This is a genomic window from Amycolatopsis sp. NPDC114504 (assembly GCF_055633595.1).
Genome location: NZ_JBVKDU010000003.1, coordinates 689,450 through 914,706 on the forward strand (window position 1 = coordinate 689,450; position 225,257 = coordinate 914,706).

General features: G+C 70.1%; 216 protein-coding genes, 1 tRNA gene and 2 pseudogenes (3 of these 219 only partly in view). 99 read left to right on the plus strand and 120 right to left on the minus strand.

Translation table 11 applies throughout. The features are described from left to right. A protein-coding gene (locus ACZ7PG_RS24640; RefSeq protein WP_470241437.1) for a bifunctional 4-hydroxy-2-oxoglutarate aldolase/2-dehydro-3-deoxy-phosphogluconate aldolase crosses the window boundary here: on the plus strand, window positions 1–12 show its 3' end. The gene continues 636 nt to the left of window position 1, outside the view; 12 of the gene's 648 nt are visible here — the last part of the coding sequence; its start codon lies beyond the left edge, outside the window; it ends in the stop codon at window positions 10–12. On the opposite strand, the gene ACZ7PG_RS24645 is transcribed toward ACZ7PG_RS24640, so the two are convergent. After that, a protein-coding gene (locus tag ACZ7PG_RS24645) for a choice-of-anchor P family protein (protein ID WP_470242400.1) crosses the window boundary here: on the minus strand, window positions 1–616 show its 5' portion. Its footprint begins 2 nt before the window's first position; 616 of the gene's 618 nt are visible here — the first part of the coding sequence; its start codon is at window positions 614–616; only part of the stop codon is in view: it crosses the left edge, with 1 base visible at window position 1. The genes ACZ7PG_RS24640 and ACZ7PG_RS24645 overlap by 14 nt on opposite strands. 207 nt (window positions 617–823) lie before the next feature. Between ACZ7PG_RS24645 and ACZ7PG_RS24650 the strand changes: the two genes are divergently transcribed. The 3 genes from ACZ7PG_RS24650 (at window position 824) to ACZ7PG_RS24660 (ending at window position 3,965) form a co-directional block, all read left to right on the plus strand. Next, the gene (locus ACZ7PG_RS24650) at window positions 824–1,411 is read left to right on the plus strand and encodes a biotin transporter BioY (protein ID WP_470241438.1); all 588 of its coding nucleotides are present in this window, start codon (window positions 824–826) and stop codon (window positions 1,409–1,411) included. A 102-nt stretch (window positions 1,412–1,513) separates the two neighbouring features. Beyond that, on the plus strand, window positions 1,514–3,565 hold the full coding sequence (locus ACZ7PG_RS24655) for an ATP-dependent DNA helicase (protein WP_470241439.1): 2,052 nt from the start codon (window positions 1,514–1,516) through the stop codon (window positions 3,563–3,565). A 58-nt stretch (window positions 3,566–3,623) separates the two neighbouring features. After that, on the plus strand, window positions 3,624–3,965 hold the full coding sequence (locus tag ACZ7PG_RS24660) for a hypothetical protein (protein WP_364626108.1): 342 nt from the start codon (window positions 3,624–3,626) through the stop codon (window positions 3,963–3,965). On the opposite strand, the gene ACZ7PG_RS24665 is transcribed toward ACZ7PG_RS24660, so the two are convergent. The 4 genes from ACZ7PG_RS24665 to ctaD form a co-directional block, all read right to left on the minus strand. Then, on the minus strand, window positions 3,962–4,366 hold the full coding sequence (locus ACZ7PG_RS24665) for an OsmC family protein (protein WP_372664169.1): 405 nt from the start codon (window positions 4,364–4,366) through the stop codon (window positions 3,962–3,964). The genes ACZ7PG_RS24660 and ACZ7PG_RS24665 overlap by 4 nt on opposite strands. 16 nt (window positions 4,367–4,382) lie before the next feature. Continuing rightward, entirely contained in the window at window positions 4,383–5,162 is a 780-nt protein-coding gene (locus ACZ7PG_RS24670) for a peptidyl-tRNA hydrolase (RefSeq protein ID WP_470241440.1), read from the minus strand. Beyond that, window positions 5,159–6,388 (minus strand): phosphoserine phosphatase SerB, encoded by a 1,230-nt coding sequence (gene serB, locus ACZ7PG_RS24675; RefSeq protein ID WP_470241441.1) that lies wholly within the window; start codon window positions 6,386–6,388, stop codon window positions 5,159–5,161. The genes ACZ7PG_RS24670 and serB overlap by 4 nt, the downstream gene beginning before the upstream one ends. Window positions 6,389–6,503: 115 nt before the next feature. Continuing rightward, on the minus strand, window positions 6,504–8,294 hold the full coding sequence (ctaD, locus tag ACZ7PG_RS24680; RefSeq protein WP_470241442.1) for an aa3-type cytochrome oxidase subunit I: 1,791 nt from the start codon (window positions 8,292–8,294) through the stop codon (window positions 6,504–6,506). Between the two features lie 134 nt (window positions 8,295–8,428). Between ctaD and ACZ7PG_RS24685 the strand changes: the two genes are divergently transcribed. Further along, window positions 8,429–9,241, plus strand: coding sequence for a phosphotransferase (locus tag ACZ7PG_RS24685; RefSeq protein ID WP_470241443.1), 813 nt, complete (start codon window positions 8,429–8,431; stop codon window positions 9,239–9,241). Here ACZ7PG_RS24685 and ACZ7PG_RS24690 read toward each other — a convergent pair. Further along, complete coding sequence (locus ACZ7PG_RS24690) at window positions 9,229–9,990, minus strand: alpha/beta fold hydrolase (protein ID WP_470241444.1); 762 nt, start codon at window positions 9,988–9,990, stop codon at window positions 9,229–9,231. The genes ACZ7PG_RS24685 and ACZ7PG_RS24690 overlap by 13 nt on opposite strands. On the opposite strand from ACZ7PG_RS24690, the gene ACZ7PG_RS24695 reads away from it, so the two are divergent. Next, entirely contained in the window at window positions 9,989–10,528 is a 540-nt protein-coding gene (locus ACZ7PG_RS24695) for a GNAT family N-acetyltransferase (protein ID WP_470241445.1), read from the plus strand. The two genes, ACZ7PG_RS24690 and ACZ7PG_RS24695, sit on opposite strands and share 2 nt — an antisense overlap. 36 nt (window positions 10,529–10,564) lie before the next feature. Here the strand turns inward: ACZ7PG_RS24695 and ACZ7PG_RS24700 are convergent, their stop codons facing one another. From ACZ7PG_RS24700 to ACZ7PG_RS24710, 3 genes are all read right to left on the minus strand, one after another. Then, window positions 10,565–10,870, minus strand: coding sequence for a hypothetical protein (locus ACZ7PG_RS24700; protein ID WP_155541314.1), 306 nt, complete (start codon window positions 10,868–10,870; stop codon window positions 10,565–10,567). 219 nt (window positions 10,871–11,089) lie between these two features. Then, the gene (locus ACZ7PG_RS24705) at window positions 11,090–12,172 is read right to left on the minus strand and encodes an NAD/NADP octopine/nopaline dehydrogenase family protein (protein ID WP_470241446.1); all 1,083 of its coding nucleotides are present in this window, start codon (window positions 12,170–12,172) and stop codon (window positions 11,090–11,092) included. A gap of 79 nt (window positions 12,173–12,251) precedes the next feature. Continuing rightward, entirely contained in the window at window positions 12,252–13,376 is a 1,125-nt protein-coding gene (locus ACZ7PG_RS24710) for an alkaline phosphatase family protein (protein WP_470241447.1), read from the minus strand. 45 nt (window positions 13,377–13,421) lie between these two features. Here ACZ7PG_RS24710 and ACZ7PG_RS24715 point away from each other — a divergent pair, with 45 nt between their 5' ends. After that, a complete protein-coding gene (locus ACZ7PG_RS24715; protein ID WP_470241448.1) occupies window positions 13,422–13,634 on the plus strand; it encodes an FmdB family zinc ribbon protein in 213 nt (70 codons plus the stop codon). Here ACZ7PG_RS24715 and ACZ7PG_RS24720 read toward each other — a convergent pair. Next, window positions 13,631–14,749 (minus strand): trans-sulfuration enzyme family protein, encoded by a 1,119-nt coding sequence (locus ACZ7PG_RS24720; RefSeq protein ID WP_470241449.1) that lies wholly within the window; start codon window positions 14,747–14,749, stop codon window positions 13,631–13,633. The two genes, ACZ7PG_RS24715 and ACZ7PG_RS24720, sit on opposite strands and share 4 nt — an antisense overlap. Window positions 14,750–14,807: 58 nt before the next feature. Between ACZ7PG_RS24720 and ACZ7PG_RS24725 the strand changes: the two genes are divergently transcribed. Beyond that, complete coding sequence (locus ACZ7PG_RS24725; protein WP_470241450.1) at window positions 14,808–15,284, plus strand: Lrp/AsnC family transcriptional regulator; 477 nt, start codon at window positions 14,808–14,810, stop codon at window positions 15,282–15,284. A 1-nt stretch (window position 15,285) separates the two neighbouring features. Here the strand turns inward: ACZ7PG_RS24725 and ACZ7PG_RS24730 are convergent, their stop codons facing one another. Next, window positions 15,286–15,810: a P-loop NTPase family protein gene (locus ACZ7PG_RS24730; RefSeq protein WP_470241451.1), complete on the minus strand. Its 525-nt coding sequence runs from the start codon at window positions 15,808–15,810 to the stop codon at window positions 15,286–15,288. After that, window positions 15,794–16,258, minus strand: coding sequence for an Lrp/AsnC family transcriptional regulator (locus ACZ7PG_RS24735; RefSeq protein WP_470241452.1), 465 nt, complete (start codon window positions 16,256–16,258; stop codon window positions 15,794–15,796). The genes ACZ7PG_RS24730 and ACZ7PG_RS24735 overlap by 17 nt, the downstream gene beginning before the upstream one ends. Before the next feature lie 93 nt (window positions 16,259–16,351). Between ACZ7PG_RS24735 and ACZ7PG_RS24740 the strand changes: the two genes are divergently transcribed. From ACZ7PG_RS24740 to ACZ7PG_RS24755, 4 genes are all read left to right on the plus strand, one after another. Next, entirely contained in the window at window positions 16,352–17,191 is an 840-nt protein-coding gene (locus tag ACZ7PG_RS24740) for an LLM class flavin-dependent oxidoreductase (protein ID WP_470241453.1), read from the plus strand. Beyond that, the gene (locus ACZ7PG_RS24745; RefSeq protein WP_470241454.1) at window positions 17,188–17,613 is read left to right on the plus strand and encodes a nucleoside deaminase; all 426 of its coding nucleotides are present in this window, start codon (window positions 17,188–17,190) and stop codon (window positions 17,611–17,613) included. Before ACZ7PG_RS24740 ends, ACZ7PG_RS24745 begins: the two co-directional genes overlap by 4 nt. Then, window positions 17,610–18,020 carry a tRNA (N6-threonylcarbamoyladenosine(37)-N6)-methyltransferase TrmO gene (gene tsaA, locus ACZ7PG_RS24750; RefSeq protein WP_470241455.1) on the plus strand — a complete coding sequence of 137 codons (411 nt, stop codon included), beginning with the start codon at window positions 17,610–17,612 and terminating at the stop codon, window positions 18,018–18,020. Before ACZ7PG_RS24745 ends, tsaA begins: the two co-directional genes overlap by 4 nt. A gap of 103 nt (window positions 18,021–18,123) precedes the next feature. Beyond that, window positions 18,124–18,645 carry a hypothetical protein gene (locus ACZ7PG_RS24755; protein WP_470241456.1) on the plus strand — a complete coding sequence of 174 codons (522 nt, stop codon included), beginning with the start codon at window positions 18,124–18,126 and terminating at the stop codon, window positions 18,643–18,645. Here the strand turns inward: ACZ7PG_RS24755 and ACZ7PG_RS24760 are convergent, their stop codons facing one another. The 10 genes from ACZ7PG_RS24760 to nucS form a co-directional block, all read right to left on the minus strand. Next, entirely contained in the window at window positions 18,646–20,415 is a 1,770-nt protein-coding gene (locus ACZ7PG_RS24760) for a 3-hydroxyacyl-CoA dehydrogenase family protein (protein ID WP_470241457.1), read from the minus strand. A 120-nt stretch (window positions 20,416–20,535) separates the two neighbouring features. Beyond that, the gene (gene dhaM, locus ACZ7PG_RS24765; RefSeq protein WP_470241458.1) at window positions 20,536–21,213 is read right to left on the minus strand and encodes a dihydroxyacetone kinase phosphoryl donor subunit DhaM; all 678 of its coding nucleotides are present in this window, start codon (window positions 21,211–21,213) and stop codon (window positions 20,536–20,538) included. After that, complete coding sequence (gene dhaL, locus ACZ7PG_RS24770; protein ID WP_470241459.1) at window positions 21,210–21,839, minus strand: dihydroxyacetone kinase subunit DhaL; 630 nt, start codon at window positions 21,837–21,839, stop codon at window positions 21,210–21,212. The genes dhaM and dhaL overlap by 4 nt, the downstream gene beginning before the upstream one ends. Then, window positions 21,839–22,840: a dihydroxyacetone kinase subunit DhaK gene (dhaK, locus tag ACZ7PG_RS24775; protein ID WP_470241460.1), complete on the minus strand. Its 1,002-nt coding sequence runs from the start codon at window positions 22,838–22,840 to the stop codon at window positions 21,839–21,841. The genes dhaL and dhaK overlap by 1 nt, the downstream gene beginning before the upstream one ends. Before the next feature lie 65 nt (window positions 22,841–22,905). Then, the gene (locus ACZ7PG_RS24780; RefSeq protein ID WP_470241461.1) at window positions 22,906–23,910 is read right to left on the minus strand and encodes a DUF3558 domain-containing protein; all 1,005 of its coding nucleotides are present in this window, start codon (window positions 23,908–23,910) and stop codon (window positions 22,906–22,908) included. Window positions 23,911–23,957: 47 nt separating this feature from the next. Beyond that, window positions 23,958–24,242 (minus strand): hypothetical protein, encoded by a 285-nt coding sequence (locus tag ACZ7PG_RS24785; RefSeq protein WP_470241462.1) that lies wholly within the window; start codon window positions 24,240–24,242, stop codon window positions 23,958–23,960. A 14-nt stretch (window positions 24,243–24,256) separates the two neighbouring features. Further along, window positions 24,257–25,954 carry a sodium:solute symporter family protein gene (locus tag ACZ7PG_RS24790; RefSeq protein WP_470241463.1) on the minus strand — a complete coding sequence of 566 codons (1,698 nt, stop codon included), beginning with the start codon at window positions 25,952–25,954 and terminating at the stop codon, window positions 24,257–24,259. Window positions 25,955–26,154: 200 nt separating this feature from the next. Then, window positions 26,155–26,931, minus strand: coding sequence for a hypothetical protein (locus tag ACZ7PG_RS24795; protein ID WP_470241464.1), 777 nt, complete (start codon window positions 26,929–26,931; stop codon window positions 26,155–26,157). A 471-nt stretch (window positions 26,932–27,402) separates the two neighbouring features. Next, window positions 27,403–27,606, minus strand: coding sequence for a DUF1653 domain-containing protein (locus ACZ7PG_RS24800; protein ID WP_470241465.1), 204 nt, complete (start codon window positions 27,604–27,606; stop codon window positions 27,403–27,405). A 2-nt stretch (window positions 27,607–27,608) separates the two neighbouring features. Then, window positions 27,609–28,268 carry an endonuclease NucS gene (nucS, locus tag ACZ7PG_RS24805; RefSeq protein WP_470241466.1) on the minus strand — a complete coding sequence of 220 codons (660 nt, stop codon included), beginning with the start codon at window positions 28,266–28,268 and terminating at the stop codon, window positions 27,609–27,611. A 37-nt stretch (window positions 28,269–28,305) separates the two neighbouring features. Between nucS and ACZ7PG_RS24810 the strand changes: the two genes are divergently transcribed. Next, window positions 28,306–28,851: an NUDIX domain-containing protein gene (locus ACZ7PG_RS24810; protein ID WP_470241467.1), complete on the plus strand. Its 546-nt coding sequence runs from the start codon at window positions 28,306–28,308 to the stop codon at window positions 28,849–28,851. On the opposite strand, the gene ACZ7PG_RS24815 is transcribed toward ACZ7PG_RS24810, so the two are convergent. The 4 genes from ACZ7PG_RS24815 to ACZ7PG_RS24830 form a co-directional block, all read right to left on the minus strand. Further along, the gene (locus tag ACZ7PG_RS24815; RefSeq protein WP_470241468.1) at window positions 28,823–29,287 is read right to left on the minus strand and encodes a DUF2867 domain-containing protein; all 465 of its coding nucleotides are present in this window, start codon (window positions 29,285–29,287) and stop codon (window positions 28,823–28,825) included. The genes ACZ7PG_RS24810 and ACZ7PG_RS24815 overlap by 29 nt on opposite strands. Continuing rightward, window positions 29,284–29,784 (minus strand): TetR/AcrR family transcriptional regulator, encoded by a 501-nt coding sequence (locus ACZ7PG_RS24820; protein ID WP_470241469.1) that lies wholly within the window; start codon window positions 29,782–29,784, stop codon window positions 29,284–29,286. The genes ACZ7PG_RS24815 and ACZ7PG_RS24820 overlap by 4 nt, the downstream gene beginning before the upstream one ends. A gap of 64 nt (window positions 29,785–29,848) precedes the next feature. After that, window positions 29,849–30,622 (minus strand): enoyl-CoA hydratase-related protein, encoded by a 774-nt coding sequence (locus ACZ7PG_RS24825; protein WP_086672595.1) that lies wholly within the window; start codon window positions 30,620–30,622, stop codon window positions 29,849–29,851. Then, window positions 30,619–31,578, minus strand: coding sequence for a GlxA family transcriptional regulator (locus tag ACZ7PG_RS24830; protein WP_470241470.1), 960 nt, complete (start codon window positions 31,576–31,578; stop codon window positions 30,619–30,621). Before ACZ7PG_RS24830 ends, ACZ7PG_RS24825 begins: the two co-directional genes overlap by 4 nt. Before the next feature lie 71 nt (window positions 31,579–31,649). Here ACZ7PG_RS24830 and ACZ7PG_RS24835 point away from each other — a divergent pair, with 71 nt between their 5' ends. Continuing rightward, window positions 31,650–32,189, plus strand: a complete 540-nt coding sequence (locus ACZ7PG_RS24835) for a cysteine hydrolase family protein (RefSeq protein ID WP_470241471.1) — start codon at window positions 31,650–31,652, stop codon at window positions 32,187–32,189. Here the strand turns inward: ACZ7PG_RS24835 and ACZ7PG_RS24840 are convergent. The 3 genes from ACZ7PG_RS24840 to ACZ7PG_RS24850 all read right to left on the minus strand — a co-directional run bounded on the left by ACZ7PG_RS24840 (window position 32,182) and on the right by ACZ7PG_RS24850 (window position 35,352). Continuing rightward, window positions 32,182–34,197, minus strand: coding sequence for a protein meaA (locus ACZ7PG_RS24840; protein ID WP_470241472.1), 2,016 nt, complete (start codon window positions 34,195–34,197; stop codon window positions 32,182–32,184). The genes ACZ7PG_RS24835 and ACZ7PG_RS24840 overlap by 8 nt on opposite strands. 84 nt (window positions 34,198–34,281) lie before the next feature. Beyond that, window positions 34,282–34,770, minus strand: coding sequence for a hypothetical protein (locus ACZ7PG_RS24845; protein ID WP_470241473.1), 489 nt, complete (start codon window positions 34,768–34,770; stop codon window positions 34,282–34,284). A 51-nt stretch (window positions 34,771–34,821) separates the two neighbouring features. Then, the gene (locus tag ACZ7PG_RS24850) at window positions 34,822–35,352 is read right to left on the minus strand and encodes a YdbT family protein (RefSeq protein WP_470241474.1); all 531 of its coding nucleotides are present in this window, start codon (window positions 35,350–35,352) and stop codon (window positions 34,822–34,824) included. A 131-nt stretch (window positions 35,353–35,483) separates the two neighbouring features. Here ACZ7PG_RS24850 and ACZ7PG_RS24855 point away from each other — a divergent pair, with 131 nt between their 5' ends. Next, complete coding sequence (locus tag ACZ7PG_RS24855) at window positions 35,484–36,107, plus strand: LysE family translocator (protein WP_470241475.1); 624 nt, start codon at window positions 35,484–35,486, stop codon at window positions 36,105–36,107. Further along, on the plus strand, window positions 36,107–36,730 hold the full coding sequence (locus ACZ7PG_RS24860; RefSeq protein WP_470241476.1) for a LysE family translocator: 624 nt from the start codon (window positions 36,107–36,109) through the stop codon (window positions 36,728–36,730). The genes ACZ7PG_RS24855 and ACZ7PG_RS24860 overlap by 1 nt, the downstream gene beginning before the upstream one ends. Window position 36,731: 1 nt before the next feature. Here the strand turns inward: ACZ7PG_RS24860 and ACZ7PG_RS24865 are convergent, their stop codons facing one another. The 4 genes from ACZ7PG_RS24865 to ACZ7PG_RS24880 form a co-directional block, all read right to left on the minus strand. Continuing rightward, window positions 36,732–37,718: a hypothetical protein gene (locus ACZ7PG_RS24865; RefSeq protein ID WP_470241477.1), complete on the minus strand. Its 987-nt coding sequence runs from the start codon at window positions 37,716–37,718 to the stop codon at window positions 36,732–36,734. Between the two features lie 94 nt (window positions 37,719–37,812). Further along, on the minus strand, window positions 37,813–39,003 hold the full coding sequence (locus ACZ7PG_RS24870) for an alpha/beta hydrolase family protein (RefSeq protein WP_470241478.1): 1,191 nt from the start codon (window positions 39,001–39,003) through the stop codon (window positions 37,813–37,815). Further along, entirely contained in the window at window positions 39,000–39,818 is an 819-nt protein-coding gene (locus ACZ7PG_RS24875) for an NmrA family NAD(P)-binding protein (protein ID WP_470241479.1), read from the minus strand. Before ACZ7PG_RS24875 ends, ACZ7PG_RS24870 begins: the two co-directional genes overlap by 4 nt. Beyond that, window positions 39,811–40,236, minus strand: coding sequence for a nuclear transport factor 2 family protein (locus ACZ7PG_RS24880; protein ID WP_470241480.1), 426 nt, complete (start codon window positions 40,234–40,236; stop codon window positions 39,811–39,813). The genes ACZ7PG_RS24875 and ACZ7PG_RS24880 overlap by 8 nt, the downstream gene beginning before the upstream one ends. Window positions 40,237–40,330: 94 nt before the next feature. Here ACZ7PG_RS24880 and ACZ7PG_RS24885 point away from each other — a divergent pair, with 94 nt between their 5' ends. Next, window positions 40,331–40,924 carry a TetR/AcrR family transcriptional regulator gene (locus ACZ7PG_RS24885; protein WP_470241481.1) on the plus strand — a complete coding sequence of 198 codons (594 nt, stop codon included), beginning with the start codon at window positions 40,331–40,333 and terminating at the stop codon, window positions 40,922–40,924. Window position 40,925: 1 nt separating this feature from the next. Here the strand turns inward: ACZ7PG_RS24885 and murA are convergent, their stop codons facing one another. Continuing rightward, the gene (gene murA / locus ACZ7PG_RS24890; RefSeq protein ID WP_470241482.1) at window positions 40,926–42,200 is read right to left on the minus strand and encodes a UDP-N-acetylglucosamine 1-carboxyvinyltransferase; all 1,275 of its coding nucleotides are present in this window, start codon (window positions 42,198–42,200) and stop codon (window positions 40,926–40,928) included. Window positions 42,201–42,261: 61 nt separating this feature from the next. Between murA and ACZ7PG_RS24895 the strand changes: the two genes are divergently transcribed. Next, complete coding sequence (locus ACZ7PG_RS24895; RefSeq protein WP_470241483.1) at window positions 42,262–42,834, plus strand: cob(I)yrinic acid a,c-diamide adenosyltransferase; 573 nt, start codon at window positions 42,262–42,264, stop codon at window positions 42,832–42,834. Here ACZ7PG_RS24895 and aroA read toward each other — a convergent pair. The 14 genes from aroA to ACZ7PG_RS24965 form a co-directional block, all read right to left on the minus strand. After that, the gene (gene aroA / locus ACZ7PG_RS24900; protein WP_470241484.1) at window positions 42,831–44,069 is read right to left on the minus strand and encodes a 3-phosphoshikimate 1-carboxyvinyltransferase; all 1,239 of its coding nucleotides are present in this window, start codon (window positions 44,067–44,069) and stop codon (window positions 42,831–42,833) included. The genes ACZ7PG_RS24895 and aroA overlap by 4 nt on opposite strands. A gap of 10 nt (window positions 44,070–44,079) precedes the next feature. Beyond that, window positions 44,080–44,400, minus strand: coding sequence for a putative quinol monooxygenase (locus tag ACZ7PG_RS24905; protein ID WP_470241485.1), 321 nt, complete (start codon window positions 44,398–44,400; stop codon window positions 44,080–44,082). Window positions 44,401–44,460: 60 nt separating this feature from the next. Beyond that, complete coding sequence (locus tag ACZ7PG_RS24910) at window positions 44,461–44,895, minus strand: DUF2550 domain-containing protein (RefSeq protein ID WP_285476232.1); 435 nt, start codon at window positions 44,893–44,895, stop codon at window positions 44,461–44,463. A gap of 26 nt (window positions 44,896–44,921) precedes the next feature. Then, on the minus strand, window positions 44,922–45,287 hold the full coding sequence (locus ACZ7PG_RS24915) for a F0F1 ATP synthase subunit epsilon (RefSeq protein ID WP_364625972.1): 366 nt from the start codon (window positions 45,285–45,287) through the stop codon (window positions 44,922–44,924). Window positions 45,288–45,401: 114 nt separating this feature from the next. After that, window positions 45,402–46,829, minus strand: coding sequence for a F0F1 ATP synthase subunit beta (gene atpD, locus ACZ7PG_RS24920; protein WP_284744206.1), 1,428 nt, complete (start codon window positions 46,827–46,829; stop codon window positions 45,402–45,404). Then, window positions 46,829–47,767: a F0F1 ATP synthase subunit gamma gene (locus ACZ7PG_RS24925; protein ID WP_470241486.1), complete on the minus strand. Its 939-nt coding sequence runs from the start codon at window positions 47,765–47,767 to the stop codon at window positions 46,829–46,831. The genes atpD and ACZ7PG_RS24925 overlap by 1 nt, the downstream gene beginning before the upstream one ends. Before the next feature lie 11 nt (window positions 47,768–47,778). Then, window positions 47,779–49,419: a F0F1 ATP synthase subunit alpha gene (gene atpA, locus ACZ7PG_RS24930; protein WP_470241487.1), complete on the minus strand. Its 1,641-nt coding sequence runs from the start codon at window positions 49,417–49,419 to the stop codon at window positions 47,779–47,781. Between the two features lie 57 nt (window positions 49,420–49,476). After that, window positions 49,477–50,304 carry a F0F1 ATP synthase subunit delta gene (locus ACZ7PG_RS24935; protein ID WP_470241488.1) on the minus strand — a complete coding sequence of 276 codons (828 nt, stop codon included), beginning with the start codon at window positions 50,302–50,304 and terminating at the stop codon, window positions 49,477–49,479. A 17-nt stretch (window positions 50,305–50,321) separates the two neighbouring features. Beyond that, window positions 50,322–50,864, minus strand: coding sequence for a F0F1 ATP synthase subunit B (locus ACZ7PG_RS24940; protein WP_470242401.1), 543 nt, complete (start codon window positions 50,862–50,864; stop codon window positions 50,322–50,324). A gap of 44 nt (window positions 50,865–50,908) precedes the next feature. Next, window positions 50,909–51,166 (minus strand): ATP synthase subunit c family protein, encoded by a 258-nt coding sequence (locus tag ACZ7PG_RS24945; RefSeq protein ID WP_033261340.1) that lies wholly within the window; start codon window positions 51,164–51,166, stop codon window positions 50,909–50,911. Window positions 51,167–51,221: 55 nt separating this feature from the next. Continuing rightward, window positions 51,222–52,007, minus strand: coding sequence for a F0F1 ATP synthase subunit A (atpB, locus tag ACZ7PG_RS24950; protein WP_155541269.1), 786 nt, complete (start codon window positions 52,005–52,007; stop codon window positions 51,222–51,224). A 533-nt stretch (window positions 52,008–52,540) separates the two neighbouring features. Further along, window positions 52,541–52,984 carry a hypothetical protein gene (locus tag ACZ7PG_RS24955; RefSeq protein ID WP_470241489.1) on the minus strand — a complete coding sequence of 148 codons (444 nt, stop codon included), beginning with the start codon at window positions 52,982–52,984 and terminating at the stop codon, window positions 52,541–52,543. 49 nt (window positions 52,985–53,033) lie between these two features. Next, window positions 53,034–54,191 (minus strand): glycosyltransferase family 4 protein, encoded by a 1,158-nt coding sequence (locus ACZ7PG_RS24960; RefSeq protein WP_470241490.1) that lies wholly within the window; start codon window positions 54,189–54,191, stop codon window positions 53,034–53,036. Between the two features lie 74 nt (window positions 54,192–54,265). Beyond that, complete coding sequence (locus tag ACZ7PG_RS24965) at window positions 54,266–54,916, minus strand: L-threonylcarbamoyladenylate synthase (RefSeq protein WP_470241491.1); 651 nt, start codon at window positions 54,914–54,916, stop codon at window positions 54,266–54,268. A gap of 192 nt (window positions 54,917–55,108) precedes the next feature. Here ACZ7PG_RS24965 and ACZ7PG_RS24970 point away from each other — a divergent pair, with 192 nt between their 5' ends. Next, window positions 55,109–57,082: a M6 family metalloprotease domain-containing protein gene (locus tag ACZ7PG_RS24970; protein WP_470241492.1), complete on the plus strand. Its 1,974-nt coding sequence runs from the start codon at window positions 55,109–55,111 to the stop codon at window positions 57,080–57,082. 64 nt (window positions 57,083–57,146) lie between these two features. Here ACZ7PG_RS24970 and prmC read toward each other — a convergent pair whose 3' ends face one another. Both prmC and ACZ7PG_RS24980 read right to left on the minus strand, forming a co-directional pair. Next, on the minus strand, window positions 57,147–58,013 hold the full coding sequence (gene prmC, locus ACZ7PG_RS24975; protein WP_470241493.1) for a peptide chain release factor N(5)-glutamine methyltransferase: 867 nt from the start codon (window positions 58,011–58,013) through the stop codon (window positions 57,147–57,149). Window positions 58,014–58,090: 77 nt separating this feature from the next. Then, the gene (locus ACZ7PG_RS24980) at window positions 58,091–58,450 is read right to left on the minus strand and encodes a MerR family transcriptional regulator (RefSeq protein WP_470241494.1); all 360 of its coding nucleotides are present in this window, start codon (window positions 58,448–58,450) and stop codon (window positions 58,091–58,093) included. 55 nt (window positions 58,451–58,505) lie between these two features. On the opposite strand from ACZ7PG_RS24980, the gene ACZ7PG_RS24985 reads away from it, so the two are divergent. From ACZ7PG_RS24985 to ACZ7PG_RS24995, 3 genes are read left to right on the plus strand one after another with little or no spacing between them, the layout of a single operon-like run. Continuing rightward, window positions 58,506–59,303 carry a TIGR03619 family F420-dependent LLM class oxidoreductase gene (locus ACZ7PG_RS24985; protein ID WP_470241495.1) on the plus strand — a complete coding sequence of 266 codons (798 nt, stop codon included), beginning with the start codon at window positions 58,506–58,508 and terminating at the stop codon, window positions 59,301–59,303. Window positions 59,304–59,335: 32 nt separating this feature from the next. After that, window positions 59,336–60,313, plus strand: a complete 978-nt coding sequence (locus ACZ7PG_RS24990; protein WP_470241496.1) for a glycosyltransferase family 2 protein — start codon at window positions 59,336–59,338, stop codon at window positions 60,311–60,313. Then, window positions 60,310–60,741 (plus strand): GtrA family protein, encoded by a 432-nt coding sequence (locus ACZ7PG_RS24995; protein WP_470241497.1) that lies wholly within the window; start codon window positions 60,310–60,312, stop codon window positions 60,739–60,741. The genes ACZ7PG_RS24990 and ACZ7PG_RS24995 overlap by 4 nt, the downstream gene beginning before the upstream one ends. A 199-nt stretch (window positions 60,742–60,940) precedes the next feature. On the opposite strand, the gene ACZ7PG_RS25000 is transcribed toward ACZ7PG_RS24995, so the two are convergent. Next, on the minus strand, window positions 60,941–62,059 hold the full coding sequence (locus ACZ7PG_RS25000) for a serine hydrolase domain-containing protein (protein WP_470241498.1): 1,119 nt from the start codon (window positions 62,057–62,059) through the stop codon (window positions 60,941–60,943). A gap of 105 nt (window positions 62,060–62,164) precedes the next feature. Between ACZ7PG_RS25000 and ACZ7PG_RS25005 the strand changes: the two genes are divergently transcribed. Next, entirely contained in the window at window positions 62,165–62,818 is a 654-nt protein-coding gene (locus ACZ7PG_RS25005; RefSeq protein ID WP_470241499.1) for a TetR/AcrR family transcriptional regulator, read from the plus strand. A 3-nt stretch (window positions 62,819–62,821) separates the two neighbouring features. Here the strand turns inward: ACZ7PG_RS25005 and prfA are convergent, their stop codons facing one another. The 8 genes from prfA to argS all read right to left on the minus strand — a co-directional run bounded on the left by prfA (window position 62,822) and on the right by argS (window position 73,158). Next, window positions 62,822–63,892 carry a peptide chain release factor 1 gene (prfA, locus tag ACZ7PG_RS25010; protein ID WP_470241500.1) on the minus strand — a complete coding sequence of 357 codons (1,071 nt, stop codon included), beginning with the start codon at window positions 63,890–63,892 and terminating at the stop codon, window positions 62,822–62,824. A gap of 73 nt (window positions 63,893–63,965) precedes the next feature. Beyond that, window positions 63,966–64,196: a 50S ribosomal protein L31 gene (gene rpmE, locus ACZ7PG_RS25015; RefSeq protein ID WP_284744227.1), complete on the minus strand. Its 231-nt coding sequence runs from the start codon at window positions 64,194–64,196 to the stop codon at window positions 63,966–63,968. Window positions 64,197–64,378: 182 nt separating this feature from the next. Next, complete coding sequence (gene rho / locus ACZ7PG_RS25020; protein WP_470241501.1) at window positions 64,379–66,400, minus strand: transcription termination factor Rho; 2,022 nt, start codon at window positions 66,398–66,400, stop codon at window positions 64,379–64,381. Between the two features lie 401 nt (window positions 66,401–66,801). Then, entirely contained in the window at window positions 66,802–67,689 is an 888-nt protein-coding gene (thrB, locus tag ACZ7PG_RS25025) for a homoserine kinase (protein ID WP_470241502.1), read from the minus strand. Next, on the minus strand, window positions 67,686–68,747 hold the full coding sequence (thrC, locus tag ACZ7PG_RS25030) for a threonine synthase (protein WP_470241503.1): 1,062 nt from the start codon (window positions 68,745–68,747) through the stop codon (window positions 67,686–67,688). The genes thrB and thrC overlap by 4 nt, the downstream gene beginning before the upstream one ends. Further along, window positions 68,744–70,057, minus strand: a complete 1,314-nt coding sequence (locus tag ACZ7PG_RS25035) for a homoserine dehydrogenase (protein WP_470241504.1) — start codon at window positions 70,055–70,057, stop codon at window positions 68,744–68,746. Before ACZ7PG_RS25035 ends, thrC begins: the two co-directional genes overlap by 4 nt. 5 nt (window positions 70,058–70,062) lie before the next feature. Continuing rightward, the gene (lysA, locus tag ACZ7PG_RS25040; RefSeq protein WP_470241505.1) at window positions 70,063–71,493 is read right to left on the minus strand and encodes a diaminopimelate decarboxylase; all 1,431 of its coding nucleotides are present in this window, start codon (window positions 71,491–71,493) and stop codon (window positions 70,063–70,065) included. Between the two features lie 3 nt (window positions 71,494–71,496). Then, entirely contained in the window at window positions 71,497–73,158 is a 1,662-nt protein-coding gene (gene argS, locus ACZ7PG_RS25045; protein ID WP_470241506.1) for an arginine--tRNA ligase, read from the minus strand. 253 nt (window positions 73,159–73,411) lie between these two features. On the opposite strand from argS, the gene ACZ7PG_RS25050 reads away from it, so the two are divergent. Further along, window positions 73,412–74,230 carry a DUF3105 domain-containing protein gene (locus ACZ7PG_RS25050; protein WP_470241507.1) on the plus strand — a complete coding sequence of 273 codons (819 nt, stop codon included), beginning with the start codon at window positions 73,412–73,414 and terminating at the stop codon, window positions 74,228–74,230. Further along, a complete protein-coding gene (locus ACZ7PG_RS25055) occupies window positions 74,227–74,940 on the plus strand; it encodes a DUF305 domain-containing protein (protein WP_470241508.1) in 714 nt (237 codons plus the stop codon). Before ACZ7PG_RS25050 ends, ACZ7PG_RS25055 begins: the two co-directional genes overlap by 4 nt. A gap of 1 nt (window position 74,941) precedes the next feature. Here ACZ7PG_RS25055 and ACZ7PG_RS25060 read toward each other — a convergent pair whose 3' ends face one another. Together ACZ7PG_RS25060 and ACZ7PG_RS25065 are read right to left on the minus strand one after the other, a co-directional pair. After that, the gene (locus tag ACZ7PG_RS25060) at window positions 74,942–75,862 is read right to left on the minus strand and encodes a cation diffusion facilitator family transporter (protein ID WP_470241509.1); all 921 of its coding nucleotides are present in this window, start codon (window positions 75,860–75,862) and stop codon (window positions 74,942–74,944) included. Between the two features lie 153 nt (window positions 75,863–76,015). Next, complete coding sequence (locus ACZ7PG_RS25065; protein ID WP_470241510.1) at window positions 76,016–76,435, minus strand: MarR family winged helix-turn-helix transcriptional regulator; 420 nt, start codon at window positions 76,433–76,435, stop codon at window positions 76,016–76,018. A 105-nt stretch (window positions 76,436–76,540) separates the two neighbouring features. Here ACZ7PG_RS25065 and ACZ7PG_RS25070 point away from each other — a divergent pair, with 105 nt between their 5' ends. Continuing rightward, window positions 76,541–77,365 (plus strand): SDR family oxidoreductase, encoded by an 825-nt coding sequence (locus tag ACZ7PG_RS25070; protein WP_470241511.1) that lies wholly within the window; start codon window positions 76,541–76,543, stop codon window positions 77,363–77,365. On the opposite strand, the gene ACZ7PG_RS25075 is transcribed toward ACZ7PG_RS25070, so the two are convergent. Continuing rightward, window positions 77,362–78,462 (minus strand): epoxide hydrolase family protein, encoded by a 1,101-nt coding sequence (locus ACZ7PG_RS25075; RefSeq protein WP_470241512.1) that lies wholly within the window; start codon window positions 78,460–78,462, stop codon window positions 77,362–77,364. The two genes, ACZ7PG_RS25070 and ACZ7PG_RS25075, sit on opposite strands and share 4 nt — an antisense overlap. A 150-nt stretch (window positions 78,463–78,612) precedes the next feature. On the opposite strand from ACZ7PG_RS25075, the gene ACZ7PG_RS25080 reads away from it, so the two are divergent. Further along, window positions 78,613–78,685, plus strand: a tRNA-Arg gene (locus ACZ7PG_RS25080). Between the two features lie 61 nt (window positions 78,686–78,746). Here ACZ7PG_RS25080 and ACZ7PG_RS25085 read toward each other — a convergent pair. Continuing rightward, complete coding sequence (locus tag ACZ7PG_RS25085; RefSeq protein WP_470241513.1) at window positions 78,747–79,340, minus strand: maleylpyruvate isomerase mycothiol-dependent enzyme family protein; 594 nt, start codon at window positions 79,338–79,340, stop codon at window positions 78,747–78,749. Beyond that, window positions 79,337–80,215, minus strand: coding sequence for an AraC family transcriptional regulator (locus ACZ7PG_RS25090; RefSeq protein ID WP_470241514.1), 879 nt, complete (start codon window positions 80,213–80,215; stop codon window positions 79,337–79,339). The genes ACZ7PG_RS25085 and ACZ7PG_RS25090 overlap by 4 nt, the downstream gene beginning before the upstream one ends. Window positions 80,216–80,297: 82 nt before the next feature. On the opposite strand from ACZ7PG_RS25090, the gene ACZ7PG_RS25095 reads away from it, so the two are divergent. Together ACZ7PG_RS25095 and ACZ7PG_RS25100 are read left to right on the plus strand one after the other, a co-directional pair. Beyond that, window positions 80,298–81,212, plus strand: coding sequence for an MBL fold metallo-hydrolase (locus tag ACZ7PG_RS25095; protein WP_470241515.1), 915 nt, complete (start codon window positions 80,298–80,300; stop codon window positions 81,210–81,212). Between the two features lie 61 nt (window positions 81,213–81,273). Next, entirely contained in the window at window positions 81,274–81,549 is a 276-nt protein-coding gene (locus ACZ7PG_RS25100) for a YggT family protein (RefSeq protein ID WP_470241516.1), read from the plus strand. Here the strand turns inward: ACZ7PG_RS25100 and ACZ7PG_RS25105 are convergent. Continuing rightward, on the minus strand, window positions 81,546–82,208 hold the full coding sequence (locus ACZ7PG_RS25105; RefSeq protein ID WP_470241517.1) for a TetR/AcrR family transcriptional regulator: 663 nt from the start codon (window positions 82,206–82,208) through the stop codon (window positions 81,546–81,548). The genes ACZ7PG_RS25100 and ACZ7PG_RS25105 overlap by 4 nt on opposite strands. A 112-nt stretch (window positions 82,209–82,320) precedes the next feature. Between ACZ7PG_RS25105 and ACZ7PG_RS25110 the strand changes: the two genes are divergently transcribed. The 3 genes from ACZ7PG_RS25110 (at window position 82,321) to ACZ7PG_RS25120 (ending at window position 84,940) form a co-directional block, all read left to right on the plus strand. Next, on the plus strand, window positions 82,321–83,511 hold the full coding sequence (locus tag ACZ7PG_RS25110; protein WP_470241518.1) for an FAD-dependent monooxygenase: 1,191 nt from the start codon (window positions 82,321–82,323) through the stop codon (window positions 83,509–83,511). A 69-nt stretch (window positions 83,512–83,580) separates the two neighbouring features. Next, entirely contained in the window at window positions 83,581–84,567 is a 987-nt protein-coding gene (locus tag ACZ7PG_RS25115) for an MCE family protein (RefSeq protein ID WP_470241519.1), read from the plus strand. Window positions 84,568–84,589: 22 nt separating this feature from the next. Further along, the gene (locus tag ACZ7PG_RS25120) at window positions 84,590–84,940 is read left to right on the plus strand and encodes a YciI family protein (protein WP_470241520.1); all 351 of its coding nucleotides are present in this window, start codon (window positions 84,590–84,592) and stop codon (window positions 84,938–84,940) included. Window positions 84,941–84,961: 21 nt separating this feature from the next. Here ACZ7PG_RS25120 and ACZ7PG_RS25125 read toward each other — a convergent pair whose 3' ends face one another. Together ACZ7PG_RS25125 and ACZ7PG_RS25130 are read right to left on the minus strand one after the other, a co-directional pair. Continuing rightward, window positions 84,962–85,693, minus strand: a complete 732-nt coding sequence (locus tag ACZ7PG_RS25125) for a class I SAM-dependent methyltransferase (protein WP_470241521.1) — start codon at window positions 85,691–85,693, stop codon at window positions 84,962–84,964. Continuing rightward, the gene (locus ACZ7PG_RS25130; protein ID WP_470241522.1) at window positions 85,693–86,610 is read right to left on the minus strand and encodes a proteasome assembly chaperone family protein; all 918 of its coding nucleotides are present in this window, start codon (window positions 86,608–86,610) and stop codon (window positions 85,693–85,695) included. Before ACZ7PG_RS25130 ends, ACZ7PG_RS25125 begins: the two co-directional genes overlap by 1 nt. Window positions 86,611–86,881: 271 nt before the next feature. Between ACZ7PG_RS25130 and ACZ7PG_RS25135 the strand changes: the two genes are divergently transcribed. The 7 genes from ACZ7PG_RS25135 to ACZ7PG_RS25165 all read left to right on the plus strand — a co-directional run bounded on the left by ACZ7PG_RS25135 (window position 86,882) and on the right by ACZ7PG_RS25165 (window position 91,923). Beyond that, complete coding sequence (locus ACZ7PG_RS25135) at window positions 86,882–87,394, plus strand: PH domain-containing protein (RefSeq protein ID WP_470241523.1); 513 nt, start codon at window positions 86,882–86,884, stop codon at window positions 87,392–87,394. Between the two features lie 95 nt (window positions 87,395–87,489). Then, window positions 87,490–88,953 (plus strand): PH domain-containing protein, encoded by a 1,464-nt coding sequence (locus tag ACZ7PG_RS25140; protein WP_470242402.1) that lies wholly within the window; start codon window positions 87,490–87,492, stop codon window positions 88,951–88,953. A gap of 79 nt (window positions 88,954–89,032) precedes the next feature. Continuing rightward, window positions 89,033–89,728: a 3-keto-alpha-glucoside-1,2-lyase-like domain-containing protein gene (locus tag ACZ7PG_RS25145; protein WP_470241524.1), complete on the plus strand. Its 696-nt coding sequence runs from the start codon at window positions 89,033–89,035 to the stop codon at window positions 89,726–89,728. Window positions 89,729–89,848: 120 nt separating this feature from the next. Next, complete coding sequence (locus tag ACZ7PG_RS25150; protein ID WP_470242403.1) at window positions 89,849–90,643, plus strand: IclR family transcriptional regulator; 795 nt, start codon at window positions 89,849–89,851, stop codon at window positions 90,641–90,643. Window positions 90,644–90,674: 31 nt separating this feature from the next. Further along, a complete protein-coding gene (locus ACZ7PG_RS25155) occupies window positions 90,675–91,178 on the plus strand; it encodes a GNAT family N-acetyltransferase (RefSeq protein ID WP_470241525.1) in 504 nt (167 codons plus the stop codon). A 131-nt stretch (window positions 91,179–91,309) separates the two neighbouring features. Further along, window positions 91,310–91,507: a hypothetical protein gene (locus ACZ7PG_RS25160; protein WP_364363167.1), complete on the plus strand. Its 198-nt coding sequence runs from the start codon at window positions 91,310–91,312 to the stop codon at window positions 91,505–91,507. Next, window positions 91,486–91,923, plus strand: a complete 438-nt coding sequence (locus tag ACZ7PG_RS25165) for a VOC family protein (RefSeq protein WP_470241526.1) — start codon at window positions 91,486–91,488, stop codon at window positions 91,921–91,923. The genes ACZ7PG_RS25160 and ACZ7PG_RS25165 overlap by 22 nt, the downstream gene beginning before the upstream one ends. A 55-nt stretch (window positions 91,924–91,978) precedes the next feature. Here the strand turns inward: ACZ7PG_RS25165 and ACZ7PG_RS25170 are convergent, their stop codons facing one another. Continuing rightward, window positions 91,979–93,247 (minus strand): aminotransferase family protein, encoded by a 1,269-nt coding sequence (locus ACZ7PG_RS25170; RefSeq protein ID WP_470241527.1) that lies wholly within the window; start codon window positions 93,245–93,247, stop codon window positions 91,979–91,981. Window positions 93,248–93,426: 179 nt separating this feature from the next. Further along, on the minus strand, window positions 93,427–94,632 hold the full coding sequence (locus ACZ7PG_RS25175; protein WP_470241528.1) for a CaiB/BaiF CoA transferase family protein: 1,206 nt from the start codon (window positions 94,630–94,632) through the stop codon (window positions 93,427–93,429). Window positions 94,633–94,758: 126 nt separating this feature from the next. Here ACZ7PG_RS25175 and ACZ7PG_RS25180 point away from each other — a divergent pair, with 126 nt between their 5' ends. Continuing rightward, window positions 94,759–96,717: an NPCBM/NEW2 domain-containing protein gene (locus ACZ7PG_RS25180; protein WP_470241529.1), complete on the plus strand. Its 1,959-nt coding sequence runs from the start codon at window positions 94,759–94,761 to the stop codon at window positions 96,715–96,717. Here the strand turns inward: ACZ7PG_RS25180 and ACZ7PG_RS25185 are convergent. The 6 genes from ACZ7PG_RS25185 to ACZ7PG_RS25210 are packed head-to-tail and all read right to left on the minus strand — an operon-like array spanning window position 96,707 to window position 104,745. After that, window positions 96,707–97,384, minus strand: a complete 678-nt coding sequence (locus tag ACZ7PG_RS25185; protein ID WP_470241530.1) for a GntR family transcriptional regulator — start codon at window positions 97,382–97,384, stop codon at window positions 96,707–96,709. The two genes, ACZ7PG_RS25180 and ACZ7PG_RS25185, sit on opposite strands and share 11 nt — an antisense overlap. A gap of 4 nt (window positions 97,385–97,388) precedes the next feature. Then, window positions 97,389–98,174: an SDR family NAD(P)-dependent oxidoreductase gene (locus ACZ7PG_RS25190; RefSeq protein WP_470241531.1), complete on the minus strand. Its 786-nt coding sequence runs from the start codon at window positions 98,172–98,174 to the stop codon at window positions 97,389–97,391. A gap of 1 nt (window position 98,175) precedes the next feature. After that, window positions 98,176–99,876, minus strand: coding sequence for a hydantoinase B/oxoprolinase family protein (locus ACZ7PG_RS25195; protein ID WP_470241532.1), 1,701 nt, complete (start codon window positions 99,874–99,876; stop codon window positions 98,176–98,178). Then, window positions 99,873–101,903: a hydantoinase/oxoprolinase family protein gene (locus ACZ7PG_RS25200; RefSeq protein WP_470241533.1), complete on the minus strand. Its 2,031-nt coding sequence runs from the start codon at window positions 101,901–101,903 to the stop codon at window positions 99,873–99,875. The genes ACZ7PG_RS25195 and ACZ7PG_RS25200 overlap by 4 nt, the downstream gene beginning before the upstream one ends. Further along, on the minus strand, window positions 101,900–103,522 hold the full coding sequence (locus ACZ7PG_RS25205; RefSeq protein WP_470241534.1) for a thiamine pyrophosphate-binding protein: 1,623 nt from the start codon (window positions 103,520–103,522) through the stop codon (window positions 101,900–101,902). Before ACZ7PG_RS25205 ends, ACZ7PG_RS25200 begins: the two co-directional genes overlap by 4 nt. Before the next feature lie 44 nt (window positions 103,523–103,566). Next, the gene (locus tag ACZ7PG_RS25210; RefSeq protein ID WP_470241535.1) at window positions 103,567–104,745 is read right to left on the minus strand and encodes an NAD(P)/FAD-dependent oxidoreductase; all 1,179 of its coding nucleotides are present in this window, start codon (window positions 104,743–104,745) and stop codon (window positions 103,567–103,569) included. Window positions 104,746–104,825: 80 nt separating this feature from the next. Here ACZ7PG_RS25210 and ACZ7PG_RS25215 point away from each other — a divergent pair, with 80 nt between their 5' ends. The 9 genes from ACZ7PG_RS25215 (at window position 104,826) to ACZ7PG_RS25255 (ending at window position 112,969) form a co-directional block, all read left to right on the plus strand. Continuing rightward, window positions 104,826–106,190, plus strand: coding sequence for a WS/DGAT/MGAT family O-acyltransferase (locus tag ACZ7PG_RS25215; protein WP_470241536.1), 1,365 nt, complete (start codon window positions 104,826–104,828; stop codon window positions 106,188–106,190). A 116-nt stretch (window positions 106,191–106,306) separates the two neighbouring features. Further along, window positions 106,307–106,402 carry a pyrroloquinoline quinone precursor peptide PqqA gene (gene pqqA / locus ACZ7PG_RS25220; protein WP_086670354.1) on the plus strand — a complete coding sequence of 32 codons (96 nt, stop codon included), beginning with the start codon at window positions 106,307–106,309 and terminating at the stop codon, window positions 106,400–106,402. Between the two features lie 3 nt (window positions 106,403–106,405). Next, complete coding sequence (gene pqqC, locus ACZ7PG_RS25225) at window positions 106,406–107,095, plus strand: pyrroloquinoline-quinone synthase PqqC (protein ID WP_470241537.1); 690 nt, start codon at window positions 106,406–106,408, stop codon at window positions 107,093–107,095. After that, window positions 107,092–107,358 (plus strand): pyrroloquinoline quinone biosynthesis peptide chaperone PqqD, encoded by a 267-nt coding sequence (gene pqqD, locus ACZ7PG_RS25230; RefSeq protein WP_470241538.1) that lies wholly within the window; start codon window positions 107,092–107,094, stop codon window positions 107,356–107,358. Before pqqC ends, pqqD begins: the two co-directional genes overlap by 4 nt. Beyond that, the gene (gene pqqE / locus ACZ7PG_RS25235) at window positions 107,349–108,413 is read left to right on the plus strand and encodes a pyrroloquinoline quinone biosynthesis protein PqqE (RefSeq protein ID WP_470241539.1); all 1,065 of its coding nucleotides are present in this window, start codon (window positions 107,349–107,351) and stop codon (window positions 108,411–108,413) included. Before pqqD ends, pqqE begins: the two co-directional genes overlap by 10 nt. Continuing rightward, a complete protein-coding gene (gene pqqB / locus ACZ7PG_RS25240) occupies window positions 108,410–109,237 on the plus strand; it encodes a pyrroloquinoline quinone biosynthesis protein PqqB (protein WP_470241540.1) in 828 nt (275 codons plus the stop codon). The genes pqqE and pqqB overlap by 4 nt, the downstream gene beginning before the upstream one ends. A gap of 118 nt (window positions 109,238–109,355) precedes the next feature. Next, window positions 109,356–110,759 (plus strand): hypothetical protein, encoded by a 1,404-nt coding sequence (locus ACZ7PG_RS25245; RefSeq protein WP_470241541.1) that lies wholly within the window; start codon window positions 109,356–109,358, stop codon window positions 110,757–110,759. 91 nt (window positions 110,760–110,850) lie between these two features. Next, a complete protein-coding gene (locus tag ACZ7PG_RS25250; RefSeq protein WP_470241542.1) occupies window positions 110,851–111,366 on the plus strand; it encodes an ArsR/SmtB family transcription factor in 516 nt (171 codons plus the stop codon). Between the two features lie 370 nt (window positions 111,367–111,736). Beyond that, window positions 111,737–112,969, plus strand: coding sequence for an MFS transporter (locus ACZ7PG_RS25255; protein WP_470241543.1), 1,233 nt, complete (start codon window positions 111,737–111,739; stop codon window positions 112,967–112,969). Window positions 112,970–113,065: 96 nt separating this feature from the next. Here the strand turns inward: ACZ7PG_RS25255 and ACZ7PG_RS25260 are convergent, their stop codons facing one another. The 3 genes from ACZ7PG_RS25260 to ACZ7PG_RS25270 are packed head-to-tail and all read right to left on the minus strand — an operon-like array spanning window position 113,066 to window position 115,690. Further along, the gene (locus ACZ7PG_RS25260) at window positions 113,066–113,323 is read right to left on the minus strand and encodes a hypothetical protein (protein ID WP_470241544.1); all 258 of its coding nucleotides are present in this window, start codon (window positions 113,321–113,323) and stop codon (window positions 113,066–113,068) included. 58 nt (window positions 113,324–113,381) lie between these two features. Then, window positions 113,382–114,764 (minus strand): amidase, encoded by a 1,383-nt coding sequence (locus ACZ7PG_RS25265; RefSeq protein ID WP_470241545.1) that lies wholly within the window; start codon window positions 114,762–114,764, stop codon window positions 113,382–113,384. Continuing rightward, on the minus strand, window positions 114,761–115,690 hold the full coding sequence (locus tag ACZ7PG_RS25270; protein ID WP_470242404.1) for a D-2-hydroxyacid dehydrogenase: 930 nt from the start codon (window positions 115,688–115,690) through the stop codon (window positions 114,761–114,763). The genes ACZ7PG_RS25265 and ACZ7PG_RS25270 overlap by 4 nt, the downstream gene beginning before the upstream one ends. A 173-nt stretch (window positions 115,691–115,863) precedes the next feature. Here ACZ7PG_RS25270 and ACZ7PG_RS25275 point away from each other — a divergent pair, with 173 nt between their 5' ends. Genes ACZ7PG_RS25275 through ACZ7PG_RS25285 form a run of 3 tightly spaced genes read left to right on the plus strand, consistent with a single transcriptional unit; the run spans window position 115,864 to window position 118,130 of the window. Beyond that, the gene (locus ACZ7PG_RS25275; RefSeq protein ID WP_470241546.1) at window positions 115,864–116,604 is read left to right on the plus strand and encodes a maleate cis-trans isomerase family protein; all 741 of its coding nucleotides are present in this window, start codon (window positions 115,864–115,866) and stop codon (window positions 116,602–116,604) included. A gap of 58 nt (window positions 116,605–116,662) precedes the next feature. After that, window positions 116,663–117,409: a maleate cis-trans isomerase family protein gene (locus ACZ7PG_RS25280; protein ID WP_470241547.1), complete on the plus strand. Its 747-nt coding sequence runs from the start codon at window positions 116,663–116,665 to the stop codon at window positions 117,407–117,409. 1 nt (window position 117,410) lies between these two features. Continuing rightward, on the plus strand, window positions 117,411–118,130 hold the full coding sequence (locus tag ACZ7PG_RS25285) for a GntR family transcriptional regulator (RefSeq protein WP_470241548.1): 720 nt from the start codon (window positions 117,411–117,413) through the stop codon (window positions 118,128–118,130). A gap of 181 nt (window positions 118,131–118,311) precedes the next feature. Here the strand turns inward: ACZ7PG_RS25285 and ACZ7PG_RS25290 are convergent, their stop codons facing one another. The 3 genes from ACZ7PG_RS25290 to ACZ7PG_RS25300 all read right to left on the minus strand — a co-directional run bounded on the left by ACZ7PG_RS25290 (window position 118,312) and on the right by ACZ7PG_RS25300 (window position 121,356). Beyond that, window positions 118,312–118,776 (minus strand): DUF4262 domain-containing protein, encoded by a 465-nt coding sequence (locus ACZ7PG_RS25290; RefSeq protein ID WP_470241549.1) that lies wholly within the window; start codon window positions 118,774–118,776, stop codon window positions 118,312–118,314. Between the two features lie 61 nt (window positions 118,777–118,837). Next, window positions 118,838–119,896, minus strand: coding sequence for a tartrate dehydrogenase (locus tag ACZ7PG_RS25295; RefSeq protein ID WP_470241550.1), 1,059 nt, complete (start codon window positions 119,894–119,896; stop codon window positions 118,838–118,840). Then, window positions 119,893–121,356 carry an NAD-dependent succinate-semialdehyde dehydrogenase gene (locus ACZ7PG_RS25300; protein ID WP_470241551.1) on the minus strand — a complete coding sequence of 488 codons (1,464 nt, stop codon included), beginning with the start codon at window positions 121,354–121,356 and terminating at the stop codon, window positions 119,893–119,895. The genes ACZ7PG_RS25295 and ACZ7PG_RS25300 overlap by 4 nt, the downstream gene beginning before the upstream one ends. 92 nt (window positions 121,357–121,448) lie before the next feature. Here ACZ7PG_RS25300 and ACZ7PG_RS25305 point away from each other — a divergent pair, with 92 nt between their 5' ends. Both ACZ7PG_RS25305 and ACZ7PG_RS25310 read left to right on the plus strand, forming a co-directional pair. After that, window positions 121,449–122,705, plus strand: a complete 1,257-nt coding sequence (locus ACZ7PG_RS25305) for an aspartate aminotransferase family protein (RefSeq protein ID WP_470241552.1) — start codon at window positions 121,449–121,451, stop codon at window positions 122,703–122,705. 2 nt (window positions 122,706–122,707) lie between these two features. Further along, a complete protein-coding gene (locus ACZ7PG_RS25310; RefSeq protein WP_470241553.1) occupies window positions 122,708–123,205 on the plus strand; it encodes a DUF3830 family protein in 498 nt (165 codons plus the stop codon). Between the two features lie 541 nt (window positions 123,206–123,746). Here ACZ7PG_RS25310 and ACZ7PG_RS25315 read toward each other — a convergent pair. Further along, the gene (locus tag ACZ7PG_RS25315) at window positions 123,747–124,568 is read right to left on the minus strand and encodes an aldo/keto reductase (protein ID WP_470241554.1); all 822 of its coding nucleotides are present in this window, start codon (window positions 124,566–124,568) and stop codon (window positions 123,747–123,749) included. 155 nt (window positions 124,569–124,723) lie between these two features. Here ACZ7PG_RS25315 and ACZ7PG_RS25320 point away from each other — a divergent pair, with 155 nt between their 5' ends. The 6 genes from ACZ7PG_RS25320 (at window position 124,724) to ACZ7PG_RS25345 (ending at window position 131,067) form a co-directional block, all read left to right on the plus strand. Beyond that, a complete protein-coding gene (locus ACZ7PG_RS25320) occupies window positions 124,724–125,482 on the plus strand; it encodes a PE-PPE domain-containing protein (RefSeq protein ID WP_470241555.1) in 759 nt (252 codons plus the stop codon). Between the two features lie 142 nt (window positions 125,483–125,624). Then, window positions 125,625–127,010, plus strand: coding sequence for an FAD-binding oxidoreductase (locus tag ACZ7PG_RS25325; RefSeq protein WP_470242405.1), 1,386 nt, complete (start codon window positions 125,625–125,627; stop codon window positions 127,008–127,010). Continuing rightward, complete coding sequence (locus ACZ7PG_RS25330; RefSeq protein WP_470241556.1) at window positions 127,007–128,569, plus strand: acetolactate synthase large subunit; 1,563 nt, start codon at window positions 127,007–127,009, stop codon at window positions 128,567–128,569. The genes ACZ7PG_RS25325 and ACZ7PG_RS25330 overlap by 4 nt, the downstream gene beginning before the upstream one ends. Window positions 128,570–128,611: 42 nt before the next feature. Further along, window positions 128,612–129,409 carry an SAM-dependent methyltransferase gene (locus ACZ7PG_RS25335; protein WP_470241557.1) on the plus strand — a complete coding sequence of 266 codons (798 nt, stop codon included), beginning with the start codon at window positions 128,612–128,614 and terminating at the stop codon, window positions 129,407–129,409. After that, window positions 129,406–130,209, plus strand: a complete 804-nt coding sequence (locus ACZ7PG_RS25340; protein WP_470241558.1) for an SAM-dependent methyltransferase — start codon at window positions 129,406–129,408, stop codon at window positions 130,207–130,209. The genes ACZ7PG_RS25335 and ACZ7PG_RS25340 overlap by 4 nt, the downstream gene beginning before the upstream one ends. 51 nt (window positions 130,210–130,260) lie before the next feature. Continuing rightward, window positions 130,261–131,067, plus strand: coding sequence for an SAM-dependent methyltransferase (locus tag ACZ7PG_RS25345; protein ID WP_470241559.1), 807 nt, complete (start codon window positions 130,261–130,263; stop codon window positions 131,065–131,067). On the opposite strand, the gene ACZ7PG_RS25350 is transcribed toward ACZ7PG_RS25345, so the two are convergent. Beyond that, on the minus strand, window positions 131,064–132,476 hold the full coding sequence (locus ACZ7PG_RS25350; protein ID WP_470241560.1) for an MFS transporter: 1,413 nt from the start codon (window positions 132,474–132,476) through the stop codon (window positions 131,064–131,066). The two genes, ACZ7PG_RS25345 and ACZ7PG_RS25350, sit on opposite strands and share 4 nt — an antisense overlap. 86 nt (window positions 132,477–132,562) lie before the next feature. Next, a complete protein-coding gene (locus tag ACZ7PG_RS25355; RefSeq protein ID WP_470241561.1) occupies window positions 132,563–133,006 on the minus strand; it encodes a DUF3761 domain-containing protein in 444 nt (147 codons plus the stop codon). An 81-nt stretch (window positions 133,007–133,087) separates the two neighbouring features. Between ACZ7PG_RS25355 and ACZ7PG_RS25360 the strand changes: the two genes are divergently transcribed. From ACZ7PG_RS25360 to ACZ7PG_RS25370, 3 genes are all read left to right on the plus strand, one after another. Continuing rightward, window positions 133,088–134,143, plus strand: coding sequence for a sensor histidine kinase (locus ACZ7PG_RS25360; RefSeq protein WP_470241562.1), 1,056 nt, complete (start codon window positions 133,088–133,090; stop codon window positions 134,141–134,143). 7 nt (window positions 134,144–134,150) lie between these two features. Next, on the plus strand, window positions 134,151–134,816 hold the full coding sequence (locus ACZ7PG_RS25365; RefSeq protein ID WP_470241563.1) for a response regulator: 666 nt from the start codon (window positions 134,151–134,153) through the stop codon (window positions 134,814–134,816). A 113-nt stretch (window positions 134,817–134,929) separates the two neighbouring features. Continuing rightward, window positions 134,930–137,032, plus strand: a complete 2,103-nt coding sequence (locus ACZ7PG_RS25370) for an MMPL family transporter (protein ID WP_470241564.1) — start codon at window positions 134,930–134,932, stop codon at window positions 137,030–137,032. Here the strand turns inward: ACZ7PG_RS25370 and ACZ7PG_RS25375 are convergent. The 3 genes from ACZ7PG_RS25375 to ACZ7PG_RS25385 form a co-directional block, all read right to left on the minus strand. Beyond that, entirely contained in the window at window positions 136,985–137,659 is a 675-nt protein-coding gene (locus ACZ7PG_RS25375) for a hypothetical protein (protein WP_470241565.1), read from the minus strand. The two genes, ACZ7PG_RS25370 and ACZ7PG_RS25375, sit on opposite strands and share 48 nt — an antisense overlap. Window positions 137,660–138,111: 452 nt before the next feature. Continuing rightward, complete coding sequence (locus ACZ7PG_RS25380; protein ID WP_470241566.1) at window positions 138,112–140,283, minus strand: 3-hydroxyacyl-CoA dehydrogenase NAD-binding domain-containing protein; 2,172 nt, start codon at window positions 140,281–140,283, stop codon at window positions 138,112–138,114. Between the two features lie 8 nt (window positions 140,284–140,291). After that, window positions 140,292–141,503 (minus strand): acetyl-CoA C-acetyltransferase, encoded by a 1,212-nt coding sequence (locus ACZ7PG_RS25385; RefSeq protein WP_470241567.1) that lies wholly within the window; start codon window positions 141,501–141,503, stop codon window positions 140,292–140,294. Window positions 141,504–141,650: 147 nt separating this feature from the next. On the opposite strand from ACZ7PG_RS25385, the gene ACZ7PG_RS25390 reads away from it, so the two are divergent. Both ACZ7PG_RS25390 and ACZ7PG_RS25395 read left to right on the plus strand, forming a co-directional pair. Continuing rightward, the gene (locus tag ACZ7PG_RS25390) at window positions 141,651–142,829 is read left to right on the plus strand and encodes a TetR/AcrR family transcriptional regulator (protein ID WP_470241568.1); all 1,179 of its coding nucleotides are present in this window, start codon (window positions 141,651–141,653) and stop codon (window positions 142,827–142,829) included. Between the two features lie 293 nt (window positions 142,830–143,122). After that, window positions 143,123–144,931 (plus strand): HEXXH motif domain-containing protein, encoded by a 1,809-nt coding sequence (locus tag ACZ7PG_RS25395; protein ID WP_470241569.1) that lies wholly within the window; start codon window positions 143,123–143,125, stop codon window positions 144,929–144,931. A gap of 3 nt (window positions 144,932–144,934) precedes the next feature. Here the strand turns inward: ACZ7PG_RS25395 and fxsT (ACZ7PG_RS25400) are convergent, their stop codons facing one another. From fxsT (ACZ7PG_RS25400) to ACZ7PG_RS25410, 3 genes are read right to left on the minus strand one after another with little or no spacing between them, the layout of a single operon-like run. Beyond that, window positions 144,935–149,356, minus strand: a complete 4,422-nt coding sequence (fxsT, locus tag ACZ7PG_RS25400) for an FxSxx-COOH system tetratricopeptide repeat protein (protein WP_470241570.1) — start codon at window positions 149,354–149,356, stop codon at window positions 144,935–144,937. A gap of 1 nt (window position 149,357) precedes the next feature. Then, window positions 149,358–150,410 (minus strand): AAA family ATPase, encoded by a 1,053-nt coding sequence (locus tag ACZ7PG_RS25405; protein WP_470241571.1) that lies wholly within the window; start codon window positions 150,408–150,410, stop codon window positions 149,358–149,360. Further along, a complete protein-coding gene (locus ACZ7PG_RS25410; RefSeq protein ID WP_470241572.1) occupies window positions 150,388–151,875 on the minus strand; it encodes a VMAP-C domain-containing protein in 1,488 nt (495 codons plus the stop codon). The genes ACZ7PG_RS25405 and ACZ7PG_RS25410 overlap by 23 nt, the downstream gene beginning before the upstream one ends. 554 nt (window positions 151,876–152,429) lie before the next feature. Here ACZ7PG_RS25410 and ACZ7PG_RS25415 point away from each other — a divergent pair. Next, window positions 152,430–154,253 (plus strand): HEXXH motif domain-containing protein, encoded by a 1,824-nt coding sequence (locus ACZ7PG_RS25415; protein WP_470242406.1) that lies wholly within the window; start codon window positions 152,430–152,432, stop codon window positions 154,251–154,253. 4 nt (window positions 154,254–154,257) lie between these two features. Here the strand turns inward: ACZ7PG_RS25415 and fxsT (ACZ7PG_RS25420) are convergent, their stop codons facing one another. The 4 genes from fxsT (ACZ7PG_RS25420) to ACZ7PG_RS25435 form a co-directional block, all read right to left on the minus strand. Further along, entirely contained in the window at window positions 154,258–158,499 is a 4,242-nt protein-coding gene (gene fxsT / locus ACZ7PG_RS25420; RefSeq protein ID WP_470241573.1) for an FxSxx-COOH system tetratricopeptide repeat protein, read from the minus strand. A gap of 1 nt (window position 158,500) precedes the next feature. Further along, complete coding sequence (locus ACZ7PG_RS25425) at window positions 158,501–159,565, minus strand: AAA family ATPase (RefSeq protein ID WP_470241574.1); 1,065 nt, start codon at window positions 159,563–159,565, stop codon at window positions 158,501–158,503. After that, entirely contained in the window at window positions 159,543–161,087 is a 1,545-nt protein-coding gene (locus ACZ7PG_RS25430; protein ID WP_470241575.1) for a VMAP-C domain-containing protein, read from the minus strand. Before ACZ7PG_RS25430 ends, ACZ7PG_RS25425 begins: the two co-directional genes overlap by 23 nt. A 78-nt stretch (window positions 161,088–161,165) precedes the next feature. Continuing rightward, window positions 161,166–162,080, minus strand: coding sequence for an effector-associated domain 2-containing protein (locus tag ACZ7PG_RS25435; RefSeq protein ID WP_470241576.1), 915 nt, complete (start codon window positions 162,078–162,080; stop codon window positions 161,166–161,168). A gap of 118 nt (window positions 162,081–162,198) precedes the next feature. Between ACZ7PG_RS25435 and ACZ7PG_RS25440 the strand changes: the two genes are divergently transcribed. Then, window positions 162,199–163,404: a low temperature requirement protein A gene (locus tag ACZ7PG_RS25440; protein WP_470241577.1), complete on the plus strand. Its 1,206-nt coding sequence runs from the start codon at window positions 162,199–162,201 to the stop codon at window positions 163,402–163,404. Here ACZ7PG_RS25440 and ACZ7PG_RS25445 read toward each other — a convergent pair. Continuing rightward, complete coding sequence (locus ACZ7PG_RS25445) at window positions 163,399–164,223, minus strand: helix-turn-helix transcriptional regulator (protein ID WP_470241578.1); 825 nt, start codon at window positions 164,221–164,223, stop codon at window positions 163,399–163,401. The genes ACZ7PG_RS25440 and ACZ7PG_RS25445 overlap by 6 nt on opposite strands. 101 nt (window positions 164,224–164,324) lie before the next feature. Between ACZ7PG_RS25445 and ACZ7PG_RS25450 the strand changes: the two genes are divergently transcribed. The 5 genes from ACZ7PG_RS25450 to ACZ7PG_RS25470 all read left to right on the plus strand — a co-directional run bounded on the left by ACZ7PG_RS25450 (window position 164,325) and on the right by ACZ7PG_RS25470 (window position 168,866). Beyond that, window positions 164,325–165,122 (plus strand): SDR family NAD(P)-dependent oxidoreductase, encoded by a 798-nt coding sequence (locus ACZ7PG_RS25450; protein ID WP_470241579.1) that lies wholly within the window; start codon window positions 164,325–164,327, stop codon window positions 165,120–165,122. Window positions 165,123–165,217: 95 nt separating this feature from the next. After that, window positions 165,218–166,513: an acyl-CoA dehydrogenase family protein gene (locus ACZ7PG_RS25455; protein WP_470242407.1), complete on the plus strand. Its 1,296-nt coding sequence runs from the start codon at window positions 165,218–165,220 to the stop codon at window positions 166,511–166,513. A gap of 20 nt (window positions 166,514–166,533) precedes the next feature. Continuing rightward, window positions 166,534–167,736 (plus strand): acyl-CoA dehydrogenase family protein, encoded by a 1,203-nt coding sequence (locus ACZ7PG_RS25460; RefSeq protein WP_470241580.1) that lies wholly within the window; start codon window positions 166,534–166,536, stop codon window positions 167,734–167,736. Between the two features lie 47 nt (window positions 167,737–167,783). Then, window positions 167,784–167,996 (plus strand): hypothetical protein, encoded by a 213-nt coding sequence (locus ACZ7PG_RS25465; protein WP_470241581.1) that lies wholly within the window; start codon window positions 167,784–167,786, stop codon window positions 167,994–167,996. Window positions 167,997–167,999: 3 nt separating this feature from the next. Then, window positions 168,000–168,866 (plus strand): peptidoglycan recognition protein family protein, encoded by an 867-nt coding sequence (locus ACZ7PG_RS25470; protein WP_470241582.1) that lies wholly within the window; start codon window positions 168,000–168,002, stop codon window positions 168,864–168,866. On the opposite strand, the gene ACZ7PG_RS25475 is transcribed toward ACZ7PG_RS25470, so the two are convergent. The 4 genes from ACZ7PG_RS25475 to map all read right to left on the minus strand — a co-directional run bounded on the left by ACZ7PG_RS25475 (window position 168,855) and on the right by map (window position 172,220). Then, window positions 168,855–169,916, minus strand: a complete 1,062-nt coding sequence (locus ACZ7PG_RS25475; RefSeq protein WP_470241583.1) for an alpha/beta fold hydrolase — start codon at window positions 169,914–169,916, stop codon at window positions 168,855–168,857. The genes ACZ7PG_RS25470 and ACZ7PG_RS25475 overlap by 12 nt on opposite strands. A 112-nt stretch (window positions 169,917–170,028) precedes the next feature. Next, window positions 170,029–170,874, minus strand: coding sequence for an SDR family oxidoreductase (locus ACZ7PG_RS25480; RefSeq protein WP_470241584.1), 846 nt, complete (start codon window positions 170,872–170,874; stop codon window positions 170,029–170,031). Between the two features lie 59 nt (window positions 170,875–170,933). After that, window positions 170,934–171,446, minus strand: coding sequence for a GNAT family N-acetyltransferase (locus ACZ7PG_RS25485; RefSeq protein WP_470241585.1), 513 nt, complete (start codon window positions 171,444–171,446; stop codon window positions 170,934–170,936). A 9-nt stretch (window positions 171,447–171,455) separates the two neighbouring features. Beyond that, window positions 171,456–172,220: a type I methionyl aminopeptidase gene (gene map / locus ACZ7PG_RS25490; protein ID WP_470241586.1), complete on the minus strand. Its 765-nt coding sequence runs from the start codon at window positions 172,218–172,220 to the stop codon at window positions 171,456–171,458. A 166-nt stretch (window positions 172,221–172,386) separates the two neighbouring features. On the opposite strand from map, the gene ACZ7PG_RS25495 reads away from it, so the two are divergent. From ACZ7PG_RS25495 to ACZ7PG_RS25505, 3 genes are read left to right on the plus strand one after another with little or no spacing between them, the layout of a single operon-like run. Then, window positions 172,387–172,920 carry a YbaB/EbfC family nucleoid-associated protein gene (locus ACZ7PG_RS25495; RefSeq protein ID WP_470241587.1) on the plus strand — a complete coding sequence of 178 codons (534 nt, stop codon included), beginning with the start codon at window positions 172,387–172,389 and terminating at the stop codon, window positions 172,918–172,920. A 15-nt stretch (window positions 172,921–172,935) separates the two neighbouring features. Next, window positions 172,936–173,271: a hypothetical protein gene (locus tag ACZ7PG_RS25500; RefSeq protein WP_470241588.1), complete on the plus strand. Its 336-nt coding sequence runs from the start codon at window positions 172,936–172,938 to the stop codon at window positions 173,269–173,271. Beyond that, the gene (locus tag ACZ7PG_RS25505; protein WP_470241589.1) at window positions 173,268–174,611 is read left to right on the plus strand and encodes a hypothetical protein; all 1,344 of its coding nucleotides are present in this window, start codon (window positions 173,268–173,270) and stop codon (window positions 174,609–174,611) included. Before ACZ7PG_RS25500 ends, ACZ7PG_RS25505 begins: the two co-directional genes overlap by 4 nt. Before the next feature lie 59 nt (window positions 174,612–174,670). On the opposite strand, the gene ACZ7PG_RS25510 is transcribed toward ACZ7PG_RS25505, so the two are convergent. The 4 genes from ACZ7PG_RS25510 to ACZ7PG_RS25525 form a co-directional block, all read right to left on the minus strand. Continuing rightward, window positions 174,671–175,825 (minus strand): acyl-CoA dehydrogenase family protein, encoded by a 1,155-nt coding sequence (locus ACZ7PG_RS25510; RefSeq protein ID WP_470241590.1) that lies wholly within the window; start codon window positions 175,823–175,825, stop codon window positions 174,671–174,673. Next, window positions 175,822–177,807, minus strand: coding sequence for an acetyl/propionyl/methylcrotonyl-CoA carboxylase subunit alpha (locus ACZ7PG_RS25515; RefSeq protein WP_470241591.1), 1,986 nt, complete (start codon window positions 177,805–177,807; stop codon window positions 175,822–175,824). The genes ACZ7PG_RS25510 and ACZ7PG_RS25515 overlap by 4 nt, the downstream gene beginning before the upstream one ends. 2 nt (window positions 177,808–177,809) lie before the next feature. After that, window positions 177,810–179,423, minus strand: a complete 1,614-nt coding sequence (locus ACZ7PG_RS25520; RefSeq protein ID WP_470241592.1) for a carboxyl transferase domain-containing protein — start codon at window positions 179,421–179,423, stop codon at window positions 177,810–177,812. A 147-nt stretch (window positions 179,424–179,570) separates the two neighbouring features. Beyond that, entirely contained in the window at window positions 179,571–180,341 is a 771-nt protein-coding gene (locus tag ACZ7PG_RS25525) for an SGNH/GDSL hydrolase family protein (protein ID WP_470242408.1), read from the minus strand. Window positions 180,342–180,662: 321 nt separating this feature from the next. On the opposite strand from ACZ7PG_RS25525, the gene ACZ7PG_RS25530 reads away from it, so the two are divergent. Continuing rightward, entirely contained in the window at window positions 180,663–181,253 is a 591-nt protein-coding gene (locus ACZ7PG_RS25530; protein ID WP_470241593.1) for an SACE_7040 family transcriptional regulator, read from the plus strand. A gap of 46 nt (window positions 181,254–181,299) precedes the next feature. Further along, the gene (locus ACZ7PG_RS25535) at window positions 181,300–181,800 is read left to right on the plus strand and encodes a hypothetical protein (RefSeq protein ID WP_155541161.1); all 501 of its coding nucleotides are present in this window, start codon (window positions 181,300–181,302) and stop codon (window positions 181,798–181,800) included. 11 nt (window positions 181,801–181,811) lie between these two features. On the opposite strand, the gene ACZ7PG_RS25540 is transcribed toward ACZ7PG_RS25535, so the two are convergent. Next, window positions 181,812–182,441, minus strand: a complete 630-nt coding sequence (locus ACZ7PG_RS25540) for a TetR/AcrR family transcriptional regulator (RefSeq protein WP_155541160.1) — start codon at window positions 182,439–182,441, stop codon at window positions 181,812–181,814. A gap of 80 nt (window positions 182,442–182,521) precedes the next feature. Here ACZ7PG_RS25540 and ACZ7PG_RS25545 point away from each other — a divergent pair, with 80 nt between their 5' ends. Both ACZ7PG_RS25545 and ACZ7PG_RS25550 read left to right on the plus strand, forming a co-directional pair. Then, window positions 182,522–183,400, plus strand: coding sequence for an AurF N-oxygenase family protein (locus ACZ7PG_RS25545; protein ID WP_470241594.1), 879 nt, complete (start codon window positions 182,522–182,524; stop codon window positions 183,398–183,400). Between the two features lie 13 nt (window positions 183,401–183,413). After that, a complete protein-coding gene (locus ACZ7PG_RS25550; protein WP_470241595.1) occupies window positions 183,414–183,671 on the plus strand; it encodes a hypothetical protein in 258 nt (85 codons plus the stop codon). Here ACZ7PG_RS25550 and metX read toward each other — a convergent pair. Continuing rightward, window positions 183,622–184,740, minus strand: coding sequence for a homoserine O-acetyltransferase MetX (gene metX / locus ACZ7PG_RS25555; RefSeq protein WP_470241596.1), 1,119 nt, complete (start codon window positions 184,738–184,740; stop codon window positions 183,622–183,624). The genes ACZ7PG_RS25550 and metX overlap by 50 nt on opposite strands. Continuing rightward, entirely contained in the window at window positions 184,737–186,047 is a 1,311-nt protein-coding gene (locus ACZ7PG_RS25560) for a bifunctional o-acetylhomoserine/o-acetylserine sulfhydrylase (protein WP_470241597.1), read from the minus strand. Before ACZ7PG_RS25560 ends, metX begins: the two co-directional genes overlap by 4 nt. A 145-nt stretch (window positions 186,048–186,192) precedes the next feature. On the opposite strand from ACZ7PG_RS25560, the gene rdmE reads away from it, so the two are divergent. Next, window positions 186,193–187,737 (plus strand): aklavinone 12-hydroxylase RdmE, encoded by a 1,545-nt coding sequence (gene rdmE / locus ACZ7PG_RS25565; RefSeq protein WP_470241598.1) that lies wholly within the window; start codon window positions 186,193–186,195, stop codon window positions 187,735–187,737. On the opposite strand, the gene ACZ7PG_RS25570 is transcribed toward rdmE, so the two are convergent. Beyond that, window positions 187,734–188,354, minus strand: a complete 621-nt coding sequence (locus tag ACZ7PG_RS25570; RefSeq protein ID WP_470241599.1) for a class I SAM-dependent methyltransferase — start codon at window positions 188,352–188,354, stop codon at window positions 187,734–187,736. The genes rdmE and ACZ7PG_RS25570 overlap by 4 nt on opposite strands. Window positions 188,355–188,404: 50 nt before the next feature. Between ACZ7PG_RS25570 and ACZ7PG_RS25575 the strand changes: the two genes are divergently transcribed. Together ACZ7PG_RS25575 and ACZ7PG_RS25580 are read left to right on the plus strand one after the other, a co-directional pair. Continuing rightward, entirely contained in the window at window positions 188,405–189,949 is a 1,545-nt protein-coding gene (locus ACZ7PG_RS25575; protein WP_470241600.1) for a PucR family transcriptional regulator, read from the plus strand. A 162-nt stretch (window positions 189,950–190,111) separates the two neighbouring features. Further along, a complete protein-coding gene (locus tag ACZ7PG_RS25580) occupies window positions 190,112–191,026 on the plus strand; it encodes a zinc metalloprotease (RefSeq protein WP_470241601.1) in 915 nt (304 codons plus the stop codon). Window positions 191,027–191,069: 43 nt separating this feature from the next. Here the strand turns inward: ACZ7PG_RS25580 and ACZ7PG_RS25585 are convergent, their stop codons facing one another. Together ACZ7PG_RS25585 and ACZ7PG_RS25590 are read right to left on the minus strand one after the other, a co-directional pair. Continuing rightward, complete coding sequence (locus ACZ7PG_RS25585) at window positions 191,070–191,483, minus strand: pyridoxamine 5'-phosphate oxidase family protein (protein WP_470241602.1); 414 nt, start codon at window positions 191,481–191,483, stop codon at window positions 191,070–191,072. Continuing rightward, window positions 191,480–192,412 carry a zinc-binding dehydrogenase gene (locus tag ACZ7PG_RS25590; RefSeq protein ID WP_470241603.1) on the minus strand — a complete coding sequence of 311 codons (933 nt, stop codon included), beginning with the start codon at window positions 192,410–192,412 and terminating at the stop codon, window positions 191,480–191,482. The genes ACZ7PG_RS25585 and ACZ7PG_RS25590 overlap by 4 nt, the downstream gene beginning before the upstream one ends. Before the next feature lie 172 nt (window positions 192,413–192,584). Here ACZ7PG_RS25590 and ald point away from each other — a divergent pair, with 172 nt between their 5' ends. Further along, the gene (ald, locus tag ACZ7PG_RS25595) at window positions 192,585–193,700 is read left to right on the plus strand and encodes an alanine dehydrogenase (RefSeq protein WP_470241604.1); all 1,116 of its coding nucleotides are present in this window, start codon (window positions 192,585–192,587) and stop codon (window positions 193,698–193,700) included. A 2-nt stretch (window positions 193,701–193,702) separates the two neighbouring features. Here the strand turns inward: ald and ACZ7PG_RS25600 are convergent, their stop codons facing one another. Genes ACZ7PG_RS25600 through ACZ7PG_RS25610 form a run of 3 tightly spaced genes read right to left on the minus strand, consistent with a single transcriptional unit; the run spans window position 193,703 to window position 196,883 of the window. Next, window positions 193,703–194,815, minus strand: a complete 1,113-nt coding sequence (locus tag ACZ7PG_RS25600) for an acyltransferase family protein (protein WP_470241605.1) — start codon at window positions 194,813–194,815, stop codon at window positions 193,703–193,705. Between the two features lie 45 nt (window positions 194,816–194,860). Continuing rightward, window positions 194,861–196,213, minus strand: a complete 1,353-nt coding sequence (locus ACZ7PG_RS25605) for a sensor histidine kinase (protein ID WP_470241606.1) — start codon at window positions 196,211–196,213, stop codon at window positions 194,861–194,863. After that, window positions 196,206–196,883: a response regulator transcription factor gene (locus ACZ7PG_RS25610; RefSeq protein ID WP_470241607.1), complete on the minus strand. Its 678-nt coding sequence runs from the start codon at window positions 196,881–196,883 to the stop codon at window positions 196,206–196,208. The genes ACZ7PG_RS25605 and ACZ7PG_RS25610 overlap by 8 nt, the downstream gene beginning before the upstream one ends. Window positions 196,884–197,371: 488 nt before the next feature. On the opposite strand from ACZ7PG_RS25610, the gene ACZ7PG_RS25615 reads away from it, so the two are divergent. The 4 genes from ACZ7PG_RS25615 (at window position 197,372) to ACZ7PG_RS25630 (ending at window position 203,822) form a co-directional block, all read left to right on the plus strand. Beyond that, on the plus strand, window positions 197,372–198,394 hold the full coding sequence (locus ACZ7PG_RS25615; RefSeq protein ID WP_470241608.1) for an ABC transporter ATP-binding protein: 1,023 nt from the start codon (window positions 197,372–197,374) through the stop codon (window positions 198,392–198,394). After that, window positions 198,394–199,275 (plus strand): ABC transporter permease subunit, encoded by an 882-nt coding sequence (locus tag ACZ7PG_RS25620; RefSeq protein ID WP_470241609.1) that lies wholly within the window; start codon window positions 198,394–198,396, stop codon window positions 199,273–199,275. The genes ACZ7PG_RS25615 and ACZ7PG_RS25620 overlap by 1 nt, the downstream gene beginning before the upstream one ends. 97 nt (window positions 199,276–199,372) lie before the next feature. Continuing rightward, window positions 199,373–203,128, plus strand: a complete 3,756-nt coding sequence (locus ACZ7PG_RS25625) for an ABC transporter ATP-binding protein (protein WP_470241610.1) — start codon at window positions 199,373–199,375, stop codon at window positions 203,126–203,128. Window positions 203,129–203,318: 190 nt separating this feature from the next. Next, the gene (locus ACZ7PG_RS25630) at window positions 203,319–203,822 is read left to right on the plus strand and encodes a DUF4291 family protein (protein ID WP_470241611.1); all 504 of its coding nucleotides are present in this window, start codon (window positions 203,319–203,321) and stop codon (window positions 203,820–203,822) included. Here the strand turns inward: ACZ7PG_RS25630 and ACZ7PG_RS25635 are convergent. After that, window positions 203,819–204,091, minus strand: coding sequence for a hypothetical protein (locus ACZ7PG_RS25635; protein WP_470241612.1), 273 nt, complete (start codon window positions 204,089–204,091; stop codon window positions 203,819–203,821). The two genes, ACZ7PG_RS25630 and ACZ7PG_RS25635, sit on opposite strands and share 4 nt — an antisense overlap. 258 nt (window positions 204,092–204,349) lie before the next feature. Here ACZ7PG_RS25635 and ACZ7PG_RS25640 point away from each other — a divergent pair, with 258 nt between their 5' ends. The 7 genes and pseudogenes from ACZ7PG_RS25640 to ACZ7PG_RS25670 all read left to right on the plus strand — a co-directional run bounded on the left by ACZ7PG_RS25640 (window position 204,350) and on the right by ACZ7PG_RS25670 (window position 214,911). Continuing rightward, on the plus strand, window positions 204,350–208,060 hold the full coding sequence (locus ACZ7PG_RS25640) for a multifunctional oxoglutarate decarboxylase/oxoglutarate dehydrogenase thiamine pyrophosphate-binding subunit/dihydrolipoyllysine-residue succinyltransferase subunit (RefSeq protein ID WP_470241613.1): 3,711 nt from the start codon (window positions 204,350–204,352) through the stop codon (window positions 208,058–208,060). Window positions 208,061–208,197: 137 nt separating this feature from the next. Then, window positions 208,198–209,481, plus strand: coding sequence for an AAA family ATPase (locus ACZ7PG_RS25645; RefSeq protein ID WP_470241614.1), 1,284 nt, complete (start codon window positions 208,198–208,200; stop codon window positions 209,479–209,481). Beyond that, window positions 209,478–210,428: a hypothetical protein gene (locus ACZ7PG_RS25650; RefSeq protein WP_470241615.1), complete on the plus strand. Its 951-nt coding sequence runs from the start codon at window positions 209,478–209,480 to the stop codon at window positions 210,426–210,428. Before ACZ7PG_RS25645 ends, ACZ7PG_RS25650 begins: the two co-directional genes overlap by 4 nt. A gap of 11 nt (window positions 210,429–210,439) precedes the next feature. Next, window positions 210,440–212,095 (plus strand): DUF262 domain-containing protein, encoded by a 1,656-nt coding sequence (locus ACZ7PG_RS25655; protein ID WP_470241616.1) that lies wholly within the window; start codon window positions 210,440–210,442, stop codon window positions 212,093–212,095. A gap of 740 nt (window positions 212,096–212,835) precedes the next feature. Then, window positions 212,836–213,237: pseudogene (locus ACZ7PG_RS25660) on the plus strand (Lrp/AsnC family transcriptional regulator); the annotation flags it as partial. Window positions 213,238–213,421: 184 nt separating this feature from the next. Further along, entirely contained in the window at window positions 213,422–213,940 is a 519-nt protein-coding gene (locus tag ACZ7PG_RS25665) for a GNAT family N-acetyltransferase (RefSeq protein WP_470241617.1), read from the plus strand. Between the two features lie 11 nt (window positions 213,941–213,951). Then, window positions 213,952–214,911, plus strand: coding sequence for an LLM class flavin-dependent oxidoreductase (locus ACZ7PG_RS25670; protein ID WP_470241618.1), 960 nt, complete (start codon window positions 213,952–213,954; stop codon window positions 214,909–214,911). Here the strand turns inward: ACZ7PG_RS25670 and ACZ7PG_RS25675 are convergent. After that, window positions 214,908–215,284: pseudogene (locus ACZ7PG_RS25675) on the minus strand (class I SAM-dependent methyltransferase); the annotation flags it as partial. The gene ACZ7PG_RS25670 and the pseudogene ACZ7PG_RS25675 sit on opposite strands and share 4 nt — an antisense overlap. Before the next feature lie 189 nt (window positions 215,285–215,473). Here ACZ7PG_RS25675 and ACZ7PG_RS25680 point away from each other — a divergent pair. Then, window positions 215,474–216,076, plus strand: coding sequence for a LysE family translocator (locus ACZ7PG_RS25680; protein ID WP_470241619.1), 603 nt, complete (start codon window positions 215,474–215,476; stop codon window positions 216,074–216,076). Here the strand turns inward: ACZ7PG_RS25680 and ACZ7PG_RS25685 are convergent. Genes ACZ7PG_RS25685 through ACZ7PG_RS25700 form a run of 4 tightly spaced genes read right to left on the minus strand, consistent with a single transcriptional unit; the run spans window position 216,073 to window position 219,387 of the window. Further along, entirely contained in the window at window positions 216,073–216,960 is an 888-nt protein-coding gene (locus ACZ7PG_RS25685) for an ABC transporter substrate-binding protein (protein WP_470241620.1), read from the minus strand. The two genes, ACZ7PG_RS25680 and ACZ7PG_RS25685, sit on opposite strands and share 4 nt — an antisense overlap. After that, window positions 216,957–217,640: an ABC transporter permease gene (locus ACZ7PG_RS25690; RefSeq protein WP_470241621.1), complete on the minus strand. Its 684-nt coding sequence runs from the start codon at window positions 217,638–217,640 to the stop codon at window positions 216,957–216,959. Before ACZ7PG_RS25690 ends, ACZ7PG_RS25685 begins: the two co-directional genes overlap by 4 nt. Beyond that, window positions 217,637–218,305, minus strand: coding sequence for an ABC transporter permease (locus ACZ7PG_RS25695; RefSeq protein ID WP_470241622.1), 669 nt, complete (start codon window positions 218,303–218,305; stop codon window positions 217,637–217,639). The genes ACZ7PG_RS25690 and ACZ7PG_RS25695 overlap by 4 nt, the downstream gene beginning before the upstream one ends. After that, a complete protein-coding gene (locus tag ACZ7PG_RS25700) occupies window positions 218,302–219,387 on the minus strand; it encodes an ABC transporter ATP-binding protein (protein ID WP_470241623.1) in 1,086 nt (361 codons plus the stop codon). Before ACZ7PG_RS25700 ends, ACZ7PG_RS25695 begins: the two co-directional genes overlap by 4 nt. A 93-nt stretch (window positions 219,388–219,480) precedes the next feature. Here ACZ7PG_RS25700 and ACZ7PG_RS25705 point away from each other — a divergent pair, with 93 nt between their 5' ends. After that, the gene (locus tag ACZ7PG_RS25705) at window positions 219,481–220,896 is read left to right on the plus strand and encodes a bis-aminopropyl spermidine synthase family protein (RefSeq protein WP_470241624.1); all 1,416 of its coding nucleotides are present in this window, start codon (window positions 219,481–219,483) and stop codon (window positions 220,894–220,896) included. A gap of 53 nt (window positions 220,897–220,949) precedes the next feature. Here ACZ7PG_RS25705 and ACZ7PG_RS25710 read toward each other — a convergent pair whose 3' ends face one another. Then, window positions 220,950–222,131 carry an NAD(P)-dependent malic enzyme gene (locus ACZ7PG_RS25710; RefSeq protein ID WP_470241625.1) on the minus strand — a complete coding sequence of 394 codons (1,182 nt, stop codon included), beginning with the start codon at window positions 222,129–222,131 and terminating at the stop codon, window positions 220,950–220,952. Window positions 222,132–222,487: 356 nt separating this feature from the next. Here ACZ7PG_RS25710 and ACZ7PG_RS25715 point away from each other — a divergent pair, with 356 nt between their 5' ends. The 3 genes from ACZ7PG_RS25715 to ACZ7PG_RS25725 all read left to right on the plus strand — a co-directional run bounded on the left by ACZ7PG_RS25715 (window position 222,488) and on the right by ACZ7PG_RS25725 (window position 224,004). After that, entirely contained in the window at window positions 222,488–223,093 is a 606-nt protein-coding gene (locus ACZ7PG_RS25715; protein WP_470241626.1) for a dTDP-4-dehydrorhamnose 3,5-epimerase family protein, read from the plus strand. Window positions 223,094–223,159: 66 nt separating this feature from the next. Next, window positions 223,160–223,573 carry an SRPBCC family protein gene (locus ACZ7PG_RS25720; protein ID WP_470241627.1) on the plus strand — a complete coding sequence of 138 codons (414 nt, stop codon included), beginning with the start codon at window positions 223,160–223,162 and terminating at the stop codon, window positions 223,571–223,573. Continuing rightward, complete coding sequence (locus tag ACZ7PG_RS25725) at window positions 223,570–224,004, plus strand: MarR family winged helix-turn-helix transcriptional regulator (RefSeq protein ID WP_470241628.1); 435 nt, start codon at window positions 223,570–223,572, stop codon at window positions 224,002–224,004. Before ACZ7PG_RS25720 ends, ACZ7PG_RS25725 begins: the two co-directional genes overlap by 4 nt. On the opposite strand, the gene ACZ7PG_RS25730 is transcribed toward ACZ7PG_RS25725, so the two are convergent. After that, window positions 223,994–225,257, minus strand: the 3' portion of a protein-coding gene (locus ACZ7PG_RS25730; protein ID WP_470241629.1) for a GMC oxidoreductase. 347 nt of this gene lie beyond the right edge of the window; the window shows 1,264 of its 1,611 coding nt (coding positions 348–1,611); its start codon lies off the right edge, out of view; the stop codon is at window positions 223,994–223,996. The two genes, ACZ7PG_RS25725 and ACZ7PG_RS25730, sit on opposite strands and share 11 nt — an antisense overlap.

A 225,257-nucleotide genomic window follows, 5' to 3' on the forward strand; every position in this document is an offset into this window, starting at 1 on the left:
ACTTCTCGCTGAACGGGTCGCAGGCGGCCGTGCCCAGGTAGATGTCCCCGCTCGCCGGGCCGCCCTGCGGGAACAGCTTGATGTGCACCGCGTGCGTCACCAGGCTGCCGTCCGGCGGCTGCGGCGTCACGGTCTCGTTGAGGATCACCGTCGCCAGCGCGGTGCCGGCCGGCCCGCCGGGGATGACGATCCGGTCGTTCGGCGGGATCTCCGCGGGCACGGTGATCCCGGTGACCGTGCCGATCGAGACCTCGCCCTGGCTGCCGGTCTCCGTCGTCGCGCACTTCGCCGTGAAGGTGCGCACGGAGAGCGCCGGGCCGCCGTAGCGCTTCAGCACGGCGGTCTCGAACCGGTGCCCGGACGCCTGCGCGATCGACACCGCCCCCGAGCGCCCGCAGCCGGTCTCGCCGACGCCGAACACCGCGACGTCGCCGGTCTCGCCCCCCTGCGTCCGGGCGCTGTAGGGGCCGTCGACGGTGCATTTCGCCAGCTCACCGGTGACGACGTGCTCGTTGTCGACGGTCACGTCGACCGAGCCGGAAGACGCCCATCCGGTGGACGTGACCGGCGCGGCGGCGACCAGGAACGGGGTGGCCAGCGTCGTCACCGCCAGCAACCGGAATGTCCTCTTCCTGGCGTTTCGCATCTACCGGCCTCCTCGGTTCCGTGACAGTTCGTAGTCACCCCTTTCGTCATCGGCAGGCCCGGTGCCTTCCCTGATCGGGTCCACCCGGACGGGTGGCCGGTGAGGAACGCAACTTCCAGGTCTTTTCCCGGGGTAACGAGCGTTAACCTCGGTCGTCCGCTCACCCAGGGAGGTTCTGTGTCTTCGCTGTCCTTAGCCGGCAAGCGGCCCGTGCTGGCCGACCTCGTGCCCGGTTCCCTCGTCCGGGACATCGCGCTGGTCGCCGGCGGTGCGGTGCTCACCGGCGCCGCCGCGCAGCTGACCATCCCGGTGCCGGGCAGCCCGGTGCCGATGACCGGCCAGACGTTCGCCGCGCTGCTCGTCGGCGCCTCGCTCGGCATGTCGCGCGGTGCCGCGTCGATGCTGGTGTACCTGCTGGTCGGCGCCGTGGGCGTGCCGTGGTTCCAGCACGGCACCGCGGGCCTGTCCGGCGCGAGCGCCGGCTACATCGTCGGGTTCGTCTTCGCCGGCGCGCTGGTCGGCGCGCTCGCCGGCCACGGCGGCGACCGGACGCCGGTGCGCACCGCGGGCACGATGGTGCTCGGCAACGTCGTGATCTACGCGTTCGGCGTGCCGTGGCTGATGGCGTCGACCGGGTTCGACCTGTCGACGGCGTTCGCCAAGGGCGTGACGCCGTTCCTGGTCGGGGACGCGATCAAGATCGTCGTGGCCGCCGGCCTGCTGCCGCTGACCTGGAAGCTGGTCTCCGGCCGCGATCAGGACTGACTGCTCGCCGCGGGACCTTCCACACGGGAGGTCCCGCGACGCGAGTGGCCCGTTCGCGACGGAGCGCCGCTCTTTGTCGGAGGCGGCGGCTAATGTGTCGCTGTGCCCGCTCGAACTGACTTCCCCGGCGTCCTCGAACTCCTCACCCACGCGGTGGAGTCCGTCGGGGGTGCCGAGCGTCCAGGGCAGGTCGAGATGGCGGACGCCGTCGGCCGCGCCATCCGCACCGGCGAGCACCTGGCCGTGCAGGCCGGCACCGGCACCGGCAAGTCCTTGGCCTACCTCGTTCCCGCGATCCGCCACGCCGTCGAAAAGGAAGCCACCGTCGTGGTTTCCACGGCGACGATCGCGTTGCAGCGCCAGCTCGTCGACCGCGACCTCCCGCGCCTGGCGAAGGCGCTGAAGAAGCCCCTGGGCCGCGAACCGACCTTCGCGATCCTCAAGGGCCGCCGCAACTACATGTGCCTGCACCGCCTGGATTCCGGCGCGCCAGACGAGCCGGAGGACGCCCAGCTCTTCGACCCGTTCGCGGTGTCACGCCTGGGCAAGGAGGTGACGCGGCTGCGGGAGTGGGCGTCGGACACCGAAACCGGCGACCGCGACGAGCTCGTCCCCGGCGTCACCGACCAGGCGTGGCGCCAGGTATCGGTGACGGCGAAGGAATGTCTCGGCGCGTCCCGCTGCCCGATCGGCACGGACTGCTTCGCCGAGAAGGCCCGTGCCGAAGCCGGCCGCGCCGACGTCATCGTCACCAACCACGCGCTGCTGGCGATCGACGCGCTGCAGGGCTACCAGGTCCTCCCCGACCACGACGTCGTGATCATCGACGAGGCGCACGACCTCGTCGACCGCGTCACCTCGGTCGCCACCGGCGAGCTGACCAGCGCGATGTGCGCGTCGGCCGCGCGCCGTTGCGGCAAGCTGATCGACGCCGACGTCGCCGACGGCCTCCTGGAGGCGGGCGACGGGCTGGCGCTGATCGTCGACGACCTGCCCGCGGGCCGGATGGACCAGCTGCCGCAGCCGCTGAAGGGCGCCATCCCGGCGATCCGCGACGCCGCGCACCGGTGCATCACCTCACTGGGCTCGGACCGCAAGGAGGACGTCGAAGGGGCCACCGCGCGCAAGCTGGCACGCTCGCTGCTCGACGAGGTGCACGACACCGCGGTCCGGCTGCTGGAGGCGTTCGACGACGACCAGGCGCACCAGCGCGACGTCGTCTGGCTCTCCGGCGACAAGTTCTCGTCGAACCCGCGGCCGCCGGCGCTGAAGGTGGCGCCGCTGGGCGTCGCCGGGCTGCTGCGCGAGCGCGTCTTCAACCAGCACACCACGATCCTCACCTCGGCGACGCTGACCCTGGGCGGCACGTTCGACACCATGGCGCGCCAGTGGGGGCTCCCGCCGGGCGCGCCTCGCGTCGAGAAGGCGCCGGGAGCCGCGACGGACAAGGAAGCACCGTCCGACACCGACTCCGGCCCCAAGTGGATCGGCCTGGACGTCGGGTCGCCGTTCGACCACAAGAAGAACGGCATCCTCTACCTGGCCAAGCACCTGCCGCCGCCGGGCCGCGACGGCCTCGCGACGTCCACAATGGACGAACTGGCCGAGCTGGTCGAGGCCGCGGGCGGGCGCACGCTGGGGCTGTTCTCCTCGATGAGGGCGGCCAAGCAGGCGGCCGAGGAGATGCGCGAGCGGCTCGACTTCCCGATCCTCTGCCAGGGTGAGGACTCGACGTCACTGCTGGTGCAGAAGTTCTCCGAGGACGTCCGCACGTGCCTGTTCGGCACGCTGAGCTTGTGGCAGGGCGTGGACGTCCCCGGGCCGTCGCTGCAGCTCGTGGTCGTCGACCGGATCCCGTTCCCGCGCCCGGACGACCCGGTCTCCTCGGCGCGGCAGCGCGCGGTGGAAGCGCGCGGCGGCAACGGCTTCCTCACCGTGGCGGCGACGCACGCGGCGCTGCTGCTGGCCCAGGGCACCGGGCGGCTGCACCGGTCGGTCACCGACCGCGGCGTGGTCGCGGTGCTGGATTCGCGGCTCGCGAACGCCCGCTACGGCGGATTCCTCCGTGCTTCGCTGCCGCCGTTCTGGCCGACGATGGACCCGAAGGTGGCCCGCGACGCGTTGCGCCGGCTGGACGCTGCCGCGCCCGCGTGACGCGGTCCACAACACCGCCCGGTACGGTGAAGCAACCGAAGCAGCTAAGGAGCACCGGTTGACCCAGGATTCGTCCAGCGCACAGTCCCGGACCGTCAGTGTCGACGACACCGGTGTGCGGCGGCGGCTCGCGGACGGCAGCGAAGAAGCTGTCACGTGGGCTGCTCTGTCATCGGTGATGGTCCGGGTGATTCCCGACGGCCCCTGGAACGAAGACGTGTTCTTCATGCTGGTGGGAACCGACGGCAAGGGCACGGCGGTGCCGAGCGGCGACCCGGCGGCCGACGCGCTGATCGAGCGCCTGCAGTCCTTGCCGGGCTTCGACAACGAGAAGTTCATCGAGGCCATGACGACCGACGCCGACCAGGCGTACGTCGTCTGGGAGTCCAGCGAGAACTAGGCGGTGGGGAACTCCTCCGTCACCGGGATCCCCTTCTTGAGCGTCCGGCTCACCGTGCAGAGCCGCTCGATCGCGCGATCCACGGCACCGGCCAGCGCTTCCCGCTGATCCGCGGCCAAAGTCGACACGTCGACATCGAACGCGACGTGCACGGCGTCCAGCTCCGAAGCGCCCTCACGCCGGTCGGCGCTGACGGTCACGCGGAACTTCGCGTCTTCGCCCACCCGCCGCGTGATCAGCTCCTCGGCGGTCACCGCGCTGCAGCCCGCGGCCGCGATCTGCAGCAGCTCAGCGGGCGAGAACGCCCCTTCGGCGCCGGTGCGGCCCAGCCGCACCTCGGCGCCCCGGTCGTTGCGGCCGACGAACGAGTGCTGGCCGTCGCGCTGTACTTCGAGTCCCATGCCCGCTCCAACCCGCTCAGGAAACCGCTTGTTCCGGCTCCCACTGGGCAAGAACCGTGATCGTGCCCGGATCGACCTCGGTGAACCCGGCGTCCCGGACGGCGACGACGCGATCACGCCGCCACGCGCCCTCGGGGTCGTCCCCGGGGTGCAGTTCCTTCCACCGCGCGACGCTCGCCGTGCGCACGGCGGTCCGGTAGCCTCGCGCGGCCCAACCGGCCAGCGCGTCGTCGTCCAGCAGCGCCGCGAGGATCATCGTGGCGTGCCCGACCTGCGCGGCGGCCTTGCCGACGGTCATCGGCGCGTGCGGGTTGAGCAGCAGCAGCGGAACGCCGGCGGGCAACGGCCCCGGCTCGTCGGGCGGTAGCTCGCTGCCCGAGATCTGCAGCCGCGAGACCTCCTTCGGGGCCTCGGCGACCAGGCCCGGCACCAGGGCCCGCGCCTCGGCGCCGTCGATCTCGACCGTGATGCCCGGCAGGTCCTGGACGGCCGCCCAGTGCGCACCTCGCGCCCGCCGCGCCACCTTGCGGATCCGGTTGTCGAGCCACGCGTGCATCGGCTCGGCCCACTCGCCGCCGGGCTCGGCACGCTCGTCGAGGCAGACGGCCAGCGCGGCGGCCGCCGCGGCCTCCAGCAGCGGCGTGCGCCCCGGCGGCTCGGCCCGCTCGATGCGCAGGATCACCGGCATCGCCCGGACTTCCTCCGGGAGCTCGTCGGAAGTGTCCGAAGTGTCTTCGGCCGGCAGCCCGAGCCAGTAGGCGTAGCGGGCGCCCAGGGGGTCGAGAACGCTGCTCACGGCCGCATCAGCTCAAGCCCGTCGGCGGCATCGGCCGCCTCGACCTCGCCGCGGGTGAGGCCGAGCACGAACAGCACGGCGTCCAGGTACGGGTGCGACAGCGCGGTGTCGGCCACCTCGCGCAGCGCGGGCTTGGCGTTGAACGCGACGCCCATGCCCGCCGCCGACAGCATGTCGATGTCGTTGGCGCCGTCCCCGACCGCGACGCACTGCTCCAGCGGGATGTCGTACTCGCCGGCGAAGCGGCGAAGCACCTTCGCCTTGCCGGCGCGATCGACGACGTCCCCGACGACGCGCCCGGTGAGCTTGCCGTCGACGATCTCGAGCTCGTTCGCCGCCGCGAAGTCGAGGCCCAGCTCCTCCACCAGACCCCCGATGACCTGCGTGAACCCGCCGGACACCACGCCGGTCTTGAACCCCATCCGCTTAAGCGTGCGGATCGTCGTGCGGGCGCCCGGGGTCAGCTCGATCGACGCGGCGACCTCGTCGATCGCCGACGCGGGCAGGCCCTCCAGCAGCGCGACCCGGCGTTCCAGCGACTCCGTGAAGTTGAGCTCGCCGCGCATGGCGGCCTCGGTGATCTCGCGGATCTCCGGCTCGACCCCGGCGTGCGCGCCCAGCATCTCGATGACCTCGCCCTGGATGAGCGTCGAGTCGACGTCGAAGACGACCAGCCGCTTCGCCCGGCGCGTGATCCCGGCCCGTTCCACCGCGATGTCGACACCCACCTCGACCGCGGCGTCGGCGAGCGCCGAACGCAGCGCGGCGTCGGCTTCGGGGGTGTCCCCGTCGACCGAGACGTACAGCTCCAGGCCCGTCACCGGGTAGTCGGCGACGCTGCGGATCCCGTCGATGTTGACGCCCAGCGACGCCAGCCGGCGCGCGACCTCCGAGAAGCCCCGCGCGGTGACCGGGCGGCCCAGGACGACCAGCACGTGCGTGGAGTCGCGGCGGCCCAGCGCGAACGGGTCGTCCCCGATCGCCGAGCCGATCTTGACCTCGACCGTCATGCCGACGGACGCCATCGCCTGCTCGACCGACTCCTGGAGGCCCTCCGGATCGCGGTACACGCCGGCGAGCACCCCGAGCACGAGCTGCCCGCGGATGACGACCTGCTCGACGTCGAGCACGTCGACGTCGTGCCGGGTCAGCACGGCGAACAGCACGGACGAGACGCCCGGCTTGTCGGGGCCCGTGGTCGTGATCAGGACGGGGGTCTGGGTCACTGGTCATCCCTCGTTCGGCGACGCTGCACGGTCAGTCTGCCGGTCCGGCCCCGGACATAAGTAGAGCGCGTGCCCGGCTTCACAAAAGCCGGGCACGCGCTCACTCGATCAGGTCCTACTTGTCGTCGCCCTGCTCGCTGGCGTTGTCCTGGGAGTGGTCTCCCGGGATCAGCGCTTCGGTGAGCACCTGCGACGGCGCCGCGTGGCTGTTGACCTTCTGCTTCCCGAAGAAGCCGATCTCGCCCTCGCTGTGCATGCGCTCGATCATGTGCGGGTAGTGCAGCTCGAACGCCGGCCGCTCGGAGCGGATCCGGGGCAGCTCGGTGAAGTTGTGCCGCGGCGGCGGGCACGACGTCGCCCATTCGAGCGAGTTGCCGTAGCCCCACGGGTCGTCCACCGTGACGATCTCGCCGTACCGGTAGCTCTTGAAGACGTTCCAGATGAACGGCAGCGTCGAGGCACCGAGGATGTACGCACCGATCGTCGAGATCGTGTTCAGCGTCGTGAAGCCGTCACTGGTCAGGTAGTCCGCGTACCGGCGCGGCATGCCTTCGGCACCCAGCCAGTGCTGGACGAGGAACGTGCCGTGGAAGCCGATGAACGTGGTCCAGAAGTGCCACTTGCCCAGCTTCTCGTCCATCATCCGGCCGGTGATCTTCGGGAACCAGAAGTAGATACCGGCGAAGGTCGCGAACACGATCGTGCCGTAGAGCACGTAGTGGAAGTGCGCGACGACGAAGTAGCTGTCCGACACGTGGAAGTCGATCGCCGGCGCGGCCAGCATGATGCCGGTCAGGCCGCCGAAGAGGAACGTGACGATGAAGCCCATCGAGAAGATCATCGGCGTCTCGAAGGACAGCTGGCCCTTCCACATCGTGCCGATCCAGTTGAAGAACTTCACGCCGGTCGGGACCGCGATCAGGAAGGTCATGAAGGAGAAGAACGGCAGCAGCACGGCGCCGGTGGCGTACATGTGGTGCGCCCACACCGCGACCGACAGCGCCGCGATGGCCAGCGTCGCCCAGACCAGGCTCTTGTAGCCGAACATGGGCTTGCGGCTGAACACCGGGAAGATCTCCGACACGATCCCGAAGAACGGTAGCGCGACGATGTAGACCTCTGGATGGCCGAAGAACCAGAACAGGTGCTGCCAGAGGATCACCCCGCCGTTTTCGGGGTCGAACACATGCGCACCCAGGTGCCGGTCCGCCAGCAGGCCCATCAGGGCCGCGGTCAGGATCGGGAAGGCGAGCAGGATCAGGATCGACGTCACCAGGATGTTCCAGGTGAAGATCGGCATCCGGTACATCGTCATGCCGGGCGCGCGCAGGCAGACCACGGTGGTGACCATGTTGACCGCGCCGAGGATGGTGCCGAGACCGGAGACCACCAGGCCGGAGATCCACAGGTCCGCGCCGACGCCCGGCGAGTGGATCGCGTCCGACAGCGGGGTGTAGGCGAACCAGCCGAAGTCGGCGGCGCCACCCGGCGTCAGGAAGCCCGACAGCACGATCAGGCCGCCGAAGAGGTACAGCCAGTACGAGAACGCGTTCAGCCGCGGGAACGCGACGTCCGGCGAGCCGATCTGCAGCGGGAGCACGAAGTTCGCGAAACCGAAGAGGATCGGGGTCGCGTACAGCAGCAGCATCACCGTGCCGTGCATGGTGAAGAGCTGGTTGTACTGCTCCTGCGAGAGGAACTGCTGCCCGGGTCGCGCCAGCTCGGTACGGATGAGCATGGCCATCGCGCCGCCCGCCATGAAGAAGGCGAACGACGTGACCAGGTACATGATCCCGATCTGCTTGTGGTCCGTCGTGCGGAACAACCGCAGCAGGTACGAACCCTTGACCGACTCGCGCGCGGGGTACGGGCGCGTCGCGATCGGCTTGGGGGCTACGGCCGTCACTCCTGCCTCCAACACTCAAACCTCGTGGTGGTCATCGTCCGGCCGCCGAGGTGGGCAACGCCCGGTTCAGCGGTCATGGGGGATCGTAGCCCTCGTCACCGACAGTCGCGCGCACCGGCTGGCAAGATCGGGCCGTGGCCGACGAATACACGCGCGCCGCGGTGCGCGCGGCACGGACCGTGACCTCCCGGCTGGGTCTGCCGGAGCACGAGCCCGAGGTGCTCCACGAACGCTCGAACGTGCTGGTGAAGCTGGGTCCGCTGGTCGCGCGGGTGCCGGGGACCACCCGCCTCGCGCGGCCCGGTCCGGCGTGGCAGGAGCGGGACCTCGCCCTCTCCCGGTTCCTCACCGAACGTGGTGTGCTCGTCGTCTCACCGACCACGGATCCCCCGGCCGGACCGCATTTCGCCGACGGGCTGCCGGTCACGCTCTGGCACCACACCCCGCACGATCCGGACCACCGGTACGCACCGGACGTCGTCGCGCGTTCGCTCGCCGAGGTGCACTCCGCGTTGCGGGACTACCCGGGCGAGCTGCCCCGGCGAGGACCGCTCGACGACCTGGTCCGCATCCTCGACCGGCACGACCTGGACCCCCGGTTGCGCGGCGAGACGGACCGCCTCGCCGCACTGCTGCCGGACGTCGCCGTGCAGCCGCTGCACGGCGACGCGCACCCCGGCAACCTGATCGCCACTCCCGCGGGCCCGTGCTGGCTGGACTTCGAGGACACGTGGCTCGGACCGCTGGCCTGGGACCTCGGGATCCTCGCCCGGCAGGGTGGCCGCGAGTACCTGGCCGCATACCCGGGCGAAGTGGACGAAGAGGCGCTTCAGGTGTGTACGCGGCTACGAGAGCTGTACTCGGTCGTCTGGCAGTACGTCATCGCGATCCGGTTCCCGCACCGGCTCGACGGCGCCCGGTCGGCGCTCGCCGCCTATTTCTCGTGAGTCGCCGGGTACCAGGAGAGGATCGCTTCGACCACGCCCGCCGGGTCTTCTAGCGGCGTCAGGTGCCCGGCTTCCGGGAGCACCACGAGCGTCGCGCCGTCCATGGCCTCGACCATCTCGCTCGCGGCCGCCACCGGGGTGATCGGGTCCTCTTCGCCGACGACGACCAGCGCCGGGACCTTCGCTTCCCGGAGCAGTTCGAGGGAGCCGGGCCGGGTCCGCAGCGCGAGCGCCGTCCACGAGATCCCGGCCGGCGGCTGCGATTCGATGATCTCCCGGACGTTCTCGACGATGTCCGGCCGCCGCTCACGCGTCGACGCGGCCAGCAGGTTCGGCAGGTTGGCCTCGGCGAGCCAGCCGTGGATGCCCTCGTGGTCGACGCGCTCGGCGACGTCCAGCCGGCTCTGCGCGGCCTCGAGCGTGTCGGGCGCGGCCTTGGTGTCGATGAGCACGAGCCCACCGACCCGTTCCGGCGCCAGCCGCAGCACCGCCATGGCGAGGTAGCCGCCCATCGAGCAGCCGCCGAGCACGACGCGGTCCAGCTCCAGGCGGTCCAGCAGGGCGACGACGTCGCGCGCGGCGTCCTCGAGGCTCGGTTCGCGGTCCGTCTCCGGCAGCGGCGAGCGACCCAGCCCGCGCTGGTCCGGGGTGATCACCCGAAGGTGTGAAGCGAGGGGCTCGCGCACCGCGTTCCACATGCGGGCGTCCAGGGGAAAGGCGTGGAGGAGGACCAGCGGCAGTTCGGTCATGCCGGATATTTTGTCGGACCCCCGCGCTAGCTTCGCCGATGTGTTCACCGACATCGAAACCGACCGGCTGCTGCTGCGTCCGCTCCACGAGGCGGACCGGCAGGCGATGGTCGACATCCACACCGATCCGCGCACCAACCGCTTCCACCCGGACCCGCCCGACGTCCCGCGCGCGTCGGCGATGTTCTCGGAGTGGCTGGCGCACTGGGCCGAGCACGGCTTCGGCTACCCCGCGGTGACCGAACGCGGCGGCGGCGAGGTCCTCGGCATGTGCGGGGTGCGGCTGCGGGAGTTCCACGGCGAGAAGGTGCTCAACCTCGGCTACCGGTTCCGGCCGTCGGCGTGGGGCAAGGGGTACGCCGTCGAGGCCGGGCTGGCGGTCCTGGAGTGGTGTGCCCGCGAGCTGCCGTCGGTGCCGGTGCTGGCGAGCGTCAGCGTCGACAACAAGCCGTCGCTGCGGGTGGCGGAGCGGCTCGGCTTCACCGAGTACACGGAGGAGATGTACGACGGCGCCTTCTCGCGGCACTACCGGCGCTGAGCCGGGCGATGTTTGACAACTCCAGAAGGAATCGCGTCACCGGCGGCGGTTCGGCCGCCGGCGCGCCCGGGCGTCCCAGCAGGCGCGGTGCCAGTGCCGCCGGTCGGCGACGGAGCCGGTCTCGTCGGCGGGCCAGACGACGAGGTGCGGAGTGCCCGGCCGGATCTCGTGGTCGCAGCCGGGGCAGCGGTAGTCCTTGGTGGCCTGTGAGCCGGGCACGGTCCGCACGAGCCAGTCGCCGTCCGAACCGGACTCGGCCCGCGCCCACCCGGTCGCGGCACCGAGCTCGCGTTCGGGCGGCCCGCCGTCCGCCCGGCGGCCGGGACGGTTGCGTCGAGGCACCCCCAAACGGTATCCGCCCCCCGCACCCGCCCCTGACCCGTCCACCCAGGTACGCGTGTCGTCCATCTGGATACGCGAGTCGTCCACCCAGGTACGCGTGTCGTCCAACCAGGTACGCGAGTCGACCCTCCAATCACGCGTGATGCCTCCCCAATCACGTGTGATGCCCCTCCAATCACGCGAGATGCCTCTCCAGACACGCGTGATGCCCGTCGGAGCTCAAGCCGCGACCCGGCCACCGGCCCGCAGCCGGCGCCGGATCCCGTCGTGACCGAGCCCGTCCCAGCCGAGCCGGGCCAGCGTCCGCCCGGTCAGCCGGAAGTCCTCTCCTCCGAGCACGGACATGATCGTGATGGCGGCGTCGACCATCGGCGTGGCGACCGCGGCGCACCGCGCGAGTGCCTGCAGCGGCACGAGCGTGGAGCGGATGTCCTCGGTGAGGAACCGGTGGTCGAGGCTGGTCGGCGCGGCGATCGTCCGGTACGGCTCCACCGTCCGCAACGCGTCGAGCAGCGTCGTGGCCGGGCAGCCGTAGTAGCGGTCGAGGACCTCGGTCATGGGCAGCAGCCGGGCGCCGTACGCCCGCGCGACGGCGGCGAACTCGGCCTCGGTCCGCTCCAGCAGCGCGATCGTGCGGTGGGAAACGCCTTCGACGTAGAACAGCAGCTCCTCCGCCCGGTCGATGGTGCCGAGGTTGGCGAGCGCGATCGGCACGTGCGCGACCGCGCCGAAGTCGTGCAGGCCGCGTTCGACGGGGTTGCGCGCGACCTCCAGCATCGGGAACCACTCGCGCAGGAGCCCGGCGTGCCGTCCGACGGCGGCCGGCGTGCAACCGGAGATCAGATTCCAGCCCTTGGCGCCCAGCACGGTCACCCCGCCGGTCCCGGACGGCCGCGCGGCGAACAGGGCATCGGTCTCCACGACGTCGACCTCCGGTGCCCCGGCGGCGGCGAGCGCGTGCGCGAACTCGACGCTCCCGCACAGCTTGCCGGAGAACAGCACCACCACCTGCCCGGGCCGAAGGTGCGGCGCGAGCCGGACGGCGACCTCCGGGTAGGCGGTGGTCACGGTCGCGACCAACACCACGGCCCGCCCGGCCAGCGACGCGGGATCCGCCGTCACCTCCCGCAGCGGGAACCGCCCGTCGAGCACCCCGCTCGCGACGATCTCCCGGCGACGCGCGATCTCCGCCACGGCCGCGAGATCCCGCGTGCAGAGGTGCACGGGCAACCCCAGCGACGCGAGATGCGCCGCGACGGCCCGCCCCTCGCCACCGGCCCCGACGACCCCGATCCCGTCCATTCCGCCCACTCCCGCCACTCGGGTACGCAGTGGACAGGTCGGCGGACCGCCGGGGAAAGTTCCCGGAAACCGGGCCCGCTCACCCCTGGGCGAGCGCCAGCGGCACCAGCTGCTCGGCCGTGGTGAGCGACCCGTGCTGCCCGATCAGCGACGTCTCCACGGCCTCGGCGAGCCCCCGCACCATCCCGAACCGCCCGCGGGCCGCCGCGACGACGTCGCCGATCCGCGGCAGCACCCGGTCGCTGACCGTGTGCCCGAACCACCCCTCGGCGACGGCCTCCTCGCGCGACCGCACCCAGGCCCGCTCGCCCAGCACCGCCCGCCAGGCCGCGAGGACGTCCGCGGCCGCGCCCGGCTCGGTGTAGACGTGCCGCGCCCGCACCTCGCCCCCGAAGGTCCGGACCCCGGCAAGCAGCTCCGGGACGTCTTCGAGGTCGAGCTTGTCGTCGACGGTGACCATCCCGTGGTCGGCCACCACCGCGAGCAGGGCACCGGCCGGCAGACCGTCCACAAGGGACTCGACGAGCCGGTCGACCTGCCGCAGCTGCGCCCGCCACGCGGCCGAACCCGGGCCGTAGACGTGCCCCATGAGGTCGAGGTCACCGTGGTAGGAGTAGCAGAACGCGCGCCCGTCGAGCACCGACAGCGTCCGCGCGGCGAGGTCGCCCAGCGCGTGCACCCCGGCGTACCGCGCACCGCTCTGCGTGGCCAGGGTCAGGGCCGTGTCGCGCAGCTTGGCGGCCGACACCACGGCCGCGTCGACGCCGGCCGACGCGGCCCGCTCGAACGTCGTCGGCAGCGGCTGCACCTCGCGCGGGGGGAGTGCGCCACGCAGGTCGCTGCCGTCTTCGTGGCTGCACCAGCGCAACGCGTTGAGCACGCCCGTGCCGGGCATCTCGAACGTGTAGCCGACCATGCCGTGCTCGCCGGACGCGAGCCCGGTGCCGATCGCCGCCACCCCGGCGGCGGTCGTGGACGGGAAGCCCACGCGCAGCGACTCGCGGGCCAGCTCGGTCAGCACCGGCGCGTCCGCGGCGTGCTCGGCCAGCAGCTCCCAGCCGAGCCCGTCGACCAGCAGGACCCCGGCGCTGCGGGCCTCCGGTAACGCCAGCGTGTTCGCGAAGCCGGGCACCCCGAGCGCGGCGAGCAGGGACGGGACGACCTGGCCGAGGTGGGGAACGTCGGCGAGCGAAGGCGGCTGCACGCGCCCAGCTTCCCATCCACCCGGCCGTCCGGCGATAATCGCGGCATGCCGACCTACGCCTACCGCTGCCGCGAGTGCACCGAGACCTTCGAGCTCCTGCGCCCGATGAGCGAATCGAGCGCGCCGGCGGCCTGCCCCGAGGGCCACGCCGACACCGTCAAGCTGCTCACCACGGTCGCCCTCACCGGGGCCGCGAGCGGACCCGCGGTCCCGGCGGGCGGCGGCGGTGGCTGCTGTGGCGGCGGCTGCTGCGGCTAGAGCGCCTTCAGCGCCTGCTCGAGGTCGGCCCACAGGTCCTCGACGTCCTCGAGCCCGGCCGACAGCCGGATCAGCTGGTCGGACACCCCCGCGTCGTGCCGGTCGCCCACGTCGACGATCCGGTGGCTGATCGAACCCGGGTGCTGGATCAGCGTGTCGACGCTGCCGAGACTGACGGCCGGCGTGATCAGCCGGACCGCGCCGATCAGGGCGTGCGGGTCGCCCTCGACCTCGAACGCCACCAGCGGCCCGCCGAGGCGCGGGTAGTGGACGGCGGTCACGGCCGGGTGCTCGCCGAGCCGTGAGGCCAGCGTCGCCGCGGTCTCCGACGCCGCGTTTACACGCAGCGGCAGCGTGGAAAGCCCGCGCAGCAACAGGTATCCGGCGAGCGGGTGCAGCACGCCGCCGGTGGCGAAGCGGATCTGCCGCAGCCGGGCGGCTTCCGCGGCGTCGCACGCGACGACCCCGCCCATGACGTCGCCGTGGCCGCCGAGGAACTTCGTCGCGCTGTGCAGCACGATCCGCGCGCCGTGGCGGCCGGGGCGCTGGAGCACCGGGGTCGCGAAAGTGTTGTCCACCAATAGGGGCACGTCCCCACAGGCGACTGCCAACGCGGCGATGTCGGCCTCGGCGAGCGTCGGGTTCGCCGGCGTCTCGACGAACACCAGCCCGGTGTCCGGCCGGATCGCGGCGGCGACGGCGTCGGGCGCGGCCCAGGTGACCTCCGTGCCGAGCAGCCCGGACTCGAGCAGGTGGTCGCTGCAGCCGTACAGCGGGCGAACGGCGACGACGTGCCGTTTCCCTTGCGCCACCGCGGAAAGCAGGCAGGCCGAGACAGCGGCCATGCCACTGGCGAACGCGACGCCGTGCTCGAAGCCTTCGAGCTCGGCGAGCGCCCGCTCGAACCGTTCGACGGTCGGGTTGCCCACCCGGCCGTAGATCGGCGGGCCGTCGAGTTCGCCGCCGGCGGCGAACTCGTCGATCCGGGCGGCTTCGGCGGCACTGTCGCGGGAGGGGTAGGTCGTCGACAGGTCGAGCGGGACGGCGTGCACGCCGAGGTCCGTGAGGTCGTCACGGCCGGCGTGGACGGCACGCGTGCGCAGCGAGGAGGTCATGTCAGCATCGTCGAGCTTTCACCGGATCCGGAGCAACAGTCTCGGATATCATTCGCCGATGGCCGATTCCGTCGAACTGAGTCCGGTTGATCTCGAAATTCTGCGCCTGCTCCAGAACGATGCCCGGGTCACCAACAAGGACCTGGCGGCCGCGGTCGGCATCGCGCCGTCGACGTGCCTGGACCGCGTCGCCCGGCTGCGGGACACCGGCGTGATCACCGGGCAGCACGCGTCGGTCGACGCGGCGAAGCTGGGCCGTCCGCTGGAGGCGTTCCTGTTCGTCCAGGTCCGCCCGCACCGGCGGCCGCTGGTGGACCCGTTCATCGAGCACCTGCTGTCCCTACCCGAGGTGCGTGCGGTCTACCACCTGACCGGGCCGGACGACTTCCTCGCGCACGTCGCGACCAGCTCCGCCGCCGAGCTGCAGCGCCTGGTGCTCGACGAGCTGACGGCCCGGGACGAGGTCGCTCGCGTGCACACGAACCTCGTCTTCCAGCACTGGAGCGGCGGCCCGCTGCTCCCGCCGGGCGCGTGAGTCAGAGCGACTCGAGCCAGCGACGGGTCTCGCGCGGAGACGTCACCCGGACGACCGCGGGGCACGGCGGTTCGGCGGCCCACTCCCGGATCCGCGCCCGCTTCCGCGCGAACGACGCGAAGTGCCAGCGGATGATCGAGTCCGCGGAGAACATCTGGCGGAACGACTCGACGTTGCCGTTGCAGATCCGCTCGCGGGTCACCGAGCGCAGGGCGGTCCGGCGCACCAGGCGGCCCAGCGAAAGCCAGCGCGGGTAGTCGAGACCCACGATGAGCTGGGTGCGCGGCAGCACGACGTCCTTCCACCGGGTGTACGCCGCGTCGAGGACCCAGCGCTCCCCCGCGCACACCTCGGCGATGCGGCGGCGCTGCTCCTCGTCGGACACCTGGACCCAGCCCGGCAGCCAGGTGAGGTCGTCGGCCGAGACGTAGGGCAGGCCGGTGCGCTCGGCGATGCGGGCCGCGAGCGTCGACTTGCCCGAGCCGGTCACGCCGTAGACGACGATCCGCTCAGGCGTCGAGATCACGGGCGGGCTCCCGCGGTCCGCGGTAGGGCAGCGTCTGGCTGTAGACGATGCTCGTGGTCGTGCTGCCGAACTGCGCCAGCTCGTCCATCGTGCGCTCGAGGTGGGCCATCGAGGCCGCGGCGACCTTGAGCGTGTAGCAGTCGTCGCCGGTGGTGCGCAGGCATTCGAGGATCTCGAGGCGCTCGCCGAGCAGCTTGTGCAGTGCCTCGTGCCGGCTGCCGGGGTACTTGAGCCGGACGACGGCGAGCACCGCGTAGCCGACCTTGCCGAGATCGATCTCGGCGCGGTAGCCGGTGATCACGCCGGCCGACTCGAGCCGCCGGAGCCGTTCGGTCGTGGCCGACGCGCTGAGGTTCACGCGGCGGCCCAGTTCGGTGAGCGGCAGCCGGGCGTCCTGCTGCAGCTCGACGAGGATGGCCCAGTCCGTCTGATCGAGACTCTCGGTCATGGGGCGAATGTACCGCGAGATCCACGGCCGAAGCCGCCGAACGCCGTGATCATTCCCTTCCGATCACGGCTTTGACCTCGATAGCCTTTCCGAGTGAAGATCGGCGTGAACGTCCCCAACTTCGGCCCAGGCACCGACCCCGGCGTACTGCGCGCGTGGGCGCGGACCGTCGAAGGCCTCGGCTACGACCTGCTGATGGTCTCCGACCACGTCGCGATCACCCCGGACGTCGCCGGCCAGTACCCGGCGCCGTTCTACGAGCCGTTCACGACGCTGTCGTGGCTCGCGGGCGTCACCGAGCGGGTGCGGCTCGGCACCACCGTGCTGGTCGTGCCGTACCGGCATCCCCTGCTGGTGGCCCGGATGGCGGCGAACCTCGACGCGCTCAGCGGCGGCAGGCTCGTGCTCGGCGCCGGTATCGGCTGGGCGAAGCAGGAGTTCGACGCGCTCGGCGTGCCGTTCGAGCAGCGCGGGAAGCTGACCAGCGAGTACCTCCGGACGATCCGCGCGGCCTGGGCCGACCAGGACGACTACCGCGCCGGCCCGATCCCGCTCTGGCTGGGCGGGCACAGCGACGCCGGGCTGCGCCGCGCGGTGGAGCTCGGCGACGCGTGGCACCCGCTGCGGCTGACCATGTCCGGCTTCCGGGAAGGCTTGGAGCGCCTGAAAACCCTGGCCGGCGACCGGCCGGTGCCGGCGTTCGCGCCGCGCATCCTCCTGCGGGTGACCGGCGAAGAGCTGACCGGCCCGGGCCGCCGTGCCGGGGAAGGCACCCTCGACCAGATCCTCGACGACCTGGCGCAGTTGCGGGCGCTGGGCGCGGACACCGTCGTGCTCGACCCGTTCGATTCGGACCCCGCCGAGACCCTCCACCCGGAGGTCGCGTGGCGGGACCTCGCGGCGATCGCCGCGTCCTGGAAGGAGAATCGGTGAAGGACACCGAAGAAACCCTGTTGCGGCGCGCTATCGACCTCGCCCGCGAAGCGCGCGAGGAGCACGGCAACCCGCCGTTCGGCTCGCTGCTGGCCGACGCCGACGGCAACGTCCTGGCCGAAGACCGCAACACGTCGTTGTCCGACAACGACATCACGGCGCACCCGGAGCTGAAGCTCGCCCGCTGGGCGGCGCAGAACCTGACCCCCGAAGCCGCGGCGACGACCACGATGTTCACCAGCACCCAGCCGTGCGGGATGTGCACCGGCGCGATCGAGCGGTCCGGGCTCGGCCGCGTCGTCTACGCGCTGTCGACGGAGCAGTTCCTCACGCTGCGACCGCCGGTCAAGTGGGGCTACGAGCTGGACGGCCCGGCGTTGTTCGACGAGGCCCGCGTACCGGTGGACGGCTACTACAAGTGACGGCCTTCGAAGTGCACCCGGTGGCGCACATCGAGTCGTCCTTGACGGACCGCGCGACGGCCCCGAGGCAAGCCGACGAGGGCGCTCCACCGGCCCGGGTGGTGTTCGCCCCGGAGTTCCACCGGGCCGCGGCCGACCTCCGCCCGGGCGACCGCGTGGTGCTGCTGACGTGGCTGCACGAAGCCGACCGCGAGGTCCAGTCGGTGCACCCGCGCAGCGACCCGGACCGTCCCCTCGAAGGAGTGTTCTCGACACGCTCCCCGGACCGCCCGAACCCGATCGGCCTCCACACGGTGACGGTGACGGCGGCCGAGAACGGCACGCTCACGGTGACGGGCCTCGAAGCAATCGACGGCACCCCGGTCCTGGACGTGAAACCGGTCCTCGGCGAGGTGACCGAGCGCTGAGCCGCACGATCACGATCGGGGCACCCCGGTAACGACCGTCGCCATCCGGCCGACCTCCCTCCTGCAAACGGAGCAATCCCCGGACGTGCCGACGGAGGCCGCGATGACCAGTGCGTTCGAACCTGTGCTGCCGGACCCGTGGGCGCCGCCGCAGGCTCCGCCCACGGTGCGCACCGGAACGAACCCTTGGCATCTGCTGCTCGCGGCCGCCGGCGGCGCGGCACTGGTGGGCGCCCTGTGGGTGGGCCTGGACCTGGCGGATTCCGGTGCGCCCACCGGGATCCCCGGCACGCCCACGTCCGGGGAGGCGTTCGACCTCCGCGGCACGTTCACGCTGAACAGCGGCGGGTACGCCTACAGCACCTGTGGCGGTTCCGGCGGCTACTCGGACATCACCACCGGGACCACGGTCACCGTCTACAACGCCGCGGGAACCGTGCTCTCCCAAGGCGCTCTCGGGACCGGGCGGCCGAACGGCGGCGGCAGCTGCGTGTTCACGCTGTCCGCGCCGAACGTTCCGGCGGGCGAGAAGTTCTACCTCGTCGAGGTGTCCCACCGAGGCCGGATCATGGTGCAACCCGACGACGCGCGGAACGGGAACGTCGCCCTCAGCCTGGGCAGCTGATCAGTAGTCCTTGAAGCCCTTCCCGGTCTTCCGGCCCAGCCGCCCGGCCGTCACGAGGTGCTCCAGCAGCGGCGCCGGCGCGAAACCCTCTTCGCGGAACTCGTTGTACAGCGTCCGCTGGATGGCCAGCGACACGTCGAGCCCGACCACGTCCAGCAGCTCGAACGGACCCATCGGCAGGCCACAGCCCACCTTCATCGCCGTGTCGATGTCGTTGGCACCCGCGTAATGGGCCTCGAGCATCTTCACCGCGTCGTTCAGGTACGGGAACAGCAGGGCGTTGACGATGAAGCCCGCGCGGTCTCCACAGTGGACCGCGTGCTTGCCCACCGCCGAACAGACCGCGCTCGCCGTGGCCACCACGTCCGGGGCGGTCGCGATCGTCGAGACCACCTCCACCAGCTTCATCACCGGGGCCGGGTTGAAGAAGTGGAGGCCGATCACGTCGGACGGCCGGGACGTCGCCGCCGCGCACTCGATCACCGGCAGCGAAGACGTCGTCGTCGCCAGCACCGCGCCCGGGCGGACGACCTCGTCCAGTGCCGCGAACACCGCCTGCTTCACCGACAGCTCCTCGGCCACCGCCTCGACGACCAGGTCGACGTCGGCCAGCGCCTCGAAGTCGGTCACCGGGGTGATCCGAGCCAAGGCCAAAGCAGCGTCCTCTTCGGACAGCTTGCCCTTGACCACGGCCTTGTCGAGCGACTTCTTGACGCGAGCCACCGACGCCTGCGCCTTCTCCAGGCTCCGGGCGCGCAGCACGACGTCGAGGCCGCGCTTGGCGAACACCTCCGCGATGCCGGTCGCCATCGTCCCGGTGCCGATCACGCCGACCCGGGACACCGGCCGCGGCGGCACACCCTCCACTGTGGACTTGACCGAAGCGTCCGAGACCACGGTGGGCGAATCCGGCGCGTCGTAGGCGTAGAAGCCCCTGCCGGTCTTGCGGCCCAGCTGGCCCGCCGTGATCATCTGCTTGAGCAGCGGCGCCGGCGCGTGCAGCCGGTTGCGGGACTGGTGGTACATCGTGTCGAGGATCTCGTACGCGGTGTCCAGCCCGATCAGGTCGAGCAGCGCGAGCGGGCCCATCGGGTACCCGCAGCCGAAGCGCATCGCGGCGTCGAGGTCCTCGCGCGTGGCGTAGCGCTGCTCGTACATCCGCACCGCGTGGTTGAGGTAGCCGAACAGCAGCGCGTTCGCGATGAACCCGGCCCGGTCGCCGATCACCACCGGCACCTTGCCGAGCCGCTCGGCGAACGCCACCACGTCGGTGACCACCTCCGGCTCGGTCACCACGGTCTTCACGATCTCGACGAGCTTCTGCACCGGCGCCGGGTTGAAGAAGTGCATGCCGACGACCTTGCCGGGACGCGCGGTGTGCACCCCGATCTCGGTGATCGACAGCGACGACGTGTTGGACGCGAAGATCACCTCGGGCCGGGTGATCTTGTCCAGCTCGGTGAAGACGTCGGCCTTCAGCTCCAGGCTCTCCGGGATCGCCTCGACCACGAGGTCCACTTCGGACAGATCCGAGAGCGAGGTGCTGTACCGGATCCGGCCCAGCAGGGCGTCCCGGCCGGCCGGATCGAGCTTGCCGCCGGAGAGCGCGCGCTCGGTCGAGTGCTCGATGTGCCCGCGACCCCGGGCGACGCCGGTTTCGTCGAGCTCGACCGTCACGACGTCGAGCCCGCTGCGCGCGAGCACTTCGGCGATCCCGGCCCCCATCGTGCCCAGGCCGACCACTCCGACCGTCGAGATGTCCCGCGCCATCGAGGCCTCCAGAGATGTTACTCGCTGGTAATTGGCCCCTGACTCTGCCACACGGAACCGCCGGAAGCCCAGACGGAATCGAGTCAGTACCGCGCAAGTCACCCGGTCGGCGAACCGGACTCACTCGCCGAAGTTGCCGTCCACCAGCTCTTTCGCCTTGTCCAGCGCGGCGCGCGCCTGCGGTCCGCGCGCCCGCACGCGGATCCGGTCACCCTGGCGGGCCCCGAGCGACATCAGCCCCAGCACACTGTGGCCGTCGGCCTCCTGGTCGCCGAGCCGGACGGTGACCTCGGCGTCGAACGCGCTCAGCGCGCGCACCAGCACCGCGGCCGGCCGCGCGTGCAGCCCGACCTCGTTCCGCAGCACCAGCTCGACCTCGTCGCCATCACCGGCGGCGGCGGGTTCGGCCGGCGAAAGGTCCTCGGGCATCCCGGCGGACGCCGCGGCCTCCGCCACCGCCTTGCGGTCCTTGCCCGACTGCGCCGCGACCGCCGCCGCGATCGCGCCTTCGACCAGCGGGCCGTCCGCGACGATCGCGGCCGAGGGATCGGCCAGCGATTCGACGGCGAGCTCAGCGGTCATCTGCGCGCTGCCGAGGTCGTAGAGCAGCACGACGCCGTCGCCGGAGTCGGCGCGCTGGGTGGCCGCGACGACCTCGTCGTAGTCCGTGCCGATCGAGCCGTCGGAAAGACCCCCCGCGGCCAGGATGGTGACGTCCGGGGCCATCTGGGCGGCCAGTTCCGCCAAGCCTTCCGCGAGCTTCGCGCTGTGCGAAACGAGCACGATGCCGACGCTCACCGGGCGGCCTCGGCGAACGCGCGCAGCAGCAGCGCCGAAGACCGAGCGCCGGGATCCAGGTGCCCGACCGCGCGCTCGCCCAGGTAGGACGCGCGACCCTTGCGCGGCACCAGCTCCACTGTGGACTCCGCGCCGCGGTCGGCCGCGTCGGCCGCCGCGGTCAGCACCGCGGCGACGTCCCCGCCGTCCTCGGCCGCCTTCTCCGCGGCCGCCACCGCCGGGATCAGGGCGTCGACCATGGTCGCGTCGCCGCCGACAGCCTTCCCGCGGGCCTGGACGCCTTCGAGCCCGGCGCGCAGCGCGTCCAGCAGCGCCGGCACGTCGAGGTCCGCGGCGGTGCCGAGCTTGGCCGAGGCACGCAGGAAAGCCGTGCCGTACAACGGTCCCGCGGCCCCGCCGACCTTGGAGATCAACGTCGTCGCGACGAGCTTCAGCACCGCGCCCGGTGTCTCCGGCGCGCCCGCGTCGAGCGCCGCGACGACGGCGGTGAACCCGCGGTTCAGGTTCTCGCCGTGGTCACCGTCGCCGATGGCGCGGTCGAGTTCGATGAGCTCGGCGCGGTGCTCGGCGACGACGGCCGCCGCGGCACGCACGGCCGCCGCGACCCCGTCGGCCTTGCAGGTCATCAGACCCCCCACCGCAGCGCCGCGGTGTTGACCGGCGCGTCCCAGAGCTCGGTCAGCTCGTCGTCCAGCTTGAGCAACGTCAGACTCATCCCCTGCATCTCGAGGCTGGTGATGTACGGGCCGACCAGCCGGCGTTCGACCACGATCCCACGCTCGGCCAGCAGCCGCTCGGCGATGCCGTGCGCCAGGTAGAGCTCGACGAGCGGGGTGCCGCCCATCGAGTTGGTGAACAGCAGCACGCGGTCGCCGGACTCGAACGGCAGGTCCTCCACCACTGCCTGGACCAGGCGCGCCACCAGCGCGTCGGCCGGTTCGAGCGGGATCCGTTCGCGGCCGGGCTCGCCGTGGATGCCGATGCCGAACTCGATCTCGCCGTCGCCGAGGTCGAAGCTCGGGGTGCCGGCGTGCGGCACGGTCGGCGCGGTCAGCGCGACGCCGATCGACCGCACCTGGCCGATCACCTTCCGCGCCAGCGCGGTCACGGCGTCGAGCGAGTCGCCCCGCTCGGCGGCCGCGCCGGTGATCTTCTCCAGCAGCACCGTGCCGCCGACCCCGCGGCGGCCCGCGGTGTAGGTCGAGTCCTTGACCGCGACGTCGTCGTCGATCACGACGCTGCGCACCTCGAGGCCTTCGGCGGCGGCCAGCTCGGCGGCCGTCTCGAAGTTCAGCACGTCACCGGTGTAGTTCTTCACGATGAGCAGGGCGCCCGCTTCGCCGGTGGTCGCGGTGACGGCGGCCTGCACGGCGTCCGGCGTCGGCGAGGTGAACACCGCGCCGGGCACGGCGGCGGCGAGCATGCCGAGGCCGACGAACCCGCCGTGCAGCGGCTCGTGCCCGGACCCGCCGCCGGAGATGACGGCGACCTTGCCGGCGACCGGCGCGTCGGCCCGGACCACGACGTCCGGATCCTCCTGGACCCGCAGGATGTCCGCGTGCGCGGCCGCGAGGCCCCGCAGCGACTCCGCGACGACGTTCGCCGGATCGTTGATGATCTTCTTCACGGCAACCTCCGGCACATCGGCGGGTGGGGTTCCCTTCCTACCTCTCCGCGCGGCCCGCCGCCAGGTCAGGGTTTGGGGAGCTTCGTGACGACGTTCTTCGCGACGGTGACCGCCTTGCCGCACGGGTCGTCGGTGGCCGGTTGGGCGTTGTAGTTCTCGTAGTCCACTTGGGCCAGTTCGACATCGTCGCCCTGCCACGGCCGGTGCTGCCACTCCACCGTGCACCGCGATGTGCTCCCGCTCGCCTGCTTCTGGAACGCCGTGACGCCGCTGCCCAGGTCCACCTTGGAGTAACCGTCGCCGAGGATCGGCGGCAGTCCCGGCAGGAACTCGACGGTCACGGTCGGGTTGGCGCCGTTGCTCTGCCACTGGCAGGAGTGCAGGCCCGAAGGCGCGGACTTCGCCGACGGCACGCTGGGCGCGACCGCCGCGGTATCGGCCATCGCGCACGGGTCGGCGGTCAGCAGGGTGCCCGCGGGCGTCGAGTACTTCTCCGGCGAGCTGTGGAGCTTCTGCACGATGGCGTCCATCAGCGTCTGGCCGGGCCGGCACGGGTCGCCGGGGTAGGTGACCGAGACCGTCAGCGCCATGTCCGGGTTCAGCGCCGTCATCGTCGCGACCGTGCAGCTCGTGTCGTCGGTCTTGTTCACGCGCAGCGGGAGCCCGCCGACCTGTCCGGTCGTCTTGTCCGCGTGCGGCAGCAGGGTGCCGCCGATCTCGAAGTCGAGCCGGATCTCCTTGCCGCCGGGATCCTTCACCTTGTTGCCGCACCGGTCGAAGGCGATCGACGACGGCGACGGGTCCTCCTCGACCGTGCCGAGGCCCAGCGCGCCGAGCGCCTCCTTGGTCAGGAACTGGCACGGCTTGATCGTGCGCAGGACGTTCGCCGCCACGGCGGCATCGGTGATCGGGCCGTCGGTGACCTGGCCGGTGCCGGCCGCCGCGGGCACCGTCGTCCGCGCGAAGTTGGACTTGCCGAGGTCCTGCCCGCACGCGGTCAGCGGCAGCGCGAGGGCGGTGACCAGCAGGAACAGCTTCGGGAGACGGCGGCGCCGAACGTCAGGGAGCACGCGGTGCACGGTAGCGAAACCAGCGCGCCGCTGTCCGGACAACCCGGCTATTCCCCCGCCGCGGGGGTGGTGTCGCCGGTCTCGGTCTCCGCCGGCACGACCAGCGGCCGGACCTGAGCCCAGATGACGAACGCGGCGGCGACCACCAGCATGCCGATCCCGGCCCACAGGTTGATGTTCACCCCGGCCGCCTTCTCCCGATCGGCGTCGGAGGTGAAGAAGGCGCCCATCACCGTGAGGATGACGCCGTAGACGCCGATCAGCAGGGCGATGATCAGCCGGATGTCGAAAGCGCCCGCCTTCTTGGGCTGTGAAGTGGACTCGGTAGCCATGACCGTCAAACCTCCTAGAAGATGACGTTGAGGACGATGGTCAGGATGAGCACGATGCCCGCGAGCAGGCCCGGCTTGCGGTACCAGCCCGCGTTCTCGCCGGTGTCGTCGTGCTTGCGCGTTTCCTTCGGCGTCAGCGAGTAGACCAGCCCCACCAGCTCTTCGTCGGGCTTCGGCTTGGTCGCCAGCGACACCACGACGCTCACCACGATGTCGACGACGAACGCGGTCCCGGCGGCGACGAAGCTGGTGCCCTGGCCGCTCAGGCCGATCACCCCGGCCTGCGACAGGCCCCAGACGGTGATCGCGGACGCGGTACCGAGCACGAGGCCGCTCCAGCCGGCGTGCGGCGTCATCCGCTTCCAGAACATGCCCAGGATGAACGTCGCGAACAGCGGCGCGTTGAAGAAGGAGAACAGGTCCTGCAGGTAGTTCAGGATGTTGCCGGAGTTCGACGCGATGAACGCGGTGCCGATGGCGAGGATCGTGCCGACCGACGTCACGATGCGGCCGAGACGCAGGTAGTAGCCGTCCGGCTTGTCCTTCTTGATGTACGTCTGCCAGATGTCGTACGTGAAGACCGTGTTGAACGAGCTGAGGTTCGCGGCCATGCCGGCCATGAACGAGGCCAGCAGGCCGGCGATCGCGATGCCGAGCATGCCGTTCGGGAGCAGGTCGCGCATCAGCAGGAGCAGCGCGTTGTTGAAGGTGACGCCGCTTTCCGCGGTGCCGCCGTCGAGCAGGACCTGCTTGTCCTTGACGTACTCGGACACGGTGACCGCGGCGATCATGCCGGGGATGATCACGATGAACGGCACGAACATCTTCGGGAACGCGCCGATGATCGGCGTCCGCCGCGCGGCGGACATGCTCTTCGACGCCATCGCGCGCTGGACCTCGACGAAGTTCGTCGTCCAGTAACCGAACGACAGCACGAAGCCCAGACCGAACACGATGCCGAGAATCGACAGGATGTTGTTGCCGAAGCCCGTGAGGTTGTCACCGGGCCAGGAGTGCAGCTGGGCGGTGCCGCCCGGGCTGTTGGTGACCTTGTCGACCAGGCCCTGCCAGCCACCGACCTTGACCAGGCCGATGATCGTCAGCGGGACCAGCGCGATCACGATCACGAAGAACTGCAGGACCTCGTTGTAGATCGCGGCGGAGAGGCCGCCGAGCGCGGTGTAGGAGAGGACGATCACAGCGGCGATGATGATCGACACCCACAGCGGCCAGCCGAGCAGCAGGTTCACGACGCTGGCCAGCAGGAACAGGTTCGCGCCGGCGATCAGGATCTGAGCGGCGGCGAAGCTGACACCGTTGACGAGGTGGGCCGGCTTGCCGAAGCGCCGGCGCATGAACTCGGGGACGCTGCGGACCTTCGAGCCGTAGTAGAACGGCATCATCACGATGCCGAGGAACAGCATCGCCGGGATCGCGCCGATCCAGAAGTAGTGGACGGTCGGCAGGCCGTACTGGGCGCCGTTGGCCGACATGCCCATGACCTCGACCGCGCCGAGGTTCGCCGAGATGAACGCCAGGCCGGTGACCCAGGCGGGCAGCGAGCGGCCCGACAGGAAGAAGTCGAGGCTGCTGGACACTTGACGCCGCGCCAGGTACCCGATGCCGAGCACGAGCACGAAGTAGAACGCCAACTCGATGTAGTCGATCGCGCTCGCGTCGAGTCGCAGGTTCGCATCGGCTAGGACGAGCACCCGACCCACCTCCCGGCAGTACCTTTGTTCAAACCGGACAACAACCGACAGGAATCACCACTACCCTGTCGGATCCGGACAGTACTGCATGGATTCAGGGTCGGCACGCTGACGTGTCCAAAGTGGTCAGAGGGCGCGTCCCCCCGGCTGTGAGCTGGGGAAACGCGCCCTCCGTCAGACGCCGCGGGAGCGGTGGTGGATCACCGGTCGGTCGGGACCGCGATCTCGCCGTCTTCTTCGATCAGCTTGGCGAGCACTTCGTCGGGTAGGTAGGTGCGGTGCGGGTAGCCCGGGCCCCACGAGTTGAGCAGCGGCACGGCGCCGAGCTCGTCGGCCCGCGGGTTGGCGAGCACCGAGTGCACGTCGTCGACCGACTTGGCCCAGCGGAAGGCCTTGATGCCCTGCTTGGCCTCGGGCGTGTACTTCTCGCGCGCCTGCCAGTCGTCGTTGGCGTAGGAGTCGTCCCAGAGGACGTGCCCGGCCTCCTTGAGCACCTCGGCCGCGGCACGGACCGACGTGCCGTTGTCGTCACCGGGGTTGGTTTCGGCCCACTCGTCGCGCTTCTTGGCCGAGTCCCAGAGCCAGCGGGCGGTGTACTCGCTGCCGTTGAAGAGCGACATGCAGCGCGACCAGCCGAAGCCGACGCAGGCGCCTTCCTTGCCCTGGTCGTAGAACGCGTAGTTGGCGTCGGTGTCCGGGGTGCCGCCCGGCTCGAGGCAGACGCAGTGGCCGCCGCGGATCCGGCCCAGCTTCTTGACGCCGGCCTTGGCGATGAAGAACTCGCCGGAGGCCTTGTCCTCCGCCGGGGTGTCGAAGGCGGAGTACCAGTTGACCCCGATCACGACGGGCGCCCGGCTGGGCCGATCTTCCGCGGAGAGCGCGGCGAGCGGATACCGTTCGACGTGCCGCCAGTCGTCCGGAATGAACCGCCCCAGACGCGGGTCGGCCGGATCGGAACCGAGTGGGCGATAACGCATGACTTCCTCCTCCGTGCAGGCGAAAAGCGCGCACACCGGCCGGACGACATGCACACACCGAGCTCGAAGGCGATTGAAACGTTGGCACGACGAAGAAAGACGGCCGAGCGCACCACCCTCCGGCACACCGGACACACCGGCGGAACCCCTCGAAATCGAGTGTCCCACGAGTCGGCGCAATAAGATCCCGAACTCACCCGAACAGCGCATAAAGGCAGGTCAGAAAGGAGGCGATCACTTATCGGCGACCTATCGGGTTAACGATTTCCTTGCGGAGTAATCAGCGGGGAATCAGATACCGCAATTCGGCATCGATTCGGTATCGGCGCCGGGCCCGCCCCTGTGGGCCGAACGGAGGCCCCGAGGTCACCCGCACCTGAAACAACGGGCGCGCTTCCCGCGATCTTCATCCCACGATCACGGAGGTGCCGATGAAGCACCTACGCGATCGCCTTCGACGTGCGATGAACCTCAGTCCACCCGCCGGAACCGCGGCACCACACCGTCCGCGGTCTCCACCGTCTCCCCGAACATCGCCGCCGGCCGAACCCACAGCCCCCGCGCTCCATACAGCGCCCGGTACACGACCAGCTCTTCTTCCGTCTCGCTGTGCCGCGCCAGCCCGAGCACCTCGTACTCGCCGCCCTTGTAGTGCACGTACCGCCCGGGCTCCACGGCTAAAACAGCCGGAACGCGTCGGACTCGATGCCGCGCAGCTCGTCATAGTCCAGGGTCAGACACCGGATCCCGCGGTCCTCCGCCAGCGTCCGGGCCTGCGGCTTGATGATCTGGGCCGCGAACACCCCCTGGACCGGGGCCAGCAGCGGGTCCCGGTTCAGCAGCTCCAAGTACCGCGTCAGCTGCTCCACCCCGTCGATCTCGCCGCGGCGCTTGATCTCCACCGCCACCGACTTGCCGTCCGCGTCGCGGGCCATGATGTCGACCGGGCCGATCGGTGTCGGGAACTCGCGGCGGACCAGGGTGTAGCCGTCGCCGAGGGTCTTGATGTGCTCGGCCAGCAGCTCCTGCAGGTGCGCCTCGACGCCGTCCTTCTGGAGGCCCGGTTCCGCGCCCAGTGCCTGGCTGTAGTCGTGGAAGATCTCCTCGATCGAGATCACCAGCTTCTCGCCCTGCTTGTTCTCGACGATCCAGATCTTGCCGTCCTCGATCAGCCAGCAGGGCGGGCTCATCCAGTTCAACGGCTTGTACGCGCGGTCGTCGGAGTGGACGGACACCGACCCGTCGGACTTCACGAGCAACAGGCGGGTGGCCATCGGCAGGTGGGCGGTGAGCCGGCCGGCGTAGTCGACCTGGCACCGCGCGATCACGAGACGCACCCGAGGAGGGTAGGACAGCCTCGGTGATACTGGGCGCGTGGACCCCATTCAGCGTGTCGCGTCCCGCGAGGTGTATCGGAACAACTGGATGACCGTGCGGGAGGACGACATCCGCCGCCCCGACGGCTCGGCCGGCCTCTACGGCGTGATCGACAAGCCGGACTACGCGCTCGTCATCGCCCAGGACGGCGACCGGTTCCGGCTGGTCGAGCAGTTCCGCTACCCGCTGGGCGAACGGCGCTGGGAGTTCCCGCAGGGCACCGCGCCCGACCTCGCCGACGTGCCGCCCGCCGAGCTCGCCGTGCGCGAACTGCGCGAAGAGACCGGTCTGCGCGCCGGCTCGATGGTGCCGCTCGGCAAGCTCGACGTCGCCGCCGGCATGAGCAGCCAGCGCGGCTGGGTGTTCCTCGCCACGGACATCACCGAAGGCGAGCCCGAACGCGAGCTCGAGGAGCAGGACATGCGCAGCGCGTGGTTCGCGCGCGCGGACCTCGAGAAGATGATCCTGGCCGGTGAGATCACCGACGCGCAGTCGATCGCCGCGTGGGCGCAGCTCATGCTGTTCGAGCGGCACCGGCCTTGAGCATCCCGCGGATCACCAGGTGGTGGAACGGCTTGATCAGCGCGAAGTAGGCCGGCCCGACGCGGTTGTGGAAGTGCACGAGCGTGCCGAGCCGGTAGCCGCGGGGCACCGCCTCGACCGTCAGGTACCCGCTCAGGTGACTGTCGTCCACGCCCGCGACGAGGTAGCGCTCCGGGTCGCCGGCCCGGACGGTGAAGAACGCGACCCGGTCGCCGGGCGCGAACCCGACGTCCTCGGGCCGGAGCCGGCCGGTGCGCGGAACGGCCGCGGTGTCCAGCCGCAACGCCTTCGCGAGCACGTACCGGGCACCGAACAGGACTTTCACCCAGACGGGCGACCAGCCGAACACGCCCGCGACGAACTCGCGCAGGCTGTTCTCGCTTTCGATCTCCTTGAACTCCACGTAATCGGCGCCCTCGACGAACGGCTCGGTCATTTCCTTCTCCCCAGAACGAGTTCCAACGCACTCTTGAGCTGCCGGCCGGACAGCGGCGGCACGACCTGCCCGGCGCCGACGACGATCAGGTACAGCGCCTGCGCCAGGCCGGCGTCGCCGCTGATCTCGGTCAGGTAGGTCACGCGGGTCCGGTCGACGCGCTCCTGGACCGCCCTCGCTTCGGCGTCCTGCAGGGCCCACGCCCGGACGGCGATCTCCAGCTCCGGCCCGGGTCCCGGCGAAAGAACGAGCTTCAGCAACGCGCCCAGGCGGTCACCCGAAGCGGCTTCGGCCTGCTCCACGAACCGGGTCGTGCGTTCGGCCTCGAAGTGCTCCAGCAGGGCGGTCCGGTAGCCGGCGATGCCCTTGAAGTGGTGGTAGAAGGAGCCCTTCGACAGGCCGAGCCGCTCGGTCAGCCGCTCGATCGTCAGCGCCGGCGCACCCTGCTCCGCCAGCAGCGTCAACCCCGCGTCCAGCCAGTCCCGCTTGCCCGCCATGGCCATACCATACCGTATTGTACGGCTCGCGGCCACGACGAAGACCGGCCGGAACCGGAATGGCTCAGTCGGGCCAGGAGGGCTTGCGCTTCTCCAGGAACGCCGCCATGCCTTCGCGCGCGCCGGGCAGCTGCGACGCCGAGGCCATGACCTCCAGCGCGATCGCGTAGGCGTCGGCTTCGGGCCGGTCGAGCTGGGCGTACAGCGTGACCTTGCCCATCGTCTTGCTGGCCCGGCTGCCGCGCGTCGCGCGCCCCAGCAGCTCGGCGACGGCGTCGTCGAGCTGATCGTCGGGGACGACGCGGTTGACCAGGCCCCAGTCGAGCGCGGTGGGCGCGTCGATGACGTCGCCGGTCAGCGCCAGCTCCATCAGGCGCTTGCGGCCGATCGAGCGCGCCACCGGGACCGCCGGGGTGTGGCAGAACCAGCCACCCTTGCCACCCGGCAGCGCGAAGCCCGCCGATTCGGCGGCGATCGCGAGGTCGCACGACGCCACGAGCTGGCACCCCGCCGCCGTGGCCAGGCCGTGCACCCGCGCGATGACGACCTGCGGCACGGACTGCATGGTCTTCATCAGGTCCGTGCACAGCGTGAGCAGCTCGCGCACGCCCATCAGGTCGCGCGCGGCGACGTCGCCGAAGTCGTGCCCGGCGGAGAACACCGGCCCGGCGCCGGCCAGCACGATGCCGGTCGCGTCGGACGTCCCCGCCTCGTGGAACGCGGCGAGCAGCTCGGCCAGGTGGTCCGCGGACAGCGAGTTGCGCCGCGCGGCGCGGTTCATGGTGATCGTGACGGTGTCGCCGTCGCGCTTGACCAGGATGTGTTCGTACTCGGTCATGCCCCGACGGTAACCCGCCGGAAGGTGCGCCGATAGCTGTCCGGCCCGACGCCGACTTCGGCACGCATCCGGCGTCGCAGATTCGCGGCCGTGCCCAGGCCCGAACGCTCCGCGACCCGCTCGACCGGCAACGACGTCGTCTCCAGGAGCTGTTGCGCGAGGCGGACGCGTTGCACGCGCAGCCAGCGCCCCGGTGTCACGCCGGTCGCCGCGGCGAACTCGCGGTGGAACGTCCGTTCGCTCATCCGCGCGTGCCCGACCAGGTCGTCGACACCGATCCCGGAACCGAGCCGCGCCAGCGCCCAGTCCATTGTGGACGACAAACCCGGCCGCGTGGCGGAAGGCACCGGGGTGTCGACGTACTGCCGCTGCCCACCCTCGCGCGTCGGCGGCATCACCAGGCGGCGGGCGAGTGCGGCAGCGATGTCGGCGCCGTGGTCGCGGCGGACCAGGTGCAGGCAGAGGTCGAGGCCGCCGACGACGCCCGCCGACGTCAGGATGCCGCCGTCGTCGGTGTAGAGCACGTCGCGCTGGAGGTCGGCGCGCGGCGCGGCGACGGTCAGGGCGTCGAAGTCGCGCCAGTGGGTGGTCGCCGGGCGGCCGTCGAGCAGGCCGGCGGCGGCCAGCGTGAACGCGCCCGAGCACAGCGCGGCGACGGTCGTCCCGGCCCGGTGCGCCCGCCGCAGCGCCGCGACGGCGGCCGGCGAGACCGGCGCGAGCGGGTCGTCGCGGCCCGGCGCCAGGACGAGGTCGCAGCCGTCGAGGCCGGCGAGCCCGTGCGTCGCCGCGACGTCACCGAACGGCGAGACGGCCGTGCGGACCCGGCCCTGACTGCACAACCGCAAGGTGAACGGGCCGATCCCGCTGTCGGTGCGGTCCTGGCCCCAGACCTCGCCGATCACCGCCAGGTCGAACATCCGGGTGCCCGGCAGCAGGAGAACGCCGATCGTGCGCATGGCAGGAAAGTACCGCATCGCGCGTCTTCTGCCACTCCCCTGAGCGCGAGAATCCCGCGAAACTCGACGTCATGACCGAAACGGCACTCATCCTGATCGACGTCCAGCGCGGGTTCGACGAGCCCGTCTGGGGCCCGCGCAACAACCCCGGCGCGGAGGCGAACATCAAGGCACTGCTCGACGCGTGGCAGGAGCGGCGGCGGCCGGTCGTGCTGGTGCACCACGACTCGACGGGGCCGCAGTCGTCACTGCGGCCCGGCCAGCCCGGGAACGACTTCAAGCCCGAGCTCGACGGCGCGCGGCCGGACCTGGTGTTCGGCAAGAAGGTCAACTCGGCGTTCCTCGGCGACGTCGACCTCGACGCGTGGCTGCGCAAGCGCGGCATCACGAGCTTCGTGCTCGCCGGGATCCAGACGAACTTCTGCTGCGAGACCACCGCGCGAATGGGCGGGAACCTGGGCTACGACGTGACTTTCGCGCTTGACGCGACGTTCACGTTCGACCTCCCGGAGGTGACCGCCGACGAGCTGTACCGCGTCACGGCGGCGAACCTGGCGAACCAGTTCGCCACCGTGAAGTCCACGAAGGAGATCCTGGCTGACCTCAGCTGAGGCCGTGACGCTCCCGGACCAGCGAGACGATGCCGTCCATGATCTGGGTCAGCTCGTAGTCCTTGGGCGTGAACACGCGGGCGATGCCGCGCTCGGTCAGCAGCGCGGCGTCGTCCGGCGGGATGATGCCGCCGACGATCACCGGCACGTCACCGGCGCCCGCGGCGCGCAGGCCGTCGACGACGTGCGGGACGACCTCCAGGTGCGAGCCGGAGAGCACCGACAGCCCGACGACGTGCACGCCTTCCTGCACGGCGGCCGCGACGATCTGCTCGGGTGTCAGCCGGATGCCCTGGTAGACGACCTCGAAACCGACGTCGCGAGCCCGGACGGCGACCTGCTCGGCGCCGTTGGAGTGCCCGTCGAGGCCGGGCTTGCCGACCAGGATCCGCAGCCGCTCGCCGAGCTCCGCCTCGGTTTCCCGGACCCGCGAGCGCACCCGCTCGATCCCCGGGTCGCCGCCACCCGCGGCGGCCGCGGAAACCCCGGTGGGCGCCCGGTATTCGCCGAACACCTCGCGCAGCGCGCCGGACCACTCGCCGGTGGTGACACCGGCCCGCGCACAGTCCACAGTGGCCTCGAAGAGGTTTTCCGTGGTCTGCGCCCGTTCCTTCAACGCGGCCAGGGACCGCTCGACGGCGTCGTCGTCGCGCTGCGTCCGCCACTCCTCGATCGCGGTGACGGCGGCCTTCTCGACGGCGGGATCGATCGTCTCGATCGCCTTCGCCCCCTCGGCCTGCAGCGGCGACGGCTCGGTCGTCTCGAACTTGTTGACGCCGACCAGGACGCGCTCGCCGTTCTCCATCCCGCGGCGGTACTCGGCCAGCGAGCCGACCAGCTGCGACTTCATGTAGCCGCTTTCGACGGCGGCGACCGCGCCGCCGAGGTCCTGCACGCGGGCGATCTCCTCGCGCGCGCCGGTCATGATCTCGTCGACCTTGGCCTGGATGACGTGCGAGCCGTCGAAGATGTCCTCGTACTCCAGCAGGTCCGTCTCGAACGCGAGCACCTGCTGCATCCGCAGCGCCCACTGCTGGTCCCACGGCCGCGGCAGGCCGAGCGCCTCGTTCCAGGCGGGCAGCTGGATCGCGCGGGCCCGCGCGTCGCGGGAAAGCGACACCGCGAGCATCTCGAGCACGATCCGCTGGACGTTGTTCTCCGGCTGGGCTTCGGTGAGGCCCAGCGAGTTGACCTGGACGCCGTAGCGCAGCCGGCGGGCCTTCGGATCCGTTACGCCGTAACGGTCCCGGGTGAGCTCGTCCCAGAGCGCGGTGAACGCGCGCATCTTGGACATCTCCTCGACGAACCGGACGCCGGCGTTGACGAAGAACGAGATCCGCGCGACGACCTTGGCCATGTCGGCCGCCTCGACCTGCCCGGAGTCGCGGACGGCGTCGAGCACGGCGATCGCGGTGCACAGCGCGTAGGCGACCTCCTGCGTCGGCGTCGCGCCGGCTTCCTGCAGGTGGTAGCTGCAGATGTTGATCGGGTTCCACTTCGGCACGTGGTGCACGGTCCACGCGATCATGTCGGTGATCAGCCGCAGGCTCGGCCCCGGTGGGAAGATGTAGGTCCCGCGGGACAGGTACTCCTTGATGATGTCGTTCTGCGTGGTGCCGGTGAGCTTCGCGAGGACCTCGTCGACGTCCCGGCCCTCGGCCTCGGCCTGCTCGCGCGCCACGGAGACGTACAGCGCGAGCAGCCACATGGCGGGCGCGTTGATCGTCATCGACGTGTTGGCCTCGGCGAGCGGGATGCCGTCGAAGAGCCGCCGCATGTCGCCGATGTGCGACACGGGCACGCCGACCTTGCCGACCTCACCGCGGCTGAGCTGGTGGTCGGGGTCGTAGCCGGTCTGGGTCGGCAGGTCGAAGGCGACCGAGAGACCGGTCTGGCCTTTGGCGAGGTTGCGCCGGTAGAGCTCGTTCGACGCGGCCGCGGAGGAGTGGCCCGCGTACGTGCGCATCACCCACGGTCGGTCTCGCTCGTGGTCCGTTGGGTACGGCACTGGGCACCTCCGGCGGTGGACGTTTCGCCGAGTGTACCGAGCGGTAACTTACGGTGGCAGTGCGATGGGACACGTCCGGGTGACTCAGTCCGCGACCAGAGCCCGCACGATCAGCGCCCGGACCTGCTCGGCGTCCGGCACGGCGAACAGCGCGATCGGGCGCGGCTGGTTCTTCTTCGGCAAGCCGAAGCCGAGGATGTCCACCGTCTCGAACAGCGGGTGGAAGGTGAGCGTGCCGACGCCGTCGCCGCGGAGCGAGGTGACCGCCGGGGTGGTCGAATCCATCCACTTGCGGGTGCGGCCCGAGATGCGGTCGGCCACGACGACCCGCTGGTCGGTCACCGCGTACACCGCGCGATGCGTCGTCCACAGCCGGGCGAGCACCGGTCCCCAGACGACCGCGAACCCGAAGACGGCGACCACGCCCGCCCCGGTGGCGGCGGTGAACACCGACACCAGGATCGAGCCGAAGCCGAGGCGGAACCACTCCCAGCCGACCGGGACGACCCGTCGCGGCCGCCCCGACCACAGCAGCCGCTCACCCGGCTGCAGGGCGATGATCGGTTCTTCCACGGCGACCTCCCTTTGCGGGGCTGACGCCCGGGAAGGCCGTGTCGGTTGCCCTCAGGCGGCCGAAGTGCCCGAAGCGTCCGCCTCCGGCGGGGCCTGGCGGGCCTTGGCCTCGTCGATGGCCTTGGTGAGCAGGTCGCGGACGCGCTTGGGCTCGCCGACTCCCATCAGCGTCACGGTCCCCGGCTCGGCGAAGGACAGGGTGCCGGTGCGGGAGGGCCCCGGCTTGAGGACCGGCGCCGACAGCCCGGCCAGCACGCTGGCGCGTTCCTTCTGCCGGAACAGCCCCGTGCGCGCGATGATCCGGCTGTCGGTCACGGCGTAGGTCGTGCGCCCGAGCGCGAGGTACCGGACGGCCGACCGCCCGACGGCGCCGTACAGGCCGATCACCAGCACCACGACGGTCCCGCCCATGGCGCCGCCGCTGGGCTGCTTCGCCAGCAGGAACCAGAGCGCGGCGACGGCGAGGATGAGTCCGGCAGGGGCGATCACCCCGTCCGCGGCGACGTAGAACGGGCGCTGGACCGGCTCGCCCGCCCAGAGCACGCGCTCACCGGGTAGAAGATCGATTTCCCCTGCTGACATGGCCGAACACTACTCTGCGGAAGCCCTGGTCGCCGAACCCCGAGCACGCTGTGCGCGACCGGGCACGCTCGGTGCACTGTGACCGAAATCCGCGAGACCCGGGCCGGTCCCGTCAATTAGCGTGGGCAGCCGTGACGTGGAGTGCCTACGGAAGTTACCTGCTCATCGTGGTCCTGATCGTGCTCGCGCCGGGCCCGGACACGATGGTGATGCTGAAGAACGCGCTGTCCGGCGGGTTCCGCGGCGGGCTGCTCGCCTCGCTCGGCATCTTCGCCGGCAACGCCGTCCAGGGCAGTGCCGCCGCGCTCGGGCTCGGCGTCCTCGTCGCGCGGTCGCAGCCGGTGTTCCTCACGCTCAAGTGGGTCGGCGCGGCCTACCTCGTCTTCCTCGGCTTCCAGGCGCTGCGCGGGGCGTTCCGCGGGAACTACACCGTCGTCGAGGAGGTCCAGCGGCGCCGCGGTGGTGGCTTCCGGCGGTTCCGCGAGGGGTTCCTCTCCAACATCACGAACCCGAAGGTGCTGGTGCTGTACCTGTCCGTGCTGCCGCAGTTCCTGACGGCCGGGTCGAGCATCGGGGACTCGCTGCTGCTCGCCTACACCGTCGCGGTGCTCGGCGGGCTGTGGCTGCTGGTGCTGCTGGTGTTCGTGCACCGCGTCCGCGCGTGGCTGGGCCGCCGCCGGGTGCGCCGCACGCTGGACGGCGTCACCGGCACCGCGCTGCTCGGGTTCGGCGCCGCCCTCGCCCTGGAGTCCTGATGACGTGGAACACCTACCTGGGGTTCGCCGGGATGATGGCGTTCCTGGCGATGATGCCGGGCCCGGACACGATGGTCGTGCTGAAGAACGCCCTGACCGGCGGCGCGCGCGGCGGCGGCTGGGCGTGCGCGGGCATCAGCGTCGCGAACTTCCTGCAGGGCACGGCCGTGGCGTTCGGCCTCGGCGCGGTGATCACGCGCTACCAGCCGTTGTTCGAGACGGTGAAGTGGCTGGGCGCGGCCTACCTGGTCTTCCTGGGAATCCAGGCGTTGCGCGGTGCGTGGCGCGGGAACTACGAGCACCTGGACGACGTCCGCCGCGCTCGCACGTCCCGGTGGCGCCGGTTCCGTGAGGGCTTCCTGTCGAACATCACCAACCCCAAGGTGATCGTGCTGTACCTGTCGGTGCTGCCCCAGTTCCTGACCCCGGCGTCGACCTTCGCCGACTCGCTGCTGCTGGCCTACACGGTCGCCGCGCTCGGCGTGGTGTGGCAGGTGCTGCTGCTGTTCTTCGTGCACCGGGTGCGCGGGTGGCTGGAGCGGCGCCGCGTCCGCCGCGCCATGGACGGCGCGACGGGCGCGGCTCTCGTCGGCTTCGGTGCCGCCTTGGCCCTCGAAGGCTGAGTCAGGAACCGCACCGCCAGAGCACGGGACCGTAGTCGTCGCGGCCGAAGACCGTCCCGTCGTCGCCGACGAGGTCGGCCGACGCCGACGCCGCCCCGGCCGGGAGCGGCAGCTTCGTCACCAGGCTCGTGCCCTGCCAGACCGCGGGCGGGCCGTCCCACCCGCCGACCCGGCCGGCGATCGTGCCGTGGCGGTTGACGCTTTCCGCGGTGCCACCGCCGTCGAGCGGGTGCGGGGTGTTCTGCGACCACAGCACGGCCTTCGGGCCGGCCGGGTCGAGCACGGTGCCCACGGCGTTGCCGCCGCTGATCGCCCGGGCCAGCACGGGAGTCTGCGGCGAAGGCGGCTGCGGGGTGAGGGTGCCCGAGCGCCAGAGGTAGGCCGAATTGCCGCCGCTGAGGAGAACGGTGCCGTCCTCGTCGATGTCCACGGCGGACGCGTAAGGCAGTTCCGGCGGGGCGATGACCCGCGGACCGGCGGCCAGGACGGACCACAGGATCACGACGCTGCCACCCGGTACGCGCGCGGTGGCCACGACGTCGCCGCGGTCGTTGATCGCGTCCGCGTGCACGTCCCGATAGCCGTCGGGCGGCCGGATCTGCTCGTAGGTTCCGTTGCGGTACAAGAAGATCTGCGAGGTCGCCGGGCTGGTGAACGCATCCGCGTTCACGAGGACGGCCCCCGACCGGTTCAGCCCGGCGGGCATCGCCGAGTCGAAGCCGGCGGGCAGGTCGAGGTTCCGCGGCACGCCGTGCTCCCACAGCACCACGCGGGACGTGCTCCGGTCGATGGAGTGGCCCACGTAGTTCCCCTCGCCGTCCGTCGCGTCGACGTCGACGAAACCGGGCTGGCCGAACGGCGGGAGCGCGACTCTTTCGGCCTGCCAGGTGCAAGGTGCCGGGCTCGCGGCCGCCGCCGGTGCCACCGCGACGGTGGCCAGGGCCAGCACGGCCAGCCCCGCCGTCGTCGTTCTTTTGAACAGGTTCATGAAGGTCCCCCTCGGTCGTCGGTCGCGCTGACCACGCGCCGGCACCGCTCGCCGTTGAGCACCGGGGGTTCGGTTCACCCGTTCGGCCGCGCGGTCAGAGCGTGCGATCCAGCCAGTCGTAGATCCGGCCGGCCGCGAGTCGCTGGGCGCCGACGTGGCAGTGCGCGTCCGCGCCCTCCTCCGCCGTGAACGTCAGCAGCGTCTTCGGCGCGTTCAGGTGGTCGTACAGCCGGCGCGGCTCGGTTTCGGTCTCCCCGGCGAAGAACAGGTCGTCCGCCGCCTCGCACACCAGCGTCGGGCACGTGATCTTCTCCGCGACGCCGTCCTCCAGCGTGTACTCGAGGTACTTCGCGATGAACTCGCGGTCGGTCGCCGCGCCCAGGACGTACCGGCCGTGGTCGCACGCCCAGCGCAGCGTCGAGCTCGCCTCGCGGCCGGCGGCGAGGATCGCGTCGAACTCCGCGTCCTCGGGAGCCTGGGCCCGGCGGACGATCTCCGCGCGGTCCCAGGGCAGCAGGCCGGTCACCGCCGCACCCGCGTCGTACACGCCGTCCACCGCGACGACCGCCGCCAGCCGCGGCTCGAACGCCGCCGCGCGCGGGGCGAGCATGCCGCCGAGGCTGATGCCGAGCAGCGCCACGCGCGAGGCGTCCACGCCGTCGAGTCCCAGCGCGAAGTCCACCACCGGCGTGACGACGTGCTCCCAGTCCGGCCGGAACACGAGCTTCTCGCGCCGGATCGCGCTCGGCTGGCCCGGGCCGTCGAACGTCAGCACGTGGTAACCGCGCTCGGCGCCGGCCGCCGCGCCCATGTAGTGACACTCCTCGGCACTGCCGTCGAACCCGTTGTGCATGATCAGCAACGGCTTCGGCCCGTCACCCGGCGCGCGGTAGAGGTACCCCTGCAGAACCGTTCCGTCGTAAGGGATTTCGACCGGCTCCGCGACGCCGGCCCGCCGGAAGCTCTCGACACAGCGGTCGTACGCCGCCGCGATCCGCGGGTCCGCCGGGTCGCCGTGCAGGAAGAACTCCGACGAGAAGTAGTACGTCGACGCCCGCAGCAGCAGGTCCCGCGCGGTGATCGGCCCGGCGTCGGCGGCCTCGGCGTAGAGCCGGTCGGCCAGTGCGCGGTAGGCGTCGTGCCAGCTGTCGTAGTCGCCGGCCGTCACGGTCGACGCGGCCGCGAGCACCTCCCCGAAGTCCGAGCCGCCGTAGGACGAGTGCCCGAACAGGCGCAGCGTCTCGAACCAGAACTGCGGGTCTTCGGTGAACATGATCTGCTTCATCGGATCTCCTCCTCCACAAAGGTTTCGAACGGGCGGGCGGGCCGGCCGGTGACCTCTTCGACGGCTGGGGTGACGCGGTCTTCGGTGCCCCGGCGGATGTCCTCGTCGAGGGCGGCGAGCACCCGCGCGAAGTCCCCCGGAATCCCGGCCGCGGTGAGCAGAGCCGCGAATTCGGCGGTGCTCACGGCGCGGTGCCGCACCGGACGGCCGGTGCGCGCGGCGACGATCGACGCGGCTTCGGCGTAGCTCACCGCGGCCGGACCGGTGAGCACGTGTTCGGTGTTGTGCGGTTCGGGATCGGTCAGCGCGCGGACGGCGACCGCCGCGATGTCGCCGGCGTCGACGAACGCGACCCGCGCGTCCCCGGTGGCGGTGACGATCTCGCCGTCGCGCACACCCTGGGCGACCAGGTGCTCGCCGGTGAAGTTCTGCATGAACCAGGACGGCCGCAGCACGGCCCACTCCGGCGCCGCGCGCACCAGCCGCTGGAGGTCGCCGAGCCCGGGCGTGTCCGCCGTGACGGCCGACGAGCTGAGCAGGACGACCCGCCGGACGCCCGCGGCCAGTGCGTCGTCCAGGAACGGCGACACGAGCTTCGCCGGCGAAGCCTCCCCGATCGGCGGCAGCAGGTACATCGCGGAGACGCCGCGCAGAGCGTCGGCGTGGGTCGAGCGGTCGGCCCAGTCGAACCGGACCTGCCCGGGCTCGCCCGGCTTGCGCGTGGCCGCCCGAGCCGGGACACCGCGAGCGCGCAGGCCGGCGACGACCCGGCGCCCGGTGGTGCCGGTGCCGCCGAGGACCAGGACGTCAGCCACCGAAGGCCGCCGTCAGCTCGTCGACGCCGCCGAGGACCTCGGCCGCGGCGAGCGGGCTCCAGTAGTCGCGGTAGTGGCGGATCTCGCCGTCCTCGACGGTGATCACCGCGATGTAGGACAGCTCGTACGGCTTCCCCGAAGCCACCACGACCCCGGCGACGGTGAACTCGGCGACGACCACGGCCGGGTCGGTCGTTTCGTGCACGGTCTTGGCGACGACCTCCCGGATGTCCAGCAGGTTCGGGTAGTCGCGCAGGTACTCGGTGATCGCGGCGCGGCCCTCGACGCGCTTCGGGTAGCCCGGGCCGGCGAACGGGAACTCCAGGATGCCGTCCTCGGCCCACAACCCGGCGAACGCGGTCATGTCGTGCTTCAGCAGCAGGTCGATCCCCTGCTCGACGAGGTCTCGTGAGTACATCTCAACCTCCAGTCATCGATCGGACGAGACGGTACCGTCCCGACGTAACTGTAGACGGGACGGTACCGTCTCGTCCACCCGCTACACTGCGCCCATGGCACGCACCCCGACCGGCGCCGCGGTCCTCCAGCCCGAGGTCACGCAGGCGATCGCCGACGCCGTCATGTGGGAACTCGCCGAGCAGGGCTACGGCCGGCTGTCGATGGAAGCCGTGGCGAAACGCGCCGGCGTCGGCAAGAGCGCGCTGTACCGGCGGTGGGTGTCGAAGGACCACATGATCGCGTCCGTGGTGACGGACTTCAGCGTGACCCGCGCGGCGGAGGCGGACACCGGCTCACTGCGCGGCGACCTGCGGGAGACGATGCAGGCGCTGATCGACTGGCTGATGCACCCGCTGTTCTCCCGGATCCTGCCGGACCTGGTCGCGGAGGACGCCCGCAACCCCGACCACGGCCGCGGCCTGCGCGAGGCCATCGGCGGCCCCCGCCGCGAGGTCGGCGAGGCGATGCTGCGCCGCGCGATCGCCCGCGGCGAGCTCCCGGCGGACCTGGACATGGAACTGGCGCTCGACGTCCTGGCGGCGCCGATCTACTGGCGCCTGGTGGTCCGGATGGCCCCGGCCGAAGAGGACTACGTGGAGCGGCTGGTGGAGTTCGCCCTGCGCGCACTCGGCGCGCAGGGCGCGTGACTCACGCCCGGTCGGGCTCGCCGCTGACGCGCTTGATGTTCGCGCCCAGGCGGTTCAGGTTCTCGACGAAGTGCGGGTAGCCGCGGTCGATGTGGAAGACGTCCCAGACCTCGGTGACGCCGTCCGCGCACAGGCCCGCCAGCACCAGGCCGGCGCCCGCGCGGATGTCGGACGCCCAGACCGGCGCGCTCGACAGCGTCTTGACGCCGCGGACCACCGCGTGGTGGCCGTCCGTGCGCGCGTCGCCGGACAGGCGGACCATCTCCTCGATGAAGCGGAAGCGCGCCTCGTAGACGTTCTCCGTGATCATCGACGTGCCTTCGGACACCGCCGAGAGCGCCACCGCGAACGGCTGCAGGTCGGTCGCGAAGCCGGGGTACGGCAGCGTCACCCAGTCGACCGCCTTCGGGCGCTCCGGCTGGACCACGCGGAAACCCTTGTCGCCGAACGTCTCGACGTCCGCGCCGGCCAGCTGCAGCTTGTTCAGGATCAGGTCGAGGTGGTGCGGGTTGACGCCGCGGACCGTGATGTCGCCGCGGGTCATCGACGCCGCGAACGCCCAGGTCGCGCCGACGATCCGGTCGCCGATCACGCTGTGCTCGGTCGGGTGCAGCTGCTCCACGCCGTGCACGGTCAGCGTCGACGTGCCGGCGCCCTCGATCTTCGCGCCCATCTCGGTGAGCATCGTGCAGATGTCGACGATCTCGGGCTCGCGCGCGCAGTTGTCGATGACCGTGGTGCCCTCGGCCAGCACGGCCGCCATCAGGATGTTCTCGGTCGCGCCGACACTCGGGAAGTCGAGCCAGATCTGCGCGCCGACCAGTGTCTCGGCCTTCGCGACGACGCAGCCGTGCTCGATGGTGCTCGTCGCGCCCAGCTTGCGCAGGCCGTTCTGGTGCATGTCCAGCGGGCGCGAGCCGATCGCGTCCCCGCCCGGCAGCGCCACGACGGCCTGCTTCAGCCGGCCGACCAGCGGCCCCAGCACGCAGACGGACGCGCGCAGCTTGCCCATCGCCGCCGAGTCCGCGCGGTGCGACAGCTCGGCGGGCGTGGTGATGGTGGCGGTGTCGCCCTCGATGACGACCTCGCAGCCGACGCTCCGCAGCACGTCGCCCATCAGCGGGACGTCCAGGATCTGCGGGCAGTTCGTGATGGTCGTGGTGCCCTCGGCCAGCAGGGCCGCGGCCATCAGCTTCAGCACGCTGTTCTTCGCGCCGACCACGTCGACCTCGCCGACCAGCCGGGCTCCGCCATGCACGTCGAAGTGCTCGCTCATGGCCGCCAATCATGCCCTCTCGCCCGGATTCGGCCCGGGCGGGGGCCGCTATGGTGGGTTCATGGTCGTTCGCATCAACCGCGTCTACACGAAGGTCGGCGACAGCGGCACGACCGCGCTCGGCGACGGGTCCCGCGTGCCCAAGACGTCTCCGCGCCTGGGCGCGTACGCCGACACGGACGAGACGAACTCGGTGCTGGGCCTGGCGATCTCGGTCGGGCAGCTGACCGACGAGGTCGCGGATGTCCTGCGTGCGGTGCAGAACGATCTCTTCGACGTCGGCGCCGACCTCTGCCTGCCGATCTCCGACGACCCGCCGTACCCGCCGTTGCGGATCACGGAGAAGTACGTCGAACGGCTCGAAGGCTGGTGCGACGAGTTCAACGAGCGCCTGCCGAAGCTGACGTCGTTCATCCTGCCGGGCGGGACCCCCGGCGCGGCGTTCCTGCACCAGGCGCGGACGGTGTCCCGCCGCGCGGAGCGAAGCGCGTGGGCGCTGCACGAGGCCGAGCCGGAGACGACGAACCCGGTCGCGGTGAAGTACCTGAACCGGCTGTCGGACCTGCTGTTCATCCTGGCGCGGCTGGCGAACCCGGACGGTGACGTGCTGTGGGCCCCGGGCGGGCAGCCCTAGATCCCCCAGCTGTCCCGCAGCGCGCGCAGCGCCTGGTGGAAGCCGGGGAACGTCTTCTTGACGCAGTCCGGGTCGTCCAGCGTGATGCCCTCGGTCAGCAGTCCGGTGATGCTGAACGCCATCGCGATCCGGTGGTCGCGCCGGCACTTGACCATCGCGCCGGTGGGCGTGCCCGGCTGGATCTCGATCCAGTCGCGGCCCGTCTCAACCGCGATGCCCATGGCGCGCAGGTTCTCCTCGCACGCGTCGAGGCGGTCGCACTCCTTGATGCGCGTGTTGTAGACGTCCTCGATGCGCACCGGGCCCGACGCGAACGGCGCGATCGCCGCCAGCGTCGGCACGGTGTCCGAGATGTCGCGCATGTTCACCGTGACGCCGCGCAGGCCGTCCGACGGGCCCGCGACCGTCACCGAGTCCTCGGTCAGCTCGACGTGCGCGCCCATCTGCTCCAGCACGGACACGAACTGGACGTCACCCTGCAGCGCCGAGGACCCCAGCCCCGGGATGGTCACCGTCCGGCCCGTGACGGCCGCCGCGGCGAGGAAGTAGCTGGCCGTCGACGCGTCGGGCTCGACCGGGTACTCGCACGCCTGGTACGGCTGCGGTGGCACCACGAACGTCTTGCCCTCGCGGCGGACGTCGACGCCGAACCGCCGCATCATTTCGAGGGTGATCTCGACGTACGGCACCGACACCAGGTCGGTCACCGTGATCCGCAGCCCCTCGGCGGTCAGCGGCCCGAGCAGCAGCAACGCCGTCAGGAACTGGGACGACAGCCCCGCGTCGAGGGTCAGTGAGCCGCCCTTGACGCCGTTCGCGCGGATCGTCAGCGGGTGGTGCCCCGGCTCGCCTTCGAAGGTCAGGTCGACGCCGAGCTCCTGCAGCGCGTCGGTCAGCGGGCCGAGCGGGCGGCGGCGCATCTGGTCGGAAGCGTCGAAGTGGAACGTCCCGGTGCCGGCCGCCGCCAGCGCGGGCAGGAACCGGGCCGTCGTGGCGCCGTCGCGGCAGAAGACGTCAGCCGCGGCGACGCCGGGACCCGACGGGCGGCCCTCGATGGTCCACGCGCCCGGCTGCCGGTCGACGCGGTACCCGAGCTTGACGAGCCCCTCGGCGAAGCCCTCGGTGTCGTCCGAGTGCAGCGGACGGCCGAGGGTCGTGGTGCCGTTCGCGGCGGCGGCCAGGAACAGGCCGCGGGCGGTGACGGACTTGGAGCCGGGGATCTCGACGAGAGTCACGAACCCCAGTTTAGTGGGGCGAGATCTCGGCCATCGGGCCCCAGTCGGAGGCGTCCTGGACGTTGATGATCTGCGGGTTGTCGCTGATGTAGGCACCCAGGTTCGCGACGGCCCACTTGAAGTGGTCGGAGCCGACGTGCGCGACGGCGGCGTCCTGGCCCTCGAAGCCTTCGACCAGCACGTACGTGTTCTTGTCTTCGAGGCTGCGGGACCACTCGAAGAACCGGTTGCCGGCCTCGGCGCGGGTGTTCCGGGTGTAGTCGGCGACGATTTCCGGCCAGGCTTCGGCGTGCTCCGGCTTGACCGGGAACTTGACCACGATGAAGATCATGGCCTCAACCGTAAGCCAAAACGGCGGCCGTGGCTGTCCCAGTTTGAGACAAAGACAGCGTCAGGAGGCGCGCGGGAGACGTCGCCCCGGCGGAGCGGATTCGAGCCACGAGAGAAACCCCGTGAGCGCGCCCGGGCCCATGGCGATCTCGATCGCCTCCTGGGTCTCCGACTCGCAACGCAGCACGGTCGAGCCTTCAGGAACGGCGTAGGCCTCGGTCCCGGACGGGTCGCGCCGGTCGGCGATCTGCATGCTTTCACGCTGGAAGACGCGGTCCGGGCCGGTCCGCAGGCTCCACACGCGGTACCAGACGAACTCGTCGCCCTCGTAGCGGCCCAGCCCCAGGTGCCAGCTGGACCGCGCGGCGTCCGGACGCCACCGCAGCGCGACGCTCACGCCCCCGCCGCGGCGCATCCGGATCCACCGCTGGCCGTACCAGGCGACCAGCACGGCGAGCACGATCAGGAGCCCCACTACGACCACGGTGATCTTCACGGCCTCGGCTCCTGCCCGTCTCCCGCTCAGGCCGACTGACCTGCCGCGCGGAGCTGGGCCGTGGCCCTCGTCCGCTCGGTCTCGTCGTCGGCGCTCAGTGCCGCCTTCGCCGCGTTGACGTCGATTTCGTCGGAAAGCTCGGCGCTCTCGGCCAGGATGCTCACCCCGGTACCGGTCACGGAGAGGAATCCGCCGTGCACGGCGGCACAGACCGTCTCGCCGTCGGTGGTCGTCACCTTGACCACGCCACCCTCGACGAGCTGCCCGAGCACGGGTTCGTGGCCGGCCATGATGCCGATCTCGCCCTCGGTGGTCTGGGCCACCACGAAAGTGGCGGTACCCGACCAGAGACGGCGCTCGACGGCCACCAGCTCCACGGACATCTCAGCCACGTAGCACTCCTTAGCTCGGGGTGTTGATCCCGAGTGTAATAGGTCTGTATCCCGGTATGAGAACGGCGGGGGCGCGCATCCACATAGGACACTGCCCCCGCCGTACTCACGGAATCACTTCTTGGTGATTTCCTTGTACTTCTTCTCGAGGTCCTCGAGGCCACCGATACCCAGGAACGCCTGCTCCGGGTAGTGGTCGAAGTCACCCTTCGAGATGCGGTCGAACGACTCGATGGTCTCCGAGAGCGGCACCGTCGAGCCCGGGATCTGCGTGAACGCCTCGGCGACCAGCATGTTCTGCGACAGGAACCGCTCGATGCGGCGCGCGCGCTGAACGGTCAGCTTGTCCTCTTCCGAGAGCTCGTCCATACCGAGGATCGCGATGATGTCCTGCAGTTCCTTGTACTTCTGCAGGATCCGGATGACCTCGGAAGCCACGCGGTAGTGGTCCTCACCGACGATGGCCGGGTCGAGGATCGTCGACGTCGACGCCAGCGGGTCCACCGCCGGGAAGATGCCCTTCTGGAAGACACCACGCGAGAGCTCGGTGGTGGCGTCCAGGTGGGCGAACGTCGCGGCCGGGGCCGGGTCGGTGTAGTCGTCCGCGGGGACGTAGATCGCCTGCATCGAGGTGATCGACCGGCCTCGGGTCGAGGTGATCCGCTCCTGCAGCTGGCCCATCTCGTCGGCCAGCGTCGGCTGGTAACCCACGGCCGAAGGCATGCGGCCCAGCAGGGTCGACACCTCGGAACCGGCCTGGGTGAACCGGAAGATGTTGTCGATGAACAGCAGCACGTCCTGGTTCTGCACATCGCGGAAGTACTCCGCCATGGTCAGCGCGGACAGGGCGACGCGCATGCGCGTGCCCGGCGGCTCGTCCATCTGGCCGAACACGAGGGCGGTGTCGTTGATGACGCCGTCTTCGCTCATCTCCAGGAAGAGGTCGTTGCCCTCACGGGTGCGCTCGCCGACCCCGGCGAACACCGACGTACCACCGAAGTTCCGGGCGACACGGGTGATCATCTCCTTGATGAGCACCGTCTTGCCGACGCCGGCACCGCCGAACAGGCCGATCTTGCCACCCTGGACGTACGGGGTGAGCAGGTCGACGACCTTCAGGCCGGTCTCCAGCATCTCCGTCTTGCCTTCGAGCTGGTCGAAGGACGGCGGGTTGCGGTGGATGCCCCAGCGCTCGAGGTCGTCGCCGTAGCCGGGCTCGTCGAGGCACTCGCCGAGCGCGTTGTAGACGTGGCCCTTGACCTTGTCGCCCACCGGCACGGTGATCGGCTTGCCGGTGTCGGTGACCTCGGCGCCCCGGACCAGGCCGTCCTGCGGCTGGAGCGAAATGGTGCGGACGAGGTTGTCACCCAGGTGGCTGGCGACCTCGAGGGTCACGGTCTTGCGGAGCTGCTCGAACTCGATCTCGACCTTGAGCGCGCTGAACTGGTCGGGCACGGAACCGCGCGGGAACTCGACGTCGACGACCGGACCGGTCACCGACACGATGCGCCCCTTGGCGCGCGGGGCTTCAGTACTGGTCATCAATCATCACTTCCTGCTGCGGTGAGCGCGTTCGCGCCACCGACGATTTCGGAGATCTCCTGGGTGATCTGCGCCTGGCGGGCCTGGTTCATCTCCCGCGTCAGGTTCCCCACCAGGTCGTTCGCGTTGTCCGACGCGGCCTTCATCGCCGTCCGGCGGGCGGCCAGTTCGGACGCCGCGGACTCGAGCATGGCCGCGTAGAGCCGCGTGTTGATGTACTTCGGCAGGAGCGCGTCCAGCAGCTTGTCGGCACTGGGCTCGAACTCGTAGCTGGGGAGCAGCCCGGCGGGCTTCTCCTCTTCTCCTTCGGAGTACTCGACCTCGAGCGGCGCGACGCGCTTGGCGGTCGGGCGCTGCGTCAGCATCGACACGAACTCGGTGTAGACGATGTGGATCTCGTCGACACCCTCGATGCCGTCGGCGTTGCCGTGCTCGTCGTCGACGCCGGCCATGAACGACCGGACGAGGGCCTCGCCCGCCTCCACCGCGGCGGTGTAGGTCGGCTGGTCGGAGAAGCCCGTCCAGCCGTCCACCACCGGGCGGTCACGGAAGCGGTAGTAGTTCAGGCCCTTGTTGCCGGTGACGTAGATCCGCGCTTCCTTGCCCTCGGAGCGGAGCAGGGAAAGCAGCTCTTCGGTCGCGCGCAGCACGTTGGAGTTGTAGCCACCGCACTGGCCCTTGTCACTGGTCACGACCAGGACAGCGGCCCGCTTCGGGTTCGGGCGCTCGACCAGCATGGGGTGGTCGAGGTTGGCCGCCGCACCGGCCAGCGCCGAGAGCACCTTGGTGATCTCGTCGGCGTACGGCCGGGAGGCGGCGACCTTCGCCCGCGCCTTGGTGATGCGCGCGGTGGCGATGAGCTCCATCGCCTTGGTGATCTTGCCGATCGACTTGGTCGCCTTGATGCGCGACCGGAGTTCCCGGAGTTGTGCGGCCATGAGCTATCAGCTCACTTCTTCGGAGCGGGCTTGTTGACCTTGACGGTCTCGTGCCCGACCTTGTCGGCGTCCATGGCGTCGGCGTCCGCCTCGACGAGGGACTTGCCCTCGGCCGTGGTGAACTCCTTCTTGAACTCGTTGACCGCGGCGACCAGCTTGTCGGCGGTCTCGTCCTCGAACTTGCCGGAGTCGCGGATCGCGCTCAGCACGTCCTCGTGCTTGCGGCGGGCCGAGTCGAGGAACTCGTGGTTGAAGCGGCGCACGTCCTCGGTCGGGACCGAGTCGTAGTGGCCGTTCGTGCCCAGCCACACCGTGCAGACCTGCTCCTCGACCGGGACCGGCGAGTACTGCGGCTGCTTGAGCACCTCGTACAGGCGGGCACCGCGCTCGAGCTGCGCCTTCGACGCGTCGTCGAGGTCCGAGGCGAAGGCGGCGAACGCCTCCAGCTCGCGGTACTGCGACAGGTCGATCCGGAGCGAGCCCGAAACGCTCTTCATCGCCTTGACCTGCGCGGCACCACCCACGCGGGACACCGAGATGCCCACGTCGATGGCCGGGCGCTGACCGGCGTTGAACAGGTCCGACTGGAAGAAGCACTGGCCGTCGGTGATCGAGATGACGTTCGTCGGGATGTAGGCCGACACGTCGTTGGCCTTCGTCTCGATGATCGGCAGCCCGGTCAGCGAGCCCGCGCCCAGCTCGTCCGAGAGCTTGGCGCACCGCTCGAGGAGACGGGAGTGCAAGTAGAAGACGTCGCCGGGGAAGGCCTCGCGGCCCGGCGGGCGACGCAGCAGCAGCGAGATCGCGCGGTACGCGTCGGCCTGCTTGGTCAGGTCGTCGAACACGATGAGGACGTGCTTGCCCTCGTACATCCAGTGCTGGCCGATGGCCGAGCCGGTGTACGGCGCGATCCACTTGAAGCCGGCGGAGTCCGAAGCGGGGGCGGCGACGATGGTGGTGTACTCCATCGCGCCCGCGTCCTCGAGGGACTTCTTGACCGCGGCGATCGTCGAGCCCTTCTGGCCGACGGCGACGTAGATGCAGCGAACCTGCTTCTTCGGGTCGCCGGTCTCCCAGTTGGCCTTCTGGTTGATGATCGTGTCCACGGCGACGGCGGTCTTGCCCGTCTTGCGGTCACCGATGATCAGCTGGCGCTGGCCGCGGCCGATCGGGGTCATCGCGTCGATCGCGGTGATGCCGGTCTGCAGCGGCTCCGACACCGGCTGGCGCTCGACCACCGAAGCGGCCTTGACCTCCAGCGGGCGGCGGTCGGTGGTCTCGATGTCGCCGAGACCGTCGATGGCGGCACCCAGCGGGTTCACGACACGGCCGAGGTAGCCGTCGCCGACCGGCACCGACAGGACCTGGCCGGTGCGCTTGACCTGCTGGCCCTCCTCGATGCTTTCGAAGTCGCCGAGGATCGCGACACCGATGGAACGCGCGTCCAGGTTGAGCGCGACGCCCAGGACGCCGCCGGGGAACTCGAGCAGCTCGTTGGCCATGGCCGAGGGCAGGCCCTCGACGTGGGCGATGCCGTCACCGGCGTCCGCCACGATGCCAACTTCTTCCCGGCTCACGTCCGGGGCGTAACTCGAGACGTAGTTCTCGATCGCGCTACGGATCTCATCCGAGGAGATCGTCAGCTCGGCCATGTCTTTCCCGCTCTCGCTTCGTTCTTGCCAGTATGCAAAGTCTTGTGTGACCTGGGGCTATGCCCGGGCCAGCCGCCTGCGCAGGGCCGCCAGCCGACCCGCGGCGCTCCCGTCGATGACCTCGTCCCCGACGCGGACCACGAGCCCGCCACCGAGGTCGGGGTCGACCTCGACGTGCAGCGCGATCGCCCGCCCGTAGATGTCGTTCAGCTTCGCGCCCAGCCGGGCGGCCTGCTCGTCGGTCAGGGCGCTCGCGCTGGTCACGTAGGCGACCGAGCGCTCGCGGCGTTCCGCGGCCAGCTTGACCAGCTGGTCGAGCCCGGCGCCGACGCCGTGGCCCTTGGCCCGGCGGACGACCTGCTCGACGAGGGTCTCGGTGACCACGTCCACCTTGTCGGCGAACAGCCCGCGCACCAGCGTCCGCTTGGCCTCCGCGGGGCCGGCCAGGTCCGAGAGCGCCGTCTCGAGCTCCGGGTGGTTGGCCACGACTCGCGAGACCTGGAACAGCTGGGTCTCGACGGCGTCGATGTTGCCGGTCTTCTCGGCCGCGGTGAGCAGCGCGGAGTGACCGAGCGACTCGAGCCCGTCGACCAGCTGACGAGGGCTGGACCAGCGGTTGCCCGCCACGGCGTCGAGCACCTTCAAGGCCGGTTCGGACAGCTTGCCGTCGAACAGCCGGCGCACCAGCGCAGTGCGCGTCTCCGGCTTCGCCGAAGCGTCACTCACCGCCCGGCGGAGACCGATCTCCCGGTCCAGCAGGTCGACGACCGAGAGCAGCTCGTCGCCGACCGTGGCCGCGTCGGCTCCCGCGTCGGCCAGAACCTCGCCGAGGCGTTCCTCGGCGAGGCCGAGCGCTTCACGGCTCGCAGCATGCAGCATCGTCATTCCGGTCTACTTCCCCGCTAGATTCCGGCGCCGTTGGCACCGGCGGTGTCCAGCTCCGCGAGGAACCGGTCGACGGTGCCGCGACGGCGCGCCTCGTCTTCGAGCGACTCACCGACGATGCGGCTGGCCAGCTCCACGGCGTTGCGGCCCATGTCGGCCCGCAGCTCGGCGATGATCTGCGCCTTCTGGGCCTGCAGCTGAGCCTGCCCCTGGGCGACGATCCGCTGGGACTCGGCTTCGGCGTCGGCCCGCAGTTCCGCCTTGATCTGCTCGGCTTCGAGCCGGGCGTCGTCGCGGATCTTCGCGGCCTCGCTGCGGGCTTCCTGCAGCTGGGCCCGGTACTTGGCCAGCGCGTCTTCGGCTTCGGCCTGGGCCTTTTCGGCCTTCTCGATGCCACCCTCGATCTTCTGCGCACGCTCGTCGTACGCGGCCTCGAAGCGAGGGACGACGTACTTCTTGAGGATGAACAGCAGGATCAGGAAGGCGACGATGCCGAGGATCAGCTCCGAGATGTCGGGGATGATCGGGTTGTGCGTCTCGCCTTCTGCGGCGAGGAGCATTGCACTCTTCAGCACGGCGTCTCCTTAAGCGATGAGCTGCTGACTCAGGCGGCGGAGGCGATGAAGTAGATGACGATGCCGATCAGGGCCAGAACCTCGGTCAGCACGAAGGTCGAGAAGCCGATGCCCTGCAGCTTGCCCTGGGCCTCCGGCTGACGCGCGGTGCCGTTGATGACGGCGGCGAAGATCAGACCCACACCGATGCCCGGGCCGATCGCGCCGAGGCCGTAACCGATGGCGGCGAGGCCGGGGTTGATGTTGGCGGCCTGCTCGGCGGCCTGGGCCAGAACGATGTTGCTCACGTGCGTTTCCCTTCACTTCGGTCCACGCGCTCGCGTGGATCGGGGGCTTGTGTTCTCAGTGCTCCGACGCCAGCGCGGCGCCGATGTACCCCGCCGAAAGCAGGGCGAAGATGTAGGCCTGCAGGACCTGGATGAAGGCCTCGAGGAAGGTCATCCCGATGGCGAAGATCCAGGCCACGAGCGAAACCGGCTTGAGCGCCCAGCTCGACGTCTCGGTCAGCAGGAACGTGCCGCCGAGCGTGAACACCGCCAGGATCAGGTGACCGGCGAACATGGCGGCGAAGACACGGATGGCGAGCGTGAGCGGGTTCAGGAAGAACTTCTCCGCGAACTCGATCAGCGAGAAGAGCGGGAGCACCGCCTTCGGCACACCCGGGGGCGCGAGTTCCTTCTTGAAGTAGCCGGCGAAGCCGTGCTTCTTGAAGCCCGCGTAGTGGTACACCGGGTAGACGACGAGGACCGCCAGAGCGACCGGGAAACCGAATCGCGCCATGGTCGGGAACTGGAGCAACGGGATGATCCCGTAGAGGTTGTTCACCAGTACGAAAGTGAACAACGAAAAAACGAGCGGCACGTACCGCTTGAAGTCCTTCGAGCCGATCTGTTCGCGCGCGATGTTGTTGCGGCTGAAGTCGTAGATGGACTCGGCGACGAACTGCCCCTTGCCGGGCACGACCTGAAGCTTGCGGGTCGCGAGCAGGAAGTACGTCGCGATGATGACCACCGAGAGCACGACGAGCAGCATCGGCTTGGTGACTCCGCCGAACAACGCCGGCAACTCGAAGCTTTCGGCGCCGGGCGGTGCGAACACAGCACCCTCGGCCAATACCAGCGCGCCCACTGGGCTCCTTCCGGTTCTCCCGGCCGGCGTTCACTCCGCCGGGGGAATCGTCACGATCTGGACTTAACGTACCCGATACGTATCGGGACGCCGGAGGCGGCTGCCCCACTGTGCGATGAACACGGCTTCACGTTCTGCACACGGGGTTGTCTCGCGTGAACACTGCCCTGCGGTCTACTTCGGACCAGCGGCGAAGAGGCGGAACTACACGGTCGCCACACTGCTGATCGCGGTTCGTCTTAGGGAGCGTGCGGCCGAGGCCGCCACCCTTGACGCGGACCATACCAGCAGGTCAATCAGTGCCGTACAGGCGTACTCCATACCAACCGATCAGCCCAGGACCTAAGTCCCGGGTCCGCCAGGGACCCAGGTCCGGGACCGGACGGGACCCCTTCGGCAACGGTGCAGGCGGCGGGTCCCGGGGGCATTTCGGGGGCCGCGCGAAAGCGCACGTCTGTGGCCCCGGTCATACTCGGGCGGCCGCAGCCCGGTTCACCGTGAGTAACGGAAGTCTACGGCAAACCGGACGGGCGTCAGGAGGGGATGATCGTCGGGATCTTGGTCTTGCGGAAGGCGGCGAACTCGGCCGCGGCGGCCAGCAGGATGGCGACGATCATGGTGATGCCGAGCGAAAGCGGGTGCAGCGCCGTGACGCCCTTCAGCAGCGTCAGCGCCCCGAAGAGCAGGACGACCTTCACGACGTACCCGCCGAGCGCGATCACCATGACGAACATCGGGTCCTGGCCGGCGCTGAACTTCATCAGGCCCAGCGTGGACAGCGACGCCACCATGGCGAGCACCCCGCCGACGAGCGAGCCGAGGAAGCCGGGCATGCCCTTGAGGATGCTGAAGAGCACGATGCAGACGATCACCGCGGGCGGGGTGACGAGCAGCGAAGCCTTCGTCATCGCCCGGGCGGCCTGCAGCACCACCTTGGCGTGCGGGTTCTCCTGGTCCTGCGGTTCGGTCTCGCTCACGACTGGCTCCCTGCTCGGTTCGGACACCGAGTCTAGAGAACGCGCCTGGTCAGGTTCCGGGCTGGTTGCGCGAACGCAGGCGCGGGACGATCGAGACCACCACCGCGAACACCAGCCCCACCCCGATGATCCACAGCGCCGCCGCGTCGTCGAACAGGGTCACCGACACCGCGCCGAACGCCAGGATCCCCGCCCACAAGTAGATGAGCAGGACCGCGCGGCGCTGGGAGTGGCCGATCTCCAGCAGCCGGTGGTGCAGGTGCATCTTGTCCGCCGCGAACGGGCTCTCGCCGCGGCGCGTGCGCCTGATGACCGCCATGATCAGGTCGAGCAGCGGTACGAACAGCACCGCCGCCACGACCACCAGCGGCGACAGCAGCGCGATCGCGTCCTTGCCGCTGAACTGCGGGTACGGCACGCGCCCGGACGCGGACGTCGTCGCGCCCGCGAGCATCAGGCCGATCATCATCGACCCCGAGTCGCCCATGAAGATCTTCGCGGGCTGGAAGTTGTACGGCAGGAAGCCCAGACACGCTCCCGCGAGCGTCGCCGCGATCAGCGCCGGCGGGTACGTGCCGACGTCGCCGCCGGAGCTGTCGAGCAGGCCCAGCGAGAACGCGCACGTCGCCGTCGCCGCGATGAACCCGAGGCCGCCGGCCAGCCCGTCGAGGCCGTCGACGAAGTTCATCGCGTTGACCATCACCACGACCATCACCACGGTCAGCAGCGCGCCCTGGTTCTTGTCGAGCACCAGCACCGAGCCGAACGAGTCGCCCTGCCCGCCCCACGGCACCCAGAACGACACCCACTGCACGCCGAAGATGACCAGGATCCCGGCGCACATGACCTGGCCGGCCAGCTTCGTCCACGCGTCCAGCTCGAAGCGGTCGTCGAGCGCGCCGATCAGCGAGATGACCCCGGCCGCGAGCAGCACGCCGACCGAGTCGAACGACGCGTCGAAGCCGTGCGACAGCGCGGGCAGCTGGTGGGCCAGGCCCATCGCGCCGGCGACGCCGAGGAAGATGCCGATCCCGCCCATCCGCGGGATCGGGGCGACGTGGACGTCGCGCGCACGCGGGTTGGCGATTGCGCCGACGCGGATCGCGAGCCGGCGCACGAGGCCGGTGAGCAGGTAGGTCACCGCCGTCGCGGTCAGCGCGACGAGGATGTATTCCCGGATGGGGAGAAGACCGGATGTGGGCGGCACGGGTGCGTCACGCTCGCGGGGTCGGGGTCACCCGCGACACGCTATCGTGCCGCGGAAAACCGCTTGATCCGGCTTCAGGCCAACGATTCCGCGGGTACACCCAGCACCTCCGCGATGGCGTCCTTGCCCACGGCGCCTTCGCGCAGCACCACCGGTTCGGTGCCGGTGAGGTCCACGATGCTCGACGCGACGGCCTCGCCGCTCGAGCCGCCGTCGAGGTACACCGCGACCGAGTCGCCGAGCTGCTCCTGCGCCTCCTGCGCGGTGCTGGCCGGCGGCCGGCCCGAGACGTTCGCGCTCGACACGGCCATCGGGCCGACGTCGCGCAGCAGCTCCAGTGCCACCGGGTGCAGCGGCATCCGGAGCATCACGGTGCCGCGGGCGTCGCCGAGGTTCCACTGCAGACTCGGCGCGTGCGGGAGCACGATGGACAGATCGCCCGGCCAGAACGCTTCGATGAGCGCACGTGCCTGCGGGGGCACGCCGAGCACCAGGCCGTCCACAGTGGACCACGAGCCGACGAGCACGCCGACCGGCATGTCCGGGCCGCGGTTCTTCGCGCGCAGCAGCGCCTGGACGGCGCCCGCGTCGAACGCGTCGGCGCCGATGCCGTAGACCGTGTCGGTCGGCAGGACGACCAGCCTGCTCGACCGCACCGCGCCCGCGGCCGCCGTCAGTCCGTCGGCCCGGGACTCCCGCTTGCTGCAGTCGTAGACCACGCTCATGGGCGCCAAGCGTAGTCCGGCCGCCGGAGCGGGCGTCGGCCGCGTCACACCGGCGCTCTGACAACCGGCCAGACTTTCGTCGTGGGGCAAGCGGGTAAACCTCGCCTCGAGGCAGAACCGGGACAGCGTGGCTCAATACGGTCGATCACTGGGAACCACCACCCCCGTGGGTTCCCAGTGAAGGAGCCGCAGATGCGCCCCAGAACCCCGAAAGCGCTCGCCCTGCTCGCCGCGGTCACCGTCCTCACCGGGCTCGGCGCCGGCACCGCCGCCGCCGAGCCGCTGACCCGTGGCTGGCCGGCCCCGATCGACGCCGCGCACTGGGAGAACCAGGACCACATGACCTGGTCCGACTACCAGAAGGTGCCCGGCACGAACTGGGCCGATCCCTCGCTCAAGCCGACGCAGCGCACCTTCAAGGGCGCCGTCGTCCTCGCCGACTACCCGGACCAGGACTTCGTCGTCACGAAGCCGGCGAACTCGACGATCTTCGGCAACCCCGGACCGGCCGCCGCGAACATCCCGCGGGCCGGCGTCGCGCAGTACTACCAGGACTTCCTCAACAAGCCCGAGGCGCTCAACAACGGCCACACCATCAACGAGTACTGGATGGAGGACTCCGGCGGCCGGTTCGCCGTGCAGCTGACCGCGTTCGGGCCGTACCGGATGCCCGGCAAGTCCTTCGAGTACGGCATGGAGTTCCAGCCGAGCGCGTGCCCGCCCGGCGCGAACTGCGACCGCGACATCCGCAAGGACGCCGGCGACGCGTGGCGCGCGGACGTGGGCGACACCGCGAACCAGTTCGACTTCGTCTTCTACCTCTCCGCGGGCCAGGACGAGAGCTCGACCTGGCAGGAGTTCGGCGAGATGAAGTTCGGCGCGAAGGAGAACGTCCCGGACGCGTTCGGCCCGCCGAACCACGACCTGCCCAACTACGCCGCGACGCGGTACGTGCCGTGGACGTCGTGGGCGTCGGCCGCCAGCATCTGGCCGAACGCGCAGAACGGCAGCTCGGTGCAGGCCGAAAGCTCGGGCCAGTCGACCTACGCCCACGAGTTCAGCCACATCCTGGGCATCGGCGACAACTACAACAACCCGTTCGGCGTCCCTCCGTCGCGCAGCTACAGCGGGCCGTGGGACATGCTGTCGCGCGGGACGTTCAACGGGCCCGGCGGCCCGCACACGCGCTGGCAGATCCCGGCGACGCAGGGCAGTTCGATGGGCGCCCAGCACCAGCTGCGCAACAAGCTGAAGCTCGGCATCGTCGACCCGGCGGACGTGCTGCAGCTGGACCGCAACGCGCTGGCGACGTCCGGTCCGGTGTCGGCTCGCCTGACCGCGCGCGAGACGGAGGCGCAGCCGGGAGCGTTCACCGGCCTGAACATCAAGCTCACCGGCGGGGACAAGGCGCCGAAGTGCGACCGGTCCAAGGACCCGTTCTGCGACGGCGGCGGCTACGACAACTACACGGTCGAGGTCGTCGACCGGATGGGCGCGGACTCCTTCGCGCCGGACTCCGGCGTCATGATCACCAAGACGAAGAACCAGGACAACGCGCCCTTCGACTGGGTGATCGACGCAAACCCGCAGGACATCGGCATCACCGACTACACGAAGCCGGACGGGACCCCGGTGAAGATCACCGTCGGCGACTACCGGCAGCTCAACGACGCCCTGTTCAAGGCGGGCACGGAGGCGGCGAGCCCGTACGAGTACACCGACCAGGCCAACCGGCTGCGGTTCCTGATCACCGACCTGGCCCGCGACCGCCGCGGCATCCTGTCGTACACGGTGACGGTGGCCTCGCTGGACGGTTCGGGCAGCCAGGCCCGCGGCGCGGCGCTGACCCCGGCCCTGCCGGCCTTCGCCCGCGGCGGCCTGGCGACGTGTGACTTCGGCCTGCTGAACACGGGGTCGGCCAAGGGCGCGAAGGCACCGTACGACACGGACACGTACCGGCTGAGCGTGTCGACGGACGCCCGCGGGTGGGAGGTCCGGCTGCCGAACGAGCTGGCGACGGCGAAGTTCGGCGGGCACGTGAAGGTGCCGGCGCTCGCGAAGCGCGGAGCGGGTGGTGACTTGGCGGCAAGGGTGAAGCTGACGGCGACGTCGGTGAGCGACCCGTCGAAGACCGCGACGGCGAGCTGCACGGCGTTCGGCTTCTAGAGTCTGCCGCGGCTGGTCGTGAGTGAGAAACAGTGTTAGAACACTGTTTCTCACTCACGACCGCTCAGCCCAGCCGGCGAGCGGTGACGAACCGAGCCCGTCCCGTCAGATCCGCGTGCCCCTCGACCCCGGTCAGCACCCGCCGGGCCCGGACCAACGCCGGCACCGCCGACCCGTGCGTGTCGTCGTGCTCGATCGCCAACCCGCCACCTGGACGCAGCAGCCGCGCTCCCGCCGCGATCGCGTGGCGGATCACCGCCAGGCCGCTCTCCTCCGCGAACACCGCGCGAGGCGGGTCGTGCTCCGCGACCTCCGGGGGCACCGGCGTTCCCTCCGGGACGTACGGCGGGTTGCACAGCACCAGGTCGACCAGGCCGTCGAGCTCGGCGAACATCGTCGGGTCGCCGATGTCGCCCGAATACAGGCGGATCGGGGTGTTGCCCGCGTCCGCGTGGACGTCCGCGTTGTGGCGCGCCCAGGCCAGGGCCTGCGGGTCGACGTCCACCGCGTAGACCACCGCGTCCGGGCGCGCGTTCGCCACCGCCAGCGCCAGCGCGCCGGAGCCCGTGCACAGGTCGACCACCACCGGGAACTCGCGTCCCTGCAGGAACTTCACGCCCCACTCGAGCAGCAGCTCGGTCTCCGGCCGGGGGACGAACACTCCCGCGCCGACCGCGACCGTGATGTCCCCCAGTGCCGCCCAGCCGGTCAGGTACTGCAGCGGGATCCGCTTCGCGCGCTGCTGGACGAGCTGGCCGATGGCCTCGATGACCGGCGGGTCGACCAGTGGCACCATCGGCAGCCTGCCGCGTTCGACCCCCAGCACGTGCGCCGCGATCACCTCGGCGTCGAACCGCGGCGACGCGACACCCGCGCGCTCGAGGATCCGGGTGGCCTCGATGATGGCCAGGCGCAGCGGCTGCCGATTCACTCGTCGTCCTTCACCTCGTCAAGCCTGGCACACCAGGCGGAACTCCCCTGTCAGGACACGCGCCGGTCCGACGCCCCTCAGCGTATCGAGGTCCCCTCTCCGGTCAGGTACCCCGCCAGGACCGAACGGCGCCGCTGCAGCGCCCCGATCCGGTCGTCCATCGCGGTCAGTTCGCGGTGCAGCAGGCCCGCGAGCTCCGGGCACAGGTCCAGGTGCGCGTCCTCGCCGCGAGCGCACTGCAGCGCCGACGAGATGACCTCGGTGGTCAGCCCCGCGGCCAGCAGCCGCCGGATCTGACGCACCCGCACGACGGCGTCTTCGGCGTAGGCCCGGTAGCCGTTGCCGTCGCGCGAGGCCGTCAGCAGGCCCTGCTCCTCGTAGTAGCGCAGCAACCGCGTGCTGACGCCGGTGCGACCCGCGAGCTCGCCGATCCGCATACGTCCCCCTGCCGACTTGACCTTCACACCGATGTGAAGACCTAACGTCGCGGGCATGACCGGACATTTCATCGAGGTCGTCCTGCCGAACGAGCAGCCGGACCTCGACCCCGCGCGGCCCGCCGAACTCGCCCGGGTAGCCGAGGACCTCGGCTACCACGCCGCCTGGCTGCCCGACCACCTCATCCCGCCCGGTGCCTTCGGGGACGTCTTCGGCGGCGTCTACGAACCGCTCGTCACGCTGGCCCACATCGCCGCGCGCACCAGCCGGATCCGGCTGGGGACGTCGGTGCTGATCGTGCCGCTGCGGGAGCCGTTCGCGCTGGCCAAGCAGGTCGCGACGCTCGACCGGCTCTCCGGGCACCGGTTCGACCTCGGGATCGGCACCGGCTGGAACGAGCCCGAGTTCGCCGAGGTCGGGGCGGACTTCGGCGGGCGCGGAAAGCGGACCGACGCCACCCTCGACCTGCTCGCCGAGCTCTTCCGCACCGGCCGCGGGCCCGGCGGCGGGTACTTCGAGCCGCGACCGGCCGGGCCGGTGCCGATCACCGTCGGCGGCAACTCCGCCGTCGCGCTGCGCCGGGCCGCGCGGATCGGCTCGGGTTGGATGAGCGCCGGGCTGTCCCCCGCCGAATTCGGCGAGCGCGCCGAAAAGCTCACGGGCATGACAAACGGCCGCGAAACACGGCTGACCGCCAGAATGGAATGGAACGGGGACGATCTCGGGGCCGCCATCGCGCGATTCCGGGCGTATATCCTGGCCGGGGCGGACGCGGTGGCCGTCCACTTCGGCCCGGCCGAGGACTACGACCAGCGGATGGCCGTGTTCGCCGAGGGCGTCGCCGATCTCTAGGATGCCCGAGACGCCGACCCACGGGAGCGCCAGTGCCGACCGAGCCGACCACGCGCCGCCGGGTCGCGTTCATCTTCCCCATCTACAACGAGGAAGCGAACATCGACCTGCTGCACCGCACGGTCGACGAGGTCACCGCGCCCATGGCCGGGCGGTACGACTTCAGCTTCATCTACGTCGACGACGGCAGCCGGGACGCGTCCCTGGACCGGCTCACGGAGCTGGGGGCGCGCGACCCGCGGGTCACGGTCGTCGAGCTCTCCCGCAACTTCGGCCACCAGATGGCCGTCACCGCCGGGCTCGACCTGGTCGACGCCGACGCGACGATCATCATGGACAGCGACCTGCAGGACCCGCCGCGGGTCGCCCTCGAGCTGCTGGAGAAGTGGGAAGAGGGCTACGAGGTCGTCTACGCGCAACGCCGCTCACGCCGGGATTCGCCGTTCAAGCGGTTCACCGCGACCGCGTTCTACTGGTTCCTGCAGAAGATGGCCGCGGTCGAGATCCCGAAGAACACCGGCGACTTCCGGCTGGTCGACCGCAAGGTCGTCGACGAGCTGCGCAAGTACCGCGAGCGCGACCGGTTCCTGCGCGGCCTGGTCAGCTACGTCGGGTTCCGGCAGACGGCGGTGCTGTTCGACCGCGACCAGCGCCACGCCGGCGTCACCGGCTACCCGCTGACGAAGATGCTGCGCTTCGCCGCCGACGGCATCCTCGGGTTCTCGACGACGCCGCTGCGGATGATCACGCGGATGGGGTACCTGATTTCGCTGCTGAGCTTCCTCGGCGTGCTCTACGTCGTCGGCGTGAAGCTGTTCGCGCCGGAGACGGCGGTGCCCGGCTGGGCGTTCATCACCATCGCGATGTTCTTCCTCGGCGGCATCCAGATCATCATGCTCGGCGTGCTCGGCAGCTACATCGGCCGCACGTATTCGCAGGTCCAGAACCGGCCGCTGTACACGGTGGCGTCGGTGCGCACCGGTGCCGGAGACCGGAGCGCCGCCCGATGAGGTTCGTCACGGCCACGCAGGTGCGCTTCGGGATCGTCGGGATCGGCAACACGCTCGTCGACGTGCTGGGGTACGCGCTGCTGGCGACGCTGGGCGTGCCGACGTTCGTCGCCAACTTCATCTCCACGACGGCGGGCATGCTGCTGTCGTTCACGCTGAACCGGAACTTCACGTTCCGCGCGAAGGACGGCGACATCCGCCGCCAGGCGCTGCTGTTCTTCGGGGTGACGGCGTTCGGGCTCTGGGTGGTCCAGTTCGGCGTCATCACGCTGGTCAGCCACCTGTTCCCGGGCGTCAACCTGCTGGTGCCGAAGGGCGCGGCGATCGTCGTCGGGCTGTTCTGGAACTACCTGCTCTACCACTACGTGGTGTTCCGGCACGCGCCCGTTTCCCCCGTTCCCGGCGCCGCGCCCGCCGATTCGGCCTGATCTCAGGCCCGGGCGCGGCCCCCAAAGCCGCGGTCGCCCGGGACGTGGCGGTCATCCGTACATCGCCACCCGCCCCGGCCCAGCGCCGGCGGCAGGCCGGTGCCGCCGGAGGTGTCCCGGACGAGCAGCCGGGTCAGGCCGACCCCGGCGCTGAGCACGAGCCCGGCCCCCAGCGCCGCGGCCACCCGGGACGTGGCGGTCATCCGTACATCGCCACCCGCTGGAGCTCCGCGAGCGCCCCGTCGAGGGGATGCGGCTGCGGCACGCCCGCGGGGTCGAGCCGGTTCCACCGCTGCAGGTTCATCGCGACGGACAGCTGACGCTCGCCGTCGGCCCGGATCATCGCGAGGGTGCCGCCACCCCAGACCGTGCCGCCGTGGCCCCAGAACGTTTCCCGGCCGGGCGCCTCCGCCGGGTGCAGGCCGAGGCCGTAGTCGATGACCTTGCCCTCCTGCGAGACGACCTTGACGGTGCGCCGCATCTCCGCCAGCGAGGACCGGCTGACGATCTCGCCCGCGAGCAGCAGGCGGAAGAAGCGGTTGAGGTCCGCGACGGTCGAGACCAGCGCGGCCGCCGGCCCCACCCAGGACATGTCGAAGACGCTGTAGTCGCGCGGCGGGTCGATCTTGCCGAACCACGCCTCGTACAGCCGCGAGTGCGGCCCGGCGACGTCCGTGCCCTCGGGGAACCCGGTGTCCTGGAGGCCGGCGCGCTCGATGACGTACTGCGTGATGTGCTTTTCGGCCGCCGTGCCGGTCACGTGCTCCAGCAGCTCGCCGAGGAGCAGGTAGTTGGTGTTCGAGTACAGCCCCGGTGTGCCGCCCGGGACGCCGGCGGCGGGCGCGGTGACCCCCAGCCGGATCAGCTCGGCGGGGTCGAACCGCGTGAACCGGTGGTCGTCGAAGCTCTCGGGTCCGGTCTTCGCCAGGTCGGGGAACGCGCTGAGCGAGGGATAGGCGTACGGGAGGTATTCGGCCAGCCCGCTGGTGTGGTCGAGCAGCATCCGGACGGTGATCGCGTCGCCGCGCTCGCCGGGCACCAGACGCGGCAGGTAGTGGCCGATCGGGGTGTCGAGCCCGATCTGCCCGCTCTCGACCAGCTGGAGCACCGCGGCGGCGGTGAAGGTCTTGGTGATGCTGCCGACGCGGTGGCGCAGGCCGGCGGTGACGGGACGGCCGGTGCCGACGTCGGCGACGCCGGCGGCACCGCGCCAGACCTGGTCGCCGGCCTGCACTTCGGCGAACAGGCCCGGCATCCCGGCGCGGTGGACGTTCTCGAGGGCGGCGGTCAGCTCGGCGGGGTCCAGTGAGTTCTGCACGGTGGGGTTCCCTTCTCGGAAGTGCCGTTGTCCTCATTATGCACGCGGTGCGTGCAACAGCAAGTGCATAATAGGTTGGGACAGGCACCGGACGAGAGGAACGCGATGACAGGCCGCAGGCGCTGGTCGACCGAGGAGATCCTGGACACGGCGGCGGAGCTGCTGCGGACGGACGACGCCGAGTCGTTCAGTGTGCGCAAGCTCGCCGTGGCGCTCGGGACCGACTCCTCGAGCCTCTACCGGCACTTCCGCAACAAGACCGAGCTGCTGCGCGCGGTCGCCGACCGGACCCTCGTGGCCGCCATGGAGGGCTATCGCCCCGAGGGCGACTGGAAGCAGCGCCTCACCGCCACAGCTCTGCGCCTGCGCGAGGCTTTCGGGCAGCAGCCCCAGATCGCCGCGATCTGGGGGCGCTACGCGTCAGGCGGCGCCGGGTCCCGGCTCGTCATGGAAGAGGTGCTGCAGGCCCTGCGCACGTCGGGGCTGCCCGACGCGGAGATCCCGGCGCGCTACCACCGGCTCGCGATCCTCATCGCCGCGTTGATCGCGTCGGAGGCCGGGGTCAGCACCGTCACCCCCACCGAACACGAGCAGGGCATGGAGCAGTTCCGCGTCGCGGTGCTGGGCGCCGACCCCGAGCGCTTCCCGGCGCTGGCCCACTTCGCCCGCGACGTCCGGCCGCTCGGCGCGGACCGCCGGGCGGCGTTCGAAGAGATCGTCGCCGCCCAGCTCGACCGGATCGAGGCGGCGATCCCCTGAGGGTCAGCCGGCCGAAACGGCCAGGCGCTCTTCGCGGTCCGCCGTCGCCAGCGCGTCCAGGACGCCGTCGAGGTCGCCGTCGAGGACCTGGTCCAGGTTGTACGCCTTGTAGTTGACCCGGTGGTCCGAGATCCGGTTCTCCGGGAAGTTGTACGTGCGGATCCGCTCCGAGCGGTCGACCGTGCGGACCTGCGAGCGGCGGGCGTCGGACGCCTTCGCCGCGGCCTCTTCCTCGGCCACCGCTTGGAGCCGGGCCTGCAGCACCTGCAGGGCCCGCGCGCGGTTCTGGATCTGGGACTTCTCGTTCTGGCAGGACACGACGATGCCGGTCGGCAGGTGGGTGATCCGCACCGCCGAGTCGGTCGTGTTGACGCTCTGGCCGCCGGGACCCGACGAGCGGAAGACGTCGATGCGCAGGTCGTTCGGGTCGATCTCGACCTCGACCTCCTCCGGCTCCGGGTAGATCAGCACCCCGGACGCCGACGTGTGGATCCGGCCCTGCGACTCGGTCGCCGGCACGCGCTGGACGCGGTGCACGCCGCCCTCGAACTTCAGGCGGGACCAGACGCCGTCGACGACCGCCGACTTCGTCTTGATCGAGAGCGTGACGTCCTTGAAGCCGCCCAGGTCGGAGTCCACGGAGTCGAGCACCTCGGCCTTCCAGCCGTGCCGCTCGGCGTAGCGCAGGTACATCCGCAGGAGGTCGCCGGCGAACAGGGCCGACTCCTCGCCGCCCTCACCGGACTTGATCTCCATCACGACGTCGGAGCCGTCGTACGGGTCGCGCGGCAGCAGCAGCTCGGTGAGCTTCGACTCCAGCTCGGGGATCTTCGCGGCGAGCACTTCGGCCTCGGCGGCGAACTCCGCGTCCTCCGAGGCCATCTCCCGGGCGGCCGCGAGGTCGTCGCGGGTGGTGTCCAGCTCGTGCACGGCCCGCACCACCGGCGTCAGCTCGGCGTAGCGGCGGCCGAGCTTTCGAGCGCGCGCCTGGTCGGCGTGCACCGCCGGGTCCGCCAGCTGGGTCTCCAGCTCCGCGTGTTCGGCGAGCAGCCCCTTGAGCGAGCTCGAATCCACCTGTGCCACCTCTCAGCCCGGTTCCAAAACAACGGCGCCCACCCGCGCGTGCGGGTGGGCGCCGTGAAAAAAGCTACTTGGCGTCGGCGTCCTTCTTCTGCCGCTTGCCGTAGCGAGCCTCGAAGCGCGCGACCCGGCCACCGGTGTCCATGATCTTCTGCTTGCCCGTGTAGAACGGGTGGCAGTTCGAGCAGATCTCGACGTGGATGTCGCCACTGGTCTTGGTGCTGCGCGTGGTGAAGCTGTTGCCGCAGTCGCAGTTCACGTTCGTGACCACGTACTCGGGGTGAATACCGCTCTTCATGGTGTCCTCTCTCGTTGGCTCCGGGTCCCCAGTCGTTCTCGCGGGGTGAACCGGTGCCGGACTTCAGCGGGTAATTCTGCCAGACGGGCTGACGATCACTGGAACGCACCCCGCTGACCTGGTATTCCGGACGTGCCGGAGGCCTCCCCGCGGCGAGCGGGGAGGCCTGGCGATGAGCACGTTCAGTCGTCCTCGCCGCCACCGAGGGCGGTCTTCGAGACCTGCATCAGGAACTCGACGTTCGTCTTCGTCTTGCGCAGCCGCGAGATCAGCAGGTCGATGGCCTGCTGCGAGTCGAGCGCGTGCAGCACCCGGCTCAGCTTCACGGTCACCGCGAGTTCGTCCGGCGAGAGCAGCAGCTCGTCCTTGCGGGTACCGGACGGGTTGACGTCGACAGCCGGGAACACCCGGCGCTCGGCGATCTTGCGGTCGAGCTTGAGCTCCGCATTACCGGTGCCCTTGAACTCTTCGAAGATGACCGTGTCCATCGTCGACCCGGTCTCCACCATCGCCGTGGCGAAGATGGTCAGCGAGCCGCCGTTCTCGATGTTGCGCGCCGCGCCGAGGAACCGCTTCGGCGGGTAGAGCGCGGTCGAGTCGACACCACCGGACAGGATCCGGCCGGACGCCGGGGCCGCCAGGTTGTACGCGCGGCCGAGACGCGTGATCGAGTCGAGCAGCACGACGACGTCGTGGCCCATCTCGACCAGGCGCTTGGCCCGCTCGATCGACAGCTCCGCGACCGAGGTGTGGTCCGCCGGCGGCCGGTCGAAGGTCGAGGCGATGACCTCACCCTTCACCGAGCGCTGCATGTCCGTGACCTCTTCCGGACGCTCGTCCACGAGGACGACCATCAGGTGGCACTCGGGGTTGTTCGTCGAGATCGCGTTCGCGATGTCCTGCATGATCGTGGTCTTACCGGCCTTCGGCGGCGACACGATCAGGGCACGCTGCCCCTTGCCGACCGGCATGATCAGGTCGATCACGCGGGTCGTGAGCTTGTGCGACTCGGTCTCGAGGCGCAGCCGCTCGTTCGGGTACAGCGGGGTCAGCTTGGTGAAGTCCGGGCGGCGCTTGGCCTCGTCCGGGTCCAGGCCGTTGATCGAGTCGACGCGCACCAGCGGGTTGAACTTCTGCCGCTGCTGCTCGCCCTCGCGCGGCTGGCGCACGCTGCCGGTGATGGCGTCACCGCGGCGCAGGCCGTACTTGCGGACCAGCGACAGCGAGACGTACACGTCGTTCGGGCCGGCGAGGTAGCCGGAAGTCCGCACGAACGCGTAGTTGTCGAGCACGTCCAGGATGCCCGCGACGGGCAGCAGGACGTCGTCCTCGCGGATCTCGGTGTCCGGCGAGCCGCCGGCTTCGCGCTGGCCGCCCCCGCTGCCCCGGCGACGACGGTCGCGGAAGCGACGGCCGCGACGGCCGCCTTCCTCGTCGTCGTCCTGCTGCTGGGCGCGGTTGTCGCGGTCCTGGCCGCGGTTGCCGCCGTCCTGCTGGTTGCGCTGGCGGTTCCCGTCCTGGCGGTTGCCGTCCTGACGGTTGCCGTCCTGACGGTTGCCGTCCTGGCGGTTGTCGTTGCGGCCGCCCTGGCGCTGCTGGTCGCGGTTGTTCCCGCCACCCTGCTGGCGGTCGCCCTGCTGACGGTCGCCCTGCTGACGGTCGCCGCCCTGACGGTCACCGCTCTGCTGACGGTCGCCCCCGACCTGGCCGTCGGGCGCACCGGCGGCGCGGTTCGAGCCGCGGCGACGCCGGCCTCGGCCACCCTCGTCGGGCTGGCCGTCCTGGCCCTGCTGGCCGTCCTGCTTGTCCTGCTGCGGGCGCTCGGCCTGCGGGGCCTCCACCACCGGAGCACTCGCGACCGGGGCTTCGGCCTTCGGCTCCGGCTTGGTCTCGACCGGCGCCGACGGCGCCTCGGCCTTGGGCTCGCGCTTCGGCGCCTTCACCGGCTCGCCGACGCCCTCGAGGGGCAGCGTCTCGGCGGCCGGACGCTTGCGCGACTTGCCCTGACGCTCACGGATCGCGGCGATCAGATCGCCCTTGCGCATGCCCGTCGTCTCACCGACGCCGAGCTCCCCAGCCAGCGAACGCAGTTCCGCCACGGTCTTCCCGGTCAACCCGCCGACCGTTTTTTTGGGAGCGGGGGTGGTGCCGTTCGACTCCGCGGCGCTGCTACCCACGTCGCTCAAAAGATCGGTGTTGCTCACACATGTCCTTCCTGACCGATCCACGCCTCCAGGCGGATCAGCGGACTGCCGCTCGCTTCTGATCGCGAACCGGCGTATCTGCCCCCCCCGATACGGGAGACGAGCTCTTCGGCCGTGCGAAACACAGCTGGAGCGCCTCCACCACAGGGGTTTGCGTCCTCCATTCGGAGGACACGGAATTCGGCACCGCCGAAACCGGAAACCCGCCTACGTTCCTCCGCGTTACCCCGCTTGCCAGGCGGTGCGGATTCGGCGGATCAACGAAGGATGCGATCCGGGGACCGGCATCGGGTGCGGAAACGCACGGTGATCGAACGCCCCCGAGGGTAGACCGCGCCGGTGCCGGGTGCAACAACCACCCCCCGCGTGGCGGACGGGGCGGCGGCCACGTGACCCAGCCTTTACTGAGCCGCAACCCGCACGCCCGCGAGATCCACGGGCAGCTCGAAGACGTCGAAGCCCTCAACGTCGACCCCTGGCGGCAATATTCCCGTCGTGGTCAGCGCGAGCACCGTGGGACCCGCGCCGGAGACGGCGGCGGCGACTCCGCGTGCACGCAGCGTCGCCACCAGCTCGCCGCTCGCCGGGTACGCGGGGGCCCGGTAGTGCTGGTGCAGACGGTCTTCGGTGGCCGCGAGCAGCAGCTCCGGCTTCGCCGTCAGCGCGTGCACGGCGAGCGCGGCGCGGCCGGCGTTGTGCGCGGCGTCGGCGTGCGGCACGGTCGCCGGCAGCAGGCCGCGCGTGGTCGCGGTGGCCGAGCGCACCGACGGCACCGCCACGACGGGCCGGATCGACGCGTGCGGCGCGAGCCGTTCGGCGTGGAACTCGGTGCCCTCGCACCAGGCCACGACCAGACCGCCGACCAGGCTCGCGGCGGCGTTGTCGGCGTGGCCTTCGAAGCCGGCGGCCAGCTGCAGCGCCTCGAACTCCTCGATTTCCCGGCCGGCGAGGGCGTACCCGGCGGCGACGCCGGACACCACCGCGGCCGCCGAGGAACCCAGCCCGCGCGCGTGCGGGATCGCGTTGTAGCAGCGCAGGTGCAGGCCCGGCGGCTCGACGCCGAGGTGCGCGCAGGTCCGCCGGATGGCCCGCACGACGAGGTGGGTCTCGTCGGTGGGGACGTCCTCGACCCCGCCCGCGCCGGCGTCGATGACCTCGACCTTGAGCCCGGCGTCGATGACCCGCACCTCGACGACATCGTGCAGGCCCAGCGCCATGCCGAAGGCGTCGAAACCCGGCCCGAGGTTCGCCGTCGACGCCGGGACGGTGACCTTGAACCCGGCGGTCACCGCAGGTCCAGCGCCGCCGCGACCGCCGACGGGTCCACCGCGAGGGGTTCGACCTCGACGTTGCCCGCCAAGGCCGTCTGCGGGTCCTTCAGGCCGTGGCCGGTGACCGTGCAGACGACGCGCGACCCGCGCGGCAGCCGTCCGTCGGCGGCCGTGGCCAGCAGGCCGGCCACGCTGGTGGCCGACGCCGGCTCGACGAACACGCCTTCACGCCCGGCCAGCAACCGGTACGCCTCCAGGATCTTCTCGTCCGTCACGGCCTCGAAGAGCCCGTCCGACGCTTCCTTCGCCTTCACCGCGGCGGTCCACGACGCCGGGCTGCCGATCCGGATCGCCGTCGCGATCGTGTCCGGGTCGCGCACCGGCTCGCCCAGCACCAGCGGGGCCGCGCCGGCCGCCTGGAAGCCGAACATCCGCGGGGTGTTCTTCACCACATCGTCGGCCGCGTACTCCGAATACCCCGCCCAGTAAGCGGTGATGTTCCCCGCGTTACCGACCGGCAGGCAGTGGATGTCCGGCGCCTCGCCCAGCGCGTCGCAGATTTCGAAGGCCGCGGTCTTCTGGCCGGCGATGCGCACCGGGTTGACCGAGTTGACGAGCGTGACCGGGTAGTCGGCCGCGGTCTTGCGGGCCAGCTCGAGGCAGTCGTCGAAGTTGCCGTCGACCTGCAGGATCCGCGCGCCGTGCAAGACGGCCTGGGCGAGCTTGCCCATCGCGATCTTGCCCTGGGGCACCAGCACGGCGCAGGTGAGGCCCGCGCGGGCGGCGTAGGCCGCGGCCGAGGCGGACGTGTTGCCGGTCGACGCGCAGATCACCGCCTTGAGCCCGCTGGCGAGCGCGTGCGTGATGGCCACGGTCATCCCGCGGTCCTTGAACGAGCCGGTCGGGTTCGCGCCCTCGACCTTGAGGTGCACCTCGCAGCCGGTCAGCTCGGACAGGTACCGCGCGGGCAGCAGCGGCGTGTTGCCTTCCCCGAGCGTGACGACCTGCGCCCCGTCCGGAACCGGGACGCGGTCCCGGTACGCCTCGATGATTCCCGGCCAGGGTTGACTGCTCACTGGTCTTCGCCTTCCACCCGCATAACGCTGACGACCTCGTGGACGACGTCGAGCTTCGCGATCTCGTCCACAGTGGACTGAAGCGCCGCGTCGGGAGCCTGGTGGGTCACCACGACCAGGCTCGCGCGGTCGCCGACGTCGCTCTGGCGCACGGCCGCGATGCTCACGCCGTGCCCGGCGAACGCCTGCGCCACCTGGGCGAGCACGCCGGCGCGGTCGGCCACGGAAAGGCTTACGTGGTACCGGGTCGGCGTCTGGCCCATCGGCCGCACCGGCAGCGCCGCGTGCGCGGACTCGCGCGGGCCGCGGCCGCCGGCCACCAGGTTGCGGGCCACCGCGACGAGGTCGCCGAGCACCGCGCTCGCGGTCGGCGCGCCGCCCGCGCCCTGACCGTAGAACATCAGCTCGCCGGCGGCGTCCGCCTCGACGTAGACGGCGTTGAACGCGCCGCCGACGCCCGCGAGCTGGTGGCTGCGCGGGATCATCACCGGGTGCACGCGGGCGGAGACCGACTCGACGCCGTCGTCGTCGGCCACGCGTTCGCAGATCGCCAGCAGCTTGACCGTGCGGCCGAGCATCCGGGCCGCGCCGAGGTCGGCGGCGGTGACGTCGGCGATGCCCTCGCGGTGCACGTCCGAAGCGGTCACGCGGGTGTGGAAGGCCAGCGAAGCGAGGATCGCGGCCTTCGACGCGGCGTCGTAGCCGTCGACGTCGGCGGTCGGGTCGGCCTCGGCGTACCCGAGGCGGCTGGCCTCGTCGAGCGTCTCCGCGTAGCCGGCGCCGGTGGAGTCCATCGCGGACAGGATGTAGTTCGTGGTGCCGTTGACGATGCCCATGACACGCGTGATCCGGTCGCCCGCGAGGGATTCGCGCAGCGGGCGCAGCAGCGGGATGGCGCCGGCGACCGCGGCCTCGAAGTAGAGGTCGGCGCCCGCGGCGTCGGCCGCCTCGAACAGGTCGGCGGAGTGCTCGGCCAGCAGGGCCTTGTTCGCCGTGACGACGGACTTCCCGGCCTTCAGCGCGGCCAGCAGCCAGCCGCGCACCGGCTCGATGCCGCCGACCAGCTCGACCACGACGTCGACGTCGTCACTGGTCACGAGCTTCTCGGCGTCGGCGGTCAGCAGCTCCGGCGGCAGCTCGGGGTGCTTGTCCGGGCGGCGGACGGCGATGCCGGCCAGCTCCACCGCGACCCCGGCCCGCGCGGCCAGCTCACCGGCCTGCTCGGAGAGCAGCCGGGCGACCTCGCTGCCGACGGTCCCGCAGCCGAGCAGGGCGACCTTGACGGCACGCCGTTCTTCGGGGGCAGCCACTGTGTTCAGACCTCCAGGCGGAGCATGTCGTCGGTCGTCTCGCGCCGCAGCAGCAGCCGCGAGCCGCCGTTGCGCACGGCGACCACGGCCGGGCGCGGCTGCCGGTTGTACGTGCTCGCCATCGAGTAGCAGTAGGCACCGGTCGCCGCGACGGCCAGCAGGTCGCCGGGAGCCAGCGTGTCGGGCAACCAGCAGTCTCGTACGACGATGTCGCCGGACTCACAGTGTTTTCCCACGACCCGGGACAGCACGGCCGGGACCGGCTGGTCGTTCTCGCTCGCGGAGCGGGAAACGAGCCGGACGTCGTACACCGCGTCGTAGAGCGCGGTCCGGATGTTGTCGCTCATCCCGCCGTCGACGCTGACGTAGCGCCGCGACGACTCGTCCCCGAGCGCGACGTCCTTGATGGTGCCGACCTCGTAGAGCGTGACGGTGCCGGGACCGGCGATGGCGCGGCCGGGCTCGCCGGCGATGCGCGGCACCGGCAGGCCCGCGTACGCGCACTCCTTGCGGACGATCTCGCGGATCTGCGTGATCATCTGCGCCGGCGGCGGCGGGTTGTCCTTCTCGGTGTAGGCGATGCCGAAGCCGCCGCCGAGGTCGACCAGGCTCAGCTGGTCGAGCAGCTCGGGGCCGTGCTCCTTCGCGAGGTCGGCGAGCAGGCCGACGACGCGGCGGGCAGCGACCTCGAAGCCGTCGGCGTCGAAGATCTGCGAGCCGATGTGGCTGTGCAGGCCGACGAGCTTGAGCGAACGCGCGTTGAGCACCCGGCGCACCGCCTCGGCGGCGTCGCCGGAAGCCAGCGAGAACCCGAACTTCTGGTCCTCGTGGGCGGTCGCGATGAACTCGTGCGTGTGCGCCTCGACGCCGACGGTGACCCGGATGAGCACCGCCTGCACGACGTCGTGGCGCGCGGCGATGTCGGCCAGCCGGGCGATCTCGAAGTACGAGTCGAGCACGATCGTGCCGACGCCCGCGACGATCGCGGCTTCGAGCTCCGCGGGCGACTTGTTGTTGCCGTGGAAGGTGATCCGCTCGACCGGGAAGTTCGCGCGCTGCGCCACGGCGAGCTCGCCGCCGCTGCAGACGTCCAGGCTCAGCCCCTGCTCGGCCACCCAGCGGGCGATCTCGATGGACAGGAACGCCTTGGACGCGTAGTGCACGAGCGACGGGTCGTCGAACGCCTCGGCGTAGTCGGCGCAGCGGGACTTGAAGTCGGCCTCGTCGACCACGAACAGGGGCGTGCCGTGCTTCTCGGCGAGCTCGCGGACGTCGACCCCGGCGATCCGCACGACGCCGTCGCCGGCGCGGAAGGTGTTGCGGGGCCACACCTTCGCCGGGAGCTTGTCGAGCTCCTCGGCCCCCGACGGCTGGAGCCCGGAGGTGTCGGCGTGGGTGTAGACGTCGGCGTGCCTGGGGCCCGCGGGGTGAGCCATGGGTTACATCCGTTCCGGAGCAGAGACACCGAGCAGGGCGAGGCCGTTCGCCAGCACCTGGCGGGCGGCCTCGCACAGCGCGAGCCGGGCGTACGTCAGAGGGGTCGCCTCTTCGTCACCCATCGGCAGCACGCGGCCCACGGTGTAGAACTTGTGGTAGGCGCCCGCGAGTTCTTCGAGGTAGCGCGCGATCCGGTGCGGCTCCCGCATGTCGGCGGCGCGGCGCACGGTTTCCGGGAACTCGCCGATGGTGCGGATCAGGTCGCCCTCGGCGGGCAGCGTGAGCAGTCCGAAATCGACGTCCGAACCGGACTGCTTCGCGAGGCCGAGGTCGGCCGCGTTGCGCTGCAGGGACGCCAGCCGCGCGTGCGCGTACTGGACGTAGTAGACGGGGTTGTCGTTGGAGTGCTTGCGCAGCAGGTCCAGGTCGACGTCCAAAGTGGAGTCCACGGAGTAGCGGATCAGCTCGTAGCGGGCCGGGTCGACGCCGACGGCCTCGACGAGGTCCTCCATGGTGATCACGGTGCCCGCGCGCTTGGACATCCGCACCGGCTTGCCGTCGCTGACCAGGTTGACCATCTGGCCGATCAGCACCTCGACCGTCGCCGGGTCGTCGCCGAACGCGGCGGCCGCGGCCTTGAGGCGGGCGATGTAGCCGTGGTGGTCCGCGCCGAGCATGTAGATGCAGAGGTCGAACCCGCGGTTGCGCTTGTCCTTGAAGTAGGCCAGGTCACCGGCGATGTAGGCCGGGTTGCCGTCCTGCTTGATGACGACGCGGTCCTTGTCGTCGCCGTACTCCTTCGACTTCAGCCACCAGGCGCCGTCTTCGAAGTAGAGGTTCCCGGAGTCCTTCAGCTCTTGGACGGCCGCGCCGACCGCGCCGGACTCGTGCAGCGAGTTCTCGTGGAAGAAGACGTCGAAGTCGGTGCCGAACTCGTGCAGGCTCTGCTTGATCTCGGTGAACATCAGGTTGATGCCGATCCGGCGGAACGTCTCGTGCCGCTGCTCTTCCGGCAGCGAGAGCGCGCTCGGCTCGGCCTTGATGACCTCGGCGGCGATGTCGTTGATGTACCCGCCCGCGTAGCCGTCTTCCGGCGCGGGCTCGCCCTTCGCGGCGGCGATCAGGGACCGGACGAACCGGTCGATCTGGGCACCGGCGTCGTTGAAGTAGTACTCGCGGGTGACCTCGCCGCCCTGCGCGCCCAGCACCCGGCCGAGCGCGTCGCCGACGGCGGCCCAGCGGGTGCCGCCCAGGTGGATCGGGCCGGTCGGGTTCGCCGAGACGAACTCGAGGTTGATCTTCGTGCCGGCCAGCGCGTCCCCGCGGCCGAACGCGGCGCCGGCGTCGAGCACCTGGCGCACGATGTCGCCCTGCGCGGCCGCGGCGAGCCGGAAGTTGAGGAAGCCGGGACCCGCCACCTCGGCCGAGGCGACGCCGTCGTCCGCCGAGACCGCTTCGGCGAGCTCCTCGGCGAACTCGCGCGGCTTCAGCCCGGCCTTCTTGGCCACCTGCAGGGCCAGGTTCGTCGCGTAGTCGCCGTGGTCGGGGTTGCGCGGGCGTTCGATGGTCACCTGCTCCGGCAGCACGGCGTCGTCGATGCCGCGTGCGGCGAGCACCTGCACGGCGGAGCTGCGGACCAGGTCGGCGAGAGCGGCGGGAGTCACTCGTCGAATTCTAGGTGTGCCCAGGTGGGGCGCTCGCATCGGTCTCGGCCACGTCACGACACCCGCTCTTCGGGGGTCCGGGTGGCGGAGCCCCCGGCCCGAGGCGAAGCCTCGGTTGACACAGTGTGTGAGGTGTTAACGGTGATCAGACGGGCGGTCTCTACACTGGCCCGGGCGGGAATCCGTCCGCAGTCACCAGAGGGAGAACGCGGGAGCCATGGCGAACGGGACAACTCGGAAAAAGGGGTCTGCGGTGAAGGCCGCCCGCGGTTCCGTGGTGAGCAAGAAGGGCACGCCGTGGGGCACGATCATCGCCGTCGTGGCCATCGTGGCCCTGCTCGCCGCCGTGATCACCTACTACATGGTGAAGTCGGCGCCGAAGCGCGACCAGGCCGACCGTGAGGCGGCCGCCGCCTCGTTCGCGCCGACCGCGCAGGACCCGGACCCCTCGAAGCGCATCCCCGGTGTGGTGACCGCGACCTACACCGGCAGCGTGCACGTGCTCCCGACCGAGCGCGTCGCCTACGACCACTCGCCGCCGTTCGGCGGCCCGCACGACCAGACGTGGGCCACCTGCACCGGCATCGTGTACCCGACCGCCGTCCGCACCGAGAACATGGTGCATGCGCTCGAGCACGGCTCGGTCTGGATCGCCTACAACCCGCAGCAGATCTCGGGTGACGCGCTGAACCTGCTGAGCGTCCGCGCCAAGGACAAGCCGTTCACGATGCTGTCGCCGTACCCCGGCCTCGACAAGCCGATCTCGCTGCAGTCGTGGGGCCACCAGCTGAAGCTGGACAGCGCCGACGACGCCCGCATCGACGAGTTCATCGCGGCGCTGCGGAGCAACCCGAACGGCGTCTACCCCGAGGTCGGCGCGTCCTGCGACGCCGTCCCGGGCCAGTTCGACCCGGACAACCCGCCGCCGTTCGACCCGTCGAAGCCAGGCCCCGACGCGAAGCCGATGGACTACAAGGGCAGCACGGCCGCCCAGGGTGAGCAGGGCATGCCCGCTTCCGCCCCGGCCTCCGCTCCGGCTTCGGCCCCGGCCTCGCCGACGCCGACCAAGTGACCACCGAAACCGACCTCGACACCGAAGAGGTCACCGAGCAGCCGACCTGGTCGCGCTGGGTGATCATCGGCGGGACGCTGCTCGCGGTCCTGCTGATCGGCGCGACGGCGGGGATGTTCATCACCCGCGCCGTCGACGAGCCGGCGGCGGCCACTCCGGCCGCCGGCTCGGTCGAGGTCGGCTTCGCCCAGGACATGTCCACGCACCACCTCCAGGCGGTGACGATGGCGGGCATCGCCCGCGACCGCACGACCGACCCGGAGATCAAGCAGCTTTCGTTCGACATCGAGCGCACGCAGCTCGAGCAGGTCGGCCGCATGAAGGGCTGGCTCATGCTGTGGGACCAGCCCGAGCAGTCGATCGGCGCGCCGATGAAGTGGATGACGGAACCGATGGTGGGCCACGACGGGATGTCGATGGCCCCGTCATCGATCAACCCGGCGGGCGGCGCCCTGATGCCGGGCATGGCGACGGACACGGAACTGAAGAAGCTGCGCTCGCTGTCGGGCCGCGAGTTCGACGTCTACTTCCTGCAGCTGATGCTCCGCCACCACCAGGGCGGAACGTCGATGGCCCAGTACGCGGCGGCGCATTCGTCCCTGCCGGCGTTGAAGGCACTGGTGAACAGCATCCTGGCCTCGCAGGGCGCGGAGATGGACCAGATCAAGCTGATGCTCTCCGGCCGGGGTGCCCAGCCGCTGCCGGCCTGACCTACCAGCTGAGTTCCTGGCACCGCCGCGCACACTGCGGCGCTTCCACCTGCAGCGTCGCGTGCTCGATCGCATACCGCGAGGACAGCAGGTTCTGCGCCTCCGTCAGCACATCCGACTGCTGAGCGGGCGGCGCCAGCGTCAAGTGCGCCGAAGCCACCTCCATGCCCGACGTCAGCGTCCAGACGTGCAGGTCGTGCACGTCCGCGACGCCCGGCAGCGCGGACAGCTCCGCGCTGATCGCGCCGACGTCGACGCCCTGGGGCGCGTGCTGGAACAGGATGCGCAGGGCGCGGCGGGCCAGCGTCCACGTGCGGGGCAGCACGAACAGCCCGATCGCGACACCGATGATCGGGTCGGCGTAGCGCCAGCCCGTCAGCAGCGTCAGCGCGCCGCTGAGCAGCACGCCGACCGAGCCGATCAGGTCGGCCAGCACCTCGAGGTAGGCGCCGCGGACGTTGAGGCTCTCCTTCGCGCCCGCGCGCAGCATGCAGAACGACACGATGTTGGCCACGAGCCCGGCGGACGCGGCCAGCAGCACCGGCAGGCCGGGCACGGCGGGCGGGTCGGCGATCCGGCCGATCGCCTCGACGAGCACGTACCCCGCGACCCCGAACAGCAGGACGGCGTTGGCCAGTGCGGCCAGCACTTCCGCGCGGTAGAGGCCGAAGGTGCGGCTGACCGTGGGTCCGGTGCGCCGCGCCAGGATGATCGCGACGAGGGCCATCCCGACCCCGAGGACGTCGGTGAACATGTGCGCCGCGTCGGAGATCAGGGCCAGCGAGCCGGTCGTGAAGCCGACGACGAACTCCAGCACCATGAAGCCGGCGCCGATGCCCAGGGCGATGGTCAGGCTCCGCACGTACCGCCCCGACGCGCTCGCCGGCGCGACCGACTGGCCGTGCCCGTGGCCGTGTCCCATTCCGCCTCCGTTCGCGGTTCACCGTCGGGGCCAACATATAGTCGAATGCGCATATGTGCAACAGAGGGCACCCTAAGTTCACCCACCCGAAAGCTACTCCGCGCGCTCGCGGCTACCAATCCACCAGGCGGGGTTTCCCGCCAGTCGGACTCGTCACGCTTCGGCGCCGACCATCCGCTCCAGCAGGTCACGCAGCTTCACGCGGTCGTCCGGGCCGAGCGCCGCGAGCGGTTCGGCCGCGAAACCGAGTGACCGCTGGAAGTCGCGCGCGAGCACGGCACCCGCGGGCGTGGCCACGATGTTCTTGATCCGCCGGTCGCGGCTGTCCGCCCGGCGCTCGACCAGGCCGCGAGCCTCCAGCCGGTCGATGATCCCGGTCACGTTCGAGCGCTCCGAGTTCAGCTTTTCGGCGATCCGGTGCATCGGCATCGGCTCCCGGAGCGCGCCGAGCACCTTGGCCTGCACGGTCGTCAGCCCCTGGGCGGCCGCCGCGGACTCGTAGGAGCCGACGAACCGGTCGACGATCCGGGCGAGCAGGGCGACGACGTCGTCGGTGATTGGGTCAGCGCTCATCCGGTGAGTGTAAGCCGATAGTTGACTGCATGAACCATCCATGCCTATAGTCATTTTAGTTCACTGCATTAATCATCATTCACCTGAATCACATCGAGGTTCGAGATGAGCAACGACCGCGTCGCCCTGATCACCGGCACGTCCACCGGAATCGGCCTCGCCACGGCGGTCCGGGCGGCCCGCGCGGGCTTCCGGACAGTCGCCACGCTGCGCGATCCCGCCCGCGCCGACCGCCTGCGCGAAGCCGGCGTCGACCTGGACATCCGCCCCCTCGACGTCACCGATCCCGCGTCCGTGCGCGCGGCGTTCGAGGGCGTCCTCGCCGACTACGGCCGGCTCGACGTGCTGGTCAACAACGCCGGCGCGGGGCACGTCGGCACGCTCGAGCAGGAGCCGGTTTCGGCGGTGCGCGCCACGATGGAGGTCAACTTCTTCGGCGTCGTCGAGGCGACGAAGGCCGCGCTGCCGGCGTTGCGCGCGAGCGGCGGCCGCGTGATCACGGTGACCAGCATCGGCGGCGCGGTCGGCCAGCCGTTCAACGAGGCCTACTGCGCGGCGAAGTTCGCCGTCGAGGGCCTGATGGAGTCCCTCGCGCCGGTCGCCGCGGCCCAGGGCGTCACGGTGTGCGTCGTCGAGCCGGGCGCGGTCGCGACGGAGTTCGTGAACAACATCGGCGTCGGCGAGCACCTCTTCGCCGAAGCCGGCCCCTACGCGGAGTCCCTGCAGAAGTACGTCGCGAACGTCACGAAGTCGTTCGAGGGCGCCCAGACGGCCGACGAGGTCGCCGAGGTGATCGTGGGCGCGATGACGGCCGACGCGCCGGCGTTCCGCATCCAGACGTCGAAGCAGGCCGAGGAGTTCACCGGGCTCAAGTTCGCCGACCGCGACGGCTCGGCCGTCCAGCGCCTGACGACCGGCTGGCTCGCCTAGCGCACCAGCCGGAAGAAGCCGCGGACCTGGTCGACGAACAGCTCAGGCTGCTCCAGCGCGGCGAAGTGCCCGCCGACGGGCAACTCCTCGAACCACCGCAGGTCGGTGTAGCGCTGCTCGGCCTGCCGCCGCGACGGCCGCACGATCTCCTTGGGGAACACCGAAACCCCGGCCGGGACGTCCACAGTGGACAGATCCCGGTCGTTGTTCTCCCAGTACATCCGCGCCGACGAAGCCGCCGTCGCGGTGAACCAGTAGGCGGAGATGTCGTCAAGGATCTTCTGCCGGTCGACGGCGTCCTCCGGGTGGCCCTTGTTGTCGGTCCAGGCCCAGAACTTCTCGGCGATCCAGGCGGCCTGGCCGGCGGGCGAGTCGGTGAGGCCGTAGCCGAGCGTCTGCGGCCGGGTGGCTTGCTGCGCGGAGTACCCGGCCCCGGAGCGCCGGAACTCTTCGAGGTCGGCGCGGGCCCGCCGCTCCCCGGGCGTCGGATCGTCCTGGTCCATCCGCACGGGCGCGAAGTTGACGTGCACCCCGGCAACCCGCCCGGACCGCGCGAGCGCGTTGGTGACGGCGGCGCCCCAGTCACCACCCTGGGCGCCGTAGCGGTCGTAGCCGAGCTGCTGCATGAGCAGGTCGAAGAGCTCGGCGACCCGCGCGATCTTCAGCGCGGGCTTGTCACTCCACCCGAACCCGGGCAGCGACGGAGCGACGACGTGGAAGGCATCGGCGGGATCCCCACCGTGCTTGGCGGGATCGGCGAGCGGCCCGAAGACATCGAGGAACTCGAGCACGGACCCGGGCCACCCATGGGTCAGAACGAGCGGCAAGGCATCGGCTTCCAGCGACCGAAGGTGCACGAAGTGCAGCCCGACGCCGTCGACGTCGGCCCGGAACTGCGGGAAGGCATTGAGCCGGGCGGCGAACCCGAAGTCGTACTCCTCACCCCAGTCCCGGCAGAGCTCCCGGACGTAGGCGAGCGGAACCCCCTGCGACCAGTCCTGGACGGTCTCGGCCTCAGGCCACCGAGTCCGCCGAAGCCGCTCCCGCAGATCGGCGACCTCGGCCTCATCGAGAGACACCTGGAACGGCTTGACCATGTCGGCTCCTTCAGGTGGGCTTCCCACGCTAGCGACGTAGCGGCTAGTGGATCAACTTTCTGACCGCTGACCAGCGAATTCGCAGATGGGACCACCTGCGCGCGAGGGGGCACCGGGATGCGCTAAGCTTTCCGAGTCGCCCAGCGATGGGCCCTCGTAGCTCAGGGGATAGAGCACTGCCCTCCGGAGGCAGGTGTCGCAGGTTCGAATCCTGCCGAGGGCACACTTCTTCACAACGGCCAGTCAGCCCCTGTCGGCGGAATCGCGACAGGGGCTTTCGCATCTCAGCTTTCCAGCGGGGCACCCTTCCAGCGCCAGCCTGTCTGCTTCGGGCGCCCCGGGACCTCCACGCGATCCGTCGCCCACAGCAGCGCCGTCCATGGGTCCAAGTCCGACACGTCGCCCAAGTGCGGGAACAGCCGCGACACCGTACGAGCGCAAATCTCCCGGGGTGGGTCCAGCGCGAGGCCCAAGCCACGGGCGATGTCCTCGCCGTGGACCAGTACCTCTGCGCAGCCCATTGCCGCGAACCCCGCCGGGTCCGATGTGCCCGTCGGGTGGAATGCGCGGGCTTCCGGGGGTGCCGAGCGGACCACCGCCGCCAGGATTGCGCTGCCCGCCAATGCGAACTCCAGCGCCTCGGCCGACGACGCCTCCTTCTCCAACGCTGCCATGAACGGCACGTAACCGCTGGAACGACGTGAGACCAGCTGGGCCGCGTACGACAACAAACAGTCGCCGATGTGCTCTGCCGTACGGAAACCGTCCAGGTCGCCGGTGCCTGGCACCGTCGTCCAGTCCTTCGACACCGCCGGCTGCAAACCGTTGGACAGACAAGCGATGGCTGCGTCGAGGTCGACCGCGGAAACCGGCTTCATGATCGCGACACTAGCCGGTAGCTTCCCGGTGCGGTGCCGAACTGGCGCTTGAACGCGTGCGAGAACGCGAAAGGCGAGCCATAGCCGACCTTCGAAGCGATCGACGGCAGCGGCAGATCCGTGTCCTGCAACAGCCCCGCCGCCGTCGTCAAGCGCCACCACGTCAAGTACGCCATCGGTGGCTGGCCGGTCAGCGCCGTGAAACGGCGGGCGAGCGTCGCGCGGGACAGGCCCACCCGGGACGCCAGATCCTCGATGCGCCACGGTGCCGAGGGATTCGCGTGCAGAGCCTCCAGCGCCGCCGCGATCGACCGGTCGTGCAACGCCTGGGGCCAGCCCGCGTCCGGGTTTTCCGCCAGCCACGCGCGGATCAGGTAGACCAGCAACAGATCCAGCAGCCCCGTCAGGACCGTCGCCGAGCCTGGACGGTGGGACGTCACCTCCGCGCCGAGCAGGTCTATCGCCGCCCGGAGTTCCGGAGAACCGCCGACCTGGGCGGGAATGTGCACCACCTCCGGCAGGCTCGCCAGCACCGGGTGGCGGCGCGTCCGGGACAGGCGGTACTTGCCGCACAGGAACTCCGTTCGACCGGCCGGCTCGGGGACCGCCGTCTCGAACGGGACCGCGCCCGACGCGTCCGGCCGTGACGACAGCGTGTGCTCGCTGCCGTGCGGGACCAGGACCACGTCGCCCGCGCCCAGGGGCACCGGCTCGCCCGCCGGCGGGATCAGCCAGCCGCTGCCGCGCAGCAGCACGTGGAAGCCCGCGCCCTCGTACGGCGCGAAGCGGTAGCACCACTCGTCGCCGGCGCGCAGCCGGTTCGACGTCGGCTGTCCGATCCGCACCGCCGCGATCGCGTCGCTCAGGAGGTCCACGAAAGCAACTATAAGACGTTCGCGCATCAAAGTGAGCAACCAGAGCATTGAAAAGCTCAGAAGGCAGACTCACAGTGGAGACATGCACATCGGTGACGTCGAAGTCGTGAAGGTCCTCGAGTGGCAGGGCGAGATCGCCCCCGCGCGAACCATCGTCCCCAGCCCGCCCGAGCTCTGGCAGGACAACGCCGACTGGCTCGCGCCCGATCACTGGAACCCGGACACCGGCGGCTACCGCGGCACGGTCCAGACGTGGGTGCTGCGCAGCGAGGGCCGGGTCATCCTGATCGACACCGGCGTGGGCAACGACCGGGACCGCCCGCAGATCCCGCTGTTCGACCACCTGGCCACGGACTTCCTCGACCGGCTCGCCGACGCCGGTGTCCGACCCGGAGACGTCGACGTCGTCGTCAACACCCACATCCACTACGACCACGTCGGCTGGAACACGGTGCTGCGCAACGGTGATTGGGTGCCGGCCTTCCCCAATGCCACCTACCTGATCCCCCGCGCCGACCAGGTGTACTTCGACCCGCGCAACGCCCACCGGCGCCCCGCCCCGCGCACCGAGCACGACCAGGTGCGCCGTGAAGGCAGCCTGCTGGTCTACGCCGACAGCATCGCCCCCGTGCTCGGGAAAGCCGTGCTGTGGGAGGGAAACCACCGCATCGACCGCAACCTCACCCTCGAACCCGCGCCCGGCCACACGCCCGGCTCGTCCGTCGTGCGGCTGGCCTCCGGCGGGGACCGCGCCGTGTTCGTCGGCGATCTGCTGCACAGCCCCGTGCAGATCCTCGAACCCCGGCACAGCAGCTGTTTCTGCGAAGACGAACAGCAGGCCGCCGTCACCCGGCGCCGGGTCCTCGAACGGGCCGCCGACCACCGCGAGCTCGTGATCCCCGCGCACTTCGCCGGTCCCGGCGCCGCCGAAGTCGAGCGCGACGGCAGCCGGTTCGCCATCCGCCGCTGGGCGGGCGATCCTGTCGAAAACCTGTGAACCGGACGGATCCGGCACTCCCCGCACCTCCCGCGCGTTGTCAGGGGGACAAGGAGGAACCATGGGTGCACTAGGGACACTGCTCGGCTTCGCGCTGAGCCTGTACCTGCTCGTGCTGATCGCGCGGATGGTGCTGGACTGGGTCGGGGTGCTGGCCGACAGCCCGCCGTGGACGCGGCGGGCCCGGAGCCTGGCCTACTCGGCCACCGAGCCGGTCATCGGGCCGGTGCGGCGCGTCGTGCGGCCGGTGCGGATCGGCGGGATCTCGCTCGACCTCGCCTTCACGCTGGTCTTCATCGGGGTGATCGTGCTGCGGGGGATCGTCTTCGCGCTCTAAAGACTGCCGCGGAAGCCCGGCGAAAGGCGGTCGATGCCGCGCTCCAGCTCGGTACGGACGCCGCGCAGGTCGATGCCGTCGGGGTCGATCAGCGCCTGCATCGAGATCCCGCGCAGCTGCGCCAGCAGCGCCGACGCGTACGCATCCGCGTCGCGGACGCCGGCGATGGTCCCGTCCGCGACGCCGCTGGCCAGGGTTTGGGCGATGGCGAACCGGAACCGGCGGTCGGCCTCGGTCAGTGCGCCGCGCAGAGCCGAGTACTCCGCCGCCGCGTCGCCCCAGAGGGCCAGGAAGGCCTGGTTGAGCGTCGGCATCGTGCGGATCAGCTCGAAGATGATGTCGACCAGCGCGCGCAGCATGTCCATCGGCGTCGCGGTGGCCGAGCCGGTCCGGGCCGCGACGGCCTCGCTGTAGGAGTTGGTGAACTCCTCGACGGCGTACTCGACCAGCCGCTTCCCGAGGCCGTCCTTGTCGCCGAAGTGCTGGAAGATGACCGCCCGCGCGTAGCCCGACCGGGCGCAGACGGCCCCAATCTTCAGCCGCCCGAACCCCTCGTCGGCGATGAGGTGCGCGGCGGCGTTCAAAATGCGCGCCTCGACGGCGGCATCTTCGCCGTCCTGCGGGATCCGGTCTGCGGCGGAGCGGTCCACGGGCGTCATGCTAGCCACTCGAACCGGACACCACCGGCCGAACGGTCAGCGGATCGTGCGAGAACCGTCAGCGGCGGGCCGCACTCTCGGGTCATCACCACCGACCCGAGAGGAACCTCCGATGACCGCCAAGACCGTGCTCGTGTCCGGGGCCAGCATCGCCGGCCCGTCCGCGGCCTACTGGCTGCGCCGCCACGGCTACCGCGTGACCGTCGTCGAGACCGCACCCGCCCTGCGGCCCGGCGGACAGGCCGTCGACTTCCGCGGTGAGCAGGTGAAGCTCCTGAAGGCCATGGGCGTCCTCGACGACATCCGGCGGTTCGAGACCGCGATGGGCGACCAGACCGTGCTCGGCCTCGACGCGAAACCCCAGCTCACGGTGCCCGGCGCCGCCTGGAGCGGGGAGGTCGAGATCCTGCGCGGCGACCTCGCGCGGATCCTCTACGACCACACCAAGGCGTACACCGAGTACGTCTTCGGCGACCGCGTCACCAGCCTGACCGAGACCGGCGACGGCGTAGACGTCACCTTCCGCCACGGCGCGCCGCGCCGGTTCGACCTCGTCGTCGGGGCCGACGGCGTGCACTCCGGGGTGCGGGCCGCCGCCTTCGGGCCCGAATCGGACTTCCGGCGCGACCTCGGGTTCGGCATCGCCGGGTTCACCGCGCCCAACCACCTCGGCCTCGACCACACCAGCGTGATGTACAACGAACCCGGCCGCGGCCTGACCGTGGGCAGCCACCGGCTGCCGGACAAGCTGCACGTCAACCTGGTCTTCGCCGCCGACGGCGTCGAGTTCCGCCGCCGCACCCCCGACGAGCAGCGCGCCCTGGTCGCGCAGCTCTTCGCCGACACCGGCTGGGAGACGCCGAAGCTGCTCCGGTCGCTGCCGGGGGCGGACGACCTGTACGTCGACTCGATCAGCCAGATCCACCTCGACCGCTGGTCGAAGGGCCGGATCGTGCTCCTTGGCGACGCCGCGTGGTGCGCCGGGCCCGGCGGGTCCGGCACCGGGCTCGCGATGATGGGCGCCCAGGTGCTGGCCGGTGAGCTCGCGGCGGCCGGCGGCGACCACGTGACGGCGTTCGCGAAGTACGAGGAGCGCCTCCGCAAGCCGGCCACGGTCGGGCAGAAGAACGGCAAGGGCTCGGGCAACTTCCTCGCCCCGCGCACCGTCGCGAAGATCCGCAGCCGCAACCGCGCCTACAAGATGATCAGCACGCGGCTGTTCGGCCGGGTGTTCACCTGGATGACCGATCGCGCCGCCAACGCGGTCGAATATCGTGAGTACCCCGCGCTCACGTCCGCCTGAACCGACGATCTTCGTCTCATCGGGGGACTCGGCTGGCGACCCGGCGTGGCGTACGTCACTCTTGACGCCATGTCAATACGCCGGGCCGCCGACGCCCCGGTCAAGACGGCGCTCGCGGGCCTGACCGTGCTGGCCCTGGGCGTGTTCGCCGCGCTCAACGCGCGCTCGCTGCCCATCATCGGCGACGGCACGACCTACTCCGCGGAGTTCAGCGAAGCGGCCGGCCTGTTCGCGGGCAACGACGTCCGCATCGCCGGCGTCGAGGTCGGCCGTGTCTCGGACGTCAAGCTGCGCGGCGACCACGTGCTGGTCTCCTTCCGGGTCAAGGGCGCGTGGCTCGGCGACACGACGGGCGCGGCGATCCGGCTCAAGACCGTCCTGGGCCAGAAGTTCCTCGCGCTCGACCCGCGGGGCGACGGGACGCTCGACCCGGGACAGCCGATCCCGCGGTCCCGCACCAGCGTTCCCTACGACGTCCTCGCGGCGTTCGGGAAGCTTTCGTCCACTGTGGACAGCATCGACACCACCCAGCTCGCGAAGAGCTTCGACACCCTGTCGGCGACGCTCGCGAACACCCCGCAGAGCGTCCGGGCCGCGCTCAGCGGGCTGTCGCGGCTGTCGGACACGCTCGCTTCGCGCGACCAGCAGCTCGCCACCCTCTTGGGCAACACGCGTGTCGTTTCGCAGACGCTCGTCGACCGCGACGCCGCTGTGCGGCAGCTCCTGGCCGACGGGAACCTGCTGCTGTCCGAGGTCAGCGACCGCGAGCAGGCGATCAGCTCCCTGCTCGACGGCTCGCGGCAGCTCGCCACCGAGCTGTCCGGGCTGGTCAGCGACAACGACGCGCAGCTCGGGCCCTTGCTCACCCAGCTCGACCAGCTGACGTCGATGCTGCAGCGCAACCAGGACGCGCTCGCCGCCGGCATCAAGGGGTTCGCGCCACTGGTCCGGCTGGCCGTCAACCTCACCGGGAACGGCCGGTGGGTCGACGGCTACCTGTGCGGGCTGATCCTGCCGTCGTTCGGCCCGGTGAACGAAGGCGGCTGCCACGGCTGAGCCCGCGTGGCATGCTGACGCCGTGCGATACCTGCTCCTGTTGTGCGGTGACGAGTCCGCGGGCGCGGCGGCCGGCCCCGAGATGGCGCGGCGCTGCCACGATTGGGCCGCCGAGGCCGAACGGCGAGGCGTCCGGCAGGGCGGCACGGGCCTGCACCCGCCCGCCGAGGCGAAGACGATCCGCGTGCGGGACGGCGAAGTCCTGCTGACCGACGGCCCGTTCGCCGAGACCAAGGAGCAGGTCGGCGGCTACAACATCCTCGAAGGCGCGGACCGGTCGACGGTCCTCGATGTCGCGTCGCGGCACCCGTGGGCCGAGTTCGGCACGCTGGAGCTGCGCGAAATCCTCGACGGGCCGCCGGCGGCTTCGTGATCTCGGGACGGTCCTCTCAGCTCACCTCACGATGAGCCGGAACCCCGCGTCCCACTCCGTCCGGTCCAGCAGCTCCGCGTGCTCCTCGTGCCAGCGCCCGGACTCGAGATCGGCCCGCAACCGCGCCATCCCCCGCTCCACGGCGGCCGGCGACGTCTGCGCGAGCGCCGAACACGACCGCCGCACCGCCGGGTCCAGGTAGGCCTCCGGACCGCGCCAGTAAGCCGGGAACACGCCGTCCGTGAAGTCCCATGGCACCGGCAGCTCGACGACCGAAGCCTCGCCCAGGAAATCCGCGATCTCCGGCGCCGACGGACGGGACGACTCCAGCGAAGCGACCTCCGGCACGTACTCCCGCACGAGCCAGAAGTCGTTGTGCAGCGCGGTGTCGTAGGCCAGGACGACCTGACGGCGCGAGACCCGGCGCAGTTCCTCGAGACCCCGGCGCCAGTCCGGCCAGTGGTGCACGGTCAACACGGCCAGCGTCGCGTCGAACGCGCCGTCGGCGAACGGCAGCGCCTCCGCGACCGCCCGCATCGCCGGCGCCGCTCCGGGCCGCCGTTGCCGGATCATCTCGGCCGACGGCTCCACCGCCGTGACCCGGCGCCCGGGTGGCTCGTAGGACCCCGTCCCGGAGCCGACGTCGAGCACGGAATCCGCGTCACCGAGCGCGTCGAGCACCGGCGTCAGCCATCGCGGGTCGGTGCGCCTCCCCAGTGAATAGCCGACGCCGATCTCGTCGTAGCGCGTCATCAACGCTCGGGTCCGTCGCCACCGTTCTGCTCGGCCAGGAACCGCTCGAACTGGGACCCGAGCTCCTCGGCGGTCGGCATGTGCTCGACCGACTCCGCGAGCAGCGAGCCGCGCTCGGACGCCTCGATGAACGTGTCGTACTGCCGCTCCAGCGCGCGGACGACGTCGGCGACCTCGTCGGACTCCGCGACCTGGCGGTTGATCTCGGCGTCGGCCAGCTCCGCCGCCGAGCGCAGCTCGCCCTCGGCCAGGCTCAGCCCGGTCGAGCGGCCCAGCGCGTCGAGCACGACGAGCGACGACGCCGGGTACGTCGACTGCGCCAGGTAGTGCGGCACGTGTGCGGCGAACCCGACGGCGTCATGGCCCCACTCGCCGAGCCGGTACTCCAGCAGCGCGGCCAGGCTGCCCGGCACCTGCAGCCGGTTCGGCAGCGGCTGGTGCTCGCCGACCAGGTCCTTGCGGGTCGCGTGCGCGGTGACGCCGAGCGGGCGGGTGTGCGGCGCGCCCATCGGGATGCCGTGGAAGCCGGCCGTGAGCCGGACGCCCCAGCGCTCGACCAGGTTCCGGACCGCGCGGCAGAACCGCTCCCAGTCGTGGTCGGGCTCGGGGCCGGACAGCAGCAGGAACGGCGTGTCGTCGGCGTCGTGCAGCAGGTGCACGACCAGCTCCGGCGCGTCGTAGTCCTCCCAGTGGTCCACGGCGTAGGTCATCGTCGGGCGGCGCGAGCGGTAGTCGATGAGCCGGTCGACGTCGAAGCGCGCGACCACCCGGTGCTCTCCGCCGAGCAGGTGCTCGGCCAGCAGACGCCCCGCCGAACCGGCGTCCATGAACCCTTCGAAGTGGTGCATCAGCACCGCCCCGGTCAGGTCGGGGACGTCCGAGTCCACCTCGTACAGGTCGTCGGGATCGAGTCCCACCGGGTCCTCCTGCTAGCCGACACGTATGTGAATCCTTCAAGCACAACACACCCCGACGGCGAATCCATTCCTCCGACGGTGTGGCCGATCGTAACGGCACGCGATCGAGGACGGACCGAATCGCCATCGGTGAAGATTATTCAGCCGTCGGCCGCCGCATGACATCCGAGCTGGCCGCCGGCCTGTGAGCGGGGCGCGGCGGCCTAACCAGAATAAACTTCAGTGACACATGTCGTGGGCACGCAAGGCGCCGATCGGGCACGCTTGACCTGTGAGCGAACACAGCACGAACACGGCGGCACTGCGGCTGCGGCCGCCCGCGCACCAGGTCAGCCGCCGGGCCATCGGCTACTGGACGGCGACCGCCGCGCTCCTCTGGATCGTGCTGGTCGGGGTGCAGACCGTCATCGTCGTGACCAGCGACGACCCGCCGGCGTTCCTCGACGTCACGCTGGTGATCTCGTGCGTGCTCGCCCCGCTGCACCTCATCGTGATGCCGCAGTGGCGCTACCGCGTGCACCGCTGGGAGGTCACCGGTGAGGCCGTCTACACCCAAGCCGGCTGGCTGAAGCAGGAGTGGCGGATCGCGCCGGTGTCGCGGATCCAGACCGTCGACATCGAGCGTGACCCCTTCGAGCAGCTCTTCGGGCTGGCGAAGATCACCGTGACGACGGCGTCCGCGGCCGGCCCGCTGCGCATCGCGGGCCTGGCGCACGACCGCGCGCTGGAGCTGGCCGACGAGCTCACGAAGAAGACCCAGGCGGTCCGGGGCGACGCGACGTGACCCCCGCCGACGCACTCTCCCCCGCGGCCGAAGCGGCCGTGACCCCACCCGCCGAGGGCACCCCGGACGCGCCGTGGCACCGCCTCGACCGGCGCATGCTGCTCATCCGGCCGGTGCTGGACGTGGTGCGGTCGCTGCCGGTGCTGCTGGGCGCGCTGCTCGTGGGGCGCGGCGAGTCGTGGCAGTGGATCGGCCTCGCCGTCACCGCGATCGCCGTGTGCACCGGCGTCTCGCACGTGCTGACCTCGCGCTACCGGATCACCGAGACGCAGGTCGAGTGGCACACCGGGCTACTGCTGCGCAAGCAGCGGGCCATCCCCCGCGACCGGATCCGCACGGTCGACGTCACCTCCGAGCCGAAGCACCGGCTGTTCTCGCTGGCCGCCGCGCGGATCGGCACCGGGCGGCACTCGAACGGCGGGAGCCGGCACAAGGACGAGCTGGTCCTCGACGCCGTCACGATCGCCGAAGCGCAGCGGCTGCGGACACTGCTCCTGCACCGCAAGGCCGTGGCTCTCTCCTCCGAAGAGGCGACCGCGCCGCCGGAGCAGCTGGTGGTCGCCGTCGACAAGAAGTGGCTGCGGTACGCGCCGTTCACGCTGTCCGGGCTGGCGGTCGTCGGTGCCGCAGTCGGCACTGTCTACCACTTCGCGCACGAGCTGCACTTCGACCCGGTCCAGTTCTCGCTGGTCCAGACGGTCGTCGGGCACTTCGCCGACACCCCGACGTGGGTCAGCCTGGTGCTGGCCGCCGCCGGCCTGCTGGTGCTCGTCTCGCTGCTGTCGATCGGCGGGTACGTGCTGTCGTTCTGGAACTTCCGGCTCACCCGCGAACCCGCCGGCACGCTGCACATCCGGCGCGGCCTGATCACGACGCGCTCGGTGTCGATCGAGGAGGACCGCCTGCGGGGCGTCGAAATCCGCGAGCCGCTGCCGCTGCGGCTGGCCGGCGGCGCCCGCTGCGTCGCCATCGCCGGCGGCCTGCGCGAGGGCAAGGGCGCGGACAAGAGCGGCGGGCTGCTGCTCCCGCCCGCGCCGCTCGCGAAAGCCCACGAGGTCGTCGCGGAGGTGCTCGGCGAGGACCCGGCCGCGACGCCGCTGGTGCGCCACCCGCGCCGCGCGCTGTACCGGCGGATCTCCCGGGCCGTCGTCGGCGTGCTGCTGCTCGCGGCGGGGCTGTACGGCCTGGCGTGGCTCGGCGCGCTGCCGGACTGGCCGTGGCAGGCCGCGCTCGTGCTGCTGCCGTTCGCCGCGCTCGTCGGCTGGGACCGCTACCGCGGCCTCGGGCACGCCTTGACCGGGCGCTACCTGGTGACGCGCTCGGGTTCGCTGGACCGCGGCACCGCGGCGGTCCGCTGCGACGGGATGACCGGCATCGTCGTCGAACGCTCGTACTTCCAGCGCCGGGCCGGGCTGGTCACGATCATCGCGCCGGTCGCCGCGGGCAAGGGCCACTACCGCGTGCTCGACGTCGGCGAGTCCGCCGGGCTCGCGCTCGCCGACCAGGCGGTTCCCGGGCTGCTGACGCCGTTCCTGACCGATCAGCGGGACCGCGGTTGACTCCTCACCCGCACCACTCGTAGCGTGAAATCCGCCGTCCGAACGCAATGCCCATCGCATTCGTCGAGAGGACGGCATGATGTTGAAGAAGCTCCTTGGCGTGCTCGCCGCGGGGATCGTCGTGGCCTCGGGGTTCGCCCCGGCCGCGCAGGCGGCGGACAACCCGTACGGCGACCCGAACCTCGTCCCGATGTTCAACGGCACCGATTTGAGCGCTTGGACATCGTCCAAGTCAGGCCTGTGGTCGGCGAAGAACGGCGTCATCCACGGCAATGGCACCGCGCGCGGCTGGTTGTACTACAACAAAGCGCAGGTCGGCACTTTTCGGTGGATATTCAATGTCCGGCAGGTCAAGGGCAACCACAAACCGACCGTGCTGATCTGGGGCACCACCGACCCGATCCGCGACGCGCTGAGCGCCATCCAGTTCCAGCCGCCGAACGGTGGCCACTGGGACTACCGGCCGGGCCACAACGACGGCGGCGGCAAACTGTTCACGCAGCTGCCGCACACCACGATCGACATCAAGAAGTGGGCCCAGTGCGAGCTGATCGGCGACGCGGCCACCGGCGTGGCCCGGATGGCCTGCTGCCCGCTCACCGGGACGGCCGCGACCTGCAAGGGCACCGAAGTCCTGCGGTTCACCGACAAGACCGCCGGGCGCACCGGTCCGCTCGCGCTGCAGGTGCACAACTCCGGGATCCAGGACGAGTACCGCGGCCTCTACGTCGAGTCACCGGTGGTGACGAAACCCGGCGAGTTCCTCACGCTCTGACTCGCGGTTTTCCCGAGTGGCGGACCGTCGGTCGAATGCTGGCCTTCGTTTAACACAACGTGCTAATTTATTCACCCCGTGTGATAGCGAAGGTCGTTTTTGTCTCACCGAGAGGTCATGATGACGCCTGCCGTCAGTGCCGCCAGTGCCGTTGACGGTTCCGCCACCACCGAACCGCGCCGAACCCCCGGTGCCAGCAGTTCCCGGAAGGTCCTCCAGCTGCTGCTCGCCTTTTCCGAGTCCCGCTGGGAGGCCAGCGTCGCCGAGCTCGCCGCGACGATCGGCACCCCGGTCGCGACGACGTACCGCTACGTCGCGCTCCTCAAGGAGCTGCAGCTCCTCGAGGAGGGCCGGGCCGGGCACTACCACCTCACGAGCCAGGTCATGCCGCTCGCGCGCGCCGCGCAGCTGGCGAACGACCTCGTGCGGCTGGCCAAGCCGTCGATGGAGGAAGCCGCGCGGGAGCTCGGCGAGACCGTGATGCTCTTCCAGCAGTTCGGCGACGCCGCCGTGTGCGCGGACCGCGTCGAGTGCGACCGCGCCATGCGGTTCACGTTCGAGCCGGGGCATTCGCTGCCGCTCGGCCGCGGCGCGTCCGGGAAGATGCTGCTCGCGCTCCTGCCGGAGATCGAGCGCGACCGGCGGCTGGCGCCGATCGTCGAGCAGCGCGGCACCTTCGTGCGTGACGAGCTCAAGCACGCGCTGGAGAACCGGTTTTCGGTCAGCTCCGGGGAAATCGACGAAGGCGTCTGGGCGTGTTCGGTGCCCGTGCAGGCCTACGGGCGGCGGCCGACCGTGCTGAGCCTGGCCGGTCCGGCCGCGCGGATCACCGAGGAGGCCCGGCGCACCGCGATCACCGCCCTGCAGGGGTACGCGACCCGCATCCAGCGCACGATCTCGTCTTATTCGCTGTGAAAATCCCCGCCGGACGCGTACGAATGCCTTCGTGATCCGGCTCGCGCGCCCCGACGACCTGCCCGCGCTGATCGACGTCGAGCGCGAGGCGGGCAGCCTGTTCCGCGCTCTCGATATGGCCGCGATCGCCGACGACGACCCGGGTTCGCCCGCCGAACTGGCGGAGTACCAGTCCGACGGCCGCGCCTGGGTGAGCGTGGACGACGCCGACCGGCCGGTGGCGTACCTGATCGCCGAGGTCGTCGACGGGCACGCGCACGTCGAGCAGGTCTCGGTGCGGCCCTCGCACGCGCGCCGCGGGCTCGGCAGCGCGTTGATCGAGACGCTCGCCGAGTGGGCGGTCGCGCGCGGGTTGCCGGCGCTGACGCTCACGACGTTCGCGGCCGTGCCGTGGAACGCGCCGTACTACGAGCGGCTGCGATTCCGGGTGCTGTCGGACGTGGAAATCGGCGCCGGGCTGCGCGCGATCCGCCGCGCGGAGGCCGCCCGCGGTCTGGACGCCTGGCCGCGCGTCGCGATGATCCGAACACTCTGACCTGCCGTTTTGCCTTTTTCTCCCCTGGCTGGGGGATGTACTGGCGCACCGGGTCGAACATGTGTTCTACTGTGCTCGCCGGCCTCGGAGGGGGAAGCTCCTGGGCCGGCCCACAGACTTCGGAGGTTGTCATGGCGGTCAAGATCACCCACCTGACGAACGGCCAGCAGGTGCGGTTCGCCAACGCCGACGGCGCCCGCCGCTACGCCGAGATCATGGGCGGCGGCGTCGACAAGTGGCGCTTCACGGTCGTGCCCGAGGACTCGATGCTCCGGAAAATGTCGGACTCGGTCGTTAACGTGCCCGTATGGCGCATGACTTCCAGGTAGTGGTGGATACGGCCGACCCGCACGTGCTCGCCGACTGGTGGGCCGAGACGCTCGGCTGGCCGGTGGAACCGACCGACGCGGACTTCATCCGCGAGATGATCGCGAAGGGGTACGCGAAGGAGGAGGAAACCCGCACGTACAACGGCTCACTGGTGTGGAGAGCCGGGGCGGCGATCCGCCATCCGGACTCGCCACCCGAGGGTCCACCCCGGCGGGTCCTGTTCCAGGAGGTCCCGGAGCCGAAGACGGTGAAGAACCGGCTCCACATCGACGTGTGGGTCGGCGCGGACAACGTCGAGGCGACGCTGGAGAAGCTGACGTCCCGCGGGGCGAAGTTCCTGCACCGGGGCCGTCAGGGGCCGCACAGCTGGGTCACGATGGCGGACCCGGAGGGCAACGAGTTCTGCATTTCTTGAGCGTGAACGGCTCTTTCCTGCTGTCGGAGGACAGGAAAGAGCCGTTCACCGCGCGTCAAGCCTGAGCTGCCAAGCGGTCCAGGGCCTTCGGCAGCGCGGAGGCCAGCAGATCCAGCTCCGCCTCCCCCGCGATCAACGGCGGCGAGACCGCGACACCGCGCCCGAGGTTCCGCACGATCACGCCCTCGTCCCGGCACGCGCGCTGCAGCTTCACCGGGGCGCCCGGGTCGGCGTCCATGACGTCCGGCGTCAGCTCGACCGCCGCGAGGAAGCCCAGGCCCGCCCGGACTTCCGCGACCAGCGGGTGGCCGGCGACCCCGGACACCGCGTCGGCCAAGGGTTTCTCCAGCTCGCGGCCGCGGGGGATCAGGCCGTCGCGCTCGTAGATGTCGAGCGTCGCCAAGCCCGCCGCGCAGGCCACCGGGTGGCCCGCGTACGTCGCGCCGTGGCGGAAGATCGGGGCGCCCGGTGCTCCCGTGAAGAACGGCTCCGCCACCCGCGGGGCCACCACCAGCGCGCCCAGCGGGATCGTACCGCCGGTGATGCCCTTCGCCGTCGTGATCATGTCCGGCTCCACCGCCCAGCGGTCGATGCCGAACCACGTCCCGAGCCGGCCCCACGCCGCGATCACGCAGTCCGCGACGAACAGCACGTCGTGACGGCGGCAGATCGCGGCGACCTCCTCGAGGTAGCCCTCCGGCGGGAGCAGCACACCACCCGCGCCGATCACCGGCTCGCAGAAGAAGGCCGCCACCTTGGCCGCGCCGACGCGGGAAATCTCGGCCTCCAGCGCCGAAGCGCTGTCGAACGGCACATGCGAGAACTCCGGCGGCTGCGGGCCGACGCCGGCCGCGTTGGCCGGGATGCCGCCGACGGCCGTGCCGAAGCCGTGCGTGCCGTGGTAGCCCTGCGTCCGCCCGATGACGTGCGCTTTCTCCGGCCGCCCGGTCTGCGCGAAGTACGCCCGCGCGAGCTTGACGGCGGTGTCGATGACGTCCCCGCCGCCCGACCCGAAGAACACCTTCGACCCCGGCGTCGGCGCCAGCGCGGCGACGCGGTCGGCCAGCTCGATCGCCGGCTCGTTCGCGTTGTAGCCGAACAGGTTGTACGAGTCGAGCTTCCGGAGCTGCTGTCCGACGGCCTCGGTGATCTCGGGCCGCCCGTGGCCGAAGTTCGCGTACCAGAGCGACGCGGTGGCGTCGAAGTACCGGCGGCCGGCGTCGTCCCAGACGTAGGAACCCTCGCCGCGGGTGATGACCATCCGGTCGCCGTCGACCGCACCCATGTCGGCGAACGGGTGCCAAAGGGCGTGCTGTGCTGACATCGGTCCTCCTCAGTCCTCCCCCATCCCTACCAGGGCGAAGCGGCGAGCGCGAACACTCCATCGTGCACACTTCGCGACGCGGGACTGGCCGGAACGGCGACGCAACGTGCAACGCCGACGCCGCCGGGCCTGCGGCGCGTGCTCCGGCCGACCCGGCGCTGGTGCCGGGAAGCTGAGCCTCAGCCCAGGAACTCCGCGATCTCCTCCGCCGAGTAGCCCAGCTCCGCCAGCACCTCCGCGGTGTGCTGCCCCAAGGTCGGCGGCGCCGACGTCGGCCGCGCCGGCGTGTCCGATGCCTTCACCGGGAAGCCCGTCCCCAGGTACGTCCCCACCGTCGGGTGCGGCAAGCGGACCACCTGGTCGCGTGCGGCGGTCCACGGGTCCGCGTAGACGTCGTCGATCTCGTTGATCGGGGCCGCCGGGATGCCCGCCGCGTCGAAGGACTTCATCCAGTCCGCCGCCGTGCGCGTCAGCAGCACCGGCTCCAGGAGAGCGTTCAGCTCGTCGCGATGAGCCGCGCGCGCGGCGTTCGATGAGAACCGCGCGTCCGAAGCGATGTCCAGATCGAGCGCCCCGCAGAACGCGTGCCACAGCTTTTCGCTGCCCACCGCGATGATCAGCCAGCCGTCCGACACGTGGTACGCCTGGTACGGAACGATGCTCGGGTGCGCCGAGCCCATCCGGCGCGGCCGGGGCGCGTCGTAGAAGTGCGCACCCGCGGCGTACACGTGCCAGGCCAGCTGACTGTCCAAAAGGGACACGTCGAGGTACTGGCCGCGGCCGGTCGTGTGCCGGGCCTGCAAGGCCATCAGCACCGCGATGATCGCCCACGTCCCGGCGTTCAGGTCCGCCACCGGCAGCCCGACCTTCGCCGGCGCGCCGTCGGGCTCGCCGGTCAGCGACATCACGCCGCCGAGGGCCTGCGCGACCAGGTCGTAGCCCGCGCGGTCGCGGTACGGGCCCGTCTGCCCGAACCCGGTGATCGACACGTGGATCAGCCGCGGGTTCAGATCCGACAGGACCGCATACCCGAGCCCCCACTTCTCGAGCGTGCCCGGCCGGAAGTTCTCGACGAGCACGTCCGCGTCGGCCACCAGACGTCGGAGGGCTTCACGGCCGCGCTCGCTCTTGAGGTCGAGCACGATCCCGCGCTTGTTCCGGTTCGCCGCGAGGTAGTACACGGCTTCGTCGCTCTCGCCGACGAACGGCGGGCCCCAGCCGCGGGTGTCGTCGCCGTGGCCGGGCGGCTCGACCTTCACCACGTCCGCACCCATCTCGCCGAGGTACTGCGTGCAGTACGGCCCGGCGAGGATGCGGGACAGGTCGACGACCTTGATCCCGTCCAGCGGGCGGAATCCGTCGTGGTCAGCAGGCAGCGAAGTCACGGCCCTTTCTCTCCCACCGGGGAGGAATCCGCAAGGTGTTCCTCCTAACGGCCGTAGACATCCGACCTCTTCATGGTGTTTGTTGTTGAGTGAGTTTGTGCAGAGTTGCGCACTCCTGGAGGGATCATGCGTCTTCTTGTCGGGCTCGCGGCCGCCGTCGTGGCCGCCGCGATCGCTTCTCCCCCACCCGCCCAAGCCGCCGAGCCGGCCGACGCCCAGCAGCTCGGCCAACGGCCACCCATGGGCTGGAACAGCTGGAACAAGTTCCACTGCGACATCAACGAAGAGCTCATCCGCGAGACCGCGGACGCCATGGTCAGCTCGGGCCTGAAGGCGGCCGGCTACCAGTACGTCAACATCGACGACTGCTGGGCCGAACAGAACCGCACCGCCGACGGCAAGCTCGAAGCCAGCCACGCGCGCTTCCCCGGCGGCATCAAGGCGCTGGCCGACTACGTCCACGACCGCGGGCTCAAGCTCGGCATCTACACCAGCGCCGGCACGCTGACCTGCCAGAAGACCATGCCCGGCGGCCTCGACCACGAGGACGTCGACGCGCAGACGTTCGCGGACTGGGGCGTCGACTACCTCAAGTACGACAACTGCAACAACCAGAACCGCCCGGCGATCGAGCGCTACACGAAGATGGGCGAAGCGATCAAGAAGACCGGCCGGCCGATCCTCTACGCGCTCTGCGAGTGGGGTCAGAACCAGCCGTGGCTGTGGGGCAAGGACGCCGGCGCGCAGCTGTGGCGCACGACCGGCGACATCAGCGACAGCTGGAGCAGCATGACCGGGATCCTCGACAAGCAGTTCGCGCTGGCTGGCTACTCCGGCCCGGGCGGCTGGAACGACCCGGACATGCTCGAAGTCGGCAACGGCAAGATGACGACCACCGAGTACCAGGCGCACTTCGCGTTGTGGGCGCTGATGAACGCGCCGCTGCTCGCCGGCAACGACCTGCGCTCGATGTCCGACACCACCAAGTCGATCCTGGAGAACAAGGACATCGTCGCGCTCGACCAGGACTGGGCGGGCAAGCAGGGGTACAAGCTCCGCGACGACGGCGACACCGAGGTCTGGACCAAGCCGATGTCGGACGGCTCGGCGGCGGTCGTGCTCTTCAACCGCGGCCTGACCGCGGCGCCGATGTCCGCCACCACCGCCGAGCTCGGCCTCGCGAAGGCCCGCGACTACCGCGTCCGCGACCTGTGGACCGGCGCCGAAACGGAGACCACCGGCACGCTCCGGGCGTCGGTGCCGAGTCACGGCGCCGCGGTGTTCCGCGTCTGGCCCGCCAAGTTCCCGAACGCTGCTCCGCTGTCGACGCTGACCGTGCAGGCGCCGGACTTCGCCGACGCCGCCCAGCCGTTCACGGCCACGCTGAAGCTGACCGACGACGGCAGCACCCCGCTCCTCGCCGCGCAGGTCAAGCTGACCGCCCCGGCCGGTTGGAAGCTCGACGGCCGCGCCGACGTGCTCGTGCCGGTGGTCGCCCCGGGCAAGACATGGCAACGCTCCTGGACCGTGCGTCCGGACGCTCCGAGCGGCGACCGCGTCACCCTGACCGCGACGGCGAACTACTGGACGGCCTGGGGTAAACGCTCGTTAACGGCCGACGGCGGCGCGCCGATCGTGGTACCGCCGGCGCCCGGCGTGACACCGCTGTCGAAGGCGACCTGGCTTTCCGCCGAGAACGGCTACGGCCCGGTCGAACGCGGCACGAGCAACGGCGAGTCGAAAGCCGGTGACGGCCACAAGATCACCATCGGCGGGGTGACCTACGACGACGGCCTGGGCGTGCACGCGCCGTCGCGCGTCCGGTTCTACCTCGGCGGCGGCTGCACGGCGTTCGGCGCGTCCGTCGGCCACGACGACGAAAAGGCCAAGGGCAGCGTCGCGTTCCAGGTCCTCGGCGACGGCAAGGAGCTCGCCGCGACCGGGGTCATGACGGCGGGCCTGCCCGCGCAGCAGCTCGCGGCGAACCTGAGCGGGGTGCGGGTGCTCGACCTCGTCGTCACCGACGGCGGGGACACCAACGACTCCGACCACGCCGACTGGGCGGACGCCACGATCACCTGCTGAGCGCCAGCAGCAGGGCTTCGGCGTCGCGGAGGTAGCGCTCCAACGCTGCCTCCGCGACGCCGAAGCGGCCGCCGCGCAGGTCGCGCAGGATCTGCTCGTGGCAGACCAGGAACGGTTCGTAGAACTCGCGCGTGTTCTCGTTGAGGACGAAGAACAACCGCGTCTCGGCGAGCACCTGGCGCATGGTCGCGGAGATGCGTTCGCTGCCCGCCAGGTCGGCCAGCGCCTGGTGGAAGTGGATGCTGGCGGTGCCGACCGCCGGCCAGTCCTCGGCCGCCGCGGCCGCGCGACCGTCCCGCAGGGCCTGTTCGACCGGCACCAGGTCCACAGTGGACAGCTCGGCCGCCCGCCGCAGGGCACCGCATTCCGTGGCGCGGCGGACGACGTAGAGGTCCTCGATGTCCTCTGTGGTCAGTTCGCGTACGAACACGCCTCGGTTCAGCTCGTGCACCGCCAGCCGCTCGTGGGCCAGCAGCTGGAACGACTCACGCAACGTGTTGCGCGAGACGCCGAGCGCCGAGCTGATCACCGGCTCGGACAACCGTTCACCGGGGGCGAAGACGCCGTCGGTGATGTACTGCCGCAGGATCGCGGCGACCCGTTCGGCCGTGCCGCTGCGCTCGAGCAGGTGCCGCTCGCTCTCCAGCCCCGAGGGATCGACGGTCACGGCGCTACCTGACGCCGAGCTCGAAGTCGAGGCTGTAGCGGTTGCCCGGCATCGCGCCCGCGGCCTTCGCGCCGTCGATCGGCAGCACGACGCCGTTGATGAAGCGCGACTCGTCGCTGGCCAGGAACACCACGGCCTTCGCGACTTCCCACGCCTCGCCGACGCGCGCCGCGGGCGTGCTCGCGACCAGCTGGTGCTGCTTGGTCTCGAACTCCTCGGGCGAGTTGAGCGTGCTGCGCAGCATGTCGGTGTCGATCGCGCCGGGGTTAACCGTGTTGGCGCGGATGCCCTGGTGCGCGTGGGCGACCGCGATCGACTTCGTCAGCCCGACCAGCGCGTGCTTGGTGGCGTTGTACACCGGGTCGCCGGGGCGGCCCATCACGCCGCCGTTCGACGACGTCGTGATGATGCTGCCGGCCTTGCGCTCGATCATGTGCGGCAGCACGGCGCGGGTGCCGAGGAAGGCCGCCCGGACGTTGAGCGCGAAGATGTTGTCGAACTCGGCCAGCGTCGTGTCGGCGAGGGGCTTGCCGAGGTGGATGCCGACGTTGTTGACCAGCACGTCGATGTGCCCGGCTTCGGCGAGCACACCGTCGACAAAGGACGCCACGGCGTCTTCGTCGGTGGCGTCCACAATAGAGTGACGGTAGCCGTCGAGGGACTCCGCGGGCTCGCGGATGTCGGACGCGAACACCGTCGCGCCCTCGGCGAGGAACTCCTTCACCGTGGCGAGGCCGATGCCCCGCGCGCCGCCGAAGACGACCGCCACCTTGCCGGCCAACCGACCCATGTCACTTCCCCGCTCTCAGTCGTACTGTCTGCTCTTCGTCCACCGCGTAGTCCCCGGGCAGCCGGACGAGCGCCGCCGGGTCGCCGAGGTACCGCACCTCGACGCCGTACACCGCACGCGCCGCCGCGAGCGAGACGTATCCCTCGACGACGTCGTCGAGCACCTCGGAGACGGGCCGCTCGAGCGGCGGCCCGTAGCCACCGCCGCCGGGCAGGGTGACGTCCACAACGGACTCGCGCGTCAGCGTCACCCGGCTCTTGGCAGGCAGGTCGTCCCCGTGGTGCAGCCCGAACCGACCGGCCGCGCCGGGTGCTCCACCGTCCACACCGGACGCCGCGGCGCGCACGCGGTCGACGTTCCCGTTGACGCTCCAGGAGTCCTGGTCACGTGCGGCCATCGTCGTCACCTGGCCGAGGCCGCCGCGCCACCGCCCGGCACCGCCGGAGTCCACGCGCAGCTCTCGTGACCGCTGGACGAGCGGTGCCATCGTCTCGATGACCTCCGTCGGCGTCGAGCGCAGGCCGCTGGGGAAACCGGTGGTGTTCAGACCGTCCTTGTCGGCGCGCGCGCCCATCCCGCCGGTCTGGAAGACGTTGAGCATGAACCCCGGCCCGCGCCAGATGGTCATCCACAGCGCGTCCGCGCTCGGCGCGATCGCGGCGCCGGGCAGGGCACCGATCAGCAGCGACGGCAGGAAGTGCCCGATCAGGTGCCGCGACGCGACCGGGGCGGGCGGCAGGCAGTTCAGCACCGACCCTTCGGGCGCGGTGACGTGCACCGGCCGGAACGACCCGGCGTTGTGTGGCACCTCCGGCGAAATCGCCGCCTTGACCGCGAAGGACGCGTACGCCCGCGTGTAGTTGAGCACGACGTTGATGCCCCGGCGACTCTGCGGCGACGACCCCGCGAAGTCGAGGTGGATCTCGTCACCGTCCACAGTGGCCGTCACGCGCAGGACGATCTCTTCGTCGTCGAAGCCGTCGGTGACGATCTCGTTGGTGTAGGTCCCGTCCGGCAGCTTCCGCAGCGCGTCGCGCAACGCCTTCTCGGAGCGGTTCATGATCTCGGCGGCGACGTCGTCGAGGGTGTCGATGCCGAACTCGTCCAGCAGCTTCAGCAGGCTGGCCGCGCCGACCTCGTTGCCGGTGACCTGCGCGTACAGGTCGCCGACGGTCTCCTCCGGCGTCCGGACGTTGGCCCGGATCAGCCGTTCCAGATCGGCGTTGACCTCGCCCGCGCGCAGGAACTTCAGGATCGGCAGCCGCAGGCCCTCCTCGAAGACCTCGTGCGCCTCGGCGGAGACGAGCCGGCCACCGATGTCCGGCGCGTGGCAGCAGGACGCGAACCACGCGACCACCTCGCCGCGCCGGAACACCGGCGTCGCCACGGTGATGTCGTTGATCTGCCCGGCCGTCTGCCACGGATCGTTGGTGAGCAGCACGTCCCCGGGTTCCAGGGTCTCCGCCGGGTAGGCCGCGACGAAGTGGTGCATGCCGGTGGCCATCGCGTTGATGTGCCCGGGCGTGCCGCCGACGGACTGGCCGATCATCTCGCCACGCGAGTCGAACACCGCGCAGGCGAGGTCGAGCGATTCGCGCACGACGGCGGAGAAGGCCGTGTTGACCAGCGCGTTCTGCTGTTCGGCGAGGATCGAGTGCAGCCGGTTGCCGAACAGCCCGACGAGGATCGGGTCGACACTCACGCCGTCACCTCCAGCGCGGCGTCCTCCCGGACGACGCAGTGCGCGCCGGGCGGGACGACCACAGTGGACTCACGTTCCTCCACAATGGCCGGCCCGTTGATCCGCACGCCGGGCCGGAGGCGATAGCGGTCGTACACGGCCGTGTCGACAAATCCACCGGCCGCCGGAAAGTAGGCCTTCCGCGTCCCCTTGCGCGCGTCGCCGCTGGTCACCTGAGTGGTCAGCCGGAGCGTGACGTCCGGCGCGGGCCCGCTGGAGACGACGCGCCAGTTCAGCACCTCGACGCCGACGTCGGGCCCGGTGCGCCGGTACAGCGCGCGATAGGTGGCGGTGAACTCGTCGATCAGGGCGTCCGGCCAGCGGCCGCCGCGGACCGGGACGCGGATCTCGTAGCCCTGCCCGGCGTAGCGCATCTCGGCGATCCGCCGATGCGTCACCTCCGCGGCTCCGGACTTCGCGAGCAGTGCCGCACCCTCGGCTTCCATCTCGGCGAACAGCGCGTCGACCTGCTCCCACGCCAGCTCTCGCACGGCCGCGCGGGCCGACCGGACGAAGTCGAACGCCAGCGGCGCGGTGAGGAACCCGGCCGCGCTGAGCACCCCGGCGGCCGGCGGCGCGACGACCGACGGCGCCCCGAGCGCGCGGGCGACGCCGACGCCGTGCACCGGGCCTGCCCCGCCGAACGTGTACATCGGCAGCTTCGCCGGATCCCGGCCGCGCTCGACGGCGTGCACGCGGGCAGCGTTCGCCATGTCCTCGTTGACGCTGGTGTGGATGCCCCACGCGGCCTCTTCGACGCTCACGCCGAGCGGTCCGGCGATGCCGCTGATCGCCGCACGCGCCGCCGGGGCGTCGAGCTTCATGCCGCCGCCGAGGAAGTAGTCCGGGTCGAGGTAGCCGAGCACGAGGTCGGCGTCGGTCACCGTCGGCTCGGTGCCGCCGCGGCCGTAGCAGACCGGGCCGGGCTCGGAGCCGGCCGAGTCGGGTCCGACGGTCAGCAGGCCGAGCGCGTCGATCCGCGCGATCGACCCGCCGCCGACGCCGATCTCGATCATGTCGGTGACCGGCACCTGCACCGGCAGCCCGGACCCGGGCAGCAGCCGGTACTTGCGGTCCACTTCGAACTGGTGCGTCACCGAAGGCGCGCCGCCGGCGATCAGGCACAGCTTCGCCGTCGTGCCGCCCATGTCGAAGGCCAGCAGGTCGGCCGGCCCGATCGCGGCCGCCGCCAGCGCCCCGCCGGCCGGGCCGGACTCGAGGATCCGGATCGGGTGGCGGGCCGCGGTGTCCACAGTGGCCAGTCCGCCGTTGGACAGCATGATGTGCGGCGCCCCGGCGATCCCGAGGCGCCCCAGCCGGTGTTCGAGGTCGCGCAGGTAGCGCTCAGTCAGGTCCTGGACGTAGACGTTCGCGACCGTGGTCGACGCGCGTTCGAACTCGCGGATCTCGGGGACGACGTCGGAGGACAGCGCCACCCGGAGCGAGGGCGCCACCTCGGCGAGGATCTCGCCCGCGCGCCGCTCGTGCGCCGGGTTCGTGAACGCGTGGAGGAAGCAGACGGCGACCGCTTCGATACCCCGTGCCGCCAGCTCACGGCCGAGCCGCGCGACGTACTCCTCGTCGAGTCCGATGTGGATGGAGCCGTCGGCGAGGATCCGCTCCGGGACGTCGAAGCGCAGGTGCCGCGGGACGAGTGGCGGGGGCAGCTCGATGTGCAGGTCGTACAGCTCGTACCGGTGCTCGCGGCGCATCTCCAGGACGTCCCGGAAGCCGGCGGTCGCGAGCAGCGCCGTGCGCGAGCCCTTGCGCTCGATCAGCGCGTTCGTCACCAGCGTCGTCCCGTGGACGACCTGCTCGACGTCACCGGCGGCGATCCCCGACTCCGCGAGCAACGCGGCCAGGCCCTCCTCGACCGCGCGCGCCGGCTCGTCGTGCGTGGTCAGCACCTTGCCGACGGCCGCGATCCCCGTTCCGTCCACCGCGCAGAGGTCGGTGAACGTGCCACCGATGTCGACGCCGATCCTCATGTGCGATACCACCGCGGGGACGTGTTCAACGGCGGCTTGAGCTTGGCCTTCACGACCAGGACGTTCGGCTCGTCGGACTCGACGAACTCGCCGAGCAGCCGCCGGAACGCGCGCCCGAACCCGGACACGCGGTCGGCGTGCACGCCGAAGGACCGGGCCAGGCCGACGAAGTCCGGGCTGTCCCAGTCGACCCCGCGGTGCGGCAGGCCCTCGCGGTCCTGGTCGTAGCGCAGCATCCCGTAGCCGCCGTCGTCGACCAGGACGACCGTGACCGGCAGCTGCTCCTGCGCGAGCGTCGCCAGATCGCCGCAGCCGTAGAGGAACCCGCCGTCACCGGTGATGCAGATCGCGCGCCCGACACCGGCCGCGGCGGCGCCGAGCGACGCCGGGAAGCCGTAGCCGAGGGTGCCCCAGCCCATCGGGTAGGCGAGCTTGCGCGGCGCCCGCACCCGGTGGAAGCCGCCGACCCAGTAGCCGGCGACGCACATGTCGGACACCAGCACCGCGTCTGTCGGCAGCACCTCGTCCAAAGTGGACAGGAAGTCGTAGGCCTGCGGCTCTTCGTCCCGGATCCGCTGGCGCACCCGGCGGCCGATGCCGGCCAGCCGCAACGTGATGTCGTCCAGCCCCGGCCGCTGCTTCGGCAGCAGCCGCTCGACGATCGCGCGCGCGTCACCGACCAGCGTCAGGTCCGGCGGGTAGTTCTTGGCGGCGTCGTCGGCGTCGACGTTGATCGCGACCAGCGTGCGCGGCTTCGGCATCCGCCAGTTCTGCGTCATCAGGCCGTCGAAGTCGGTGCCGATGGCGAGCACGACGTCGGCCTCGTCCCACAGCTCGCCGACCTCCGGCGTGTGCACCGGGTTCGGCGCGAGGCACGGGTGGTCGAGCGGGAGCAGGCCGCGGGCGCCGAACGTCGTGATGACCGGCGCGGCGATCTTCTCGGCGAGCGCGCCGATGGCGTCCCCGGCCCCGGACCGCAGCGCGCCGCCGCCGGCCCAGATCAGCGGGTTCTTCGCGTCGGACAGCAGCGCTTCCGCGCGGGCGAGGTCGGGAACGTCGCCGTCGGGCTTGCGGTGCGGCGCGGGCGGCCGACGGTGCGGCACCGTCTCGCGCAGGTAGTCGGTCGGCACGCCGAGGTAGACCGGGCCGCTCTGCGCCTCCAGCGCGAGCCGCGCCGCGCGGTGCACGGTGGTGCCGATCTGGTCGGCGGCCCGCACGGTGAAGACCCCCTTGGTCACCGGCGCGAACATCGCCTGCTGGTCGGACGTCTCGTGCAGCACGCCGCGGACGACGCCGGGACGCCGCAGCGTCGAGGGGATGTCGGTGGCGATGATCAGCACCGGAGCCGCGGACGCCATGGCTTCGCCGACCGCGCCGAGGGTGTTCGCCGCGCCCGGCCCGGTGGTGACGAGGGCGACGCCGAGCTTGCCGGTGGCGCGCGCGTAGCCGTCGGCCGCGTAGCCGGCGGTCTGTTCGTGACGGACCCCGACGAGCTTGATGCGGGTCTCGGCGAGCGCCTCCCACAACGGCAGGTTGTGCACCCCCGGGAGGCCGAAAACGATCTCCGTCCCCAGTCCTTCGAGGGCGTCCACCAACTCCCGAGCACCACTCACAGCCACGGCCCGGATACTGCCAGATCGTTGAACGATCTGGCAATCAACCCCTAGACGATGTTGTGCTCGACCGGTGCGGTATCGGCGCGTTCGAAGCGCCGGACGTCGAGCTCCGCGATGTCCACGGCCGGTTCTCGGCCGAGGTAGAGGTCCCGGATCAGCTCGCCGGTCGCCGGTCCCATCTGGAACCCGTGCCCGGAGAAGCCGGTCGCGTAGAAGAACCGCGACAGCAGGACGCTTTCCCCCACGATCTGGTTGCGGTCGGGCGTCACTTCGTACAACCCGCCCCAGGCCGTGCGGATGTCCGCGTCGAGCACGGCCGGGATCCGGCGGCCCGCCAGCTCGGCCAGCCGCGGCAGCCACTCGCCCGCTTCGTAGTGGGTGTCGAAGCCCGGGAAGCCGTCGTCCTCGCAGAACGACATGGCCAGGCCAGGGCCCTCGCGGTGGAAGTAGAACGCCGACGGCATCTCGATGGTCAGCGGCACCGCGGCCGGCAGTCCCGGCACCGGCCCGGTGAACACGACCTGCCGCCGGAACGGGCGCACCGGGAGGTCGAGGCCGGCCAGCTCGCCGATCCGCCCAGACCACGCGCCGGCCGCGCACACGACCGCGCCGGTCCGGACGAACCCCGCGGTCGTGTTAACGCCGGTTAACGCGTCGCCGTCACGTTCGATCCCGGTGACCTCGACGCCGGTCCGGAGCAGCGCGCCGCACGCGCGGGCCGCCTTCGCGTAACCCTGGACGACGGCGTCCGGAGTGGCCTTCGCGTCGTCCGGCGACCAGAGCGCGGCGACGATCCCGTCCGTCCCGAGCAGCGGAAGGATGTCGCGCACTTCGGACGGGTCCAGGAGGTGGCTCCTCGCGCCGTAGGCCTGCTGCAGCTCCGCGCAATGTCCGATTGCAACTGTGTCTTCCGAGTTGGTGAGCAGGTAGAGGTAGCCGTCGCGGCGGAAGTCGATCTCGACGCCGAAGTCGCGTGAGAAAGCGCTGTACGCGGCGAGCCCGCGCAGTCCCAACTCGACGTTGACGCGGCTCGTGAACGACGACCGGATGCCGCCCGCGGCCTTCGCCGTCGAGCCCTCGCCGAGCCCGTCGCGCTCCAGCAGCAGGACGTCGACGCCGGCCTCCGCCAAGCGGAACGCGCAGCTCACACCGATCACACCGCCGCCGATCACGACGCACTCGGCCATCGGTGGCAGGGACGTTTCCCGAGCGCCGCGGACGGTCATACTCGCCAATGTAGAACGTGATCCACCCACGGCAGCCGAGCGCGTAGAGTCGGCGTGCCGAGTGCGGAAGGTGATGTCCCATGGCGATGATGCCCGTGACCGACTCGATGTTCCTCCTGGTCGAAACGCGCGAGCATCCGATGCACGTGGGCGGTCTGCAGCTGTTCAAGAAACCCGACGGCGCCGGGCCGGACTACCTGCGCGACGTCCGCCGCTCGCTGCTGGAGTCGGACAACATGCGGCCGGTGTTCCGCCGCCGCCCGGCCCGGCCGGTCAACACGCTCGGGCACGTCGCCTGGAAAGCGGAAGACGACCTCGAGCTCGACTACCACTTCCGGCACTCCGCGCTGCCGCAGCCGGGGCGCATCCGCGAGCTGCTGGAGCTGACGTCCCGCTGGCACAGCACCCTGCTCGACCGGCACCGGCCGCTCTGGGAGACACACCTCATCGAGGGCCTGGCCGACGGCCGCTTCGCCGTCTACACGAAGGTCCACCACGCGCTGATGGACGGCGTCTCGGCGCTGCGCCAGCTGCAGGGCACGCTGTCGGACGACCCCGCGGACCTCGACTGCCCGCCGTGGTGGGGCACCCGGCGCAAACCGGGCGAAGGCCGCACGAAGAGCCCGCGCTCGTTCCTGCAGACCGCGGGCAAGACCGCCAACCAGCTCGCGGGACTGGCGCCGGCCGCGCTCAAGGTGGCGCGCGAGGCGTTCGGCGAGCACACGGTGACCCTGCCGGGGCAGGCGCCGCGGACGATGTTCAACGTGCCGATCGGCGGCGCGCGCCGGTTCGCGGCGCAGTCGTGGTCGCTCGACCGCGTCCGGAAGGTGGCGACCGCCGCCGGGGTGTCGCGCAACGACGTCGTGCTCGCGATGTGCTCGGGCGCGCTGCGCGACTACCTCATCGAGCAGCGCGCGCTCCCGGACGCACCGCTGGTCGCGATGGTGCCGGTGTCGCTGCGCCGCCAGAACGACCCGGGCGAAGCGGCGGGCAACAACATCGGCGCACTGCTGTGCAACCTCGCCACCGACCTGCCGGACGCGGGCAAGCGGCTCGTCACGATCCACCAGTCCATGCGCAACGGCAAGCGGCTGTTCTCGGAGCTGACGCCGTTGCAGACGCTGCTGTTATCAGCCGTTAACGTCGCGCAGCTCGGCGTCTCGCCGATCCCGGGCGTCGTCAACAACACGCGGCCGCCGTTCAACCTGGTGATCTCGAACGTGCCCGGGCCGCGCAAGCAGATGTACTGGAATGGCGCGCAGCTCGACGGCATCTACCCGGCGTCGGTGCTGCTCGACGGCCAGGCCGTCAACATCACGCTGACCAGCAACGGCGACAACCTCGACTTCGGCGTCACGGGCTGCCGCCGCAGCGTGCCGCACCTGCAGCGGATCCTGACCCACCTGGACACGGCGCTGGTGGAGCTGGAAGCCGCGGTCAAGTAGCACCGCTGATCGGCACCCCACTGCGCCATCGGAAGGAAACTTTCCGAACTCCTCTGGCCAGCCCGCTCGTCGCGCTCTTACGGTGACGGCGATCAGCCCCGCGAGAGGAGCAGGAAATGACCGAATCCGTCGAGGTGTGGACGACCCCTGACTTCGTCGAGTACGAAACTCCCATGGAGGTGACCGCCTACGCGGCCCGCATGGCGGACTGACCGATGCCCGTCGAGCCGCTCGCGGAAAGCGCATTCATCGAGGCCCTGCGCGGTCTTTCGGACCGGTACTGGGGCACGCACCCGTTCCACCGGAGGCTGCACGCGGGCGAGCTCGACGAGCACGGGCTGCGGATCTGGGCGGCCAACCGCTGGTACTACCAGTGTCAGCTGCCGCAGAAGGACGCGGCGATCATCGCCAACTGCCCGCTGCCGGAGATCCGGCGCCAGTGGCTCGACCGGATCGTCTACCACGACGGCCCGCACGCCGGCACCGGCGGGATCGAACGCTGGCTGCGGCTCTGCACGGCCGTCGGCCTGGAGCGCGATGAGGTGCTCGACGAGCGGCACGTCGCTCCCGGCGTCCGGTTCGCCGTCGACGCCTACGTGACCTTCGCGCGGACGAAGCCGTGGTGGGAGGCCGTCGCTTCGGGACTCACCGAGATGTTCGCCGGGCACCTGATGCAGCAGCGCGTCGCGGACATGCTCGCGCACTACCCGTGGATCGCGCGCGCGGACCTCGACTACTTCACCAACCGCATCGACAAGGTCGCCGGCGAGGGCAAGGACACGCTCGACATCGTGGTCCGCCACTGCGCCACGCGCGAGCAGCAGGACCGCGCGATCGCCGCGCTGTCGTTCAAGTGCGATGTCCTATGGTCGATGCTCGACGCGATCGAACGGGCGGCGAAGTGATCGCCCCGGTCTCGGTTCCCCAGCTGCGTCGCGGCGTGCGGCTGTCCTTCGACCACGTCCGCGAGACGCACGTCCTGCTGTTCCCCGAAGGCGTCCTCGTCCCGAACGCCACCGCGGCCGCGGTGCTCGAACTCTGCGACGGCGCCCGGACCGTCACCGACATCACCGCGGTCTTGGGAAAGCGCTTCACCGGCGTCCGGGAACAAGACGTCCTCGACGTGCTCTCTCGGCTGGGCGAACGGAGGGTCGTCGCGTGGACGTGACCCCGCCGCTGGGCCTGCTGGCCGAGCTGACCCACCGCTGTCCGCTGCACTGTCCTTACTGCTCGAACCCGGTCGAACTCGTGGCGCGGTCCGCCGAACTGTCCACTTCGGACTGGATTTCGGTGCTCTCGCAAGCACGCGAACTCGGCGTGCTGCAGGTGCACATGTCCGGCGGCGAGCCGCTGGCCCGGCCGGACCTGTCCGCCCTGGTGGCGCACGCGAGCTCGCTCGGGTGCTACGTCAACCTCGTCACCTCCGGCCTCGGCCTGACCTCCGACCGGCTCGACGACCTGGTTTCCAGTGGGCTCGCGCACGTCCAGCTGTCGGCGCAGGGCGCGACGCGGGAGCGTTCCGACCTGCTGGCCGGCGCGCGGGCGTTCGACCACAAGCTCGCCGCTGCCACGCTGGTGAAGGCGTCCGGGCTGCCGTTGTCCTTGAACGTGGTGCTGCACCGGCGCAACCACGACCAGCTGGCCGGGATCATCGAGCTGGCCGAGCGCATGGGCGCGGACCGGCTGGAGCTGGCGAACACCCAGTACTACGGCTGGGCGCTGCGCAACCGCGAGGCGCTGATGCCGACCCGCGCGCAGCTCGCCGACGCGGAACCCGTGGTGCGCGCGGCGATCCGGCGGCTGCGCGGCACGATGGAGATCGTCTACGTCGTCGCCGACTACTACGAGCCGTACCCGAAGCCGTGCATGTACGGCTGGGGCGCGCGGCAGCTGACCGTGGCGCCGGACGGAACCGTGCTGCCGTGCCCGGCGGCGTCCGCGATTTCGACGCTCACCCTGGACAATGTGCGGGAGAAGCCGCTGGCCGAGATCTGGTACGACTCGTCGTCGTTCAACGCCTATCGCGGCGAGGACTGGATGGCCGAACCGTGCCGGACGTGCGACCGCCGTTCCGTCGACTTCGGCGGCTGCCGCTGCCAGGCGTTCCTGCTCACCGGCGACGCCGCGGCCACCGACCCGGTGTGCTCGCGCTCCCCCCGGCGCGAGGTCGTCGACCTCGTCCTGGCCCGGCCGCCGGAATCCGACCTGGCCATGCGCCGGTGAAGGTGATCCTGCTCGGCACCGCGGCGGGCGGCGGGTGTCCACAGTGGAACTGCGCGTGCCGCCTGTGCGCAGCCGGGCTGCCACCGCGCACCCAGGACTGCGTCGCGGTCAGCGCCGACGGTGCCGGCTGGTACCTGCTCAACTGTTCGCCGGACATCCGGTCCCAGATCCTCGCGACTCCGGCGTTGCGCGCGGGGCCCGGTCCACGCGAAATCCCGTTGCGCGGAGTTCTGCTGACCGACGCCGAACTCGACCACTCGCTGGGCCTGCTGATGCTGCGTGAGGCCGGTGGTCTCCCGGTGTTCGCACCGGACGCGGTACTGGAAGCGCTGTCGCCGTTTCGCGCGATCGCCGACGGCTACGGCGGCTGGACGTCGCTCGTGGACCTTCCCGGACTGCGGGTCGACGTGCTGCCGGTGAGCGACAAGAAACCGAAGTACGTCTCGTCCCCTGGTAATGGCCCGTGGGTCGTCGCGTACCGGATCTCGGATCTCTCGACCGGCGGTGCGCTGGTGTACGCGCCGTGCCTGAAGAGCTGGCCCCCGGGATTCGACTCCTTCGTCGCGGATGCTTCGCTGGTACTACTGGACGGAACGTTCTTCGCGGCGGACGAGATGGCGGGCGTCGGTGGTCCGGACCAGCTCGCGATGGGCCATCTGCCGATCACCGCGAGCCTCGCCCGGATCGCCGGTCGGCCCGGGCGCTGGGCGTTCACGCACTTGAACAACACCAACCCGGTGCTGGACCCGGCGTCGGAAGAACACGCCGCCGTGCGGTCCGCCGGCGCCCTGCTCCCGGCCGACGGCACGGAGTTCTCTGTGTGATCAACCGACTCCTTTCCGCACACCGTCACGATTACGTCGCGGCGGTAAACCTTTCGACGCGCTCAGGCGACTAACAGTCATGAGTACTTCGCTCTGAAGTACCTGGGGAGGAACGTTCATGAGCACTGAAGTAGCCCACGGCGCGGCAGCCGCCCTCACGCTGCAGCCCGGATCCGGTGCGCCGACGGCGGTCCGGAGGTACTGGCACCCGACGGACAAGGACTGGCTGTCGGTGCCGGCGCACGGCAACCAGCCCACCGCCGCGCAGCTCCAGGGTTACGGGTACCAGACGCCGACCGGACCGCAGTTCTACGTCAGCCTGGTCGGCAACAGCGAAATGGTCGAGGTCTCCCGCTGGTGGCACCCGACGGACAAGGACTGGATCGACATGCCCGCCGGCATGGCGTCCGACGCGCAGATGGCCACCTGGGGTTACCAGAACAAGACGTTCCAGTACTACGCGTTCCCGACGCAGCGCACGGGAACCGTGGCGGTGTACCGCTGGTGGCACCCCACCGACAAGGACTGGCTCACGGTGCGGACCGGCGAGTTCACCGACGCGCAGATGCAGTCGTTCGGCTACCAGAACAAGACGCTGTTGTTCTACGCCTTCGCCCAGCAGTCCCCGTCGACGGACCTCGGCTACTTCGCGCTGGGCACGCCGCAGAAGTCGGTGCTCAGCCCCGTCTCGTGGAGCGGTTCCGGTGACCACCCGCACACGTTCAGCGTGCTGGAGGTCAACCCGACGCAGTCGCCGTCGATCAACCAGGGCTTCCGCTACATCGGCTACTACGGGCACCACAACTGCTCGGGTCTGGGCATCGCGCGCACGAACGACCTGAACACGACGGCGTGGACGCAGGAACCGACGCCGCTGTTCACCGGCACCGGTGAGCGCTGGGGGAACGCGCTGCTGAACCCCGACAACACGATCGGGCTGGTGCACAACGTGTACTGGTGCGGCGGCAACCCCGACGGCGGCGAGTACTACATCGCCGGGCGCAAGAGCACCGACGGGATCGACGGCACGCAGTTCACGTCGTTCGTGCCGCTGGTCAAGGAAATGACCGTGATCAACGGCAACCCGACGCTGTTCCGCGACCCGGACACGCAGACCGTGTACCTGTACTGGTTCCGCGAAGCCAACGGCCGCAAGGAGATCCGCGTCAAGAGCGCGGCGACGTTCGACGCGCTGCTGCAGACCAGCCCGACGGACCTCGGCACGCTCATCGCGTACTCCCACGACGTCGTGGCGTCGCCGCAGGTGATGAAGGTGGGTTCGCTGTACTACCTGGCGGTGGAGACGCTGGAGCAGACGAACGTCTGGAAGACGCGGGTGCTGACCGCGGCCAGCCCGACGGCGCAGTTCTTCGAGCTCCCGGCCGGGCCCGTCTACGGCAACGGGTCGGCGTGCGTGTTCCAGCATGTCTTCGGCAACACCCTGCACACGTACTTCGGCAACGAAGGAACACCGGGCGTCGGCAACTGGACGCTCGACCACGTGAGCGCGCCCCTGCCGTGACCCCGGCGGCTCCGGAGGGCGTCGCATCGCCCTCCGGAGCCGCTCAGGCAACCCCCAAATAACTCTTTGACGGTCATGGCAGACTGACGCCATGCCCCACGACAACCTGCGCGTACTGGCGCACCCGCTCCGCATGCGGATCTTGTCGCTCCTGACGGGAACGGCAATGAGCGCAGCCGAGGCGGCGCGCGAGCTGGGCGAAACGCAGGCGAACATCAGTTATCACTTGCGCCGCCTGCACGAGGCAGGCCTGCTGGATGTCGCGGAGGAGCTGACAATCCGCGGCGGCCGCGCGAAGAGGTACCGCCACGACCCGGAGTCGGGCCGCCGCTTGACAACCCGCAACCCGGCCGAGGAGCAGCTGCTGACCAAGGCGATCGCGGGCGAGCTCCTGCGACGGGCGGGGTCCCGGGCACCGGGCAAGCGAGCGTCGTTGACGGACGCGGAGCTGTGGGTGGACCCAGCAGTCTGGGCGCGACTGCTCAAGCGGGCATCGGAGCTGAGCCAGGAGCTGCACGCGGCGGCCCAGCCACCACGAACCCCGGGAACGGTCCAGGTCAGCGCGAGTGTGGCGCTGTTCGAGCTGACCCCGAATGAAGTCCGATGATGACGCTGCCGGGGAAGGTCCGCCGCGCTGGATCGACTCTTGCCGGTACGCAACACGCCAGCCCGCGCCAACCCGCGCCGACTCATCCGCAGCGCGAACACGTGCCCGCTGCAGCGCCGGCGTCGCCGGGCCGCCAACTCGCCCCCGTGGCCTGCCGCGCCGGCTCAAGCGGGCCATGTCCGGCAGCGCGAACCCGACCCACTGCCGCCGCGCCGGATTTGCCGGCCGCGAGGCCGCCCCATGAGCCCGGCCCCGATGTCGCCTCGCGGATGAGCCACCCGCTCACCCCACCACGCGAACCCAGCTCGCGACTCGATCGCCGCCAACGCGTCCAATCGCCCTCCGCTACCGTCCCGCCGGAGCTGCTCCCATGACCTCCCCGCTCCTCGCCCCGCTTCGCGAACCTCGCTTTCGCGCCCTCGTCACCGGGCGGACCTTCGCCGACTTCGCCAACGCCGTCGCTCCCTTCGCGCTGGCTTTCGCCGTCGTCGACCTGACCGGGTCGGCTGTGGATCTCGGGATCGTCGTCGGGGCGCGGTCGATCGCCAACGTGCTGCTCGTGCTCTTCGGCGGGATGCTGGCCGACCGGTTGCCGCGGTCGGTGATCCTGCAGGGCACCGAGACCGCCGCTGCGCTCACCCAGGCCGCCATCGCCGCGAGTGTCCTTTGTGGATTCGCCTCCGTCCCGCTGCTGGTCGGGCTCAGCCTGGTCAACGGTGCCGTCTCGGCCATCTCGCTGCCGGCGGCCGCGTCGCTCACGCCATTGACCGTGCCCGCGCCGCTGCTCGCCCAGGCGAACGCGCTGGTCCGGCTGCTGTCCAACGTCGGCCGCATCGCCGGCGCCGGGCTCGCCGGCGTCCTCGTCGCGTTCGCGGGCTCCGGGTGGGCGCTCGCCGGGAACGCCCTCCTGTTCCTCGCCGCCGCGCTGTCCTACCGCCGGATCCGCCTCCCGCGCGGCGAGCGGATCCCGGGCAGCCGTCCTCTCAGCGAGCTCGCGGAAGGCTGGCGCGAGTTCCGCGCCCGGTCGTGGGTGTGGCTGGTGGTGCTGCAGTTCATGATCGTCAACGCGGTGAACGCAGGCGCGCTGTTGGTGATCGGCCCGCTGGTCGCCGACGACACGTTCGGCCGCACCGGCTGGGGCCTCGCGCTGGCAGTCCAGACCGCGGGCGCGCTGCTCGGCGGCGTCTTCGCCGCGCGCTGGCAGCCACGCCGGATGCTGCTGTTCGGCGTCGCGCTCGTGACGGTCGACGCGCTGCCGATGCTGGCCCTCGGCCAGACGCCCTATCTGCTGCCGCTGCTGTTCGCGATGTTCCTCTCGGGTTTCGCGATCGAGCAGTTCGGCGTCGCCTGGGACGTGTCGCTGCAGGAGAACGTGCCGCCCGAGAAGCTCGCCCGCGTCTACTCCTACGACATGCTCGGCTCGTTCGTCGCGATGCCACTCGGCCAGATCGCCGCCGGTCCGCTGGCCGAGCACGCCGGCCGTTCGGCAACGCTCCTCGGCGGCGCGGCCCTCGTCGTCGGCGCGACGGCGATCGTCCTGCTCAACCCGCAGATTCGCGGCCTGGTCCGCCGCGCACCGGTCGGCTCGGGCGCACCGGGATGAGGATTCAGCAGTCGACGCCCGGAATCAACACAGTGGACAGCCAGTGATCGGCGCAAAGCCGAATCACGCCGGCCGGCAAACCGCCCGCGCAGGGTCTCACCGGCCGGCTCGGGGTTCCGGGGTCAGGTCACGGTGACCGTCGAGACGCCACCAGCTCTCCAGCGTCTCCCGCAACGCCTTCAACAGCTCGCCACCCATTTCCAGGGAGACCAGGGCTGCTTTGCCGTCGTCCACGCGGAGCGCCGCCGTCAGACGGTCGCCCTGCTCGATCAGGCCCACCACCACCCGGGTCGGCTCTCCCGCGACGTCCACGGTCGGAATGGCGCGCTCGTACCGCCAGCCTTCAGCGTTCACCCGGCAGACAGTGGCACAGCTTTCCCCGCCCCGGCCCGGGTTTCACCCTCACGTGTGGTCAGGCCGATGCCCAGGGCCGCACTTCCTCCAGGAGCTTCGCCACCGCCAGCACAAGGTCGTCCGAGTGCCGAGGCCCGATGATCTGCAGCCCCACCGGCAGCCCCTCCGACGTGTAGCCGGCCGGCACACTGATCGCCGGCTGCTGGGTCATGTTGAACGGGTACGTGAACGGCGTCCACTCCGGCCACTCGCTCAACCCGCTGCCCGGCGGCACGTCGTGCCCCGCCTCGAACGCGGCGATCGGGACGGTCGGGGTGATCAGCACGTCGTGGCGCGTGTGGAACTCGCCCATGAGGATGCCCAGAGCGGCCCGCTCGGCGGTCGCGTCGAGGTAGTCGCTCGCCGACCACGTCCGGCCGAGCTCCCAGACCTTGCGCAGGCCCGGGTCCGTCCGCTCCTCGGACCCGGGCGGGAACGAGTCGAGCAGCTTCGCCGCCCCCGACGACCACAGGATGTCGAACGCCGGCTTGGGATCGGCGAACCCCGGATCGGTCTCCTCGATGTGCAGCCCCGCGTCGCCGAGCGCGCGGACCGCCGCCGCGACGACCGCCGCGATCTCCGGATCGACATCGACGTACCCGAGCGTCGGCGAGAACGCGGCCCGCAGCCCACGCACGTCCCGGCGCACGGCCTCGCGGAACGACCCCACCGGCGGCGCCAGCGCGGCCGGGTCGCGGTGGTCGGGGATCGACAGGACGTCCAGCAGCAGCGCGGTGTCATCGACCGACCGCGCCATCGGGCCGGCGTGCGAGAGCGGGCCGAACGGGCTCGCCGGGTACAGCGGGATCCGGCCGTGGGTCGGCTTGAGTCCGACGATGCCGCAGAACGACGCCGGGATCCGCACCGAGCCGCCGCCGTCGGTGCCGACGGACAGCTCGCCCATCCCCGCCGCGACGGCCGCAGCGCTGCCGCCGCTCGACCCACCTGACGTCTTCGACGGGTCGGCCGGGTTGCGCGTGATGCCTCGCAGCGGACTGTCGGTGACGCCCTTCCACGCGATCTCGGGCGTGGTCGTCTTGCCCAGCACCACCAGGCCGGCCTCGCGCATCCGCGCGGCGACCGGACTGTCGACGTCCCACGGCTGGTCCGGGTCGATGCTCTTCGACCCCCGGACGGTCGGCCAGCCCTGCGTCAGGAACATGTCCTTGATCGAGGACGGCACGCCGTCGAGCCACCCGATCGGGTTGCCGTCCCGCCAGCGGACCTCCGACGCCTTGGCCTGTTCCAGCGCCCCGTCGGCGTCGACGAGGCAGTACGCGTTGCACTCGCCGTCGCGGTCTTCGATGGCCTGCAGCGCGTTCTGCGTCGCCTCGACCGGCGAAAGCTCACCGGTCGCGTAGGCGGCGACGAGCTCGCTGGCGGTCAGCATCCTGTCGTTCATCCGGCTCCCTGGTTCCCCGACGGCACGTAGCCGAGCGTCTTGTCGACGACATTGCGCAGCGGCTCCCCAGCGCGCCAGCGGCGGAAGTTCTCGGCGAACACCTCGACGAGGGTGTTCCGCCAGCCGATGAAGTCCCCGGACATGTGCGGCGAGACGAGCACGTCCGGCATGGTCCACAGCGGGCTGTCCGGCGGCAGCGGCTCGGTGTCGAAGACGTCGAGCGCGGCACCGGCGATGGTCCGGCTCTCGAGCGCGGCGACCAGGTCGGAGGTGACGACCAGCTCGCCCCGGCCCACGTTGACGAACCGCGCCGACGGCTTCATCGCGGCGAACGCGCGCGCGTCGAACATGCCCTTGGTGTGCTCGGTCAGCGGCGCGACGGCGACTACGTAGTCGGCGTGCGGCAAGAACGCGTCGAGCTGCGAGGACTCGTGCACGACGCCGAAGTCCGGGTCACCCGTGCGCTCCCGGCGGCCGGCGCCGCTCACCCGCATCCCGGCCGCGCGCAACAACCGCGCGATGGCGCGGCCGATCGGCCCGGTGCCGACGACCACCACCTCGCGCCCGGCGATACGTTCACTCTCCCGGTGCAGCCAGCGCCCCTCGCGCTGCAGGTCGTGCGACCGCGCGAAGTCCTTCGCGAAGGCGAGGACGACGCCCAGCACGTACTCCGCGATGGCGTCGTCGAAGACACCCCGGGAGTTGGTCAGGACGACGTCGCTCTCCACCAGCCCGGGGAACAGCACCGGGTCGACGCCCGCGCTCGCGATGTGCAGCCAGCGCAGGCGATCGGCCGCGTACCAGGCGCCCGGCACGGCCGTGGAGAGGAAGTCGTAGACGAAGAGCGCGTCGGCCCCGGACAGTGCTTCGGGCAGGCCCGCCGCGTCCGTGTAACGCACGACGGCCCCGGATTCGACAGCACGCATGTCCGGTGGACGGGACTCGCCGCAGAGCACCGCCAGGACCGGGGTTTCCTGGGTTTCCGAGCCGATCACGTTGACACGGTAAAAGTCGCTCGTATGATTGTCAACAATCCGAGGAACGACCCCCGGAGCACCGGACGTGTCATCAAGTTCAGACGTATTCCGGAGGCTGAGCCTTGGATTTCGACTTCCTGGCGTTCGACGGCCCGCTGGCGCAACGCGGCATCGGCGTCATCGCGCCGTTCGACCTCGCGCTGGAGCGCGAGCTCTGGCGCTGGGTACCGATGGAGGTGTCGCTGCACCTCGCCCGGACGCCGTACGAGCCGGTGCCGGTGAGCATGGAGATGGCACGCCTCGTCAGCGACAGCCACCACCTGGCCAGCGCGACCCGCGACGTGCTGCACGTCGAGCCCGAGGTCGTCGCCTACCTCTGCACGTCGGGCAGCTTCGTCAACGGCGTCGACTACGAGCGCTCGCTGACCAAGGCGATCTGCGACGCCGGCGCGCCGGACGCCGTCACGACCTCAGGTGCCCTGGCCGAGGTGCTGCACCAGCTCGACCTGCACCGCGTCTCGGTGCTGACGCCGTACGACGCCGACCTCACCGGCGCCCTGCACGACTTCCTCGGCGAACTGAACGTCGAGACCGTCGCCAGCGACCACCTCGGGCTGGGCGGCGGTATCTGGAAGGTCAGCTACCGCACCATCGCCGAACGCATCCTCGCCGCCGACCACGGCGAAGCCGAAGCGATCTTCGTCAGCTGCACCAACCTCCCCACCTACGACCTGATCGAGCCACTGGAAGCCGCACTCGGCAAGCCGGTGCTCACCGCCAACCAGCTGACCATGTGGGCATGCCTACGCCGGATGAACCTGCCGATCGTCGGACCGGGAAGGTGGCTTCGCGACGTGTCGTGACGGTTTTCCTTGACCATCCACTAGGATTGTCGACAATTTGCGTCCCTGCGGAGGTTTCGTGACCACCATCGGCTTCATCTACCCCGACCACGCGGCCGAAGACGACTACCCGCTGGCCGAGCAGCTGCTCGGCGGCGCGGCCGCCGACGAGGGCGACATCCGCCTCGCGGTCGAGCACATCTACGGCACCGACAAGCACGCGGTCGCCGAGCTCCTGGACCTCGGCAGCGAGACCCGCCTCGCCGACGGCGCCGCCCTGCTCAAGAAGCACGAGCCGGACGCGGTCGTCTGGGCCTGCACCAGCGGCAGCTTCGTCTACGGCTGGGACGGCGCCCGCGACCAGGCCGACCGCCTCGCCGCCGTCGCCGGGGTCCCGGCCTCCAGCACCTCCTTCGCGTTCGTGCACGCCGCGCGCGCCCTGGACGTCAAGCGGGTCGCCGTCGCCGCCAGCTACCCGGACGACATCGCCCGGCTGTTCGTGGACTTCCTCAAGGCCGGCGGCATCGAGGTCGTCTCGATGGCCAGTGCCGACATCGTCACGGCCGCCGAGGTCGGCGCGATGACGTCGGAAGCCGTCATCGAGCTCGCCGTGCGCAACGACCACCCGGACGCCGACGCGGTGCTGGTGCCGGACACCGCGATGCGGACGCTCCAGGAGATCAACATCGTCGAGGCCGCGCTGAAGAAGCCCGTGCTGACCGCCAACCAGGTGACCGTCTGGGAGGGCCTGCGCCTGACCGGACGGCACCGGCTCGTCCGCTCCCTCGGCGCGCTGTTCCGGCACCTGCCGGACGGGAGCGCCTGACATGGCCCTGCCACCGGGCATGCTGCCCGAGATCGAACCGGTCAGCCGCGAGTCGACGGCCGCGGTCATCGCGCGTCAGCTACGCGACGCGATCATGACCGGCGCCCTCCCGCCCGGGACCCAGCTCGGCGAGACCGAGCTGGCCTCCCGGTTCCAGGTCTCACGGGGGCCGCTCCGGGAGGCCATGCAGCATCTCGTGTCCGAAGGGCTCCTGCGCAGCGAACGGCACCGCGGGCTGTTCGTGATCGACCTCGAGCCCGGCGACGTCTACGACATCTATGCAGCTCGATCGGCCATCGAACGCGCGGCGATGATCCGCGCCGTGCGGGGCGGGGACCGCGACCGGATCGCCGACCTGCTCGAACAGACCGTCACCGAGATGGCCACGGCCGCCAGTGAAGACGACCCCAGCGCACTCTCCACCGCGGACCTCAGGTTCCACGAGGCCCTCATCAACGCATCCGGCAGCAAGCGGCTCGTCCGGATGGCCCGGACCCTCCTCATCGAGACGCGGATGTGCCTGACCGCGCTGCAGAGCACCTACCAGCGAGTCGAGGAACGGGTGGATGAGCACACGAAGCTCATCCAAGCCCTTCGCGACGGCGACGAAGAGACGGCGCTGGCGCTGCTCGACTCCCACATGGAGGACGCGGTGCAGCGGCTCGCGCCGGGGACGAGCCTCATCGAGGGACACGTCCCGCCGGTGCCGGGAAACGCGTGAGCGAAGTTCCGGCAGCACGGACCTGAAGGCAGACGCGCGCGGCCGGTAAACCGGCGCACGCAACCGCCGACGCGACAGCCGCACCCGGACCACAGGCTCGGGATCCGGGGGAACCGGCAAGCGTACGTGGACGGCCCGCACGGGTATCGGGAAGCAGTTGGCCGGCGGCGAGCACCCGCAGCTAAGCGCCATCACGCACCCCCAGCACCGGCTGGCCACCGCGGCCGTCGCGGTAGTCCGCGGACCACGGGAAGCGCCCCTGCGGGTCCGCGTGGACCAGTTGGAGCGCATGGATTTCCGGGCCGTACAACGCCACCGCGAAGATCAGGTGCACCGACGGCTCCGCCAGCGGGACCGCCTCCACCACCGGGCCGCGCCGCAACGGGACGCGCTCGCCCGGTGTCGGTGGCGACGCGTGCAGAGAGTGCGCGGCCAGGTCGTTCAGCAGCTCGGCGGCCTCCAGCATCGGCAGGCCGGTCACGACCAGTTCCGGCAGGCCGTACCCGCTCAGGCCAATCGTGTAGGCCCACGGCGGGTACGACCCGCAGTCCTCGACTCCCTGCACGACCCAGCCCCGCTCGGCCACGCCGGCGCGAAGCCGTTCCAGGTAACCGGATCTGTCCGGGTTCTCACATTCGAAGCACATCGGGTGACTCCTCCCCCTCGGTGGACTTGTGACCACCGTGCCGGAGGGCACCGACAAAAACTCAGCCCAGTGCTTCGGCCACTGCCGAGCCGAGCCGTTCTGTGGTATCCGTGCCGCCGAGGTCCGGAGTGCGCACGCGGCCCTCGTCGAGCACCCGGTCCACCGCGGCACGGATCGCTTGCGCGGCAACGGTTTCGCCCAGGTGTTCGACCAGCATCGCGGCCGCCAGGATCTGCGCCACGGGGTTGGCGATCCCCTGCCCCGCGATGTCCGGAGCACTCCCGTGGACCGCCTCGAACATCGACGGATGTTCACCCGATGGGTTGATGTTGCCGGACGGTGCCATGCCCAGTCCGCCGGTGATCGCGGCCGCGAGGTCGCTCAGGATGTCGCCGAAGAGGTTCGACCCGACGATGACGTCGAGCCGGTCCGGCGCCTGGACCATCCGCGCCGCCAGTGCATCCACGTGCATCTGTTCACTGTGGACATCCGGGTATTCGGCCGCGACCTCGGCGAAGATCTCGTCCCAGAACGGCATCGAGTGGATGAGCCCGTTGGACTTCGTCGCCGAGCACACGCGCGAAGACCGTGTCCGCGCGAGTTCGAAGGCGTACCGGATGATCCGCGTGACGCCGACGCGCGTGAACACCGACTCCTGCAGCACGAACTCGTCCGGCCGCCCGGCGTTGTGCCGGCCGCCGATCGCCGAGTACTCGCCTTCGGAGTTCTCGCGGACGATGACCAGCTCCAGCTCCTCGGCCTTCCGCCCGGCCAGCACGGACGTCGTGCCCGGCAGCAGCCGCACCGGGCGCAGGTTGACGTACTGCTGGAACGCGCGCCGCAACGGGATAAGCAAGCCCCACAACGAAACGTGGTCCGGAACGCCGGGGAAGCCGACCGCGCCGAGCAGGATCCCGTCGAACGCCGAGAGCTGCGCGACGCCGTCGTCCGGCATCATCGCCCCGAGTTGCGCGTACCGTTCGCAACTCCAGTCGAATTCCGTCCACTCCAAGGAGAAATCGAAGAGCGCGGACGCCCGGTCGAGGACCTTGCGGGCCTCGACCGTGACGTCCACACCGATCCCGTCGCCGGGGATGCTCGCGATGCGGTAGGCCGTCACAGGGCCACCGCGATGTACTTGGTCTCGAGGAACTCGTCGATGCCGACCGAGCCGCCCTCGCGGCCGAGCCCGGACTGCTTGATCCCGCCGAACGGCGCCGCCGGGTTCGACACGATGCCCTGGTTGAGGCCGATCATCCCGGCCTCCAAAGCTTCGGAGACGCGCAACGCCCGCTTGAGATCGCTGGTGAAGACGTAGGAGACCAGCCCGAACTCGGTGTCGTTCGCCTTCGCCACCGCCTCTTCTTCGGTGTCGAACGGCGTGATCGGGGCGACCGGCCCGAAGATCTCCTCGTGCGTCAGCCGCGCTTCCTGCGGGACGTCGGTGAGCACGGTGGCCTGGTAGAAGTGGCCCGGCCCGTCGACGCCCGAGCCGCCGGTCAGCACCTTCGCGCCGCGGTCGGTGGCGTCCTTCACCAGCTCCGTCACCTTGTCGACGGCCTTGTCGTCGATCAGTGGGCCGACCACGACGTCCTTCTCGGTGCCGCGGCCCATCGGCAGCGCCTGCATCCGCTCGGTCAGGCGTCGCGCGAACTCATCGACGACGCCGCGCTGCACGTAGAACCGGTTGGCAGCGGTGCACGCCTCGCCGATGTTGCGCATCTTCGCCTGCATCGCGCCATCGATCGCCGCGTCCATGTCGGCGTCGTCGAAGACCAGGAACGGTGCGTTGCCGCCAAGCTCCATCGACGTCCGCAGCACCTTGTCCGCGCACTGCTCCAGGAGCTTGCGGCCGACGCCGGTGGAGCCGGTGAAGGAGAGCTTGCGAGCCCGGCCGTCGCGGATCAGGGGCTCCATCACACCGCCGGAGTCGCTGGTCGTGAGGACGTTGAGGACACCCTCGGGCAGCCCGGCCTCGGCGAGGATGCCGGCCAGCGCGAGCATCGACAGCGGCGTCTGCGCGGCGGGTTTGATCACCATCGTGCAGCCCGCGGCGACCGCCGGGCCGATCTTGCGGGTGCCCATCGCCATCGGGAAGTTCCACGGCGTGATCAGGATCGTCGGCCCGACCGGCTGCTTCGTGATGAGGAACCGGCCCACGCCGTTCGGCGCGGTCGCGAAGCCGCCGTCGATCCGGACGGCCTCCTCGGCGAACCAGCGGAAGAACTCGGCGGCGTAGGCGATCTCACCCTTCGACTCGGCGAGCGGCTTGCCCATCTCCAGGGTCATGAGCAGGGCGAGCTCGTCCTGGCGCTTCATCAGCAGCTCGTAGGCGCGGCGCAGGATCTCGCCGCGTTCGCGGGGCGCCACCTTCGCGAAGTCCGCCTGCGCGGCGACGGCGGCGTCCAGCGCGGTGACGCCGTCCGCCGGCGAGGCGTCGGCGACCTGGCACAGCTCCCTGCCGGTGGCCGGGTCCACCACCGGGAACGTCTTCCCCGACTCGGCGGCGACCCACTTGCCGCCGATGAACAGTTCCTTGCCGACCGCGTCGACGACGCCGGACTCGGTGCTCGCGCTCATCCCGACTGCTCCTCACGTGTTGTCCCGAGAGCCATGCTATGGATATTGTCAACAATCGACAACCCGCTCAACCGACCAAGGAGCACGCTGCCATGGCCCAGCTATCTCCGCTGCTCAAGCAGGCAACGCCCGTCGTGGTCGACCACGGTGAAGGGGTCTACCTCTACGACGTCGACGGCAAACGTCACCTCGACTTCACCGCCGGCATCGGCGTCACGAGCACCGGGCACTGCCACCCGCACGTCGTGCGCGCGGCGCAGGAGCAGATCGGCAAGCTCGTCCACGGGCAGTACACGACCGTGATGCACAAGCCGCTGCTCGAGCTGACCGAGCGCCTCGGCGACGTCCTGCCCAGCGGGCTCGACTCGCTCTTCTACGCGAACTCGGGCAGCGAAGCCGTCGAAGCGGCGTTGCGACTCGCGCGACAGGCGACGAAGCGCCCGAACGTCATCGTCATGCAGGGCGGCTTCCACGGCCGGACCGTCGCGGCGGCGACCATGACGACGTCCGGGACGCGGTTCAGCGCCGGCATCGGCCCGCTGATGGCGGGCGTGCACGTCGCGCCGTTCCCCTACGCCTACCACTACGGCTGGGACGAGCAGACCGCGACGAAGTTCGCGCTGCGCGAGCTGGACTACCTGTTCCAGACGGTGAGTGCCCCGAACGAGACCGCCGCGATCTTCGTCGAGCCCGTGCTCGGCGAGGGCGGCTACGTCCCGGCGAACACGGAGTTCATGGCGGGCCTGCGCGAGCGCGCGGACCGGCACGGCATCCTGCTCGTCCTCGACGAGATCCAGACCGGCTTCGGCCGCACCGGCAAGTTCTGGGGGCACGACCACTTCGACGTCTCCCCCGACATCGTGCTCATCGCGAAGGGCCTGGCCAGCGGCTTCCCGCTGTCGGGCATCGCGGCTTCGCAGGAGCTGATGGCGAAGGCGTTCCCGGGCTCGCAGGGTGGCACGTACGGCGGCAATGCCGTCTCGTGCGCCGCGGCGATCGCGACCCTGGAGGTCATCCAGCGGGAGAACCTGGTGGAGAACGCCGCCGAACGCGGGCGCCAGCTGCTCGAAGGCGCGCGGGTGATCGCGGACAAGACGCCGGCGATCGGTGAGGTGCGCGGGCTCGGGCTGCTGGTCGGCTCGGAGTTCACCACCGCCGACGGCGAGCCGGACGCCGCCACCGCCGCGGCCGCCCAGCAGACGGCGTCGAAGAACGGCCTGCTGCTGCTGACCTGCGGGCCGTACATGAACGTCGTCCGCATGGTGCCGCCGCTGGTCGTCAACGCCGAGCAGGTCGACGACGCGCTGCGCATCTGGGGCGACGTCGTCGCGTCCGTGACGGGGAGCTGAGCATGGCGCGGTACATCACGATCACCCTCGACAAGCGCGGGATCTCCTGCCGGGCCCGGCTGCTCGACGACGAGGCGCCGCGCACCTGCAAAGCGGTGTGGGACGCGTTGCCGCAGAGCGGTTCGGCCTACCACGCGAAGTACGCGCGCAACGAGGTCTACACGCTCGTGCCACCCTTCGCGGAGCCGAAGCCCGGACGGGAGAACCCGACGATCACGCCGATCCCCGGCGACGTCGTGTACTTCGGCTTCGAAGCCTGGGAGATCGGCAACCCCGCGTACGGCTACGACCAGGAGAGCGAGGCGCACAGCGACCAAGGCGCGACCGACCTCGCGATCTTCTACGGGCGCAACAACCTGCTGATCAACGGTGACGCGGGCTGGGTGCCCGGCAACGTGTTCGCCACGATCGAGGAGGGTCTCGCCGAGATGGCGGCGGCCGCGCAGGACCTCTGGCTGCGGGGGGTCGAGGGCGAGACGCTCTCGTTCGCCCGAGCCTGAATCCCTTGCTCACCACCGGGACGCCGGGTGCGACTGCCGCACCCGGCGTCCCTTTTTGCGCGTAGGGGCTACCCGAAAGAGTGATCGTCGGACACTCACCTTTCGTGGCGGGTGATCACCGGATCGAGCTACGCGCGTACCCGGGATGCCGGATCAAGGTCGAAATTACCGACAGTGAGGTTCACTCCGGTTCTTACCCACAGTGGTTGACCGCCGAAGCGGGCACCCCGGCGTCGAACACGAAGGGATTACGTGTTTACGATGGGAAGATTCCGCAGCTCCAAGGTTTCCCGGAAACGGCGTTTTGACAGTTCGCCGGCGCGGTGAAAACCTGATTCCGCTCCCCACAGGGAGCTTCTCCAGGGAAATCATGAGTTGTTCGACAAGGAGTCATTCCATGCAGATGTTCGCCCAGCACGCCCACTACTGCCACGACATCGTGACCGGCGCGCTGGCGCACCTCGCGCACGTTCTCGGCTGGCTCGTCTGATCCAGGCGGTAAGCGAACGCCCGGCCGCGGGAAACCGCGGCCGGGCCGTTTTCACGCCACCTCGCTCAGCCTGGTGAAATCGTCGTCGGAAATTGCGACTCCGGCCGCTCCGCAGTTTTCTTCGAGGTGCGTGAGCGACGACGTGCCGGGAATCGGGATCACCACCGGCGACCGGCGCAGCAACCAGGCGAGGGACACCTGGGCGGGTGTCGCACCGAGGCCGGCCGCGACCTTTCCGAGCACGCCACCCGCCGTCGCGTGGTCACCGCGTGCGATCGGCAGCCAGGGCACGAACGCGATCCCCTTGCGCTCGCAGTAGTCGAGGACGTCCTCGGACGCGCGGTCGGTCAGGTTGTAGCGGTTCTGGACGCTCGCGATCGGCGCGACGGCCCGCGCTTCGACCAGCTGCGCGACGCTGACTTCGGACAACCCGATCCGCGCGATCTTGCCCTCGTCCCGCAGCCGCGCGAGTGCGCCGACCTGGTCGGCGAGTGGCACCTGCGGGTCGAGCCGGTGCAGCTGCAGCAGGTCGAGACGCTCGACGCGCAGGCGTCGCAACGAGAGTTCCGCCTGCTGCCGGAGGTATTCGGGCCGGCCGAGCGGCACCCACTCGCTCCGGCTCGGGCGCGCGTGGCCGCACTTCGTCGCGATGAACAGGCCCTCGTACGGATGCAGCGCGTCGGCGAGCAGTTCCTCGTTCAACCCCAGGTCGTAGGCGTCGGCGGTGTCGAAAAACGTCACGCCGAGCTCGGCCGCCCGGCGCGCGACCGCAGCGGCGCCGTCGCGGACGTGGTCCCACTCCGTGAGCCGCATCGCGCCGAAACCGAGCCGCCGCACGGAAACGCCGTCTTCGAAGGTGTACGTCGATGTCATGCCGGGAAGCTTCATCCGGCGCGGAGTCACCCGCCAGAGATTTAGTCTGAGCTAAATCCTGCTTTGTAATCGGCTGATCACCGGTTTCATCCGGATTTCATCGGCCCTCCCTAACGTCCCCACCGCAGTGATCAACTAACGGAGGGGACTGCGAAGTGAAAAATCTGAAACGGCTTTCACTGATCGGCGCGGCGGTGGCGGCGCTCGTCACCGGGTTCGTCACCACACCGGCCGCGCACGCCGAAGGCGCGCACTACTACATCCTCATCGGCGGCACCTGCAACGGGAACGCCGACCAGTACCAGGAAGCGTGGCTGCGCGGCGGGATCCGCAAGGTCGTGAACTACCCGGCCGGCGCGTCCGGGCTCCCGGGCCCGTGCGGCGCGACGCCGATGGACCAGAGCGTCGCCATCGGCCGTGAAGAGGCCAAGCGCGTCGCCCAGGATTCGTTCAACGAGGACCCGGGCGGCGAGTTCACCGTCGTCGGGTACTCGCAGGGCGCGATCGTCGCGAACTTCCTGCTGAACGACATCGCGGACGGCGTCGTCAACGTCGACAGGAGCCACTTCAACGCGAAGCTCTACGCCGACCCGATGCAGCCGGTCGGGCCGCCGGGACGCGGGATCAGCGCGGTGATCCCGGCGGGCGCGGGCGCGCCGTCGCCGTTCGGCGGGTACGTCTCGTTCGGCCCGGGCCGAACGGACTTCGGCGGCATCCCGTACATCCGCTACTGCATCCAGACCGACGGCGTCTGCCACTTCGACACGCTCGAGGCGCCGGGCGGCTACTTCGCCCAGCACTGGTGCTACGTCGAACGCCCGATCATGGACAACACCCTGGCCGACGGCGTGTACACGAACTCGTCGATCGGGCTGCCGCGGCAGGACTGCCGGCCGCCGTGGCCGATCGGCTGACCTGACCGTTCCCCGGGTAGGCGCCACTTCAGGCGCCCACCCGGGGTTCTCCGCCCAAATGTGAAAAACCTTCATGGCGGCGTACCGGCGGTACGTACTACGCTGCGGTAACCACAGCAACGGCGCGGAGGAGAAGCTGTCGATGGGCGACGTGGCGGCACGGCTGGCCGAGATAGTCGGGGACAAGAACCTGCTGACCGGCGAAGCGATCTCCGAGGACTACGCACACGACGAAGCGCTGAACGCAGAGCCGCAGAAGCCGGCGTACGTCGCGAAGCCGGCAACCGCGGACGAAGTCGCGGAGCTGCTGAAGGTCGCGACAGAACACAACCTGCCTGTGACCGCGCGAGGCTCCGGAAGCGGACTTTCCGGCGCTGCGCGACCGCGCGAAGACGGGCTCCTGATCTCCTTCGAGCGGATGAACCAGGTCCTGGAAGTCGACACCGGGAACCACGTCGCCGTCGTGCAGCCCGGCGTCACGCTCGCGGAGCTCGACGTCAAGACCGCCGAAGCCGAGCTTAGCTACACCGTCTACCCCGGCGAGCTGAGCGCGAGCGTCGGCGGGAACGTCGGGACCAACGCCGGCGGGATGCGGGCCGTCAAGTACGGCGTCACCCGCAACAACGTCCTCGGCCTGCAGGCCGTCCTGCCGACCGGCGAGATCCTCCGGACCGGCGGCAAGACGTCGAAGATCTCCACCGGCTACGACCTCACGCAGCTGATCATCGGCTCCGAGGGCACCCTCGCGCTGGCCACGGAGATCACCGTCAAGCTGCACCCGCGGCTCACCCACGGCGCCACCGTGCTGGCCCCGTTCGGTGACTTCGGCCAGGTCATGGCCGCCGTGCCGGCGATCGTCTCCAGCGGCCTCGCGCCGCACATCCTCGAGTACATCGACAACATGACGATGGCCGCCATCGTCTACAACGAGAAGCTCGAGCTCGGCGTCCCGGACAAGATCCGCGACACCAGCGAGGCCTACCTCGTGGTGGCGCTGGAAAACCGGGAGAACGGACGCCTGCACGAGGACATCGAGACCGTCGGCGAGCTGCTCGGCGAACTCGGCGCCACCGACGTCTACGTCCTCGAAGGCCCCGCCGCGCGCAAGCTGATCGAAGCACGCGAAAAGGCGTTCTGGACCGCGAAGGCGGCTGGCGCCGACGACGTGATCGACGTCGTCGTGCCGCGCACCGCGATGCCGCAGTTCATCTCGAAGGCGCGCGAACTCGCGATGGCCGCGGGCGGCGGCGCGATCGGCTGCGGGCACGCCGGCGACGGCAACGTCCACCTCGCGATCTTCTGCAAGGACGCGGACAACCGGAAGCAGCTGCTCACCGAAATCTTCGCCTTCGCGATGCAACTCGGCGGCGCGATCTCCGGCGAGCACGGCCTCGGCCGCACCAAGGCGAGCTACCACCAGGCACTCGAAGACCCGGCGAAGATCGAGCTGATGCGCCGGATCAAGCAGAGCTTCGACCCCGCCGGGATCCTCAACCCCGGCGTTCTCTTCCCCGAAGGAACCGCATGAGCGAGCTGAACGGCGCCCAGTCCCTGATCCGCACGCTGGTCGACGCCGGGGTCGAGGTGTGCTTCGCCAACCCCGGCACGTCGGAGATGCACTTCGTCGCCGCACTCGACACTGTGCCCGAGATGCGGGGTGTGCTCGCGCTGTTCGAAGGCGTCGTCACCGGCGCCGCGGACGGGTACGCGCGCATCGCGGACAAGCCCGCCGCGACGCTGCTGCACCTCGGCCCGGGCCTGGGCAACGGCCTCGCGAACCTGCACAACGCGCGGCGCGCGCACACGCCGATCGTCAACGTCGTCGGCGACCACGCGACCTATCACAAGCAGTACGACGCGCCGCTGGAGTCGGACATCGAGGCCCTCGCAGGCTCGCTGGAAGGCTGGGTGCGCCGCTCGGAGCACACCAAGGACGTCGGGGCCGACGCCGCCGCCGCGGTCGCGGCCGCGCAGGACGCGCCCGGTCGCGTCGCGACGCTGATCCTGCCCGCCGACGCTTCGTGGGGTGACGGCGGCGAGACGTGCGCGCCGGTCCCGCCGCGCGTGCCGCAAGCCGTCGACGCGACGACAGTCAAGGACGTCGCCGCGGTGTTCGGCACCGGCGAGTCGGTGGCGCTGCTGATCGGTGGCGGTGCGTGTCGCGAGGAAGGGCTGCGCGCGGCGAGCCGGATCGCGGCCGCGACCGGCGCGAAGGTTTTCGTCGAGACGTTCCCGTCTCGTCTCGAGCGCGGCGCGGGCCTGCCGACGATCGAGCGGCTCGGGTACCTCGCCGAGCAGGTCACCTACCAGCTCGACGGGGTCAAGCACCTCGTCGTCGCGGGCACGAAGGCGCCGGTGTCGTTCTTCGCCTACCCGGGCAAGCCGAGCGACCTCGTGCCCGAAGGCGCGAAGGTGCACACACTCGCGTCCGTCGGCCAAGACGTCACGCGCGCGCTGAACGAGGTCGCGGACGTCGTCGCCGCGGACACCGAGCCGGTGCTGCAGCAGCCGTCCCGGCCCGCGCTGCCGACCGGGCCGCTGACTCCGCAGAACTGGGTCGACGTCATCGGTGCGCTGCTGCCGGAGAACGCGATCATCGCCGACGAGGCCAACACGTCCGGCCTGCTGCTCCCGACGGCGACGGCCGGCGCGCCGCGGCACGACGTCCTGACGCTCACCGGCGGCGCGATCGGCTACGGCATGCCGGTGGCCACCGGGGCGGCCGTGGCGGGACGGGACCGTCCCGTCCTGAACCTGCAGTCGGACGGCAGCGCGCTCTACACGATCTCGGCGCTGTGGACGCAGGCGCGGGAGAACCTGAACGTCACGACGGTGCTGCTCAACAACCGCGCGTACGCGATCCTGCGGCTGGAGCTGCAGCGCGTCGGCGCGGCGTCGGGCGGCCCGAAGGCGAACGACCTGCTCGACCTGTCGCGGCCGGACATGGACTTCGTGAAGATCGCGGAGGGCATGGGCGTGCCAGCGACGCGGGCGACGACCGCCGAGGAGCTCGCCGAGCAGCTGCAGCGAGCCTTCGCCGAGCCGGGTCCGCACCTCATCGACGCGGTGGTGCCGCCGCTGCTCTGACCCGGCTATTCTCGCCGTCACACCTGAGCCCGGGAGCGGCGGATGAGCGAAGACGAACACGCGAAGCGGGGAATCGACCTCGAAAGACCGAACGCGGCGCGCGTGTACGACTACATGATCGGCGGCAAGCTGAACTATGCCGTCGACCGGATGTTCGCCGACCGGATCCTGAGCGTGCTGCCGAACGCGCGGCACATGGCGCTGGTCAACCGCGCGTGGCTGCGGCGGGCGGCGCGCTTCGCGGCGGAGCAGGGCATCAGGCAGTTCCTCGACATCGGCTCGGGGATGCCGACGGTCGGGCACGTGCACGAGGTCGTCCAGGCGATCGACCCCGCGTCCCAGGTCGTGTACGTCGACAACGAGCCGATCGCGGTCGCGCACAGCGAGATCGTGCTCGAGGGCAACGACAACGCGGCAATGGTCCAGGCGAACGCCGAGCACCCGGACGACGTGCTGGAGCACCCGACCACCGAGGCGATGCTCGACTTCAGCGAGCCGGTGATGGTGATCATGGCCGCGTTCGTGCACTTCATCCCGGACGAACGCGACCCGGCCGGCCTGATCGCGACCTACCGCGACGTCCTCGCGCCGGGCAGCTACCTCGCGTTGTCGTCGGGCACGTGGGAGGGGCAGGGCGAGGAGTCCCAGCGCTCGGTTTCGCTCTACGAAAAGAGCGGCACACCCCTGACGCTGCGGTCGCCGGACGAGCTGCGCGCGTTGGTGAAGGGTTTCGAGATCCTGCCGCCGGGCGTGGTGTTCACGCCCGAGTGGCGGCCGGACGCGCCGCTCGAAGACCCGCCGGAGCAGTCGGGCGGGCTGGCGCTCGTGGCGCGGCGATGACCGACGAACACGCGAAGCGCGAGATCGACTTCGACAAGCCGAACGCTGCGCGCGTCTACGACTACCTGATCGGCGGCAAGCTCAACTATGCCATCGACCGGATGTTCGCCGAGAAGATCCTGGCGGTGCGGCCGGAGTCCAAGGAGCTGGCCCTGATGAACCGGCGCTGGCTGCGCCGGGCCGTCCGGTTCGGCGCCGAGCAGGGCATCCGGCAGTTCCTGGACATCGGCTCGGGCATGCCGACCGTCGGGCACGTGCACGAGGTCGTCCAGGCGATCGACCCCGCGTCGCGGGTGGTGTACGTCGACAACGAGCCGGTCGCCGTCGCGCACAGCGAGATCGTGCTGAAGGACAACGAGAACGCCGAGATGGTGCAGGCGGACGCCGAGGTCCCGGAGGACGTCCTCGAGCACGACACGACCGAGATGCTGCTGGACTTCGACCAGCCGGTCATGCTGATCATGGCCGCGTTCGTGCACTTCATCCCGGACGAGCGCGACCCGGCCGGCCTGATCGCCACCTACCGCGACGCGCTCGCGCCGGGCAGCTACTTCGCGCTGTCGTCGGGCACGTTCGAGGGCCAGGGCGAAGAGGTCCGCCGCGCCGCGGAGATGTACCAGAAGAGCGGTACGAACGTCGTGGCGCGCTCGAAGGACGAGCTGCGCGCGCTGCTGGACGGCTTCGAGATCCTGCCGCCCGGGATCGTGTTCACTCCGGAGTGGCGGCCGGACGACCCCGACGAGGTGGGCGAGCACCCGGAGCTGGCGAGCCAGCTCGCCCTGGTGGCGCGCAAGAACTGAAGATGTCTCACGTCGGCTATTCTCGCCGTCATACCGGATCTTGGAGCGGCCATGAGTGAAGACGAGTACGCGCGTCGCGGCATCGACCTCGACAAGCCGAACGCCGCGCGCGTGTACGACTACATCCTCGGTGGCCGGCTCAACTACGCCGTCGACCGGATGTTCGCCGACCAGGTGCTGGCCGCCCAGCCGAACGCGCGGGAACGCGCCCAGCTGAACCGGCGGTGGCTGCGCCGGGCCATCCGGTTCGGGATGGACCAGGGCATCCGGCAGTTCCTCGACATCGGCTCGGGCATGCCGACCGTCGGGCACGTCCACGAGGTCGCGCACGCGATCGACCCGACCGCGCGCGTCGTCTACGTCGACAACGAGCCCGTCGCCGTCGCGCACAGCGAGATCGTGCTCGAGGACAACGAGAACGCGGTGATGGTGCACGCCGACGCCGAGTTCCCGGACGACGTCCTCGAGCACGAGACCACCGAGATGATGCTCGACCTCGACCAGCCGGTGATGGTCGTGATGGCGTTGTTCGTCCACTTCATCCCGGACGAGCGCGACCCCGTCCGGCTCATCTCCGCCTACCGCGACGCGCTCGCGCCCGGCAGCTACCTGGCGATGTCGTCGGCGACTCCGGAGCAGCAGAGCGACGGGACCGCCCGCGCCGTCGCGATGTACCAGAAGAGCGCGAACCCGGTGACGCCCCGCACGGCCGACGAGCTGCGCGCGCTCGTGGACGGGTTCGAGATCCTCGACCCAGGCATCGTCTTCATCCCGCAGTGGCGGCCGGACGACGCGGCCGACGTGCCGGCGAACCCGGCCGAGTGCGGCGGCCTGGCCCTGGTGGCGCGCAAGAACTAGACGGCGACGAGATCCGGCGCCACGCGCGTCTTCGGCACCAGTCCCGCCAGCAGCACGCCCGCCAGCGCGGCGAGCGCCGCCACGGCGAACGTCGCCCGGAAGCCGAACAGCGACGGCACGGACAGGCCGCCGACCGTGATCGTCAGCTGGGCCAGCATCGCCGCCATCACCGCGCTCGAAATCGCTGTGCCGACCGAGCGCATCAGGGAGTTCAGGCCGTTCGCGGACGCCGTTTCGGTGACCGGCACCGAGCCCATGATCGACGCCGGCATCGCCGCGTAGGCGATCCCGACGCCCGCGCCGATGATCACCGACGCCGTGATCAGCTCGGCCGCGTTGTCCATCAGCACGATCGCGAACAGGTACCCGACGGCGATCACCAGCGCACCGCTCATCAGCGTCGGACGCGGCCCGAACCGGGTGATGAGCCGCGCCGAAACCGGCGAGAGCAGCATCATCACCAGGCCGTTCGGGGCCAGGGAGAGCCCGGACTCCACCATCGTCTGGCCCAGCCCGTACCCGGTCGACGCCGACGCCTGCAGCAGCTGCGGGAACGACAGCGCCATGGCGTACATCGAGAACCCGACCATGATCGACGCCAGGTTCGTGAACAGCACCGGGCGGCGGGACGACACCCGCAGGTCGACCAGCGGGTCGCGCCGCCGCAGCTGGTAGGCGCCCCAGGTGAGCAGGATGACGACGGCCGCCGCGGCGAGCCCGAGTGTCGGCACGCTCGTCCAGCCCCACGTGGCGCCCTTGACCACCGGCAGCAGCAGGCAGAGCAGACCGGCGGCCAGCCCGAACGCGCCGAAGTAGTCGAACGGCGCGGGGGTGCGCACCGGCGACTCCGGCACGAACCTCAGGATCAGCAGCGCGAAGAACAGCCCGAGGCCGGCGGCCATCCAGAACAGCACGTGCCAGTCGGCGTTCTCGGCGACGATCGCCGCGACCGGGAGCCCGATCGCGCCGCCCACGCCGAGCGTCGCGCTCATCAGCGAGATCGCGCCGCCGACGCGTTCGGGCGGGAGCTCGTCGCGCATGATGCTGATGCCGAGCGGGATGACGCCCATCGCGCAGCCCTGCAGCCCGCGGCCGAGGATCTGGAACGCGAGCGCGCTCGTCGTCGCGGACACGACCGAACCGGCGATGAGCAGCGCGAGGCTGACGAGGATCATCCGCCGCTTGCCGTAGAGGTCGCCGAGCCGCCCGCTGACCGGGGTGATGACGGACGCGGCCAGCAGCGTCACGGTGACGACCCAGGAAGCGTCGGCCGCGGAGGCGTTCAGCAGCCGCGGGAACACCGGGATGAGCGGCACGACCAGTGTCTGCATGAACGACGCGACCAGCCCGCACGAAGCGAGCACCGCGACGATCGCGCGGCCGGACCGCCCGGGACGGGACACCAGCACACCCCCGGTGTGTAGTTAGTACGCATCATGCAACTTCATGCACTGTACCTACGCGCCGGGCGTTTTCCGCTCGATTGGTGCTCTCGTCACAGCCAGGTGCGCACGCCTCCGTGGCCGGAGCACGTGCCGGAGCGGTGCTGGCTGTAACTGTACGAGCCGTCCTTGCAGATCGCGGTGGCTCCGGACGGGTTGTCGCTGGGCCGGTGGACGCAGTTGCCGGAGGAGTTCACGTAGTAGTCGGCGCCGCACGTGGCCGGCTTCGGCGCGGCCTTCGTGGTGGCCTTGGGCTTGGCCGCGGCCGTCTTCGGCGCGACGGCCGGCGCCTGGGTCGGCGCGGTCGTGACCACCGGCGCTTCGGACGTGGGCGTCGGCGTCGGCGTCTCGGTCGTGACCGGAACGGGCGCCGAGTACGTTGACGACGGTGCGTCCAGAACGCCGACGCTGCCCGCATCCTTGACCTGCGGAGCACCGACGCCACAGCCCGCGACCAGCAGGCCGGCGGCCAGGATCCATCCCAGCTTCTTGTTCACCCAGACTCCTTAGCAGCACGAACCAATGCCGCCGTAGTCGCTGGCCCGGGAGCGTTTGTTACGCCGCTTAGACTCGGGCGTATGCGGCGTTATCTCCCCGAGCTCGCGGTCACTGTCGCGGTGCTCGTCGGGTCGCTGTTCGCCGTCCTGAACGATGGCGCCAAGCCCGCGAACCACGCCGCGATCGGCTGGGTCCTCACCGTTCTCGCCTGCGCCGCGGTCTTCTTCCGGCGGAAGTACCCGCTGAGCGTCGCCGGGTTAACGCTCGTTTGCTGCGCCCTCTACTACCCGCTGACCGATCCCGACGGCCTCGTGCTGCTGGCCTTCGCCTACACCCTTTACAACGCCGCCGCGGCCGGGCGGATCCGCGGGGCCGCGCTGCTCGTCGTCGCCGCGATGGCGGGTGTCGCCGCCGGGGAGGTCAGCTCGCGGACCGGCCGGCACGTCGACAACTTCGCGTTCTTCCTGATGACCGGCTGGTTCGTCGCGCTCGTCGCCGGGGGCGCCGTCGCGCACTACCGCGCCGAGGCCGAGCGCACCAAGGAAGCCGAAGCCCGGGCGCGCGCCACCGAGGAACGCCTGCGCATCGCGCGGGAGCTGCACGACGCCCTCGGCCACCACCTCGCGCTGATCAACGTCCAGGCCGGCGCCGCGCTGCACCGGCGTGACCCCGCGCAGGCCGAAGACGCTCTCGGCACCATCAAGGACGCCAGCAAGACCGCACTCCAGGAGTTGCGCGCGACGCTCGGCATGCTCCGACAGACCGAGCCCGGCCTGTCGCGAGTGGCGGAACTGGCCGAGTCGGTCGGCGCGTCCGGGCTGACCGTGCGCACCGAGATCGACGGCGTCGCCCGGGACCTGCCGCCGGACGTCGAGCACGCCGCGTTCCGCGTGGTGCAAGAAGCGCTCACGAACGTCGCGAAGCACGCCGGCGCGAAGAGCGTCGTCGTCCGGCTTGGTTACGGCGCCGACGCGTTGTCCGTGCAGGTCGACGACGACGGCCGCGGCGGCGACGCCCCACCGGGCACCGGGATCCGCGGCATGGCCGAACGCGCGCGGGCGCTCGGTGGCGAACTGACCGCGGCACCGCGCGAGGGCGGCGGTTATCGAGTGCGCGCACGGCTGCCGGTGCGATGATGGGCCGATGATCCGGGTCCTGCTCGTCGACGACCAGCGGCTCGTCCGCGCCGGCTTCCGGTCCATTTTGGACGGCGAGGACGACATCGACGTCGTCGCCGAAGCCGCCGACGGCCGCGAAGCCCTGCAGGCCGCGCACGACCACCACCCGGACGTCGTGCTGATGGACATCCGGATGCCGGTGCTCGACGGCCTGGCCGCGACGCGGCACCTGCTCGAAGACCCCGCGGTACACAGCAAGGTCGTCATTCTGACAACGTTCGACCTCGACGAAGACGTCTACGGCGCCCTGCGCGCGGGCGCGAGCGGGTTCCTGGTCAAGGACACCGAACCCGAAGAGCTGATCCACGCCGTGCGCGTGGTCGCCCGCGGCGACGCGCTGCTGGCGCCGTCGATCACCCGGCGGCTGATCTCGGAGTTCGCCGCGCGCGTCACGCGCCCGTCGCCGGCTCCGGCGCTGAACCGGCTCACCGACCGCGAACGCGAAGTGCTTTCCCTGGTCGCGGCCGGATTGTCGAACGACGAGATCGCGCGCGAACTCACTCTCAGCCCGGCGACGGCGAAGACGCACGTCAGCCGCATCATGACGAAGACCGGCATGCGCGACCGCGCGCAGCTCGTCGTCCTCGCCTACGAGTCCGGCGCGGTAACACCGCGGTGGCTCACCCCCTAGCCGTACTCCCCCAGGAGTACGGGATGCGCCGTAAGGGACACCGCCGGGAGCACGGCAAGTGTCCTCCGCTGCGCGACGCGAAGTAGTGCCGTCGCGGCGAATCCTTGTCCCCCATGGACACCATCACTCGCCCCACTGGGGGAAGGCTGGCCCGCGTGGCCGGCTGGGCGCAGCGCCACCGGTGGCTCGCCGTCGCACTCTGGGCGCTGGTCCTCATCGGCGTCACGTTCACCTCCCGTCTCACCGGCAGCGCGTTCCACGACGACAACTCGCTGCCCGGTACCGAGTCCCAGCAAGTCGTCGACCTCCTGAAGAACACCGTGCAGTCCGGGGCGAGCGCGCAGATCGTGTTCAAGGAGGACAACGGGCTCGCGACGCAGCGCGCCGCGGTCGAAAACACTCTGCGAAATGTCCGATTGCAGCCGCACGTGCGGTCGGTGACCGGGCCGTTCGAGACGCTGTCGCCCGACGGCCGGATCGGCTACGCGACCGTCACCTTCGACGCGGCGTCGACAGACCTCCCCTACGACGACATCGTCAAGTTCGCCGACACCGCGAAACAAGCCGGACCGGTGACCGTCGCGCTCGCCGGCGATCCCATCGAGCGGATCTCGGGAGGCGGCGGACCCGCGGAAGGCGTCGGGCTGCTCGCCGCGCTGGTCATCCTCGTGTTCCTGTTCCGCTCGCTGCTCGCAGCCGGGCTGCCGGTGCTCACCGCGGTGTTCGCGGTCGGCAGCACGCTCGGCGTGATCACGGTCGTCTCGCACTTCGTCGACATCGCGAGCTACACCGCGCCGCTGATGATGCTGGTCGGTTTCGGCGTCGGCGTCGACTACGCACTGTTGATCTTCTCTCGCTATCGAAGCGAGATCCTCGCCGGCTACGAACGAGACGCGGCCGCCCGGCGGGCGCTCGACACCGCCGGGCGCTCGGTGCTGTTCGCCGGGACGACGGTCATCATCGCGCTGCTCGGCCTGCTCGCGCTCGGGCTCGGCGGGCTGCGCGGGGTGGCGCTGGCCGTCGCACTCACCGTGTTGATGACGATGCTCGCGTCGGTGACGCTCCTGCCCGCGTTGCTCTCGCTGTTCGGCAAGCGGCTCGAGCGCAGCATCCGGAAACACGCCGTCCGCCGCGAGCACGGCAAGGCGTGGCGACGGCTCGCCGACGGTGTCCAGCGGCGTCCGCTGGCACCGCTCGCGATCGGCCTGGTCCTCCTCGTCGGGCTGTCCATCCCGGCCGCGGGCATGCGGCTCGGGTTCGCCGACGCGAGCACCGACCCGGCCGGATCGACGACGCGACATGCGTACGACCTGCTGGCCGAGGGCTTCGGGCCGGGCTTCACCGGGCCGCTCGCGATCGTCACCGAAGACGGCGACGCCGGCGCGCTGCAGCAGAAGCTGGCCTCGACGCCCGGAGTCGCGCGCGCGTTAACGCCGGTTAACGGGACTGTCCTCGTGTTCCCGACGACGTCACCCCAGGACGAGGCGACCGCCGAGCTGGTGACGCGCCTGCGCACCGACGTCCTGCCGGCACTCCCCGGGCACTACCTGGTCGGCGGCTCGGTCGCGGCCGCGACGGACTTCGCCGACGCCGTCGCCGACCGGCTGCCGCTGTTCGTGCTGGTCGTCGTCGGGCTGTCCGCGTTGCTGCTGATGGTCGTCTTCCGGTCGATCCTCATCCCGCTCAAGGCGGCGCTGCTGAACCTGCTGAGCATCGGCGCTTCACTGGGCGTCATGACGCTGGTGTTCGGCGACGGCTGGTTCGGCGCGCAGCCCGGACCGATCGAGGCGTTCGTGCCGGTGATGATCTTCGCGATCGTGTTCGGGCTGTCGATGGACTACGAGGTGTTCCTGGTGTCGCGCATGCACGAGGAATGGCGGCGCACCGGCGACGCGCGGCTCGCGGTGCGCGAAGGCCTCGCGTCGACCGGCGGCGTGATCACCGCGGCCGGCGCGATCATGGTGCTGGTGTTCGGCGCGTTCCTGCTCGACCCGTCGCGAATGCTCGCGCAGTTCGGCCTCGGCCTGGCGGTCGCGGTGCTGCTGGACGCGCTGGTGATCCGCTGCCTGCTCGTCCCGGCGATCATGCGGCTGCTCGGCGAACGCGCGTGGTGGCTGCCGCGGTGGCTGGACCGCCGGCTGCCGCACCTCGCGCTGGAACCGTGGCCACTAAAAGAACATAAGCACGACCAGTACGAATACCACCACCAGGATTAGCGCCGCAACCAGCCACCAAAGTCGTAAAGCCGCGGCGGACCGGTGCTTTTTGGCCGAGTACGGATCTCCCGGCCGCGAGATCCAAGCGTGCTCTTCAATTCGCTTGATCTTTACTTTGCGAAAGGTGGAAGCGGCCGCGGCCGCACTCGGCCGAACGACCTCTTCGAAGAACCAGGTCGAGGTTATCATGACCAGCACGCCCTTGGAGCCGGCCAGCGCGTCCTTCAAGGCTTGATCGTCCACCAACCGCTTGGTCTTGTTGATCGCCGGCGAGGTCACCCCATGTGGCCCGTCGGCGATCTCACCAGCGTGCAACGCCATCCGCAGCCGCATCTGCGCCTGTTTCTCGTTCCGGGCGTTGTGCACGCGGATCTCTTGGGCCAAGCACCGAGGAAGTCGCTCCACCAGCGCCGACTTCCCGAATTGAGCGGGCACGAGAACAAGATAGCCGTCGCCGTTGATCTCGTGATACAGATCATCCCAAGGCATTCCCGAATCGGTAAATGCCGCAATCAATGCCTCGTGAAGACCTTTTTTAAGCGCGTCGACGTCGTCTCTCGTCCTCTCGACCGCGCTGTATCCCTCAACGTCGAGCATGACGATCGCCTGATGAACGGGGGCTGCCATACGGCCAGGTCTCCCTCGCGCTGATGAAAGAGAAGAACCGGATACTACTCTGCACCGGCAGCGACCCCGATCGGGCGATGGATCATGCCCAGTCACCCCCGGGACTATCCCTTCGGGCACGCACCGAAGTGTCCGGCGCCTACGATCGCGCCCACGGAGATCAAACCACGGATCCTTCTACTCCGGCACACCAGGGCGCTGCTCAGCACGCAAACGCAGAGGGCGGCCCGAGCCTCGGCGTGGGCTCTCGGCTGGACGGGAGCCATCGCGCCTGGTGTGTCCGCGCGCCGACCCCGCGCTCGTCGTGCCCGGCACCGAGTACGTGGATCCGGAGGCATGGAGCCCCTTGATCTACAACTTCCGAAGCTACTTCAGCCTCGGCCACAGCTCTTCGGGTCCGAGACGCGCCGAAGGGGCTCTCCTCAGCCGAGGAGAGCCCCTTCAGTCAGTGCTTATTCGTAGATCTCGCCCTTGGCAGCCTTGTCCACCAGGGACTGCGGCGGCTCGAAGTGGTCGCCGTACCGGGCCGCGAGCTCACGCGACCGGTCGACGAAGCCCTGCAGGCCACCCTCGTACTGGTTGATGTACTGGATGACACCACCGGTCCACGCGGGGAAGCCGATGCCGAAGATCGAACCGATGTTGGCGTCCGCGACCGACGTCAGGACGCCCTCGTCGAAGCACTTCACCGTCTCGAGCGCCTCGGCGAACAGCATCCGCTCCTTGAGGTCCTCGAACGGCACCTCGACCGAGCCCGACTTGAACGCGTCGCGCAGCCCCGGCCACAGCCCGGTCCGCTTGCCGTCCTCGCCGTAGGAATAGAAGCCCGCGCCCGTCGAGCGGCCCTTGCGGTCGAACTCGTCGACCATCCGGTCGATGACGCCTTCCGACGCGTGCGCCTTCCACGTGCCACCGGCGGCTTCGATCGCCTCGCGGGTCTCCTTGCGGATCTTGCGCGGCAGCGTCAGCGTCAGTTCGTCCATCAGCTGCAGCGGCGGCGCCGGGTAGCCGGCCTGCGAACCCGCCTGCTCGATCGACGCCGGCTCGACGCCCTCGCCCAGCGCGGCGACGGCCTCGTTGATGAACGTGCCGATGACGCGCGAGGTGAAGAAGCCGCGGCTGTCGTTGACGACGATCGGGGTCTTCTTGATCTGCAGCGTGTAGTCGAAGACCTTCGCCAGCGTCGCCGGCGACGTCTTCTCGCCGCAGATGATCTCGACCAGCGGCATCTTGTCGACCGGCGAGAAGAAGTGGATCCCGATGAAGTCCTCGGTCCGCTGCACGCCCTCGGCGAGGGTGGTGATCGGCAGCGTCGAGGTGTTGGAGCCCAGCACCGCGTCGGCGTTGACGACGCTCTCGATCTCGCCGAACACCTTGTGCTTCAGCTCGACGCTCTCGAACACAGCCTCGATGACGAAGTCGACGCCCGCGAAGTCGGCCGGGTCACCGGTCGGCTTGATCTTTGCCAGCAACGCGTCGGACTTCTCCTGCGTGGTCTTGCCGCGCGAAAGGGCCTTCTGCTCGAGCTTGGCCGCGTAGCCCTTGCCCTTCTCGGCCGCCTCGAGCGAGACGTCCTTGAGGACGACGTCGATGCCGGCCTTCGCCGACACGTACGCGATCGCGGCGCCCATCATGCCCGCGCCGAGGACACCGACCTTCTTCGCCGTGTACTTCTCGAAACCGTCCGGCCGCGAACCACCCGAGTTGATGGTCTGCAGGTCGAAGAAGAACGCCTTCGTCATGTTCTTCGAGACCTGGCCGGTGGCGAGGCTGATGAAGTAGCGCGTCTCGATCAGGATCGCGGTGTCGAAGTCGACCTGCGCGCCCTCGATCGCGGCCGCCAGGATCGCCCGCGGCGCCGGCATGTTCGCGCCCTTGATCTGCTTGCGCAGGTTGGCCGGGAACGCCGGGAGGTTGGCCGCGAAGCTCGGGTTCGACGGCGTGCCGCCGGGGATCTTGTAACCCTTGACGTCCCAGGGCTGGACGCCGCCCTCGGGGTTCGCCTTGATCCACGCCTTCGCGGCGGGGACGAGCTCCTCGACCGTGCCGACGAGCTCGTGCACGAGGCCGAGCTCGAGCGCCTTGGCCGGGCGGTGACGCTGGCCCTGCAGCAGGACGTTCAGCAACGCGCTCTGGATACCCAGCAATCGGACAGTGCGCACAACGCCACCGCCGCCGGGCAGCAGGCCCAGCGTCACCTCGGGCAGGCCGATCTGGCTGCCCTTGACGTCGGCGGCGATGCGGTGGTGCGTCGCCAGCGCGATCTCGAGGCCACCGCCGAGCGCTGCGCCGTTGATCGCCGCGACGACCGGCTTGCCGAGCTGCTCGATGCGGCGCATCTGGCCCTTCATCAGGCCGGACGACTCGGTGAACTCGACCGCGTTCTCGGGCTTCGCCTGGATGAGGTCGTTCAGGTCGCCGCCGGCGAAGAAGGTCTTCTTCGCGGACGTGATGACGACGCCGGTGATGGAGTCCTTCTCGGCCTCCAGGCGGTCGACGGTCACGCCGAGCGACTCGCGGAAGTCGGCGTTCATCGTGTTCGCCGACTGCTTCGGGTCGTCGAGGGTCAGGGTGACGATCCCGTCGGAGTCCTGCTCCCAGCGGATGGTCTTGCTCTCGGCCATTGTGGTCCTCACACCCGCTCGATGATGGTCGCGACGCCCATGCCGCCGCCGATGCACAGGGTCACCAGGGCGCGGCGCGCCTGGCGGCGTTCGAGCTCGTCGACCACGGTGCCGACCAGCATCGCGCCGGTGGCGCCGAGCGGGTGACCCATGGCGATCGCGCCGCCGTTGACGTTGACCTTGTCCTCGTCGAGGTGCAGGTCCTTGATCCACTTGAGCACGACGGATGCGAACGCCTCGTTGAGCTCCCAGAGGTCGATGTCCTCGGGCTTGAGGCCCGCGGTCTTCAAGACCTTCTCGGTGGCCGGAGTCGGGCCGGTGAGCATGATCGTCGGCTCGGAGCCGATCGACGCGGTCGCCACGATCCGGGCGCGCGGCGTCAGCCCGAAGGTCTTGCCGATCTGCTCGGAGCCGACGAGCACCAGCGCGGCGCCGTCGACGATGCCGGAGGAGTTGCCGCCGGTGTGGACGTGGTTGATGCGCTCGACCGAGTGGTACTTCTGCAGCGCGACGGCGTCGAAGCCGCCGAGCTCGCCGATGCCGGCGAAGGCGGGCTTGAGCTTGCCGAGGCTCTCGACGGTGGAGCCGGGACGTCGGTGCTCGTCGTGGTCGAGGACCGTGACACCGTTGATGTCCTTGACCGGGACGACGGACTTGGCGAAGTAGCCGCCGGACCAGGCGGCCTCGGCGCGTTCCTGCGAGCGGACGGCCCACGCGTCGACGTCCTCGCGCGAGAAGCCCTCGATGGTCGCGATGAGGTCGGCGCCGGTGCCCTGCGGGACGATGTAGTTGTCGTAGGCGGTGGCCGGGTCCATGAACAGCGCGCCGCCGTCGGAGCCCATCGGCACGCGCGACATCGACTCGACGCCGCCGGCGATGATCAGGTTGTCCCAGCCGGAACGGACCTTCTGCGCGGCGGTGTTGGTAGCTTCGAGGCCGGAGGCGCAGAAGCGGTTGAGCTGCACACCGGCGACGGTCTCGGGCAGGCCCGCGTTCAGCGCGGCGGTGCGCGCGATGACCGCACCCTGCTCGCCGACCGGGGAGACGACGCCGAGTACGACGTCGTCGATCACCGCGGGGTCGAGGTTCGGGTGGCGGACCTTGAGCTCTTCGATCAGGCCGACCACCAGGTCGACCGGCTTGGTGCCGTGCAGGGCACCGCCCTTGTTCTTGCCGCGAGGCGTGCGGATCGCCTCGTAGATGTAGGCCTCGCTACTCACAGAACCTCTCCTCGCGAGCGGTGGACGTCGTCGTTCCGTGGCCGATGATACCGACCGGTAGTGCTAATGGCCATTAACATATCGCCGGATAACCCCAAGGTGTCAATGGGTTGCAGGTGTGCCGTTAGCCGCTATCGTTCTTTCACGATGACCGACTCTGTGCGAAGTGCGCGCCCCCGCGACCGCAAGGCCCAGCTGGCCGCGGTGGCGGCGGAGCTGTTCCGCGCGCGCGGCTTCCCCGGAGTGGGAATCAAGGACATAGCGGACGCGGCGGGCGTCACGGGGCCGGCGCTGTACCGGCACTTCGCGGACAAGCAGGCGATCCTGGCGTACGTGGTCCTGAGCGGCTTCGAGGACCTGGAGGCGGCGACGGCGGAGGCGTTGTCAGACTCGGTTTCCCCCGTTGACCAGCTGGAATCCCTCCTGGTTCGGCTGGCCACCCAGGCCGTCGAACGCCGGGAGATCGCGGCGCTGTGGCGTTGGGAGGGGCGTCATCTCCCGAAGGAGGACCAGCGGGAGATCGCCCGCCGTTCGACGCTGGCGCTGACGGCGTGGTCGAAGGCGCTGCTGGTCCAGCGCCCTGACTTGCCGGCCGAAGACGCCGAGCTGTTGTGCTGGGCAGCGCTGTCGGTGTTCGGCAGCGTGTCGGTGCACCACACGTCGGTGGCGCGCCGTCGGTTCGCTCAGCTGCTCGTCGAGCTGGCCCTCGGTGTGCTGAACGCCACACTCCCGGCACCGTCGTCACCGCCACCTTCTTCTGTGCTCAGCCTGGGTACTCCCTCTCGCCGCGAGCAGGTCCTGGCGGAGGCGACGGCACTGTTCGCCCAGCGCGGGTTCCACGACGTGAGCATGGAAGACATCGGAGCAGCGGCGGGCATCGCGGGCCCGAGCGTGTATCGGCACTTCCCGAGCAAGGCGGCTTTGATGGTGGCGATCGGCCACCGCGCGGCGGACCGGTTGGCCCTGGCGGCGGAGAGGGCACTGCAGACGTCGGACGAGCACTCCGCCCTGCGCCGCCTGGCGGCGTCGTACGTGCACACGATTTTGCACACGCCGGAGCTGCTGGTGTCGTTTTCGACCGACCGCGTGACGATGCCGGACCGCGACAAGGCTGATCTGCTGCGGGTGCAACGGGATTACGTCGCCCAGTGGGTCACGCTGCTCTCGACAGTCCGCCCATCACTACCCCCGCGCGAAGCGAAGATCACGGTGCACGCGGCGTTGACCATAGCGAACGACCTGGCCCGGACCCGCCGCTTGGCCGACCGTCCGCACTTCGAAGGCGAACTGACAACGCTGCTGCACACGGTGCTGGGCATCGGCTGATCAGCGCACACCGGCCGTCCCTGTCGAAACCACCCTCAATGCGGGACAATGTAAACGGGCCGACGGGGTCCGCTCTCCCTGCGGAAGGGGAAAAGCGCGATGCAGGCAGCACGTTCCGGTGCAGAAGACGGAATCGAATCCGAACTCGTCGATCTCGGCGGCGTGTCCCTCAGCAGACTACGCACGTTGGATGGCGGCGACATGCGCAAAGCATTGCGGCATGCGGCGGAACGAGTCGCCCACATCCCGGTGACTGCAAGCGGCAGCGGGGGGAGGAAACGGGTCGACTGATCGTGACCTCCGACGAGCTGGTACCCCATCGATTGTCCTGGCACGATTTCGACGCGGTCGCCCGCGGTGGCGGCGGATCCGGCCCGGTGCGCCGGCTCCGCGCAGCCGAACGAAGCAGGCGGCTCCTCCTTCTGCGCGGAATCATCGACCAAGCAGCCAAATCACCGGAGCCTCCCGGTCCACTGCCGTCACCCGAATCGGCGTGGGAACTGCTGGCCCGGATTCAGGAACGGGCACCCGCCTCGGTCGAGACGATTCTCGGGCATCCATACACCGGCACTTGGGCCGGCTACACCACCCGGTTGAGTCGCCAGGACGTCGCGGGCGTTTGCCCGTTCTGGGTTCATCTCGGGCACGTCCACTGCCTGGCCGCGGCTGCCGCCATCCGGGCCGGAGCGGTTTTCGAGGCGGAACTCCCGATCTGGCAGGGAGGCGTGTCGCTGCCGACCCTCGGCATGGTGCGGCTCGACGCGGGCGAAGAGTACGGAGTAGCTCGGGTGTCCGCCACGCACGACCGGATCATCTTCCAGGATCGGCACGGCGAAGTCCGCCTGCCGGAGGATCTGAGCCTTGAAACCCGGTGCTGGCAACCGATCCGCCGCATCACGAGCTGGCAAGACGACCGGCAGCTTTCGATCCGGCTGGACGACCTCGACCCGTATCGCGGACTCTACGAACCGATCGCGCCGCGACGGCTGACGGCGCTGGAAGTCGAATCGTGGCGAACCGTCGTAGATGGTGCGTGGCGGCTGCTCACCGCACTCCTGCCCGCCGTGGCCGAGGCCCTTCCCGGGGGCCTCGAGTCGTTAGTGCCGGCGCCGGCGGTCGCGTTCCGGTTGCCCAGCGCCTCGACAGGCGAAGCTTTCGGGAGCGCCGTCGTTTCCTACAGCAACGATCCCGAGCAGCTCGCTGCGGCGCTCGTGCACGAGTTCCACCACATCCGATTGGGTGGTGTCCAGCACCTGGCCACCCTGCACATCGACGATCCACGCGAACGGTTGTACGTACCGTGGCGCGATGATCCCCGGCCGATCGGTGGGGCGCTGCACGGGATCTACGCGTTCTTCGGCGTGACCTCGTTCTGGCGGGCGCTGGCCATGGCCGAGCCGGACAACGCCCTGGCCTCCTTCGAGTTCGCGCTGTGGCGGGCAGCGGTCCGGCGCACCTTGAGCACGGTGCGCGAGGACGGAAGCCTCACCTCGGCGGGACGAAGGTTCCTCGACGGCGTCGCCGCCGAGTCCATCTCGTGGATGGAAGAGCCGGTGGCGGGCGCGCCGGGCGCTTGGGCGACCACGGCGGCAGCTGATCATTACGCGACCTGGCGTCTCCGCCACCTGCGCCCGAACGCCAACACCGTCGCGACACTCACCAAGGCGTGGCGCCGTGGTGATGCACGGCCACAGCTCGACGCTCCTCTCGAGCCACGCACGCCGACACCGGTCCCGGATGGTGCCTGGACCGACGCCAGAACCGACCTGATCCGACTTCGGCTGGGCCGTGACCGTGACGCGCTCATCAACCAGGGGCCGACGGTCCCGGGCGTGACCGACGCCGACCTGGCCCTGGTGACCGGCCGGATCGAGCCAGCGGTGGAAGGCTACCGGCGCTTGCTGGCCGCCGACCCCGACGCGCCCACCGCACTTGTCGGCCTCGGACTCGCCCTGACGGCCCGCGGCACCGGACCCGCGGCGCGGGCGTTGTTGCACCGCCCGGAACTGGTCCGGGCCGTGCACCGAGAACTCCGCTCTAACACCGATGCCGTCCCGGAGGTCGAGCCCCTCGCCGCGTGGATCGGCCGGTTCACCCACTGAGCGCTACAGCGGCATCGGGTCGATGTCGCAGTCGGCGCGGACTTTTTGTGACGCCGCGACCGTGCCGGGGTGGTTTTCACCCAGGACGTGCCGGTAACGGTTGAGGACGTCCTCGTAGAGCTCGTCCGCCTCTTCGATATGTCCAAGAGCTCGGAGGTCCAGTGATCGGTTGAGCTGGACCGCCAGCGTAGTCGGGTGGTCCTCGCCGAGAATCCGGCGCGAACGTACCAGCAGATTGGCGTCGCGCTCCGCCGCTTCCTCAACGCGGTCCAACGCGGCGAGATCACTCGCGACGTCGATTGCGCACACGATGGTGTGTGGGTGATCTTCGCCCAGTTGCGCCCGGAACTCTTCCAACGACCGCTCGTCCAGTACTCGGGCACTGGACGGATCGCCGGACAGTCGCATGGTCACACCCAGGTCCAGCGCCGCCGACAGTGTGTGCGGGTGCTTCTCGCCCAGGCTTTCGCGATAGAGATCGAAGACTTCTTCCCCCAGTTCCCGGGCCTGCACGTAGTCACGAGCATGCCGCAGGTCGATCGAGTATCCGAGAGCACAGGCCAGCGCGTGCGGGTGCTTGTCTCCGTACCGGATCCGGAATCGGCGCAGGGCATCTTCGGAGATCATGCGTGCCTCGTCGTGGTCGCCGTTCTTCCGGCAGGCAACCGCCAGGTGATATTTACGTCGGAGGGTGCTGATGCTGTTCTCACCGTAGAGCTGCTCGATCCGGTCGGTGATCTGCTGCTGCTCGATCCGCGCCCACGGGTAATCACCCAGCTCGCGCCGGGCGATCACCATCAGGACCTGGATCGCGACGGTCGACGCGTTGTCATAACCCAAGACTTCGACCGACCTTTGGTAAGTGTCGGAAGCCAGTTCGTTCGCCTGCTGGTAGTCACCGACCAGAAGCAATGCCGTGGCATAGTCGCGGCCGGCCTTCAACGTGACTGGGTCGTCGTTCCCGAACAGGCCGCGCGCCTTGACGTAGATCTCTTCGTTGCGCAGGTTCGCTTCCGCGAAGTCACCCCGCGCTTTCAAGATGACGGCGTAGGTGAGCGCGGCTTCGAGTGTCTCTTCCCGGTCGGAGCCGATCGACTCCCGGTAGCGGTCGAAGGTGCGCCTGCTGATCTCGGCCGCCTCGCCGTAGCGCCCCACGGTCCATTGGAAGAAGGCCAAACGCTCGGATGCTTGCAGCTCTTGCAACGGCGGGTCTTCGATGGGGGCTTCGCCCCGGCGATGCCGTTCTTCCCGGTCCTGCGCCCACGCCTTCACCGCGCGCTCGGCGAGCGTGACCGCCCCGTCGTGGTCACCCCAGTGGTAGAGGAACTTCATCAGGTTGACCACCAGCTGCCGCACCCACTGGTCCGTGCACTCGATCAGCTCGGCGTCGTAGATGTGCGGCAACACCTCGAGGTATCGCTGCCACTGCCGAGGTGCTTCCGGGTCTCTCGGGTCGAGGTTGGCCAGCAGCTCATGTGCACCGTGCCGCATTTCGTTGTGGTGCTGCTCCGACATGCGGTTGCGCAGGACCAGCTGCACTAGCCGGTGCAAGAGGATGGTGTCGGTCCGGTGGTCGATCTTGGCGAGGCCGAACCGGTTGATGTCGCGAACGGCCCGGCCCAGCTTGATCGGGTCGCGTAGCGCGGTGTCGAGCTCGGGTGACACGGTGAGTCCGCGGACACCCGCGAACAAGTTCCGCGACACCGGCTCGGGCGCGAAGAACGCACAGACCTGCAACAACTGGTGCGCGGCAGGGCTGCTCACGCTCAACTGGTCGAACGACACGTTCCACGCCGCTGCGACCGACGTTTCGTAGTCCTGCGGGTTCGAGGTGTCGAGGATCTCCGCGACCTTCTCGTCGAACAGCTGCAGGTACTCCCTGGCCGTCATGCCGGTTTCGGCCAGCCAAGCCGCAGCTTGCTCGATCGCCAGCGGCAGATCGCCGAGCTTCTCGGCGATCTGATCGGAGTCCGAATCGTCGAGCTGGGGACCCCGCCTGCTCAGCAGCATCTTGCTTTCACTGCGCTCGAAGACGGCAACTTCGAGGGGACGCGCCACGCCCGCCCAGTTGGGGTTGCGGGACGTCACCAGAATGTCGCCGGGACCCCCGACCGGGAAGAACGGGCGCACCATGTCCGGGTCTTCGGCCGAGTCGAAGACGAGCAGCCACCGCCGGTACGGGCGGCCGAGGCGCAGCGCCTCCTTTACCGCGGGCACGGCGGTGTTGGCCTCGTCGGCACCCGGCAAGCGGAGGTGCTGGGCCAACTCGGTGAGCGAGGCGTGGATCTGCGTCGGCTGGGTGGCCTGGATCCACCAGACGATGTCGTAATCCTGCAGATGGCGATAGATGTACTCGGTGGCCATCTGCGTCTTGCCGATGCCACCCATACCATGCAATGTGGCCGGAAGGACCGCCGTGGTGCCGGCACCCAGCCGTTCGGTCAGCTGGCTCAGCAACTGGCCCCGCCCGGTGAAATTGGGATTGGGCGGCGGAATGGCACCCCAGATCGGGGGAACTTCTTCACCCGAACGTCGTACTTGACGAGAAGTCGACATACCGACGTTGGCGACTACTGAGGCTTTTCCGGTGGTCGCCACGTCCTGTTTACCCGACGAGGCATGATGCGCCGAATCTCGGCTCTCCCGATCGACGGCCGCGGATTGGCCGGGAAGATCCGATTTCTCGACGTCGTTGGGCATCGTGGCGCTCACCGGCGATACAGTAACGCTACTTGCTCGATCCAGACGTGGGGGGCTCCCCAGTTTGAGCCTAGCCAATCGATCCGCCCTCGACAGATAGGGCCCGGACAACGCGCTCATCACATCGCGCTCGAGCGCAATCTCCGCACTCGTCGCCGTGTCGGGTTCGGGGTCCGGCGTCGTGTCCGGGTCCACCAACGCTGCCTGGAGCCTTGCCAGCACGGTGTTCTGCTCGCCGATCCGCCGCGACGCCGCGCGAACCGCGTGCGCCGTATCCGACCGCCGCGCCCCACTGAGCAATACCCTCCGGGTCTGGCCGGAAAACTCCCACGGCGTGGTGCGGTCCCACGGCTGACGGGTTCCGTCGTGACGCAGTAGCCCGCTCGTGAATACCTCGACAAGGTGATCTGGGCCGGAGTCCGGGAGCATCTCCGCTTGCACCGCGGAGGCCACGTCGATATCCACGGGCACTGCCGCGAGGAGCGTGGCCAGCCGAAACGCCGCCGGCGAAGCCTGGCTGTGAAAGTCCCTCACCCGTTCCTGTGCGTTCACCTCATTCTCTCGCGGCACTGGAATGTCACTCGAATCGGTTACCGTGTTCCCCGGCTGGTCTCGAATCACGACGACCGGGCATTTCCTCGGCTCGTCCGCCCGCCCGGTGACGACCTCCGCCCACCGGCGGAACCACCGCTCGCCGAGTTCCAGCACCGGGACCGCGACCGAGTCGCCGGGCACGTCCGCGTGCTCCGGATCGTCCAGCAGCAGGTCGGTCAAGCGGACCCGGTAAGTGTCATTGGACCGCACCGGGCCTTTGGACGTGATCTCGGCATTCTGCGCGTCGACGCCGCCACGGGCCCAGAGCCGCCGTGGCAGCAGGTGCACGACCGCGACGGGCATCTTGCGCCCCCACCGGGCCAGCAGCGGCTGCACCAGATCCTGGCGCCAGGCGTCGCTGATCCCGTCGGTCAGGACGAGCATCAGCCGCCGACCGGAGGACCCGACGGGCTCGCCGGTCCCGCGCACCGGGCTGTCCGGCGTCCCGCCGCGCAGCACCGGCTCGAGGAGCATGCCCCCTTCGGCGCGCCCGGCCTTGCCGGTTTCCAGTAACCGGACCTGGACCGAGCGGAACACACTGAGCCGTCGCTGGCACAGCGCGACGAACGCCGCGACGGTGGGATCCCAGAGCGCCATCGACGGTGCCTGCTCGACCACCAAGGTCAGGTCCAGCCACGGCACGCGCTTCCGTTTGGTGATCGGGAACCAGATGCCCGTCCGGGCGCTGACCTCGGCGGTCGCCTCTTCGTCGAGCTCCACGGCTTCCGGCTGGGTCGAGGGCACCCTGCGCTTGAAGGTCCGGAACGACCGGACCAGCTTGCCGATGTCGGGCAACGGCGAAATCGCGCCGGCTGGCGCCGATTCTCCCCGGCTCCCCAGCAGGCCGCCCGCGACGCGGGCGTTTCCCGGCTCGAACCAGTCGGCCGGTGGCGGGTCGGGAGCCGGTCGCCGGTCGCCGGCGGGTTCGGGCGCTTCCACGGGGAGATGATTCCCCCCGCCGGTTTCGGGCGGCTCGGGAGGGCGTGGAGCCCGCGTCGACACGGCCGGGTACGGGGACGGCTCCGGGCCGCCCGCCGATTCCGCCCCGATGGCGGCCACCAGCCACAACGCGTCGGCGACTTCGGTCGCCGTCAGGTCGTGGTTCTCGTGGCCACCCGGGATGCCCGGCATTTCAGCGTCCCTGCTGGCTCAGTTGCTGCCACAGCGCCTCGACCAGTCCAGGCCAGCCGGGGTCGTCGGGCTGGTACGCACCGGACGTCGCCAGGAAGATCGCGTCGAGAAGCTTGTCCGCAGGCAGGCCGCCGAGCGCCGTGCGCCGCGCGACGAAATCCTCGATCAGCACCGCGCGGTGCTGCGGGTCGAGCGCGTGCGCGGCGACGATGGCGGCGAGCTGCGCCGGATCGGGGTCCTTCATCTCCAGCCGCAGGCACCGCCGCAGGAACGCCGGCGGGAAATCCCGTTCTCCGTTGCTGGTGATGACGACCACGGGGAACGCCGAGCACCGGACGACCCCGTTCTCGATCTGCGCGCTGTAGCCGGGATCGGCGGTGAACACCTCGGCCACCGGGGAGCGGCGAGCGTCCCGCGCGAGCTCCGAGATGAGGAACTCCCCGTCCTCGAAGATCGACAACAGGTCGTGGGGCAGGTCGGATTCCGCTTTGTCCAGCTCGTCCACCAGCAGGACCCGGGGCAGCTGGCGCGGGAGGAACGCGGTCCCGAGTTCGCGGAGCCGGAGGAAGTCGCCGATGGGCGGCTCTTCCCCGCCGGCCTCGCCGGGGCGGTGCGCGGCCGAGGCCTGGACGCGGCCGATGGCGTCGTAGTCGTAGAGCCCGGATCTCAAGGTGGTCTGCGAAGTGATCGACCAGCGCAGCACCCGGCCCAGCCGCAGTTCGCGGGAGATCCGGTAAGCCAGGGTGGACTTGCCGCTGCCGGGCTTGCCGGTCACCAGGAGCGGGCGACGCAGGTACAACGCAGCGTTGACCATGTCGACTTCGGCGCGGTCCGGGTGTCCGCCGGCGAAGCCCGTTTCGACGCCCAGACGCCGGTCGGTTTCGGCGTCATCCTGCGGCACGTCGGCCGCGAGGGGCTCGCCGTCACGCCGGAAGTCCCGCCATGGCGGCGGTGGCGGTAGCCGATCGGCCAAGTGGGTGTCCTGCAGGGGGTGCCCAGTACCCCGATAGATCCACCAATCGGGTGTGCGGTCAGGAAGCTCGGTCGCGCTCATCGACAGCCCGTCCCCTTTCGGGGCCGGGTCCGCCGTCGCCGAGGGGGAGCATCCGGCTCGGGTCGTCCCATAGCACCACCAAGTCCCCTATGATGCCGCCATCCGGGGACGACGACCGATTTCCAAGTGCGTCGAGCCGGTGTTTCCGGGTCAGTGCGGGCAGATTTCCCAAATCGTCACTGCCAGCCAACCACGCTACCACTTCGCGCACGACTTCCGAAGAGACCGTAGGGTGCCAGACGATGACGGGCAAGCCCGCCCGCAACGCGGCGAAAAGCTCGTCACGATCCGGAATCGCGCTGGCGGGCGGCGTCTCGGTCAGCACCGTCATGAGCCATCGCTCGTCACTGAGAATCGCGTCGAGACGATGACGATCTTCGGTGTCTCCCGGGTCGCAGAAATACACTCGTTCGAAGGATGGTTCCTGGGCCCAGGAAGCCCATCGTCGCCGCCAAACACGGTGCGAACGCCGGGATCTCATCCGTTCCAGTGAACGAATTACCGTCGGATAAGTCAGGTACAACGGCTGAGGTGTCCCGAACTCTCGCTCCGTGCTCCAGGAGTGCACGGGCAGATCCAGCAGCACACGAGGCAGCACGAACTCGAGGACGACCTCCGCGTCACTCTCCGCCCACGCCTCTTCCGCCGCGGAGACCACTTTCGCCACTTCGCTTTCGAGGCCGGCCGACGTCGTCGGCACGGTCTCCCCGCGCGGGGGTGGCCACTCATCGGGGTCATCCTGCCGCCAAGAGGAAATCTCGTAGCGCTCTTCGTCGACGAGGTCACGGATGATCATGATGGTGAGGTGCAGCCGTCCCGAGCGTGACGGCGTGACGTGGGCGCGGAGTTCGCGCAGCGCACCGTCGAGACGGAGGCGGTGCGCCTGTCCGTCAGACCACCTGCGGAGCTGTGCCGCCAACGGCTCGTCACAATCGGCCGCGATCAGTTCGGCGAAGGCCACGACCGGAGGGAGCTCTTCAGGAGCGGCATTGAAGTCCGCAAGACCCAGGAAGGCTTCGGCCGCGTTCGCGTACTGCGGGACGGGTGAGATGTGCCGGGCGGCGCGGCGAACGGCCGCGCGGAGCCCGGGCGGTGAGAAGCCTTCGAGCAGATGACGGAATCGTTCTTGCTCGGCCTCGTCTACCACATCCTGCAGCGGCAGGGAATCCACCAGAGTGCGGAACTGCGTGCACTCCTTCGTTCCCGGCCGGAGGAACTCGAGCACGTCGGCCAAGACCGGTAGGCCTTCTTCGATCCCGCTGCACCCGTTGACGATTTCGATCAACTGGGCTCGCGGCGCCAACTGGTCCGGCACCGTGAACGGGTTGTCGAGCGCTCGGCGCAGCTCCGCGACCATCAATGTGCGGATGGACTTGTCGTCGGCGAAACCCGCGACCACGAGTACGTCGACGAGTGCGCGGCGAATCGCGATGCCGATTTGGGGGCGCCCTTGTTTGGTCGACACCGGCGTACCACCTCCCGCCCCCGCGAAGTGCCCCGAAGATCGCGAGTCTACCTATCCGGCGCAGAGGGAGAAGGGGCAAAAGGCGGACAACTACCGACGAACTCCGAACGCCGAGCGACCAGCGATCACCGAGTGCGGCTCTTCGACCTGCGGTGAGCCCGGGCCGGGCGGTGATTGATTCCTCCGGTTTGCCGACTTGCCGTTGACGCGCACGGATGCCGGTTCGAACACGACGGCCGAGCGTAGGCTCGGTTCGCGGCCCCTCCCTGGACGGGTGACAGAAGGGAGGTGCTAGCTTACGCGCGCCTCCAAGCGGGTTCTCGAGAGAGGGGAAATCGCGATGCGATCGCCGGGCGGCAAGAGGCGACCGGGGATCGAATCCGAGCTCCTGGACCTCAGTGCCCTGCCATTGTCCGAGCTGCGGAAACTCGACTCCGCGCTCGTGCGCCGTTCAGTCCGGCGCGCCGTCGAACGTACGGCGCACATCCCGATCACGGCGAGCGGGAGCCAAGGCGCGAAACGGGTCGAGTGAGCGGCTTCCGGAAGGGTTGACCGTGCCCACCTCAAGCAATGCCACACGCGAACCGCTCCTGCACACTTTGTCGTGGGAGGAGTTCGCCCTCCTGGCCCGCTCCGAAGGCGGCCCGGATCCCGTCCTGCGGCTGCGCACCGCGGAGCGCAGCCGCCGCCTGCTGCTTCTGCGGGCCATCATCGACGAAGTGGCGGAAAACCCGGACCGGCAAAGCCCGCTGGGTTCACCGGATACGGCGTGGAACCTGCTGGTCTGCGCCCAGGAGACCGACCCGCGAGCGTTCGACGCCGTGCTCACCCATCCCTACACGGGCAGCTGGGCCGGCTACACCACACGCCTGATCGGGCAGGACGCAGACGGCGACCGGCCGCTTTGGGTCCACATCGGACATCTCCACGCCCTGGCGGCCGCGGCGGCGGTGCGGGCCGGAGTCAAAACGTTCCACGTCCGGGTGCCGGTGTGGCGGGGAATCGTCGCCCTGCCGACGCTCGGCATCGCCCACCTCGACGGCGTGCCCGATTGCGCCACCGCGGAAGTCCGCGGAGCAGCCGGCCAGGTCGAGATCACGGCCTGTGGCCGGACAGTGGTGGTTCCGGCCGACCCGTCGGCCGACGAACCCGGCTGGCAGGGAATTCGCACCGTCGAGCTGAGCGCAGGGCGGCGGCGGTTGGCGGTCCGCATCGACGACGTCGACCCGTATCGCGGGCTGCACGGTCCACGGGCTCCCTACCGGCTCGGCTCGGAAGACCTGCGCGCTTGGCGTGATCTGCTCGGGCAAGCCTGGGAGTTGATCGCCCGGCTGGTCCCCGAACTCGCGGACGCCCTGCCCGCCGGCCTCGACACGATCGTGCCGGACCCGCCGTTCCCGTACCGACTGCCGAGCGCGTCGAGCGGAGAGGCGTTCGGCGGTGCGGTGATCTGCCGGCCCGAGGACCCGGCGACACTGGCCGCAGCGATGGTGCACGAATTCCAGCACATCCGGCTCGGCGGACTCCTGCAGCTCGTGCCCCTCCAGTCGGACGACAAGACGGAACGGTTGTACGCGCCGTGGCGCGACGATCCCCGCCCGATCGGCGGCGTCATCCACGGCATTTACGCGTTTTTCGCGGTCACCGAGTTCTACCGCGCACTCCGCCGCAGCCGGCCGGACGACGAACTGGCAACGTTCGAGTTCGCGCATTGGCGGCACCAGGTCGAACGGACTCTCGAAGCGATCCGCGATGACGACGAGCTGACCGACGCGGGGCGGCAGTTCCTCGACCACATCGCCGATCGCTGCGAACCTTGGCGGCGCGACGAGGTCTCCGCGTCCGCCGCGCGCTGGTCCGGCCTGCTGGCCGCAGACCACTACGCGGGCTGGCGGCTCCGTCACCTGCGCTCGGATCCCGACGCGGTCGACCGGATCGTCCGGGTCTGGATGAGTGCCGCCGCCGCGCCGCGCACTGATTCCGTGTCCACCGTCCTGGTCACCGAACCTGACGGCACCTGGTCCGAAGCGCGGGCGGACCTGCTGCGCGTCCGGCTCGGTGAAGACGGCGCACGCCGTGCCCAAGAGGCCTGGCCGCGGATCACCGGCGCTTCGGAAGCGGATTTCGCTTTGGTGGACGGGCGTCCCCAGGCAGCCCTGGACGGCTACCGGACCGAACTTCTCGGTGATCTCGACGCGCCCCGCGCCTGGATCGGACTGGGGCTTGGTCTGCGGGCGACCGGCGATGAGGCCACCGCCGCTGTCGTGCTCGGGCAACCCGAACTGGTGCGCGCGGTGCACCGCGGAATCCGGAGGCAGGGAGGCCCCGTCCCGGCTCCCGAAGAAGTCGCCCGATGGCTGGCCGCCGCCGAGCGCTGACCCACTACAGCGGAGTCGGGTCGATGTCGCACACGGCACGCACCCCTTGCTCAGCGGCCACGGTCATCGGGTGGTCGCCGCGAAGCACTCGGCGATAGCGTGCCACGACGTCCTGCTGTTGTAGAGCGGCTTCGCGTTCTCGGCCGACTCCGCTCAGGTCGAGAGCTCGGTTGAGCTGGGCCGCGAGCGTGGTCGGATGGTCGTCGCCGAGCGTGCGCCGGGCGCGTGCCAGGCTTTCGGTGTCGCGCACCAGCAGCCGCTCGGCGGAGGCGCGAGTCGAGCCGGAACCGGCCTCGTCGTTCGCGAGGTCGATCGCCGCGGCGATGGTGTGCGGGTGGTCGGCCCCAAGGATCTTCCGCAGATGCCGGAACGCTTCACCGTCCCTCTTCCGTGCGGCCGCGAAGTCGCCCAGCAGCCGGAGCGTCACGCCGAGGTCGAGCTCCGACACCAAGCAGTGGGGGTGGCGGCCGCCGAGGCTGGACCGGTACAGGTCCACCGCCTGCTGTCCCAGGCTCCTGGCCGCCTCTAGATCTCCTGCGTAGCGGAGGTCGATCGAGTGTGCCAGCGCGCAGGGGAGCGTACTCGGATGGCTGAGTCCGTAGCGGGACCGGAAGCGCTCCAGCGTGCTCCGGGACAGCGCCAAGGCGCCCGCGTGCTCACCGTCCTTCCGCATCGCCACGGCCAGGTGGCACTCACGGCGCACGACCCCGGCGTTGTCATCGCGGAACAGACGGCGGACCCGTTCCACGATCTTCTGCAGTTCCAGCCGGGCAAGGGCGTAGTCACCGATCTCACGGCGGCAGATGGCCAGGATGTTCAGCGTGCTGATGGTGGCGGCGTTGTCCGGGCCCAGGATGTCCGCGCATCGCGCGTACGTGTCCTCGCCGATCCGCCGCGCCTCGTCGTACTCGCCGGTCAGGAGCAACGAGACGACGAAGTCGTGCGCGGCGGTCAGGGTCTTGGGTTCGCTGCCACCGAGAACGGCGACGGCTTCTTGGTAGGTCGCCAAGTTGAGCCTGCGTGCACCGGCGAAGTCCCCGCGTGCCTTCAGCACAACGGCCACCGACAACTGGGCGTTGAGCCGCTGTTCCGGACGATGTTCCTCGGCCTTTTTCTCCTGGTAGAGCCGGAGCGTGCGATTGTTGATCACTTCGGCCTCTTCGTACCGGCCGAGCACCCACAGGAAGAAGCCGAGCCGCTCCGACGCCTCCAAGGTCGACAGGTCGGCTTCACCGAAGCGATCCGTCCACGTGGTGACCACGCGCTCGGCGAGCAGGGTCGCCCCGGCGTGGTCGCCCCAGAAGTACAGGAACTTCATGAGGTTGATGACGAGAGCACGCACCCAGATGTCTTCGGAGTCGATCAGTTCCGCGGCGTAGATGTGTGGCAGCACCGTGTGGTACTGGGGCCAGTTGCGGGCGTCCGCCGGATCGCCTGGGTCGCGGTTCGCGAGCAGGAGGTGCGTACTGTGCTGGACGTCCCTGCGGTGCTGCTCACTCATCCGGTTCCGCAGCACGAGCTGCACCAGCCAGTGCAGCTGGAGCGTGTCGGACCGGTGGTCGACCTTCGCCAGCCCCCAGCGGTTGATTTCCCTCAAGGCCTGGTCGAGCTGGGTGGGGTCGCTCATGGCGGCATCGAGCTCCGGCGCGATGGACAGCCCGCGGACCCCGACGAAGATGCTACGGGATATCGGTTCCGGCGCGAAGAACGCGCACACCTGCAGCAGCTGGTGCGCGGCGCGGTTCCGGGTGCCAAGTTCGTCGAACGAAACGTTCCACGCCGCGGCGATCGGGACCTCGTACTCGGTCGGCGTCGACGTCGCGAGGATTTCCGTGGCCTTGTCGTCGAAACGCCGTAGGTACTCCTCCACGGGCATCGCGATCTCGGTTCGCAGCGCGGCGGCCTGGGCCAGTGCGAGCGGCAAGTCACCCAACCTCGCCGCCAGCCGATCGGCCTGCTCGGCACCGAGTTGCCGATCGTGCAGGCTCAGCAGTTCAGTGCTCTCCGCGCGAGTAAACGACCCGACCTCCAGCACTTGTGGGAAGAACCCGTGCCATTCCGGGTTCCTCGTCGTCACCAAGATCTCGCCCGGCCCCTCGGTGGGCAGGAAGGGCAGCGCGGCCTCGGGTTCGTCCGCCGAGTCGAACACCAGCAGCCACCGGCGATAGGGCCGCCCGGCCTGCAGTGCCTCGAGCACCGCCGGGACCGCGGTGGCCGTTTCCGCCGCACCGGGCAGTCCGAGCTGTCGGGCCAGCTCGGTAAGCGAGGCCCGGATCTGCGTCTCCTGGGCAGCACTGACCCACCACACCACGTCGTACCGGCCCAGGTGCCGGTAGACGTACTCCGCCGAGATCTGGGTCTTGCCGAGCCCGCCGGTTCCGTGGAGCAGGGCGCGGCCATCGGCGTGAAGATCGTCAGCCAGCGACTCGAGCAGTCGGTGCCGGCCGGTGAAGTCCGGGTTCCGGGCGGGCACGGCGCCCCACACCGTCGGCGCGTCGGTGCTGAACTGGCGGACCCGGCGCAGGGAATCCGCCGCTTCGTCGTGCACGTCGGCAACGAGGTTCTCAGTCGTGGGCGCGGGACGAGCCCCCGCACCGGGCTCCGTGTCGGGCTCGCTCGCCGCGGCCAACTCGGACTCCCAGCGCGACAACCGGTCCGCCCGCCCGGCGTACGGCCCGGACAGCGCCCGCATCACGGCGCGTTCGAGCGCGACGCCGGCCACCAGGTCGGCGTCCGCTTGGGGCAGGGGTGCGCGATCCGGATCGTCCAGTGCGTCGGCGACTCGGAGCAGCACCGGATAGCGGTCCCCGAACCGACGGGCGGCGATAACGACGCGGGCCGTGTCCGACCGCCGGCTCGCGGCCAGAAGCTCTTCGCGCACGGGAAGCGGGATGTCGTAGACGATGTCGTCCCAGTTCCGGTCGGGTCCGGTCGGCGGCACGTCGAGCAGGCCGCTGCTGAAAACCTCCGCGAGGTCCGCGGTCTCCGCCTCGGGCACCAGTTCGGCCTGGACGAACCGCGCGATCGGCAGGCTGATCGGCACCGCCGCGAGCAAGGTCGCCAACCGGAACGCCGACGGCGAGGCGACACCGTGGAAGTGCTTGACGCGGTCCCGGGCGGACAACACCGGCCCGTGCAGCTCTTCCCACGGTGGCACGGGCTGGGGCTGCGTCCGCGCCAGCATCACGACCGCCTGCATCGGATCCGGCTGCGCCCGGCCGATCATCCGTACCCACCAGGAAAGCCAGCGCGGATCCAGCTCGATGATCGGGATCGGCACCGCGCCGGCTCCGGCGGTCTTCGGGTCTTCACCGGTCAGCCAGGAATCCGGCAGCTCGAGCCCGTACCGCCGGTTGGGCCGGAAAGGCGCAGGCGTCACCAGCCTGGCCTGGTGCAGCTGCGGCCCGGCCCGGCCCCAGAGCCGCTGCGGCAGCATCTGGACGACGGTCACCGGCATGGCTCGCCCCCACTGGGCCAGCAGCGGTGAAACGGTGTCCGCCCGCCAGGCCTCCCCCATCCCGTCGGTCAGCACGAGCATGATGCGGTGCCCGGACGAGTCGAGCAGCTCCGCGGGCTGGCGTTCGGGCGCGCCTGGTGTGCCGCCGCGCAACACCGGCCCGGACACACCTTCACCAGTCCCCTTGTCCGTTTCCAGCAGCCGGACCTGGATTGCGCGGAACGCCCCGAGCTGCCGGAGCACCGTGAGGAAGGCCGCAACAGTGGGCTGCCACAGCGCCATCGAAGGACTCGTGTCGACCACGACGGTCAGGTCGAGCCCGCGGACCAAGGAGGGCCTGGTCTGCGGTAGCCAGAGCTTGTCCTCCACCGCCTGCTCGGCCGTCCGGTCTTCGTCCAGTACTGCGTCTTCCTCCGCGCCCGAAGGACGCACTTGCTTGAGGGGGCGGAGTGCCCGGGTGATCGCTGCGGCCTCCGGCAGGAACCGCGACGGCCCCTGGGCTTCCGCCGCATGGCCGGCCGCCAGGACCTCGGCCGTTTTCACCAGCGCCGTGACGAGCCGATCGGTTTCCCCGCCGAGGGTCGGCGCGGTGAGCCCGGCCGGCTCCTCCGGTGGTTCCGGTGCGGCGCGGTCCGGGTCGTCCGGGACGGCCGGTTCATCGGGCACCTCGAGCTCAGGGTGCGAACGCGGCGCGGAGTCCCCGATCGCCATCGCGAGCCAGACCGCGTCGCCCACCTCGCTCCAGCTCAGGTTGGAGACCACGGGGCCGTCGGATGGCTCGGCCGGCACGTCAAGAAGCCAGGGAGCTCAGTTGCCGCCACAGCGCGTCGACCAGCCTCGGCCAGGAAGCGTCGTCCACTCGGTAGGCTCCCGCAGTGGCCAGGTAGACGGCTTCGAGCAGCTTGTCGACCGGCAGTCCCCCGAACGCCTCACTGCGGCGGACGAACTCTTCGATGATCCGCGAACGGTGCGAGTCGGCCGGATCGAGCAGGTGCGCAGCGACCATCGCGGCGAGCTGGGCGACGTCCGGGTCCTTGGTCTCGTAGCGCAGGCAGCGGCGTAGGAAGGCGGGCGGAAAGTCCCGCTCACCGTTGCTGGTGATCACGACGATGGGGAACGCGTGGCACCGGACCCGACCACCGACGATCTCCGCCGTGGAGTCGGGATCGGCGGTGAACACCTCGACCTCCCGCGTGCGGCGGGCCATCCTGACCAGCTCGGGGATCTCGAACTCGCCGTCCTCGAAAAGACTCAGCAAGTCGTTCGGCAGGTCGGCTTCGGACTTGTCCAGCTCATCGATCAACAACACCCGGGGACGCCGGCGGGGCAGGAACGCGGTGCCGAGCTCACCCAGCCGGACGAAGTCGCCGATCGGCGGTTCGGCCGGTTCGCCGGCCCGGCTCCCCGCGGCCACTGCCCACGCACCCGCAGCCTGGGCGCGGCCGATGGCGTCGTAGCCGTACTGCCCGGTCTTAACTGTGGTGTGCGAAGTGATCGGCCACTGGAGCACCCGGCCCAACCCGAGTTCCCGGGCGATCCGGAACGCCAGGCTGGACTTCCCGCTGCCAGGCCGCCCGGTGACGAGCAACGGACGGCGCAGGTAGAGCGCCGCGTTGACCATGTCGAGCTCGTGAACGTCGGCCCGTGGCACCGATTCCGCACCGGCCGCACCGAGCCGGCGCTTCATTTCGCCGTCATCGGGTGGCACCGGGACGTCATCGAGGAGAGGACCACCGTCGAACACCCGCCACGGCGGCGGAGGCGGGAGCAGGTCCGCCCGCTCGGGCGCGGGATCCGCCGTACCGCGGTAGATCCACCATTGCGGCACCTCGTCAGGAAGCCCGGCCTCGCTCATCGGCGCTCCCTGGTGGTGGACCTGGCCGGAACGGCGGGGTGTCGAGGAATACAAGGCGTGCCGGATCGTCCCAGAGGATGACCAGATTCCGGACGACGCGCAGATCCACCGGAATGGTCATTTCGCGGAAAGCGGCACATCGGGATTTCTGCACCCGGGCCGGAAGATCGCCGAGACCACCGCCGTTGACGAGCCACGTGACCACCTCTCGCAAGAGATCCAGCGAAGCCTCGGGGTGCCATAGTAGTGCCGGAAGCCCGGATCGCAATCCTGCGGCGAGTGCGTCCTCACCCGGTCGCGGCCGAAGTGTCGGAGCCGCCGCGAGAACCATGAGGACCCATTGATCTCCACTGAGTATCGCGTCGAGCCGGTGCCGCTCATCGGTGTCTTCTTCAGCGCAGAAATACACCCGTTCAGCCGATGGATCGGCCATCATCGCTTCCCAGCGCATTCGCCATGCCCGATGCCATTGCGGCGATCGCATCCGTTCCAGTGAACGTACGACGATCGGGTAGTCGAGGAACAATGGCCGAGGGTCACCGGTTTCGTGTTCCTTGCACCACAGGTGCACCGGGAGGTGGAGCAACGACCGCGGCAGGACGAACTCCAGGGCTACTTCGCCGCGATACTCCGCCCAGGCCCGTTCGGCTTCGACGACGAGGGTGTCCACGTGGCGTTCGAGTTCGTCACCGGGCACCGTGTCGAGACCGCCGCGGGCCGGTGGCCATTCTTCGGGATCGTCTTGGCGCCAGTAGGAAACGAGGTGCCGTCCGGGGTCGATGCCGTCCGGCTGGACGACGATCATCAGGTGCAGCCGCGGCGGGTCCGACGGATCCGCCCGCGTTTCCGCCCGGAGTTCGCGCAAGCCCGCTTCAGCCTGAATGCGCCGTGCCTGCAGTGCGTTCCAGGCCCGCAGTTCGCTGGCCAGGCCCTGAGCACATTTCGCCGCGACGAACTCGACGAACGCGAGCGCAGGCGGCAACCCGCTCGCCGGGGAGTTGAAATCCGACAGAGCACAGAAAGCGTCCCACGCGTCGCGGACGTCGGACGGCGGCTCTCCCGGCCCGGCCGCACGACGGACCGACGCCGACAGCCGTGGCGGAACGAGACCGGACAGCATCGACCGCAGCCACAGCAGTTCCGATTCGGGCAGGAGGTCATGCATGCGCGGTTGGTGTACCAGTCGGCGAATCTGCTCCGACTCCGGCGAATCCGGGCGCATCATCCGGACCGCGTCGGCCAGAGCGGTCATCCCGCCGTCGGCCTTCGCGCAGGCGTTGACGACTTCGATCACGTGATCGCGCCCGGTCACCTGCTCCGGAATTGTCAGTGGGAAACCGAGATTGTCGTGGATCAGCTCACGCAAAAGCGCCCGGCCGGCGGGATCGACGGCCAGACTGGCTGCCGCCAGCACATTAACGATCGCTTCCCGGACCGCGATCGTTGTGCCCGGCCAAGAACGGAACTCGCGTCCGGGTCCGTACACCCGTTCACCGGCCGACACGTGCTGGACCACCTCCACCAGGGCTCATGCAAGGCCCGGGAATCGTGAGCTTACCGATCGGGCCCGTCCGGAAAAGTGGCAAAAACTGGACAAGCGTCAGAGCGCCCGTTCGTCCGGCCAGCCGTCGATGATCACAGCCACCGCCGCCACCTGCGGTGATTCCGGCTCGATTTCGCGAATGGCGCCGAGCAGGTCGAGCAACCCTCCGTCGAACCGCTGGCACGTCCGCGCCATGGCGATGACGTGGAGGCGGTCCTCGGCGTGATACGGCACGACGTCGGCGATCTCCCGACGGGGGAACAGTTCCAGCAGCAGACGCCGGCTTTCGGGTTTGCGCACGCAGGGCACCGCGAGCAACGCATCGATCAACGCGGGGAACGCCACTCGCGTGGTCACCTTCGGCAAGGCGACCACCACGCCGTTCACCCTGCCGAACACGCGCAGCCACGCCCACGCGGCGTTCTCGCCCGGCTTGACCTTCACCGGGATCCGGCGGAACGCCCCCGGATCGGCGGCCGCGTCCTGGACGACGACGTCCTGGTAGAGCAAGTCCGAAGTGATCAACACCAGATCGGCTTTCGCCTCCTTCTGAGCCGCCTTGGCCTCAGGAGCGTCGAGGATGCGGAACGTGAAGCTCACAGCCTTGCTGATCCGTCCGTGGCTGCCCTCCGCCACCTCACCCGCGTGAAGAGCCAGGCGAAGCTGGACCTGGGCCTCCTCCGCGTGCACATGGTTGTAGCGGCGCAGTTCGTCGCGCATCCGCGCCGGGAACTGCGCGACGAGGTCCGCCTTCGCGATGTCCGGAGGGAGCAGGATCATCGCGCCGTCGCCGGTGTTCTCCACGAAGCACGAGTCCCACGGGATGCCCGTATCGGCGAATGTCGTGCGCAGGACCCGCCAGAGGCCTTCATGGACTTCGCGCAAGTGGGCCAGAGTACGGCTCGGGTTGTTGTACCCGGCGATGTCGACGGCCATGATCGTCCGGTGCAGCGCGGCCGCATAGGAATGCACGACCCACCTCCCCACGTCCCTCGGTCATTGTCCCAGACGCGTGCACCGTCGGCCATGTTCGCGCACAGCGTCACCGGGAAAGCGGTCCTCCTTGTCCTTGTTTCGTCCATAATTCGGCGTGCCCACGAGACGCCTGCACCTGGTTAGCGCGGATGAGGACCACCGCGTCTCCACCATCGAGCTCTTCTTCGACCTGGTCTTCGTCTACGCCATCACCCAGACCACCCAGCTGATGGCCGACCACCTGAGCCCCATGGGCGTCGGGCAGGGGATCGTCATGCTCGCCGTCCTGTGGTGGTGCTGGTGCTCCTATGCCTGGCTCGGGACCACCATCCACGTCGACCACGGGATCGCTCGGCTGGCCATGTTCGGGGCGATGACCGTGATGTTCCTCGTCTCGCTCACCATCCCCGAGGCCTTCGTCGACTTCCCCGGCGGGCTGTTCGCTCCGGCGCTCTTCGTCGCCTGTTACGCGCTCGTGCGGCTGCTGCACCTCGTCGCCTACCTCGGCGCCGCGCGGCATGATCCCGGGTTGCGCAAGGTCCTGCTGCGGATGTTCGTCGGGCTGCTGCCGAGTGTCGTGCTGCTCGCCGTCAGCACCGCGCTGAGCGGGCCGTGGCAGCTGGGACTGTGGGTCGTCGCGCTGCTGGCCGACTACCTCAACGTCTACCTCGCCGGACCCGATGGGTGGCGGCTGAACTCGCCCGCGCACTTCGCCGAGCGGTTCGGGCTGATCGTGATCATCGCGCTCGGGGAGTCGATCGTCGCGATCGGCATCGGGATCGGGGCGCTGCCGATGTCGTGGCTGGTCACCGGGGCCGCCGTGTGCGGGCTCGCGCTGGCCGCCGGGATGTGGTGGACGTACTTCGACGTCGTCGCGCGCGTCTCCGAGCACCGGCTGACCCAGGCGACCGGCACCGAGCGCACGAAGCTCGCCACCGACTCCTACACCTTCCTGCACCTGCCGCTGATCGCCGGGATCGTGCTCGTCGCCCTCGGCCTGAAGAAGGCCTTCCTCTACATCGCCGACACCGAACACCACACACCCGGCGAAGCGCTGCACGGCGTGCCGATCTGGGCGCTGACCGGCGGCCTCGCGCTCTACCTGATCGCGCTGAGCGCCCTGCGCAAGCGCAACCTCGGCAGCTGGAACGTCCAACGTCTGACCCTGGGTGTCCTGCTGGTCGCGGCGACGCCGTTGCTGGAGCACGTGCCCGCGGCCGTGCTGCTCCTGGTCGTCGCCGGGCTCGTGCTCGGGCTCATCGGCTTCGAACGCCTCCGGTTCGCCGAATGGCGGCGGCAGGTGCACACCGAGCACTCATAACAGCTCCGGGCCGACGACCGAGAGCAGCTGCAGCTTCTCCGCGTCCTCGGTGCCGGGCGTCGCGGTGAAGACCAGCAGCAGCTGCGCGAGGTCGTCGGTGAAGAGCAGCTGGCAGTCGAGCGCGATCTCGCCGAGACCCGGGTGCACGATCGTCTTGCGCCGTTCGAACGGCACCGAGACCTCGTGCGCCTCCCACAGCTTCGCGAACTCCGCGCTCTTCGCCAGCAGCAACCGCGCCAGCTCCGCGGCCCGGGGATCGGTGCCCGACGACGCCCGCAGCGTCGCCACCAGGAACCGGGCGTGGCGCGTGCGGTCCGCGGGCGGGTAGAGCAGCTGCTCCGCGGGGTCGGTGAACCACCGGTAGGCGGCGCTGCGCGCGGGCCCGGTGTGGCCGGTCTCGTCGCCGAGCAGCGCCTGGGCCGGCCGGTTCTGCACCAGCGTCTCGCCGAGGTTCGACATCACCTGCGCGGGAGTGTCGTGCAGCCGGTCCAGCACGCGCATCAGCGCCGGGCTGACGTGGTCCGCGCGCGACACCCGGGACGGCGCCGTGTGCCCGGCCAGCCGGAACAGGTGGTCGCGCTCGTCCAGAGTGAGCCGCAGGCCGCGGGCGATCGCGGCCAGCATCTGCTCCGAAGGCCGCGGTCCGCGCCGCTGCTCCAGCCGCGTGTAGTAGTCGGTGGACATCCCCGAGAGCGTCGCGACCTCCTCGCGGCGCAGCCCGGACGTGCGGCGGCGCTGCCCGAGCGGCAGCCCGACGTCCTCGGGGCGCAAAGCCTCGCGGCGGCGGCGCAGGAAGTCGGCGAGCTCGGCACGGTTCACGCGATCGATTATCGACGTCCGGGCCGCGCACACCCAGGGATCGCCGATCCCCCGATCGGCGCACTCTGCCGGGTCGCCGCGAGCGCGGCGACGCTGAAGCCATGACCACCTACCTCATCACCGGCGCCGGCGGTGGCCTCGGCGCCCTCACCGCCCGCGAGCTCGCCGCCCGGGGTCACCGGGTCGTCCTCGCCGTGCGCGACCCCGCCCGCGTCACGCCGCCGCCGGGCGACACCAAGGTCCGGCGCCTCGACCTCGCCGACCTGGCCTCGGTGCGCGCGTTCGCCGCCGGCTGGACCGGCGACCTCGACGTCCTGGTCAACAACGCCGGCGTCATGGCCGTGCCCTACGGGAAGACCGCCGACGGCTTCGAGACGCACATGGCCGTCAACCACTTCGGGCCGTTCCTGCTGACGACCCTGCTGCGGCCGCACCTGACAGGACGGGTCGTTACCGTCTCGTCCGGACTGTCGCGGATGGGACGGCTCCGTCTCGACGACCTGAACTGGGAGCGCCGCCGCTACTCGAAGATGGGCGCGTACGCGCAGTCGAAGCTGGCGAACCTGCTGTTCACCCAGGAGCTGCAGCGGCGGCTGACCGAATCCGGGAGCGGCGTCCGTGCCGTTGCCGCCCACCCCGGCGTCGCGCGGACCGGGATCGACCGGAACTACAGCGGCGTCCAGGCCATGGCGCTGAAGGCGCTCTACCCGGTGATCGCGCAGCAGAAGGCCGAGTACGGCGCGCTGCCCATCCTGTTCGCCGCGACCGAGGACGTTCCGGGTAACGCCTACGTCGGCCCGGGTGGCCGGAACGGCGGGCAGCCCCGGCTCGAGCGACGCCGGGACCACGGCGACGCCCGGGAGCTGTGGGAGATCTCGGCCCGGCTCACTCGTAAGTGAGCCCACACTGGCGCCGAAGCGACTCCCGCGTTAACCTACTCACGAGTAGGTAACGGATGGAGGGCCACATGGCTGCGCCAAGGAAACGGGACGCGATGGGCTGGGGCCTGTCCGCGCTGACCCGGCTGGCCGGGAGCAAGGTCGTCGATCGGGCGGGGCTGCGCAAGCCCATCGAAGGCCTGGTCACCGCGGGGACGCGCACCGGCTTCCGCGCCGCCGGCGCGGCGACCCGGTCGTTCAAGTCGGTGCAGAAGCTGGGCAAGCCCGCCCGGCTCACGCCGGCCGGCGACACCGGACTGTTCGACCTCACGCCGAGCGAGGACCAGCAGCTCATCGTCGAAACCGTGACGGAGTTCGCCGCCGAGCAGCTGCGCCCGGCCGCCGCGGACGCCGACGCCAAGCTCGAGGCGCCCGAAGGCCTGCTGACCCGGGCCGCCGAGCTGGGCATCAGCCTGGTCGGCATCCCGGAGGAGCTCGGCGGGGTCGGCGTCGAACGCTCGGTCGTCACCAACGCGCTCGTCGCGGAAGCGCTCGCGCACGGCGACCTCGGCCTGGCCGTGGCCGTGCTCGCGCCGTCCGCGGTGAGCACCGCGCTGGTCAGCTGGGGCGACGAGCAGCAGCAGGCCGACTACCTGCCCGCGTTCGTCGGCGAGAATGTGCCCGCCGCGGCGCTGGCGTTGCAGGAGCAGAAGGCGCTCTACGACCCGTTCAAGCCCGCGACGAAGGCGCGCCGCACGCCGAAGGGCTACCAGCTCGACGGCGTGAAGAGCCTGGTCCCGCGCGCCGCGCAGGCCGAGCTGTTCATCGTGTCGGCCGACCTCGAAGGCCGCGGCCCGGCACTGTTCCTCGTCGAGTCGTCGAACGTCGGGGTGACCATCGAGGGCGAACCGGCGATGGGCCTGCGCGGCGCCGCGACCGGCAAGCTGCACCTGGAGCGCGTGAACCTGCCCGCGGGCGCACTGCTCGGCGGCGGCAAGCTCGACGTCTTCACCGACCTCGTCCGGCTTTCGCGGCTGGGCTGGGCGGCGCTGGCCGCCGGCACCGCGAAGGCCGTCCTCGACTACGTCGTGCCGTACGTCAACGAGCGGACGGCGTTCGGCGAGCCGATCAGCCACCGGCAGGCGGTCGCGTTCTCCGTCGCCGACATCGCGATCGAGCTGGAGGGCCTGCGGCTGGTGACGCTGCGCGCGGCGGCGCGGGCCGAGCAGGGCAAGCCCTACGCCCGCGAAGTCGCGCTGGCGCGGAAGCTCGCCGTGGACAAGGGCATGCAGATCGGCAGCGCGGGTGTGCAGCTGCTCGGCGGGCACGGCTTCGTGAAGGAGCACCCCGTCGAGCGCTGGTACCGGGACCTGCGCGCCATCGGCGTCATGGAAGGCGCCGTCCTTCTCTAGGCTTCGGAAAGGCGTTAACGATGATTAACTTGGAAGCTCCCAAGAAGGCCGGCGCGCTGATCAACCAGGCGTACCAGGCCGCGGCCGAGGTGTTCCGGCCGATCTCGCGCAAGTACGACCGCGCGGAGCACACGTACCCCAGCGAGCTGGACATGTTCGCGGCGCTGCTGGACGGGCTCAACTCCTCCGGCGAGGGCGGCGCGGGCGCGGCCGGCGTGCGACGCTCCGGCGACGACAAGGAAAAGGGCAACCGCAACGGCGCCAACCTGAACGTGGTCCTCGGCACGATCGAGATGTGCTGGGGTGACGTCGGGCTGCTGCTGTCGATGCCGCGCCAGGGCCTCGGCAACGCGGCGATCGGCTCGGTCGCGACGGACGAGCAGCTGGAACGCTTCTCCGGCATGTGGGCGGCGATGGCGATCACCGAGCCCGAGTTCGGCTCGGACTCGGCGGCGGTCAGCACGACGGCCCGCCTCGACGGCGACCACTACGTCCTCAACGGCGAGAAGATCTTCGTGACGTCGGGCGAGCGCGCGGACGCGGTGGTGGTCTGGGCGACGCTGGACAAGTCCAAGGGCCGCGCGGCGATCAAGTCCTTCGTGGTGGAGAAGGGCACGCCGGGCTTCGAGGTGGTGCGCGTCGAGCACAAGCTCGGCATCCGCGCTTCGGACACGGCGGTGCTGCGCTTCGAGAACTGCCGCGTGCCGGCGGAGAACCTGCTGGGCACGCCGGAAATCGATACGGCCAAGGGTTTCGCGGGCGTCATGCAGACGTTCGACAACACCCGTCCGCTGGTGGCGGCGATGGCGATCGGCGTGGCCCGGGCGGCGTTGGAGGAGACCCGCCGGATTCTCACCGAGGCGGGCGTGGTGATCGACTACGACCGCCCGGCGAACTCGCAGCACGCGGCAGCGGCGGAGTTCCTTCGCCTGGAGGCGGACTACGAGTCGGCCTACCTGCTGACGCTGGAATCGGCGTGGATGGCGGACAACCGCAAGCCGAACTCGCTGCAGGCGTCGATGGCGAAGGCCAAGGCGGGACGTTCGGTCGTCGAGATCGCGCTGAAGTGCGTCGAGCTGACCGGGGCTTACGGCGAAGAGTCTTTGCTCGAGAAGTGGGCCCGGGACGCCAAAATTCTGGACATTTTCGAGGGGACGCAGCAGATTCAGCAGCTCATCGTCGCCCGGAGAATTCTCGGGAAGTCGAGCGCCGAGCTGAAGTGAGCGCGGGGCGGTCGGCCTCCGGTACCCTCGCGGTCCGGAGGCCGACCGTGACCGAACACAGCGAGACCGTCGTCCATGAGCCTGGGGATTCCACGCCGATCAAGACGCCCGAAGAATGGGCTGCGGAAGGCTGGGACAAAACCCGGCAGCAACCGAAGACCCTCGACGAAGCGCGCGAAGCACTCGCCGCCCGGATCGCGGCGCGCGATGCGCCCGATACCGAAGCGGACGCCGGTGCCTACGACGCTCTGAAGGGCTGACCCGTGTACGTTCCCTGGCTCGTCGATGCCGCCCGCAGCACCGGGTATCCCGTTGTCGAAGTCCCCGGGTGGCAGACCCGCGGCCACGGCGGCATGCGCGTCGTCGAAGGTGTTGTCGGGCACCACACCGCCACCGCCGACTCCGCGCCCGGGGACTACCCCTCGCTCGACATCGTCACGCACGGCCGCGCCGATCTCGCCGGACCGCTGTGCAACCTCGGCCTCGGCCGGAGCGGCACCATCTACGTCGTCGCCGCCGGGTGTGCCTATCACGCCGGTGCGTCGCGGTGGCTCGGGTTCCTCGATGTGAACGACGAGTTCCTCGGCATCGAAGCGGAGTCCGCGGGCGCCGGTGGCTGGACGGCCGCGCAGCTCGACGCCTACCCGAAGCTCGTCGCCGCGCTGCTGCGGTACATGAACCGCGGTGTCGAACGCTATGCCGGGCACAAGGACGTCTGCGTTCCCGTCGGCCGCAAGATCGACCCCGTCGGCATCGACAGTGCTTGGCTGCGCGAACGTGCGGCCAACCCCACCAGCACCGGGCCCGTCGGCGTCGAGATCCTGGAGCGCATCACCGTCACGCCGCCGGACGCCGGTGAGCACAGCGTCCGCGTCTACCTGTCCGGCAGTCCCGGCGGGGCGATCGTGATCCGGCCGCGGCTGGGCGGCGACGGCTCCGCGCGGCCGATGTGGGTTTCGAACATCTTCGCGTGGGGCTCGGATCGCGCGGGCGTCGGCCACAACCCCGCGCAGAACCCCGGCCACGACCCGAAGCTGACGTCTCACCGGCGCTACGAAGTGCCCGGCGCGGTCTGGGCGGACGTCAGCTACAGCGCGGCCGAGCCGTTCGAGATCGACCTAGTCGGCTGACGCCTGGTCGTCGAGGAACTCGTCCAGGTAGCGCCACGTCGTGCCGCGTGCCTTGCGGCCCGTCAGGACGCCGAGGTGGCCGCCCGGCGCCGTCTTGAAGCGGACCTCCGGGGCCTTGTCCAGCAGTTCCACCACCCGCTCCACCGACGGCCGCGGCGCGATCGTGTCGTTCTCGCCCGCCACCACCAGCGTCGGGACCCGGACCGAGGACAGCGAGATGATGCGCCCGTTGAGGTCCACCTTGCCCTCCGCCAGGTCGTTCGTGCGGAACAAGCGGTGGTACAGCTGGCCGAACGTGCGGCCCGGGTAGGCGTACATGTTGCCCATGAAGTGGTCGACCGCCTCGATCTGCGCGAGGTAGTCGCGGTCGTCGAGGTGCGAAAGGATCGCGATCGGCTTCGTGATCTCCTTGCTGATGCCCGTCGCGCGGAACACCCGACTGACCAAATAGGACGGTGCGCCGCCGAACGCGCGGTAGATCGGGGTCAGCAGGTGGCCGTTCGTCAGGTCCACCAGCGGGCGGAACGGCGCGATGATCGGGATCGCCGTGAAGTCCACCGGGGAGCCGATCGCCGTGATCGACGCGATCGGCAGGTCCGGCTGGTCCGCGTTCACCAGCAACGAGAAGATCCCGCCCAGCGACCACGACACCAGGTGCACGGCCTGGCCACCGTTGTCGGCGCTCACCTTGCGGATCGCGCGCGGCAGGACCTCGTCGATCCAGTGCTCGATGCCCAGGCGGCGGTCCGAGAAGGCGACCATGCCGTAGTCGACGAGGTACGCGTTGCGACCGCCCTCGACCAGGTGCTCGATGAGGCTGCAGCCGCGGCGCAGGTCGAAGCAGATCGCCGGCGCGGCCAGCGGCGGCACCAGCAGGATCGGTGGCCCGGACACCGGACGGCTGCTGTGCGTCATCCGGTACACCGAGCGGTTGGGCCCCTGGTCGATCAGCACCCGCGGCATCGGGCGCAGGTCGGCGACACCGCCGTGCAGCACCTTGCCGACCACGTTCGACGCCGCCGCGGCCAGCCGTGCGGGCGGTGAAACCATTTCGAAAGCCTCCTGCGACGTCCCCCGGGCACTTCCGGCCAATCTTGCCCGGTCAGGCCGGTGGACTCAACAGCGGCCACGTCCAAATCGGACAGTGACTAGGCCGTCCGAGTTACTCCGTGCCCGCCCCGGGTGCGCTTTCGGCGGCGCGCGCCTCGTAGTCCGCGCGGGCCGGGGAATGGGCCGCTGAAGCCAAAAGCTGGTCCGCTTTCAACGCGCGGGCGAGCTCTTCGCCGGCCCGCCGGGGCAGCAGCCGGGTGAGCTTGCCCATAGTGCCCACCGAGCGGGGCACGAAGACCTCGAGCCGGGGCTTGCGCAGCGTGGACACGATGGCGTCGGCCACGTCCTCCGGCCGTGACGACTTGAAGAACTTCGCCTCGCCGAGTCCGCTCGCGAGCTCCGTCCGGACGATCGCCGGCATCACGCACGAGACGTGCACCCCGGATCCGTGCAGCTCCAGGTGCACCGCTTCGGACAATCCGACGACGGCGTGCTTGGTCGCGCAGTACGTCGCCGCACCCGGGAAACCCGCCTTGCCCGCGAACGACGCGACGTTCACGATGTGCCCGGACCGTCGCGGCCGCATCCGCTTCATCGCTTCGCGGGTGCCGTGGATGACGGCGTGCAGATTGATCTCCAGCTGACGCCGGGTCGTCGCGTCGCTCTCGTCCTCGAGGCGGGCCAGCGGCATGATCCCGGCGTTGTTGATCAGGACGTCGATCCGGCCGTGGCGGCGCTCGACCTCGTCGAGGAACTCGGTGAAGCCGCGGATGTCGGTGACGTCCAGCGGCAGCGCTTCCGCGTCCAGCTCGCCGGCCGTTTTCTCGGCCCGGACCTGGTCGAGGTCGCCGATCACCACCCGCGCGCCCAGCCGGGACAGCGCCGACGCGGTCGCCGCGCCGATCCCCTGCCCGCCGCCGGTGATGACGACGACCTTGCCCGCGAGCTCCTCGGCCATGGCGACTCCTTCGTCTGTTGGCAACCCGTCAACAGTGTCACCCCTGGTCCGCGATCGCGCTACCCCACGCGTTGCTCCAGGACCTGCCCGACCCACTCCTCGACGTGGAACTGCACGGTCGGCTTGAAGCCCTGGCTCTCGTAGTAACGCTGCAAGGCACCGTCGCCGCCGGCCCAGCAGTCGACGCGCACGAGGTCGATGCCGCGCCGCCGCGCCTCGTCGAGCGCGTATTCGACGAGGCGCCCGCCGACGCGCCGCCCGGTGAACCGCCGCGACGTGATCAGCAGCCGGACGTACAGTTCACGCTCGTTAACCGGCGGCACGTGCGGGTCGTGCTCCTCGGAGACGATCAGCGCGCCGGCCGCCTCGCCGTCGACCATCGCGATGCGCAGGCCCGGGTCCGCGGCCATCACCTTGACGCGCTCGACGCGCTTCGGGACGCGGGTCCACGGCTCGGTCCCCCACTGCTTAGAACTGCCGCGCGCGACGAGCCATTCGACGGCCTCGTCGAAGAAGCGCAGCAGTGTGTCAGCATCCCCAGAGTCACCCGATCGGATGACGATGTTGTCCATTCCCCTTGTCTACCGCACGGTGAGCACACGCGGGCCGTCTTCGGTGATGGCGATGGTGTGTTCGACGTGCGCGGCGCGGCTGCCGTCGGTGGTGAGCAGCGACCAGCCGTCCTCGGCGCACCGGTAGGCGTCGCCGCCGCGGGTGAGCATCGGCTCGATCGCCAGCGCGAGACCGGGCTTGAGCCGCATCCCGCGGCCCGCGCGGCCTTCGTTCGCCAGGTGCGGGTCCTCGTGCATCCGCCGGCCGATCCCGTGGCCGCCGTGGTCCTCGAGCATGCCGTGGCCCGACGCGCGCCCGGCGGTGCCGATCGCGTGGGAGATGTCGCCGAGCTTCGCGCCCGGCTGGGCCGCGGCGATCCCGGCGGCCAGGGCGCGCTCGGTCGCTTCGATCAGCGCGAGGTCGAGTGGGTCGGCGTCGCCGACGACGAAGCTGATCGCGGCGTCGCCGTTCCAGCCGTCGAGGATGGCGCCGCAGTCGATGCTGACCAGGTCGCCGTCCTGGATGCGGTACGCCGTCGGGATGCCGTGCACGACGACGTCGTTGACGCTGGCGCAGATGACCCCGGGATAGGGCGTCGGCGCGGACCACGGCTGGTAGTGCAGGAACGACGGCTTGGCCCCGGCTCCGCCGATCACCTGCGCGGCGACCTCGTCGAGCTCGCGCAGGGAGACGCCGATCGCGGCGGTCTCCTTCACCGCGTCCAGCGCCTGGGCGACCACTCGCCCGGCTTCGCGCATTGCCGCCAGCTCGGTCGCGGATTTGATCTCGACCATGACGATAACTATACCGGTATAGATATCGGCGTCCAGCAGGTGCAGCGGCCCTTCGGCACCCGGGGTCGGCATCGCGTTCAGCCTGCGGCTCCGTTCGAGCCATCCGAAGTTAAAACTGCGCTGATTGACTTGCAGGGTTCACAACCTCTCTCGCGACGAGGACAAATTGACCCAGTCAGTGCCCCCCGGCGGCGACCCGCTGGCCGCGTTCACCGTCGAACTCGAGGAAATCCAGGCGAAAGCCGCGGCGGCGCAAGAACAGCTGCGCACCGCCGTCGCCTCGGTGCAGTCGCCGGACGGGGCGGTCTCGGTGACCGTCGGCCCGAGCGGCGTCCTGCAGGAGCTCCGGTTCGGCCCGCGCGCGTACGAACGGCCCCCGCAAGCGTTGTCCGGCCTGGTGATGCAGTTGATCGGCCGGGCCCAGCAGAAGGTCTCGGCCCAGGTCGCCGACGCGTTCAGCGGCATGGTCGGCGAGGACTCGGCCGCCCGCGAACTGCTGGACGAGTTCCTGCCGGCACCCGAAGCGGAAACGCCCACGGACAAGAGCGACGTGTTCATGCCGGAGCAGGAGGCCGACGACCGGCCCCCGCCGCCCGCGCACCGCCCGCCACCGAACCCGCAGCCGCCTCAGCCACCCCCGCCCCGTCGTCGTCCCCGGCCCGCGCCGGACGAGGACGACGGCGACAGCAACCCCTGGTAGTACGGAGGAGAACCGGTGGTTTCCGGAGAAGGTTTCACGGTCGACCCGGCCGAGCTGCAGAAGTTCAGCCAGTTCCTGTCCGGCACCACGCAACCGGCGGTGCAGGACGCCGCGAACCGGATGCAGGCGGCGAACGGGTTCGACAACGCCGCGTTCGGCATCCTGCTCGCGCAGGTGCTCGCCGTGCCCTCGCGGATCACGATGGGCGTGATCACCGGGGAGATCACCAAGCTCGTCGGTGACATCGGCAAGTCCGCCGACGACCTCAAGAAGGCCGCCGAGACGTACGCGACCCACGACTCGAACACCGCCCAGGGTTTGAGCACTTTCGAGACGGAGCTGGGCAAGTGACCGTTCCCATCACGGCATCGAACTCCACGACCGGCGCCGGCGTCTTCGACAGCTGGAAGCAGGTCGGCGACTCGATCGGCAAGGTCCAGACCGAGCACGGCGGCGACCTCGCGGCCGTCAGCGTCGAGCTCGGCATCAACGTCATCAGCGCCGTGCTCGACACCGTCGCGTTCGCCATGGACCCCCTCGCGAAGCTGATCGCGGCGGGCCTGGGCTGGCTGATCGAGCACGTCTCGTTCCTGAAGTGGCCACTGGACCAGGTCGCGGGCAACCCCGCGGAGGTCACGAAGGTCGCCAACGAGCTGCACAAGATCGGCGAGTCGCTGCGCAACACCGGCACGTCGCTGGACGACACGCTCAAGGCCACGATCACCCAGTGGCAGGGCAAGGGCTACGACAGCTTCCTCAAGTCGATCAACGACCGGAAGGGCTGGATCGACGCGAACGCCAAGGCGGCCGACGTCGCCGGCTACATGGTCGAGACCACCGGCGCCCTGATCGGCGCGGTCCGCTCGCTGCTGCGCGACATCATCACGACGATCCTCGGCGACATCATTTCGACGATGCTGATCGCGCTCGCGCTGGCCATCCCCACCTTCGGCGCGTCGATCGCCGTCGGGGTGACCAAGTGCGTCGCGACCGTCTCGGTGCAGGTCGCGGCGATGATGGCGAAGCTCGCCAAGGTCGTCTCCTACGCCGGCCGCACGCTGGCCCGGCTCACCGGGCTGTCGAAGCTGGTCAAGGGGAAGCCGGGCTCCTCCTCGAGCGCGGGGCACGAGATGACGCCGATGCCGCCGCCGGGTACCGCGATCACCCACAACGGCCCGCCCACGACCGGCGGCGCCACGCCCAGCACGCGTCCTCCGGGCGACGGCACGACCCCCAACTTCTCGCGGCCACTGCCCCCGCCGGGCACGGCGGTCACCCACGACGGCCCGCCGCCGACCGGTGGCGCGACGCCCAGCGCCCACCCCGGCGACGGCACCACGCCGAACTTCTCGCGGCCGCTGCCGAAGCCGCCGGAGCCGCCCAAGCCGACGCCGCCGAAGTCGCACCTGAGCGACCACGACGTCTCGACGATCAAGAAGCACGAGGACTGGCTGAAGACCAAGTTCGGCGACAGCTACAAGAAGATGAAGTTCGTCGACGACTGGCTGAAGGCCAAGGCCCCGGACTACTACCCGATGCTGAAGTCGCTGTCCGACGCCAAGAGCTCGAAGAACTTCGTGGGCTGGGCGGGCAAGGACATCGTGCAGGTCGACCGCGGCCTCACCGACATCCAGATGCAGGCGGAGGCCGCCTGGGCCGAAGAGGACAAGAAGCAGCAACAGCCGCAGTAGCCGAAAAGGGCACCTCCCGCGGGAGGTGCCCCTTTCGCAACGTCAGGCGACTTGCGACGTCAGGCGACGCCGAGGTGGCGCGAGATCAGCATCTTCTGGACCTCACTCGTGCCCTCGCCGATCTCCAGGATCTTGGCGTCGCGGTAGAAGCGGCTCACCGGGTACTCGTTCATGAAGCCGTAGCCGCCGAAGATCTGCGTCGCGTCGCGCGCGTTGTCCATGGCCGCGTTGGACGCCACCAGCTTCGCGATCGACGCCTCCTTCTTGAACGGCTCGCCGCGCAGCATCTTCGACGCCGCCTGGTAGTACGCCAGGCGCGCGGTGTGCGTGCGGACCTCCATGTCGGCGATCTTGAACTGGATCGCCTGGTACTCCCCGATCCGCTTGCCGAACGCGACGCGGTCCTTCACATACTGCAGGCACTCGTCGACGCAGCCCTGCGCCAGACCCACCGACAGGGCGGCGATCGCGACGCGGCCTTCGTCCAAAATGGACAGGAACTGGGCGTACCCGCGGCCGCGCGTGCCGACCAGGTTCTCCGCCGGGACGCGGACGTCCGAAAAGGACAGCTCGTGCGTGTCCGAGCAGTTCCAGCCGACCTTGGAGTACTTCGGCGCCACCTCGAAGCCCGGCGTGCCGGACGGGATGAGGATCGCCGAGATCTCCTTGCGGCCGTTCTCCATCACGTCCGTCACGGCCGTGACCGTGACCAGGCGCGTGATGTCCGTGCCCGAGTTCGTGATGAACGCCTTGCTGCCGTTGACGACCCAGTCTTCACCGTCCAAAGTGGCCCGCGTGCGGGTCGCACCCGCGTCCGAGCCGCCGCCCGGCTCGGTCAGGCCGAAGCCGCCCAGTGCCGTGCCCTCGCACAGCGACGGCAGCCACTTCTCCTTCTGCTCCTGCGTTCCGAAGCGGAAGATCGGCATCGCGCCGAGCGAAACCCCGGCCTCCAGGGTGATCGCCACCGACGAGTCGACCCGCGCGAGCTCTTCCAAGGCCAGGCACAGCGCGAAGTAGTCGCCGCCCATGCCGCCGAACTCCTCGGGGAAGGGCAGGCCGAACAGGCCCATCTCCCCCATCTTGGCGACGATCGCGTACGGGAACTCCTCCTTCTCGTACAGCTCGCCGATGACCGGCGCGACCTCGGCGTGCGCGAAGTCCTCCACGGTCTTGCGGAGGGCCTCGTACTCCTCGTCCAGGCGGAAGTCGATCACTGCTGCTCCTCTTGGGGCGTGACTACGGCAAGGGTTTCGTCCAGCGCGACCTGTTGGCCGGCCCGGACGGGGAGCTCGCTGACCACGCCGTCGATCGGCGCGGTGACCGTGTGCTCCATCTTCATCGCTTCGACGACCAGCAACGGCGTCCCGGCCTTCACGACGTCTCCCGCGGCGACCTTGACGACGAGCACCGTGCCCGGCATCGGGCTGGTGATCGGCCCGGCCCCGGCGGCCTCGCCGCGCGAAGACAGGACGAACTCCTGCTCACCGAAGGGAAAGCTCAGTCCGTCCCGGGCGAGCCAGACCGTCCGATCCGGACCGCAGGCCTGGCGGTACCGGTCGAACCCGCCGGCGTGGCGGATCTCCAGGACGTCACCGTCGCGCCGGGCCGAAACCTCGACGGGCTCGCCGTCGTCGACCTGGACGACGGCGGAAGCGGGCGTGCCCTGCACCCGGACCACGGCCTTGGCCTGGCCGGACTTCAAGCGGAAGGTGACCCCGCCGGACCCGCCCATGCGCCAGCCGTCCGGCACGTCCCACGGGTCCACGACGGACCCCGACGGCTGCAGCTCCAGCAACCGGTCCACGGCGGCCGCGACGAAGAACTCCTCGGGCACGTCCGAAGAGACCAAAGTGGACAGCCGGCGGTCGACCAGCTCGGTGTCGAGCCGGCCGGCCCGGACGTCCTCGTCGGCCAGCAGCCCGCGCAGGAACGCCGTGTTGGTGCCGACGCCCAGCAGTGCGGTGTCGGCCAGCGCCATGTCCAGCCGGTGCAGGGCGGACGCGCGGTCCGGGCCCCAGGCGATGACCTTGGCCAGCATCGGGTCGTAGTTCGAGCCGATCACCGCGCCGCGCGTCATCCACGAGTCGACGCGGACGCCGTCACCGGCCGGCTCGTGCACCGCCAGCACCGTCCCGCCCGTCGGGATGAACCCGCGCGCCGGGTCTTCGGCGTACACGCGCGCCTCGACCGCGTGTCCATTGAGGACGACGTCTTCCTGCGCGACGGTCAGGTGTTCGCCCGCGGCCACCCGGACCTGCCACTCGACCAGGTCGAGGCCGGTGACCAGCTCGGTGACGGGGTGCTCGACCTGCAGCCGGGTGTTCATCTCCATGAAGAAGAACTCGTCCGGGTCGTGCGCCGACATGATGAACTCGACCGTGCCCGCACCGACGTACCCGACCGAGCGCGCGGCCTCGGCCGCCGCGGTGCCCATCTTCGCGCGCGTGGCCTCGTCCAGCAGCACCGACGGCGCTTCCTCGATGATCTTCTGGTGCCGCCGCTGCAGGCTGCACTCGCGCTCGCCGAGGTGGATGACGTTGCCGTGCTGGTCGGCCATGACCTGGATCTCGATGTGCCGCGGCGTCGTGACGAACCGCTCCATCAGCAGGGTGTCGTCACCGAAGGAACCCTTGGCCTCGCGCCGCGCGGACTCGATGGCCGCGTCCAGTTCGGACTCTTCGCGGACCAGCCGCATGCCCTTGCCGCCACCGCCGGCGGACGGCTTGAGCAGCAGCGGGTAGCCGACCTTCGCGGCCGCCTCGGCGAACCCGCCGGCCGGGATGTCCACATCGGACGCACCGGGCACGACCGGGACGCCCGCCGCGGACACCGTCGCCTTGGCGCGGATCTTGTCGCCCATGGCGTCGATCGCCGCGACCGGCGGGCCGATGAACACCAGCCCGGCCGCCTCGCAGGCCCGCGCGAACTCGGCGTTCTCCGCCAGGAAGCCGTAACCCGGGTGCACGGCCTGCGCGCCCGAAGACACGGCGGCGTCCACGATGGCCGGAATGGAGAGGTAGCTCTTCGCGGCCTCCGCCGGACCGATCCGGACCGCGGTGTGCGCCTCCCGGACGTGCCGCGCGTCGGCGTCGGCGTCGCTGTACACCGCGACCGCGCGGATGCCGAGCGCCCGCAGCGTGCGGATGACCCGGACGGCGATCTCGCCGCGGTTGGCGACCAACACTGAGTCGAACATCATCACATCCGGAAGACGCCGTAGTTGACATCGGACAGGGGCGCGTTGGCCGCGGTCGAAAGCGCGAGGCCGAGCACCGTGCGGGTGTCCGCCGGGTCGATCACGCCGTCGTCCCACAGCCGCGCCGTCGAGTAGTACGGGCTGCCCTGCGCCTCGTACTGCTCGCGGATCGGGTCCTTGAAGGCTTCTTCGTCCTCGGCGGACCATTCACCGCCGCGCGCTTCGATCGAGTCGCGACGGACCGTCGAGAGCACCGACGCCGCCTGCTCGCCGCCCATCACGGAGATCCGCGCGTTCGGCCACATCCAGAGGAAGCGCGGCGAGTACGCCCGGCCGCACATCGAGTAGTTGCCGGCGCCGAACGAGCCCCCGATAACGACGGTTAACTTCGGCACGCGCGCGCAGGCCACCGCGGTGACCATCTTCGCGCCGTGCTTCGCGATGCCGCCGGCCTCGTACGCGCGCCCGACCATGAAGCCGGTGATGTTCTGCAGGAACAGCAGCGGGATCGAGCGCTTGTCGCACAGCTCGATGAAGTGCGCGCCCTTCATCGCGGACTCGGCGAACAGCACGCCGTTGTTCGCGACGATGCCCACCGGGTGGCCGTGGATCCGGGCGAAGCCGGTGACCAGCGTGGAGCCGTACTCCTTCTTGAACTCGCCGAAGCGGCTGCCATCGACGATGCGCGCGATCACCTCCCGCACGTCGTAAGGGGTGCGCGGGTCGGTCGGGACAACGCCGTACAGCTCCGCGGGGTCGACGGCAGGGGCCTCGGTCGGGAGGACATCCCACGGTCGTGGGGTGCGCGGCCCGAGCGTCGAGACGATCGAGCGGACGATCCGCAGCGCGTGCGCGTCGTCGTCGGCCAAGTGGTCGGTGACCCCGGACTGCCGCGAGTGGACGTCGCCGCCGCCGAGCTCCTCCGCCGTGACGACCTCGCCGGTCGCGGCCTTCACCAGCGGCGGGCCGCCGAGGAAGATCGTGCCCTGGTTCCGGACGATCACGGCCTCGTCGCTCATCGCCGGGACGTACGCGCCGCCCGCGGTGCACGAGCCGAGCACCGCGGCGATCTGCGGGATGCCGCGCGCGGACATCGTCGCCTGGTTGTAGAAGATCCGGCCGAAGTGTTCACGATCTGGGAAGACGTCGTCCTGCTTCGGCAGGAACGCGCCGCCGGAGTCCACCAGGTAGACGCACGGCAGGTTGTTGTGCAGCGCGACCTCCTGGGCGCGCAGGTGCTTCTTGACCGTCATCGGGTAGTACGTGCCGCCCTTGACGGTGGCGTCGTTCGCGACGACCACGCATTCGCGGCCGGAGACGCGCCCGATCCCGGTGATGATCCCGGCGGACGGCGCCTCGTCGTCGTACAGTCCGTTCGCGGCCAGCGGGGACAGTTCCAGGAACGGCGAACCCGGGTCGAGCAGCGTGTCGACGCGGTCGCGCGGCAGCAGCTTGCCGCGTTCGACGTGCCGGGTGCGCGACTTCTCGGGCCCGCCGAGGCGGGCGCTCGACAAACGTTTGCGGAGGTCCTCGACCAGCTCCGCGTGGGATGTGACGTTGCGGGCGTAGGCCTCGCTGTCCGGGGCAGCCGAAGTCCCCAGTGCCGGCGTGTCCATGGGCTCCCTCGACGTTAGCGGTCGTTAACCTCAGCTTCGATGTTAGCGACCGCTAACGTGAGTGTCCAGTCGCCGGAATGCCATGAAGGCCCCCTACCGGCTTCTCGGGCCGGCCAGGGGCCTTCACGGGCTTCCGCGGGAGGAAGGTCAGCCGATCGCGCCCCGCAGCGGGGCGTAGTAGCCGCCCGACTGCCCGGCCACGGTCGGGTGGTAGGACTCGATCACCGGCCAGGTCAGGCTGTGCAGGTAGTCGTCGGCCGACGAGCAGATGTTGTGCCCGACGAACGACGGCCGGACGTCGACGAACGTCGCGCCCGCCGACGCCGCCCGGGACTGGATCACCGACGCGAGGGTGTCCGCGCCGGAGTTGATCGCGGTCCGCTTGGTGTCACTCAGCCCGACCCAGCAGGAGCCGGGGACGGTGTAGAAGCGCGGGTAGGACAGGACGACGAGCTTGGCACCCGGAGCCTTGGCCTTGATCGCGTTGTAGGTGTTCGTCAGCAACGCGGGCAGGGTGTTGTTGACGTAGGTCTTCGCGGTGTTGACGCGGGCGGTGCAGGTCGCGTCGCTGCCGAGGGTGCAGGTCTGGATCACGTCGCTGAAGCCGGCGTCGTTGCCGCCCACGGTGACCGTGACCAGGGTCGCGTTGGAGGGGATGGAGTTGGCCTGGCTGATGACGTCCCCGGTTTTGGCGCCGGAGCAGGCCAGGAAGGTGAAGGACGTGCCGCTGTGGGCGTTGGCCCAGAGCTGACCGTAGGCGTTGGAACTGCGGTAGCAGCTCCCGGAACTGCCGTAGCTGCCGGCGCCGACTCCCGAGGAGTAGGAATCGCCGAGCGCGGCGTAGACGGTCCCGGCGGCGTGGGCGAGGCCCGTGACGCCGAGAGTGGACAGGACGACGGCCCCGAGAGCCGTGCTCAACCTCAGCAGGAAACGTCGCGACAGACGGATCGGAACCCCCATGGGCCACTCCTTTGTGACAGAACCGACCCCAAAAGCACAGCATGTGGAAGGCCCACGAGGAACCCCTAGTTACCTGTAAGTAACCCACTCGGCCCACGCCGGAAGACGGGAACAGTGTTAGCGCTCGCTAACCTCGGGATTCGTTCGCGTGCCGGACGCCTCCGGGCGAGGCCGGCGCCATCCGATGTTGACGCTCGCCGGCCTGCTCACGCAGCCCGGAAGCGAGGCCCGCACCGCTGGGTGTTAGCGCTCGCTAACCTGCGGCCCTAATATGGCCGGATGCCGGTCAACCCCACTCCGCTCGTGAACGGCGAGAAGGCGAACAGACGCGAACAGATCCTGTCCGCGGCCGCCGAGCTGTTCGCCCACCACGGGTTCCACGGTGTCGGGATCGACGACATCGGCGCCGCCGTCGGCATCTCCGGGCCCGCGCTCTACCGGCACTTCCGCAGCAAGGACGCGATCCTCGGCGAGATGCTGAACTCGATCAGCCGCTACCTGCTCGACGGCGGCACGACGTGGGCGGCCAGGCCCGGCTCGCCGGACGACACGCTGGCCGGGCTGGTGGCGTTCCACGTCGGCTTCGCGCTCGCGCACCCGGCGCTGATCACCGTTCAGGAGCGCAACCTCGCGAACCTCACCGACGCCGACCGCAAGCAGGTGCGCGCGCTGCAGCGGCAGTACGTCGAAGTGTGGGTCAGCGCGATCCGTGAAGCCATGCCGGAGCTGGGAGAACGACAGGCGCGGTCGGCGGCACACGCCGTGTTCGGATTGATCAACTCGACCCCGTACAACCGCCATCTCAGTGACGGAGACCTCGCCGAACTGCTCTCCCGGCTCGCGCTGGGTGCGCTCCGCGCGGCCGGATGACCGACCCGGATCAAGGTATCCCCACGATCGGCGTCGCTGGTGTTTGATGGGGCACGTGGATGCGGACTGGAACGAGCAGGAGCTCGTCGAGAAGGCACAGCGCGCACTGACGGCGCTGAGCCTCGGTGACGACGCCGAAGCCCTCGTCGAGGTCGCGCCGACGGCCGCCGAACCGCAGGCCCGCGCGGACGAGACGAAAGCGTTGATGCTGCTGCTGTTCGGCGAATGCAGCGCGATGGTCTCCACCCTCGGCGACGGCGGCAGCGCCCCGGTCAAGGTCCAGGTCTTCGACGAAGACGGCGAAGAGGTCTCGATCGACCAGGCCGACCCACCGGTGCGGACCGCCGTCCGGACACTGCTGGCGGAGGTCCACGGCAACACGGAAGCGGCGCAGGAGCAGGTCGAGATCGCCCTGGCGAACGCCGCGCCCGACGAGGTGGACAGCCTGGTGCTGCAGGCGTTGCGGTGGACGATCCGGCTGTCGGTCGAGTGCCTGGACCGCGACCTGCCGGTGGCGCCCTGGATCTCGGAAGCCGTGTCGGACTAGCGCGCTACAAACTAAGCCGGACGCAGCGAGCGGACGATCGGCGCCAGGTACAGCTCGGCCAGCCGGCGCCGCTGGACGTCGTCGTCGACCGGCAGGACCGTCTCCTGGGTCAGCACCAGCGACACCACGATCCGGATCAGCAGCTCCGCCATGCCGTCGACGTCCTCGGCGGGCAGGCTGAGCCGGCCCGCCGCGATCTCCGCGTGGAAGTGCGCCGCGATCCGGGTGCGGGCCGCCGCGAACAGGCCGCCCGCCTGCACCGTCAGCTGCGGGAGGATCAGCTCCGGCTCGGTGCGCAGCAGCCGGTTGAGCAGCCGGTGCCCGCGCAGGTACCCCAGGGAGAAGCTCAACCCCTCGATGAGCTTCTCCTCCGGGGTCGCCTGCGCCTCGACGACGGCGTCGACCTTGGTCAGGAACCGCTTCATCTCGCGCAGGACCAGCGCGTTGAGCAGCTGGTCCTTCTTGGGGAAGTAGCGGTAGATCGTCACCCGCGAGAGGCCGACGCGGCGCGCGACGTCGTCGACGGTGAACCGGCGCAGCCCGAAGTCCTCGGCCTGGGTCAGCGCCGCGCCCATGATCCGCTCCGCGGTCTCGTCGCCGGGCAGCTCGGCTTCGAGCGCGTGCTTCAGGAGGTCGCGCATGGCTGCAACCCTAGGCGCCTTTACAACTTGACGGAAAATGTTTCATGCGTTCTAGTGTTACACGACACAGGGAGGTGCGCGTGGGTGATCGCGAAGCCACGGCGGAACGGCTGCTGAAGTCGAGCGCCCGGCTCTCCTACGACCCGGACGTCGACGTCCACTGGGCCGCGCCGCTCAACGAAGACCAGTTCTTCATCCCCGAAAAGCTGGTCTCCCTCTACGGCACCCCGCTGTGGGACACGCTGAGCCGCGAACAGCGGATCGAGCTTTCGCGCCAGGAGCTCGTGAACACCGTCAGCGTCGGGATCTGGTTCGAGCTGATCCTCATGCAGATGCTGCTGCGCGCGTCCTACCGCCAGGACCCGACGACCCGTCACGTGCACTACGCGCTGACCGAGGTCGCCGACGAGTGCCGGCACTCCACGATGTTCGCGCGGCTGATCGAGCGCGTCGACGGACGCCCCTACCGCAACAACCGCTGGCTGCAGCTGTCCGCGCAGGCCCTGCCGTCGATCCTCCACGGCCCGGCGATGTGGGTGGCGACGCTGATCGGCGAGGAGATCTTCGACGCGCTGCAGCGCGAGCACCTCGACGACGAGTCGGTGCAGCCGGTCGTCCGCGCGGTGATGCGGATCCACGTCACGGAAGAGGCGCGCCACGTGCGGTACGCGCGCGACGACCTCGTCCGCGAGCTGGCGCACGCGCCTTGGTGGCGCAAGGAGTTCGCGCGGATCGTCGTCGCCGTCGGCGCATTGCTGATGTCGCGGCTGCTGTCCCGGCCGCGGCAATACCTGCGCGCGGGGATCGACCCCGGCGTCGCGGTCGAAGCCGCGCGGACCAGCGCGCACCGGCGGGAGACGCTCTCCTTCGGCGCCCGGAAGCTCGTCCGGTTCCTGAAGGAGAACGACCTGATCGGCGGCCCGAGCGCGCGGCTGTGGCGCCGCGCCGGAATGCTCTAGGCGGAGGGAAGTCATGGCACTCAAGGATCTGCTCGCCGCCGGCACCGGCCGGCTCGCCGACCGGATCGCCACCGTGGGCGACGAAGCGGGCGACCGCGCGGACGACGTCGCGTGGCGGGTCGCGAAGCTGTCCGACCGCGCCGCGGAACGGCTCGGGGACTACGCCGCCGACGCGTCGCGCCGGGTCGCGGACACCCTGGTACGCCTGGGAGAGCGCGTGACTAGCCCAGAAGCGCCTTCGCCAGGGCGGCGATCTGATCGGTCTCGATGAGGAACGAGTCGTGGCCGTACGGCGAGGAAACCACCGACGGCTCCGACGTCCCCGGGATCCCCGCCGCGATTTCCGCCGACTGGTACAGCGGGTAGAGCCGGTCGCTGTCCACCCCGCCGATCACCGCGCGGGCGGTCACCCGGCCCAAAGCCGCCGCGACGCCGCCGCGGTCACGGCCGACGTCGTGGGTGTTCATCGACTCCGTCAGCACCAGGTAGCTGTTCGCGTCGAACCGCCCCGCCAGCTTGCCGGCGTGGTGGTCCAAATAGGACTCGACGGCGAACCGGCCGCCCCGCAACGGGTCCTCGTCACCCTGGTACGCGCGGCCGAACCGCTGGGCCAGCTCCGGCTCGCTGCGGTAGGTGACGTGCGCGATCCGCCGCGCGATGCCGAGTCCGGCCCGGGGTCCTTCCGGCGCGGAGTAGTAGTCACCGCCGTGGAAGAACGGGTCGCTGCGGATCGCGTGCAGCTGCGGCGCGGCCCAGGCGATCTGCTCGGCCGACGCCCGCGCGGTCGAAGCCAGCACGAGCACCGACGCCACCCGCGAAGGCAGCGTCACCGCCCACTCCAGCGCGCGCATCCCGCCCATGGACCCGCCGACGACGCCCGCCCAGCGCTCGATGCCCAGGTGATCGGCCAGGATCGCCTCCGAGGCCACCTGGTCCCGCACCGTCACGACCGGGAACCGGCTGCCCCACGGCGTCCCGTCCGGATCGGGTGACGACGGCCCGGTGGATCCCTGGCAGCCGCCGAGGACGTTCGGGACCACGACGAAGTACTCGTCGGTGTCCAGGGCCTTTCCCGGCCCGATCAGCCCGTCCCACCAGCCCGCGCTGGGGTGCCCCGGGACCGGCGGCCCGGCCGCGTGGCTGTCTCCGGTCAGCGCGTGCTCGACGAGGATGGCGTTGGACGCGTCGGAGTTCAGCGTCCCCCACGTCTCGTAAGCGAGCGTTAACGAAGGCAGCACGCCACCGGCCTCCAGCGCGAGCGCGCCGGGGCCGGTGACGAACTTCCGGCGGCCCGGCGGATCACCGATCCGCCAGGCGCCGGTGACGGAACCAGCCGTCACAGTTCCGCCTTCGCCGCCCGGAATCCGGCCTCCAGGTCGGCCTTGAGGTCCTCGATCCCTTCCAGCCCGACGGCGATCCGGACCAGGCCCGGCGTCACGCCGCTGGCGAGCTGCTCCTCGGCCGAGAGCTGGCTGTGCGTGGTCGACGCCGGGTGCACGATCAGGCTGCGGACGTCGCCGAGGTTCACCAGCTGGCTGTGCAGCTCGGTGCCGTCGACGAACTTCCGGCCCGCTTCGACGCCGCCGCGCAGGTCGAACGACAGGACCGCGCCCGCGCCGCGCGGCAGGTACTTCTGCCCGGCCTCGTAGAAGGGGCTCGACGGCAGTCCGGCGTAGTACACCTTCTCGACCTCGTCCCGCTGCTCGAGCCACTCGGCGAGCGCCTGCGCGTTCTGCACGTGCCGCTCGATGCGCAGCGACAGCGTCTCGATGCCCTGCAGGATCAGGAAGCTGTTCAGCGGGGCGATCGCCGCGCCCGTGTCGCGCAGGAGCTGGACGCGCGCCTTCGCCGCGAACGCGCCGGGGCCGAGCGCCTCCCAGTACTTCAGGCCGTGGTAGCTCGGGTCGGGCTCGGTGAAGCCCGGGAACTTCGCCGGGTCCTTGCCGAAGTCGAACGTGCCGCCGTCGACCAGGACGCCGGCGATCGTCGTGCCGTGGCCGCCGAGGTACTTGGTGGCGGAGTGGATCACGACGTCGGCGCCGTGCTCGATCGGGCGTACGAGGTACGGCGTCGGGATGGTGTTGTCGACCAGCAGCGGGACGCCGGCCTCGTGCGCGACGTCGGCGACGGCGCGGATGTCGAGGACGTTGCTGCCCGGGTTGGCGAGCGTCTCGGCGAAGAAGAACTTCGTGTTCGGCCGGACGGCGGCGCGCCACTGCTCGAGGTCGTCCTGGTCGTCGATGAACGTGACCTCGATGCCGAGCTTCGGCAGCGTGTAGTGGAAGAGGTTGTAGGTGCCGCCGTAGAGCGACTGGCTGGACACGAAGTGGTCGCCCGCGCCCACGAGGTTGAGGATCGCCGCCGTGGTCGCGGCCGAGCCGGACGCGAACGCCAGCGCCGCGACGCCCCCTTCGAGCGACGCGACGCGCTGCTCCAGCACATCCTGCGTCGGGTTCATGATCCGCGTGTAGATGTTGCCGGGCTCGGCGAGGCTGAACAGGTCGGCGCCGTGCTGGCTGTCGCGGAAGACGTACGACGTCGTCTGGTAGATCGGCGTCGCCCGCGCGCCGGTGGCCGGATCCGGCGCGGCGCCCGCGTGGATCTGCCTGGTCTCGAAGGACCACGCCGAGGTGTCGTCCGCGCTCATCGGTTTCTCCTTGCGGCTCAAGGGGTTCGTTCAGCCTGACGCTACTTCGGCCGAACGGAGTACCCAACCGTTCCCACGTCCTGGGAGCCTACGCCGCTTGCGCTCCAGATCTCTCTCTGACTAAGATACTTTTACAGAGAGATTCATGGACTGGGAGGAAATCATGTCGGAGCGGGTTCAGGTGCTGGTCGTGGGGGCCGGGCTGGGCGGACTGTCGGCGTCGCTGTTCCTGGCGCGGGAAGGAGTGGACGTCCTGACGGTCGAACGGCACGCCGGAACGTCGGTCCACTCACGGGCCGCCGGGCAGAACTGGCGCACGATGGAGCTGTTCCACTGGGCAGGAATCGACCGCGAAGTGCTGGAAGTGAGCCCGCGGGCGTCACAGGGGCTGCGGATCACCGTCGCGACCAGCCTGGCCGGCCGCGTCCTGCACCGGCTGATGGAGGACGGCAGCGAGTTCGACATCTCGGCCTCGACGACGATGCCCGCCGGCATGGCCGGGCAGGACGTCGTCGAGCCGATCCTGCTCGCGCACGCCGAGAAGGCCGGGGCGCGCGTCCGGTTCCGCACCGAACTGGTCGAGCTGACGCAGGACGACGACGGCGTCACCGCGACGCTGCGGCACCGCGACTCGGGCGAGGAGACGGAGGTGCGCGCGGACTACGTCGTCGCCGCCGACGGCGGGCGCAGCGGCATCCGCGCCCGGCTGGGCATCGGGACGACGGGGATGGACGCGCTGAGCCACTGCCTCGGCGTCGTGTTCGACGCCGACCTCGGCGACCGCGTCCAGCCCGGCGTGACGGATCTCTTCTACCTGCAGCACCCGGACTTCACCGCCGGGCTGGTCAACACCGACGTGCCGAACCGGTACGTCTTCGCGCCGGACTACTTCCCTTCTCGCGGCGAGTCCCCGGCGGACTTCCCCCACGACCGGCTGGTCTCGATGATCCGCGCGGCCACCGACCTGCCGGACCTGGAGCCGGAGATCGTCTGGACGGGGTCGTGGGAGATCGCCGCGCGGCTGGCCGACCGGTTCCGCGAGGGCCGGGTCTTCCTGGCCGGCGACGCGGCGAAGGTGACCCCGCCGACCGGCGGCCAGGGCGGCAACACGGCGGTCGGCGACGCCGCGGACATCGCGTGGAAGCTCGCCGCGGTGCTGCGCGGCGAAGCGGGCCCGGCGCTGCTCGACACCTACGAAGCCGAGCGGCGGCCGATCGCGCGGATGATCATCGACACCTCGCTGCACAACATGAAGCAGCGGATGCACCCCGATCTCGACGTCTCGGGGATCACCGAGCCGGAGGACATGCTGAACGCCATCCTCGGGTTCCGGTATCGCTCGTCCGCCGTGCTCTCGGAGGAGCTGGACGACGGCGCGCGGGTCGAGGACATCCACGCGCCGACCGGCCGTCCCGGCTTCCGGGCCCCGGGTCTGGCGTCCACTGTGGACCTGCTGGGGCGCTCGTGGGTGCTGCTCTGCGCGGGTGACGGGTCGCGCTGGGAACCCGCGGCTTCCGAAGCGGGCATCGCCTGCCACACGCTCGACGACATCGCCCCGCGGTACGGCCTTTCGCGGAGTGGCGCGTCGCTCGTGCGTCCGGACGGCATCGTGGCGTGGCGCGCGAAGGAGCCGGTCGAGGACCCGGCGGGCGAGCTGCGGCAGGTGCTGGACGCGGTGCTGTCGCGCTAGCGGCGGCCGAGCACCCAGTGGAAGGTCGCCGCCCCTTCCGGCTCGTGCATGGTCACCGGCTCGTCGACGACCAGCGTGAAACCGGCGGCTTCGAGGAGCCGCCGGTTCTCCGCCGGGGCGTGGCTGCTGAAGAACATGGGCGTGCCGAGCCAGTCGTCCTCGACGCCGTTCGCTTCGCTGCAGCCCAGGGCGGCGAGGAACCAGCCGCCGGGCCGCAGCCAGCTCGCGATCCGGCCGAAGAGCGCGCCCTGCTCCTCGCGCGGGACGTGCAGCACCGAGTAGAACGCCGTCACGGCGTCGAAACTGCCGTCCGGAAAGGACACCGCGGCCATGTCCGCCTTCTCGAACCGCGCCCCGGGGACGTTGCGCCGCGCGAGGTCGAGCTGCGCCGCGGAGACGTCGACGCCGAGGACGTCGTGCCGCTCGGCGAGCACTGCCGTGCAGGGGACGCCCGCGCCGCAGCCGAGGTCGAGCACCTCGGCGCCGTCGGCGAGCCGGTCGGTCAGCTCGGCCAGGAAGCGCAGCCGCGGGTCGTCGGCGATCCGCGTGCTCCACTCGAGGTACCGCTCCGCCGAGTTGTCGTAGCCGGATTCGACGATCCGCCGCGCGTCGCTCACCCATCCGACCCTACCGAGCCGTCCACCGGTTTCTCGGCCAGAATGACCTCGTGGTCTCGGTGCGCAGCGTGGTCGACCGGGTGGGGCCGACGCTGCTCCACGCGCTCCAGGTGCCCGACGACTCGCCCGCCGTCGCCGACGTCGTCATCGCCGAACCCGGCGGGACCGTCGCCGCCGGGGATCTCGTGCTCGGCGTCGCCACCTCCGGGGCCGACGACGCCGCCGAGCTGGTGAAACGGAGTGCCGAACAGGGCGCCGCCGCCGTCCTGCTGAAACCGCCCGTGGCCGCCGCGGTCAAGCGCGCCGCGAAGGCCAGCGGGGTCGCGCTCGTCCAGGTGCACGCCGCGACGTCGTGGGCCCAGCTCGTGTGGCTGCTGCGGACCGTCCTCGACGCTCTCGCGGACGAGTCCGAGGACCTCGACCCCGGCTCCGGCGACCTCTTCCGGCTGGCCGACGCCGTCGCCTCCGTCGTGAACGCCCCGGTGACCATCGAGGACACCAACTCGCGCGTGCTCGCCTACTCCGCGCGCCAGGACCTCACCGACCCCGCGCGCGTCGCCACGATCATGGGCCGCCGCATCCCCGACGACGTCCTCGCGCGGTTCCGCTCGCGCGGGGTGTTCCGCGAGCTGTCGCGCGGCCGGCAGACGATCTTCGTCCCGGCCCAGCGCGACGGCACGCTGCCGCGGCTGATCGTGCCGATCCGGATGGGCGGCGAGCTGCTCGGGTCGATGTGGGCGGTCGTCGCCGGGCCGGTGTCCGACGAGCGCGCGGCCGCCTTCGCCGACGCCGCCCCGGTCGTCGCGCTGCACCTGCTGCGCCGTCGCGCGCACACCGACGCGCAGCGCCGCGCGTCGGCCGAGCTGCTGCGCGGGGTGCTCGAAGGCCGCGCGAACCCGCGCAAGGCGATGGCCGAGCTGGACCTGTCCGACGAGCCGCACCGCGTGGTCGTCATCGAGGTCACCGGCGGCGACGGCCGCGACGCCGAGGGCCTGCGGCTCGCCCTGCTCGAGCGGATCTCCCAGGGCATCGGACGCCGTCCGGTGGCGACCGAGCTGGGCGGGCTGCTCTACGCCGTGGTCCCGGACCGGCCGGGCCCCGGCGGCTGGGCGGAGCTCCGGGACGCTCTCGTCGTGACGGGGCCGTCTCGTCGCAGCGGTGCTCCGCGCGCCGCGGCAGGCGCGCCCGGCGAGATCGGTGACCTCTCGGCGTCCCGCCTCCAGGCCGACGAAGCCCTCGGCCTGCTGCGCGCGGAGATCATCGACGAGCGCGTGATCACCTTCGACGAGGCCTGGACGGCGTTGACGCTGCACCGCGGCGCGACGGCGGCGGCCGGGGCGAAGGTCGCGGAGCTCGGCCCGCTGGGGCTCCTGCGCGCGCACGACGAGACGGGCAAGGCCGGCTACGTCGAGACGCTCTACGAGTGGCTGCGGCATCCCGGCGACCCGCGCGCGGCGGCGCGCGAGCTGCGGATCCACCCGAACACCCTGCGGTACCGGATGCGCAAGCTCCTGGAACTGGTGCCGCTGGACCTCGACGACCCCGACGTCCGGCTGGCCCTCATCACCCAGCTGGTCGCGCTGCGCTGGAGCTGACTGCGCCGTTCGGCCCATTCCACGACCTATGCGTTACTCCGCATGGATCGCGCCGATCGTTCCGATTGTCTTTTCCAGCCGAAAGATGGTGGATTCCGGTGATCGCCTGACGCACCTTCTTCGCAGCACCCGGGGTAGCCGGGTCGTCGCAGAGGAGTGTCCATGAGCAGTTCCGAGCGGGTTCGCAGGGCCGTCAAGCTGGGTGCGGTGTCCGCACTCTCCCTGGTCGCGCTGGTCGTCCCGGGCACCACCGCCGGGAGCGCCGTCGCGGCGCCGGCCGGCGACTGCTTCACCCCCGCGCACGCGGCCGACCGCGGCAAGGACGGCCACACCGACAACCTGTCGCCCGCCGAAGCGGCCCGCATGGACGCGGACCTGCAGAGCAAGCTCGCCGGCAAGCGCACCACGCTGAAGGCGCCGGCGGCGGTGTCGATCCCGGTCTACTTCCACGTGATCACCAGCGGCTCGACCGGCAACCTGCCGGCGTCGGCCATCACCAAGCAGATCTCCGTGCTCAACAGCGCGTACGCCTCCAGCGGCTTCAGCTTCACGCTGACGAGCACCGACTACACGAACAACTCCACCTGGTACAACGGCATCACCGACGGCACGTCCGCCGAGCGGAACATGAAGAACGCGCTGCGCAAGGGCGGCAAGAACGCGCTCAACATCTACACCGCCAACCTCGGCGACGACCTGCTCGGCTGGGCGACGTTCCCCTCGAACTACAGCTCGCAGCCGAAGCTGGACGGCGTGGTGATCCTCGACGAGTCCCTGCCGGGCCGCTCGGCGACGAACTACAACGAAGGCGACACGGCGACCCACGAGGTCGGCCACTGGATGGGGCTGTACCACACGTTCCAGGGCGGCTGCTCCGGTTCGGGCGACTACGTCTCGGACACCCCGGCCGAAGCGACGGCGACGTCCGGCTGCCCGGCGAGCAAGAACACCTGCTCGGCGGCGGGCAACGACCCGATCCACAACTTCATGGACTACAGCTACGACAGCTGCATGTACGAGTTCACCGCGGGCCAGGCCACGCGGATGAACAGCTCCTGGTCGGCCTACCGCGCCTGACCTCTTCCGTGAAGGGCACCCCCGGCGCGTTCGGGGGTGCCCTTCACAGCACTCGGTAGCCGAGGTCCTTCGCGACCAGCCGCGACGGCCGCAAGCGCACCCACACCGTGTCGGCGTTGTCGTGCAGGTACGCGCGGAACCTCGGATCCCAGCGCGCTTCGTCGGAACCGAGGTAGCGGACGAGCTTCCGGCGACCACGCGCGACGTCGAACGGACGCACCTGCGCGTCTCCGCTCGCGATGACCTGCCGGACCACGCCGGTGTCCAGCTCGCAGATGTCCACGGTGAGCGCGATCGCCGGCCGTACGCGAACCCGCGACGGCAGGCGTGACCACGGGCCGCTGAGGATCCAGAACGCGCCGTCCTCCCAGAGGTACCACGTCGGCCGCACGGTCGGTCCGTCCGTGGCCACCCGGGCCGTCAGCGGCCGGGCCAGGAACTCGTCGATGTCGATCATGCGACCAGGAGCGTCTTTCCCACCGTGGTCCGGGACTCCATCGCCGCGTGGGCGTCCGCGGCCTTCTCCAGCGGGAAGCGCCGGCCGATCACCGGCACCAGGCGGCCGGCCGCGGCTTCGGACAACGCCGACTCCGTGAACGCCCGCAGCTCCGCCGGACTACCGATCGAACGGACCAGGGAGACTCCGCGCGCCGCGGCGTCCTCCTCGGACACTTCCGCCCACGAGCCGCCCGCCAGGCCGTACACCGCCATCCGCCCGCCCGGACGCAGCAGCCCGAACGCCGCCGTGCCGATCGCCCCGCCCACGCCGTCGAAGACGACGTCGACCTCGCCGGCCGAAGACGTCCAGTCCGGGGCCAGGTAGTCGACGACGTCGTCCGCCCCCAGGACGTGGGCCACCTTCGCCGGCCCGCCCGCCGCGCCGACCACCGAAGCTCCCGCCGCCTTCGCCAGCTGCACCAGCAGGCCGCCGACGCCGCCCGCCGCCGCCTCGACCAGGACTCGATCGCCGGGCCGCACCCTGGTCGCATGGACCAGGCCCGTCGCGGTCCGGCCGTCCGCGAGCAGCGCCACCGCCGCGTCGAGCGCCAGCGCGTCCGGCACCGCGAACACCGCCGCCGCGTCCACCGCGACGCGCTGGGCGTACCCGCCGGACCCGCCGGTCGACGTCACCACCCGCTGCCCGGCGAACCCCGGGTCCGCGCCCGGGCCGACCGCGCTGATGACGCCGCCGACGCCGTTACCGGGGACGATCGGCAACGCCGGACGGAACGGTCCCGTCCCGGCGCGCGTCTGCGTTTCGACGAACGTGGTGTTCGCGAACGCGACCTCCACCAGCACCTGCCCGGGCCCGGGGACCGGGTCCGGCGCGTCCCCCGGCTCCAGCGCTTCCGGCCCGCCGAACTCCCGCAACCACACAGCTCTCATGCCTGCACGCTGCAACCTCCAGCGCGGTCGAAGTCAACGTTCTTGTCCGCGTAGCACCACGATAACGGCGAAGAAATGTCCGCACAGCACGATGACACCGCCGTCCGGGTGGCTCACCGTGAGTGGCACCACCGCACCGAATCCGAACGCAGACCGACCCAGGAGGCCGACCGTGCGTATCGCTGTTCCCCGTGAAATCAAGAGGCACGAGTACCGGGTCGCGCTGACCCCGGCCGGGGTCCACGAGCTGGTCGGCCGCGGGCACGACGTCTTCGTCGAGACCGGCGCGGGCATCGGCTCGTCCATCTCCGACGACGAGTACGTCGCCGCCGGCGCGAAGATCCTCGCCACCGCCGAGGAGACCTGGGCCGAGGGCGAGCTGGTCCTCAAGGTCAAGGAGCCGATCGCCGAGGAGTACCCCCGGCTGCGCGCCGACAAGGTCCTCTTCACCTACCTGCACATCGCCGCCGACCGGCCGCTGACCGACGCGCTGCTCGCCGCCGGCACCACCGCGATCGCGTACGAGACCGTGCAGACCGCGAACGGCGCGCTCCCGCTGCTCGCCCCGATGTCCGAGGTCGCGGGCCGGCTGGCCCCGCAGGTCGGCGCGTTCTCACTGATGAAGCCCAGCGGCGGCCGCGGCGTGCTGCCCGGCGGCATCCCGGGCGTGCACCCGGCGCGCGTCGTCGTCATCGGCGGCGGCGTGGCCGGCATCAACGCCGCCCGCGTCGCGCTGGGGCTCGGCTCGGACGTCGAGATCCTCGACACCAACGTCGACCGCCTCCGCCAGATCGACAACGACTTCGGCGGCCGCATCCGCACGGTGACGTCGAACCGCCTGTCGGTCGAGGAGTCCGTGCTGCAGGCCGACCTGGTCATCGGCGCGGTGCTCGTCCCGGGCGCGAAGGCGCCGAAGCTCGTCTCGAACGAGCTCGTGTCCCGCATGAAGCCGGGCAGCGTGCTCGTCGACATCGCGATCGACCAGGGCGGCTGCTTCGCCGACTCGCGCCCGACCACCCACGACGACCCGACCTACACCGTCCACGAGTCGGTCTTCTACTGCGTCGCGAACATGCCGGGCGCGGTGCCCCGGACGTCGACCTACGGGCTCACGAACGTGACGCTGCCTTACGCCGTCCAGCTGGCCGAGCACGGCTGGAAGGCCGCGCTGCAGGCGGACGCGGCGCTGGCGAAGGGCCTCAACACGCACGCGGGCGCCCTGACGAACGGCCCGGTCGCGGTCGCTCACGACCTGCCGCACACGGCGCTGGAGACGGTTCTCGCCTGACCCTATTTCACCCGAGCGGGCTCCTGTCGTTCCCCGGCAGGGGCCCGCTCCCCTTTCGCCACCAGCCGCCGGCCGAACGCGATCGCGGGCAGTTCCACCCACCGTCGCAGGCCGCAGGCGAAGAGCAGCGCGACAGCCGACGTCGCCGCAGCCTTGAGCAAGCCCGTCGGCAGCAGGAGTCCCGCCACGCCCGCGGCGCCGGTCTGGGACAGGTAGAGCGCGTAGGACCGGTCACCGAGGTAGGTCAGCGGACGGCTCGCGAGCAGACTCCGTATCGGGCCCGCGGAGACCACCGCGACGAGCAGCAGTGCCGCGCCCACCGCGTAGATCGGGACGACGAACTGCCAGTTCCCGCCGAGCGCCTGCCCCAGCGGCTTGACCGACAGCTGCAGCACGCAGAACCCGAGCGCGACCAGCACCGCCGCGGCCGGGCTGGTCAGCGGCCGCAGCACGGCGAACCCGCGCGGGTGGTGCAGGGCCAGCCCGAGCAGGCAGCCGACGACCAGTGAGCCGTAGTGCACCGTCAGGCTCGCCCACTGCTGCGAAGGCGCCAGCGGCAGCACACCCAGCACGACGCCCACCGCGCCCGCGCCGATCATCAGGCGCAGCGCGGTCTTCCCGGACTTCGCGAACGACGTCAGCACGAGCACCGCGGGCCAGACGAGGTAGAACTTCTCCTCCACGCCCAGCGACCACGACGTCGGGTACGGCGTGTTGAAGTCGACGACTTCGTTGAGGAAGGTCAGGTAGTACGGCATCGCGTCGGCGAGCCGGCTGCTCTGGTAGGTCCCGGCGAGCGTCACGGCCAGCGCCGTCAGCCCGAGCAGCAGGAAGTACACCGGCATGATCCGGAAGACGCGCCGGACGTAGAAGTCGCGCAGCGAGATCCGGCCGGTGCGCTCCTCTTCGCGCAGCGCCAGCGTGGTGATGAGAAAGCCCGACAGCACGAAGAACAGCTGGACGGCGATCCAGCCCTGCAGCCGGTCGACGACCGGCCCGCCGTAGTGGAAGAACACGACGGCCAGCGCGGCGAGCGCGCGCACGCCGGTCAGACCCGGGAACCACGACGACGACCGGTATTCGGCGTGGTCGAGGGGCCGCCAAGAGTTGATCATGCGCGCAGCGTCGGCCGCCGACGCTGAACCCGGCCTGAAGCCGGCTTAAGACGTCTTCAGCTCCGGGAGCCGGACGACGAACCGGCTGCCGCCTTCGACCGCGGCCGTGCCGCCGTGGGCGCGGGCGATGTCGGCGACGATCGCCAGGCCCAGCCCGGATCCGCCGTCGTCGCGGGCGCGGGCGTCGTCGAGGCGGACGAAACGGTCGAAGACGCGCTCGCGGTCCGCTTCGGGGATGCCGGGCCCGTCGTCGGTGACCGACAGCACCACCCATCCGTCCACAGCGGACACCTCGACGGCGACCCGGGACGCCGCGTGCCGCCGGGCGTTGTCGACGAGGTTGCGCAGGAGCCGTTCGAGCCGCGACCGGTGGCCGCGGACGACCGGCGCGCCGCGGATCTCGATCTCCGCCCGGCCGGCCGCGACCGTCTGGACCACTTCGGACAGTGGGACGGGTTCGAGGCGGTCCGGCCCGGCGTGGTCGAGCTTGCCGAGCAGCACCAGGTCGGCGACGAGGTCCTGCAGGCGGGTGACGTCGAGCAGCGCGTTCTCGCAGGAGTGCCGCCAGTCGAGCCGGTCGGGGTGGGCCAGCAGGACCTCGAGCTGCGTCCGCAGCGACGCGAGCGGGGTGCGCAGCTCGTGCGACGCGTCGGAGGTGAACCGGCTCTGCCGCGTCACGGCTTCGTCGAGCCGCGCGAGCATGGTGTTCATCGTCCCGGCGAGGCGCGCGATCTCGTCGCCGGTGCGCGGAGCCGGGACGCGGCGGCTCAGGTCGTGCGCGCCGATCTCGGCGACCTCGCCGCGGATGGCCTCGACCGGGCGCAGCGACCGGCGGACGGCTAGCCACGCGATGACGCCGATGAGCAGCGCGACCGCGGGGACGCCGGCCGTGAGCACGGTCCGGACGGAGTCGACGGCGGCTTGGCCCTCGGGGTCGATCTGGACGCCGGCGTAGACGTCGTACTTGCTGTCGCCACTGTCGGCGTGGACGACGTGCAGGGTGAGGTAGTCGTCGACGTCGCGCAGTTCGGGCCCGCAGCCGACGGACGCCTGGCTCGCGCGGTCGAACTCGTACGGCGCGAGCGTGACGTCGGTGTCGGAGGTGGCCAGGGTGGCGTCGCGCAGGACCGGGCACGACGCGACGCTCTTGCCGGCCTGGTCCTTGACCTCGTATATCGAGTCACGCACGAGCAGCGCCAGGTCGGCGGGCCGGGCGCCGGTGTTCAGGAGCTGGACGATGGCGTCGGCGTGGGCGTCGGCCAGCTGGGCGGCGGTGTTCCGGAGGCGGCCCTCCGCCTGGAGCACGAACCACACCGACACGGCGCCGAGCGCGACGGCCGAAGCGGCGAAGGCCGTCACGGCGACGCGGAACCGGGTGGAGCGGAGGAAGCTAGGCACCCGAGCCGACCACGTGGTAGCCGGCGCCGCGGACCGTCCGGATGGTCTCGGCGCCGAAGGGGACGTCGATCTTGCGCCGCAGCGCGCTGACGTGGACCTCGACGAGGTTGGCGGTCGCGGAGGCGGCGAAGTCCCAGAGGTTGTCGAGCAGCTCGGCTTTGGTGACGACCTGTCCCGGCCGTTGCATGAGGTAGGCGAGGAGGGCGAACTCCTTGCCGGTGAGGGTGATGTCGGTGGTGCCGCGCCGGCAGGTCCGGCCGGCCTGGTCGAGCTCGAGATCACCCAGTTTGAGGACCCCCGGCCGGGTGGCACCGCCCCGCCGGATGAGGGCGCGCAGCCGCGAGAGCAGGACGCCGTAGGAGAAGGGCTTGGGCAGGAAGTCGTCCGCGCCGGTGTCGAGGGCCTCGATCTCGTCGTCCTCGCCGTCTTTGGCGGTGAGCATGAGGATGGGGGTGGAGTCGCCCTGGTCCCGCAGCCGCCGGCAGACGCGATAACCGTTCAGGCCGGGCAGCATGATGTCGAGGATGATGGCGGAGTAGGGGTGCTCACCGGCGAGCCAGAGAGCATCCCGCCCGTTGTGGGCGACATCGACGGCATAGCCCTCGGCCCCGAGCCCGGCCCGCAGGGCTTCGGCCAGCCGCCGTTCATCTTCAACGAGCAAGATCCGCACCGCGCAACGATGCCACAAGACAAGCACCACCGAACGACGCAACCAGACACGCAACCAGACCACGCCACCGGGACAACGCTGGAAGCCGAGCCCGAGGCACCGTGGGGGTCCGGGGGCTCGGCCCCCGGGTAGAGGGGATGAGCCGACGCCGAGGAGGCGAAGCCCGAGGCGGAGACGAAGCGGCGACCCGCTCAACCAACCTGGGGGTCATTGGGAGCGGGCCGCCACTTACTAGCTTAGAGGTGTCCGGCGGACTTTGCTCCACCGGGTCGGCAAGTCGAATGAATTCTTTACCAAGTTGATCTGCCCCCAGGGTCACCCCAGCACCGAAACCTCAGGTCAGCGCCGTGCAACGCGCGCGGCCGCCCGCCGGATCCGGTAGCGGAACGTGACGAAGGTCGCTCTTCGCGGGTTCGGCCGTTCCGTGCGCGCGGGCGGCGCGGGTAGGGCAGGATGACGCCGCATCAGCGGGAACGTTAGGGGACGGTATGCACGACGGCAGTGGCCGGATTGTGGTGCAGAACCTGAGCAAGCAGTTCGGCGCGGTGAACGCGGTGCAGAACCTCAGTTTCACGGTCGAGCCGGGCTCGGTGACGGGCTTCCTGGGCCCGAACGGCGCCGGGAAGACGACGACGTTGCGCATGCTGCTCGGGTTGGTGACGCCCACGGCGGGGCAGGCGACGATCAACGGGCGGCCGCACTCGCAGCTGGGGAACCCGGCGCGGATCGTGGGCTCGGTGCTGGAGAACGAGGGTTTCCACCCGAGCCGGACGGCGCGCAACCACCTCCGTGTGTACGCGGCGGCCATCGGGGTGCCGGACCGGCGCGCGGACGAGGTGCTCGGCCTGGTGGGCCTGGGCAGCGCCGCGGACCGGAAGGCGGGCGGGTTCTCGCTCGGCATGCGGCAGCGGCTGGCGCTGGCGACGGCGTTGCTGGGTGACCCGCAGGTGCTGGTGCTGGACGAGCCGACGAACGGCCTCGACCCCGAAGGCATCCTGTGGCTGCGCAACTTCCTGCGCTCGTACGCGCGGGAGCAGCGGCGGACGGTGCTGGTCTCGAGCCACCTGCTCAACGAGGTCGAGCAGCTGATCGACCAGGTCGTGATCATCAGCCAGGGCGTCACGCGGTACTACGGCTCGCTCGACCAGCTGCGCAAGAGCCAGCAGTCGCGCGTGCTGGTGCAGCCGGCGGACCCGGGCGCGCTGGTGAAGGCGTTGCAGGAGAACGGCATCACCGCCGTCTCACCGACGCCGGACGGCCGGGTCGCGGTCGCCGGGTCGAGCGTCCAGCAGATCGGTGACATCGCCGCGAAGGCCGGCATCGCCGTCTACGGGATGCAGGAGGACCACGCCGACCTGGAGCGGATGTTCTTCCAGCTGACGCAGGGTCAGTACGCCGGCGGTCCCCAGGGTTATCCCCCGCAGCCGCAGTACCAGGGCCCGCCGCCGGGGTATCCGCCGACGGGTCCGCAGCAACAGCAGCAGCAGTACTGGGGAGGACCGCAGCAGTGATGGGCAACCTGATCAAAGCGGAGTTCCGCAAGACGCTCTCGCTGAACACGTGGTGGGTGCTGCTGATCCCGCTGGCGCTGGTGGCGTTCTGGCTGACGTTCGTCTGGGGCAGGATCACCAACGACTTCGCGGACTTCATCGGTTCGAGCGACGCGCGCGAGGTCGCGGGCGCGGTCGGCCTGGACGCGAGCAAGCTGCCGGTCGGGCTGCTGGCGTTCGCGCACGGCGTGAACATCGCGCAGCTGATCCCCGGCCTGTTCGGGGTCTTCGCGCTGGCCGGCGAATACCGCAGCAAGACGATCACGACGACCTTCCTGACCGCGCCGAACCGGATCGCGGCGCTCACCGCGAAGATGCTCACGTACGTGGCGTGGGGCGCGATCTACGGCCTGGTCAGCTTCGGCGTCTCGGCAGTCGCGGTGATGGTGTCGGTCGACGCCGGGCGATGGCCCAGCGCGGGTCAGTGGCTGGCCGCGCTCGGCGGGACGATCCTGGCCTCGGTGCTGGTGACGCTGTTCGGCATCGGGTTCGGCGCGGTGCTGCGCAACGTGCCGCTGGCGGTGGTGCTGTTCCTGGTGTGGTTCCTGATCGTCGAGAACGTCCTCGTCATCGCGCTCTGGGGCCCGGCCGACATCCTGGGCGGGATCCTGCCGAACGGCACCGCCAACGGGATCGTGGGCGGGATCGCGGCGGACGCGTTCGGGATCAACTCGCTCAACCTGCCCGGCGGCGTCGACCACTGGTCGGCACTGGGCCTGCAGCTCGCGGCGGGCGCGCCCGGCGTGATCTCGTGGTGGGCCTCGGCGTTGATCTTCTTCGCCTGGACGATGCTGTTCTTCGGCCTCGGCTGGGCGGGCAACCAGAAGCGCGACATCACCTGAGTTTCACCCGTCCGTGAAGGCCGTCTCGAAGTCTTCGAGGCGGCCTTCACGGCTTTCCGGGAAATATTTTGTCGGTGGCGGCGCTTAGTGTTGCAACGTGACCATCGCTCCGCCCCGCTCCCGTCAAGAGCTCCCACCCGCTGAGACCGTCGGCTGGGTCCGCCGGCTGTCCGCCGCGGCCTGGGAACACCGCGGCGTCGTCGTGCTCTCGCTGCTCGCCGCCGTCTTCAGCGTCGGCGTGCAGGCCGCGAGCCCGCTGCTGGTGCGCACGGCGGTCGACGACGCGGTCGCGGGGCGGACGGGCGCGCTGCCCGGGATCGCCGTCTTCCTGGTTTCGCTGCAGCTGGTCGCGTTCGCCACGGCGTTCCTGCGCCGGTACTTCGGCGGGAAGCTCGCCCTCGACGTCCAGCACGACCTGCGCCAGCGGGTCTTCAACGCGGTCTCGCGCCTCGACGGCGGCAAGCAGGACGCACTGCGCACCGGTCAGGTCGTCTCGCGGGCCATCTCCGACCTGCAGCTGGTCGTCGGCATCCTCATGCAGATCCCGCTCTCGTTCGGCTCGGTGATCTTCGCGCTGCTGTCGTTCGCGGCGATGCTGTGGATGTCGCCGGTGCTGACGCTGATCGCGCTGGTCGTCACACCCGCGGTCGGCGTCGTCATCGCCCGCAGCCGCAAGCGCCTGTTCCCGGCGACGTGGTCGGCGCAGCAGCGCGCGGCGGACGTCGCGCAGCAGGTCGAGGAGACCGTCACCGGCGTCCGCGTCGTGAAGGGCTTCGGACAGGAGGCGCGGGAGGTCTCGAAGCTCGAAGGGACCGCGCGCAAGCTGTTCGCGGAGCGGCTTCGCGCGGCGAAGCTGTCGGCAGTACCGACAGCGACCACCGCGGCCCTGCCCGCGGCCGGTCAGGTCGCCGTGCTCGGCATCGGCGGTGTCCTCGCGCTGAACGGCTCGATCACCCTGGGCACCTTCCTCGCCTTCGCGACCTACCTCGCGACGCTGATCGGCCCGGCCCGGATGCTGTCCGGCCTGGTCGTGCAGGCCCAGCTGACCCGCGCCGGCGCCGAGCGCGTGTACGAGCTGATCGACGCGCAACCCGAGGTCGTCGACTCCCCCGACGCGCGGCCGCTGCCGTCGGGGCCACTGGGCGTCGAGCTGGCCGACGTCCGGTTCGGCTACACGCGCAGCGACCCGGTACTGGCCGGGCTTTCGGTCACCGCGAACCCGGGCGAGACCCTCGCGCTGGTCGGCACCGCGGGCTCCGGGAAGTCGACGATCTCCTTGCTGCTGCCCCGGTTCTACGACGTCCACGCGGGCTCGGTGCGGGTCGGCGGCCTCGACGTCCGCGACATCCCCCTGCGGCAGCTGCGGCAGGCGATCGGCGTGGTGTTCGAGGAGGCGTTCCTGTTCTCCTCCTCGATCCGGGACAACATCGCGTACGGCCGGCCGGACGCGAGCGACGAGGAGATCGTCGCGGCCGCACGCGCCGCCGAAGCCGACGAGTTCATCCGCGCGCTGCCCGACGGCTACGACACGTTGGTCGGCGAGCGCGGGCTGACGCTCTCGGGTGGCCAGCGCCAGCGCCTCGGGCTGGCCAGGGCCCTGATCACCGACCCGCGGATCCTGATCCTGGACGACGCGACGTCGGCCATCGACACCGTCACCGAGGCGGCGATCCACGACACCCTGCGCTCGGTCACCGCGAGCCGCACGACGCTGCTGATCGCGCACCGGCGCTCGACCTTGGCGCTGGCCGACCGGATCGCGGTGCTGGACGAGGGCCGCGTCGTCGACGTCGGCACCGAGGACGAGCTGATGGCGCGCTGCCCGCTGTTCCGCGAGCTGGTCGCGGGCCCGGGCGACGACGTCGAGGAGAAGCACCGCTGCGAGGGCCTCGACCGCGGCCCCGCCGGGATCACGCAGGCGTTGTGGCCGCGGGACGAGAGCCGCGACGAGGTCGACGACCTCGCGGACGCGGCGCGCCTGCGCAGCGGCGACACGAACAGCAGCGGCTTCGTCGGCGGGGGCGGCGGCAGTGGCGGCCTGGACGTGCCGCCGACGCCGGAGCTGATCGAAGGCGTGCGCAAGCTCGCACCCGCCGTCGACGAGCCGCGGATGTCCGATGTGGACGTCACCGCGCCCGACCCCGGCTTCCGGCTGGCCCGGCTGCTGCGGCCGGTCCGCTGGCCGCTGGCGCTGGTGATCGGGCTGGTGGCGGCGGACGCGCTGGCGTCGATCGCGCTGCCCGGGCTCTACCAGTTCGGCGTCGACCACGGCGTCCGCGCGGGCGTGGAGTCGATGATCTGGCTGGCCGCCGGGATCGGCGCCCTCGTGATCGCGGCCGACTGGCTGGTGGTGTTCGCGCAGACGCGCCTGACCTCGCGGGTCGGCGAGACGGTGCTGTACGCGCTGCGCGTCCGCAGCTACGCGCACCTGCAGCGGCTCGGGCTCGACTACTACGAGCGGGAGCTGTCCGGGAAGATCATGACCCGGATGACGACGGACGTCGACGCGCTGTCGACGTTCCTGCAGACCGGCCTGGCCACGGCGGTGGTCAGCGCGCTGACGCTGGCCGGGATCACGGCGGCGCTGCTGGTCACCGACGCCGGGCTGGCGCTGTACGCGCTGGCGATGGTGCCGGTGCTGGCCGTCGCGACGGTGATCTTCCGGCGGGCGGCGTCGAAGGCGTACAACGAGGCCCGCGAGCGGGTCAGCCTCGTCAACGCGGACATGCAGGAGAACATGAGCGGCCTGCGCGTCGCCCAGGCGTACACGCGCGAAGACCGTTCCGCGGAGGCGTTCGCTTCGCGCAGCGACGACTACCGGCGCTCGCGGCTGCGGGCGCAGCGGTACGTCGCGACGTACTTCCCGCTGGTGGCGCTGATGTCCGACCTGGCGACGACGACCGTGCTGGTGGCGGGCGCGAACCGCGTCTCGGCCGGGACGCTGTCGGCCGGCGTGCTGCTCGGGTTCCTGCTGTACCTGCAGCAGTTCTTCTCCCCGATCCAGCAGCTGTCGTCGGTGTTCGACGGCTACCAGCAGGCCCGCGTCGGCCTGAACCGGATCGGCGACCTGCTGCGGACGCCGACGTCGGTGCCGGCGGCGGAGAACGCCGTCGCGACGCCGTCACGGCTGCGGGGCGAGGTGTCGTTCAAGGAGGTCGACTTCTCCTACACCGGCGCGGAGACGCCGGCGCTCGCGGAGTTCTCGCTGGACGTCGCGGCCGGCGAGACGATCGCGCTGGTCGGCGCGACCGGCGCGGGCAAGTCGACGGCGGTGAAGCTGGTGGCGCGCTACTACGACGTCACCGGCGGCGAGGTCCGGATCGACGGCACGGACGTCCGCGAGTACGAGCTCGCCGGGCTGCGGCGCCGGATGGGCGTGGTGCCGCAGGAGGCGCACCTGTTCTCGGGAACGGTGGCGGACAACGTCCGCTACGGCCGCCCGGCGGCGACCGACGCGGAGGTGGAGGCGGCGGTCCGCGCGGTGGGCGCGTTCGACGGCGTCGCGGCCCTGCCGGCGGGCTTCCTGCAGCCGGTGGGCGAGCGCGGCCGGTCACTGTCGGCGGGGCAGCGTCAGCTGGTGGCGCTGGCCCGGGCGGAGCTGGTGGACCCGGACGTCTTGCTCCTCGACGAGGCGACGGCGGCCCTGGACCCCTCGACGGAGGCGGCGGTGTTGCGCGCGACGGAGACGGTGTCCCGCCGCCGCACGACGTTCGTGGTGGCCCACCGCCTGGCGACGGCGGCCCGCGCGGACCGCATCGTGGTCCTGGACCACGGCCGCATCGCGGAGACGGGAACGCACGAGGAGCTCCTGGCGGCGAACGGCCTCTACGCCCGCCTCTGGTCCCTCGGCTGACGTGCGCAAACGGGCATCACGCGTGATCAGGAAGGCATCACGCGTGATTGAGCGGGCATCGCGCTGATGCCCGCGGGATCACGCGTGATGCCCCTCCAGTCACGCGTGATGCCCCGCTGAGCACGGGCGATGCCCTCTTGCGCACGAAAGTCCGTGGCCGGGCGGCCGGCGCGCTGGGAGCATGGCGGGCATGTTCGAAGAGAAGCGGGTCCCCGACCGGCAGGTGCGAGCTGCGCAGACCGAGACGACGGTCCGCGTCTACCAGGCGTGCTCACCGGCCGTCGCCGACGCCGCGCTCGAGAAGCAGACCTTCGGGGAGCCGGACGGCACCGTCTGGCTCGACCCGTCCTTCCGCCTGGCCGCCTACCACAGCGGCAACGGGAGCAAGCCCGGCCACGAGCGCGTCCTGGCCGTCGACCTCACGCGCGAGGGCTTCGAGTGGGCCCTCTCGCACGAGGGTCCGGTGCTCATCCAGTGGGACGCCGAGCGAGATCTCGACCACACGCCGCTGAACTTCCAAGCTGTCCGCCTCGGTCTCACCGGCGAAGCCCTCGACCGCTACGCCGGCGGGTGGATCACCGCCGTCACCGACGTCACCCCGGTCGTCCGGGACATCTCCGGCCTGCTCGCCACCGACCAGCTGCACAAGGCGGTCAAGCTCGTCCCCCACGAACCGCCGTACCCGCTCGGCTAAGGCAGCGCCCGCCACTTCAGGGCGCCCAGCCCCGCCGCCTCGACGTCCGGCTGGGAGGCCCACCTGACCGTCCCCGGGCGGACGTGGACGCCGGCTCCGACCAGCCAGTCCGGCTCGTCGGGCTCGACCCACTCCATCTCCTCGAAGTCGGCCAGCGTCGGCCAGACCGCCTGGCACGAGTCGCAGCGCAGCACGACCTTGCCGGACTCCGTCACCAGCGGCCGCACCAGGCCCTGGTCCCAGAACGAAGGACATTCGACCAGCCACATCCCTCCAGTGGAACCCGGCGCGGTGAACGTCCCCGAACCGCGGGACGAACCGGAGGACAAGAGCCCGCGAACCCTGTACCGGGTACAGCGCTTAAGGTTCCCTTAGCACATCTTGATCGAGTCAGTGACCGATCCCCTAGTGCGCCACGCCTCACACAGGCCGGTTCCATCACATCGCGGTCACCGAGGGGGTTAGCCTGGTAGGCGCATCAGCGGATTCATGATCGAGATCGAGACGGATAGAGGCGAGCCCCAGCCGTGTCCAGCAGCAGCCCTGCGTCACAATTCGGCCCCAACGAGTGGCTGGTCGAGGAGATGTACGACCAGTTCCTCGCCGACCCTTCCTCAGTCGATGCCGCGTGGCACGACTTCTTCGCGGACTTCAAGCCGACGCAGAACGCGCAGGCCAAGGCGGACAACGCCCGGCAGCAGGCCGAAGCCAAGCCGGCCACCAACGGCCAGGCCGCCCAGCCGTCGCCGAAGGCCGTGCAGAACGCGGAGTCGGCGGCCAAGCAGGCGTCGACCAAGCCGGCCCCCGCGAAGGCGGCCCCCGCGAAGCCGGAGCCGAAGGCCGCGCCGAAGCCGGCCGCCGCCAAGGCGGAGCCGAAGGCCGAAGCGAAGAAGGACGAGCCGGAGTCGAAGCAGCTGCGCGGCGCCGCGGCCGCCATCGCGAAGAACATGGACGCCTCGCTGAGCGTCCCCACCGCGACGAGCGTGCGCGCGGTCCCGGCCAAGCTGATGGCCGACAACCGCATCGTCATCAACAACCATCTCAAGCGCACCCGCGGCGGCAAGATCTCCTTCACGCACCTCATCGGCTACGCCATGGTGCGGGCGCTGAAGAACTACCCGAACATGAACCGGCACTACCAGGTCATCGACGGGAAGCCGTTCGCGATCACGCCGGAGCACGTCAACTTCGGGCTCGCGATCGACATGAAGGGCAAGGACAACTCCCGCACGCTCGTCGTGGCTTCGGTCAAGGGCTGCGAAGACATGTCCTTCCTGCAGTTCTGGCAGGCCTACGAGGACATCGTCAAGAAGGCCCGCAACAACAAGCTCACCGCGGACGACTTCGCCGGCACCACGATCTCGCTGACCAACCCGGGCGGCATCGGCACCAACCACTCCGTGCCGCGTCTGCAGGCCGGCCAGGGCGCCATCATCGGCGTCGGCGCCATGCAGTACCCGGCGGCGTTCGAGGGCACCAGCGAGAAGACGCTGGTCGACCTCGCCATCAGCAAGATCATGACGCTGACCTCGACGTACGACCACCGCATCATCCAGGGCGCGGAGTCCGGCGAGTTCCTCAAGCGCATCCACCAGCTGCTGCTCGGTGAAGACGGCTTCTACGACGACGTCTTCACCAGCCTGCGCCTGCCGTACGAGCCGATCCGCTGGGTCGCCGACATCCCCGAGGGCCCGGTCGACAAGACCGCCCGCGTGATCGAGCTCATCGACGCGTTCCGGATGCGCGGCCACCTGATGGCCGACACCGACCCGCTGAACTACCGCCAGCGCAGCCACGCCGACCTGGACGTCCTGTCCCACGGCCTGACGCTCTGGGACCTCGACCGCGAGTTCCCGGTCGGCGGCTTCGCCGGCCAGGAGCGGATGAAGCTGCGCGACATCCTGGGCGTGCTGCGCAACTCGTACTGCCGCACGGTCGGCATCGAGTACACCCACATCCTCGACCCCGAGGAGCGCCGCTGGATCCAGGAGCGCGTCGAGATCCCGCACGAGAAGCCGGACCCCGCGGTCCAGAAGTACGTGCTCTCGAAGCTGAACGCCGCCGAGGCGTTCGAGACGTTCCTGCAGACCAAGTACGTCGGCCAGAAGCGCTTCTCGCTCGAAGGCGGCGAGACGGCGATCCCGCTGCTCGACACGCTGCTCGACAAGGCCGCCGAGCACGAGCTCGACGAGGTCGTCATCGGCATGCCGCACCGCGGCCGGCTGAACGTCCTGGCCAACATCGTCGGCAAGCCGATCAGCCAGATCTTCCAGGAGTTCGAGGGCAACCTCGACCCGGGCCAGGCGCACGGCTCCGGTGACGTGAAGTACCACCTCGGTGCCGAGGGCAAGTACTTCCGCATGTTCGGTGACGGCGAGACGAAGGTCTCGCTGACGGCGAACCCGTCGCACCTGGAGACCGTCGACCCGGTCCTCGAGGGCATCGTCCGCGCGAAGCAGGACCTCCTCGACAAGGGCGGCGAGGGCTACACCGTGCTGCCGGTCCTGATGCACGGCGACGCGGCCTTCGCGGGCCAGGGCGTCGTCGCCGAGACGCTGAACCTGTCGCTGCTGCGCGGGTACCGCACCGGCGGCACCGTGCACGTGGTCGTCAACAACCAGGTCGGCTTCACGACCGCGCCGGAGCACTCGCGCTCGTCGCAGTACGCCACCGACGTCGCGAAGATGATCGGTTCGCCGATCTTCCACGTGAACGGCGACGACCCGGAGGCCGCGCACTGGGTGGCCAAGCTGGCGGTCGAGTACCGGCAGGCGTTCCACAAGGACGTCGTCATCGACCTGATCTGCTACCGCCGCCGCGGCCACAACGAGGGCGACGACCCCTCGATGACGCAGCCGGCGATGTACGACATCATCGACACGAAGCGTTCGGTGCGGAAGACCTACACCGAGTCGCTGATCGGCCGTGGTGACATCTCCGTCGAAGAGGCCGAGGCCGCGCTGCGCGACTTCTCGAGCCAGCTGGAGCACGTCTTCAACGAGGTCCGGGAGCTGGAGAAGCACCCGGCGAAGGCGTCCCCCTCGGTCGAGGAGGAGCAGCAGGTCCCGGCGAAGGTGTCGACGGCGATCTCGAGCGAGACGCTGGAGCACATCGGCGACGCGTTCGTGAACGTGCCGGAGGGCTTCACGCCGCACCCGCGCGTCAAGCCGGTCATGGAGCGCCGCCACAAGATGTCGCGCGAGGGCGACATCGACTGGGCGTTCGGCGAGCTGCTCGCGTTCGGGTCGCTGGCACTGGAAGGCCGGCTCATCCGGCTGTCCGGCCAGGACTCGCGCCGCGGCACGTTCACCCAGCGGCATTCGGTGTTCATCGACCGCAAGACCGGCCAGGAGTACTCGCCGCTGCAGAACCTGGCCGACGGCCAGGGCCGCGTGATGATCTACGACTCGGCGCTGTCGGAGTACGCGGCCGTCGGTTTCGAGTACGGCTACTCGGTGGCGAACCCCGAGTCGCTGGTGATGTGGGAAGCGCAGTTCGGTGACTTCGTCAACGGCGCGCAGACCGTCATCGACGAGTACATCTCCTCGGGCGAGGCCAAGTGGGGCCAGCGCTCGGACGTCGTGCTGCTGCTGCCGCACGGCCAGGAGGGCCAGGGCCCGGACCACACGTCGGGCCGCATCGAGCGCTTCCTCTCGCTGTGCGCGGAGGGCTCGATGACGGTGGCGGTGCCGTCGACCCCGGCGAACTACTTCCACCTGCTGCGCCGGCACGCCCTCGACGGTATCCAGCGCCCGCTGGTCGTCTTCACGCCGAAGTCGATGCTGCGCAACAAGGCGGCGACCTCGGCGACCGACGACTTCACCGGCCAGTCCCGGTTCATGTCGGTCATCGACGACGTGACGCCGGACCCGGCGAAGATCCGCAAGGTGCTGCTGACCTCCGGGAAGCTGTACTGGGAGCTGATCGCGGAGCGGACGAAGCGCGAGGCGGACGACGTCGCGATCGTGCGGATCGAGCAGAACTACCCGCTGCCGAAGAAGAAGCTGGTGGCGGCGCTGGAGCGCTACACGAACGCGTCGCAGGTCGTGTGGGTCCAGGAGGAGCCGGAGAACCAGGGCGCGTGGCCGTTCTTCGGCCTGAACCTGCCCCGGAAGTTCCCGGAGCTGCTCTCGGGCCTGCAGGTCGTGTCGCGCCGCCCGATGGCGGCGCCGTCGGCCGGCTCGTCGAAGGTGCACGAGGTGGAGCAGAAGGCGCTCATCTCGAAGGCGTTCGACTGATCGCTTGAGCACGACGAAGGCCTCCTTACCGGCGCTTGGAGCCGGTAAGGAGGCCTTCATGGCGTTCGGGGACAACTTGACAATCCGTGAGGACGCTCGCCAATACACGGAGCGTGATGCGCGCTACAGTGTGCAGCGTGCCCCTCACCAGGATGGCTTTGAGCAACTACCGATCTTTTGCCAGCCAGCAGACCCTTGATCTGCGAAAAATCACGTGTCTCTTCGGCCGCAACAACTCTGGTAAGAGCGCCTTGACGCGAGCGCCGCTCGTCGTAGCCACCGGCATGACGACCGATTCATCGGCCCCGTTGGACCTCGATCTCTTGGGCGACGATATCGTCGACTCTTTTTTGGATCTAATCCACGGACACCGCCCTCACGGCAGCCTTGGCATCGAGCTCGGCCTCAGCGACGATTCGTCGCCCGAGATCAAACTGGCAACGAAAATCCAGAACATCGACGAGTACCACACTCAGGTAATCAGCTCACTAGAACTGACAGCAATGGACAAGATGTTCAAGCTGACCTGGGAGGGAACCGACTCCCCTGAGAGCGCGTCACTGTATTCCGTCGAAGGTCCCGATCAGACTACCGCACACGGGGTCGCTGTCGAATTCCAGGGCCTACTGCCGATCCGAGTAGATACCGACCGCTTGCCAGAATCTGAGAAAGCCCGCCTGATCACCTTGAGCAAGCAAGCACGGGAACGACTCGACAAGATTCGCTACATTGGACCATTCAGAGATCGACCCGCCCGTTTCTATCGACTTCCGGCAAGAATGCCGGACTTTGTCGGCAAGAGCGGCGAGTACACTGCCGGAATTTTGGCCAGTGACCTGCGGCGAAATCAAGGCGGCCTGATCACGTTTATCAATGAATACTTTCAGAGCACCCTGCCGGATTGGTCTATAAACGCAGTCGATCGCGCCGGTTTGTATACCATCATCCTGCAGTCGAAGACAGATCCTGCACTGCAGGTCAATATCGTCGACACCGGCACCGGAATTGCGCAAGCTCTCCCGATCTTCGTGCAACGAGCCCTAGATATTTATTCACCTTCAACCTTTCCGGTTTTGGAAATAGTCGAGCAACCTGAACTGCACTTGCATCCCGGAGCACACGGAACTCTGGCCGACCTATACTTGGATGCGATCACAAAGACCAAGACGCGCTTTGTCATCGAGACTCATAGCGAGACATTTCTTCTTCGCCTTCGACGCAGGGTCGCAGAAGGAAAAGTGAATCCGGATGATCTATCCATCTACTTCATCGAGAACCTGGACGGATCCAGTACGGCTCGCCGCATCAATATCGACGAAGACGGCAACCTGGACTTCTGGCCCGCAGGGGTCTTCTCGGAAGACTACGACGAGACACGACACCTCGCGCAGGCACAGCTCGCACGCTCAAGGCGGGCATGATGCGAATCCATATTTGCGCAACAGCATTTGAACAGCCCGGATCCGCGAACCAACTGATCAACCTCTTCACTTGGTTCGCAGAAGGACGCCACACCTGGACCCCCGAAGAGGCGAGCATTAATTCAGCTCGAGAATACTTCGAAATTCATGCCCCCTTCTTTGCGGGCACCTCCAGTGAACTTGCACGAAAAGCCCTGGTTGCTTCCACATGGTCCACCCCAATCTCTCAACCAATAGTAGTCGCAGAAAAGACCAACCTCGCCGAGGTCGTAGAAGATCTAGGAAGACCAGCGGTGATCGTCGTCGAAGATTTACTCAATGACGGCAGATTCATCAAGACAATGGCACGCGTGTTCCAGTACCCGGACATCTCCGCAGCGCTTATCAAGAATTGGATTGTTGTACGCCATTCTGGCGGAGAGCGCCTTGAAGTAGTTGCCAAAGCCGAACGGCAGCTGTACAGGCTACATGTACGCGTCTTCGCCCTTCTCGACAGCGACCGGTGGGCCCCCGACGAACGAACAAAGAGTCACCAAAAGGCAGAACGACTCCAAAAAGATGGGTTGACGGTTCATGTTCTTGAGCTACGGGAGGCCGAGAACTACGCGCCAAACAAGGTGCTCGCAACCTGCGGAAACAGAAAAGAGACATCGCGCAAAATTGCAGCGCTAAAATCCCTATCTGGTCAGCAACGCGGATATTACGATATGAAACATGGGTTTGGCAACCCTGAATTTCCAACCAAAATCCGATCCGAGCAAACTGAACTCTACCGGAATATCTCCAAATCAGACTTGGATCGATTACGTGGCGGATTCGGTACAGGCGTTCTTCAAAAGCTCGAATCAATCTCAGAACATTTAACCTCGAAAGAGTTCGAGCGACCGACCCTCGACGTCGCCACGGAGATGCGAGCAATGCTGTCGAAGATCCGATCAATTATCTGAAAGGCCTTAAAATGACGGATACGGAAACTCCGACCACGGTCAAGCCGGAAATTATGCTGCTCGAGAACCTACTTGACGAAATAAAGAGCGGCAGGCTACGCGTACCCAAATTCCAAAGGCCCTTTGTTTGGCGACCAGAACAGATGACAGATCTCTTCGACAGCATCGATAGGTCATACCCGATCGGCAGCCTGCTGATCTGGGAGACGAATCTACCGCTTGCCAGCCTGGACAGGATCGCCGATTTCGCAGTTCCGCCACCACCAACCGATGGACGAGTATCGTACCTTCTGGACGGCCACCAGCGGCTTTCGACTCTGTATGGCTGCCTACGAAGGAGCCAAACCACTCCCAGTGGCACCGAACAGAGCGCATGGATGTGGGAAGTTTACCGAGCCCTCGGGGAACGAACGGACAGAAACCAATTTCGCCATTGGAAGAAGCCAACGCCTCCGCCGGAAAACTACTTGCCAATGCGCTCGATTCTTCGAACCATGGACTTCTTGAGTTTCGCACGGCAGCTCGAGGAATCGGTGAAGTTCGCCGAAAACCTCTCTGCCATGATCGATGAAGCAGAGAAGTTGGCGCAGCGTTTCAAATCCTTCCAAATGGCCGCAGTCCGCCTGATAGGCGGAGACCTGAAACAGGCCGTAAAGGTCTTCTCTCGACTGAACAGCAGTGGACAGTCGATGACTCCCGATCAAATGGTCTCGGCTCTGACTTACAAGAACGATGATAGCGAAAGCTTAGCCGATCGCATCAATACAATTCAGGAAAGTGTTGCATCGACTGGCTTTGGCCCGGTTCCGTCGATGACAATTTTTCGAGCAATTCTCGCGGCCGCCGGAGAAGAAGACGTACAAGAGGCTCGCTGGGAAGTTCTCGCTGATCGAGTTCGCGAAGGACTTGCCGAGTATGTCGACGCCACGGAGACGGCGCTACAGAAGGCCGTCAGATTCCTTCGCATCACCGTCGGCGTACCCCTCGCTCGACTGGTTCCATACAACGCACAGATAATGCTACTGGCGTCATTCTTCCACACATGCCCGAACCCTTCGACAGCGAAACTGCAGACTCTGATTGAGTGGTTCTGGAGCACGTCATGGTCCGGATATTTTGCCGGCGCCAATACCACGCAGATCAAGCTAGCCTTGCAAGAAATGAAGAATTTTGCGTCTGAAAACGGCGATCTTGATCTGGCGGACCAGGTCGCACGACCATTCCCCGATCGATTCGACATGCGAAGCGCAAGAGTTCGCTCTTTTATGATCTGGGAACTTCAAGAATTCAACAATCGCCTGGATGTCGACGGGAACAAGATCGATGCCATCCAATTGCTGGCTCAGTCCGACACGAGCGCATACCGTCACATCATGACTCGCGGCGAGGACGTCTCAAGTCCGGCAAATAGGATTATTCTGCCAACCAATCCTGGCATTTCAACCAAGGGCGCATTGCTGGAGTTAGCGAACATGGCCGACACTACAGCACTTCGCAGTCACGGTATCCCATCTACTGCCATTCAAAAGCTAAAACGCGGCGATAACGTCGGGTTCATCAGGGAGCGTGCACAGTTCCTGGCACGAGAAGAACGCAATTTTATGAGCAAGTTCTCCGTAGTCCCTCCTGAACGTATTTCAGCCGAGACGGATATCGATACGGAGTAGTTCGATGCTTGCGTAAGGGTGCCTCCATCTCTCCGAAGGAGGCACCCTTAGACTTCAACCCCGTTCGTCGACACCGTCAGCAAAGCCGCCTGGCTGCGCCGCGGCGCGGTACTAGCTTTCGGGGACTACCCGACCGACAGCACGACATGCCTGCGACTCGCGTACGAGTCTGCCGACAAAGTCCAGGAGCGTGTTACAGCCAAGTCGGCCTGCGCGATCTACCCTGCGCTAGGAGTCCATGTGACGACGTTCATATCGGACCAACTGCGCCGGCCACCTCCTTCGGGTCTAATCGCAAATATCGGTGCATGCACGCGCTCGGGCACTCGGCCATCGACCGACAGAGCTTGTAGTTCGCCGTTCCAGAAGGTCGAGCGAGGTCGTCGACAAGTCGACCGAGAGCGCCGTGCTCAACACCGTCAAAGTGGCGAATCACAGCTGGTTCGTGACCGGCAGCAGGCCCCCTATATCCCACCGCCACTGCCGACGTCCGAGTCCAAGTAATCGATGGCCCAGGAGAAGAGTCGGTTCCATCGGCGTGGCACTCCCGGCTCAGCCGACTCCGCCAGGTTGGCGCGCTGCGGCTGCAACGCTCGACGTAGCAGCCCTGTTCGTCGGCGACCGAGACGGCCGCGATCACCTGTCGAACCGCCCTCCACACCGTGGGGCACGGCCGCTGTCATATTTGACGTTATCCACCTTCGCCGTCTTGCCGACCCGCTGCTCGTCGTGCTGAACGCATGACACCCGGCGGCCTGGAGCCGCTGGACCAGTCGATCGTCCAGGAACTCGCGGCCGACGGGCGGCGCAGCTTCACCGACCTCGCCGAGCGGGTCGGACTGTCGGTGTCGGCGGTGCACCAGCGGGTGCGCCGCCTCGAGCAGCGCGGGGTCATCCTCGGCTACACCGCGCGGCTCGACGGCGAGCAGATCGGCCTGCCGCTGACGGCGCTGATCTCGCTGACGCCCAACGACCCGGGGGCGCCGGACGACTACCCGCAGCGGATCCAGCACATCAAGGAGATCGAGTCGTGCTACTCCGTGGCCGGCGACGAGTCCTACATGGAGCCGGGCATGGCCTTCAGTGTCGAGCCGGGCATCTACCAGCCGGGCCGCTGGGGCGCCCGGATCGAGGACATCGTGATCGTCACCGCCGACGGTGTCGAGTCGGTCAACGACCAGCCGCACGAGCTGTCGACTTGGCTCACCTTCGCGTATCGGGCGACCGCGCTCGAACCGGGCTGTTTCGTCTCAGGCAAGGACGCTGTCAAAGCGGCTACCCGAAACTGATTGCCGATCGATGGCGGTTCGGGGCAAGGTGGCGGGCATGCTCACCCGCCGCGAGACGCCCGCCGACCGGACCACCGTGTACGCGATCCACAGCGAGGCGTTCCGGCGCGAACCCGGCGTCACCCCGGTCGAGGCGCCGCTGGTGGACGAGCTGCGCGCGGACGGCGACCTGCTCGACGCGCTGTCGCTGGTGGCCGTGTGCGACGGCGAGCTCGCCGGGCACGTGTGCTGCAGCCGGGCCCGCGTCGGCGACGACACGACGTCGGCCGTCGGGCTGGGGCCGCTCGGCGTGCGGCCCGGGCACCAGGCCGCCGGCGTCGGATCGGGGCTGATGCACGCGGTGCTCGGCGCGGCGGACGCGCTCGGGTACGGCGTCGTCGTCCTGCTCGGCGACCCGGCGTACTACGGCCGGTTCGGCTTCGTCACGGCGTCGACGCTCTCGATCGCGGCCCCGGATCCGGCCTGGGGCAAGCACTTCCAGGCCCGCACGCTCACCGGCTACAAACCCACGCAGGCGGGCGCGTTCGAGTACGCGCCCGCGTTCTCCCGGATCTGAGGAGCCTCCGCATGTACGCACCGACCTCGTCCGTCGGCGTCCGGATCAACCGCGAGCAGCCCCCGGCCAAGCTGGTCGAGCTGGCGCGCCAGGCGGAGGCCGCGGGTCTCGACGAGGTCTGGCTGGTCGAGGACTGCTTCTGGGCCGCCGGGATCGCGACGGTGGCGACGGCGCTCGCGGTGACGTCGACGATCAAGGTGGGCATCGGCGTTCTACCGGCGGTGGCCCGCAACCCGGCGATCGCGGCGATGGAGCTGGCGGCGCTGGCGGAGCTGCACCCGGGCCGGCTGATCGGCGGGCTGGGCCACGGGGTGGCGTCGTGGATGCGCCAGATCGGCGCGTACCCGGCTTCGCAGCTGGCGGCGTTGGAGGAGACACTGGTGGCGGTGCGCCGCCTGCTGGCGGGCGACCGGGTCTCGATGACGGGCAAGCACGTCAACCTCGACGAGGTGGAGCTGGTGTTCCCGCCGGCGGTCGTGCCGCCGGTGCTGGCCGGGGTACGCCGCCCGAAGTCCCTGGCGGTGGCGGGGACGTCCGCGGACGGGACGATCTTGGCCGAGCCGTCACCGCCGGAGTTCGTGCGGACGGCGTTGGAGGGGATCGGCGAGGCTCCGGGACACGTGGTGGTGACGTACAACTGGCTGGCGCTGGGCGATCCCTCGCGGGCCCGGTTGACCGTGGCGGAGTCGTTGACGCCGGGGGCGCGCGTGCAGGTCGAGGGGTTGCCGTTCGCCGCGGAGCTGCTGGAGCTGGTCGACTCGGCGTCCACTGTGGACGAACTGGCGGCCGCGCTGGATCCATCGTGGCTCTCGCGGCTCGCGGTCTGCGGGGATCTCGACCAGTGCGTGGCCTCGGTGCGTGCGCTGCACGAGGCCGGGAGCGGGTCGGTGGTGCTGCTGCCGCTGCCGGAGGAGCCACCGGAGCGAGGGATCGAGGACGCCGGCCGAGTCGCGGCGGCCTTGCGCGGTTAAACGGCCTCGAGGACGAAGAACAGGAAGGCCCCGGACGGGAACTTCGCCAGCTCATCGGGGAAGAGTTCGCGAGCTTCCGGCGCGAACGGCGGTTCGCTGACGACGGCGGTGCGGAACCCGGCCGCAGGTGAAGGCCGCCGGGCTTGAGCACGCGCCGGATTTCGGCGAGCGGCGCGGTCCAGTCCTCCAAGTAGTGCAGGACCAGGGCCGCGACGACGTCGTCGAAAGCGTCGTCGGGGTACGGCAGCGGGTCGCCCAAGTCGACGACTCGCAGGTCCGCGCCGTCACCGAGCCGCAGATGACCCACCGAGAACAGCCGCGAGATCACCGACGTCCGCGACAACCTGCGCTTGAAGCCGGTCGCCGCAGCACCGATTATCCACAGCCCGCCCGTGATGTGGACAACCTGGCCCGCCGACAGCTGTTCGGGGCTTGTTGTCGGGCGCCCCCGATACACTGGACCCGGGGACGCCCCCCGGAGAGGGCGGGGGCTGTGTGGGGTCTCGGAATCCGGCGCCGAAAACAAGTTCGTCCAGCCAGGCTCGCGTGTCAGGATCGGCCCATGCCGGTCGATCCGCACCTCCTCCTGGCCTTCGTCCTCACCACCGTCGTCGCGATGGTCACGCCGGGCCCGGACATGCTCTTCATCCTCGGCTGCGGCATGCGCGGCGGCCCGAAAGCCGGGCTGCTCGCCACCGCCGGGGTCGCCACCAGCGAAGCCGTTCACGTCGTCGTCGCCGCGGCGGGGCTCGCCGCCCTCTTCGCCGCCGTTCCCGTCGCCTTCACTGTCGTCAGGATCGCCGGCGCCGCCTACCTGATCCACCTCGGCGTCCAGGCCATCCGGAACCGGAAGCCGCTCGTCGAACGCAAGAGTGACCGCGCCTACCTGAGCGGGCTGCTAACCAATCTGCTCAACCCGAAGATGGTCACCTTCACCATCGCGTTCCTCCCGCAGTTCATCGACCCCGCACGCGGGCACGTCTGGCTGCAGTTCGCGGTCCTCGGCGCCGTCATGATCGTGTTCGAGTTCCTCGTCGACGGCGCCGTCGGCGTGCTCGCCGGCCGGGTCGGCGGGTGGGTGCGCCGGAAGAAGAACCAGCGGCGGATCGAGGTCGCCACCGGTGGCATCTTCATCGGCCTCGGGGTGAAGCTCGCCCTGGACTAGGACTTCAGGTTGTTGCGCGCCAGGAAGTCCTCGGCGATGTCCAGGGGGTTGCGCTTCTTCTCGGTGAACTCGACGTTCAACTGCGTCAGCTGCTCGGTCGTCAGCGCCGCCGAGACGCGGTTCAGCGCGGCCGCCTCGGAAGGCGACAACGTCCCTCGCGCCACCAGGGGGACGATGTTCTGCGCCGGGAACATGTTCTTGTCGTCGGCCAGCGGGACGAACCCGTTCGCCGCGATCGTCGACGATGTGCTGAACAGGTCCGCCACCTGGACGTCGCCCGACTTCAACGCCGCCACCGTCACCGGGCCGCCCGTGTCGGTCGTGCGGATCTCCTTGAACTCGCAGCCGTACAGCGACTTGATCTTGTCCTTCCAGCGGCTGCTCCACTGGCCCGGCCCGCCGAACACCAGCTCACCGCAGCGCTTCCCCAGGTCGGAGAACGTCTTCACGCCCGAGGCCGCCAGCTGCGCGCCGACGACCAGGAGGTCCTTGTCCTCGGCCGGTGCCTGGTCCAGGACCTCGAACCCGGCCGGGACCTTCTGGCGCAGCTGCGCGTAGACGTCCTGGGACGTCGTCGCGGACGTCTCCTTGTCGAAGTACCGCAACAGGTTCCCGCTGTAGTCCGGCACCACCGACAGCGACTTGTCCTGCAGTGCCTTGACGACGACCTCGCGGCTGCCCACCGGCGGCCGCACCGTCACGTTCGTGGCACCGGCGTTGCGAAGCGCGCCGGCGTAGATCTGGGCCAGCAGCAGGCTTTCCCCGACGTCGGACGCGCCGATGATGATGTCGCCGGAAGCACCGCCCTCGCCGCCGCCCGCGAGCGGGTTGCCGCAACCGGCCAGCAGGACCAGAGCAGCGGCCAGCAGACCCAGGCGCTTCATGCCGTCACCTTCTTCACGGCCGCCGCGAGCCGGACGCCCCGCGGCACCAAAGCGCGGTTCAGCAACGAGAACAGGAGGTCGAGCACGACGGCCAGCAACGTCGTCAGCAGCGCGCCCGCGATCACCTCCGGATAGTCCAAAATGGCCAGTCCGTCGAGCAGGAACCGTCCCAGGCCACCGAGTCCGACGTACGCGGCCACCGCGGCGGTCGCGACGAGCTGGAGCACGGCGTTGCGGATCCCGCCCAGGACGAGCGGCAGCGAGATCGGCACCTCGACCTTCCAGAGCCGCTGCCAGCCGGTCATCCCGATGCCCTGCGCGGCGTCGACCACGCCGTGGTCGGTCGCCTGCAGTCCGGCGTACGTGCCGGCCAGGATCGGCGGGACGGCCAGCACGACGAGCCCGATGATCGTCGAGGTGACGCTCTCGGTGAAGAGCAGGAACAGGAACGTCACAAGCCCCAGCGTCGGCAGCGCGCGGATCGCGTTGCCCGCACTCACCAACGCGACGCCGCCGCGTCCCGTGTGGCCGACGAACAGTCCTAACGGGACAGCGATGACCAGCGCGATCACCAGCGACAACGCGGTGTAGCCGAGGTGCTCCAGCAGCCGTTGCGGGATGCCGTCCGGGCCCGACCAGTGCGCGGGGTCGCCGAACCAGTCGAAGAGTCCGGTGATCATGCGGCAGTCACCCGTTCCCACGGCGTCAGGAGATTTCGGATCCCCACCAGGATCAGGTCGACGACCAGCGCCAGCACCAGCGTCAGCACGATGCCGACGACGATCGGCGAGAAGTACTCGCGCTGGAAGCCGTCGGTGAACAGCACGCCGAGGCCGCCGGTGCCGATCAGCGCGCCGACGCTGACCAGGCTGATGTTGCTCACCGACGCCACCCGCACGCCGGCCGCGAGCACCGGCACGGACAGCGGCAGCTCGACGGCGAAGAACTTGCGCACCGGCTTGTAGCCGACGGCGGTCGCCGCGGCGATCACCGACGGCGCCACCGCGTCGAGCGCGTCGAGCACCGGGCGGACCAGCAGCGCCGTGGTGTAGATCGTCAGCGCGACGACGACGTTGATGCTGTCCAGGATCTTCGAGCCGATCAGGCCGGGGATGACGACGAACAGTGCCAGCGACGGGATCGTGTACAGCAGGTTGGCCAGCACCATGAGCACCGACCGCGCCGGCTGCCAGCGGTGGCCGAGCCAGCCCGCCGCGATCGCGAGGACGATGCCCAGGACCAGCGGAAGCAGCGCCAGGTAGACGTGATCGCCCAGGTCCCCGAGGACTTCGGCGCGCGTGTTCCCGCTGCTCAGGTACTGCCCGAGCTCGTCGAAGAAGCTCATGACGCCTGGGGCGTCGCCTCGATCACGTCCAGTACCTGTCTCGCGACGACGCCGCCGAGCACGCGGTGGTCTTCGTCGACGACCACGCCGAGGCTGGCGGGCGAGGACAGCGCGGCGTCGAGCGCGCCGCGGATCGGCGTCCCGTGGATCCACAGTGAACCGCCGGCGACGAGGTCGTCTTCGGACAGCGCGCCGTCCACGGAGGTGTTCGGCCGCAGCCAGCCGCGGGGTTGCTTGTCGGCGTTGACGCCGAGGCGCCAGCCGTCGCTCGCCGGCACCGGGGAGCCGATCTCGACCAGCTCGATCTCCTTCACCTCGACGCCGTCGGCGGAGAGGAAGGACAGGCCGCGGTAACCGCGGTCGCGGCCGACGAACGACGCGACGAAGTCGTCCACCGGGTGGCGCAGCACGTCGGCGGGGGTGCCGTACTGGGCGAGCTTGCCGCCGACGCGCATCACCGCGACCTTGTCGCCGAGCCGGACGGCCTCGTCGATGTCGTGGGTGACGAACACGATCGTCTTGCCCAGCTGCGACTGCAGCCGCAGCAGCTCGTTCTGGAGGTCTTCGCGCACGATCGGGTCGACGGCGGAGAACGGCTCGTCCATCAGCAGCACCGGCGAGTCCGCGGCGAGCGCGCGGGCGACGCCGACGCGCTGCTGCTGGCCGCCAGAGAGCTGCGCCGGGTAGCGCTTGCCGACCTCGACCGGCAGGCCGATGGTCTCGAGCAGCTCGGCGGCCCGCTTGCGCGCCTTCGCCTTGTCCCAGCCGGACAGCAGGGGCACGGTGGCGATGTTGTCCAGGACCGTCCTATGTGGAAAGAGGCCGGCGTGCTGGATGACGTAGCCGATGCCGCGGCGCAGCAGCGCCGGGTCACCCTCGGCGACGTCCTTGCCGTCGAGCAGCACCTGGCCGCCGGTGGGCTCGATCATCCGGTTGATCATCCGCAGCGAGGTCGTCTTGCCGCAGCCGGACGGGCCGACGAACACGGTGATCGTGCCGTCCTCGACCGTCAGGTTCAGCTTGTCGACGGCGACCGTCCCATCGGGATACTGCTTGGTCACGTCGCGGAATTCGATCGTCACTTGCCCACTCCCCATGTCAGGTGCAATCGACCGTAGCCGAGTTGGCGACGGTTGGCACGGCGTTCCGGCAGGTGGTGACTAGGCTCGGAGCCCGTGAAGGCACTCGACGACGTCCTCGCCGCGCACGGCGTCGGCGTCCGCCCGCTGTACCGCGTCATCGACCTCCTGCGCACCGGCGACCACGACCTCGGCGAGCTGGTGCGGCTGAGCACGGCGCCGCGGCGCAGCGTGGAGGACGTCCTGGCCGCGCTGGGCGACGACCTCGACCGCAGCGGCGACCGGCTGCGGATCTCCCCCGGCGTGGCCGCGTCGTACCTGGAGTACACCGCGCCCCGCTACGCCGACCCGCTCGACGAAGCCGTCGCGACGCACGAGCTGCTGCCGAAGGTCGCCGAGTGGGTCGCGGAGGTGCCGCCGCCGCTGGCCGCGCTCGACCACGTGCAGGCCACGCCGGAGACGGTGCTGCGCCGCGCGTTGTGGCTGGACGCGCGGTACGACCTCGCCTCGGCGAGGCTGCTGTTCCTCGGCGACCACGACCTGACGTCGCTGGCGGTGCACGCGGTCTGCCCGGCGGCGTCGCTGACGGTCGTCGACCTCGACGAGCGCGTGCTGGCCTACCTCGACGAGCGCGGCGGGCGCGAGATCGCCACCGCCCACGCGGACCTGCGCGTCGGCCTTCCGACGGCCTTCAACGGCGGCTTCGACCTGGTGTTCAGCGATCCGCCGTACACGCCCGAGGGCATGGGCCTGTTCGCGGCGCGCGGGGTGCAGGCGCTGCGGGAGCCGTCCGAGGGACGGCTGCTGTTCGCCTACGGCTACAGCCCGCGGCACCCGGCGCTGGGCGCGCAGGTGCAGCGGTCGCTGGCCACCCTCGGGCTGACGTTCGAAGCGATCCTGCCCGACTTCAACCGCTACTTCGGGGCGCAGGCGATCGGCAGCGCGGCGGACCTGTACGTCTGCCAGCCGACCGCGAAGGCCAAGAAGATGCGTGGTGGCAAGGGGAAGTCCGCGATCTACACGCACGGGCCGCAGTCGGTGGAGGCGACCGGGACGAAGCCGGCGCTGCTGGACAAACTGAAGGAGATCGCCGTCGCGGGCGGGCTTTCGCCGGAGACGCGGCCGGTGGACTGGTCGATCTCCGGCCCCGAGGGCGACGCGGTCGCGATGGACCTCTCGGCCGACCCGGGCCCGTGGCTGCTGCGCACGCTGCTGGGCACGAACGCCCGGCGCCTGGCGCTGCTGGTGCCGAACTCGCACCCGGACCTGGCCGACGAACGGTCCCAGACGGCGCTGGCGGAGCTGATCCGCGGGAAGTACACGCTGCGGTACCTGCGCAGCACGCCGGACAACCGGCACGCGGTGGTGGTCGCGGACGCCGTCGAGCACCAGGAAGAGGTGCTCACGCGCGCACACGCCCGGCTGGCGAACGTCTCCCTCGACGTCCCCGCCGACCTGACGGACCTGCGCCTGGTCGACGTCCCCCGCCACCGCCTCACCGAACTGCTCTGAACACGCCGAAGGGCGGCACTTTCCCGTGAAAGTGCCGCCCTTCGAACCAAACGTCAGTCCGTGACGCCGTCGGCCTGCGCGGCCTTCGCCACCGCCGCGGCCACCTCGGGGGCGACGCGCGGGTCGAGCGGCGAGGGCACGATCCGGTCCGGGCCCAGGTCGTCCATGGCCACCGACACGATCGCCTCGGCGGCCGCCAGCTTCATGCCCTCGGTGATCGCCCGCGCGCCGGAGTCCAGCGCACCGCGGAACACGCCGGGGAACGCCAGCACGTTGTTGATCTGGTTCGGGAAGTCGCTGCGCCCGGTGGCCACGATCGACGCGTAGCGCGCCGCCACCTCGGGGTGCACCTCCGGGTCCGGGTTGGACAGTGCGAACACGATGCCGCCGCCCGCCATCCGGCCGAGCAGCGTCTCGTCGATGGTCGCGCCGGACAGGCCGAGGAACACGTCGGCGCCTTCCAGCGCCTCCGCCAGCCCGCCCTGGAGGCCGGCCTTGTTCGTCGTCGCGGCCAGGCGCGCCTTGATCGGGTTCAGGCCGTCGCGGTCCGGGTGGATGATGCCGCGCGAGTCGAGGACGGTGACGTCGCCGATGCCGGCCTCCTGCAGGATCCGCGCGCAGGCGACCCCCGCCGCGCCGGCGCCGGAGACGACCACGCGCTGGTCGGCGATCGCCCGGTCGAGGACCAGGTTGGCGCCGCGCAGCGCGGCCAGCGTGACGATCGCCGTACCGTGCTGGTCGTCGTGCATGACCGGGCAGTCCAGCGCCTGCTTGAGCTTGTCCTCCAGCTCGAAGCACCGCGGCGCCGAGATGTCCTCCAGGTTGACGGCCCCGAAGGACGGCCGCAGCCGCACCAGCGTCTCGACGATCTCGTCGACGTCGGTGGTGTCGAGCACCAGCGGGATCGAGTCGAGCCCGCCGAAGGTCTTGAACAGGACCGACTTGCCCTCCATGACCGGCAGCGACGCGCTCGCGCCGATGTCGCCGAGGCCCAGCACCGCCGTCCCGTCGCTCACCACGACGACGAGCCGGTCCGCCCACGTGTAGCGCTTGGCCTTGGCCGCGTCCTCGGCGATCGCGCGGCTCACCTTCGCCACACCGGGGGTGTACGCGATCGAAAGGTCACGCGGGCTGGAAATCGGGCGGGTGGCCGCCACCGAGAGCTTGCCGCCCTCGTGCCCGGTGAAGATCTCTTCGTCGGTGACCGGCGCTCCGGCACCGGTGGGGTCGCTCATGGGGATTCCTGTCGTCGTTTCCGTCATTCCCCCAGTGGGAATGACGGAACTCGCGGATCGGACTTGGGTCACTGGAATTTCTCCTGGGCATGCGAGACGGGACCACGGCTACAGGGGAAACCGTGGTAGTTCCCGGCACGGCAGCCCAGCGCGGTAGCGCCGGCCTGTCGGCGAGGCGTCACGTCGGCCATCGGTGCCGTGGGTCTGGCGATGGCCGCGGACGCGGCGGTCCAGTCAGTGTGACAGGTCTTGTCCAGTAGGTGACCCCTCGGTGCGGTTGACGTCACACCGGACCCCTATTCCGGCAATTGCCAAGACGTCCGTTCGGTTTTTTAACCGCCCGATATGGTGACGCCATGGAATTCCGCCGGCTGAGCGTCCCGGACGCCTTCGAGTTCTCCCCCCGGGCGTTCCCCGACGATCGGGGCCTGTTCGTCGCCCCCTTCCAGGAGGAGGCCCTGCGCGAAGCGGTCGGGCACCCCCTGCGGCTGGCCCAGGCGAACCACAGCGTGTCCCGGCGCGGCGCGATCCGCGGCATCCACTTCGCCGACACGCCCCCCGGCCAGGCGAAGTACATCTACTGCGCGCGCGGCTCGCTGCTCGACGTCGTCGTGGACCTCCGCGTCGGCTCGCCGAGCTTCGGCACGTGGGACGCCGTCCGGCTCGACTCCGAGCGGTTCAACTCGGCGTACCTCGCCGAAGGTCTCGGACACGGCTTCATCGCCCTCGAAGACGACACGGTGATGGCCTACCTGTGCTCCGAGCCGTACAACCCCACGGGCGAGCACGGCATCACCCCGCTCGACCCGGCGCTGGGCCTGCCCTGGCCCGCGGACATCGAGCCGATCCTGTCCGCGAAGGACCGCGACGCCCCCACGCTGGCCGAAGCCCAGGAGCAGGGCCTGCTGCCGTCCTACCAGGACTGCGTCGCCTATTACGACAAGCTGCGCTCGGCGAACTGAGCCCCGCACGACCGGGTCCTCGCGACCCTCTTGCCAAAATAGTATGCGCGCATATAGTCTGCCCGCATGGCACTTTACGAGTACGAGCACAGCGAGACCTCCTCCGCACCCGCCGCCGCGATCTGGCCGCTCTGGGCCGACACCGCCCGCTGGCCCGAGTGGGACGCCGGCGTCCGCTCGGTGGTCATCGACGGCCCGTTCGCCGCCGGGACCAGCGGAACCATGACGATGGACGGCATGCCGCCGATCCCGTTCACACTGACCGAGGTCACCGAGGGCCGGAGCTTCACCGACGAGACCCGCCTGCCCGACGCCCACCTGCGGTTCGAGCACGTCCTGACCGACGTCGACGGCGGCACGCGCATCACCTATCGCGTCACGATCGACGGGCCCGAGGGCTTCGGCGAGCAGGTCACATCGGACACTCCGGAGGCGATGCAAGCGCTTGCGCGGCTGGCTGAGGCAAGCTCGCGGGTATGACCGCCCCGGAGTCCCGCCTGCCCGGCCCCGAGCGCAGCCCCGGCTTCCTGCTGTGGCACGTCACCCTGGCCTGGCAGCGGGCGATGCGGGCCGCGCTGGCCCCGCACGACCTCACGCACGTCCAGTTCGTGCTGCTGACCACGACGTGGTGGCTCACCCGCTCGGGCGAGCCACCCACGCAGCGACAGCTGGCCGAGCGGGCCGGCACGGACACGATGATGACCAGCCAGGTCGTCCGCAAGCTCGCGGACCGCGGCCTGCTCGCGCGCGCCGACGACCCGGCCGACGCGCGCGCGAAGCGCCTCGAAGTCACCCAGGCCGGCCTGGATCTGGTCGCGAAGGCCCTGAAGGACGTCGAAGCAGCCGACGCGTCCTTCTTCGAAGCCGCCGACGACGGCTTCGTCGACTCACTGGCGAAGCTCAGCCCCTGAAGTCTTCGGCGAGGACGCGCTCGATGTTGCGCTCTGCCAGCGCCGTGATCGTCACGAACGGGTTGACGCCGGTGCTGCCCGGGATGAGCGAGCCGTCCGTGACGTACAGGTTCCGGTAGCCCTTGACGCGGCCGTAGTCGTCGGTGGCCTCGCCGAGCACCAGCCCGCCCAGCGGGTGGTAGGTGAAGCGGTTCTCGAACGCGCGGGTGTCGCCGAAGAGGTCGTAGCGGTAGATCGTCTTGTTCGCCCGGTTGACCTTGTCGAACAGCGCCTTCGCGGCGTCGATCGACGGCTGCCCCTGCGACGCCGTCCAGTGCAGCTTCGCCGAGTCGCTCGCCGCGTCGTAGGTGAAGTGCCCGCGTTCGGGGTTCTTCGTGATCGCCAGGTAGAGACTGACCCACGTCTCGATGCCGGCGGGGACCGGCGCGATCTCGGCGAACGCCGGGTGCACGGGGTCGGCCCGGTTGTCGATGCCGAGCGCGGGCATGCCGGACTGCAGGCCGCCGGTGGTGTCCCAGACGTGGTTGGCGCGCCCGCACATGACGTTGCCGTTGGTGCCCCAGCCCCGCCCGACGGCCTCGCCCAGCTCCGGGAGCCGTCCGGTGTCGCGGGCGCGCACCAGCAGCTCGGTCGAGCCGACGCTGCCCGCGCCGAGGAACAGGTGTTTGGTGTTCACGTGCCGCGCGCCCAGGACGGTGCCGTGCTCGTCGATCTCGCGGACGACCAGCGTGTACGTCCCGTCGGGCTGCTGAAGGATCTCGCGGACCTCGCGCAGCGTCTCGATGGTCACCCGGCCGGTGCCGAGCGCGGCGGCCAGGTAGGACTTGTCGAGCGAGCGCTTCCCGTGGTTGTTGCCGTAGATGACCTCGGACGCGTCCGCCGAGCGCGGGACCTCGCCCGCTTCTTCGCGCCGCAGGTAGTCCATGTCGTACACGCTGGGCACGAACACCGTGCCGAACCCGGCCTTGCGCGCGGCCTTCCGGGAGACGCGGGCGTACCGGTACGACCGGCACGTCTCGAACCAGTCCGGGTCGACGACGTTGACGCCGAGAGCCGCGTTGGCCCGCGGGAAGTACTTGCCGTACATCTCGGCGGCGTCGACCCGCGGCAGGATCTCCTCGATGTACGAGCGCTCCGGCGTCACGGCCATCGCGCCGTTGACCAGGGATCCGCCGCCGACGCCGCGGCCGAGGTACACCTCCATGTCGCCGTAGCTCACCCGGTCGAGCACGCCGGCGTGGCGCCCGATGTCG

Bases quoted from the DNA above. Each gene is read 5' to 3' on its own strand.
- ACZ7PG_RS24665 (WP_372664169.1), bottom strand. From the start codon at position 4,366: ATGGGACTCGAAGTACAGCGCGACGGCCAGCACTCGTTCGTCGGCCGC.
- ACZ7PG_RS24695 (WP_470241445.1), top strand. From the start codon at position 9,989: ATGCCGGATATTTTGTCGGACCCCCGCGCTAGCTTCGCCGATGTGTTC.
- ACZ7PG_RS24690 (WP_470241444.1), bottom strand. From the start codon at position 9,990: ATGACCGAACTGCCGCTGGTCCTCCTCCACGCCTTTCCCCTGGACGCC.
- ACZ7PG_RS24705 (WP_470241446.1), bottom strand. From the start codon at position 12,172: ATGGACGGGATCGGGGTCGTCGGGGCCGGTGGCGAGGGGCGGGCCGTC.
- ACZ7PG_RS24715 (WP_470241448.1), top strand. From the start codon at position 13,422: ATGCCGACCTACGCCTACCGCTGCCGCGAGTGCACCGAGACCTTCGAG.
- ACZ7PG_RS24720 (WP_470241449.1), bottom strand. From the start codon at position 14,749: ATGACCTCCTCGCTGCGCACGCGTGCCGTCCACGCCGGCCGTGACGAC.
- ACZ7PG_RS24725 (WP_470241450.1), top strand. From the start codon at position 14,808: ATGGCCGATTCCGTCGAACTGAGTCCGGTTGATCTCGAAATTCTGCGC.
- ACZ7PG_RS24735 (WP_470241452.1), bottom strand. From the start codon at position 16,258: ATGACCGAGAGTCTCGATCAGACGGACTGGGCCATCCTCGTCGAGCTG.
- ACZ7PG_RS24755 (WP_470241456.1), top strand. From the start codon at position 18,124: ATGACCAGTGCGTTCGAACCTGTGCTGCCGGACCCGTGGGCGCCGCCG.
- ACZ7PG_RS24760 (WP_470241457.1), bottom strand. From the start codon at position 20,415: ATGGCGCGGGACATCTCGACGGTCGGAGTGGTCGGCCTGGGCACGATG.
- dhaL (WP_470241459.1), bottom strand. From the start codon at position 21,839: ATGACCTGCAAGGCCGACGGGGTCGCGGCGGCCGTGCGTGCCGCGGCG.
- ACZ7PG_RS24785 (WP_470241462.1), bottom strand. From the start codon at position 24,242: ATGGCTACCGAGTCCACTTCACAGCCCAAGAAGGCGGGCGCTTTCGAC.
- ACZ7PG_RS24795 (WP_470241464.1), bottom strand. From the start codon at position 26,931: ATGCGTTATCGCCCACTCGGTTCCGATCCGGCCGACCCGCGTCTGGGG.
- ACZ7PG_RS24815 (WP_470241468.1), bottom strand. From the start codon at position 29,287: ATGACCGAGCCGTTCGTCGAGGGCGCCGATTACGTGGAGTTCAAGGAG.
- ACZ7PG_RS24820 (WP_470241469.1), bottom strand. From the start codon at position 29,784: ATGGCGGGCAAGCGGGACTGGCTGGACGCGGGGTTGACGCTGCTGGCG.
- ACZ7PG_RS24825 (WP_086672595.1), bottom strand. From the start codon at position 30,622: ATGACCGAGTACGAACACATCCTGGTCAAGCGCGACGGCGACACCGTC.
- ACZ7PG_RS24830 (WP_470241470.1), bottom strand. From the start codon at position 31,578: ATGCGCACGATCGGCGTTCTCCTGCTGCCGGGCACCCGGATGTTCGAC.
- ACZ7PG_RS24835 (WP_470241471.1), top strand. From the start codon at position 31,650: ATGACCGAAACGGCACTCATCCTGATCGACGTCCAGCGCGGGTTCGAC.
- ACZ7PG_RS24850 (WP_470241474.1), bottom strand. From the start codon at position 35,352: ATGTCAGCAGGGGAAATCGATCTTCTACCCGGTGAGCGCGTGCTCTGG.
- ACZ7PG_RS24860 (WP_470241476.1), top strand. From the start codon at position 36,107: ATGACGTGGAACACCTACCTGGGGTTCGCCGGGATGATGGCGTTCCTG.
- ACZ7PG_RS24865 (WP_470241477.1), bottom strand. From the start codon at position 37,718: ATGAACCTGTTCAAAAGAACGACGACGGCGGGGCTGGCCGTGCTGGCC.
- ACZ7PG_RS24870 (WP_470241478.1), bottom strand. From the start codon at position 39,003: ATGAAGCAGATCATGTTCACCGAAGACCCGCAGTTCTGGTTCGAGACG.
- ACZ7PG_RS24880 (WP_470241480.1), bottom strand. From the start codon at position 40,236: ATGTACTCACGAGACCTCGTCGAGCAGGGGATCGACCTGCTGCTGAAG.
- ACZ7PG_RS24885 (WP_470241481.1), top strand. From the start codon at position 40,331: ATGGCACGCACCCCGACCGGCGCCGCGGTCCTCCAGCCCGAGGTCACG.
- murA (WP_470241482.1), bottom strand. From the start codon at position 42,200: ATGAGCGAGCACTTCGACGTGCATGGCGGAGCCCGGCTGGTCGGCGAG.
- ACZ7PG_RS24895 (WP_470241483.1), top strand. From the start codon at position 42,262: ATGGTCGTTCGCATCAACCGCGTCTACACGAAGGTCGGCGACAGCGGC.
- ACZ7PG_RS24905 (WP_470241485.1), bottom strand. From the start codon at position 44,400: ATGATCTTCATCGTGGTCAAGTTCCCGGTCAAGCCGGAGCACGCCGAA.
- atpD (WP_284744206.1), bottom strand. From the start codon at position 46,829: ATGACCAGTACTGAAGCCCCGCGCGCCAAGGGGCGCATCGTGTCGGTG.
- ACZ7PG_RS24925 (WP_470241486.1), bottom strand. From the start codon at position 47,767: ATGGCCGCACAACTCCGGGAACTCCGGTCGCGCATCAAGGCGACCAAG.
- atpA (WP_470241487.1), bottom strand. From the start codon at position 49,419: ATGGCCGAGCTGACGATCTCCTCGGATGAGATCCGTAGCGCGATCGAG.
- ACZ7PG_RS24935 (WP_470241488.1), bottom strand. From the start codon at position 50,304: ATGACGATGCTGCATGCTGCGAGCCGTGAAGCGCTCGGCCTCGCCGAG.
- ACZ7PG_RS24940 (WP_470242401.1), bottom strand. From the start codon at position 50,864: ATGCTCCTCGCCGCAGAAGGCGAGACGCACAACCCGATCATCCCCGAC.
- ACZ7PG_RS24965 (WP_470241491.1), bottom strand. From the start codon at position 54,916: ATGAGCGTGGTCTACGACTGCAGCAAGCGGGAGTCCCGGGCCGACGGA.
- ACZ7PG_RS24970 (WP_470241492.1), top strand. From the start codon at position 55,109: ATGCGCCCCAGAACCCCGAAAGCGCTCGCCCTGCTCGCCGCGGTCACC.
- ACZ7PG_RS24980 (WP_470241494.1), bottom strand. From the start codon at position 58,450: ATGCGGATCGGCGAGCTCGCGGGTCGCACCGGCGTCAGCACGCGGTTG.
- ACZ7PG_RS24985 (WP_470241495.1), top strand. From the start codon at position 58,506: ATGACCGGACATTTCATCGAGGTCGTCCTGCCGAACGAGCAGCCGGAC.
- ACZ7PG_RS24995 (WP_470241497.1), top strand. From the start codon at position 60,310: ATGAGGTTCGTCACGGCCACGCAGGTGCGCTTCGGGATCGTCGGGATC.
- ACZ7PG_RS25005 (WP_470241499.1), top strand. From the start codon at position 62,165: ATGACAGGCCGCAGGCGCTGGTCGACCGAGGAGATCCTGGACACGGCG.
- rpmE (WP_284744227.1), bottom strand. From the start codon at position 64,196: ATGAAGAGCGGTATTCACCCCGAGTACGTGGTCACGAACGTGAACTGC.
- lysA (WP_470241505.1), bottom strand. From the start codon at position 71,493: ATGGCTCACCCCGCGGGCCCCAGGCACGCCGACGTCTACACCCACGCC.
- ACZ7PG_RS25060 (WP_470241509.1), bottom strand. From the start codon at position 75,862: ATGGGACACGGCCACGGGCACGGCCAGTCGGTCGCGCCGGCGAGCGCG.
- ACZ7PG_RS25065 (WP_470241510.1), bottom strand. From the start codon at position 76,435: ATGAGCGCTGACCCAATCACCGACGACGTCGTCGCCCTGCTCGCCCGG.
- ACZ7PG_RS25070 (WP_470241511.1), top strand. From the start codon at position 76,541: ATGAGCAACGACCGCGTCGCCCTGATCACCGGCACGTCCACCGGAATC.
- ACZ7PG_RS25075 (WP_470241512.1), bottom strand. From the start codon at position 78,462: ATGGTCAAGCCGTTCCAGGTGTCTCTCGATGAGGCCGAGGTCGCCGAT.
- ACZ7PG_RS25085 (WP_470241513.1), bottom strand. From the start codon at position 79,340: ATGAAGCCGGTTTCCGCGGTCGACCTCGACGCAGCCATCGCTTGTCTG.
- ACZ7PG_RS25095 (WP_470241515.1), top strand. From the start codon at position 80,298: ATGCACATCGGTGACGTCGAAGTCGTGAAGGTCCTCGAGTGGCAGGGC.
- ACZ7PG_RS25100 (WP_470241516.1), top strand. From the start codon at position 81,274: ATGGGTGCACTAGGGACACTGCTCGGCTTCGCGCTGAGCCTGTACCTG.
- ACZ7PG_RS25105 (WP_470241517.1), bottom strand. From the start codon at position 82,208: ATGACGCCCGTGGACCGCTCCGCCGCAGACCGGATCCCGCAGGACGGC.
- ACZ7PG_RS25110 (WP_470241518.1), top strand. From the start codon at position 82,321: ATGACCGCCAAGACCGTGCTCGTGTCCGGGGCCAGCATCGCCGGCCCG.
- ACZ7PG_RS25115 (WP_470241519.1), top strand. From the start codon at position 83,581: ATGTCAATACGCCGGGCCGCCGACGCCCCGGTCAAGACGGCGCTCGCG.
- ACZ7PG_RS25125 (WP_470241521.1), bottom strand. From the start codon at position 85,693: ATGACGCGCTACGACGAGATCGGCGTCGGCTATTCACTGGGGAGGCGC.
- ACZ7PG_RS25140 (WP_470242402.1), top strand. From the start codon at position 87,490: ATGCTGCTCATCCGGCCGGTGCTGGACGTGGTGCGGTCGCTGCCGGTG.
- ACZ7PG_RS25145 (WP_470241524.1), top strand. From the start codon at position 89,033: ATGTTGAAGAAGCTCCTTGGCGTGCTCGCCGCGGGGATCGTCGTGGCC.
- ACZ7PG_RS25150 (WP_470242403.1), top strand. From the start codon at position 89,849: ATGACGCCTGCCGTCAGTGCCGCCAGTGCCGTTGACGGTTCCGCCACC.
- ACZ7PG_RS25160 (WP_364363167.1), top strand. From the start codon at position 91,310: ATGGCGGTCAAGATCACCCACCTGACGAACGGCCAGCAGGTGCGGTTC.
- ACZ7PG_RS25165 (WP_470241526.1), top strand. From the start codon at position 91,486: ATGGCGCATGACTTCCAGGTAGTGGTGGATACGGCCGACCCGCACGTG.
- ACZ7PG_RS25170 (WP_470241527.1), bottom strand. From the start codon at position 93,247: ATGTCAGCACAGCACGCCCTTTGGCACCCGTTCGCCGACATGGGTGCG.
- ACZ7PG_RS25180 (WP_470241529.1), top strand. From the start codon at position 94,759: ATGCGTCTTCTTGTCGGGCTCGCGGCCGCCGTCGTGGCCGCCGCGATC.
- ACZ7PG_RS25190 (WP_470241531.1), bottom strand. From the start codon at position 98,174: ATGGGTCGGTTGGCCGGCAAGGTGGCGGTCGTCTTCGGCGGCGCGCGG.
- ACZ7PG_RS25200 (WP_470241533.1), bottom strand. From the start codon at position 101,903: ATGAGGATCGGCGTCGACATCGGTGGCACGTTCACCGACCTCTGCGCG.
- ACZ7PG_RS25210 (WP_470241535.1), bottom strand. From the start codon at position 104,745: ATGACCGTCCGCGGCGCTCGGGAAACGTCCCTGCCACCGATGGCCGAG.
- ACZ7PG_RS25215 (WP_470241536.1), top strand. From the start codon at position 104,826: ATGGCGATGATGCCCGTGACCGACTCGATGTTCCTCCTGGTCGAAACG.
- pqqA (WP_086670354.1), top strand. From the start codon at position 106,307: ATGACCGAATCCGTCGAGGTGTGGACGACCCCTGACTTCGTCGAGTAC.
- pqqC (WP_470241537.1), top strand. From the start codon at position 106,406: ATGCCCGTCGAGCCGCTCGCGGAAAGCGCATTCATCGAGGCCCTGCGC.
- ACZ7PG_RS25245 (WP_470241541.1), top strand. From the start codon at position 109,356: ATGAGCACTGAAGTAGCCCACGGCGCGGCAGCCGCCCTCACGCTGCAG.
- ACZ7PG_RS25250 (WP_470241542.1), top strand. From the start codon at position 110,851: ATGCCCCACGACAACCTGCGCGTACTGGCGCACCCGCTCCGCATGCGG.
- ACZ7PG_RS25255 (WP_470241543.1), top strand. From the start codon at position 111,737: ATGACCTCCCCGCTCCTCGCCCCGCTTCGCGAACCTCGCTTTCGCGCC.
- ACZ7PG_RS25265 (WP_470241545.1), bottom strand. From the start codon at position 114,764: ATGAACGACAGGATGCTGACCGCCAGCGAGCTCGTCGCCGCCTACGCG.
- ACZ7PG_RS25270 (WP_470242404.1), bottom strand. From the start codon at position 115,690: ATGCGTGCTGTCGAATCCGGGGCCGTCGTGCGTTACACGGACGCGGCG.
- ACZ7PG_RS25285 (WP_470241548.1), top strand. From the start codon at position 117,411: ATGGCCCTGCCACCGGGCATGCTGCCCGAGATCGAACCGGTCAGCCGC.
- ACZ7PG_RS25290 (WP_470241549.1), bottom strand. From the start codon at position 118,776: ATGTGCTTCGAATGTGAGAACCCGGACAGATCCGGTTACCTGGAACGG.
- ACZ7PG_RS25300 (WP_470241551.1), bottom strand. From the start codon at position 121,356: ATGAGCGCGAGCACCGAGTCCGGCGTCGTCGACGCGGTCGGCAAGGAA.
- ACZ7PG_RS25305 (WP_470241552.1), top strand. From the start codon at position 121,449: ATGGCCCAGCTATCTCCGCTGCTCAAGCAGGCAACGCCCGTCGTGGTC.
- ACZ7PG_RS25310 (WP_470241553.1), top strand. From the start codon at position 122,708: ATGGCGCGGTACATCACGATCACCCTCGACAAGCGCGGGATCTCCTGC.
- ACZ7PG_RS25315 (WP_470241554.1), bottom strand. From the start codon at position 124,568: ATGACATCGACGTACACCTTCGAAGACGGCGTTTCCGTGCGGCGGCTC.
- ACZ7PG_RS25325 (WP_470242405.1), top strand. From the start codon at position 125,625: ATGGGCGACGTGGCGGCACGGCTGGCCGAGATAGTCGGGGACAAGAAC.
- ACZ7PG_RS25330 (WP_470241556.1), top strand. From the start codon at position 127,007: ATGAGCGAGCTGAACGGCGCCCAGTCCCTGATCCGCACGCTGGTCGAC.
- ACZ7PG_RS25335 (WP_470241557.1), top strand. From the start codon at position 128,612: ATGAGCGAAGACGAACACGCGAAGCGGGGAATCGACCTCGAAAGACCG.
- ACZ7PG_RS25340 (WP_470241558.1), top strand. From the start codon at position 129,406: ATGACCGACGAACACGCGAAGCGCGAGATCGACTTCGACAAGCCGAAC.
- ACZ7PG_RS25345 (WP_470241559.1), top strand. From the start codon at position 130,261: ATGAGTGAAGACGAGTACGCGCGTCGCGGCATCGACCTCGACAAGCCG.
- ACZ7PG_RS25360 (WP_470241562.1), top strand. From the start codon at position 133,088: ATGCGGCGTTATCTCCCCGAGCTCGCGGTCACTGTCGCGGTGCTCGTC.
- ACZ7PG_RS25365 (WP_470241563.1), top strand. From the start codon at position 134,151: ATGATCCGGGTCCTGCTCGTCGACGACCAGCGGCTCGTCCGCGCCGGC.
- ACZ7PG_RS25370 (WP_470241564.1), top strand. From the start codon at position 134,930: ATGGACACCATCACTCGCCCCACTGGGGGAAGGCTGGCCCGCGTGGCC.
- ACZ7PG_RS25375 (WP_470241565.1), bottom strand. From the start codon at position 137,659: ATGGCAGCCCCCGTTCATCAGGCGATCGTCATGCTCGACGTTGAGGGA.
- ACZ7PG_RS25380 (WP_470241566.1), bottom strand. From the start codon at position 140,283: ATGGCCGAGAGCAAGACCATCCGCTGGGAGCAGGACTCCGACGGGATC.
- ACZ7PG_RS25390 (WP_470241568.1), top strand. From the start codon at position 141,651: ATGACCGACTCTGTGCGAAGTGCGCGCCCCCGCGACCGCAAGGCCCAG.
- fxsT (WP_470241570.1), bottom strand. From the start codon at position 149,356: ATGCCGGGCATCCCGGGTGGCCACGAGAACCACGACCTGACGGCGACC.
- ACZ7PG_RS25405 (WP_470241571.1), bottom strand. From the start codon at position 150,410: ATGAGCGCGACCGAGCTTCCTGACCGCACACCCGATTGGTGGATCTAT.
- ACZ7PG_RS25425 (WP_470241574.1), bottom strand. From the start codon at position 159,565: ATGAGCGAGGCCGGGCTTCCTGACGAGGTGCCGCAATGGTGGATCTAC.
- ACZ7PG_RS25450 (WP_470241579.1), top strand. From the start codon at position 164,325: ATGACCACCTACCTCATCACCGGCGCCGGCGGTGGCCTCGGCGCCCTC.
- ACZ7PG_RS25455 (WP_470242407.1), top strand. From the start codon at position 165,218: ATGGGCTGGGGCCTGTCCGCGCTGACCCGGCTGGCCGGGAGCAAGGTC.
- ACZ7PG_RS25460 (WP_470241580.1), top strand. From the start codon at position 166,534: ATGATTAACTTGGAAGCTCCCAAGAAGGCCGGCGCGCTGATCAACCAG.
- ACZ7PG_RS25475 (WP_470241583.1), bottom strand. From the start codon at position 169,916: ATGGTTTCACCGCCCGCACGGCTGGCCGCGGCGGCGTCGAACGTGGTC.
- ACZ7PG_RS25480 (WP_470241584.1), bottom strand. From the start codon at position 170,874: ATGGCCGAGGAGCTCGCGGGCAAGGTCGTCGTCATCACCGGCGGCGGG.
- ACZ7PG_RS25485 (WP_470241585.1), bottom strand. From the start codon at position 171,446: ATGGACAACATCGTCATCCGATCGGGTGACTCTGGGGATGCTGACACA.
- map (WP_470241586.1), bottom strand. From the start codon at position 172,220: ATGGTCGAGATCAAATCCGCGACCGAGCTGGCGGCAATGCGCGAAGCC.
- ACZ7PG_RS25515 (WP_470241591.1), bottom strand. From the start codon at position 177,807: ATGTTCGACTCAGTGTTGGTCGCCAACCGCGGCGAGATCGCCGTCCGG.
- ACZ7PG_RS25520 (WP_470241592.1), bottom strand. From the start codon at position 179,423: ATGGACACGCCGGCACTGGGGACTTCGGCTGCCCCGGACAGCGAGGCC.
- ACZ7PG_RS25530 (WP_470241593.1), top strand. From the start codon at position 180,663: ATGCCGGTCAACCCCACTCCGCTCGTGAACGGCGAGAAGGCGAACAGA.
- ACZ7PG_RS25535 (WP_155541161.1), top strand. From the start codon at position 181,300: ATGGGGCACGTGGATGCGGACTGGAACGAGCAGGAGCTCGTCGAGAAG.
- ACZ7PG_RS25540 (WP_155541160.1), bottom strand. From the start codon at position 182,441: ATGCGCGACCTCCTGAAGCACGCGCTCGAAGCCGAGCTGCCCGGCGAC.
- ACZ7PG_RS25550 (WP_470241595.1), top strand. From the start codon at position 183,414: ATGGCACTCAAGGATCTGCTCGCCGCCGGCACCGGCCGGCTCGCCGAC.
- ACZ7PG_RS25560 (WP_470241597.1), bottom strand. From the start codon at position 186,047: ATGAGCGCGGACGACACCTCGGCGTGGTCCTTCGAGACCAGGCAGATC.
- rdmE (WP_470241598.1), top strand. From the start codon at position 186,193: ATGGACTGGGAGGAAATCATGTCGGAGCGGGTTCAGGTGCTGGTCGTG.
- ACZ7PG_RS25580 (WP_470241601.1), top strand. From the start codon at position 190,112: ATGAGCAGTTCCGAGCGGGTTCGCAGGGCCGTCAAGCTGGGTGCGGTG.
- ACZ7PG_RS25585 (WP_470241602.1), bottom strand. From the start codon at position 191,483: ATGATCGACATCGACGAGTTCCTGGCCCGGCCGCTGACGGCCCGGGTG.
- ACZ7PG_RS25590 (WP_470241603.1), bottom strand. From the start codon at position 192,412: ATGAGAGCTGTGTGGTTGCGGGAGTTCGGCGGGCCGGAAGCGCTGGAG.
- ACZ7PG_RS25600 (WP_470241605.1), bottom strand. From the start codon at position 194,815: ATGATCAACTCTTGGCGGCCCCTCGACCACGCCGAATACCGGTCGTCG.
- ACZ7PG_RS25615 (WP_470241608.1), top strand. From the start codon at position 197,372: ATGCACGACGGCAGTGGCCGGATTGTGGTGCAGAACCTGAGCAAGCAG.
- ACZ7PG_RS25620 (WP_470241609.1), top strand. From the start codon at position 198,394: ATGGGCAACCTGATCAAAGCGGAGTTCCGCAAGACGCTCTCGCTGAAC.
- ACZ7PG_RS25630 (WP_470241611.1), top strand. From the start codon at position 203,319: ATGTTCGAAGAGAAGCGGGTCCCCGACCGGCAGGTGCGAGCTGCGCAG.
- ACZ7PG_RS25635 (WP_470241612.1), bottom strand. From the start codon at position 204,091: ATGTGGCTGGTCGAATGTCCTTCGTTCTGGGACCAGGGCCTGGTGCGG.
- ACZ7PG_RS25650 (WP_470241615.1), top strand. From the start codon at position 209,478: ATGATGCGAATCCATATTTGCGCAACAGCATTTGAACAGCCCGGATCC.
- ACZ7PG_RS25655 (WP_470241616.1), top strand. From the start codon at position 210,440: ATGACGGATACGGAAACTCCGACCACGGTCAAGCCGGAAATTATGCTG.
- ACZ7PG_RS25665 (WP_470241617.1), top strand. From the start codon at position 213,422: ATGCTCACCCGCCGCGAGACGCCCGCCGACCGGACCACCGTGTACGCG.
- ACZ7PG_RS25670 (WP_470241618.1), top strand. From the start codon at position 213,952: ATGTACGCACCGACCTCGTCCGTCGGCGTCCGGATCAACCGCGAGCAG.
- ACZ7PG_RS25680 (WP_470241619.1), top strand. From the start codon at position 215,474: ATGCCGGTCGATCCGCACCTCCTCCTGGCCTTCGTCCTCACCACCGTC.
- ACZ7PG_RS25685 (WP_470241620.1), bottom strand. From the start codon at position 216,960: ATGAAGCGCCTGGGTCTGCTGGCCGCTGCTCTGGTCCTGCTGGCCGGT.
- ACZ7PG_RS25690 (WP_470241621.1), bottom strand. From the start codon at position 217,640: ATGATCACCGGACTCTTCGACTGGTTCGGCGACCCCGCGCACTGGTCG.
- ACZ7PG_RS25695 (WP_470241622.1), bottom strand. From the start codon at position 218,305: ATGAGCTTCTTCGACGAGCTCGGGCAGTACCTGAGCAGCGGGAACACG.
- ACZ7PG_RS25710 (WP_470241625.1), bottom strand. From the start codon at position 222,131: ATGAGCGACCCCACCGGTGCCGGAGCGCCGGTCACCGACGAAGAGATC.
- ACZ7PG_RS25715 (WP_470241626.1), top strand. From the start codon at position 222,488: ATGGAATTCCGCCGGCTGAGCGTCCCGGACGCCTTCGAGTTCTCCCCC.
- ACZ7PG_RS25720 (WP_470241627.1), top strand. From the start codon at position 223,160: ATGGCACTTTACGAGTACGAGCACAGCGAGACCTCCTCCGCACCCGCC.
- ACZ7PG_RS25725 (WP_470241628.1), top strand. From the start codon at position 223,570: ATGACCGCCCCGGAGTCCCGCCTGCCCGGCCCCGAGCGCAGCCCCGGC.